Source organism: Amphritea sp. HPY (genome assembly GCF_050870985.1).
GTDB lineage: Bacteria > Pseudomonadota > Gammaproteobacteria > Pseudomonadales > Balneatricaceae > Amphritea.
In genome coordinates, this window is the sequence record NZ_CP194015.1 from 1,316,063 (window position 1) to 1,542,627 (window position 226,565).

At 49.5% G+C, this 226,565-nt stretch carries 233 protein-coding genes, 10 tRNA genes and 2 pseudogenes (2 of these 245 running past the window's edge); 185 read left to right on the forward strand and 60 right to left on the reverse strand.

All coding sequences use genetic code 11. The features are described 5' to 3' along the window. The 10 genes and pseudogenes from acnD to ACQUQM_RS05810 all read left to right on the forward strand — a co-directional run. Window positions 1-1,486, forward strand: partial view of a Fe/S-dependent 2-methylisocitrate dehydratase AcnD gene (gene acnD, locus ACQUQM_RS05765; RefSeq protein ID WP_432473534.1) — the 3' portion only. 1,121 nt of this gene lie to the left of the window's left edge; only the last 1,486 of its 2,607 coding nucleotides appear in the window; its start codon lies beyond the left edge, outside the window; the stop codon is at window positions 1,484-1,486. A 176-nt stretch (window positions 1,487-1,662) separates the two neighbouring features. After that, entirely contained in the window at window positions 1,663-2,841 is a 1,179-nt protein-coding gene (gene prpF / locus ACQUQM_RS05770) for a 2-methylaconitate cis-trans isomerase PrpF (protein ID WP_432473535.1), read from the forward strand. Between the two features lie 295 nt (window positions 2,842-3,136). Beyond that, window positions 3,137-4,297 (forward strand): IS30 family transposase, encoded by a 1,161-nt coding sequence (locus tag ACQUQM_RS05775; RefSeq protein WP_432473536.1) that lies wholly within the window; start codon window positions 3,137-3,139, stop codon window positions 4,295-4,297. A 135-nt stretch (window positions 4,298-4,432) separates the two neighbouring features. Next, window positions 4,433-4,680 (forward strand): annotated as a pseudogene (locus tag ACQUQM_RS05780) (IS110 family transposase); the annotation flags it as partial. Window positions 4,681-4,774: 94 nt separating this feature from the next. Further along, a complete protein-coding gene (gene gltA / locus ACQUQM_RS05785) occupies window positions 4,775-6,070 on the forward strand; it encodes a citrate synthase (RefSeq protein WP_432473537.1) in 1,296 nt (431 codons plus the stop codon). Window positions 6,071-6,361: 291 nt separating this feature from the next. Then, window positions 6,362-7,846, forward strand: coding sequence for a bifunctional 2-methylcitrate dehydratase/aconitate hydratase (locus ACQUQM_RS05790; protein WP_432473538.1), 1,485 nt, complete (start codon window positions 6,362-6,364; stop codon window positions 7,844-7,846). Between the two features lie 163 nt (window positions 7,847-8,009). Next, window positions 8,010-9,182 (forward strand): cation:proton antiporter, encoded by a 1,173-nt coding sequence (locus ACQUQM_RS05795; protein WP_432473539.1) that lies wholly within the window; start codon window positions 8,010-8,012, stop codon window positions 9,180-9,182. A gap of 121 nt (window positions 9,183-9,303) precedes the next feature. Then, a complete protein-coding gene (locus ACQUQM_RS05800; protein ID WP_432473540.1) occupies window positions 9,304-9,831 on the forward strand; it encodes an RNA methyltransferase in 528 nt (175 codons plus the stop codon). 72 nt (window positions 9,832-9,903) lie between these two features. Beyond that, window positions 9,904-10,293 (forward strand): bleomycin resistance protein, encoded by a 390-nt coding sequence (locus tag ACQUQM_RS05805; protein WP_432473541.1) that lies wholly within the window; start codon window positions 9,904-9,906, stop codon window positions 10,291-10,293. 78 nt (window positions 10,294-10,371) lie between these two features. Next, window positions 10,372-10,785 carry a GFA family protein gene (locus ACQUQM_RS05810; protein ID WP_432473542.1) on the forward strand — a complete coding sequence of 138 codons (414 nt, stop codon included), beginning with the start codon at window positions 10,372-10,374 and terminating at the stop codon, window positions 10,783-10,785. An 8-nt stretch (window positions 10,786-10,793) separates the two neighbouring features. Here ACQUQM_RS05810 and ACQUQM_RS05815 read toward each other — a convergent pair whose 3' ends face one another. From ACQUQM_RS05815 to hpaR, 4 genes are all read right to left on the reverse strand, one after another. Further along, the gene (locus ACQUQM_RS05815) at window positions 10,794-12,005 is read right to left on the reverse strand and encodes a multidrug effflux MFS transporter (protein ID WP_432473543.1); all 1,212 of its coding nucleotides are present in this window, start codon (window positions 12,003-12,005) and stop codon (window positions 10,794-10,796) included. A gap of 185 nt (window positions 12,006-12,190) precedes the next feature. Further along, window positions 12,191-12,607, reverse strand: coding sequence for a GlcG/HbpS family heme-binding protein (locus ACQUQM_RS05820; RefSeq protein ID WP_432473544.1), 417 nt, complete (start codon window positions 12,605-12,607; stop codon window positions 12,191-12,193). A gap of 46 nt (window positions 12,608-12,653) precedes the next feature. Further along, the gene (hpaD, locus tag ACQUQM_RS05825) at window positions 12,654-13,505 is read right to left on the reverse strand and encodes a 3,4-dihydroxyphenylacetate 2,3-dioxygenase (RefSeq protein ID WP_432473545.1); all 852 of its coding nucleotides are present in this window, start codon (window positions 13,503-13,505) and stop codon (window positions 12,654-12,656) included. 223 nt (window positions 13,506-13,728) lie between these two features. After that, window positions 13,729-14,151: a homoprotocatechuate degradation operon regulator HpaR gene (gene hpaR, locus ACQUQM_RS05830; protein ID WP_432473546.1), complete on the reverse strand. Its 423-nt coding sequence runs from the start codon at window positions 14,149-14,151 to the stop codon at window positions 13,729-13,731. 388 nt (window positions 14,152-14,539) lie between these two features. On the opposite strand from hpaR, the gene hpaH reads away from it, so the two are divergent. The 6 genes from hpaH (at window position 14,540) to ACQUQM_RS05860 (ending at window position 19,771) form a co-directional block, all read left to right on the forward strand. Further along, complete coding sequence (gene hpaH, locus ACQUQM_RS05835) at window positions 14,540-15,343, forward strand: 2-oxo-hept-4-ene-1,7-dioate hydratase (RefSeq protein ID WP_432473547.1); 804 nt, start codon at window positions 14,540-14,542, stop codon at window positions 15,341-15,343. A gap of 13 nt (window positions 15,344-15,356) precedes the next feature. Then, entirely contained in the window at window positions 15,357-16,175 is an 819-nt protein-coding gene (hpaI, locus tag ACQUQM_RS05840; protein ID WP_432473548.1) for a 4-hydroxy-2-oxoheptanedioate aldolase, read from the forward strand. Between the two features lie 54 nt (window positions 16,176-16,229). Then, a complete protein-coding gene (locus tag ACQUQM_RS05845) occupies window positions 16,230-16,907 on the forward strand; it encodes a fumarylacetoacetate hydrolase family protein (protein WP_432473549.1) in 678 nt (225 codons plus the stop codon). Window positions 16,908-16,922: 15 nt separating this feature from the next. After that, window positions 16,923-17,708, forward strand: coding sequence for a fumarylacetoacetate hydrolase family protein (locus ACQUQM_RS05850; RefSeq protein ID WP_432473550.1), 786 nt, complete (start codon window positions 16,923-16,925; stop codon window positions 17,706-17,708). Between the two features lie 13 nt (window positions 17,709-17,721). Further along, on the forward strand, window positions 17,722-19,245 hold the full coding sequence (gene hpaE / locus ACQUQM_RS05855) for a 5-carboxymethyl-2-hydroxymuconate semialdehyde dehydrogenase (protein ID WP_432473551.1): 1,524 nt from the start codon (window positions 17,722-17,724) through the stop codon (window positions 19,243-19,245). Between the two features lie 139 nt (window positions 19,246-19,384). Further along, window positions 19,385-19,771: a 5-carboxymethyl-2-hydroxymuconate Delta-isomerase gene (locus ACQUQM_RS05860; protein WP_432473552.1), complete on the forward strand. Its 387-nt coding sequence runs from the start codon at window positions 19,385-19,387 to the stop codon at window positions 19,769-19,771. 395 nt (window positions 19,772-20,166) lie between these two features. Here the strand turns inward: ACQUQM_RS05860 and ACQUQM_RS05865 are convergent, their stop codons facing one another. Continuing rightward, a complete protein-coding gene (locus ACQUQM_RS05865) occupies window positions 20,167-21,105 on the reverse strand; it encodes a flavin reductase (RefSeq protein ID WP_432473553.1) in 939 nt (312 codons plus the stop codon). Between the two features lie 213 nt (window positions 21,106-21,318). Continuing rightward, window positions 21,319-22,278, reverse strand: a complete 960-nt coding sequence (gene hpaA, locus ACQUQM_RS05870; RefSeq protein ID WP_432473554.1) for a 4-hydroxyphenylacetate catabolism regulatory protein HpaA — start codon at window positions 22,276-22,278, stop codon at window positions 21,319-21,321. Between the two features lie 365 nt (window positions 22,279-22,643). Here hpaA and ACQUQM_RS05875 point away from each other — a divergent pair, with 365 nt between their 5' ends. From ACQUQM_RS05875 to ACQUQM_RS05885, 3 genes are all read left to right on the forward strand, one after another. Beyond that, window positions 22,644-23,819 (forward strand): p-hydroxyphenylacetate 3-hydroxylase oxygenase component, encoded by a 1,176-nt coding sequence (locus ACQUQM_RS05875; RefSeq protein WP_432473555.1) that lies wholly within the window; start codon window positions 22,644-22,646, stop codon window positions 23,817-23,819. Window positions 23,820-23,989: 170 nt separating this feature from the next. After that, window positions 23,990-24,934 carry an AEC family transporter gene (locus tag ACQUQM_RS05880; protein WP_432473556.1) on the forward strand — a complete coding sequence of 315 codons (945 nt, stop codon included), beginning with the start codon at window positions 23,990-23,992 and terminating at the stop codon, window positions 24,932-24,934. Between the two features lie 128 nt (window positions 24,935-25,062). Next, entirely contained in the window at window positions 25,063-26,520 is a 1,458-nt protein-coding gene (locus ACQUQM_RS05885) for an NAD-dependent succinate-semialdehyde dehydrogenase (protein ID WP_432473557.1), read from the forward strand. A gap of 103 nt (window positions 26,521-26,623) precedes the next feature. On the opposite strand, the gene ACQUQM_RS05890 is transcribed toward ACQUQM_RS05885, so the two are convergent. Next, window positions 26,624-27,934: a hypothetical protein gene (locus ACQUQM_RS05890; protein WP_432473558.1), complete on the reverse strand. Its 1,311-nt coding sequence runs from the start codon at window positions 27,932-27,934 to the stop codon at window positions 26,624-26,626. Between the two features lie 752 nt (window positions 27,935-28,686). Between ACQUQM_RS05890 and ACQUQM_RS05895 the strand changes: the two genes are divergently transcribed. The 5 genes from ACQUQM_RS05895 to ACQUQM_RS05915 all read left to right on the forward strand — a co-directional run bounded on the left by ACQUQM_RS05895 (window position 28,687) and on the right by ACQUQM_RS05915 (window position 32,746). After that, window positions 28,687-29,700, forward strand: coding sequence for a TRAP transporter substrate-binding protein (locus tag ACQUQM_RS05895; protein WP_432473559.1), 1,014 nt, complete (start codon window positions 28,687-28,689; stop codon window positions 29,698-29,700). A gap of 36 nt (window positions 29,701-29,736) precedes the next feature. Then, entirely contained in the window at window positions 29,737-30,252 is a 516-nt protein-coding gene (locus ACQUQM_RS05900; protein ID WP_432473560.1) for a TRAP transporter small permease, read from the forward strand. Between the two features lie 67 nt (window positions 30,253-30,319). Next, a complete protein-coding gene (locus ACQUQM_RS05905; protein WP_432473561.1) occupies window positions 30,320-31,648 on the forward strand; it encodes a TRAP transporter large permease in 1,329 nt (442 codons plus the stop codon). 48 nt (window positions 31,649-31,696) lie between these two features. Beyond that, complete coding sequence (locus ACQUQM_RS05910) at window positions 31,697-32,182, forward strand: universal stress protein (RefSeq protein WP_432473562.1); 486 nt, start codon at window positions 31,697-31,699, stop codon at window positions 32,180-32,182. Window positions 32,183-32,383: 201 nt separating this feature from the next. Then, window positions 32,384-32,746, forward strand: coding sequence for a VOC family protein (locus tag ACQUQM_RS05915; protein WP_432473563.1), 363 nt, complete (start codon window positions 32,384-32,386; stop codon window positions 32,744-32,746). Window positions 32,747-32,804: 58 nt separating this feature from the next. On the opposite strand, the gene ACQUQM_RS05920 is transcribed toward ACQUQM_RS05915, so the two are convergent. The 3 genes from ACQUQM_RS05920 to ACQUQM_RS05930 are packed head-to-tail and all read right to left on the reverse strand — an operon-like array spanning window position 32,805 to window position 35,679. Then, complete coding sequence (locus tag ACQUQM_RS05920; protein ID WP_432473564.1) at window positions 32,805-34,394, reverse strand: cation:proton antiporter; 1,590 nt, start codon at window positions 34,392-34,394, stop codon at window positions 32,805-32,807. Between the two features lie 59 nt (window positions 34,395-34,453). Then, window positions 34,454-35,170 carry a UDP-2,3-diacylglucosamine diphosphatase gene (locus ACQUQM_RS05925; RefSeq protein ID WP_432473565.1) on the reverse strand — a complete coding sequence of 239 codons (717 nt, stop codon included), beginning with the start codon at window positions 35,168-35,170 and terminating at the stop codon, window positions 34,454-34,456. Further along, complete coding sequence (locus tag ACQUQM_RS05930) at window positions 35,170-35,679, reverse strand: peptidylprolyl isomerase (protein WP_432473566.1); 510 nt, start codon at window positions 35,677-35,679, stop codon at window positions 35,170-35,172. The genes ACQUQM_RS05925 and ACQUQM_RS05930 overlap by 1 nt, the downstream gene beginning before the upstream one ends. Window positions 35,680-35,860: 181 nt before the next feature. Between ACQUQM_RS05930 and ACQUQM_RS05935 the strand changes: the two genes are divergently transcribed. Then, window positions 35,861-37,543, forward strand: a complete 1,683-nt coding sequence (locus tag ACQUQM_RS05935; protein ID WP_432473567.1) for a glutamine--tRNA ligase/YqeY domain fusion protein — start codon at window positions 35,861-35,863, stop codon at window positions 37,541-37,543. A gap of 220 nt (window positions 37,544-37,763) precedes the next feature. On the opposite strand, the gene ACQUQM_RS05940 is transcribed toward ACQUQM_RS05935, so the two are convergent. After that, window positions 37,764-38,303, reverse strand: coding sequence for a hemerythrin domain-containing protein (locus ACQUQM_RS05940; protein ID WP_432473568.1), 540 nt, complete (start codon window positions 38,301-38,303; stop codon window positions 37,764-37,766). 337 nt (window positions 38,304-38,640) lie between these two features. Then, complete coding sequence (gene ftnA / locus ACQUQM_RS05945; RefSeq protein ID WP_432473569.1) at window positions 38,641-39,171, reverse strand: non-heme ferritin; 531 nt, start codon at window positions 39,169-39,171, stop codon at window positions 38,641-38,643. A gap of 472 nt (window positions 39,172-39,643) precedes the next feature. Here ftnA and cysS point away from each other — a divergent pair, with 472 nt between their 5' ends. The 6 genes from cysS to ACQUQM_RS05975 all read left to right on the forward strand — a co-directional run bounded on the left by cysS (window position 39,644) and on the right by ACQUQM_RS05975 (window position 45,750). Continuing rightward, window positions 39,644-41,029 carry a cysteine--tRNA ligase gene (cysS, locus tag ACQUQM_RS05950; protein WP_432473570.1) on the forward strand — a complete coding sequence of 462 codons (1,386 nt, stop codon included), beginning with the start codon at window positions 39,644-39,646 and terminating at the stop codon, window positions 41,027-41,029. A gap of 90 nt (window positions 41,030-41,119) precedes the next feature. Then, window positions 41,120-41,782 (forward strand): TIGR04282 family arsenosugar biosynthesis glycosyltransferase, encoded by a 663-nt coding sequence (locus ACQUQM_RS05955; protein WP_432473571.1) that lies wholly within the window; start codon window positions 41,120-41,122, stop codon window positions 41,780-41,782. 16 nt (window positions 41,783-41,798) lie between these two features. Continuing rightward, window positions 41,799-42,710, forward strand: coding sequence for a radical SAM protein (locus ACQUQM_RS05960; RefSeq protein ID WP_432473572.1), 912 nt, complete (start codon window positions 41,799-41,801; stop codon window positions 42,708-42,710). Window positions 42,711-42,730: 20 nt separating this feature from the next. After that, window positions 42,731-43,426 (forward strand): hypothetical protein, encoded by a 696-nt coding sequence (locus ACQUQM_RS05965; protein WP_432473573.1) that lies wholly within the window; start codon window positions 42,731-42,733, stop codon window positions 43,424-43,426. 59 nt (window positions 43,427-43,485) lie between these two features. Beyond that, complete coding sequence (locus ACQUQM_RS05970; protein ID WP_432473574.1) at window positions 43,486-45,264, forward strand: ABC transporter transmembrane domain-containing protein; 1,779 nt, start codon at window positions 43,486-43,488, stop codon at window positions 45,262-45,264. A gap of 87 nt (window positions 45,265-45,351) precedes the next feature. Further along, entirely contained in the window at window positions 45,352-45,750 is a 399-nt protein-coding gene (locus ACQUQM_RS05975) for a VOC family protein (protein ID WP_432473575.1), read from the forward strand. Between the two features lie 73 nt (window positions 45,751-45,823). Here the strand turns inward: ACQUQM_RS05975 and ACQUQM_RS05980 are convergent, their stop codons facing one another. Together ACQUQM_RS05980 and folD are read right to left on the reverse strand one after the other, a co-directional pair. Continuing rightward, window positions 45,824-47,959 carry an FAD-dependent oxidoreductase gene (locus ACQUQM_RS05980; RefSeq protein WP_432473576.1) on the reverse strand — a complete coding sequence of 712 codons (2,136 nt, stop codon included), beginning with the start codon at window positions 47,957-47,959 and terminating at the stop codon, window positions 45,824-45,826. Between the two features lie 220 nt (window positions 47,960-48,179). Further along, window positions 48,180-49,031: a bifunctional methylenetetrahydrofolate dehydrogenase/methenyltetrahydrofolate cyclohydrolase FolD gene (folD, locus tag ACQUQM_RS05985; protein WP_432473577.1), complete on the reverse strand. Its 852-nt coding sequence runs from the start codon at window positions 49,029-49,031 to the stop codon at window positions 48,180-48,182. Window positions 49,032-49,425: 394 nt separating this feature from the next. On the opposite strand from folD, the gene ACQUQM_RS05990 reads away from it, so the two are divergent. From ACQUQM_RS05990 to ACQUQM_RS06025, 8 genes are all read left to right on the forward strand, one after another. Then, window positions 49,426-49,501, forward strand: a tRNA-Arg gene (locus ACQUQM_RS05990). Window positions 49,502-49,535: 34 nt separating this feature from the next. Beyond that, window positions 49,536-49,611: transfer RNA gene (locus ACQUQM_RS05995), tRNA-His, on the forward strand. 111 nt (window positions 49,612-49,722) lie between these two features. Continuing rightward, window positions 49,723-49,807, forward strand: a tRNA-Leu gene (locus ACQUQM_RS06000). Window positions 49,808-49,842: 35 nt separating this feature from the next. Continuing rightward, window positions 49,843-49,918 (forward strand) — tRNA-His (locus ACQUQM_RS06005). Between the two features lie 241 nt (window positions 49,919-50,159). Beyond that, window positions 50,160-51,497 (forward strand): trigger factor, encoded by a 1,338-nt coding sequence (gene tig, locus ACQUQM_RS06010; RefSeq protein WP_432473578.1) that lies wholly within the window; start codon window positions 50,160-50,162, stop codon window positions 51,495-51,497. Window positions 51,498-51,640: 143 nt separating this feature from the next. Continuing rightward, the gene (gene clpP / locus ACQUQM_RS06015) at window positions 51,641-52,261 is read left to right on the forward strand and encodes an ATP-dependent Clp endopeptidase proteolytic subunit ClpP (protein WP_432473579.1); all 621 of its coding nucleotides are present in this window, start codon (window positions 51,641-51,643) and stop codon (window positions 52,259-52,261) included. Between the two features lie 157 nt (window positions 52,262-52,418). Continuing rightward, window positions 52,419-53,714: an ATP-dependent protease ATP-binding subunit ClpX gene (gene clpX, locus ACQUQM_RS06020; protein ID WP_432473580.1), complete on the forward strand. Its 1,296-nt coding sequence runs from the start codon at window positions 52,419-52,421 to the stop codon at window positions 53,712-53,714. A 186-nt stretch (window positions 53,715-53,900) separates the two neighbouring features. Beyond that, the gene (locus ACQUQM_RS06025) at window positions 53,901-54,623 is read left to right on the forward strand and encodes a YebC/PmpR family DNA-binding transcriptional regulator (RefSeq protein WP_432473581.1); all 723 of its coding nucleotides are present in this window, start codon (window positions 53,901-53,903) and stop codon (window positions 54,621-54,623) included. Window positions 54,624-54,705: 82 nt separating this feature from the next. Here ACQUQM_RS06025 and ACQUQM_RS06030 read toward each other — a convergent pair whose 3' ends face one another. Further along, a complete protein-coding gene (locus ACQUQM_RS06030; RefSeq protein ID WP_432473582.1) occupies window positions 54,706-55,317 on the reverse strand; it encodes a LysE family translocator in 612 nt (203 codons plus the stop codon). A gap of 259 nt (window positions 55,318-55,576) precedes the next feature. Between ACQUQM_RS06030 and ACQUQM_RS06035 the strand changes: the two genes are divergently transcribed. The 5 genes from ACQUQM_RS06035 (at window position 55,577) to ACQUQM_RS06055 (ending at window position 58,281) form a co-directional block, all read left to right on the forward strand. Continuing rightward, window positions 55,577-56,311 carry a PhnD/SsuA/transferrin family substrate-binding protein gene (locus ACQUQM_RS06035; RefSeq protein ID WP_432473583.1) on the forward strand — a complete coding sequence of 245 codons (735 nt, stop codon included), beginning with the start codon at window positions 55,577-55,579 and terminating at the stop codon, window positions 56,309-56,311. A 109-nt stretch (window positions 56,312-56,420) separates the two neighbouring features. After that, window positions 56,421-57,017, forward strand: coding sequence for a cytochrome c oxidase subunit 3 family protein (locus ACQUQM_RS06040; RefSeq protein WP_432473584.1), 597 nt, complete (start codon window positions 56,421-56,423; stop codon window positions 57,015-57,017). An 11-nt stretch (window positions 57,018-57,028) separates the two neighbouring features. Next, window positions 57,029-57,316, forward strand: a complete 288-nt coding sequence (locus tag ACQUQM_RS06045; protein ID WP_432473585.1) for a cytochrome C oxidase subunit IV family protein — start codon at window positions 57,029-57,031, stop codon at window positions 57,314-57,316. A gap of 78 nt (window positions 57,317-57,394) precedes the next feature. Continuing rightward, window positions 57,395-57,907: an SRPBCC family protein gene (locus tag ACQUQM_RS06050; protein ID WP_432473586.1), complete on the forward strand. Its 513-nt coding sequence runs from the start codon at window positions 57,395-57,397 to the stop codon at window positions 57,905-57,907. Between the two features lie 200 nt (window positions 57,908-58,107). Continuing rightward, entirely contained in the window at window positions 58,108-58,281 is a 174-nt protein-coding gene (locus tag ACQUQM_RS06055; RefSeq protein WP_432473587.1) for a CPXCG motif-containing cysteine-rich protein, read from the forward strand. A 66-nt stretch (window positions 58,282-58,347) separates the two neighbouring features. Here the strand turns inward: ACQUQM_RS06055 and ACQUQM_RS06060 are convergent, their stop codons facing one another. Continuing rightward, the gene (locus tag ACQUQM_RS06060) at window positions 58,348-59,451 is read right to left on the reverse strand and encodes a phosphoribosylaminoimidazolesuccinocarboxamide synthase (RefSeq protein WP_432473588.1); all 1,104 of its coding nucleotides are present in this window, start codon (window positions 59,449-59,451) and stop codon (window positions 58,348-58,350) included. A gap of 369 nt (window positions 59,452-59,820) precedes the next feature. On the opposite strand from ACQUQM_RS06060, the gene ACQUQM_RS06065 reads away from it, so the two are divergent. Both ACQUQM_RS06065 and ACQUQM_RS06070 read left to right on the forward strand, forming a co-directional pair. After that, window positions 59,821-60,573, forward strand: coding sequence for an SDR family oxidoreductase (locus tag ACQUQM_RS06065; RefSeq protein ID WP_432473589.1), 753 nt, complete (start codon window positions 59,821-59,823; stop codon window positions 60,571-60,573). Between the two features lie 126 nt (window positions 60,574-60,699). Then, window positions 60,700-62,106: an MFS transporter gene (locus ACQUQM_RS06070; RefSeq protein ID WP_432473590.1), complete on the forward strand. Its 1,407-nt coding sequence runs from the start codon at window positions 60,700-60,702 to the stop codon at window positions 62,104-62,106. A 67-nt stretch (window positions 62,107-62,173) separates the two neighbouring features. Here the strand turns inward: ACQUQM_RS06070 and ACQUQM_RS06075 are convergent, their stop codons facing one another. The 3 genes from ACQUQM_RS06075 to ppsR all read right to left on the reverse strand — a co-directional run bounded on the left by ACQUQM_RS06075 (window position 62,174) and on the right by ppsR (window position 66,063). Then, window positions 62,174-62,572, reverse strand: a complete 399-nt coding sequence (locus tag ACQUQM_RS06075) for a hypothetical protein (protein WP_432473591.1) — start codon at window positions 62,570-62,572, stop codon at window positions 62,174-62,176. Window positions 62,573-62,818: 246 nt separating this feature from the next. Beyond that, window positions 62,819-64,750, reverse strand: a complete 1,932-nt coding sequence (locus ACQUQM_RS06080; RefSeq protein ID WP_432473592.1) for a S8 family peptidase — start codon at window positions 64,748-64,750, stop codon at window positions 62,819-62,821. 494 nt (window positions 64,751-65,244) lie between these two features. Continuing rightward, a complete protein-coding gene (gene ppsR, locus ACQUQM_RS06085) occupies window positions 65,245-66,063 on the reverse strand; it encodes a posphoenolpyruvate synthetase regulatory kinase/phosphorylase PpsR (RefSeq protein WP_432473593.1) in 819 nt (272 codons plus the stop codon). A gap of 199 nt (window positions 66,064-66,262) precedes the next feature. Between ppsR and ppsA the strand changes: the two genes are divergently transcribed. Continuing rightward, on the forward strand, window positions 66,263-68,626 hold the full coding sequence (ppsA, locus tag ACQUQM_RS06090) for a phosphoenolpyruvate synthase (RefSeq protein WP_432473594.1): 2,364 nt from the start codon (window positions 66,263-66,265) through the stop codon (window positions 68,624-68,626). Between the two features lie 76 nt (window positions 68,627-68,702). Next, window positions 68,703-69,392 (forward strand): 16S rRNA pseudouridine(516) synthase, encoded by a 690-nt coding sequence (locus ACQUQM_RS06095; RefSeq protein ID WP_432473595.1) that lies wholly within the window; start codon window positions 68,703-68,705, stop codon window positions 69,390-69,392. On the opposite strand, the gene rrtA is transcribed toward ACQUQM_RS06095, so the two are convergent. The 3 genes from rrtA to ACQUQM_RS06110 form a co-directional block, all read right to left on the reverse strand. Next, complete coding sequence (gene rrtA, locus ACQUQM_RS06100) at window positions 69,389-70,084, reverse strand: rhombosortase (protein ID WP_432473596.1); 696 nt, start codon at window positions 70,082-70,084, stop codon at window positions 69,389-69,391. The genes ACQUQM_RS06095 and rrtA overlap by 4 nt on opposite strands. Before the next feature lie 21 nt (window positions 70,085-70,105). Then, window positions 70,106-72,304, reverse strand: a complete 2,199-nt coding sequence (locus ACQUQM_RS06105) for a VIT and vWA domain-containing protein (protein WP_432473597.1) — start codon at window positions 72,302-72,304, stop codon at window positions 70,106-70,108. A 156-nt stretch (window positions 72,305-72,460) separates the two neighbouring features. After that, window positions 72,461-73,195 carry a helix-turn-helix domain-containing protein gene (locus tag ACQUQM_RS06110; RefSeq protein ID WP_432473598.1) on the reverse strand — a complete coding sequence of 245 codons (735 nt, stop codon included), beginning with the start codon at window positions 73,193-73,195 and terminating at the stop codon, window positions 72,461-72,463. 266 nt (window positions 73,196-73,461) lie between these two features. Here ACQUQM_RS06110 and ACQUQM_RS06115 point away from each other — a divergent pair, with 266 nt between their 5' ends. Beyond that, window positions 73,462-73,794, forward strand: coding sequence for a potassium channel family protein (locus tag ACQUQM_RS06115; protein ID WP_432473599.1), 333 nt, complete (start codon window positions 73,462-73,464; stop codon window positions 73,792-73,794). Then, on the forward strand, window positions 73,791-74,303 hold the full coding sequence (locus ACQUQM_RS06120) for a GNAT family N-acetyltransferase (RefSeq protein WP_432473600.1): 513 nt from the start codon (window positions 73,791-73,793) through the stop codon (window positions 74,301-74,303). Before ACQUQM_RS06115 ends, ACQUQM_RS06120 begins: the two co-directional genes overlap by 4 nt. Window positions 74,304-74,305: 2 nt before the next feature. Here the strand turns inward: ACQUQM_RS06120 and ACQUQM_RS06125 are convergent, their stop codons facing one another. Beyond that, on the reverse strand, window positions 74,306-75,199 hold the full coding sequence (locus ACQUQM_RS06125) for a DMT family transporter (protein ID WP_432473601.1): 894 nt from the start codon (window positions 75,197-75,199) through the stop codon (window positions 74,306-74,308). Between the two features lie 125 nt (window positions 75,200-75,324). On the opposite strand from ACQUQM_RS06125, the gene ACQUQM_RS06130 reads away from it, so the two are divergent. The 4 genes from ACQUQM_RS06130 to ACQUQM_RS06145 are packed head-to-tail and all read left to right on the forward strand — an operon-like array spanning window position 75,325 to window position 77,155. Then, complete coding sequence (locus tag ACQUQM_RS06130; RefSeq protein WP_432473602.1) at window positions 75,325-75,780, forward strand: DUF1499 domain-containing protein; 456 nt, start codon at window positions 75,325-75,327, stop codon at window positions 75,778-75,780. 56 nt (window positions 75,781-75,836) lie between these two features. Then, the gene (locus ACQUQM_RS06135) at window positions 75,837-76,298 is read left to right on the forward strand and encodes a YgjP-like metallopeptidase domain-containing protein (protein ID WP_432474802.1); all 462 of its coding nucleotides are present in this window, start codon (window positions 75,837-75,839) and stop codon (window positions 76,296-76,298) included. A 52-nt stretch (window positions 76,299-76,350) separates the two neighbouring features. After that, the gene (locus tag ACQUQM_RS06140; protein WP_432473603.1) at window positions 76,351-76,722 is read left to right on the forward strand and encodes a thiol-disulfide oxidoreductase DCC family protein; all 372 of its coding nucleotides are present in this window, start codon (window positions 76,351-76,353) and stop codon (window positions 76,720-76,722) included. 40 nt (window positions 76,723-76,762) lie between these two features. Further along, window positions 76,763-77,155, forward strand: coding sequence for a VOC family protein (locus ACQUQM_RS06145; RefSeq protein ID WP_432473604.1), 393 nt, complete (start codon window positions 76,763-76,765; stop codon window positions 77,153-77,155). A gap of 16 nt (window positions 77,156-77,171) precedes the next feature. Here ACQUQM_RS06145 and ACQUQM_RS06150 read toward each other — a convergent pair whose 3' ends face one another. Further along, complete coding sequence (locus ACQUQM_RS06150) at window positions 77,172-79,178, reverse strand: putative bifunctional diguanylate cyclase/phosphodiesterase (protein ID WP_432473605.1); 2,007 nt, start codon at window positions 79,176-79,178, stop codon at window positions 77,172-77,174. A gap of 569 nt (window positions 79,179-79,747) precedes the next feature. On the opposite strand from ACQUQM_RS06150, the gene ACQUQM_RS06155 reads away from it, so the two are divergent. From ACQUQM_RS06155 to ACQUQM_RS06165, 3 genes are all read left to right on the forward strand, one after another. Then, window positions 79,748-80,530, forward strand: a complete 783-nt coding sequence (locus ACQUQM_RS06155; RefSeq protein ID WP_432473606.1) for a sulfite exporter TauE/SafE family protein — start codon at window positions 79,748-79,750, stop codon at window positions 80,528-80,530. Window positions 80,531-80,662: 132 nt separating this feature from the next. Further along, window positions 80,663-81,082 carry a hotdog fold thioesterase gene (locus ACQUQM_RS06160; RefSeq protein ID WP_432473607.1) on the forward strand — a complete coding sequence of 140 codons (420 nt, stop codon included), beginning with the start codon at window positions 80,663-80,665 and terminating at the stop codon, window positions 81,080-81,082. 266 nt (window positions 81,083-81,348) lie between these two features. Next, window positions 81,349-84,564, forward strand: coding sequence for an MFS transporter (locus tag ACQUQM_RS06165; RefSeq protein ID WP_432473608.1), 3,216 nt, complete (start codon window positions 81,349-81,351; stop codon window positions 84,562-84,564). Window positions 84,565-84,657: 93 nt separating this feature from the next. On the opposite strand, the gene ACQUQM_RS06170 is transcribed toward ACQUQM_RS06165, so the two are convergent. Together ACQUQM_RS06170 and ACQUQM_RS06175 are read right to left on the reverse strand one after the other, a co-directional pair. After that, window positions 84,658-84,789, reverse strand: a complete 132-nt coding sequence (locus ACQUQM_RS06170) for a hypothetical protein (RefSeq protein WP_432473609.1) — start codon at window positions 84,787-84,789, stop codon at window positions 84,658-84,660. A 200-nt stretch (window positions 84,790-84,989) separates the two neighbouring features. Further along, window positions 84,990-86,768, reverse strand: a complete 1,779-nt coding sequence (locus ACQUQM_RS06175) for an SLC13 family permease (RefSeq protein ID WP_432473610.1) — start codon at window positions 86,766-86,768, stop codon at window positions 84,990-84,992. A 221-nt stretch (window positions 86,769-86,989) separates the two neighbouring features. On the opposite strand from ACQUQM_RS06175, the gene ACQUQM_RS06180 reads away from it, so the two are divergent. The 5 genes from ACQUQM_RS06180 (at window position 86,990) to ACQUQM_RS06200 (ending at window position 96,891) form a co-directional block, all read left to right on the forward strand. After that, a complete protein-coding gene (locus ACQUQM_RS06180) occupies window positions 86,990-90,154 on the forward strand; it encodes a bifunctional diguanylate cyclase/phosphodiesterase (RefSeq protein ID WP_432473612.1) in 3,165 nt (1,054 codons plus the stop codon). 427 nt (window positions 90,155-90,581) lie between these two features. After that, window positions 90,582-92,762, forward strand: coding sequence for an adenosylcobalamin-dependent ribonucleoside-diphosphate reductase (locus ACQUQM_RS06185; protein WP_432473613.1), 2,181 nt, complete (start codon window positions 90,582-90,584; stop codon window positions 92,760-92,762). A gap of 315 nt (window positions 92,763-93,077) precedes the next feature. After that, window positions 93,078-93,803, forward strand: a complete 726-nt coding sequence (locus ACQUQM_RS06190) for an NrdJb (protein ID WP_432473614.1) — start codon at window positions 93,078-93,080, stop codon at window positions 93,801-93,803. 605 nt (window positions 93,804-94,408) lie between these two features. Then, window positions 94,409-96,571, forward strand: coding sequence for an adenosylcobalamin-dependent ribonucleoside-diphosphate reductase (locus tag ACQUQM_RS06195; RefSeq protein WP_432473615.1), 2,163 nt, complete (start codon window positions 94,409-94,411; stop codon window positions 96,569-96,571). A gap of 62 nt (window positions 96,572-96,633) precedes the next feature. Next, on the forward strand, window positions 96,634-96,891 hold the full coding sequence (locus ACQUQM_RS06200; RefSeq protein ID WP_432473616.1) for a hypothetical protein: 258 nt from the start codon (window positions 96,634-96,636) through the stop codon (window positions 96,889-96,891). 99 nt (window positions 96,892-96,990) lie between these two features. On the opposite strand, the gene ACQUQM_RS06205 is transcribed toward ACQUQM_RS06200, so the two are convergent. Next, the gene (locus ACQUQM_RS06205) at window positions 96,991-98,151 is read right to left on the reverse strand and encodes a PLP-dependent aminotransferase family protein (protein ID WP_432473617.1); all 1,161 of its coding nucleotides are present in this window, start codon (window positions 98,149-98,151) and stop codon (window positions 96,991-96,993) included. Between the two features lie 148 nt (window positions 98,152-98,299). Here ACQUQM_RS06205 and ACQUQM_RS06210 point away from each other — a divergent pair, with 148 nt between their 5' ends. Continuing rightward, window positions 98,300-99,172, forward strand: a complete 873-nt coding sequence (locus ACQUQM_RS06210) for an AraC family transcriptional regulator (protein ID WP_432473619.1) — start codon at window positions 98,300-98,302, stop codon at window positions 99,170-99,172. 220 nt (window positions 99,173-99,392) lie between these two features. Here the strand turns inward: ACQUQM_RS06210 and ACQUQM_RS06215 are convergent, their stop codons facing one another. The 7 genes from ACQUQM_RS06215 to ACQUQM_RS06245 all read right to left on the reverse strand — a co-directional run bounded on the left by ACQUQM_RS06215 (window position 99,393) and on the right by ACQUQM_RS06245 (window position 108,129). Continuing rightward, complete coding sequence (locus ACQUQM_RS06215; RefSeq protein WP_432473620.1) at window positions 99,393-99,827, reverse strand: helix-turn-helix domain-containing protein; 435 nt, start codon at window positions 99,825-99,827, stop codon at window positions 99,393-99,395. Between the two features lie 10 nt (window positions 99,828-99,837). Then, entirely contained in the window at window positions 99,838-100,149 is a 312-nt protein-coding gene (locus ACQUQM_RS06220) for a type II toxin-antitoxin system HigB family toxin (protein WP_432473621.1), read from the reverse strand. A gap of 371 nt (window positions 100,150-100,520) precedes the next feature. Continuing rightward, window positions 100,521-100,949 carry a hypothetical protein gene (locus ACQUQM_RS06225; protein ID WP_432473622.1) on the reverse strand — a complete coding sequence of 143 codons (429 nt, stop codon included), beginning with the start codon at window positions 100,947-100,949 and terminating at the stop codon, window positions 100,521-100,523. Window positions 100,950-100,958: 9 nt separating this feature from the next. Continuing rightward, window positions 100,959-103,946 (reverse strand): RHS repeat-associated core domain-containing protein, encoded by a 2,988-nt coding sequence (locus ACQUQM_RS06230; RefSeq protein WP_432473623.1) that lies wholly within the window; start codon window positions 103,944-103,946, stop codon window positions 100,959-100,961. Between the two features lie 32 nt (window positions 103,947-103,978). After that, entirely contained in the window at window positions 103,979-105,553 is a 1,575-nt protein-coding gene (locus ACQUQM_RS06235; protein WP_432473624.1) for a hypothetical protein, read from the reverse strand. Window positions 105,554-105,595: 42 nt separating this feature from the next. Further along, complete coding sequence (locus tag ACQUQM_RS06240; protein WP_432473625.1) at window positions 105,596-107,137, reverse strand: hypothetical protein; 1,542 nt, start codon at window positions 107,135-107,137, stop codon at window positions 105,596-105,598. 176 nt (window positions 107,138-107,313) lie between these two features. Then, window positions 107,314-108,129 (reverse strand): alpha/beta hydrolase, encoded by an 816-nt coding sequence (locus tag ACQUQM_RS06245; RefSeq protein ID WP_432473626.1) that lies wholly within the window; start codon window positions 108,127-108,129, stop codon window positions 107,314-107,316. A 293-nt stretch (window positions 108,130-108,422) separates the two neighbouring features. Here ACQUQM_RS06245 and ACQUQM_RS06250 point away from each other — a divergent pair, with 293 nt between their 5' ends. Together ACQUQM_RS06250 and ACQUQM_RS06255 are read left to right on the forward strand one after the other, a co-directional pair. Beyond that, complete coding sequence (locus ACQUQM_RS06250; protein ID WP_432473627.1) at window positions 108,423-108,761, forward strand: DUF3622 domain-containing protein; 339 nt, start codon at window positions 108,423-108,425, stop codon at window positions 108,759-108,761. A 109-nt stretch (window positions 108,762-108,870) separates the two neighbouring features. Continuing rightward, on the forward strand, window positions 108,871-109,125 hold the full coding sequence (locus ACQUQM_RS06255) for a hypothetical protein (protein WP_432473628.1): 255 nt from the start codon (window positions 108,871-108,873) through the stop codon (window positions 109,123-109,125). Window positions 109,126-109,288: 163 nt separating this feature from the next. Here ACQUQM_RS06255 and ACQUQM_RS06260 read toward each other — a convergent pair whose 3' ends face one another. Then, entirely contained in the window at window positions 109,289-109,888 is a 600-nt protein-coding gene (locus tag ACQUQM_RS06260; RefSeq protein ID WP_432473629.1) for a short chain dehydrogenase, read from the reverse strand. 108 nt (window positions 109,889-109,996) lie between these two features. On the opposite strand from ACQUQM_RS06260, the gene ACQUQM_RS06265 reads away from it, so the two are divergent. After that, window positions 109,997-110,878, forward strand: a complete 882-nt coding sequence (locus ACQUQM_RS06265) for a LysR substrate-binding domain-containing protein (RefSeq protein ID WP_432473630.1) — start codon at window positions 109,997-109,999, stop codon at window positions 110,876-110,878. A gap of 53 nt (window positions 110,879-110,931) precedes the next feature. Continuing rightward, complete coding sequence (locus ACQUQM_RS06270) at window positions 110,932-111,423, forward strand: hypothetical protein (RefSeq protein WP_432473631.1); 492 nt, start codon at window positions 110,932-110,934, stop codon at window positions 111,421-111,423. Here ACQUQM_RS06270 and ACQUQM_RS06275 read toward each other — a convergent pair. Beyond that, a complete protein-coding gene (locus ACQUQM_RS06275) occupies window positions 111,395-111,958 on the reverse strand; it encodes a Crp/Fnr family transcriptional regulator (RefSeq protein ID WP_432473632.1) in 564 nt (187 codons plus the stop codon). The genes ACQUQM_RS06270 and ACQUQM_RS06275 overlap by 29 nt on opposite strands. Window positions 111,959-112,136: 178 nt before the next feature. Here ACQUQM_RS06275 and ACQUQM_RS06280 point away from each other — a divergent pair, with 178 nt between their 5' ends. The 3 genes from ACQUQM_RS06280 to ACQUQM_RS06290 all read left to right on the forward strand — a co-directional run bounded on the left by ACQUQM_RS06280 (window position 112,137) and on the right by ACQUQM_RS06290 (window position 115,911). Beyond that, window positions 112,137-113,015: a DMT family transporter gene (locus ACQUQM_RS06280; protein ID WP_432473633.1), complete on the forward strand. Its 879-nt coding sequence runs from the start codon at window positions 112,137-112,139 to the stop codon at window positions 113,013-113,015. Between the two features lie 123 nt (window positions 113,016-113,138). Next, entirely contained in the window at window positions 113,139-114,953 is a 1,815-nt protein-coding gene (locus ACQUQM_RS06285; RefSeq protein WP_432473634.1) for an SLC13 family permease, read from the forward strand. Window positions 114,954-115,350: 397 nt separating this feature from the next. After that, window positions 115,351-115,911, forward strand: coding sequence for an acyl-CoA thioesterase (locus ACQUQM_RS06290; protein WP_432473635.1), 561 nt, complete (start codon window positions 115,351-115,353; stop codon window positions 115,909-115,911). Between the two features lie 24 nt (window positions 115,912-115,935). Here the strand turns inward: ACQUQM_RS06290 and ACQUQM_RS06295 are convergent, their stop codons facing one another. Then, a complete protein-coding gene (locus tag ACQUQM_RS06295) occupies window positions 115,936-116,877 on the reverse strand; it encodes a LysR family transcriptional regulator (protein WP_432473636.1) in 942 nt (313 codons plus the stop codon). A 140-nt stretch (window positions 116,878-117,017) separates the two neighbouring features. Between ACQUQM_RS06295 and ydiJ the strand changes: the two genes are divergently transcribed. Further along, entirely contained in the window at window positions 117,018-120,074 is a 3,057-nt protein-coding gene (gene ydiJ, locus ACQUQM_RS06300) for a D-2-hydroxyglutarate dehydrogenase YdiJ (RefSeq protein WP_432473637.1), read from the forward strand. Window positions 120,075-120,182: 108 nt separating this feature from the next. Here ydiJ and ACQUQM_RS06305 read toward each other — a convergent pair whose 3' ends face one another. Continuing rightward, window positions 120,183-120,407 (reverse strand): hypothetical protein, encoded by a 225-nt coding sequence (locus ACQUQM_RS06305; RefSeq protein ID WP_432473638.1) that lies wholly within the window; start codon window positions 120,405-120,407, stop codon window positions 120,183-120,185. Between the two features lie 156 nt (window positions 120,408-120,563). Between ACQUQM_RS06305 and ACQUQM_RS06310 the strand changes: the two genes are divergently transcribed. From ACQUQM_RS06310 to ACQUQM_RS06335, 6 genes are all read left to right on the forward strand, one after another. Then, complete coding sequence (locus ACQUQM_RS06310; protein ID WP_432473639.1) at window positions 120,564-120,941, forward strand: DUF2750 domain-containing protein; 378 nt, start codon at window positions 120,564-120,566, stop codon at window positions 120,939-120,941. A gap of 66 nt (window positions 120,942-121,007) precedes the next feature. Further along, a complete protein-coding gene (locus ACQUQM_RS06315; protein ID WP_432473640.1) occupies window positions 121,008-121,568 on the forward strand; it encodes an SAM-dependent methyltransferase in 561 nt (186 codons plus the stop codon). A 152-nt stretch (window positions 121,569-121,720) separates the two neighbouring features. Further along, window positions 121,721-122,809 carry a GGDEF domain-containing protein gene (locus ACQUQM_RS06320; protein WP_432473641.1) on the forward strand — a complete coding sequence of 363 codons (1,089 nt, stop codon included), beginning with the start codon at window positions 121,721-121,723 and terminating at the stop codon, window positions 122,807-122,809. A gap of 156 nt (window positions 122,810-122,965) precedes the next feature. Then, the gene (gene rraA, locus ACQUQM_RS06325; RefSeq protein ID WP_432473642.1) at window positions 122,966-123,454 is read left to right on the forward strand and encodes a ribonuclease E activity regulator RraA; all 489 of its coding nucleotides are present in this window, start codon (window positions 122,966-122,968) and stop codon (window positions 123,452-123,454) included. 220 nt (window positions 123,455-123,674) lie between these two features. Beyond that, window positions 123,675-124,082: a hypothetical protein gene (locus ACQUQM_RS06330; protein WP_432473643.1), complete on the forward strand. Its 408-nt coding sequence runs from the start codon at window positions 123,675-123,677 to the stop codon at window positions 124,080-124,082. A gap of 1 nt (window position 124,083) precedes the next feature. Continuing rightward, entirely contained in the window at window positions 124,084-125,124 is a 1,041-nt protein-coding gene (locus tag ACQUQM_RS06335; protein ID WP_432473644.1) for an NAD(P)/FAD-dependent oxidoreductase, read from the forward strand. 42 nt (window positions 125,125-125,166) lie between these two features. On the opposite strand, the gene ACQUQM_RS06340 is transcribed toward ACQUQM_RS06335, so the two are convergent. Continuing rightward, a complete protein-coding gene (locus tag ACQUQM_RS06340; RefSeq protein WP_432473645.1) occupies window positions 125,167-125,595 on the reverse strand; it encodes an RrF2 family transcriptional regulator in 429 nt (142 codons plus the stop codon). Window positions 125,596-125,896: 301 nt separating this feature from the next. On the opposite strand from ACQUQM_RS06340, the gene ACQUQM_RS06345 reads away from it, so the two are divergent. Continuing rightward, a complete protein-coding gene (locus ACQUQM_RS06345) occupies window positions 125,897-127,441 on the forward strand; it encodes an SDR family oxidoreductase (protein WP_432473646.1) in 1,545 nt (514 codons plus the stop codon). Between the two features lie 80 nt (window positions 127,442-127,521). On the opposite strand, the gene paaK is transcribed toward ACQUQM_RS06345, so the two are convergent. The 7 genes from paaK to ACQUQM_RS06380 all read right to left on the reverse strand — a co-directional run bounded on the left by paaK (window position 127,522) and on the right by ACQUQM_RS06380 (window position 134,619). After that, window positions 127,522-128,829 (reverse strand): phenylacetate--CoA ligase PaaK, encoded by a 1,308-nt coding sequence (gene paaK / locus ACQUQM_RS06350; RefSeq protein WP_432473647.1) that lies wholly within the window; start codon window positions 128,827-128,829, stop codon window positions 127,522-127,524. Window positions 128,830-128,958: 129 nt separating this feature from the next. Then, a complete protein-coding gene (gene pcaF, locus ACQUQM_RS06355; RefSeq protein WP_432473648.1) occupies window positions 128,959-130,167 on the reverse strand; it encodes a 3-oxoadipyl-CoA thiolase in 1,209 nt (402 codons plus the stop codon). Window positions 130,168-130,191: 24 nt separating this feature from the next. Then, a complete protein-coding gene (paaI, locus tag ACQUQM_RS06360) occupies window positions 130,192-130,632 on the reverse strand; it encodes a hydroxyphenylacetyl-CoA thioesterase PaaI (RefSeq protein ID WP_432473649.1) in 441 nt (146 codons plus the stop codon). Continuing rightward, entirely contained in the window at window positions 130,632-132,146 is a 1,515-nt protein-coding gene (gene paaH, locus ACQUQM_RS06365) for a 3-hydroxyacyl-CoA dehydrogenase PaaH (RefSeq protein WP_432473650.1), read from the reverse strand. Before paaH ends, paaI begins: the two co-directional genes overlap by 1 nt. A 26-nt stretch (window positions 132,147-132,172) precedes the next feature. Further along, a complete protein-coding gene (gene paaG / locus ACQUQM_RS06370; protein ID WP_432473651.1) occupies window positions 132,173-132,964 on the reverse strand; it encodes a 2-(1,2-epoxy-1,2-dihydrophenyl)acetyl-CoA isomerase PaaG in 792 nt (263 codons plus the stop codon). Between the two features lie 4 nt (window positions 132,965-132,968). Then, complete coding sequence (paaF, locus tag ACQUQM_RS06375) at window positions 132,969-133,748, reverse strand: 2,3-dehydroadipyl-CoA hydratase PaaF (protein ID WP_432473652.1); 780 nt, start codon at window positions 133,746-133,748, stop codon at window positions 132,969-132,971. Window positions 133,749-133,860: 112 nt separating this feature from the next. Next, window positions 133,861-134,619, reverse strand: coding sequence for a Phenylacetic acid catabolic protein (locus tag ACQUQM_RS06380; RefSeq protein ID WP_432473653.1), 759 nt, complete (start codon window positions 134,617-134,619; stop codon window positions 133,861-133,863). Window positions 134,620-134,914: 295 nt separating this feature from the next. On the opposite strand from ACQUQM_RS06380, the gene ACQUQM_RS06385 reads away from it, so the two are divergent. The 7 genes from ACQUQM_RS06385 (at window position 134,915) to sppA (ending at window position 140,971) form a co-directional block, all read left to right on the forward strand. After that, window positions 134,915-135,361 (forward strand): flavodoxin domain-containing protein, encoded by a 447-nt coding sequence (locus ACQUQM_RS06385; RefSeq protein WP_432473654.1) that lies wholly within the window; start codon window positions 134,915-134,917, stop codon window positions 135,359-135,361. A 158-nt stretch (window positions 135,362-135,519) separates the two neighbouring features. Next, complete coding sequence (gene paaN, locus ACQUQM_RS06390) at window positions 135,520-137,187, forward strand: phenylacetic acid degradation protein PaaN (protein ID WP_432473655.1); 1,668 nt, start codon at window positions 135,520-135,522, stop codon at window positions 137,185-137,187. 68 nt (window positions 137,188-137,255) lie between these two features. After that, entirely contained in the window at window positions 137,256-138,041 is a 786-nt protein-coding gene (locus ACQUQM_RS06395) for an enoyl-CoA hydratase-related protein (RefSeq protein ID WP_432473656.1), read from the forward strand. A 71-nt stretch (window positions 138,042-138,112) separates the two neighbouring features. Further along, window positions 138,113-138,400 carry a hypothetical protein gene (locus ACQUQM_RS06400; protein WP_432473657.1) on the forward strand — a complete coding sequence of 96 codons (288 nt, stop codon included), beginning with the start codon at window positions 138,113-138,115 and terminating at the stop codon, window positions 138,398-138,400. Next, a complete protein-coding gene (locus ACQUQM_RS06405; RefSeq protein WP_432473658.1) occupies window positions 138,397-139,143 on the forward strand; it encodes an SDR family oxidoreductase in 747 nt (248 codons plus the stop codon). Before ACQUQM_RS06400 ends, ACQUQM_RS06405 begins: the two co-directional genes overlap by 4 nt. A 129-nt stretch (window positions 139,144-139,272) precedes the next feature. Then, window positions 139,273-139,932 carry an HAD-IA family hydrolase gene (locus tag ACQUQM_RS06410; protein ID WP_432473659.1) on the forward strand — a complete coding sequence of 220 codons (660 nt, stop codon included), beginning with the start codon at window positions 139,273-139,275 and terminating at the stop codon, window positions 139,930-139,932. 28 nt (window positions 139,933-139,960) lie between these two features. Then, window positions 139,961-140,971: a signal peptide peptidase SppA gene (sppA, locus tag ACQUQM_RS06415; RefSeq protein WP_432473660.1), complete on the forward strand. Its 1,011-nt coding sequence runs from the start codon at window positions 139,961-139,963 to the stop codon at window positions 140,969-140,971. Window positions 140,972-141,047: 76 nt separating this feature from the next. On the opposite strand, the gene ACQUQM_RS06420 is transcribed toward sppA, so the two are convergent. Together ACQUQM_RS06420 and ACQUQM_RS06425 are read right to left on the reverse strand one after the other, a co-directional pair. Beyond that, window positions 141,048-141,635: a YiiX/YebB-like N1pC/P60 family cysteine hydrolase gene (locus ACQUQM_RS06420; protein WP_432473661.1), complete on the reverse strand. Its 588-nt coding sequence runs from the start codon at window positions 141,633-141,635 to the stop codon at window positions 141,048-141,050. 109 nt (window positions 141,636-141,744) lie between these two features. Continuing rightward, window positions 141,745-142,323: a Maf family protein gene (locus ACQUQM_RS06425; RefSeq protein WP_432473662.1), complete on the reverse strand. Its 579-nt coding sequence runs from the start codon at window positions 142,321-142,323 to the stop codon at window positions 141,745-141,747. A 121-nt stretch (window positions 142,324-142,444) separates the two neighbouring features. On the opposite strand from ACQUQM_RS06425, the gene ACQUQM_RS06430 reads away from it, so the two are divergent. The 16 genes from ACQUQM_RS06430 to ACQUQM_RS06505 all read left to right on the forward strand — a co-directional run bounded on the left by ACQUQM_RS06430 (window position 142,445) and on the right by ACQUQM_RS06505 (window position 155,405). Continuing rightward, entirely contained in the window at window positions 142,445-142,969 is a 525-nt protein-coding gene (locus tag ACQUQM_RS06430; protein WP_432473663.1) for a YceD family protein, read from the forward strand. Window positions 142,970-142,986: 17 nt separating this feature from the next. Then, complete coding sequence (rpmF, locus tag ACQUQM_RS06435; RefSeq protein ID WP_432473664.1) at window positions 142,987-143,169, forward strand: 50S ribosomal protein L32; 183 nt, start codon at window positions 142,987-142,989, stop codon at window positions 143,167-143,169. Window positions 143,170-143,171: 2 nt separating this feature from the next. Beyond that, entirely contained in the window at window positions 143,172-144,200 is a 1,029-nt protein-coding gene (plsX, locus tag ACQUQM_RS06440; protein ID WP_432473665.1) for a phosphate acyltransferase PlsX, read from the forward strand. Window positions 144,201-144,324: 124 nt separating this feature from the next. Further along, window positions 144,325-145,257 carry an ACP S-malonyltransferase gene (fabD, locus tag ACQUQM_RS06445; protein ID WP_432473666.1) on the forward strand — a complete coding sequence of 311 codons (933 nt, stop codon included), beginning with the start codon at window positions 144,325-144,327 and terminating at the stop codon, window positions 145,255-145,257. Between the two features lie 24 nt (window positions 145,258-145,281). Next, on the forward strand, window positions 145,282-146,025 hold the full coding sequence (gene fabG / locus ACQUQM_RS06450) for a 3-oxoacyl-ACP reductase FabG (protein WP_432473667.1): 744 nt from the start codon (window positions 145,282-145,284) through the stop codon (window positions 146,023-146,025). A gap of 158 nt (window positions 146,026-146,183) precedes the next feature. Beyond that, window positions 146,184-146,417 (forward strand): acyl carrier protein, encoded by a 234-nt coding sequence (gene acpP / locus ACQUQM_RS06455; RefSeq protein ID WP_124927073.1) that lies wholly within the window; start codon window positions 146,184-146,186, stop codon window positions 146,415-146,417. Between the two features lie 86 nt (window positions 146,418-146,503). Then, on the forward strand, window positions 146,504-147,742 hold the full coding sequence (gene fabF, locus ACQUQM_RS06460) for a beta-ketoacyl-ACP synthase II (protein ID WP_432473668.1): 1,239 nt from the start codon (window positions 146,504-146,506) through the stop codon (window positions 147,740-147,742). Window positions 147,743-147,777: 35 nt separating this feature from the next. Continuing rightward, window positions 147,778-148,635: an aminodeoxychorismate lyase gene (gene pabC / locus ACQUQM_RS06465; RefSeq protein ID WP_432473669.1), complete on the forward strand. Its 858-nt coding sequence runs from the start codon at window positions 147,778-147,780 to the stop codon at window positions 148,633-148,635. 3 nt (window positions 148,636-148,638) lie between these two features. Continuing rightward, complete coding sequence (mltG, locus tag ACQUQM_RS06470) at window positions 148,639-149,673, forward strand: endolytic transglycosylase MltG (RefSeq protein WP_432473670.1); 1,035 nt, start codon at window positions 148,639-148,641, stop codon at window positions 149,671-149,673. Between the two features lie 26 nt (window positions 149,674-149,699). Next, window positions 149,700-150,347 carry a dTMP kinase gene (gene tmk / locus ACQUQM_RS06475; RefSeq protein WP_432473671.1) on the forward strand — a complete coding sequence of 216 codons (648 nt, stop codon included), beginning with the start codon at window positions 149,700-149,702 and terminating at the stop codon, window positions 150,345-150,347. Window positions 150,348-150,386: 39 nt separating this feature from the next. After that, window positions 150,387-151,412 (forward strand): DNA polymerase III subunit delta', encoded by a 1,026-nt coding sequence (locus tag ACQUQM_RS06480; RefSeq protein ID WP_432473672.1) that lies wholly within the window; start codon window positions 150,387-150,389, stop codon window positions 151,410-151,412. A 129-nt stretch (window positions 151,413-151,541) separates the two neighbouring features. After that, the gene (locus ACQUQM_RS06485; RefSeq protein ID WP_432473673.1) at window positions 151,542-151,892 is read left to right on the forward strand and encodes a PilZ domain-containing protein; all 351 of its coding nucleotides are present in this window, start codon (window positions 151,542-151,544) and stop codon (window positions 151,890-151,892) included. A 22-nt stretch (window positions 151,893-151,914) separates the two neighbouring features. Beyond that, on the forward strand, window positions 151,915-152,694 hold the full coding sequence (locus ACQUQM_RS06490) for a TatD family hydrolase (RefSeq protein ID WP_432473674.1): 780 nt from the start codon (window positions 151,915-151,917) through the stop codon (window positions 152,692-152,694). A gap of 30 nt (window positions 152,695-152,724) precedes the next feature. After that, the gene (locus ACQUQM_RS06495) at window positions 152,725-153,627 is read left to right on the forward strand and encodes a radical SAM protein (protein ID WP_432473675.1); all 903 of its coding nucleotides are present in this window, start codon (window positions 152,725-152,727) and stop codon (window positions 153,625-153,627) included. 216 nt (window positions 153,628-153,843) lie between these two features. Continuing rightward, window positions 153,844-154,944, forward strand: a complete 1,101-nt coding sequence (locus tag ACQUQM_RS06500) for a malate dehydrogenase (protein WP_432473676.1) — start codon at window positions 153,844-153,846, stop codon at window positions 154,942-154,944. 56 nt (window positions 154,945-155,000) lie between these two features. Further along, the gene (locus ACQUQM_RS06505) at window positions 155,001-155,405 is read left to right on the forward strand and encodes a secondary thiamine-phosphate synthase enzyme YjbQ (RefSeq protein WP_432473677.1); all 405 of its coding nucleotides are present in this window, start codon (window positions 155,001-155,003) and stop codon (window positions 155,403-155,405) included. Window positions 155,406-155,452: 47 nt separating this feature from the next. On the opposite strand, the gene ACQUQM_RS06510 is transcribed toward ACQUQM_RS06505, so the two are convergent. The 8 genes from ACQUQM_RS06510 to ACQUQM_RS06545 all read right to left on the reverse strand — a co-directional run bounded on the left by ACQUQM_RS06510 (window position 155,453) and on the right by ACQUQM_RS06545 (window position 160,011). Beyond that, complete coding sequence (locus ACQUQM_RS06510; protein ID WP_432473678.1) at window positions 155,453-155,989, reverse strand: chemotaxis protein CheW; 537 nt, start codon at window positions 155,987-155,989, stop codon at window positions 155,453-155,455. 16 nt (window positions 155,990-156,005) lie between these two features. Further along, window positions 156,006-156,779 (reverse strand): hydroxypyruvate isomerase family protein, encoded by a 774-nt coding sequence (locus ACQUQM_RS06515; RefSeq protein ID WP_432473679.1) that lies wholly within the window; start codon window positions 156,777-156,779, stop codon window positions 156,006-156,008. Further along, on the reverse strand, window positions 156,772-157,701 hold the full coding sequence (locus ACQUQM_RS06520; protein WP_432474803.1) for an NAD(P)-dependent oxidoreductase: 930 nt from the start codon (window positions 157,699-157,701) through the stop codon (window positions 156,772-156,774). The genes ACQUQM_RS06515 and ACQUQM_RS06520 overlap by 8 nt, the downstream gene beginning before the upstream one ends. Before the next feature lie 25 nt (window positions 157,702-157,726). Further along, window positions 157,727-158,062 carry a TusE/DsrC/DsvC family sulfur relay protein gene (locus tag ACQUQM_RS06525; protein WP_432473680.1) on the reverse strand — a complete coding sequence of 112 codons (336 nt, stop codon included), beginning with the start codon at window positions 158,060-158,062 and terminating at the stop codon, window positions 157,727-157,729. 1 nt (window position 158,063) lies between these two features. Continuing rightward, complete coding sequence (gene tusB, locus ACQUQM_RS06530; protein ID WP_432473681.1) at window positions 158,064-158,360, reverse strand: sulfurtransferase complex subunit TusB; 297 nt, start codon at window positions 158,358-158,360, stop codon at window positions 158,064-158,066. 105 nt (window positions 158,361-158,465) lie between these two features. Then, window positions 158,466-158,831 carry a sulfurtransferase complex subunit TusC gene (tusC, locus tag ACQUQM_RS06535; protein WP_432473682.1) on the reverse strand — a complete coding sequence of 122 codons (366 nt, stop codon included), beginning with the start codon at window positions 158,829-158,831 and terminating at the stop codon, window positions 158,466-158,468. A gap of 4 nt (window positions 158,832-158,835) precedes the next feature. Then, a complete protein-coding gene (gene tusD / locus ACQUQM_RS06540) occupies window positions 158,836-159,228 on the reverse strand; it encodes a sulfurtransferase complex subunit TusD (RefSeq protein WP_432473683.1) in 393 nt (130 codons plus the stop codon). Between the two features lie 102 nt (window positions 159,229-159,330). Then, window positions 159,331-160,011, reverse strand: coding sequence for a Bax inhibitor-1/YccA family protein (locus ACQUQM_RS06545; protein ID WP_432473684.1), 681 nt, complete (start codon window positions 160,009-160,011; stop codon window positions 159,331-159,333). A 292-nt stretch (window positions 160,012-160,303) separates the two neighbouring features. Between ACQUQM_RS06545 and ACQUQM_RS06550 the strand changes: the two genes are divergently transcribed. From ACQUQM_RS06550 to ACQUQM_RS06570, 5 genes are all read left to right on the forward strand, one after another. Then, window positions 160,304-161,080 (forward strand): pseudouridine synthase, encoded by a 777-nt coding sequence (locus ACQUQM_RS06550; RefSeq protein WP_432473685.1) that lies wholly within the window; start codon window positions 160,304-160,306, stop codon window positions 161,078-161,080. Window positions 161,081-161,120: 40 nt separating this feature from the next. Continuing rightward, on the forward strand, window positions 161,121-162,113 hold the full coding sequence (locus tag ACQUQM_RS06555; RefSeq protein WP_432473686.1) for a thioredoxin fold domain-containing protein: 993 nt from the start codon (window positions 161,121-161,123) through the stop codon (window positions 162,111-162,113). A 111-nt stretch (window positions 162,114-162,224) separates the two neighbouring features. Beyond that, window positions 162,225-162,980 carry a 5'-methylthioadenosine/S-adenosylhomocysteine nucleosidase gene (gene mtnN / locus ACQUQM_RS06560; RefSeq protein ID WP_432473687.1) on the forward strand — a complete coding sequence of 252 codons (756 nt, stop codon included), beginning with the start codon at window positions 162,225-162,227 and terminating at the stop codon, window positions 162,978-162,980. 46 nt (window positions 162,981-163,026) lie between these two features. Continuing rightward, window positions 163,027-164,205 carry a pyridoxal-phosphate-dependent aminotransferase family protein gene (locus ACQUQM_RS06565; RefSeq protein WP_432473688.1) on the forward strand — a complete coding sequence of 393 codons (1,179 nt, stop codon included), beginning with the start codon at window positions 163,027-163,029 and terminating at the stop codon, window positions 164,203-164,205. Window positions 164,206-164,593: 388 nt separating this feature from the next. Beyond that, a complete protein-coding gene (locus tag ACQUQM_RS06570) occupies window positions 164,594-166,633 on the forward strand; it encodes an ankyrin repeat domain-containing protein (RefSeq protein ID WP_432473689.1) in 2,040 nt (679 codons plus the stop codon). A 134-nt stretch (window positions 166,634-166,767) separates the two neighbouring features. Here ACQUQM_RS06570 and ACQUQM_RS06575 read toward each other — a convergent pair whose 3' ends face one another. Further along, a complete protein-coding gene (locus ACQUQM_RS06575; protein ID WP_432473690.1) occupies window positions 166,768-167,310 on the reverse strand; it encodes a TlpA disulfide reductase family protein in 543 nt (180 codons plus the stop codon). Between the two features lie 99 nt (window positions 167,311-167,409). Between ACQUQM_RS06575 and ACQUQM_RS06580 the strand changes: the two genes are divergently transcribed. Then, window positions 167,410-168,273 (forward strand): NAD(P)-dependent oxidoreductase, encoded by an 864-nt coding sequence (locus ACQUQM_RS06580; protein ID WP_432473691.1) that lies wholly within the window; start codon window positions 167,410-167,412, stop codon window positions 168,271-168,273. A gap of 176 nt (window positions 168,274-168,449) precedes the next feature. Next, on the forward strand, window positions 168,450-168,590 hold the full coding sequence (locus ACQUQM_RS06585) for a hypothetical protein (RefSeq protein WP_432473692.1): 141 nt from the start codon (window positions 168,450-168,452) through the stop codon (window positions 168,588-168,590). Between the two features lie 67 nt (window positions 168,591-168,657). Here the strand turns inward: ACQUQM_RS06585 and ACQUQM_RS06590 are convergent, their stop codons facing one another. After that, on the reverse strand, window positions 168,658-169,569 hold the full coding sequence (locus ACQUQM_RS06590; RefSeq protein ID WP_432473693.1) for a DUF1853 family protein: 912 nt from the start codon (window positions 169,567-169,569) through the stop codon (window positions 168,658-168,660). Between the two features lie 103 nt (window positions 169,570-169,672). On the opposite strand from ACQUQM_RS06590, the gene ACQUQM_RS06595 reads away from it, so the two are divergent. From ACQUQM_RS06595 to ACQUQM_RS06940, 70 genes and pseudogenes are all read left to right on the forward strand, one after another. Continuing rightward, window positions 169,673-169,987, forward strand: a complete 315-nt coding sequence (locus tag ACQUQM_RS06595; protein WP_432473694.1) for an excinuclease ABC subunit C — start codon at window positions 169,673-169,675, stop codon at window positions 169,985-169,987. 25 nt (window positions 169,988-170,012) lie between these two features. Next, complete coding sequence (uvrC, locus tag ACQUQM_RS06600; protein WP_432473695.1) at window positions 170,013-171,887, forward strand: excinuclease ABC subunit UvrC; 1,875 nt, start codon at window positions 170,013-170,015, stop codon at window positions 171,885-171,887. 83 nt (window positions 171,888-171,970) lie between these two features. Further along, window positions 171,971-172,519, forward strand: a complete 549-nt coding sequence (gene pgsA / locus ACQUQM_RS06605) for a CDP-diacylglycerol--glycerol-3-phosphate 3-phosphatidyltransferase (protein ID WP_432473696.1) — start codon at window positions 171,971-171,973, stop codon at window positions 172,517-172,519. Window positions 172,520-172,620: 101 nt separating this feature from the next. Beyond that, window positions 172,621-172,696: transfer RNA gene (locus ACQUQM_RS06610), tRNA-Gly, on the forward strand. A gap of 29 nt (window positions 172,697-172,725) precedes the next feature. Next, window positions 172,726-172,799, forward strand: a tRNA-Cys gene (locus ACQUQM_RS06615). 7 nt (window positions 172,800-172,806) lie between these two features. Continuing rightward, window positions 172,807-172,893: transfer RNA gene (locus tag ACQUQM_RS06620), tRNA-Leu, on the forward strand. A 201-nt stretch (window positions 172,894-173,094) separates the two neighbouring features. Further along, window positions 173,095-175,644, forward strand: a complete 2,550-nt coding sequence (locus ACQUQM_RS06625) for a DNA-directed RNA polymerase (RefSeq protein ID WP_432473697.1) — start codon at window positions 173,095-173,097, stop codon at window positions 175,642-175,644. Window positions 175,645-175,737: 93 nt separating this feature from the next. Further along, a complete protein-coding gene (locus ACQUQM_RS06630; RefSeq protein ID WP_432473698.1) occupies window positions 175,738-176,817 on the forward strand; it encodes a hypothetical protein in 1,080 nt (359 codons plus the stop codon). Between the two features lie 44 nt (window positions 176,818-176,861). Further along, on the forward strand, window positions 176,862-176,987 hold the full coding sequence (locus tag ACQUQM_RS06635) for a hypothetical protein (protein ID WP_432473699.1): 126 nt from the start codon (window positions 176,862-176,864) through the stop codon (window positions 176,985-176,987). Continuing rightward, window positions 176,984-177,271 carry a hypothetical protein gene (locus ACQUQM_RS06640; RefSeq protein ID WP_432473700.1) on the forward strand — a complete coding sequence of 96 codons (288 nt, stop codon included), beginning with the start codon at window positions 176,984-176,986 and terminating at the stop codon, window positions 177,269-177,271. Before ACQUQM_RS06635 ends, ACQUQM_RS06640 begins: the two co-directional genes overlap by 4 nt. 101 nt (window positions 177,272-177,372) lie before the next feature. Continuing rightward, the gene (locus ACQUQM_RS06645) at window positions 177,373-178,014 is read left to right on the forward strand and encodes a hypothetical protein (protein ID WP_432473701.1); all 642 of its coding nucleotides are present in this window, start codon (window positions 177,373-177,375) and stop codon (window positions 178,012-178,014) included. Beyond that, on the forward strand, window positions 177,977-178,387 hold the full coding sequence (locus ACQUQM_RS06650; protein ID WP_432473702.1) for a hypothetical protein: 411 nt from the start codon (window positions 177,977-177,979) through the stop codon (window positions 178,385-178,387). Before ACQUQM_RS06645 ends, ACQUQM_RS06650 begins: the two co-directional genes overlap by 38 nt. Continuing rightward, window positions 178,368-178,712 (forward strand): hypothetical protein, encoded by a 345-nt coding sequence (locus ACQUQM_RS06655; protein ID WP_432473703.1) that lies wholly within the window; start codon window positions 178,368-178,370, stop codon window positions 178,710-178,712. The genes ACQUQM_RS06650 and ACQUQM_RS06655 overlap by 20 nt, the downstream gene beginning before the upstream one ends. A 13-nt stretch (window positions 178,713-178,725) precedes the next feature. Then, window positions 178,726-179,172: a hypothetical protein gene (locus tag ACQUQM_RS06660; RefSeq protein ID WP_432473704.1), complete on the forward strand. Its 447-nt coding sequence runs from the start codon at window positions 178,726-178,728 to the stop codon at window positions 179,170-179,172. Window positions 179,173-179,184: 12 nt separating this feature from the next. Then, window positions 179,185-179,523, forward strand: a complete 339-nt coding sequence (locus tag ACQUQM_RS06665; RefSeq protein ID WP_432473705.1) for a helix-turn-helix domain-containing protein — start codon at window positions 179,185-179,187, stop codon at window positions 179,521-179,523. Further along, window positions 179,516-179,812 carry a hypothetical protein gene (locus tag ACQUQM_RS06670; protein WP_432473706.1) on the forward strand — a complete coding sequence of 99 codons (297 nt, stop codon included), beginning with the start codon at window positions 179,516-179,518 and terminating at the stop codon, window positions 179,810-179,812. The genes ACQUQM_RS06665 and ACQUQM_RS06670 overlap by 8 nt, the downstream gene beginning before the upstream one ends. A gap of 7 nt (window positions 179,813-179,819) precedes the next feature. Then, a complete protein-coding gene (locus ACQUQM_RS06675; protein WP_432474884.1) occupies window positions 179,820-180,215 on the forward strand; it encodes a hypothetical protein in 396 nt (131 codons plus the stop codon). Continuing rightward, window positions 180,107-181,486, forward strand: a complete 1,380-nt coding sequence (locus ACQUQM_RS06680; protein WP_432474804.1) for a toprim domain-containing protein — start codon at window positions 180,107-180,109, stop codon at window positions 181,484-181,486. Before ACQUQM_RS06675 ends, ACQUQM_RS06680 begins: the two co-directional genes overlap by 109 nt. Window positions 181,487-181,488: 2 nt before the next feature. After that, complete coding sequence (locus ACQUQM_RS06685) at window positions 181,489-181,731, forward strand: hypothetical protein (protein ID WP_432473707.1); 243 nt, start codon at window positions 181,489-181,491, stop codon at window positions 181,729-181,731. Then, entirely contained in the window at window positions 181,731-183,740 is a 2,010-nt protein-coding gene (locus ACQUQM_RS06690) for a DNA polymerase (protein WP_432473708.1), read from the forward strand. The genes ACQUQM_RS06685 and ACQUQM_RS06690 overlap by 1 nt, the downstream gene beginning before the upstream one ends. A 211-nt stretch (window positions 183,741-183,951) precedes the next feature. Continuing rightward, window positions 183,952-184,080, forward strand: coding sequence for a hypothetical protein (locus ACQUQM_RS06695; protein ID WP_432473709.1), 129 nt, complete (start codon window positions 183,952-183,954; stop codon window positions 184,078-184,080). Beyond that, complete coding sequence (locus ACQUQM_RS06700) at window positions 184,077-184,724, forward strand: hypothetical protein (RefSeq protein WP_432473710.1); 648 nt, start codon at window positions 184,077-184,079, stop codon at window positions 184,722-184,724. Before ACQUQM_RS06695 ends, ACQUQM_RS06700 begins: the two co-directional genes overlap by 4 nt. Window positions 184,725-184,746: 22 nt before the next feature. Beyond that, complete coding sequence (locus ACQUQM_RS06705; protein WP_432473711.1) at window positions 184,747-184,983, forward strand: hypothetical protein; 237 nt, start codon at window positions 184,747-184,749, stop codon at window positions 184,981-184,983. Window positions 184,984-185,009: 26 nt separating this feature from the next. Beyond that, the gene (locus ACQUQM_RS06710) at window positions 185,010-185,216 is read left to right on the forward strand and encodes a hypothetical protein (protein ID WP_432473712.1); all 207 of its coding nucleotides are present in this window, start codon (window positions 185,010-185,012) and stop codon (window positions 185,214-185,216) included. Next, window positions 185,209-185,580 carry a MazG nucleotide pyrophosphohydrolase domain-containing protein gene (locus tag ACQUQM_RS06715; RefSeq protein WP_432473713.1) on the forward strand — a complete coding sequence of 124 codons (372 nt, stop codon included), beginning with the start codon at window positions 185,209-185,211 and terminating at the stop codon, window positions 185,578-185,580. The genes ACQUQM_RS06710 and ACQUQM_RS06715 overlap by 8 nt, the downstream gene beginning before the upstream one ends. Then, window positions 185,577-185,663, forward strand: a pseudogene (locus ACQUQM_RS06720) (type IV pilin protein); the annotation flags it as partial. The gene ACQUQM_RS06715 and the pseudogene ACQUQM_RS06720, both read left to right, overlap by 4 nt. 86 nt (window positions 185,664-185,749) lie before the next feature. Then, the gene (locus ACQUQM_RS06725) at window positions 185,750-186,640 is read left to right on the forward strand and encodes an SPFH domain-containing protein (protein ID WP_432473714.1); all 891 of its coding nucleotides are present in this window, start codon (window positions 185,750-185,752) and stop codon (window positions 186,638-186,640) included. A gap of 1 nt (window position 186,641) precedes the next feature. Then, the gene (locus ACQUQM_RS06730) at window positions 186,642-187,040 is read left to right on the forward strand and encodes a hypothetical protein (RefSeq protein WP_432473715.1); all 399 of its coding nucleotides are present in this window, start codon (window positions 186,642-186,644) and stop codon (window positions 187,038-187,040) included. A gap of 97 nt (window positions 187,041-187,137) precedes the next feature. Then, on the forward strand, window positions 187,138-187,377 hold the full coding sequence (locus tag ACQUQM_RS06735; RefSeq protein ID WP_432473716.1) for a glutaredoxin family protein: 240 nt from the start codon (window positions 187,138-187,140) through the stop codon (window positions 187,375-187,377). Then, window positions 187,367-188,008, forward strand: coding sequence for an FAD-dependent thymidylate synthase (gene thyX / locus ACQUQM_RS06740; protein ID WP_432473717.1), 642 nt, complete (start codon window positions 187,367-187,369; stop codon window positions 188,006-188,008). Before ACQUQM_RS06735 ends, thyX begins: the two co-directional genes overlap by 11 nt. Next, a complete protein-coding gene (locus tag ACQUQM_RS06745; protein ID WP_432473718.1) occupies window positions 188,008-189,840 on the forward strand; it encodes a ribonucleoside-diphosphate reductase subunit alpha in 1,833 nt (610 codons plus the stop codon). Before thyX ends, ACQUQM_RS06745 begins: the two co-directional genes overlap by 1 nt. Then, window positions 189,831-190,787, forward strand: a complete 957-nt coding sequence (locus ACQUQM_RS06750; RefSeq protein WP_432473719.1) for a ribonucleotide-diphosphate reductase subunit beta — start codon at window positions 189,831-189,833, stop codon at window positions 190,785-190,787. The genes ACQUQM_RS06745 and ACQUQM_RS06750 overlap by 10 nt, the downstream gene beginning before the upstream one ends. Then, window positions 190,787-191,653, forward strand: coding sequence for a hypothetical protein (locus tag ACQUQM_RS06755; protein ID WP_432473720.1), 867 nt, complete (start codon window positions 190,787-190,789; stop codon window positions 191,651-191,653). Before ACQUQM_RS06750 ends, ACQUQM_RS06755 begins: the two co-directional genes overlap by 1 nt. Beyond that, a complete protein-coding gene (locus ACQUQM_RS06760) occupies window positions 191,626-191,865 on the forward strand; it encodes a hypothetical protein (RefSeq protein ID WP_432473721.1) in 240 nt (79 codons plus the stop codon). Before ACQUQM_RS06755 ends, ACQUQM_RS06760 begins: the two co-directional genes overlap by 28 nt. 9 nt (window positions 191,866-191,874) lie before the next feature. Next, on the forward strand, window positions 191,875-192,087 hold the full coding sequence (locus ACQUQM_RS06765; RefSeq protein ID WP_432473722.1) for a hypothetical protein: 213 nt from the start codon (window positions 191,875-191,877) through the stop codon (window positions 192,085-192,087). Window positions 192,088-192,332: 245 nt separating this feature from the next. After that, window positions 192,333-192,542, forward strand: a complete 210-nt coding sequence (locus ACQUQM_RS06770) for a hypothetical protein (protein ID WP_432473723.1) — start codon at window positions 192,333-192,335, stop codon at window positions 192,540-192,542. Window positions 192,543-192,552: 10 nt separating this feature from the next. Further along, the gene (locus ACQUQM_RS06775) at window positions 192,553-194,058 is read left to right on the forward strand and encodes a portal protein (RefSeq protein ID WP_432473724.1); all 1,506 of its coding nucleotides are present in this window, start codon (window positions 192,553-192,555) and stop codon (window positions 194,056-194,058) included. A gap of 25 nt (window positions 194,059-194,083) precedes the next feature. Beyond that, the gene (locus ACQUQM_RS06780; RefSeq protein WP_432473725.1) at window positions 194,084-194,794 is read left to right on the forward strand and encodes a hypothetical protein; all 711 of its coding nucleotides are present in this window, start codon (window positions 194,084-194,086) and stop codon (window positions 194,792-194,794) included. Window positions 194,795-194,901: 107 nt separating this feature from the next. Next, on the forward strand, window positions 194,902-195,939 hold the full coding sequence (locus tag ACQUQM_RS06785) for a hypothetical protein (protein WP_432473726.1): 1,038 nt from the start codon (window positions 194,902-194,904) through the stop codon (window positions 195,937-195,939). Between the two features lie 73 nt (window positions 195,940-196,012). Then, window positions 196,013-196,633, forward strand: a complete 621-nt coding sequence (locus ACQUQM_RS06790; protein ID WP_432473727.1) for a hypothetical protein — start codon at window positions 196,013-196,015, stop codon at window positions 196,631-196,633. Beyond that, window positions 196,626-199,331 (forward strand): hypothetical protein, encoded by a 2,706-nt coding sequence (locus tag ACQUQM_RS06795; RefSeq protein ID WP_432473728.1) that lies wholly within the window; start codon window positions 196,626-196,628, stop codon window positions 199,329-199,331. Before ACQUQM_RS06790 ends, ACQUQM_RS06795 begins: the two co-directional genes overlap by 8 nt. Next, window positions 199,331-199,765, forward strand: a complete 435-nt coding sequence (locus ACQUQM_RS06800) for a hypothetical protein (RefSeq protein ID WP_432473729.1) — start codon at window positions 199,331-199,333, stop codon at window positions 199,763-199,765. The genes ACQUQM_RS06795 and ACQUQM_RS06800 overlap by 1 nt, the downstream gene beginning before the upstream one ends. Beyond that, window positions 199,762-200,148 (forward strand): hypothetical protein, encoded by a 387-nt coding sequence (locus ACQUQM_RS06805; RefSeq protein ID WP_432473730.1) that lies wholly within the window; start codon window positions 199,762-199,764, stop codon window positions 200,146-200,148. The genes ACQUQM_RS06800 and ACQUQM_RS06805 overlap by 4 nt, the downstream gene beginning before the upstream one ends. Continuing rightward, entirely contained in the window at window positions 200,145-200,690 is a 546-nt protein-coding gene (locus ACQUQM_RS06810; RefSeq protein WP_432473731.1) for a virion core protein, T7 gp14 family, read from the forward strand. Before ACQUQM_RS06805 ends, ACQUQM_RS06810 begins: the two co-directional genes overlap by 4 nt. Further along, a complete protein-coding gene (locus ACQUQM_RS06815) occupies window positions 200,687-202,549 on the forward strand; it encodes a hypothetical protein (protein ID WP_432473732.1) in 1,863 nt (620 codons plus the stop codon). The genes ACQUQM_RS06810 and ACQUQM_RS06815 overlap by 4 nt, the downstream gene beginning before the upstream one ends. After that, window positions 202,479-205,616, forward strand: coding sequence for a hypothetical protein (locus tag ACQUQM_RS06820; protein ID WP_432473733.1), 3,138 nt, complete (start codon window positions 202,479-202,481; stop codon window positions 205,614-205,616). The genes ACQUQM_RS06815 and ACQUQM_RS06820 overlap by 71 nt, the downstream gene beginning before the upstream one ends. A 10-nt stretch (window positions 205,617-205,626) precedes the next feature. Next, the gene (locus ACQUQM_RS06825) at window positions 205,627-206,493 is read left to right on the forward strand and encodes a phage tail fiber protein (protein ID WP_432473734.1); all 867 of its coding nucleotides are present in this window, start codon (window positions 205,627-205,629) and stop codon (window positions 206,491-206,493) included. Then, window positions 206,493-207,095, forward strand: a complete 603-nt coding sequence (locus ACQUQM_RS06830) for a hypothetical protein (RefSeq protein ID WP_432473735.1) — start codon at window positions 206,493-206,495, stop codon at window positions 207,093-207,095. Before ACQUQM_RS06825 ends, ACQUQM_RS06830 begins: the two co-directional genes overlap by 1 nt. Window positions 207,096-207,104: 9 nt before the next feature. After that, window positions 207,105-207,902 carry a hypothetical protein gene (locus ACQUQM_RS06835; RefSeq protein WP_432473736.1) on the forward strand — a complete coding sequence of 266 codons (798 nt, stop codon included), beginning with the start codon at window positions 207,105-207,107 and terminating at the stop codon, window positions 207,900-207,902. Further along, complete coding sequence (locus tag ACQUQM_RS06840) at window positions 207,902-208,078, forward strand: hypothetical protein (protein WP_432473737.1); 177 nt, start codon at window positions 207,902-207,904, stop codon at window positions 208,076-208,078. The genes ACQUQM_RS06835 and ACQUQM_RS06840 overlap by 1 nt, the downstream gene beginning before the upstream one ends. Further along, window positions 208,071-208,907, forward strand: coding sequence for a spermidine synthase (locus ACQUQM_RS06845; RefSeq protein WP_432473738.1), 837 nt, complete (start codon window positions 208,071-208,073; stop codon window positions 208,905-208,907). The genes ACQUQM_RS06840 and ACQUQM_RS06845 overlap by 8 nt, the downstream gene beginning before the upstream one ends. Beyond that, window positions 208,900-209,133 (forward strand): HNH endonuclease, encoded by a 234-nt coding sequence (locus tag ACQUQM_RS06850; protein WP_432473739.1) that lies wholly within the window; start codon window positions 208,900-208,902, stop codon window positions 209,131-209,133. The genes ACQUQM_RS06845 and ACQUQM_RS06850 overlap by 8 nt, the downstream gene beginning before the upstream one ends. Beyond that, on the forward strand, window positions 209,130-209,366 hold the full coding sequence (locus ACQUQM_RS06855; protein ID WP_432473740.1) for a hypothetical protein: 237 nt from the start codon (window positions 209,130-209,132) through the stop codon (window positions 209,364-209,366). Before ACQUQM_RS06850 ends, ACQUQM_RS06855 begins: the two co-directional genes overlap by 4 nt. Continuing rightward, window positions 209,363-209,581, forward strand: coding sequence for a hypothetical protein (locus ACQUQM_RS06860; protein ID WP_432473741.1), 219 nt, complete (start codon window positions 209,363-209,365; stop codon window positions 209,579-209,581). Before ACQUQM_RS06855 ends, ACQUQM_RS06860 begins: the two co-directional genes overlap by 4 nt. After that, a complete protein-coding gene (locus ACQUQM_RS06865; protein ID WP_432473742.1) occupies window positions 209,559-209,735 on the forward strand; it encodes a hypothetical protein in 177 nt (58 codons plus the stop codon). The genes ACQUQM_RS06860 and ACQUQM_RS06865 overlap by 23 nt, the downstream gene beginning before the upstream one ends. Next, the gene (locus ACQUQM_RS06870; protein WP_432473743.1) at window positions 209,713-210,108 is read left to right on the forward strand and encodes a M15 family metallopeptidase; all 396 of its coding nucleotides are present in this window, start codon (window positions 209,713-209,715) and stop codon (window positions 210,106-210,108) included. Before ACQUQM_RS06865 ends, ACQUQM_RS06870 begins: the two co-directional genes overlap by 23 nt. 9 nt (window positions 210,109-210,117) lie before the next feature. Next, window positions 210,118-210,339, forward strand: coding sequence for a hypothetical protein (locus ACQUQM_RS06875; RefSeq protein ID WP_432473744.1), 222 nt, complete (start codon window positions 210,118-210,120; stop codon window positions 210,337-210,339). Between the two features lie 60 nt (window positions 210,340-210,399). Beyond that, on the forward strand, window positions 210,400-212,088 hold the full coding sequence (gene terL / locus ACQUQM_RS06880; protein WP_432473745.1) for a phage terminase large subunit: 1,689 nt from the start codon (window positions 210,400-210,402) through the stop codon (window positions 212,086-212,088). A gap of 1,355 nt (window positions 212,089-213,443) precedes the next feature. Next, window positions 213,444-214,154, forward strand: coding sequence for a GP88 family protein (locus ACQUQM_RS06885; protein WP_432473746.1), 711 nt, complete (start codon window positions 213,444-213,446; stop codon window positions 214,152-214,154). 98 nt (window positions 214,155-214,252) lie between these two features. Beyond that, the gene (locus ACQUQM_RS06890; RefSeq protein ID WP_432473747.1) at window positions 214,253-214,411 is read left to right on the forward strand and encodes a hypothetical protein; all 159 of its coding nucleotides are present in this window, start codon (window positions 214,253-214,255) and stop codon (window positions 214,409-214,411) included. After that, entirely contained in the window at window positions 214,408-214,590 is a 183-nt protein-coding gene (locus ACQUQM_RS06895) for a hypothetical protein (RefSeq protein WP_432473748.1), read from the forward strand. The genes ACQUQM_RS06890 and ACQUQM_RS06895 overlap by 4 nt, the downstream gene beginning before the upstream one ends. Beyond that, window positions 214,587-214,766: a hypothetical protein gene (locus ACQUQM_RS06900; RefSeq protein ID WP_432473749.1), complete on the forward strand. Its 180-nt coding sequence runs from the start codon at window positions 214,587-214,589 to the stop codon at window positions 214,764-214,766. The genes ACQUQM_RS06895 and ACQUQM_RS06900 overlap by 4 nt, the downstream gene beginning before the upstream one ends. After that, window positions 214,763-215,050, forward strand: coding sequence for a hypothetical protein (locus ACQUQM_RS06905; protein ID WP_432473750.1), 288 nt, complete (start codon window positions 214,763-214,765; stop codon window positions 215,048-215,050). Before ACQUQM_RS06900 ends, ACQUQM_RS06905 begins: the two co-directional genes overlap by 4 nt. 69 nt (window positions 215,051-215,119) lie before the next feature. Next, window positions 215,120-215,446 (forward strand): hypothetical protein, encoded by a 327-nt coding sequence (locus ACQUQM_RS06910; RefSeq protein WP_432473751.1) that lies wholly within the window; start codon window positions 215,120-215,122, stop codon window positions 215,444-215,446. Continuing rightward, window positions 215,447-215,605 carry a hypothetical protein gene (locus ACQUQM_RS06915; protein WP_432473752.1) on the forward strand — a complete coding sequence of 53 codons (159 nt, stop codon included), beginning with the start codon at window positions 215,447-215,449 and terminating at the stop codon, window positions 215,603-215,605. Window positions 215,606-216,525: 920 nt separating this feature from the next. Then, window positions 216,526-216,861, forward strand: a complete 336-nt coding sequence (locus ACQUQM_RS06920) for a hypothetical protein (RefSeq protein WP_432473753.1) — start codon at window positions 216,526-216,528, stop codon at window positions 216,859-216,861. A gap of 48 nt (window positions 216,862-216,909) precedes the next feature. Beyond that, the gene (locus ACQUQM_RS06925) at window positions 216,910-217,968 is read left to right on the forward strand and encodes a tyrosine-type recombinase/integrase (protein WP_432473754.1); all 1,059 of its coding nucleotides are present in this window, start codon (window positions 216,910-216,912) and stop codon (window positions 217,966-217,968) included. 214 nt (window positions 217,969-218,182) lie between these two features. Further along, window positions 218,183-218,258: transfer RNA gene (locus tag ACQUQM_RS06930), tRNA-Gly, on the forward strand. Between the two features lie 53 nt (window positions 218,259-218,311). Next, window positions 218,312-218,385 (forward strand) — tRNA-Cys (locus tag ACQUQM_RS06935). Between the two features lie 13 nt (window positions 218,386-218,398). After that, window positions 218,399-218,474: transfer RNA gene (locus ACQUQM_RS06940), tRNA-Gly, on the forward strand. Window positions 218,475-218,600: 126 nt separating this feature from the next. Here ACQUQM_RS06940 and gap read toward each other — a convergent pair. Further along, window positions 218,601-219,608: a type I glyceraldehyde-3-phosphate dehydrogenase gene (gene gap / locus ACQUQM_RS06945; protein WP_432473755.1), complete on the reverse strand. Its 1,008-nt coding sequence runs from the start codon at window positions 219,606-219,608 to the stop codon at window positions 218,601-218,603. Between the two features lie 220 nt (window positions 219,609-219,828). On the opposite strand from gap, the gene ACQUQM_RS06950 reads away from it, so the two are divergent. The 7 genes from ACQUQM_RS06950 (at window position 219,829) to ACQUQM_RS06980 (ending at window position 226,236) form a co-directional block, all read left to right on the forward strand. Beyond that, window positions 219,829-220,767 (forward strand): DNA-binding protein, encoded by a 939-nt coding sequence (locus ACQUQM_RS06950; RefSeq protein WP_432473756.1) that lies wholly within the window; start codon window positions 219,829-219,831, stop codon window positions 220,765-220,767. 19 nt (window positions 220,768-220,786) lie between these two features. Then, window positions 220,787-221,233, forward strand: a complete 447-nt coding sequence (locus tag ACQUQM_RS06955) for a response regulator (RefSeq protein WP_432473757.1) — start codon at window positions 220,787-220,789, stop codon at window positions 221,231-221,233. Window positions 221,234-221,359: 126 nt separating this feature from the next. Next, window positions 221,360-222,028: a response regulator gene (locus ACQUQM_RS06960; RefSeq protein WP_432473758.1), complete on the forward strand. Its 669-nt coding sequence runs from the start codon at window positions 221,360-221,362 to the stop codon at window positions 222,026-222,028. A gap of 59 nt (window positions 222,029-222,087) precedes the next feature. Further along, on the forward strand, window positions 222,088-222,369 hold the full coding sequence (locus ACQUQM_RS06965) for a hypothetical protein (RefSeq protein WP_432473759.1): 282 nt from the start codon (window positions 222,088-222,090) through the stop codon (window positions 222,367-222,369). A gap of 1,827 nt (window positions 222,370-224,196) precedes the next feature. Continuing rightward, a complete protein-coding gene (locus ACQUQM_RS06970) occupies window positions 224,197-224,358 on the forward strand; it encodes a hypothetical protein (protein WP_432473760.1) in 162 nt (53 codons plus the stop codon). Window positions 224,359-224,623: 265 nt separating this feature from the next. After that, entirely contained in the window at window positions 224,624-225,352 is a 729-nt protein-coding gene (locus ACQUQM_RS06975) for an SDR family NAD(P)-dependent oxidoreductase (RefSeq protein ID WP_432473761.1), read from the forward strand. Next, window positions 225,349-226,236: an amidohydrolase family protein gene (locus ACQUQM_RS06980; RefSeq protein ID WP_432473762.1), complete on the forward strand. Its 888-nt coding sequence runs from the start codon at window positions 225,349-225,351 to the stop codon at window positions 226,234-226,236. The genes ACQUQM_RS06975 and ACQUQM_RS06980 overlap by 4 nt, the downstream gene beginning before the upstream one ends. Before the next feature lie 72 nt (window positions 226,237-226,308). Here ACQUQM_RS06980 and ACQUQM_RS06985 read toward each other — a convergent pair whose 3' ends face one another. Next, on the reverse strand, window positions 226,309-226,565 hold the 3' portion of the coding sequence (locus ACQUQM_RS06985) for a mandelate racemase/muconate lactonizing enzyme family protein (RefSeq protein WP_432473763.1). 919 nt of this gene lie beyond the right edge of the window; 257 of the gene's 1,176 nt are visible here — the last part of the coding sequence; its start codon lies beyond the right edge, outside the window; its stop codon occupies window positions 226,309-226,311.

Genomic DNA, 226,565 nt, shown 5'->3' on the forward strand with positions numbered 1-226,565 from the left:
GTCTGATCTGGAATCCCGTGGTATTGCGGTTGATCTGGACAAGGCGCAGGCTGAAGAAGCTGAAGGCCTGATGCCGGATGGCGCGGTGATCATCGCTGCGATAACTTCCTGTACTAACACTTCTAACCCGCGCAACGTTGTTGCGGCCGGTCTGATTGCGCGTAACGCCAATAAACTGGGGCTGGTGCGTAAGCCATGGGTTAAATCTTCATTTGCTCCAGGTTCAAAGGTTGCAAAACTGTACCTTGAAGAATCCGGCCTGCTGCCAGAGATGGAGAAGCTGGGCTTCGGTATCGTTGGTTATGCCTGTACTACCTGTAACGGTATGAGTGGTGCGCTGGATCCTAAGATTCAGCAGGAAATCATCGACCGTGACCTGTATTCAACAGCGGTACTTTCCGGTAACCGTAACTTTGATGGCCGTATCCATCCGCATGCTAAGCAGGCGTTCCTTGCCTCGCCACCGCTGGTAGTTGCTTATGCAATTGCAGGTACTATGCGCTTCGATATCGAGAAAGACGTGCTGGGTACCGATCAGAATGGTAATCCGGTTACGCTGAAAGATATCTGGCCAAGCGATGAAGAGATCGATGCAATTGTTGCCTCGAGTGTTAAGCCTGAGCAGTTCCAGCAGGTTTATATTCCGATGTTCGATCTTTCCAGCGATGAAGGCGAGCAGATCAGCCCACTGTATGACTGGCGTCCACAGACTACCTATATCCGTCGTCCTCCATACTGGGAAGGTGCTTTAGCTGGCGAGCGTACTATGAAAGGTATGCGTCCGCTGGCGGTACTGGGTGACAACATCACTACAGACCACCTGTCGCCTTCAAACGCAATTCAGGCTTCCAGTGCCGCAGGCGAGTACTGTGCCAAGATGGGCTTGCCGGAAGAGGACTATAACTCTTACGCAACCCACCGCGGTGACCACCTGACGGCACAGCGTGCGACTTTTGCTAACCCTAAACTGCTGAACGAAATGTGCCGTGATGAAAACGGTGAAGTGAAGCAGGGTTCTCTGGCTCGTATCGAGCCGGAAGGTAAAGAGAGCCGTATGTGGGAAGCGATCGAGACCTACATGGAGCGTAAACAACCGCTGATTATCGTTGCCGGTGCTGATTACGGTCAGGGTTCTTCCCGTGACTGGGCAGCTAAAGGTGTTCGTCTGGCGGGTGTTGAAGTGATCGTTGCCGAAGGTTTTGAGCGCATTCACCGGACTAACCTGGTCGGTATGGGTGTATTGCCGGTAGAGTTTAAGGCTGGCGAAACTCGCGAAACTTATGCTATCGACGGTACCGAAACTTACGACGTTAAAGGTGAGATAACCCCGCGTGGTGATCTGACAGTCGTGGTTAACCGTGCCAATGGTGAGACGGTTGAGATCCCGGTTACCTGTCGACTGGATACCGCCGAGGAAGTACATGTGTACGGCGCTGGTGGTGTACTGCAGCGCTTCGCCCAGGACTTCCTGGAAGCGAACGCTTAACAGCTACCGCTTTGGGGCTGCGTAAGCTGAATTACGCAGCCCCGATTTCTCAAAAAATTCAGAATATCTTTAATAATATGATCTATTGAGATGATTTTATTAAGGTTTTTCCAGCCTGGTGTGTAAACAAGAGTGCCTGTTTTATAGGGTTGCTCAGATATACAGGATTAAATGTTATGGCTTTCGTACCTCAGATTAAAATTCCAGCTACTTATATCCGTGGCGGCACCAGTAAGGGTGTATTTTTCCGTCGTCAGGACCTGCCTGAAGTGGCTCAGGAGCCGGGTGCCGCCCGCGATAATATCTTAATGCGGGTGATCGGCAGCCCTGATCCGTATGGTAAGCAAACCGACGGTATGGGTGGTGCAACCTCCAGTACCAGTAAGACCGTTATTCTGGATAAGAGCAGCGTTGCTGATCACGATGTAGATTACCTGTTTGGTCAGGTTGCTATCGACAAGGCTTTTGTCGACTGGAGCGGTAACTGCGGTAATCTGACTGCCGCTGTTGGTGCATTCGCGATCAGCGGTGGCCTGGTGGATGCTGACCGGATTCCCGAAAACGGTATCTGTACAGTGCGTATCTGGCAGAAGAATATTTCCAAGACCATTATCGCCCATGTGCCTATGACCAATGGAGAAGTACAGGAAACCGGTGATTTTGAACTGGACGGCGTAACTTTCCCTGCGGCCGAGGTCGAGGTCGAGTTTATGGATCCTGCTGCAGGTGATGCTGCAATGTTCCCGACGGGTAACCTGGTTGATGATCTGGAAGTGCCGGGTGTTGGTACCTTCAAGGCGACGATGATCAATGCCGGTATCCCGACTATATTCCTGAATGCTGATGAGATCGGTTATACCGGTACCGAGTTGCAGGAAGCGATCAACGGTGATCCGGCTGCGCTGGAGCGTTTCGAAACCATCCGTGCATACGGCGCAGTACGTATGGGACTGATTAGCGATATTTCTGAAGCTGCAGCTCGCCAGCACACGCCGAAAGTGGCGTTCTGTGCACCGGCTCAGAATTACGTATCTTCCAGTGGTAAGCAGGTAACAACTGATGATATCGATCTGGTAGTGCGTGCCCTGTCTATGGGTAAGTTACACCATGCCATGATGGGCACTGCTGCGGTTGCTATCGGTACCGCTGCTGCGATTCCGGGCACACTGATAAACCTTGCTGCCGGTGGTGGTGAGCGTACAGCGGTAACATTCGGTCATCCGTCCGGCACGCTGAAAGTAGGCGCTGAAGCGAAACTTGTTGGTGAGGACTGGACCGCGACTAAGGCGATTATGAGCCGAAGCGCCCGTGTCCTGATGGAAGGCTGGGTACGAATTCCCGGCGATTGCTTCTAATCAGCATACTGTTTAAATGAATTGATTCTGCAGGGTATTGCTTAATTACCCTGTAGATCGACCGATGTCGAAGTGGCAGTCAGGTGGCAGGTCCTCCCTATCAAGGCCCTGTTGCTTCACTTCACGCCTTAGGCCCCATGCGAAAGTGTGGGGCCTTTTTTATGTGGGCTATTAACTAAAGAGGAAGCTATTTGTGTTATGGATTAGTTTAGAAGAGTAAAAGTCCGCTATCGCCTGTGGGTTCAACTGATCGACGCAACACTTTATCTTATGCCTAAAGATGGAGTGATGAAATATGGCGAGAAGAACCCGGTTGAAGTACACGAGTTCACTTAAGGCGGAGATATGGGATAGATACAAAGCAGGACAGTCTTTATGGTCTATCGCTCGTTCAATTGATCGCTCATCCTCTTCGATCTACGGGCAACTGGCTCCCACAGGAGGGATCCGTCCTCCAGAGAGAATAAGATCCTCACGCTCATTAAGTCTCGCAGAGCGTGAGGAGATATCCCGAGGAATCGTTGCTAATTTATCGATAAGGGCCATAGCCTCTCAGCTAGGCCGAGCTCCCTCGACGATCAGCCGAGAAATCAATCGCAACGGAGGCTCTCATAACTACCGCGCGGCGAAGGCTGACCAGAGTACATGGGATAAGGCACGTCGGCCTAAAAGCTGTAAACTAGCCAATAATCACCAGTTGAGCGGTATGATCGAATCAAAACTGCGGCGAAAGTGGTCGCCGGAGCAGATTGCCGGATGGCTAAAACGGGAGTATCCAGGCGACGAGAGCAACCAAGTGTCACACGAAACCATATATCGCAGTCTCTTCATTCAGGCGCGAGGGGTACTGAAAAAAGAGCTTCAACAGTACCTCCGATCAAAACGGAGCATTCGTCGTGCCAAAAACTCCAGCTTAAAAAGAGATGGCTTGGGAAGCATACCTAAAGCCATCTCAATCAGTGAGAGGCCAGCCACAGTCGAGGATCGAGCGGTTCCTGGGCATTGGGAGGGAGATCTAATAGAAGGTTCAAATAATAGCTGCATTGCGACGTTGGTGGAGCGCCACTCGCGCTACGTCATGCTATTTAAGCTGGCTAACAAGAAGACTGATACCGTTGTATCTGCCTTGCTCAAACAGGCGAGAATGCTTCCAGAAGAGCTCTACAAATCGTTAACGTGGGATCGGGGCACCGAAATGAAGGGGCATCAGCGCTTTACTTTGGAGACTGATATTCAGGTCTATTTCTGCGACCCCTATAGCCCCTGGCAGAGGGGCTCAAACGAGAACACGAATCGGTTATTGCGGCAGTACTTACCAAAAGGCACAAATTTGTCGGTTCATTCACAGGCTACACTCAATAAGATCGCAAGAGAGCTGAATGAACGACCACGTAAAACTTTGGCTTATGAAACCCCGGCTGATAGATTTAATGCATGTGTTGCGACGACCCATTGAGATCACAGCACAAAGCGACCATCAGGCAGCCTGAACACAGCTTAAGGTCGCTTTCGACGCAATGTATGGACTCCTCCCTCCAGTGAGACACTAAGATTAGTGTCGACCAAACGCTAAAAAAAGAGGGATCCACACATGGCTGAAGTTAATGCTATTGGCGTCGATCTGGCAAAGAAAGTCATTCAGGTTTCTGTCGTATCGCCCTCAGGTAAAGAATTACAGAAAAAAGAACTATCTCGTACTAAATTCGCTGAATTTCTGATCAAACAGAAACTGTCTCTGGTTGCTTTCGCAGCTTGTGCCAGCTCACACTTCGGTCGAGATATGCTCAGGAGCATGGGCATCAGGCCAAAATCATTCCTGTTATTGCAGTTGCTCCTTTTCCCTAACCTTATAGCCTCCTTAAGGTGAACTAAGCTTATTGGTGGCACAGCCATTACTGGTATCAATCACGATAAACGTACAAGGGGGCCGGCCATGTCAGATAACAGCATCACCATTTGTGACAACCGCAACGGAAAAACACTCAAACTTGCAATTCAGCAGGGCACTGAAGGGCCACCTGTCGTTGATATTCGCAGCCTCTACAGCGAGCTTGGTCTGTTCACCCTCGATCCCGGTTTTAAGGCAACAGCCTCCTGTACCAGCAACATTACCTTCATCGACGGTGAAAAAGGCATCTTACTCTACCGCGGCTATCCAATTGAGCAATTAGCTGCGAAGAGCACTTTTACCGAAACAGCCTACCTATTGATGAAAGGAGAGCTACCCAGCAAGCAACAGCTGAACGATTTTAACGGCCTGATCAATAAACATACAATGGTTCATGAGCAGCTACTGAATTTCTATCATGGCTTTCGCCGGGATGCCCATCCGATGGCTATTATGGTAGGTGTTGTCGGTGCTCTTTCGGCCTTTTATCATGATTCGCTGGATATCCACAATCAGCAGCATCGCGAGATCTCGGCAATCCGCCTGTTAGCCAAGATTCCAACCATCGCTGCAGCTTGTTATAAGCATTCAGTCGGCCAGCCTTTTATCTATCCCGATAACAGTCTGGACTATTCAAGTAACTTGCTACGCATGCTATTTGGCGTACCCAGTGAAGACTATCAAGTCGATCCGGTAGTCGCTAAAGCACTGGATAAAATCCTCATTCTGCATGCTGATCATGAGCAAAACGCCTCTACTTCAACTGTTCGCCTGGCAGGCTCAACCGGAGCCAACCCCTTCGCGGCTATTTCCGCCGGTATTGGTGCTTTGTGGGGACCCTTGCATGGCGGTGCCAACGAAGCGGTGCTTAGTATGCTCGAAGAAATTGGCAGTGTTGACAAGGTACCCCAATTTATAAAAAGAGCCCGTGATCCTGAAGACTCTTTTCGCCTGATGGGGTTTGGTCACCGCGTATACCGCAGTCATGACCCACGCGCGACGGTACTGCGCAAGGAAGCTCAGAAAGTACTTGATGCTATGGACAAGCACGATGATCCACGCTTCAAGCTAGCTATGGAACTGGAACGTATAGCGCTGGAAGATGACTACTTCATCAAGCGCAAACTATACCCAAACGTAGACTTCTATTCCGGTATTATCGAAAGCGCCATGGGCATCCCAACCAATATGTTTACGGTGATGTTCGCCCTGGCCCGCTGTGTCGGCTGGATAACCCAGTGGAAGGAGATGATCGTCGATCCTGATCAGGTGATCGGTCGTCCAAGACAGCTTTATAAAGGTCTGGCCAGAAGAGAATATAAGCCTATGTCAAAGCGTTAACAACGCTGCAGAAAAAACGGCGGACGTAAAAGCTGATTCGAATGTTTCAGGCTTCAGGATTCAGGCTTTGAACTTTCCATAACAGGACAGTTTTGATCATCAGGCCGTTTTTGTTGGTGATATTTAACCGTGCTTTTTTATAAGGGTTTCTTTAATTAGTCATTTTAAGGCGGAATGCCACGCGGGATGAAGCAGTATGTTTCAGCTGCCAAAATCAGTCCGGACTGAATGGTTTATCAGCACTAAGCTAGGATAAGAGTACGACAAAAAACGTTAGCAGGAGGTATCAAAATGTCTGTTAATGTTGATATGAATCTGCGTCCGGATTACGACCAGGTCATTCAGGACATCGCTGACTACGTACTGGATTACCAAATTGAAAGTTCAGAAGCACTGGATACAGCGCGTAACTGCCTGATGGATACACTGGGTTGTGGCCTGCTGGCACTGAGATTTCCAGAGTGTACTAAACATCTGGGGCCGATAGCTGAAGGTACTGTGGTACCAAACGGGGCCCGTGTTCCTGGTACCCGGTTCCGGCTGGATCCTGTTAAAGCTGCCTGGGATATCGGCTGTATCATCCGCTGGCTGGATTATAACGACACCTGGCTGGCAGCGGAGTGGGGGCATCCTTCGGATAACCTTGGGGGGGTTCTTGCGGTCGCAGATTACATCTCTCAGGTGAGTATTTCTAAAGGTTATGAGCCGCTAACTATGCGTGAAGTGCTGGAATGCATGATCATGGCACATGAAATTCAGGGTGTTATTGCACTTGAGAACTCTTTTAACCGGGTGGGGTTGTGCCACGTCCTGCTGGTGCGGGTAGCCTCTACTGCAGTTGTTACTATGCTGATGGGTGGTTCCCGTGAAGAGATCATGGCTGCTGTTTCTCAGGCCTGGGTTGATGGTTCCTCTCTTCGAACCTATCGGCATGCGCCGAATGCCGGCTCACGCAAATCCTGGGCAGCAGGCGATGCAACTTCCCGCGCTGTTCGTCTGGCTGATATGGCGATGCGCGGAGAGATGGGTGTTCCGGGTGTCCTGACTGCCAGGCAGTGGGGCTTTTATGATGTTTGCTTCAGCAAGACCAACGCTGATCAGCAGATTAAACCGGCCGATAAACGAGAATTCAGCTTCCCTCAGTCGTACGGGACTTACGTGATGGAGAATGTGCTGTTCAAGATATCATTTCCTGCTGAGTTCCATGCACAGACTGCTGCTGAAGCCGCTGTTATCCTGCATCCGCAGGTTAAAGACCGTCTTAACGACATCGATAGAATAGTTATCCGAACCCACGATTCCGCCATACGTATCATATCCAAGGAGGGGGCTCTTGCTAACGCCGCTGACCGCGACCATTGTCTCCAGTATATGACTGCGGTACCGCTGATCTTCGGTAGTCTGGTTGCTGAACAGTATGAGGACAGCTTCCATGTGGCTAACCCGCTGATTGACGAGCTGCGCGATAAGATGGAAGTTGTTGAAGTACAGCAGTACTGTGATGATTACTACAATCCATCGAAACGTTCTATAGCTAACGCGATTCAGGTTTTCTTAAAAGACGGAACCTCAACAAAAAACGTCGCTGTTGAATACCCGATAGGTCATCGTCGCCGTCGTGCTGAGGGAATTCCGCTGCTGGAGAAGAAGTTTAAGGCAAACCTGGCAACCCGTTTCCCGCCTGCCCGCTGTACTGAGATTTTCGAGCTGTGCAAAGACCAGGCGTTGCTGGAAGCAACGCCGGTGAATGAATTTATGGATATGTTTGTGATCTGATTTGTATTCCTCAGCTAGTTTTGAGCACTCATAAGTGCTTATGGGGCCTTTTTGCTCCTGGTTTGTCTGTATGCTGATATTACCCAACTCGACATCTGTCGATTCGCTAATCAACCGATCTGTTGCTAGAAGTTAATGAAGGGGACTGGATTCGGGAATAGAAATGGAGTCATCTGCAGAGTTTCTACTCACCATTGGCGGAATACTGATGTTGGGTCTGCTGACGTCGACGCTGGCGCAGCGTACTTTTCTGCCCCGGGTGACCTTTCTGCTTATTTTTGGCGCCATAATCGGGCCCGAGGCCCTTAATTTAATACCGCAGCTTTTCTCCGACCGGTTTGAAATAATTACCGATATGACATTGCTGATGGTGGGGTTTCTGCTGGGCGGGAAGCTGACCCGGGATTCACTCAGGGAGTCGGCCGGAGATGTTTTCTGGATCTCGTTATGCGCAGCATTATTGACCGCAGTGCTGGTTTGTATTGCCCTCTTGCTGTTTGGCATCGCGGTGGAGATCGCGGTGCTGCTTGGCTGCATTGCCGCTGCCACAGCGCCGGCGCCTATTCTGGATGTCATTGAGGAGAGTGGTACAAAAGGGCGTTTCAGTACCTTGTTGCTTTCTGTTGTTGCGATAGATGATGTCTGGGCGCTGGTGTTGTTTGGTTTTGGTATGGCGCTGGTCAGCTCTTTAAATGGCGCCGCCGCAGAGAGTTCCTATCTGGCTATAGTCGGTCGCGAAATTATTGGTGCAGTTTTATTAGGGCTGATAATCGGTGTGCCTGCAGCGTATCTGACCGGGAGAGTAAAGCCGGGTCAACCGATCCTGATCGAGGCATTGGCATTGGTCTTCATCTGCGGCGGACTCGCGATATGGCTGCAGGTTTCGTATCTCATTGCCACGATGGTGATGGGAGCTTTGATTGCCAATCTGGCGCGCCACCATGATTACCCATTCCATGCTATTGAAGGGATTGAATCACCATTTATGGTGATCTTTTTTGTCTTGGCTGGGGCTTCACTGGAATTTTCAGCGCTGAGCTCTATTGGGGGGATAGTTATTATTTTCCTGATAAGCCGTAGTCTGGGGAAGATTGTCGGTGCGAATATCGGTGCCCGACTGAGCGGGGCTGATTCAGTAACCCGGCAATGGATCGGTCTGGCGCTGTTGCCTCAGGCTGGTGTTGCCATAGGTATGGCGCTGGTTGCTGCCCACCAGTTTCCTGAATATCGGCAATTAATACTGCCACTGATTATCAGTGCGACTATTCTGTTTGAGATTGTAGGGCCGGTGTTTACCCGTTTATCGCTCAATAAAGCTGATAATCCGGGGCGTTGATCCTGTATTAGCTTGTTAGTATCCGGCAGTCGGGGTAAATTCAGCTAGCGCATTTTTCTGTACGCGAGTCCCTTGCAGATATTGTAATTAGGGGCTGAATTAAGCTGATTTAAGAGAGCAGATGAAAGATTCAAAAGTAATAATCGGGCTTACTAATCCTAAAAGTCCATCCAATATTGGTTCAGTAATGCGAGCGGCCGGTTGTTACCGGGCTGACGCTGTTTACTATACCGGCGAGCGTTACGCCCGGGCGGCAAAATTTCACACGGATACCAAAGACAGATCCCGTGATATCCCACTTACCGGTGCTGACTGCCTGCTACAGCAGGTACCTGAAGGTGCAAAGATTATCTGCGTTGATCTTGTGGAAGGTGCGATACCTTTACCGGAGTTTAAGCATCCTGATCACGCCTTTTATATCTTTGGTCCGGAAGATGGCACCATCAGTCAGCAGGTTATCGACCGCGCTGATGCTGTGGTTTATGTGCCTACCGTTGGTTGCATGAACCTGGCAGCTTCGGTCAATGTTGTGCTTTATGACCGGTTGGCAAAGTCGGTCAGCACAATTTCCGGTGATGATCTGATTCGACAAAGCCGGGATATCAATAATCGGGTGGTTGTAAAAAAGGAAGTTGAAGAAAACTCTTAGATGGATCGATGTTTGTTCATAGTGATACTTACCTATACTGGTTGCACTGGTAAACCGTTTTAAGGAGGTATCATGAAACTGAAGCAGTTAGTTCCAATGTTGAATGTGTCTGACATTCAGGCAAGTCTTAGATTTTATTGTGATGCTTTAGGCTTCGAGATGATCAGCCCGGAGGACGCGCTGGAGGAATGGCACTGGTGTCTGATCCGGCAGGGTCATGTCGAGCTGATGTTGTCGCAGACCGGGGCGGGACCTCGCCTTGATGTGGGAGTGAATCCCCATAGAGATGCCAACTGGCCAGCAATTTTTTATTTTTATCCGGACGATGTAGTGGCGCTGTATCAGTCATTGCAAGACGCGGATTATCAGGTGAGTACGCTCGAAGTTACCTTTTACGGCATGAATGAGTTCAGCATGCAGGATCCGGATGGCCATCTGTTAAGTTTTGGTCAGGAGCAATAGTGCTGCGAAAGCTGTTGTTTAAGTAGTAATTTATAGTCCGTTAATCGGCCTTAATATACGGTTCCCAGGGAGTGAGTTATGTCAGCATCGAATCAGTTAACGACGGGTTGCCTTTGCGGCGCTGTTTCCGTCGTGGTAAATAGCACCGTTCGAAGTGTTGGGGCTTGTCACTGTAGTATGTGCAGAAAGTGGGGCGGCGGGCCTCTGCTGGCGATAGATTGCGGTACAGACGTCGTGCTGACTCCGATTGACGGAGTCACTGTTTATGATTCGTCGGAATGGGCTGAGCGGGGCTTCTGTGCTAACTGCGGTACGCACCTGTTTTATCGTCTGAAGCAGAGCCAGCAATATATTATGCCGGTGGGGTTATTTAATATTGAGGGCCTGGTATTCGATCACCAGGTTTTTATCGATGAGAAACCCGAATATTATCGCTTTGCCAATGAAACTAAAAATATGACCGGTGCAGAGGTGTTTGCAGCCTTTTCTTAGCCGATTTCTTAGCAGTTTTGACCGGCTTTATTCTGCCTGTCTCCCTGTTTCATACAAAAAACGGCCAGTGCAACGACAATAAAAAGTACCAGTGGTAGAAAGATCAAATTAAATGCCATCAACAGTGGGGTCAGCTGCGCCATTAATGAGCCGATAAGAAGCTGAAAGAACCCCAGCATACCGGTGGCAGTGGCGACAGCGCCTGTTGTCGAGTTGATTGCTGCTGCCTGGGCGCTGGGTTGACTGAGGCCCCGGCCAAATGTAAAGAAAGCCATCGGTAGAAACAGGCCTGTATAACTGACGGAATCTGACAGGAACATTCCCAGCATAAGTAGTGAGCCACTGCCGGAGAGAATATAACCCAGTACCATCATGCGGCTGGTTCCGAATTTGGATGATACTTTACCGGCTGTTAAGCTACCGAGCCAGAAACCACCCGCTACCAGCAGGAACCAGTTACCATAATCGGCAGAATCGCCCTGCAGGTATTCAGTCACCACAAAGGGAACGCTTGAAATAAAGCTAAAGAAGCCACAGGCGATCATCGTACTGGAGAGGGCATACCAGATGTAACTGGGTGATGAGAGTACGGTATTAAAGCGGCTGAAACTTTGCAGAAAACCTTGGCTATCCTTAGGTTTTTCGGCTGTTTCAGGCAGGCGAAACAGAGCACCTATCCATACTCCGGTACCCAGTACCATGGATAACCAGAATACTCCCTGCCAGCCTACAGTCAGATTCAGATATCCCCCGAGAGTAGGGGCCAGTGCCTGCGCGGTGGCAATGCCTAAAGTGATATAACCCAGCATACCGGCGGCCTGGTCTTTACCGTGTTGATCAAGAACAATACTGCGCGCCAGCAGCATACCGGTACAGCCTCCGGCTGCCTGCAGTATCCGCGCCAGTAACAGTTGCCAGACTTCAACCGCCATCGCCCCCAGTAAGCAACCGGCAATGTGCAGCATAATTCCCCAGAGCAATACCGGGCGGCGACCGTAACGATCGGCCAATGGGCCACTAATAAGCTGGCCAATCGCCAGTGTAAGTAAGTAGAGAGTAAATCCCAGCTGAATGGTGAATGGGCTGGTATTAAATTTAACGGCCAGCTCCGGCATGATCGGCGCAAATATATTCAGAGCCACGGGACTGGCCACGGCCATTGCGGCCAGTAGTGGCACCGGAGTTGTTGTGGATCTGATATCTGTAGTCGCTGGCTTCATCACTGTCCTATTTGGCAACAGTTGTCTGCTGCGCACTGATACCTGAGAATGGCCGGTCAGTATCTGGTTAGGCCAAACTTATCCCTGCGAACATAGCCTAACTCGTCACGATCAGGGTCGCTATCCCTAAACCGGTATAGCGGGTAGTCAGACGAGGCAACCTGGTACAGATTTACAGCCAAGCTTTAGATTAACTGTAAGCTGCTGAGCGCGTTTTGCGCGCATTGCATATCCTGCTGCTCAGAAGCGCCTGAAACACCAATAGCACCAACCAGCTGGCTTTCCGATAGTATCGGTAGCCCGCCGCCAAACATCGCCATATCGGTTTGTTGGGAAAGGCTGTTTAGCAGATAGGGTTGATCCTTCAAGCGTTGCGGCCACTGATCCGTAGGAAAACCGAAACTTACTGCGGTCCAGGCTTTTCTGCGGGCGATCTCGGTGGAAGCAAGCGGGGCTTCATTATGGCGCTGCATCGCGAGTGGGTTACCATGCCGGTCAAGTACCCAGACACAGATAGACAGGTTTTGTTCGGCAGCATAGTTGCAGGCTGCAAGACACAAAGTGCTGGCGGTCTGCCAGTCTAGATTGAGTTGTTTGATCATAATAAAAGAGAAGCCCCTTACGGGGCTTCTTATCAGAGAGGATTAATCAGAGGCTAAACACAACGTTAACCTGACCCGTACCAGAGCTTGGGAAGTACTCGCCGATTATTTCGCCTTTGCCTTCGTACTTGTCCCAGCCTAAAGCGCCGAACAACATTGCTGTATCATGCATACCGCCTTCGCCAGAGCAGTGATCAGAGTAATCAGGCAGCATCTTCAGGAAGGTGCCGATTTCGCCCTGTTGCCACAGGTCCAGTACCCGCAGGTCAACCTGACGGTTGAATTCACGGGAGATAGTGAAAGTACCGTTGTTCGCTTCATAGTCATCGTTGTCCCAGATTCGGTGAGACAGGGAGCCCGACGCCAGCAGCATTACGTTACTGTCACTGGCTTCGATCGCTTCACGGATCGCCTCGCCAAGAATGCGAGAGGATTCCAGACTGTGTACGGTGCACCAGCCAGCGACGGATACTACTTTCAGGTCTGATTCTGGGTTCATATACCGCATCGGTACCAGGGTGCCGTACTCGAGATCCAGAGAATCCAGCTGGTGGGACAGTGTGTAAACGCCTTTTTCAGTCGCTTTCTCGGCAATCAGGTCACCCAGTTCAGGGTTACCGTTATACTCATATTCCATGTTCTGGATAAAGTGTGGGAATTCGTGACTGGTATAGTTGCCCTTAAAATGACCATTGGAGTTAACATGGTAGCCATTGTTAACCAGCCAGTGGGTATCCAGTACAACCACAGTATCTGCACCAGCTTCGCGAGCACGACGGGCGATCTCTTTGTGGCCATCGATTGCTTGCTGACGGCTGCCTTCGAGGCGGCCCGGTTGCTCAGACAGTAGCATGGTTGGTACGTGCGTGATTTTCGCAGCCAGTACGATTTTTCCCATTGTGGAACCTCATCTATATTATTTTAGTATATGCCATTGGGCTGGCGGCTAGTCCGTTACCTTCAGGCTTTGTCAGCAGCAAGCTGTATACTTAACATATTAATTATGACTGAAACATTATTTAACATGTTATCTAATGTCAAGGGGTTTTTCTTTTCAGGCCAGTTATAGCATTAAACAAAGTAAAGGATTTAACCCCGCAAATATTGGCATCAAGAGGGCATCAGGGGGTCAGTGCAGACAGCTCTTTGAGTAGTTCAGAAAGCTTTTTCAACTTTTCTGCACTGAAGTGTTTGATGAAATCATCATAACGGGCATCAACCTCATGATTGATCCGTGCGAACAGATCATGCGACTGATCGGTGAGGGTAAGCAGAGTGCGGCGCTGATCTTCTTCGGACTTGCGGCGCTTAATATAGCCTTGCTGTTCCAGCCGCTTGACTATCCCGGTCAGGCTCGGGCTGAGGATGCAGCAGTTCTTGGCCAGCTGTTTGAATTCAAGTTCCCCGTAGGCTGAAAGAGCTCGAAGAACTCGCCATTGCTGCTCGGTAATGTTGTTTTCCTGGAGTAACGGACGGAAAAACAGCATTGAGGCTTCACGGGCTTTAAGTAGCTGAAGGGGAAGGGAATCTTCGAATTCGCGCATTATAAATTTCTCTGTTTCGATGAGCCAATTGTTACGACTCAGGAGAATATATGCAAGTGAAAAGAGTCTTTTGGATGCATGCTATATAAAGCTGTAACTAGATTCAGTGTCTTCGTTGGGGCTTTATAACAAGAGAAATACGAATAACTTGTTCGCAACTTCATGGGAAGGCGGAGGAAGTTCGGAGGTGAATTCAGGGTTTCGTTTGGCTGTCATTCCCTGTACGTAAGGCTGTTAATGTAAAGAAGGATGAAATAAAAGCTGGAAACTCATTAATATATTAAGTATATTGTGATTAACATGTTACTTATGTTGCGTTCATTGGTAATTTACATGCTTTGAAATGGCAAGCTTTTCCGGCCAGCCGAAGTTATAAACGAGGATATTTATGTTAACTCCGGAACAGATACAATCCGCATCAGACCGTCTGTACAAGGCGGAAAAAGAACGTAAGCAGATTCCAGCGCTCACCCTTGAGCATAGTGAAATGACGATGGATGATGCCTATAAGATCCAGAAGAGTTGGGTTGATCGTAAGATTGCTGAAGGTGCTTCAGTGCGTGGTTATAAGATCGGTCTGACGTCTCGCGCGATGCAGATGGCGGTAAATATCGATCAGCCAGATTACGGTGTGCTGCTGGATGATATGTTCTTTGCCGATGGCGCCGAAATCAATGTTTCTGATTTTCTGGATCCACGTATCGAAGTTGAACTGGCGTTTGTTCTGAAAGATCGTCTGGAAGGTGAAAACATCACTATCTTTGACGTACTGAATGCTACTGACTACGTTATTCCTTCACTTGAACTGATTGCGGCGCGTTGTCACCGTACCGATCCTGAAACCGGTTACCAACGTAAAGTGCTGGATACTATCTCTGATAACGCAGCTAACGCCGGTATTATCCTGGGTGGTCGCCCGATTAAACCGATGGAAATGGATCTGCGTTGGGCGGGTGCTTTGTTGTACCTTAACGGTCAGATCGAAGAAACCGGTGTTGCGGCTGGCGTACTGGGTCATCCGGCCAACGGCATCTGCTGGGTATGCAAGCGCTTTGCGCCACACGGTGTAGCGTTGGAGCCGGGTCAGGTGATTCTGGCAGGTTCATTTACCCGTCCTGTACCCGTTAAGGCCGGCGATACTGTGCATGCGGATTACGGCCCGCTGGGTGGTATCTCGGTTAAGTTTGTATAACGGAGATTCAGTTATGGAACTTCCAATTAATAAATTCAAGCAGGGCCTGAAAGGCGATCAGCCTTTATGGGGTCTGTGGTTGGGTCTGCCGGATTCAAGCTGTGCTGAGATTGTCGCTGGTGCCGGTTTTGACTGGTTACTGATCGATAGTGAGCACGCTCCGTTCGAACTGGACTCTACTATGCGCCATCTGCAGGCGATTGCCCCTTATGGTGTGCCTGCAATTGTGCGTCCTGAAGAAGGTCGCACCGCGCTGCTGAAACGTTTACTGGATATTGGTGCTCAGACAGTACTGGTACCTATGTGTGATACTGCGGCTCAGGCTGAAGAGCTGGTTAAGGCTGTTAAGTATCCACCGCAGGGAGTCCGTGGTCTGGGTAGCTCGCTGGCTCGTGCGGCGAACTGGAATCGAATTCCGGGTTATCTGCAGAAAGCCAATGATGAGATCTGTCTTATCGTTCAGGCTGAAACGGTTACTGCGATGGAAAACCTGGCAGAAATTGCCGCGGTTGACGGAGTTGATGCTGTATTTATCGGACCTTCAGATCTGTCAGCATCGATGGGGCATATCGGTAACCCGGATCATCCTGAAGTAGTTGCAGCGATAGAAAATGGCCTGCAGGTTATCAACGATGCAGGTAAGGCGGCAGGACTGCTCTGTATAAACCCGGCTAAAGCTCATAATTATGTTGCCAAAGGCGCTAAGTTTGTTGGCATCGGTGTGGATACGTTATTGCTGGGTAATGCAGCCAGGCAGTTGGCAGAAAGTTTTAAGGCTGGTGGCTCTTCATCACAAGAGGGTGCTGAGGCATCTCAGTCCAGCGGATATTAATTTTGGGGCGCTGTTAACCGGCGCTCAGAAGATTCTAGTTTAGTAGGTTTTGATATGACTAAAAATCCAATCGTTAAAGGTAAGCTGGTGTGTGTTGCGCTGAATGATTCAGAGCAGTTTAACGCTATGCAGGCTGAATTCAGTGAAGCACCTTATAAGAGTGCGCCAACTCAGCCAGTACTGTATTTCAAACCGCACAACACCTGGAGCACTGATGGTGCTGAAGTTGAGTGGGCTGTGACTGAAGGTCAGGCAGCACAAAGCATGGTTGTAGGTGCGTCTCTGGCTGTTGTATTTGGTCAGGAGTGCTGCCGTGTCAGCCAGGAAGAAGCGCTGAACTATGTGGATGGTTATACGCTGGTTCATGACTTCTCCCTGCCTGAAAAGAGCTATTACCGCCCGGATATCAAAGGTAAATGTCTTGATACCAGCGCCCCAGTCGGTGCTGCTGTTGTACCAGCTTCAGATGTTCAGGATCCTCAAGCGCTGACGGTTGTTACCCAGATTAATGGTGAGACTGTTAATGAAACGCCTGTATCTCAGATGGTGCGCGGTGTTGCTGAGCTGATCAGCACTATCTCTTACATCATGACCCTGCAGCCAGGTGATGTGATCGCTATCGGTTTCCCAGGCCAGCGCGCGCCAGTTAAGCAAGGCGACAAAGTAAGCTCTGCAATCGCAGGTACTGCTAGTACAGGGCTTTGTGAACTGAATAATCAGCTGGGTCAATAACAGGAGCATAATAGAATGAAACACGCACGCGTACTTTTTAATGGCTCCGAACTGGATGTTACCGTTGAAGACTCTTTTGCCGAGACGGGTCAGCTGAAGTCAAAAGCTGACGGTCAGCTGATCAATGAAGCCGATGTAACCTGGCTGAGCCCGATTAAAGAGCCGGGAACTATTTTTGCGCTGGGTCTGAACTATGCAGATCACGCTCGAGAGCTGGCATTTGAGCCACCAAAAGAGCCGCTGGTATTCCTGAAGGGTTCTAACACTCTGACAGGTAACAAACAGAACGCTTACCGTCCGGATAACATTAAATTCCAGCATTACGAATGTGAGCTGGTTGCCGTAATCGGTAAAGAAGGTAAGAACATCTCCCGCGAAGATGCGATGGATTACATCGCCGGTTACACAGTTTGTAACGACTTTGCAATTCGTGATTATCTGGAAAATTACTACCGTCCTAACCTGAGGGTTAAGAGCCGGGATTCTCTGCTGCCTATCGGTCCATGGCTGATTGATAAGGAAGATGTAGGTGATATCTCTAACCTGAAAGTAACTACCCATGTAAATGGTGAGCTGACTCAGGACGGAACAACTGCCGATATCATTTTCGATGTGCCATTCCTGGTTGAATACCTGAGTAAGATCATGACCCTGAAGCCAGGCGATATGATTGCAACCGGTACGCCTGAAGGCCTGAAAGATATGCAACCTGGTGATACCGTAGTTTGCGAGATCGAAAAGATCGGTGCCCTGACAACCTATATCGTGTCTGAACAGCAGTTCTACGGCGATAAGTATTGAGGTGAATGAAGCTATGAGCGAACAACTGAAACAGAATATTGAAAAAGCCGAAGGCTACCTGGCACGTTTTAAGGAAAGTCCACTGGGACTTTTCATCAACGGTGAGTGGACGCAGGGTACAGAAGGTAACACTTTTGACAATACCTCACCGACTGATCAGGGTTACCTGGGTAAGGTTGTAGCAGCGACTGCTGAAGACGTTAATGCGGCTTGTGAAGCTGCGGCTGCGGCTGCCGCTGATTGGGCTGCAACGCCGGGTGCTGAGCGTAAAAAGATCCTGCACCGTCTTGGCGATGAGCTGGAAAAACGTGCTGAAGAGATCGCTATGGTCGAGTCTATGGACTGTGGTCAGCCACTGCGCTTTATGCGCCAGGCTGCGGTTCGCGGTGCTGCTAACTTCCGTTTCTTTGCTGATCAGGCGCCGGAAGCCCGTAACGGTCTGTCTTTGCATCAGGCAGAGCACACTAACTACACCGTGCGTAACCCAATCGGCCCGGTAGCTGTAATTACGCCGTGGAACACGCCGTTCATGCTGTCTACCTGGAAGATTGCGCCAGCCCTGGCAGCAGGTTGTACTGTAGTGCATAAGCCTGCTGAGTTGAGCCCGCTGACTGGAGCTATTCTGGCTGAGTGTGCTGAGGCTGCTGGTCTGCCAAAAGGTGTCTGGAACATGGTTAACGGTTTCGGTACCGTTGCTGGTAAGGCGCTGACTGAGCATCCTGCGATTAAAGCGGTAGCACTGGTTGGTGATTCTGCTACCGGTAAGCTGATTCAGGCTCAGACCGCTTCTACACTGAAGCGTTTGCACCTGGAGCTGGGTGGTAAAAACCCGGTTATCGTATTCGATGATGCCGACTTCGATCGTGCCCTGGATGCTGTTGTATTCATGATCTACAGCCTGAACGGTCAGCGTTGCACCAGCTCCAGCCGTCTGCTGGTACAGAGCGGTATCAAGGATAAGTTCCTGGCTGCCCTGAAAGAGCGTGTTGCTAACCTGAAGGTTGGTCACTCTCTGGATCCTGAAACTGAAGTAGGTCCTCTGGTACACACCGGTCACTACGACAAAGTTACCAGCTACTTTGACATTGCTAAGCAGGATGGTGCGACCATTGCTGTTGGTGGTAAGTCCCTGCGTGACGAAATGGGTCCGGGTAACTACGTGACTCCAACCCTGTTCGTAGAAGCTAAAAACCAGATGCGAATTGCTCAGGAAGAGATCTTTGGTCCGGTTCTGACTGCGATTGAGTTTGATACTGAAGAGCAGGCAGTTGAACTGGCTAATGACACTATCTACGGTCTGGCTGGGTATATCTGGACTAGCAACACCGGTCGTGCAATGCGTATGGCTGATAAAGTTGAAGCCGGTATGCTGTGGGTTAACTCCGAGAACAACCGTAACCTGCCTTCACCTTTTGGTGGTGTGAAGATGTCCGGTATCGGTCGTGACGGTGGTGACTGGAGTTTCGACTTCTACATGGAAACCAAGAACGTGTGTATCGCTCACGACTTGCACCGGGTTCCTGTACTGGGTCGCTAAAAAGATAGGTCGTAAACGGTTTTCGTTTGCGACCACCTTAACTAACTATTCGTTAGATTGATTCCGTGGCCGGGCAATATTTGTTCAGGCCACGGTTTTGTTTCTGTCGAAGCTAAAACATAGATAGAGGAGCTGTCGAATGCCACATTTTATTATGGAATATTCTGCGAATCTTGATGATGATCTGGATATTCCTGCACTGTTCGAAAAGCTCAATGAGACAGCGATCGGTACCGGTGTTTTTCCAATAGGAGGCATCCGTACCCGTGCTGTTCGTTGCGAGCATTTCCGTATCGGTGAGGGTGATCCTGAAAATACCTTTGTTCATCTTACAGCGAAAGTAGGCGCAGGGCGTGAACCTGAGGTGCTTAAGGCTGCTTCAGATAAGGTGTTTGAAGTGTTCACCGAATGCCTGAAGCCGATTTTTGATAAACGCTGGATGAGCATCGGCTTCGAGATGATCGAACTGCACCCGGAACGTAACTATCGGATGAACAATATCCATCAGAAACTGGCCGACAAATAATCTGATTTAGCAGCGCACTGATTGCCCTATTATTGGTGGGCTACTGAATTATCAGATCAATGCTACCAACGATCTTGAATTGCTATCTGCACGATAGTATTTGCCGCAGCAGGTTTACTTGTTGCGGCTTTTTTATATTCAGCGATCATGTCAGGCGTTGAATGCCGGTAAATTTGGCTATGAAGAGGGCTGTTTTGGAGGTCGTTTGCAACGAGGTGTTGCGGTGCTGAAAGCTGTATGTTTAAAGGATGGAGGATACATCGCTTTGCTAGAGTGGGTGTGCTGAGGACAGTCGGCGAGCAGTATGGTGGTAAGAGTCAAATAGTGTGAAATAAGAGAGGAGCCGCACTACCAAATAAAAGGGGGAGTAGTGCGGCGCCAGCTGAAAGAAGGGGTTACCCAAGCTTTTCAATCAGGGTCTTCAGGCTGTCTTTAAGTTGAGCGGACTGCTCAGAAGTGAGTTGGTTAAGCAGAGCTGTTTCTTCAGACTGTGCCAGTTTCTTCATCTGGGCTGCAACTTGAGCGCCTTTATCGGTCACACTCAGGGTGTTTTTGTCCTGGTATTCAACCAGCCCTTTATCAGTCATAAAGTCGGCAGTTTCGCGCAGGGCTGCTTCCGGTTGCATAACCATACCTACCAGGTCGCTGATCTTTATCGCCGGGCAGCTGATCATGCGTGCCAGGATGCGCCACTCTTCAGGTGTAACTCCGCATTCATGCATCAGTTTCGGATACAGGTCAGCGCTGAACAGTTGGTAAGATTCGCGCAACAGGTAAAGCAGGTAGTCACCGACAAAATCATCTTCATTGGCGGTACAAGGTGCAGATGACTTTACCATCTCTGGATGTTGAGCAGATACTGCATAGCTACCCCGGGCAAAAACCAGAGGCTCAGCATCATCGTTATAACGATAGTCCAGCACTTCACCAACAAGAATCAGATGGTCACCACCTTCGTATACTGCCCAGGTTTTGCATTCAAACTGTGCAGCATAATCATTAAGTACCGGAGCGTCGCCCAGGCCCGCTGTATATTCTGCGTTGGCGAACTTATCTTCGCCCCGGCTGGCAAAGTTGTTTGAGGTTGCAACCTGGTCGCGACTCAGAACGTTAACTGCAAAGTGCTCTGCATTCTCAAAAGCGCTCAGACTGTGCGCGCCTTTATCGATACTCCACAGCACCAGTGTCGGATCCATAGACACAGAGTTGAAGCTGCTGGCAGTTACACCAACAGGGTTACCCTCAGCATCCAGAGTTGTGATAACAGTTACACCAGTAGGAAACTGAGATAGCGCACGGCGGAAATCTTTAGGGTCAAATTCTGTCTGAGACATGGAGGTCACCTTTAATAATAGGGGTCGCTTTAATTATTATGCTGCTTGTCTGCGCTAAGCTACGCAAAACTTCATATGTTAACTAATTATAGGTTCACAGCAGTCAGTTAACATATATTTTTCATTGCTTTAATTGTACTTTTCATAGTTTGATGCATCTTATAAATCGCATATGAGCACACTGTGTGATGCTTATTTGTCTGATTTGTAAGGTTATTTTATTTTTTCCCGGTATTCGCTGGCAGTTACGCCTGCATTTCTGCGGAAGAATCGAGCAAAATATGCCGGATCTTTAAAGCCTAACTGATAACTGATCTCTGTGATCGGGGCCACAGAGTAGCTCAGCAACCGTCTTGCCTCCTGCATCAGTCGTTCCATAATCAGACGCTTTGATGGCAATCCGGCCAGGCGGCGACATATTTCATTCAAGCGAGCTTCGGTAACGCTGATCATCTCAGAGTACTGGGTCAGCGTCAGATGTTCCCGGAAATGAGTTTCAATTAATTCATTGAAGCGGTGAAATATACGGACATCTTCTTTACGGGTTTTCTGTTTAGGCTGCTTTTGATCAGATAAGCGGGCGATATCTATCAAAACTAATTGTAATAACGCTTTGAGCGCCAGAGTATGCTCCATACTGGTATGGTCATTTTCATCGGCCATTAGCGTCAATAAGTGCAGCATACGTTCGGCAGTTGAGTCCTTCTCTGGTGACAATGCCACACAGAGTGGGCTGTTAATAAAGCTTTTACTGGCCAGTCCGGTTGGAATCATCGCCCCCATCAATTCCCAGACCAGTTGCTGCCTTGCAGTAATCACGTGACCGGTTGCATTATTATCGGTAACAAAAGCGTGAGGAATTGTCGGTGGCGTCAGGAAAAACATTGGCCCTTTGACGGTGTAACTGGTTTCATCTAAATGAACCCGCACCGTACCATTAAGGATTACATGGACCTGATAGAACCGGTCGTGATGGTGCACCGGCATATTTCGGCCGAAAAAATCTGCCAGCTTCTCCAGATGCTCATAATGAATTTCTGCGTCTACATATTGTTGATCATAGGCATGACCAATATCTATATTAGGTATACCTTCAGAGTTGGCTGCACTGGACGTACCTTTAGTGGCACTTCTGGTCGGGCTTTGGCCAGGCGCAGTAGAACTATTACTCATATACAGCCTCACAGCTAAATAAGCTCAGATTATTCAGAATTGGATTAATTTTAGATATTTTTGTCATTTTATAAAGAAATATTCCACCCTTTGTGCAATTACACTGAAGCTCTTAATGCGACAAGAAACATATAGTTCATTAATATCAATTAGTTATGTGGTTTTTGTTTTTAAAAAGTAGCCTGATATCCTTATTTTTATTCATATGTTAACTATCAAAAGTACAAGCAAGCCTGTGAAAGATCCATTTTATTTAGTTAACTTGTGAACAATAATGTGATCATCACTAAGGCAGCATGCTCAGCCATTCAATACTGAGTACTCTGTTTTGTTACATCAGAATAATTCAAATAAGGTGCTGAACGATGGAAAGAGCAAATCCAATGTTAGATGAATTGAAGAAAATTCTGCCTACAATCGCTGCTAATGCTGTACAGGCTGAACAGGAACGTAAAGTGCCAGACGAGAACATCCGTCTTCTTAAATCAATCAATCTGCACCGCGCGCTTCAGCCTAAAGCTTATGGCGGCTTGGAACTGTCTTTGCCAGAAGTTACCGACTGTATTGCTGCTCTTGCCGGCGCTTGTGGCGGTACCGCCTGGGCATTCAGTCTGCTGGTTACGCACAGCCATCAGATGGCTATGTTCTCTAAGCAAGCTCAGGATGAGTTCTGGGGTGAAAATCGCGATGCAACTGCCAGCAGCTCTATCGCACCTTTCGGTAAAATCGAAGAAGCAGAAGGCGGCATCATCTTTAATGGCGACATGAAGTGGAGCTCCGGCTGCGATCACGCTGATTGGGCGATTCTGGGCTTCCTGCGCGACAATAAAGAAACTGGCGAAAAAGATTACTGCTTTGGTGTAGTACCAAAATCAGATTACGAGATCATCGATGACTGGTTCTCTGCAGGTATGAAGCCATCTGGTACTAAGACTCTGCGTATTAACGAAAATACTTTCATCCCTGAGCATCGCATCGAGAAAGCAAAAGCGATGATGACTGGTGAATCAGCTGGTTTCGGTCTGTACCCTGACAGCAAGATCTATTACACGCCTTACCGCCCTTACTTTGCCTGTGGTTTTGCCTCTATGGCACTGGGTATCGCTGAGCGCATGCTGACTGTGTTTAAAGAGCTGACTCAGAATCGTACCCGTGCTTACACAATGGCGGCGTCTGGTAAAGAGACTCCACCACTGATGCGTCTGGCTGAATCCACTCACCAGGTAATGGCTGCACGTGCTCTGATGGAAAAAACCTGGGACGAGCACAAAGAGTTCGGTGAGCAGAAGCGCTACCCAACTGATGCTGAAATCGCGTTCTGGCGCACCAATCAGGCTTATGCAGTTAAAATGTGCTGTGAAGCTGTTAACCGTCTGTTTGAAGTATCCGGTGGTACTACCTGGATTCACGACAATGAGATTCAGCGTTTGTGGCGTGATGTGAACATGACAGCTGCACACGCATACACCGATTACGATGTATGTAAGCAGATCCTGGGCCGTTCTATCATGGGTCTGGAAGCTGATCCAACCATGGTTTAATTACCCTTGATTAAAAAACCCGCGTTTATCGCGGGTTTTTTGTCCCTTCTCTACAGAAATATCTGTTTTTCCATCGTTAAAAATACTAATAATAAACTGAATCGATACGGCTGCTTCCTCTTTGGGGAGTGGTGTTTTTTGTGTTTCCAGAAGGAGATTGCACCTTAGCCATGCATGATTTTACCTATATATTATCTCTGACCAGTCCGACCTTTATCCTGATCGCAATGGGATATATGACGGTGCGGGCAGGGTTTCTGCAAAAAGAAAATGTTAAAACCTTAGGCTGGTTTGTAGTTAATTTTGGTTTGCCTGCTGCTTTGTTCAGCTCGTTAAGCTCGCGCTCATTCCAGGATGTATTGCATTTTGATTACCTGTTGATTTTTGGTTTGGGTTCGTTACTTTCGTTCTCTGTTCTGTTTTTTATAGCCAAAATCAGGAGTAAGCCGCTTACAGAATGTGCAATATTTGGCCTGGGAGGGAGTCTTTCCAATAGTCTGATGATTGGTTTTCCGATCATTATGCAGCTGTTTGGTGACGCTGCCCTGGTGCCTTTTGCGTTGACGCTGATTATTGAAAATCTGATTATCTTACCTCTGGCTCTGGCGTTGGCTGATACCGGGCAGCATGAGAGTTCCAGCTTTTTCAGGGCGCTGTTTAAGTCTCTGCCGCAGCTGTTGCGGAACCCCATCATTGTCTCAATTGTGCTTGGGCTTTTGGTTGCAGCCACTGATACTCATCCGCCTGGGTTTGTCGTCAAGGTGGTCGATATGCTGGGGCTTACTGTTGGTGGTCTTGCCCTGTTTACAATTGGTGGTACTTTGGTTGGCCTGAAGTCAAAAGGGATGTTGTCAGATATTTCATCTATCGTGTTTGGTAAGCTGGTAATACATCCGCTGTCAGTTCTTCTGATGGTGCTGATATTCCCACCAATGCAGCCGTTGTTCCAGAACGTTGCGATTATTCTGGCCTGTATGCCGATGTTCAGTATATATGGCGTGATAGGTATACGTTATAACCTCGCTGGGCTTTGCTCAGCAGTCCTGCTTCCGGCCACTTTGATTGCGTTCATCACCATAAATCTGGAAATCTGGCTACTGGGTGTTGGTGGCTAAACACATCCCACTAAATATAGAGAAATAACGATTTAAAGTTACTTAACTTGTTAAGTAACTTTAAATCGCGTAGGCTATCAAATATAAGTCAGAAAGTATTTGCCGCTATATCAAGAGAAGAGATCGCTATGAAATTAGAGTTGAATGATTCCGGCCTGTTGCAGACACAAGCGTTTATAAACGGTGAGTGGGTTGATGCCGATAAGGGTGAGACTTTTGCCGTGACTAATCCGGCAACCGGTGAGCATCTGGCCGATGTGGCCAGCGTAGGTGCGACAGAAACTCGTCGTGCAATCGTTGCCGCAGAGCAGGCGATGATCGCCTGGAAGGCGCTGCCGCCGAAGACTCGTTCCGATCTGCTGGAGCGCTGGCATCAGCTGATTATCGAGAATACTGAAGATCTGGCTCTGATCATGACCGCCGAGCAGGGCAAGACCCTGGCGGAGTCCCGCGGTGAAGTAGCCTATGGTGCTTCCTTTATTAAATGGTTTGCCGAAGAGGGTAAACGGGTTTACGGCGATATTATACCGGGTGCAAGTGATCGCCGGGGTGTGGTGATTAAGCAGCCGATCGGCGTGGTTGCAGCGATAACACCGTGGAATTTCCCGAACGCGATGATTACCCGTAAGGCTGGCCCGGCACTGGCTGTGGGTTGTGCTGTTGTACTTAAGCCTGCAGCAGAGACCCCGCTGTCGGCGCTGGCGCTGGTTGAACTGGCTAGCCGTGCTGGTCTGCCTGCAGGCCTGTTCAGTGTGCTACCCGGTATGGATGCTCCAGCGATCGGCGGTGAGATGACCTCTAACCCGACAGTTAAGAAAGTAACGTTCACTGGCTCTACGCCTGTCGGTAAGCTGCTGATGAAGCAGTGTGCTGATACTGTAAAACGCACCTCGATGGAGCTGGGTGGAAATGCGCCGGTTATTATCTTTGATGATGCGGATCTGGATCTGGCGGTTACCGGTGCCCTGGCAGCGAAATACCGTAACTCCGGTCAGACCTGTATCTGCGCTAACCGACTGTTGGTGCAGGAAGGTATTTACGATGCCTTCGTTGAAAAATTTGCCGCAGCCGTAAGCGAATTCCGTATCGGTAATGGTCTGGATGGGGCGACGACTCACGGTCCGGTAATTACCGAGAAAGCTGCAGCCGAGATTCATGCCAAAGTACAAAGCGCTGTGGCAGAAGGCGCAACTATCGTGACCGGCGGTGAGCCGGGTGAGCAGGGTGGTTGTTTCTATCAACCAACTATCCTGACCAATGTTCACGATAAAATGCGTGTGTTCCGGGAAGAGATTTTCGGTCCGGTGGCGCCGGTGTTCAAATTCTCTACCGAGGAAGAAGCGATCGCCATGGCTAATGATACCGAGTTTGGTCTTGCGGCTTATTTCTATACCGAGAATATGGGGCGCAGCTGGCGTGTTGCTGAAGCGATCGATTACGGCATGGTTGGTGTTAACGAGACCGCTATCAGTTCAGAGGTGATTCCTTTTGGTGGTGTGAAAGAGTCCGGTCAGGGCCGTGAAGGTTCCAAATACGGTCTGGATGATTACCTGGAAACGAAATATATCTGCATGGGCGGAATGTAAGCTTCAGGCAGGAGAGCGATAAGTTCAGCACAGAATAGGCTCTTTGTGCTTGCTGGGAGGCCCCGAAAGGGAGCCTCCTTTTTTTGTGTCAAAGGAAATAATGTTACTGAATACCCAGGTATTCCATGGTAAATATTAAACCGCAACCGATAGTCAGCATGGTTAAGTTAAACGGCAGATGGTTACGGATTATCTCCCGGTCTTCACAGTTAAAGCGGGCTTTCATCATAAAGTTTAAGCCACTGAATGTGCTACCGGTCATCGCCAGAGCGGTGCCCAGAATATAGCCGACTGCCATGAGATTCGGGGTGGTGGTGATATCCGCAAGGAGGCCGGCAAAGATCGCCACTAATGCCAGCTGATGAATACCAAGGTAAGCAAAAGTAACAATTAGTACCATCGCGAGCGAAGCGACTGCGGCATTGGTTTCGGTAAAGGGGAGGCTGATCAGTCCAACGCCAATGCAGGCCTTAACTCCGGCTGCCAGCAGGCCGGCACTGAGGAACAGGCTGATCTCAGCCCTGCTTTGTGCCAGCTTTTCGGTGACATGGGTTATCAGGCAGAGGCCTGCTCCAGTAGGGCCTGAGCGTAATACCACTAGTAGCACAGGTACAACAGCTGCCAGTAGAGAGACCAGAAATATAGTTGGCAGCTGAGGCTGTTGCCAGCTCAATAGCAGGATCATACCGATCAGGCTGAGCGGTAGCGCCAGGGTGCTGGATTTTAATGGGTATCCTGCATAGTTGTTCAGTTGATCTGGTGCGCGAAAGCGGCTTTCCAGCAGGGTTAGCAGTAAGCCGATTATTGCCAGCGTTATCGAGAATGGATAAATCTGCTGCAGGCGGGTACCTTCAACCTGTTCTAACACGAGTGGCAGGATGCTAAGGAAGGGGGACCAGAGCACCGCCATGCCAAAACCACGGCTGAGAATAAATTGCGAAAGCTGATCGATGCGACCGCTGCGTTTAACTTGTTCACCCACTACTATTACTGCCGAGAAGTTGGCAACCGAAGAGAAAAGATGCATTCCAAGAAGTGTGGTAACAAAACTTGGAATTCCAATCCGGCTTTTATTGCTGGCTACCCGGGTGGCCATTCCAATAAAGCTGACTGCAGTCAACAGCATCGCAAGTTTCAGGTGCTCACCAAACAGCTGCTGCAGTGTAATATCGGAACCTTGAGATGAGGCCAGTAGCGCTGTTGCAATGCCAACACTGAGCAGGGTCAGAATCTGCTTGCGCTGTTTAGGTGTTAGCCGGGGGAGTTCTATGGCCACATAGGTCCAGGCTAGCAGGGTTGCTATTCCGGTGAGTCCCAGTGATGTGACTGTATTGATAAGGGTGAACAGCCACATTAATAGAATCAAAGGGCCTGATATCGCTTCGGTAGGCCATATCGTTTGTGACTTTTGCATTAAGCTTCTGATAAGCATAAAGGGTTGTCCGGGAAGGGTGCTGATGCTTATTAATATATTAACAATATGTATACTTAATATGCTATCTATATTTATAGGTCAGGTAAATGATTGTTCTTGGACAGCAGAACTGGATAGGTAGTGGTTACGCCTGAAATGCTGTCGAGGATCATCGGTAGTCTGGTAAAGCAATCGTATTGATCTGTTTAGAAACGGACTCATGTGATGCTGATTACTGTGTATGCGGCAATGTGTGAATGTGCGGCGCAGTGCCTGAAGGGGGGGGAGGGTGTATGTTCGTTATTTACTTAGGGTTTTTGTTGATGATTGTGTGATGCCGGGGGAGTGAATAGCAATGGTTAGTATTGTGTAAATAATTACGCACGCATTTATCGCGTTTCTTGTCATTGTTTCCGGTCCTGATTCGGTCATAGGAGCTCTACGTTGATTCAGGTCAGGTTTTGTTTGATTAGATTAGAGAAATACAGATTCTACCATCTAATAGAATGCTGTGAGATCAACACGTAGTGTGTATCTGTAGTCAATAAACCCTATGGATTATTACTGAGTAAAATTTGCTTAACATGTTAAATGAATATACTATGTCTGCATGATTGATGTTCTTCTTATTGATATGTCTGTGGTTTGTACAAGTTGTGTCTTAATAAGAAAATTTTGATTTATGCTTCTTTATTCTCTTGATTAATATATTAAGAGTCTGGTATTTGGGTTTTTGTTTTAGAGGAAAGTTAATGTCTAATCTAAAGAAAATTGCATGTGCAGGTTTGCTTATCGGTCTGAGCGGTCAGGCTTATTCAGAAACCACTTTGCGTGTCGCAAGCTGGCTGCCGCCAACTCACCCACAGAATGCTGTTGTATGGCCAACCTGGTCTAAATGGGTTGAAGAGGCGACTGAAGGTCGCGTTAACGTTGTAATTGAATATGGTATGGGTCACCCAAAAACCATGTTTGAACTGGTTGAAGATGGTGTTGTAGATGCATCTTTCAGCTACCACGGTTATGTGCCTGGTCGTTTTAAGCTGACCCAGGCGGTTGAGCAGCCATTGCTGGGTACCAGTGCTGAAGCGGCTTCTGTAGCGCACTGGCGTACGTTTGAGAAGTACTTCTCTAAGGCTAATGAGCATGATGGTCTTGAAGTTATCGGCCTGTTTACTCACGGTCCGGGTCAGATTCATATGGCCGATCCGGTATCTTCCCTGGCTGATCTGAATGGTAAGAAGATCCGTCTGGGCGGCGGTGTTCAGGGTGAGATCGGTCACCGTATGGGCGTAACCGCTGTTGGTGCTCCGGCGCCTAAAGTATACGAGATGATGCAGCAGGGCGTAATCGACGGTGTATTTATCCCGATGGTTGATCAGAAGTCACTGCGTCTGAAAGAAGTTGCTAAAAACGTAATTGCATTCCCTGGCGGTATGTATCTGGGTAGCTTCGCAATGTTCATGAATCCTGACTTTCTGGCAGATCTGGATGAGAAAGATCGTGCTGCGATCATGTCAGTATCCGGTGAGAAACTGTCTGCAATGGCAGGCCGTTCCTGGGATGAGGGCGATGCTGAAGGTCTGAAAGCGGCTCAGGAAGCAGGTGTAAACATCACTATGGTTCAAGATGGTGACGTGTTGTCTGCGGAGTTTAAAGAGCTGACTAAGGGGATGGAGCAGACGTTCCTTGATTCTGTGGAGAGCCGCGGTGTTGATGCGAAAGCTGCTCTGGCTGAACTGCGCGAGATCGCACGTAGCTATAAGTAAGACACGCTCGCTTTAAGTAATAAGTAGGAGTCTTCTATGACTTTTAGTGCCTGGATTACAGCGCACTACGAAGAGAAAGGGCCGGTCGCCTGGCTGGCCTTTTTTCTTGAGTTGATCGCTGCCGTAACACTATTTCTCCTGATGTTGCTGACCTGTGCCGATGTATTTGGTCGCTACTTTCTGGATAACGCTGTCGACGGTACTACCGAACTGACAGAGATGGGGATCGCTATCCTCGTATTCGCTGAGATGCCGGTCATTACCTGGAGAGGTGGCCATGTGGTCGTCGACATCCTTGACAAGATGATGGGTAGTGCCGTGATTAAGGCGCTGGGATTGCTTGCCGCTTTCCTGATGTCGACATCGTTGTATTTCCTGGCTGTGCGGATCTATGAGCTGGCGAGTCGCTCGCTAAGACGCGACGAGATCACCGAGTACCTGCAGATGCCGGTCGGTTATATCATCGAATATATCGCCATAATGAGCTGGATTACAGCGGCCGCAATGATTACCTACGGTGTCTACCGGTTGTTGTTTCTGTCGCGTGACTAGCTCTGGAAATCTGGTCCTGACCGTTTTTCAAAGATCAATACGTTTGTAACCTTACGGGTATTTCTTAATGATTACTGCATTAACCGGCTTTGCTATTTTGCTGCTGATTATCGTAGTGGCTCGTGTACCTATCGCGTTCGCGATGGGTCTGGTGGGCTTCTTCGGTTTCGCCTATATGCAGGGCCTGACCTTCGATAACTTTATGGACTTCCGCTGGACCGGCGCACTGTCGATGGCATCTAAACGTGTTATTGATACCGCACAGGAGTACAGCCTGTCCGTTATTCCTCTATTCATTCTGATGGGTAATCTGGTCACCAAGTCCGGTTTGTCCCATGAATTGTATCGTGCCTCTTATGCCTTTTTAGGGCACAAGAAGGGCGGTCTTTCGATGGCGACCGTTGTTGCCTGTGGTGGTTTTTCGGCAATTTGCGGTTCCAGCCTGGCGACGTCTGCCACAATGGCAAAAGTGGCGATGCCACCGATGCGTAAATATGGCTATGCGGATTCACTGGCGACGGCGTCGATTGCCGCCGGCGGTACCCTGGGTATCCTGATCCCGCCAAGCGTAATTCTGGTTATCTATGGTCTGCTGACTGAAACCAGTATCCGGGAGCTGTTTGCAGCCGGTTTTATCCCTGGCTTCATGGGTATCCTGTTGTATCTGATGGCGGTGCGTTATGTCGTATGGCGTGACCCTGCAGCGGGTCCTTGTGGCGAGAAAATGCGTTGGTCAGAGCGTTTCCAGGCGCTGAACGGTGTCTGGGGTGTGCTGATCCTGTTTACTGTCGTGATGGGCGGTATCTACGGCGGTATCTTTACGCCGACAGAAGCTGCCGGTATCGGTGCTGGCGGTGCGTTTTTGATCGCATTGTTTCGCCGTTCACTGAACTGGGGGAGTTTGTTCGATATCCTGACCGATACTGCACGGACCTCTGCCATGTTGTTTGCGGTATTGATCGGTGCACTGATCTTCTCTAACTTTATTAACCGTGCGGGTCTGCCGGCTGACTTGCTGGCGTTGGTAAATGGCCTGGATGTCCCGCCAATGGTGGTGATCCTGGTTATTCTGGCGATCTATATCGTACTGGGTATGGTGTTTGAGAGTCTGTCGATGCTGCTGTTGACGGTGCCTATATTCTTCCCATTGGTGCAGAGCCTGGGCTTCGACCTGGTGTGGTTCGGTATCGTAGTGGTCGTGGTGACCGAGATCAGCCTGATTACGCCGCCGGTGGGTATGAATGTGTTCGTACTGGCGGCTGTGTTACGGGATGTTAAGGCCGGCACCATCTTTAAAGGCGTAACGCCTTTCTGGTGTGCTGATATTGTTCGCCTGGCACTGGTCACACTGTTTTCTTCGATCGCACTGTTCCTGCCGGAAATGTTGTATCGTTAAATAATAAATAAGGGCCCTGCGGGGCCCTTTCTGTTTGAGGGTTAAGTTATGCTGCCTGAAGTAAAAAAAATCCTGTACGCATCCGACATTGATAAAGGTTCACGGCCGGCTTTCCGTGCTGCGGTTAGTCTGTGTGCTCAATACAACTCTGAGATTACCTTTCTCCACGTACTGGAGCCACTAAGTGCGTCTGCTCAGACTATAGTTGATACGATGGTGAGCGATGAGTCACTGCATCAACTGCATGATCAGAGCATCGCCAATGTCAGAAAAAAGTTGGCACAGCGGGTTGAGCACTTTTGTGAAACCGAGCTTGAAGAAAATGAGATGCTTACTGAAGCTCAGGTTAATGCGCGGGTTGAAGAGGGGGTGCCATGGAAAACTATTCTAAGCGTGGCTGACGACATCGATGCCGATGTGATTGTTATGGGTACCCGTACCCATTCTGCAGTGGGGCAGTTTCTGATGGGGTCTACGGCTAATAAGGTTATGCAAAACTCGAAGCGGCCTGTTCTTGTAGTACCGCTACTGTAACCGAAGAAGCTGAAGGCTAGGAAGCCTGATGCGAAGAGTCTTGTAGAAATGTTAAGGACACCGGTTGCTATAATATTTTAATGATACTATCCGCAGCATAGCTGTATTTAGTGGTGCGGGATTGAGTGGTGCTGGATAGTGGTTACAGGGCTCTGCAATAGCATATACAGTTAGAGGTATCTGAGCAGTTTTGGAGGACTCATGAATCAGCATGAGAAAATAAATTATGTCGAATGGCCGGCGCATGACCTGGCCGCGACAAAGTCATTTTTCAGTAGCGCTTTTGATTGGGCATTTACCGACTATGGTCCTGAATATACTGCGTTTGCCGGGCAGGGGCTGGATGGTGGTTTCTACCGGTCAGAACTGAAAGCCAGCACCGCCACTGGCAGTGCCTTAATTGTGTTTTACAGTTCAGATCTGGAAGCGACCCAGACCAAGGTCGAGCAGGCCGGTGGTGAGATCGTCAAAGCTGTTTTTTCATTCCCCGGTGGTCGCCGTTTTCATTTCTGCGAGCCCAGCGGCAATGAATTCGCAGTTTGGTCAGATAAAGGTGAAGCTTGAGCATCAGCTTTATCAGCCCTATGCTGGGCTGCAGTTATGTCTGTAGTTAAGTTCGTAGTTATGTCTGTTTCTCTAGCTGATCGGGCTGGGTCATCAGCATCAAACTATCTTCTGCGAAACCGGTACCGGCTTCTTTATAGAAATTGAATACTTTATCGATACCGGCTTCGAGTAGCTTTTCCCGGTCGTCTTCATAGCGGGCGATCGCCGCAATCTTACCCTGATAACCCGCATTCACCAGCTGATACGTTATATTTCTGCTGTCTTCAATTGAAGGTAGCGCCAGCAAAATCAGCCCGATATCTGAGGTATCAAAATTCTCCCAGAAGTCAGCATCCTCACCATCACCGATACATATATTCATACCCATCTGTTGTAGCTCTTGCGCCCGGAATCGATCGGAATCAAGACCAGCTACCCGGTGGTCGAGTATATTTTGTAGCGATTTATAAGCGCCTTTACCAACCCGGCCGAGACCGATTACCAGCACCTCTGCATCTTTAGGTTGAGATATGCTATCTGCTGCGAGTCGGACGCTGCTTTCATATTGCTTCAGACGAGCTTTGTGCAGCATGTAGAAACGGTGTGCAGAAGGGTAGAGTACGCTGGTGATAATAAATGAGATCGAAACGGCGAGTGCGAGAATAACCAGCCATTCCCGGCTAAGCCAACCGGAGTCAACGCTAAGGGCTGCGACTATCAGGCCGAATTCACTGAAGTTGCTCAGTGCCAGGGAAGCAAGATAGGCGGTACGGCTGCGTAACTGCAGACGGGTAAAGAGAATGAAGAACATCAGGAATTTAACGCCGATCAGCAGGGCTATAAGCGTCGCGGTACCAAGCATCGACCAGGTCGGCAAGGCAGTAAAGCCGATCGACAGGAAGAAACCGATCAGGAACAGATCCTTAAAGCTGAGCAGGGACTTGGTCAACTCAGTGGCTTTACTGTGCTGGCTGAGCAAAATGCCAAATACAAGGGCGCCGAGATCACCTTTTACGCCGACAAGTTGAAACAGTTCATAGCCTCCCAGGGCAAAGAAAAAGCCGGTCAGGGGCAGCATCTCGCCGTGGCCGGCTTTATCCAGCAGGCGGAACAGCAGTGGTCGGGCAAAAATCAGTGCAAACAATAGCAGTGCCCATAACGATGGCAGCTTACCGGTTGCTATCACCAGGAACAGTACCGCTACAATGTCCTGCATTACCAGTACGCCGATCGCCAACTGGCCGTGACGAGTTTTCAGTTCACCGTTTTCTTCCAGTAGTTTTACGATACAAACAGTACTGCTGAAACTCAGGGCGAAGCCAAGCAAAGCTGCGGTTTGCAGATCGACTTCGCTGTAGAAAGGAACGGCAACGGTTGCCATGAGCAGAGCGAGGGAGCCGAACAACAGCGTCCAAAGTCCCATATGGCTCAGTGTGCTGGCCCAGACTTCACGGCGCAGCAGATCGCCTATGTGCAGTTTCAAGCCGATGGTGAATAGCATCAGGGTGATGCCCAGGTCCGCCAGTGTATCCAGGCTGGCGGTGGGTTCTATGCCGAGGAAGTGAAGCAGAAAGCCAGCGAGCAGAAAGCCGATCAGAGGCGGCAGTCCGATTATCTTAAGCGACAGGCCGCAGAAATAGGCAAACAGAATCCAGATGAAGTCCATAATAAGTGATTGTTTTCGCGATAGTTTATGAAATAGCTTTTATTAAACCATGCTACCACTTATTGGATATCGAACTCTATCAGCTGTTGCCCATTCTCGGTACATTCCAGGTACCAGCCGGTTTTATCCCAATCACCCAGCACGATGCGGCGATTACCTTCGGCTAGTTGATGAACTGCCGGGCGGTGAGTATGGCCGTGGATTAGCAGATCGGTAAAGGCGTGATCTAACGCCAGCTGAACCGCTTCAGGGTTTACATCCATAATCTGCATGCTTTTACCGGCATTTTTTTCTTTGCTGGCCGCGCGAAGTTGCTGTGCTATCTGCAACCTTTCCGGCAATGGCTTGCTCAGGAAGTCCTGCTGCCATCGTGGATTACGCAGCTGCTTGCGGAACGCCTGGTACTCGATATCATCAGTGCACAACTGGTCGCCGTGCATAATCAGTGCCTGACCAGTGGGCAGGTTGATAATGTAATTATCGGGTAGCAGTGTGCAGCCGGTGAGTTCAGCAAATTGCTGACCGACCAGAAAATCACGATTACCGTGTTGAAAAAACAGATTTGTGCCCTGATCGCTGAGCTGCCGAAGCCGGGTAATAACCGGTTGCAGGTCTTCCGGGATCAGGTCATCGCCGATCCAGGCTTCAAACAGATCCCCGAGAATATAGAGGTTGTCACAGTTTTCAGCCTGTTGATCGAGGAACTGCAGCAGTGCCCGGGTCAGATCCGGACGACCGCTGTGCAGGTGGAGATCGGAAATAAACAGGGTACGCATTATTCTGCGTCTTCTGCATCCACAATCTCGGCTGAATTGATGATCACATCTTCAGCTGGTACATCCTGGTGGCCGTTGCTGAATGTAGTAGCAACGCCTTTGATCTGCTCGACTACATCCATACCTTCAACTACTTTGGCGAATACGGCGTAACCCCAGCCTTCCATCGTCTCAGCAGTGTGGTCGAGGAAGGTATTGTCGCTAACATTAATGAAGAACTGGGCTGATGCGCTGTGCGGATCCATAGTCCGGGCCATAGCCAGGGTGCCACGCTTGTTGCTCAGGCCATTGTTAGCTTCGTTTTCAATATTGGCGCCGGTCTCTTTGCTAACCATACCCGGCTCGAAGCCGCCGCCCTGAATCATGAAGCCATCGATTACCCGGTGAAAGATAACACCGTCATAGAAACCGTCTTTAACATAGGCTTCAAAATTAGCCGCAGTTTTAGGCGCTTTTTCGTGGTCCAGTTCAATGCTGATATCGCCGAAATTGGTGTGCAGAACGATCATTCTTAGTGTTCCTTTGTCTGGTCTTATTATTTGGAATTAATAACTGCCTAATCTGGTGGCAAATTATACTAAAGAATTACAACTTAGGAAGCTTTAATAATTTTTCACTGCTTATGGTTGTCTCCGATGCAACTGTTTATAATGTGCGGCTACTGTTTTCCATGGAATATAAGACGGCTATATGAGCAACAACGACGCGAACAACGAAAACAAACAGCCAACGAACTTTATCCATCAGGTTATCGAGCAGGATCTTGACCAAGGTCTGGCCAAGGTGGTGACCCGTTTCCCGCCTGAGCCTAATGGTTACCTGCATATAGGTCATGCTAAATCGATCTGCCTGAACTTCGGTACCGCTGAAAAGTACAACGGTGAGTGTAACCTGCGCTTTGATGACACCAACCCGTCAAAAGAAGATCAGGAATACGTTGATGCAATCAAGGAAGACGTGCAGTGGCTAGGCTTTAAGTGGGCTGGCGAGGTCCGTTACGCTTCTGACTATTTCGATACTTTCTATAGCTGGGCACAGCATCTTATCCGTGAAGGTAAAGCGTATGTCTGTGATCTGAATGCTGAACAGGCAAGTGAATACCGTGGCTGGGCGACCGAGCCGGGTAAAGACAGCCCGTTCCGCGAGCGTTCCGCTGAGGAGAATCTGGATCTGCTGGAGCGTATGAAAACAGGCGAATTTGATGAAGGCAGCCGTGTACTGCGTGCCAAAATCGATATGGCTTCGCCGAATATGAATCTGCGGGATCCGATCTTGTATCGTATCCGTAAGGCAACGCATCATCAGACCGGAGATAAGTGGTGTATCTATCCGAACTATGATTTTGCACATGGTCAGGAAGATGCGATCGAGGGTGTTACCCATTCCATCTGTACCCTAGAATTCGCCGATCACCGGCCTCTGTATGAGTGGTTCATTGAAAACCTGCCTGTGCCGAGTAAACCGCGTCAGTACGAGTTTGGCCGCCTTAATATCAATTACACAGTGACCAGTAAGCGTAAGCTGAAACAGCTTGTGGATGAAGGGCATGTCAGTGGCTGGAATGACCCGCGCATGCCAACTATCTCCGGTATGCGTCGCCGTGGTTATTCAGCTCAGGCTATTCGTAAGTTCTGTGACAGTCTGGCAGTTGCAAAGACCGATGGCACTGTGGATATGGCTCAGTTTGAGTTCTTTGTCCGTGAAGATCTTAACGATAATGCGGCGCGTGCGATGTGCGTTATGAATCCGCTGAAACTGGTTATTACCAATTTTCCGGAAGGTGAGGTTGAGATGCTGACCGCTCCGGTTCATCCGCAAAAGGATCTGGGCGATAGGCAGCTACCGTTTACCCGCGAACTGTTTATTGATCGTTCCGATTTCAGCGAAGATACTACCTTATCGCGCAAGAAGTTCCGTTTACTGGTGCCGGGCGATTATATGCGTTTACGCAGTGCGTACGTCATCAAAGCTGAAGATGTGGTGAAGGATGATAGTGGTGAGATTGTAGAAGTTCACGCTACGCTGATTCCTGATACTGTTGGTGAGAATCCGCCGCAAGGTATGAAGCCACGTGGTGTTATGCACTGGGTCTCTGCAACTGAGAGTAAGCAGGCGACCATCCGCGTTTACGATCGTTTGTTTAATGTTGAGTCCCCGGATAAGGGTGAGGGTAACTTCCTCGATAATATCAATCCGGAATCCTACAGCGAGCTGACTAATTGCTGGATTGAGCCAGGACTGGCAGATGCTGCACCGGAAGCGACATTCCAGTTCGAGCGAGAAGGTTATTTTGCTGCTGACCGTTACGAGCACAGTGCCGGACATCCGGTCTTTAATAAGACTATCGGTTTGCGCGACACCTGGAAAAAATAAATATTCAGGATGAAAAACGGCCACTTTTTAGTGGCCGTTTTTGTTTTGGATTATGAAAAATGGTGGGTGAATACCTCTGATGCGCAGCTAGCAGAGATCTGTGTTGAAGAGGAGGCGCGATCTGTCTTCAGATGAAGCTTGTCGGCAACTTAGTTTCGCTCTTAATTTATAAACGGGGAAAAAAAGGCCGCCCAGGGCGGCCCGCAATAGCCAGTAAATCTCAGATATAAGTAGGTACTTTAATGCTGTCGTGACGCATGTGCAGGGTGAGTCCCAATGATGACATACCTGTGTCTTTCAGAATCTCAGAGGATAGTGGTAAAAACTCGTCTTCCTCGTAATTGGCGTGTAGCAGGTAGATATCCGCCATCTTGATAATAGCCGCTTTATCCAGGCTTACCGATTTTCCTTTTGCCAGTTTCTTTATATCGGCTTCAATTTTCTTCCATTGTTTTTCCAGGCTGCGGTGCTCTTTAGTCAGCCGTTGTACCATCGCCTTGGCCCGGTCAAGTTCATCACCCGGGCTGGCACAATCGATGACTACGGAGAACAGCTCCTGTTCCTCTTCCTGATGATGGATTAGAACAACATCATGGTAGAACCTGACCAGCTTATCTGCCAGAGCCTGTATATCAGGTTGAACCGGGTCAGATATATCACTCTCTCCCAGTTGTTTCAGTTGCTGGAAATTCTTAATTATCTCAACGTGACATTGTGAGAAATCTTCGGTCGGATTAGTATTTGAAGAATCGGTAGTCATAACGTGTCACCTTTTGCAGCAGCTTACGAGTCTGTGCCCGAAGCGGAATAGAAGCTGCCAGCCCTGATAGAGGAGCAGCAGCAACGCTATTTATAATAGCTGTAGATCAATACTATAGCGTTGTCATAGATGATAGTTTATGCGTTACAAGATAGATCTGACCGGTGTCAATAAATGTATCGCTTTGTGTCAGGTGAGTGGTTGTTTGTCAGGCGTAGATATAAATCGGATGGTTTATATTCGGATGGTTTATTTAGTGCAGTCGGGTAGCTGACCTGTCAGTAAGAGGCAAAAAAAGCGGCCAACAATGGCCGCTTAAGTAAAGAAGTTTCGCGGTTTAAGCTTCAGGACCGTTATCCAGAATGCTGATGCTTTCGCCGTTGGCTAACTGGCCAATCTCTTTATCGATAAAGAACAGTCCTTTGCCGTCTTCACCAATGATTTCAATTTTATCGAGAATGCCTTTAAAGAGTTTTTCCTCTTCGTGCTGTTCGGCAACATACCATTGCAGGAAGTTGAAGGTAGAGTAGTCCTGATTGGTGAACGCGGCATGGGCAAGCGCATTAATCTCTCGCGTGATCAGGCATTCATGCTCATAGACTTTATCAAACAGGTCTTTGATGGAAGCAAACTCTTCAATCGGTGCCTCAATTGCACCGATGCGGGCCATACCGCCGGTTTCATTTACGTAGGTGAAAAGACGTTTCATGTGTTGCATCTCTTCATCTGCGTGCAGAGAGAGAAACCTGGCACAGCCCTCGAATCCTTTGGATTCAGCCCAGGCGCTCATTTGCAGGTACATATTTGAAGAGAAAAATTCGAGGTTGATCTGACAGTTCAGTCTTTCCAGCATGGAATTGCTAAGCATTTATTACTCCGGCCTGCTTTGGGCAAAAATAAGTTGGGTGTTCAGATGGCGGTTGGCTTGCAGAGCCATTTCTTGCTCTCAGAGGATCGCGCACACTTGCTGCAAATATACTGACTATTGCGGGTAATTTCAGCTAATTCGTTGATATGCTGGCTTATTATTTCTTTTTTCAGCTTGCACAGGCTTTTGGCCTTGAGTGTGGTTGTCATCTGTCGTGCTCCTGCAATTCACCAGTTCTTCTATTTGCGGGCGACCGGGTAAAGTTGAGTGGCAATTTATAAACGATCTTTCAAATATTGTAAATGATAATGATTAGCAATTATGATTGAGGTCAATTGCTGTGTTCCTGGCGGAAATTGTGAGGGACAAAAACGCAATTTAAAATGGACATAAATTTTCGTCACTAACCGACTGAAATCCTTTATAATACGCGGCTTTACTTTATCGATGTTTAAGCCATAAGCGAATTGTGATGCTGCAGATCTATAACACCCTGACCAAAGAGAAAGCCCCCTTCGTACCGATGCAAGAGGGCAAGATCAAAATGTACGTATGTGGTATGACCGTGTATGACTTCTGTCATATCGGCCACGCCCGGGTAATGGTTACGTTTGACGTAATCACCCGATATCTGCGTGCCCGTGGCTGGGATGTTACTTATATCCGTAATATCACCGATGTTGACGATAAGATTATCCGCCGTGCAGCGGAAAACGGTGAACGTCCGGATCAGCTGACTGAGCGGATGGTTGATGCGATGCATGAGGATGAAGATAAACTCAGTGTGCTGCGTCCTGACCAGGAGCCAAAAGCGACCGCCCATATGCCGGAAATTATCGACATGGTGCAGGTGCTGATCGACAAAGGCTTTGCTTACGCAGCCAGTAACGGTGATGTGTATTATCGGGTGGAGAAGTTTGCTACCTACGGTCAGCTGACCAATAAAAATGTCGATGAGCTTCGTTCCGGGGCCCGGGTTGAAGTGAGCGATGTTAAAGAGAGCCCGCTGGATTTTGTTCTATGGAAATCCGCTAAAGAGGGTGAGGTAAGCTGGGATTCGCCATGGGGTGCTGGTCGTCCGGGGTGGCATATTGAATGTTCTGCGATGTCCAAGTGCTGTCTGGGTGATACCTTTGATATCCACGGTGGTGGTCCGGATCTGCCGTTCCCACACCATGAGAATGAGATCGCTCAGTCTGAAGCGGCGAATGACGCTAAGTTTGTACACACCTGGATGCATGCCGGTGCGGTACGGGTCAATTCGGAGAAGATGTCCAAATCCCTGGGTAACTTCTTCACTATCCGTGATGTACTGGAAAAATACGATGCTGAAGTGGTTCGCTATTTCCTCTCTTCGGTTCACTACCGTAGCTATATCGACTATTCCGAGAGCAGTCTGAAAGAAGCGCGTAGCGCACTTGAACGTTTTTATCAGGCACTTAACGAAGTTGAGGCGGTTGCTGGCGAGCTGGATAACGATTATGAAGCCCGTTTTTATGCCGCGATGGATGATGACTTCAGTACGCCGAAAGCGATGGCGGTGCTGTTCGAGCTGGTTAACGAATTAAATACCGCTTCCCGGGATGGTTCTGCTAGTGCTCCTGCTCTGGCGGCTCAGCTGAAACAGCTGGCGGGAGTTCTGGGTCTGTTGCAAAATGATCCTGCAGCGTTCCTGCAAGGCGAGAGCAAAGAGGGTGAAATTACGCCGCAGCAGATCGAAGCCTTTATTCAGCAGCGTGCGGATGCCAAGAAGGCGAAGGACTTTGCTACCTCTGATAAGATTCGTGACGATCTGGCGGCACAGGGGATTATCCTGAAGGATAGTCGCGAAGGGACGACCTGGTTTCGTGAAGGTTAACCGGTAACTGCTGAGAGCATTTAAACCTGTGTACTCATACTTTTCAAAGGCAGCTTAACCAGCTGCCTTTTTTATGCTTAGGATCTGAGAATGAATCAACTGCCAACTCTGGTCATATTTTGTAAGCGTCCTTTGCCTGGTCAGGGAAAGCAGCGTATAGCTGCGACCATGGGAAAGGCGGCTGCATTTGAAATAGCAACGGCACTACTAAAGTGTGCATTGGAAGATGCAGAGGTCTGGCCAGGAAATGTAGTATTGTCTCCGGCAAGTGTTGGCGACAAGCTCTGGGCAGAAAGCTTGTTGCAAAGAGAGCATAGGGTTGTTCCACAGTGCGAAGGGAATCTTGGTGTAAAGCTGAGCTTTATTGACCAGGATCTTCGCCAGCAGGGTGATAGTAGTCTGCTCTTTATCGGCACCGATGCACCAGAACATACGGTCTCACATTATAAAGAGCTTATAAATCTGTTTAGTGAGGCGGATATGCTGTTCAGTCCTGCCGCGGATGGTGGTGTAACAGCGATGGGGTGTAATCAGCCATGGCCTGAACTGTCTGGTCTTCCCTGGAGTACGCCGCAACTCGGAACTGAGTTGGTGGCAAGTTGCCAGTCTGCTGGCTTTCAGGTTGCTTTCAGTTCAGCTTGTTACGATGTTGATACCGCAGCTGATCTGGAACGCCTGAAGGTGTCTCTTAAAAATGATACTAGACCGGCCCGACAGCAACTGTTACAAAGAATAGAAAGTCTACTGGATTGAATTTTAAGGGGTTTATATGGAACTGATTCGAAGTCGTGATTGGTATTCAACATCCGACGGATCAGACCGGGGCTATATAAGGCCCCATATTTTGAAAGAGTTGTGGTTTCATACGGGTACCGCTTGTAACCTGAGCTGTGATTTTTGTCTTGAAGGTTCCGGGCCCGGTGACAAGCGTCTGGAGCTTGTAAAGCTGGACGATGTCACGCCTTACATCCATAGCGCGATTGAGTTGGGCGTTCAGCAGTTCTCCTTTACCGGTGGCGAACCGTTTCTTGCTAAAGACCTGATTAAAATCCTTAAACTGGCCTCGCAGTATGCGCCTTGTCTGGTGCTTACTAATGGTACTGACGCGTTGCAGAAGCGCCTGCATCAGCTTGATGAGCTGAAAGGCAGTAAGTTTCCGGTGAGTTTTCGTGTCAGTGTCGATTCTCCGATTGAAGAGGTGCACGATGCCGGGCGAGGTGAAGGGATGTTCGAGAGTGCCCTGACCGGAATGAAAGCGCTGCATGACCGTGGCTTTCATGTGTCGCTGGCGCGCCATATGGCGGATGGTGAGAATACCGCCGTGATAGAGCAGCAATATCGGGATGAGCTTGCTAACAGGGGGATTCCGGAAGATACCCATTTTGTCGCATTTCCTGATTTCCTGCCGCCTAATAGTGACGGCTCGGGCCCCGATATCAGTACTAACTGTATGACTCAGTTTCACACTGAAGAAAGTCGACGCAGTTTTATGTGCGCCTTCAGCAAGATGGTGGTGAAGCAGAAAGGTCGGATGCGGGTTTATGCCTGTACGTTGGTGGATGACGACCCGGAATACGATCTGGGCGATGATCTTGGTCAGGCACTTGAGCAGCAGATCAGTATGAAGCATCACCGGTGTTTTTCCTGCTTTAAGTATGGTTCCAGTTGCAGTGAAACCTGATCTGCCAGTGACTGATACTTATGCCAAATGAACTTGAAATATTCGTTGTAATCCCTGTTGGCCCGGGTGAGTCCGATCTGAGATCGATGTTGACGCGGCTGCAGTATCTTGAGCAGGCACGACAGATTATCTTTGTTTTCTGCCCGCAATCTGAGCATCTGAGGCAGCAGTTGCCGGTTAATAGTCGGATTGTGACGCTAACTGTAGAGTCTGGTCGTGCAATCCAGCTTAATGCCGGTGCTCAACTGGTGGAGGCTGGTTTTATCTGGTTTCTCCATCTTGATAGTCAGGTTGCTAATAATCATTGGCAGGTGCTTAATCAGGGTCTGAAGCGCTATCCTGATCGTCTGCATTACTTTAGTCTGAGATTTGAAGCGGATGGTGGTGGGCCGATGTGGCTTAACAGTCTGGGGGCCAACCTGCGTTCCCGCTGGTTGGGTTTGCCATTCGGCGATCAGGGCTTTTGTATCTCCCGTAATCAGTTTCACTTGTTGGGCGGCTACCCTGTCGATGCTGCCTATGGTGAAGATCATCTGTTTGTCTGGCGCGCCCATCTAAAAGGTGTCAGGTTGGCGAATACCGGGTCAGTGCTGACCACCAGTGCCCGCAAATATTCGGTAACCGGTTGGGGTCGGCTCACCTTAAGGTATCAGCTATATTGGATTAAGCAGGCGCTGCCGCAGCTTTGGCTGTTGTTAAAAAGCAAGTTGTCATAATTCGGTCTCTGAATCAGCCGCCATAGCCTCTGAAGGCTGTGTTACACGGAATATCATCAATGAATAAATTATCGACCCTGACGCAACTGCTGCGGTTCATGCTGCCATACCGCAGATACTGGATCGGGGCGATGATTGCGCTGTTGTTTACCGCGGGCATTACGCTGGCAATAGGTCAGGGTGTTCGTCTGGTGATTGATAACGGTTTTGTCGCAGGGTCTGTTTCGCAGCTGAATCAGGCAATTGTGATGCTTGTGGCGATGGCGATTTTAATGGCCTGTGGTACGTTTATCCGTTTTTACCTGGTGTCCTGGCTCGGGGAACGGGTCACAGCCGATATCCGTCAGGCTGTGTTTGATAATGTGATCGGTCTGCATCCAAGTTACTTTGAAACTAATCGTAGCGGCGAGATAATGTCGCGCCTGACCACCGATACCACGCTGTTACAGTCGATTATCGGCAGTTCATTCTCTATGGCGCTGCGTAGCATGGTTACCACTTCTGGTGCACTGATCATGTTGTTTGTCACGAACATCAAACTTTCACTGATCATTGTCGCCGGGGTGCCGCTGATTCTGTTGCCGATTCTTATTTTTGGTCGCAGGGTACGAGCGCTGGCCCGTAAGAGTCAGGATAGTATTGCTGATGTTGGTAGTTATGCCGGTGAGGTAATTCAGCAGATTAAAACGGTCCAAAGCTATACCCAGGAAGAGCATGAGAGTGGTGCCTTCGGGGTGGAAGTTGATCGGGCATTTAAGGTTGCGCAGCATCGTATTCGGCAGCGGGCTATGTTGATGGCCATGGTTATTTTACTGGTGTTCGGTGCGCTGTCCGGGATGCTCTGGATTGGTGGCTATGACGTTATTACCGGAGTGATGTCTGCGGGTGAGCTTGGTGCGTTCGTGTTTTATGCGCTGATCGTGGCAATGGGGGTTGGCACGATGTCCGAGGTGTATGGTGAGTTGCAGCGGGCGGTAGGTGCCACCGAGCGGTTGATGGAGTTGCTGCATGCCGGTAGCGAAATCAGAGCGCCAGATACTGAGCGTGTAAAACAAGTTGCAGAAGCTGCATCCCTGAAAGCTGAACTGTCTTTCGATAGGGTTACCTTTAATTACCCTTCGCGACCCGATCAGGCCGCAATTGAAGAGCTCTCTCTTACTCTTAATCAAGGGTCTATAACCGCGCTGGTCGGGCCGTCTGGAGCAGGTAAATCAACGGTGTTTGAGCTATTGCTGCGTTTTTATGATCCGGCAAAAGGGCGGGTTTGTTTTGATGCTGTAGATTTGCGTGATTTCGATCCGCGTGAGCTGCGACAGCAGATGGCGTTGGTGTCGCAACAGCCGGCGCTGTTTACCGCTAATGTGATCGACAATATCCGCTACGGCAGATCCGATGCTTCTGAAGAGCAGGTGATCGCGGCAGCGAAAGCCGCCTACGCCCATGAATTTATTGAACGCCTGCCCGATGGCTATGATAGCGATCTTGGCGAGCAGGGGGTTCGACTTTCCGGTGGTCAAAAACAGCGCATCGCTATTGCCCGGGCGATTTTGAATGATCCGCGAATATTACTGTTGGATGAGGCAACCAGCGCACTGGATACCGAGAGTGAGCACAAGGTGCAACTGGCACTGGATACGCTGATGAAAGGCCGTACTACCGTGATTATTGCGCACCGGCTTTCGACTATTCTGCATGCTGATCAGATCGTTGTGCTTGATCAGGGCAGGATGGTTGGAATGGGAAGTCATGATGAGTTACTGCAAAGTTCTGATCTGTACTCCCGGTTGGCCAGGCTGCAGTTCAAGAGTGACTCCAAAACTCTGGATTCTGCACCCTGATACCTTGCTATTAAGTCTGGTTCGTTTCAGGCGGAATTAAGAACAGCCGTTATACTGTACTCTGTTATTTTGTCGTAGAGGCTTATTATGCAGCAGATTACGGGAATCAATCATGTTGGCTTGCGAGTCAAAAGCCTGAGTGTCAGCCGGGCGTTTTATGAAAAACTGGGCTTTGTTTTTCTCGTCGGGCCGGTTGGTCCTGAGCCGGTTGCAGTGATGGAGCATCCTTCTGGCGTCAATATCAATTTCATTCTTAACGGTTCTGAGAGCTCAACACTGAACATGTTGATGGATATTCCTGAAAAGCATACCGGTTTTACCCACATAGCACTCGAAATAAATGACCTGGAGGCAGTGCAGCTCGAGCTGGAAAAGTTGAGTATGCCGATTACCGAAGGGCCGATCACTACACCGCAAGGCGCTTCATTTATATTTATCAGGGACCCGGATGCCAATGTAATTGAGTTTCATCTGCCAGCCCCCTGAATAAGCTATCTTTCAATTATAAAAAAACCGCCATAAGGCGGTTTTTTTATTGTGGTTCTTTGCTGGTGGCTATTCAGCCTCGCTTCCAGCTGTGGAAACGTTCAACCCACCGCAGAATCTTCTGCGGTGCATGGCGTTTTTTCCACTCGCCGGCGACAAAGCGATTGGCTTCGTTCAGGGTCGGATAGGCGTGTGTTGTGCCCAGAATCTTATTAAGGCCAAGCTTGTGTTTCATGGCCAGGGCAAATTCCGGCAGCATTTCAGCCGCGTGTTCGCCAACCAGGGTAACTCCGATAATCTTATCGCTGCCAGGCTTGAGTAGTACTTTGACAAAGCCGTAGGCGGCTTCGTCAGTAATAGCGCGGTCGAGTTCAGCAAGATCGTAACGTACCGCTTCGTACTTAATACCTTTATCGATTGCCTGTTTCTCATTCAGGCCGATACGGGCTACTTCCGGGCTGGTATAGGTAGTGAATGGGATTAGCGAGTAATCCACCTTAAACTTTTTAAATTGACCAAACAGGGCGTTGACCGATGCAAACCAGGCCTGATGCGCGGCAGCGTGGGTGAATAGGTAAGGGCCGATAACATCGCCGCAGGCCAGGATATTAGGTATTGAGGTGCGCAGGTACTCGTCGACATCGATGGTGCCTTTATCGTTGCGGGTGATACCCAGTTGTTCCAGGCCAAAGCCGGTAATATTAGCTGTGCGGCCAGTCGCCATCAGTACCTTATCAAACGGAATGCGTTTTTCCTGGTCGTTATGGCGGCAAATCAACGCGTAACCGTCTTCTGTGGTCTCAAAGCGAACAGGGGTGTGGCCGGAGCAGATGTTAACGCCATCCTGGCGCAGTCGCTCTTCAACCACTACAGCGGCTTCCTGGTCTTCCCGGGTCAGCACATGATTGCCGCGGAATACCATGCTGACCTCGCAACCGAGGCGGGCAAAACATTGGCCAAGTTCGCAGCCAATGGCGCCGGAACCAACGACCAGCAAACGGTCAGGGCGTTGACGCAGATCCCATATGGTGTCTGAGGTTAGTGGTTGAACGTCATTTATGCCGGGAATATCCAGCAGGGTTGGCCGGGCACCTGTGGCGATAACGATATTGCGGGTGGTGATGATTTTGCCGTTTACTTCAACTTCCCATGGTGAGCGTATATAGGCATCGCCGGTGACGCAGTCAACCCCCAGAGATTCATAGCGCTCAATGGAATCGTGGGGCTCGATAGTTTTGATGACCCGCTGGATGCGCTCCATAACCTCGGCAAATTCAAATTCAACTTCGGCCTTGCGTACCCCCAGGTCCTGGGCATCCCGTACGTCTGCAAGGAAATGAGTAGTTCGAATCAGTGCCTTTGACGGTACGCAGCCGGTGTTCAGGCAATCACCGCCCATACGGTGGCGCTCAATGAGGGTTACTTTGGCTTTGGTGGCAGCGGCGATATATGAAGTGACCAGACCTCCGGCACCAGCGCCTATAACCACCATGTTGGTGTCAAACTTTGCAGGCTTAGTATAAGCCTTATATTTCTTGCGGTTCTGTACAGTAGAGACGATGAGTTTTGCGATCCAGGGGAATATACCGAGCAGGCAGAATGAAAAAATCAGTGCGGGGGACAGAATGTCACCGGGTTTGTCTATGGCTGCCAGTTGAGTGCCGGCGTTAACAAATACTGCTGTGCCGGGTAACATTCCCAGTTGACTGACCCAATAGAAAGTTTTGCCTTTCATTCGGGTCAGGCCCATCACCGCATTGATTACAAAGAAAGGGAATAGTGGGACCAGGCGCAGGGTGAACAGATAGGAGATACCATCTTTTTCGATGCCCCGGTTCATAGGCTCGATATAGCTGGAAAATTTGTTGGTCAGTGGCTCGCGTAACAGATAACGGGCGATAAGAAACGCCAATGTTGCACCGATGGTGCTGGCAAAAGAGACCAGTATCAGGCCGGTAAGCAGGCCAAATATAGCGCCGGCGACCAAAGTCATAACTGCGGCGCCGGGCAGGGAAAGGGCTGTTACAGCGATATATATCGCCATAAATGCGGCTATTGATAGTAACGCGTTGTTATCGACCCAGTTCTGTAATGATTCTTGCTGGGTCTTTATATACTCAAGGTTCAGGTAGTTGCCCAGATCGAAAGCAAAGAATGCTGTGACGATGAGTGCTATTACCAGGACTAAAATCCCTTTTTTCCAGTTCATATCGAATAGTCCTTATGCGGGCTTGTTTTGAATTGGTGCTATTGTGCCGGGCCAAAATGAAAACATCCTGAAAACAGGAAAATTAGTTTCAATTAAAGGTCTTAGGGTATCTTGTGTGGGGTGATGGTTGGAAGCAGATGTTACAAATGACAATAAAAAAAGGCCTTTTGATCCTCTTGTGTGTAGAGGGCAAAAGGCCTTTTAGAGAAGCGGTACGATCTTAGTCGTGGTTGTTAGCCGCTTCCAGGGTGTTTTCCATCAGGGTGGCTACGGTCATGGGGCCTACGCCGCCAGGTACCGGAGTGATCCAGCCGGCACGCTGCGAGGCAATATCGTAATCAACGTCACCGACCAGGCGGCCATCGTCAAGACGGTTGATGCCTACATCGATAACCATTGCGCCGGGTTTGATCCATTCGCCTTTAACTAATCCAGGTTTACCAACACCAACGACGACGATATCGGCACGTTGTACGTGTCCGGCAAGGTCTTTAGTGAAGCGGTGAGTGGTCGTAGTGGTGCAGCCGGCAAGAAGAAGTTCCAGTGTCATCGGGCGGCCGACGATGTTGGATGCGCCAACGATGACTGCGTCTTTGCCGCGTATCTCTTCACCGGTGGATTCCAGTAAGGTCATGACGCCTTTAGGAGTGCAAGGGCGCAGAGCGGGAAGGCGCTGTGCCAGGCGGCCAAGATTGAAAGGGTGGAAGCCGTCGACATCTTTTCCCGGGCGGATTCGCTCGAGGATCTCATTAGCTTCGAGGTGCTCAGGGAGCGGTAGCTGAACCAGGATGCCATCAATCTTGCTGTCGGCGTTCAGTTCATCAACCAGATCAAGTAGCTGTAGCTGAGTTGTATCAGCCGGCAGGTCGTAGGATACCGACTCAATACCCACTTCTTTACAGGCATTTTTCTTGTTTCTTACATATACCTGGGAGGCGGCGTCAAAGCCAACCAGCACTACTGCCAGGCAGGGAGCTCGTTTACCGGCATCTAAGCGGTCCTGTACTCCAGCTGCTACCTGTTGGCGAACATTCCGGGCAATCTGTTTGCCGTCGATTATCTGAGCGGTCATCTTACGATTTTTATCCTCAGCGGGTAAATTTTGATGGCGCGAATTGTCTCATGGTTGCCGTTTTCGGCCAAGGGCAAATGCGGCGTTCGTGCTTAAACAGACGGAAATATATCCTGATCGGGGGAGGTTTTGTTGTCTATGTTGTCAATGACCGCTGTGTCGCTTTATGAGTTGCTTTCCCTTGATAGTCTTTCAGGCAGTAATTCAGATTGATAATGCGGGTTTTGTTATGCTGTTTCTATATAAGCTAGTTGTCTAAGTGGTTTATTTAATTAAAAATTTGAAAAAGGGTGTTGACGGGCTACCGAGCGATATATATCATGCGCCCCATCTTGAAACGGGGATGCAGAGCACTTCGGTGTGAAGCTAAACTGAATTGAGATCGGGCAGTTAGGCGCCCGTAGCTCAATGGATAGAGCACTCGCCTTCTAAGCGAGCGGTTGCAGGTTCGACCCCTGCCGGGCGCGCCAGTAACTGGTCCAACTGTTCGAAATTTACATTATGGTGGGCGTAGCTCAGTTGGTAGAGCTCCGGATTGTGATTCCGGCGGTCGTGGGTTCAAGCCCCATCGTCCACCCCAATGTAAAACGCGTTTTGCGGACGCGGAAAATTGTTAGAAATGCTGGATTTTGATTTGGCAATTCACTACAATCCCGCTCGGTTCATGACACCGTTAAGTCATTAGTATTATGCGAGTGTGGCGGAATTGGTAGACGCGCTGGTTTTAGGTACCAGTATCTTACGGTGTGGGAGTTCGAGTCTCCCCACTCGCACCATTAATACTTTCTTTTTTCCTCGGAAAAACGCTGTGGTGGGCGTAGCTCAGTTGGTAGAGCTCCGGATTGTGATTCCGGCGGTCGTGGGTTCAAGCCCCATCGTCCACCCCAAATCTCCTTTGCTTTAATCCCCTTGTATTGCTTTATTTCTGCTAATAATCCGTTTGTTTAATCTATTGTTACGTAAAGCGTTTAAATGCAATGCTTTTCACTTGACTAATCCCCTGCGTTCCCGGAAAATTCCCGCCTTTAGATACTCTGGAACTTGTTGTTACGTTGGGTTTTTTGTCAGCAAACAACAGGTCGTAATTGACTGATTTGTAACGATACAAATAATTTTGTGAGGAATTCCATGCAGGTATCCGTAGAAGCGACTACTGGTCTTGAGCGTCAAATGACAGTTGTTGTACCGGCTGAGCGTGTAGATAGTGATGTAGATAAGCGCGTACAGCAGACTGCTCGTACCGTTCGTATTGACGGTTTCCGTCCGGGTAAAGTCCCGACTAAGGTTGTTAAGAAGCGCTACGGCAAAGGCATCCGTCAGGAAGTTATCGGTGAAGTAATTCAGCAGAGCTTCTATGAAGCTGTGCAGCAGGAAAAACTGACGCCGGCTGGTGGCCCGAATGTTGAATTCAAGAACGACAAAGAAGGTGAGGATTTCTCCTACACTGCTACCTTTGAAGTTTATCCTGAGATCGCTCTGGCTGATTTCTCCAGCGTTGAGATCGAAAAGAACTCCGCTGAAGTAAAAGATACTGATCTGGATCAGATGATCGAAACTCTGCAGAAGCAGCAAGCGGCTTATGAAGAAGCGGCTCGTGCATCGGCTGAAGGCGATCAGCTGAACATCGATTTCGAAGGTTTCATCGACGGTGAGGCATTCGACGGTGGTACTGCTACCGGTATGGATCTGGTACTGGGTTCAGGTACTATGATTCCTGGCTTCGAAACAGCTCTGGAAGGCGCGAAAGCGGGTGATGAGAAAGAAGTAAACGTTACTTTCCCTGCTGAGTACCACGCAGAAAACCTGAAAGGTAAAGATGCTAAGTTCAACGTTAAGGTGAACACAGTATCTGCACAGGTTCTGCCAGAACTGAATGAAGAGTTCTTCTCTAAGTTCGGTATCGAAGAAGATAACGTAGACAGCTTCAAGGCTGAAGTTCGCAAGAATATGGAACGTGAACTGACTCAGGCCCTGAAAGCTAAACTGAAAGAGTCTGTTTTCGGTGAGCTGGTTGGTGTAAACGCAATTGACGTACCTGCAGCGCTGATCGATGGCGAAATTGATCAGCTGCGCAAGCAGGCGATTCAGCAGTTCGGTGGTCCGGATGCGCAGATCGATCCTAACATGCTGCCTAAAGAGATGTTCGAAGCTCAGGCTGAGAAGCGTGTTAAAGTAGGTCTGCTGGTTGCTGAAGTTGTTAAGGCTAACGAGCTGAAGGTTGATGACGACCGTGTTCGCACGACTGTTGAAGATCTGGCTTCTACATACCAGGAGCCTCAGCAGGTAATCGACTGGTACTACAGCAATCAGGAGATGCTGGGTCAGATTCAGAACATGGTTCTGGAAGATCAGGTACTTGACCTGCTGCTGGATGCCGCTAAGGTAACTGAAGTAGAAGTAAGCTACGAAGACGCAATTAAGCCGGCTGCTCCAGAAGCACCAGCAGAAGAAAGCGAAGAGGCATAATTGCCAACCGCTTGATTTGCGTTTATAAAAGAACGGCTGTCGACCTGGGTCGGCCGCCGTTTTTGTTTTTCAGGACTTGTAGCAAAGACTTGTTTCAAGCAGTTGCTCCAAGGATTGATTAAAGGATTTAGGAGAAAGCCTTAATGTCGGATTTTTATAACGGCCCAACAGTGATTACCAGCAACGGCCTGGTTCCTATGGTTGTGGAACAGACTGCTCGTGGCGAGCGTTCTTACGACATATATTCCCGTCTGTTGAAAGAGCGGGTGATTTTTATGGTTGGCCAGGTTGAAGATCATATGGCTAATCTGGTGGTCGCCCAGTTGCTGTTTCTTGAGTCGGAAAACCCGGATAAGGATATTCACCTGTATATCAATTCCCCAGGTGGTTCTGTAACGGCGGGTCTGTCCATTTACGACACCATGCAGTTCATTAAGCCGGATGTCAGTACTATGTGTATTGGTCAGGCTGCAAGCATGGGTGCTCTGTTACTGGCTGGTGGCGCTGCAGGTAAGCGTTATTGTTTGCCTAACTCCCGGATGATGATTCACCAGCCATTAGGTGGCTATCAGGGGCAGGCGACCGATATCGAGATTCATACTCAGGAAATTCTGACTATCCGTGAGAAACTGAATCGTATTCTGGCGGACCACACCGGTCAGGATATGGAGACTATTTCACGGGATACTGATCGTGATAACTTTATGTCTCCAGAGCAGGCGGTTGAATACAGCCTTATCGATGCGGTAATGGCGAGTCGCTGATCTGTTGTCAGGAGCAGATATATTGCTCTTGAAATTTTAAGTATTGCACGGCACATTATTAGCTGTGATTAATCCGCTATAATTTATGGTTAGCGGTGGAAAAGTAAGTTGCTACCGGCGCTACGGCGCAGGAATAGCGAGAAACAGAGGTAGTTGAATGTCCGACGATATCAACGGTAAAGAAGGCGGCGAAGACAGCAAGCTGTTGTATTGCTCTTTCTGTGGTAAAAGCCAGGACGAAGTTAAGAAGCTGATCGCTGGTCCTTCTGTATTTATTTGCGATGAGTGTGTTGATCTTTGCAACGACATTATCAAAGAAGAGATTCAGGAAGCCGAGGAAACACAGGAAGATGGTGATCATCTGCCGACGCCTGCGGAAATTAAAGTAAACCTGGATGAGTACGTTATAGGTCAGGAAAGAGCCAAAAAGGTGCTTTCTGTTGCGGTTTATAACCACTACAAGCGTCTGCGTTTTCAACAGAACGCGGGTGATACCGGTGTTGAACTGGGTAAAAGTAACATTCTGCTGATCGGTCCAACCGGTAGTGGTAAAACTCTGTTGGCCCAGACTCTGGCGCGTATGCTTAATGTGCCTTTCACTATTGCCGATGCGACTACGCTGACTGAAGCGGGTTACGTCGGTGAAGATGTTGAGAATATCATTCAGAAGTTGCTGCAGAAATGTGACTACGATGTTGAGAAAGCTCAGCTGGGTATCGTGTATATCGATGAGATCGACAAGATCTCCCGTAAGTCTGATAACCCATCTATCACCCGTGATGTTTCCGGTGAAGGTGTGCAGCAGGCGCTGCTGAAGCTGATCGAAGGCACTGTGGCATCCGTGCCGCCGCAGGGTGGCCGTAAGCATCCTCAGCAGGAATTCCTGCAGGTTGATACTTCAAATATCCTGTTTATCTGTGGTGGTGCTTTTGCTGGTCTTGATCAGGTGATTAAGAACCGCAGTGAGAAGTCCTCTATTGGTTTCAGTGCTGCGGTGAGCAGTAAAGAAGATGCCAAGACGGTGACTGATGTTTTGCAGGAACTGGAATCGGAAGATCTGGTTAAATACGGTCTGATTCCTGAGTTTGTTGGTCGTCTGCCGATGATTGCAACACTGGGCGAGCTGGATGAAGATGCATTGATTCAGATTCTGACTGAGCCTAAGAACTCCCTGACCAAACAGTATACTGCTTTGTTTGGTATGGAAGGTGCTGAGCTGGATTTCCGTGAGGAAGCGCTGCATGCCGTAGCTAAGAAAGCGTTGAAACGTAAAACCGGAGCCCGGGGTCTGCGTTCAATTCTGGAAGAGAACCTGCTGGATATTATGTACAGCCTGCCGTCTCAGGAAGGTGTCAGCAAGGTGGTGATTGATGAGGGTGTTATTACAGGGGAATCTGAACCGATTCTGATGTATGAGAACCTCGACGCGCCTAAAGCAGCTGCCGAAGACTAAGAAATGACCGGGTCAGGCAATGACCTGTTTTTAAAAACGCGCCCTGGGCGCGTTTTTTTGTGATTTTTTGTTGGGTCAGGTCAGATAGTCGCAGTATTTGTTAATAAAAAGCCCTGCACCACTAGTGCTATGGCCGCCCAGCTATTAAAATTATTGTCTGCCTTTATCTGATAAAGAGATGTTCCAATGGGAAGAAGTTTTGAAAACCGCAAGCATTCTATGGCCAAGACGCAGGGAGCTAAATCCAAGCTATATGCCAAATATGGTAAAGAGATCTATGTAGTTGCTAAAAATGGTAGCCCGGATCCTGATGCTAACCTGTCGCTGCGTCGTTTGATCGATAAAGCAAAGAAAGATCAGGTTCCTGCTCATGTTATCGAAAAAGCAATCGATAAGGCTGCTGGCGGCGGTGGTGAAGACTTCGTTCCTGTTCGCTACGAAGGTTTTGGTCCCGGCGGCTGTATGGTTATCGTTGACTGTCTGACCGACAACAACAATCGTACCTTTGGTGATGTGCGGGTAGCCTTCAACAAGGGTAAGGCCAAGCTGGGCGGTCAGGGTGCTGTTGCGCACATGTTTGATCATCGTGCAGTGTTTGTCTTTGCATATGATGATGAGGATGAAGTCCTCGAAACCCTGATGGAAGCAGACGTTGATGTTGCCGATATCGAGAATGAGGATGGCAAGATTACTGTTTATGCCCCTCATACCGAGTTCTTCAAGGCAAAGACCGCGCTGCATGAAGCCTATCCTGACATGGCAATTGAAGTCGAAGAGATTGCGTTTGTACCGCAGACGATTGCCGAGTTAAGCGGCGAAGATGTCGAGCAGTTCGAGAAGTTTATGGATCTGATGAACGATGTTGAAGATGTACAGGAGATCTATCACAACGCAGAGATTGCTGAGTGATTGTTTAACTGTGTTAAAAAAGCCCGGCTAATCAGCCGGGCTTTTTTTGTGGTTTACATATTAAAAAGTGATTACAGATCACCTAAAGCGTTACAACTCTTGCTGCAAGGGCGATCAGGATGCCGCCGGTAAGGCGGTTAACCAGTGTGCTTTTGTTTTGCAGAGTCTTAAGTACGGGTCCGTGGGATAGTATCAGGGCGACGATACTGTACCAGATGCCATCTATCAGGGCGGCGGTGGCGGTCATAATCATTTGATCAGTGAAGGTGGCGTCTGGTGTAACGAACTGTGAGAACAGAGCGATAAAGAATACCGCGAGTTTAGGGTTGAGCAGGGAGATCATGGCGCCTTCTGTGCCGGCCTTCCATATCGACACTTTTTTTCCCTGTTCGGCCGTTAAGGCGTTGCTTTGACCTGCCCGGATCGCTTTAACGCCGATCCATGCCAGATAGGCTGCGCCTAACCAGGTGATAAGTCGGAATGCCAGCTGGGATTCGGCGACCAGAATTGCCAGACCGGAGATAGTGGCAAATGCCCACAGGCCGACACCCGCAGCGTGGAACCAACTGGCAGCAAGTCCGTGACTACGACTATTGCTTACCGTTTGTTTGAGAACGACGGCAAGGCTGGGGCCGGGTGACATTGCTCCGAGGCAGCAGATAGCCAGAAGTGAAAGCCATGCGGTCAGTGTCATATCGAATCCTTTGAGGAGGCATTTCTATTAAAGCTTAATATAATAATTAATTGTGATGCTCTGGTACACCAAAACCGATCTCTCAAAGCTTACGTTCATCAAGGCTTATGTATTAAAGCGTCAGGGCAGCCGATGGTTGTAGCGAATCAAAGGTAGCACTTGATGGTCATCAAGCAGTTGTTGGTTACGATCCTCTAGTCTGGTTTTATCATTTTTTGGGCGGCTTGCGGGTCGCACTTTTCATAACAGGTGACCGGCAATGGCCAACCGCTTTCAAATAATCGCACTGACAACTTTGTTACTACAGTCTTCTTTTTCTGACGCTGCTTCGCTGCAGTTGAGGATTGATGCCGCAGAAGGTGGCAGGCAGAGCCAGACCAATATTACTGCGCTTGAGCAGTACCTTGGTGGGCTCGGTTGTGATGTTGGGGTCATGGGCGAAGATAGCACTGATAAGGCTGACCTGTTCTTCAATACCCGCCCTGTCACGCAAGCGCTTGAAAATGGTTATCGGCGACTGGTGGCGCCTGCTACCTGGCAGGACTATCCGCTGACCACAACTTTGCTGATCAAATCCAGTACCGGTATCTCTGAAGCTCAGAGCATAGCGGGAGAGCGTATCGCATTTGTCTCAGAGCATGCCTATATTGGCCGAACGCTGTCATTACAATGGTTGAGTGAACATAAAGTTGAGGTTTCGCCTGAAAGCGAATATCTCACCGGTGATTATCAAGGCTCTATGACCATGCTGCTGCACGGTGATGTTTTCAGTGCTGCTATTGCAGGCCCTCTGGCCCATCGTTGGGCGGAGGCAAACGATCTTACACTGTTGTACGAGAGTGAGCCTCAGGATATTGGTTATATCTGGATCAGCAAGGCCGTTTCTTCAGCCAGGCAGCATCGTTGTCAGCTTGCATTTCAGGGGTTGCAGCGGGAGTCTCGCAGGGATAAGCGCATGCGGTTGTTTCCACTTTGGCTGGAAGGCTTTCGCTGAAGATCTGTGCACCGTATAAAAGTTCCCATTGTGCCTGATAATCATTGTTTTGCAGCGTTAAGCTGGCGGCGTCTGATTCATAAGTAGTGAGGGTCGCATGGTTGGTTTAATGATCTCTTCAGCGGGAATGCTGCGGGAATATCCACCCCGGCAGGGGCGAATTCCTGGAAACGGAGCCGTCTGGGTCGGAATCTTCTCTGAAATGAGCGAGTTTGCCCTGATGTTTATCGTCTACTTCATTGCCAGAGTGCACTATCAGGAGATTTTTGCCGAGGGTCCGTTACGCCTGAATACGATGGCGGGGATGCTGAATACTCTGGCGATGCTAACCAGTAGTTATTTTGTGGCTCGGGCGATGAATGCCATTCGGGGTAATCAGTTGCAACAGTGTTACCGTTTCTTGTGGGGTGCTGTCGGCTGTGGCGTAGTCTATCTGGTCATAAAATACTGGGAGTACTGCTGGAATATAGAGCAGGGCATCGAAGTCGAGACGAATCTGTTCTTTGGTGTTTACTACTATATGACCTTTAATCATTTTCTTCATGTGGGCTGGGGCAGCGGTGCAATTCTGTGGGGGATCTGGCGGTTGAAAAAGGGTGCCTATACCGCCGAGAATCATGAAGGGCTGGAAGCGATCGCGAGCTACTGGCATATGATAGATCTTACCTGGATCGTAATGTTTCCCTTGTTGTACGTGTTTCGCTAGGAGGGGCTGAGATGTTGGCTAATCGTTCAATACATGTTGTCTGGCTGTTGTTGATGCTGATCACACTTGGCAGTGCCTTGCTGGCGGAAAGTGGTGAAACAAACCTGTTTATCACTCTACTGATAGCCCTGAGTGTTTTACTTAAGGGGCGGCTGGTTGTTGAGCGGCTGATGGAGCTGCGCAGTGCTAACCGTTATATCAGGTTTGCTATGAACTTCTACTTTTACGTCGTGCCGGCCCTGATTGTATTGGTTTATCTGGTTCCAGATCAGCTGGCGAGTATGACGACGTTATCGTAACTGTCTTTGGAGGCAGTCTTCGGAAGCTGTGCTGTCGTATCTTGCAGTGTAATAGCGCCTCAAAACTGAATGGCTGTTATGCCCAAACTAATGATTGCAGCTATCCTCAATAATGAAGTGCTTATTGAGGTATCAGTTGAGGTATCAGTTATGGCGGAGATTAATCATCGGATCGGTGTTGCTTCCAGCGCGGAGCAGGTATACCAGGCACTAACGACTAATGAAGAGCTGGCAAAGTGGTGGACCTGGGATGTCTCAGGAGCCGGGCCTGTAGGCTCGGTTATCCAGTTCAGGTTCCATGGTAAGGGGCCTGACTTCAGCGTGGTTGAATTGCAGCCGGACAGGCTTGTAAGGTGGCGGCACAGCGGCGAAATGCCTGGAGAATGGAAAGGCACGGAGATCAGTTTTAGTATTGAGCCCGAAAATGACCAGACCTTTATCCGGTTCAGGCATTCGGGCTGGGCTGGTGCGTCAGATTTTCTTGCTCACTGCAGTACCAAATGGGCGGTATTTCTGTTGAGCCTGAAGAGTGTGCTGGAGACCGGTAAAGGCCACCCTTTCCCGGATGATGTGCATATCGATCTGAGCTGAATAGAAGGAGGCTGATTTGCAAAGCCTGGAGCAAATGCCTTATACACTGTCCCTTTTGAGGGGTGAAGCTGTACTAATTAATCGCAGTAGGAGGAGGTTGTGCAAAGCCTGGAGCAAATGCCTTATACGCTGTCCCTTTTGAGGGGTGAAGCTGTACTAATTAATCGCAGTAGGAGGAGGTTGTGCAAAGCCTGGAGCAAATGCCAATACACTGTCCTTATTGTGGTGAAGCGATAGAGATCGAGGTGGACTGTAGCGCCGGCGATCAGGAGTATATCGAAGATTGTCAGGTTTGCTGCTGCCCGATTCAGCTGTCCGTTATCCTGGGTGGTGAACTACCACAGATAATTGTGCGCCACGAAAATGAGGCCTGATAAGGTTGTTATTGTTGAGATAAAAAAACGCCGCAGATGCGGCGTTTTTTTATGCTGCTGATCGCTTTAGTCGATCAGGCTATATTGCTCGCGCAGTATCTCGATGATCTCGGCTTTAGGGTTCTCTGACAGAGTCAGTTTTTCGCCGGTGATCTTCTCAGCTATGCCTACGTAAGTATCGGATACTTTCATCAGCAGAGCTTCCGGCAGGACGTTGTCGCGTGCCAGTGCATAACGTTCTTCCATACGCTCTTTATTGAGCAGGATATCCGGATCAGGGAAGTGGTTAAGAAGCTCCTGACGGAACACCTCTTTAGAGTTTTCAACGACCTTGCCGTCACGGTAAGACGGGCCATCCCAGATGCGGGATGAGTCAGGGGTGCCTACTTCATCCATGTAGATCAGTTTTTCAGTACCGGATGCATCGGTTACATAGCCAAACTCAAACTTGGTATCAACGAATACCTGATCCAGTTTTTCCAGCTCTGTACTGATTACATCAAAGCCTTCCTGCAGCAGTTTTTCATACTGCTGAATATCTTCCTTGCTGCGGAAATGGAACGCTTCATAGTTGTTAACGATATCGTCGCGGGTGATGTTTACATCATCCACTTCAGGCACGCCTGGAATACCGCTCAGGATACCCTTGGTCGAAGGCGTGATCAGCAGTTCAGGCAGCTTCTGATCTTTTTTCAGATCATCAGCAATTTGAATACCACAGAACTCGCGTTCGCCTTTAGCGTAAGAGCGCCACATAGATCCTGTGATGTACTGACGGCAGATCGCTTCGATCATAACCGGCTTGGCTTTCTGAACGATCCAGACAAACGGATGTGGAATATCCAGGATGTGGCTGTCAGCAAGGCCCTGTTCGCGGAACAGTTTGAACCAATGGTTAGATATGGCGTTTAGTGCAGCACCTTTGCCCGGTACGCCCTTCACGCCGCCTTCACCGTGCCAGATGCACTCGAACGCAGAGATGCGATCACTGATAACCATAATTGCCAGAGGAGCGTCGGCGGCGACATCGTAGCCTTTTTCTTCGATCAGGCGACGGCTATCGGCTTCGGTCAGCCAGTATACGGAACGTACTTTACCACTGTGTACCGGGCTATCGGTACGGATCGGCAGATCGTTGTTTACTACCAATACCTTATCAGCAAGACTCATTGCAAACTGTCCTGTTATTAATTCGGGAGTTGAGAATATCGCACCAGAAGTTTGTCCGATTGCCTGCCAGCGGCAAGTGTCGAAGCAGGGGCAAATTTGCACCAATTTCTGGAAACGGGATATTACCAGATCTGCCAGCTACTGCCAGTTTTTTGCTTCTATGAAATGTGAATGATATTAGGAGTAAAAATTATAATTCTTTATAAACAACGCGTTGTGCCTTATATACTATGTATCACTTAATATGTAATTGTCTGGTTCAGGCGTCGTGTTGAGGGCTTGTCTATTATTCAGGTAGTCGCTAGAAAGTGACTGTCGGGTTATTGTGGTATTGGCATGTGATTAAGAATTACGTAAATGGGGTGTCACTTGGAAAGAGAAAAAGTTGCCATCATTACAGGATCCGGACGGGGGATTGGTGCTGCCACTGCCCGATTGCTGGCGGCACAAGGGTATGCGGTCTGTATCAATTACCGGAATAACCAGAGTGCCGCCCTGGAACTGCTGGAGCAGATTCAGGATACAGGAGCCAGGGCTATAGCAATACAGGCGGATATCTCGGTCGAGGCGCAAGTGATGGAGCTGTTTCATAAAGTTGACCATGATTTGGGCCGGGTCTCAGCATTAGTTAACAATGCCGGCATACTGGCACCGCAAATGCGTCTGGATCGGATGGATGCGACACGGATTAATCGTATGCTGAGCAGTAATGTCACCGGTTATTTCCTGTGCTGCAGAGAAGCGGTTAAGCGAATGTCCTCGCAGCATGGCGGGGCCGGTGGTGCTATCGTTAACGTATCTTCGGTTGCCGCACGGACCGGGTCACCGGGAGAGTATATTGATTATGCGGCATCAAAGGGGGCGATAGATTCCCTGACCATTGGGTTGGCAGCTGAGGTAGCCAGTGAGGGGGTAAGAGTGAATGCGGTTCGCCCCGGCTTTATCCATACCCAGATGCATGCTGATGGAGGTGAGCCCCGCAGAATTGAGCGGCTAAGAGAAGCCATTCCAATGAAGCGTGGCGGCAAAGCAGAGGAGGTTGCCGAAGCTATTATCTGGTTATTATCGGATAAAGCCAGCTATACCACAGGAAGCTTTATCGATCTTGCCGGCGGTCGTTAAGATTTTTTCACTGGAATAAAGGCACTAAATTGCCGATCCTGTTATGGTAACCAATCGCCAATTGATTTGATCAATGTGTATACCTGTTTGCACTTGTAAGTTCTTTTTCCAGCCGGACCTCCTGTTATGACGACACCAGAAAATTATTACGCCAGCCGTCCGGGTTCCAGATGGCTGGCGCTGGCCAGTATCTGTATCGCCGTCTTCCTGATTCCTCAGTCGATGTCATCGGTAAATATTGCGCTGCCGGCAATTGCTGATGCACTCAGTGCTGACGCCGTGCTGGTTAGCTGGATTCCGGCGGCGAACCTCTGGGGCAGCATTATCCTGATGCTGCCTGCTGGCCGGCTGGCGGATATGATCGGCAGGAAGAAGATCTATCTGGTTGGTGTAGGTGGCTATGTGCTGTCATCATTGCTGGTTTTGCTGGTAAACAGTATTGAAATGCTGCTGCTTGTCAGAGTTATGCAGGGACTGGCCAGTGGTCTTGTGTTCGGTACTGCTATGGCGATTGTAGCGACGGTGTTTGCCGATAATAATCGGGGGACAGCGTTAGGGCTGACGGCGACCTCGGTGTATCTGGGTCTTACTTGCGGGCCACTGATCGGTGGCTGGCTCACCGAGCATATCGGTTGGCGCAGCGTTTTCTGGGGGCCGGTACCTTTTGCGTTCATCGCTATCGGACTGGTCATGCTCTATGTCCGTAATGATGCCCGGTCGGGATCCGAAAGCAGAGATAAGCTGGATTGGATCGGATCCATTCTATTCATGCTAATGGTTACTGCGTTGTTATATGGACTGTCCGGCCTGACAGAACTGCACAATGCCATAGTATTTGTGGTGGGTCTTCTGTTGCTGGTGGCGTTTGTGAAGCAACAAAACAGGGCTGAATTCCCGCTAGTGCGGTTTAAGGTGCTGGCACAAAACCGGGTATTCAGTCGTTCGCTTGCAGCCAGTTTCTTTATGTATTCCGGGAACTATCCAATTCTGTTTCTGTTGAGTCTCTATATGCAGTATCTGCAGGGCCTGTCGCCGAGTGAGGCGGGTCAGTTGATCCTGATTCAGGCGCTTTTAATGGCGATTCTGGCTCCTTTAGCCGGACGCATGTCTGATCGTTATGAGCCTCGATTGATTGCTACTACCGGTTGCCTGCTGTTTTCTGCCGGGTTTGCCGTATTGGCTTTTATCGGCGAAGATTCTCCACTAAGTCTGGTGATTACCGGTCTGGTGCTGTTGGGGGTTGGTTTTGGGCTGTTTTCTTCACCGAATAACAATGCCGCGATGGGTTCGGTGGCCAAAGACCGGCTAAGTATAGCTTCCGCGCTGCTTAACCTGGCGCGAACCGCAGGTAATATGTTCAGTATGGCGGTGGTCATGCTGCTGGTGCATGTCAGCCTGGGGCCGAATCAGATCGAACCGGAGCAGTATCCGCAACTGTTACAGGTTATCCGAATCGGCCTGATAATCGGTTGTGGTTATACCTTGCTGGCGGCTTGGTTTTCCTATTCACGGGGTAACGTCCGCAATACCTGATCTGCCTAGCCAGTATTATCTGGCTGATCAGGTTGCTTTGTTTGCCTTATCTAAAACAATGCCTTCACTAGTGGGGCATATAGATTTCAAAGTGAGGCAGCTTGCTTAGTTCCTGATCACCCTTATCTCCGGCCCAATGCAAGCGATGGCTGACAACACCCTCGGCGTACAGGCGATCGGCGACACCTTTCACATATCCGCCAAACCAGTGCCAGCGATCTACATCTTTCGGATCCATATCAGCAGGTATAACATCCACCGCCATGCTGGGTTTTTCATTATGCAGGCTTTCTGGCCAGTGAAAGCCAGACTCACCTTTTGCAAAGCGCCTCTCCTGTTCGGTTCGCGTTCTGTGGCCACAACGAACTTCGCAGTCAATTTCATGCTCTACCGCTTTAAAAATCGCCTGCATATCATGATGGCAGGTATTTATCTGCTGCTGACTTTCTTTACTGAAGTGGGGCATAACAAAGCTCCTCATCGCTAAAAAAATTACCTGTGCACTGAAAAGATAGTCCAGAAACGGCGAACTGCATCAGACAGATTTGCTTCCTATTGATAAGTGTCAGGGTTCGATTGGTAATAGAAAGGGGTGTCGGGCTCGGAGCTTTATTTTATGCTTTGGAGATAGCGCCACCAAGAGATAGCAGGATAATCATTAATCTATCCGTTTTAGCTCTGGCCCGTTAATTCAGAAACTCTATAACAAGCATCAGCATTTCCCTTTAGCGGCTTTTGCAGGTGGACAATTACCCCCACCGTCTCCTGAGTCGTCGCTATCGCCGCCATTACTGACACTGCCTTTTGTTTTCTTCCGGCCGTTTTTCAACTGCATTGAGGCTGATACCGATGACTGCAGGCTTCCTTCATCGGTCACGGTAAGAAGGGAACTATAGCTACCACTTCCCGCAAAGCCGAAAGTAACGACCATCCCCACGGTATCGGTTATTCCATCCTGATCAAAATCCCATTCGTAGCTGGTTATTCCAGTATCATCACTACTGGCGCTGGCGTTAAACTGGCAATCTAAGCCGGTACAGCTGTAACTGAAAGCTGCAACAGGCGGGTTATTAGAGGGAGAATCAGGGGAGAGAGCTGTCTCCATATCAAGCCGGCCATGCCGGGTCCATTCCAGTAGATCCTGACCATAGACGCCAAATTTTGCCGCACTGCTTTCCAGTCGTTGCCGCACCACCTGATTACAAGAATTGCCAGCATAGGTGCAATTGCCTGGTTTGAGATCCGCTGAAGGATTGCTTGTCAGCAGGCTGCGGTACAGATCGGTCCATACCAATGCGGCTCCGCCAGCTACCAGTGGGGCTGCCATAGAGGTTCCATCCCACCAGTCGACACAAGAGTCAGTGCCTGCAGGATAAGAACAATAGCCATCGGGTATTAAACCGATAATTTTCTTACCGGGCGCTGCCATAGAAACCCAATGGTCTATACCGATACTATAAGTAGAAAAGCTTGCACGATTATCATCACTATCTGATGCAGCGACGGCGATCACGGTTGGGTTACCACTTGCATCGGTACAAGCTGCAGGATACACCCGGTTGGTATTACCGTTATTACCCGCTGCAGCTACCACCACTACACCCTGTTCCCAGGCCTGGCGTACAGCATCGCATTCGGCATTAGATGCTGTAGTCGGTGTGATCCCGCCAGCTTCGTCAATAAAATCGCTACCGTAGCTCATAGATATCACATGGTACTGACTTCTTATCAGCGCACCGTTACTGTCATACTGGTCACTGGCTGCCTCAACGATAGCCGCGGCCGAAGCTGAAACAGGGCAGAGCCCGACAACAAAAAAGCCCGTGCCGTCAGATATCAACTCGGCATAACATACCTTGAATATACCTGCGCCGGTATTCCAGCCAACACTGGCTAAACCTTCGTTATTACCTGTATTGGCGACAATCTCACCGGCGGTGAAGGTACCATGACCCAGGTTGTCACAGGCAGGCATTGCCGGATCAGGACAAGGATCCAGGCCAAAAATGCCCGGATTGGTACCAACAATATTAACCTGTTCCAGGCATTTTCCGATCAGATCCTTAGTGCCGCAGTCAGTTCCGCTGTCCAATACGGCTACCTTAGGGGTGTTGTAGGCGGCAAGATCTGACGTAATCTCCCCCTGACTGTAGTCCCAGCCCTCGGGAGCATTAATATCGGCATCTGCAGCGCCTGTCGTAATATCACCGGGAGGTCCGAAGTCCTGACCTACATTTTTGAGATACCACTGCTCTGCGAAGAATTCTGATCCGCCAGCGGGAGTCGGTCCGTCCTCTTCGTCAGGATCAGGCACTACCAGTAAGCGGTAGTAGTCCGGTTCGGCATAGAGAACGTTTGGATTGGCCTGGTATGCTGCCACCCGGGCTGGCACAGAACCGTTAGGCACTTGTATTACCTGAACACCTATCAGAGGGATCGTTTTCAAAACCAGTCCGTTAGCCTTGCGATGGGCTATACCGATATCGGATGCGGCGGTTCCGGGTAAGAATTTAACCAGTACCCTGTCGGGAGCATATTGTGGCAGGTTCCGGGGCTGTGAATCAGGTGATTTGGCTGCGGCAAGATTAGCCAGAATAAGAAGTATTAGTGCTACCAATGTCGGAATAGGGTTTTGACGATACATCTGCGGCCTCCTTCAGGAAACGCAATTTAAAAAGCAATGCAACGGATGTGTAAAGCAATGGATACAGGCCCATTATTCAATGAATACCTTTATGTATAGGTCAGCTATTCAAGCAATACATTTTCAGTTGTCCGGCAAAAAACCGGAACAAATCAAATACGGAAGATTATTTGAATTGAAATCATTAAGTTAGTGACGGCTTGTCTATTAACCTTCTGGCACATGATTTTTTTTCGTTTTTATTTCAATGCTCAGATTTGTCTGCGTATCCACCGACAACCTGTGATATGTGTGCTTTGCTGGAGACAGTCGGAGGCGAAAGGTGTGTTTAGTTGACCGGACATAGATGAACAGCCAGAGAAGCTTCAGACTGCAGATATAGTGAGGGGATTATTTGATGTGCTGCTACCGGGTTATAAGGTTTGACGTTTTATGTGAGGCACAGTTTAATGCCCGCTAAGTCAGGTTAAACCTGCAGATATTATTTCAGGGGGTTAATTAAGTCGCCGCTCTAAGCCTTTCTTAGCAATAATCCGGGTAGCGATCTCTTCTATAGAGAAGTGGGTGGTATTGATGTTGGGGATCTTTTCATTACGGTACATCTTTTCTATGGTACGAACTTCCATCTCACACTGATCCAGCGACGCGTAGCGGCTGTTTGGACGTCGTTCGTGGCGGATTGAGGCTAGTTGAAAGGGATCGATAGTCAGTCCGTATAGTTTATCTTTGTAGGGTTGCAGTGCTTCCGGCAGGTGCTCAAGGTCAAGATCACCATCGGTTAATGGATAGTTAGCCGCCCGGATACCGAATTGCAGCGCCATGTACAGGCAAGAAGGCGTTTTGCCACAGCGTGATACTCCGGTGAGGATGATATCTGCTTTGTCATACTGTTTGGTACGGGCGCCATCATCGTTGTCGATGGCAAAGTTAACCGATTCTATACGATCCATATAACGGGTAACTTCGTTAATTGCGTGGGATTTGCCGACACTGAATGAAGAGTGACTGCCCAGCTCTAATTCAAGAGGCTTGAGGAAGGCAGAGAAGACATCGATCTTGTACGCAATGCTGGTGGAAATGACCTCTCGGATAGCTTCATCCACCACAGTGTCAAAGATGATAGGTCGCTGACCATCTTCGCTGGCTGCGGTATCTATACGGATGACCGCTTCGCTGGCTTTTTCGATACTGTCGATATAGGGGAGGGTCACTTTATCGAAGGCGATATCACCAAACTGGGCGAGCAGGCTGTTGCCCAGTGCTTCTGCGGTAATACCGGTACCATCTGAGATAAAAAAAGCGGTGCGTTTCATGTGTGTCCGGGCTTCCTGTCAGCGTCATCAAACTTTTTTGATCGGTAGCTATTATTGCCTGTAGTTATGCGGCTGTATAGTAACCGCCTAAGGAAACTCAGACATTAGTCAATAAAGTGGGTTATGGCCAAGAAATCTATAGCTGATTGCAGTATTATTCCAGCCAATATAACCATAATCAGAACAGGAGTGCTGGGCTTTGCAGGATTATATCGTTCGTCTTGATCAGGTAGGTATGGATGATATTGAGCGCGTTGGTGGTAAAAATGCGTCTCTTGGTGAAATGATCGGCGAGTTATCCGGTGCAGGTGTTAAGGTTCCGGGTGGTTTTGCTACCACAGCCAGCGCATTTCGTGACTTTTTACAGCACAATAAGCTTGATCTGAAGATTAATGCATCCCTCAAAGACCTGGATCCTGATGATGTTAAAAAATTAACCGAAACTGGTTCACAAGTCCGTCAGTGGATTCTCGATGCTGAATTCCAGCCAGAACTGGAGCAGGCGATCGAACAAGCCTGGGATATGCTCAGTGAAGGTAATGATGAATTAGCGGTTGCAATACGCTCCTCAGCAACGGCAGAAGATCTGCCAGACGCTTCTTTTGCCGGCCAGCAGGAAACCTTCCTCAATATTCGCGGCCTGGACAATGTAAAGCATGCGATCCGCGAAGTTTTTGCCTCGCTTTATAATGACCGTGCTATCTCTTACCGGGTACATCAGGGTTTTGAACACCACGAAGTGGCTTTGTCTGCGGGTATCCAGCGTATGGTACGCAGTGAGACCGGCTCCAGTGGTGTAATGTTTACCCTGGATACAGAATCCGGTTTTCAGCATGTAGTGTTTATTACATCAGCCTATGGATTAGGTGAGACAGTAGTGCAGGGGGCAGTAAACCCCGATGAATTTTATGTTTACAAGCCAACACTGAGGCATGGCGCGCCGGCTATTCTGCGACGCAGTCTCGGCTCCAAAGCGATTAAAATGGTGTATGGCGCAGGCAGTTGTACCACCAGCGCTGTAGAAACCGTGGCTGTTCCCCAGGAGCAGCGGGCACAGTTCTCTATTAACGATGACGATGTGCAGGAACTTGCCCGTATAGCGATGACGGTTGAACAGCACTATGGCCGTCCTATGGACATCGAATGGGCTAAAGATGGCGATGATGGCCAGCTTTATATTGTACAGGCTCGTCCGGAAACGGTGAAAAGTCGTGATCAGAATGCGGTGATTGAACGTTATCTGCTGAAAGAGACCGGCAATGTGCTGGTGGAAGGTCGTTCTATTGGTCATCGTATCGGCAGCGGCCCGGTGCGTATTGTTGAACATATCGGCGATATGGATCAGATTCAGCCCGGTGATGTTCTGGTCACCGATATGACTGATCCTGACTGGGAGCCGGTGATGAAACGCTCCTCTGCGATCATTACTAACAGAGGGGGGCGTACCTGCCATGCGGCGATTATCGCTCGGGAGCTGGGTATTCCAGCGATTGTCGGTTGCGGCGATGCTACAGAAAAATTGCAAGATGGCCAGCAAGTAACAGTATCTTGCGCTGAGGGCGACACTGGCCGGGCCTACGAAGGTAAGCTCGACTTCGAGCATCAGACCAATAAGGTCGATTCCATGCCGCCGTTGCAGCTGGATATCATGATGAATGTCGGTAATCCGGATCGGGCATTTGATTTTCAGTCATTGCCTAATGCCGGGGTCGGACTGGCGCGGCTTGAGTTTATTATCAACCGAATGATCGGCGTGCATCCCAAGGCGTTGCTGAACTATGACCAGCAACCGGAACCTGTGCAACATGTCATCTCTCGTCGGATGGCAGGATATACCGATCCGGTTGAGTTCTATGTCGCCAAGCTGGTGGAGGGTATATCTACTCTGGCAGCTGCTTTCTATCCTAAGAAAGTGATAGTGCGGATGTCTGACTTTAAATCTAACGAGTATGGCCACCTGATCGGTGGAGAGGCTTATGAGGCCAGCGAGGAGAATCCGATGCTGGGCTTCCGGGGTGCCAGCCGCTATATCGCAGAATCGTTCCGCCAGTGTTTTGATCTTGAATGTAAGGCGCTGAAATATGTGCGCGATGAGATGAAACTGACCAACGTCGAAGTCATGGTTCCCTTTGTGCGCACGGTAGGGGAGGCTAAGCAGGTCGTCGATCTGATGGCAGAGAACGGGTTGCGTCGCGGGGAAAATAACCTGCGGGTGATCATGATGTGCGAGATCCCGTCTAATGCGTTGCTCGCGGACGAGTTTCTTGAACACTTTGATGGTTTCTCTATCGGCTCTAATGACCTGACTCAGCTTACGCTGGGGCTTGATCGGGATTCCGGTGTCATCGCCCATCTGTTTGATGAACGTAACGATGCGGTACGTAAGCTTCTGTCCATGGCGATAGAGGCCTGTAAGGCGCAGGATAAATATATCGGTATCTGTGGTCAGGGACCTTCGGATCATCCGGATCTGGCGAAATGGCTGATGGATCAGGGGATTAATTCGATCTCACTGAATCCGGATACGGTGCTTGATACCTGGTTCTTCCTTGCCAATGGTTAATTGTTTGTGAGTTTATACCGTTATCTTCTGTGCTTTCTGATGCTTAATCAAAACTCGCTGCCAGGTTGGTCAGAGCGTGAGGATTGATCGGTTCCTGCAGCTCAATACACCCCATAGCCGGCAGACAGTGCGCGGTCTGATGGCTGAGGGAAGGGTGTTGGTTGATACTGTGGTGGTTACCGATCCGCGCTGTGAGGTCGGTCAGTTCAGCCGGATTGAACTCGATCAACAAGTCTTGCAAGCAACACCTGCGAAGTATTTTATGCTGCATAAACCCGCCGGGGTGGTCAGTGCAACGGTACATGATGTGCATCGTACTGTATTGGATCTGCTCAGCAATGATGATCGCCAGGGTTTACACCTTGCGGGCAGGCTGGATCTTAAAACTACGGGCTTGATGCTGCTGACCAATGATGGCAGCTGGTCGCGGCGAATTACTCAGCCGGAAAAGAGTTTTGATAAGGTTTACCGGGTTGAAACTCAGGATCCTGTTCCGCAGCAGGCAGCTGAAGTATTCAGGCAGGGGATTTATTTCTCCTATGAAGATATCACCACCCGTCCGGCCAGGCTTGAGCAGACCGGCAGTCATACCTCTCTCCTGACCCTCAATGAAGGCCGCTATCATCAGGTTAAGCGGATGTTTGGTTATTTTGATAATGAGGTCATTAATCTTCATCGTGAGAGCATGGGGCAGATCAAACTGGACCCTAAACTCGAGCCTGGACAGTACCGGGAGCTTACCCAGGCCGAGATTGCCACTGTTTAGCGGACTTCTTTACTACGCTCCTCACCCTGTGCTGAAAAGCTAAACATAAAGCTCAGCATCGCCAGGCAATTGGAATACTGGCTTTGCCAATTGCCATACAATCGCCATAGCAACAGTGCGCTACAACCACCCAGGATTCCGGCCAGATGGGCTGGTGGATAAGGCGGCCATAGACTATCACTGAGTAGAGAAACACCTGAGATTGATTCCCCTATTACTTTAACCGTGCAGATCAGCAGGGGAAGCCAGCCGGTTGCTGATCGACTTCTTATGCCAAACATGATCAGGCTAATGGTGAGTGGGGCGAACAGCAGGCCGGAGAGTCCTGCATAGCTGTTAATGCTGGCTATATCAGAGATCAGTAAGAGGTTAACGCTGCAAATTCCTGCACTGACAGACAGCACAGCGAGGCGGCGATTGTGATATTCGAGATAGCAGCTTGCCAGCAGGAATGCGATCAGATCCCATAGCAGATGGGAAGGACTTATATGGCTCAGATGGCCGCTGAACAGGCGCCAGTACTGACCGGCGTTAATCAGCTGGGTATCAAAATACGCAAAATTGAAGCCGCTATCGGACAAGCTGAGTGGCAGGGTCAGCAGGGCAATTAAAATGCTGAACCAGGGGAGAGGGAGCTTTTTACCTCCCGCTGGCGCGGGAGGTATCCTTAAGTTTTGAATGAGGGTACGCATAATTAGTTTCTCTGGCTGCTGTTAACGGCGGTTACGATTATTGCGGAATTGCACCAGAAGCAGAGTGCCGATCAACAGTAATACCCAGTGGCCAATAGCGCCTGAACCACCGCCGCCCAGTGACGGTCGGGGCTTGCTCGGGCTAAACATCGGCTGCTGTTTATCCGCACGATTGTCACGTACTCCTTGTTGCTGGCTCTGTTGCTTACGTTCAGCGCGGGCCTGATGCTCGCGGTTTACACGTTCGGTGTTATTGCGGTCGATAGCCAGCTGCTGGAAAACTTCATCCCGTACCACGATCATCGATGTGTAATCGGTGACCAGGTCATGCTGGACTGCAATATCGGTAATCGCCTGTTTGATATCGGCGTTCTCGCTCAGGTAATCTTGTTTTGCCTGCAGGTTTTCAATTGTGGCGTAGGCCCACATCCGTTCCAGCTCAGGGTGTAGCGTACTTTGTTGCGGCAACATCACTTCAGTGCTGTAGACCCGATCTTCACTACCGGCCTTACCACTCAGGGTTACTTTAACCGGGCCGGACTTACGGTAGTGGCCAAACAGGGTCAGCTGTTCGCCGCGATACAGGGTATTTATATCCCGGTCTGTCAGGTCAGTGACTTTGGTACCGTTGAATTTCAGCTCTACGCCGTGTAATGCCTGATGGGTCATCTTACTGGTGGCCTGCATCAGTTGTCCGACGATATCGTCAGCATTCGATACGCTGATCGCAAAGCCGTTTGAAACTTCAGTCATGCCTTGCAGCAATGGCTGGTTAGCACTGTTACCCATAACAAAAGTGAACAGACGGATATCGGCTTTCTCCATTAACTTAAGAAAGCGCTTCTTCTCGGTTACCCCAACATTAGCGACGCCGTCGGTGACCAGAATCATGGCGGTGCTGCGGTCAGCATCCAGATCATTAAGGCCACGTGCCACACCTGCGTAGAGGTTAGTGCCGCTACCCGGAGAGTATTGCTCCAGGCGCTGCAAAACAGGCTCTATTGCCTGAGCCGTTGCAGTTTGAAAACCGTTTGACAGATCTTCGGTGCGGTTATTAAACAACACCACTTTAAATCGATCATCCGGTCTCAGCTTAGCCAGACCCTGGCGCACGCCTTCAACCAGGGTGCTGTACTTGCCTTGCATAGAGCCGGATACATCCAGCACAAACACCCAATCGCGGCCTCCTTGAATCGGTGCCAGGTCATCTCCCGGCGTGAGGGTAAGTTTAAAGGTGCCTTGTGCATCTGCGGCGGTTTTGTAGCTGATCAGGTCGAGGCTACCGGGCAGGCCCTGGGCATGACGCCAGTAAAGTAAGATGTCTTTATCAAGACTGGCGACGGGACCTGCGTTGGCAAACTGGTTGCCAGGGGGCGTCAGTTTCGTTGTGGCTATACCATCATCTGCTCGTGTCGATATGGCTGAACTACTATTGGCAACGCTAATCGTTCCATTTGACGCGACGTTATCTGCAGGGCTGATCAGAGCGTCGTTTGGCTGCGTAGAGGGTTGTTGTGCAGACTGATTAGCCATACTGATCTGCCATTCGTTAGCCGATGTTTGTTTTATAGCGGCCAGGCTGTGCTGCGGCAGACGAACCGAATCGATCGGGTAGCTGGAACGCAGGGTCAGATTGAAACTGAACTTCTCATCGACCACCTCATTTCGACTCCAGAAGGCATTTTTCTGATCATCGACGCCGCCATCTTCAAGCGGGTAGAGGTAGCGTCCAACGCCACTATCAATATGGGCAGGCTGAACATACACCAGCTTCACCCGGACATCAGCATCAGGCTGAACCGGGGTGACGCTGATGTCGAAAGTTTTATAGCTATCCTGCTCTACCAGGGCAGCTTCATTGCCAGCCTGCTTCTGCTGATTATAGATTTCCCGCGCTTTGTGTTTCTCAACCACTTCACCGGTCACGGGTTTGCCATCGATCCAGTAGGTGAATTCGCCGACGGCGGCTTTTTCCGGTACCGGAAAGCTATAGATAGCTTCCAGTTGTTGCTGGTTGGGGTTATGGAAAACCTGTTCGATACTGGTGACTGCGTAGCTGTCTTCGATAACAACATTGACGTGGTGTTCACGGATACTGAGATCCGGCAGATTGCTGTTAACCGGTTTCATCAGGCCGGCTGCTTCGGCATTGGCGACTAACCCCGCGCAGCTTAAGCTTGCTACCAGGCCCAGAGTGCGAGCTGTTTTGGAAATGTTCATAGTATCCCTCTTAAGGTGTGATTCAGTAGAGAACGGAATCATTCTGACCAGAGGGAAAGAGGGGGCGTATAAAAAGCGTTAAAGTATCTGAATGCGCTGCTTTAGGTTGTAATAAGTGTGACTGGTATTGAATGCCGGGAGGTTTTCAGACCTGTCTTAATCTTTTCTATAAGACTTAAATAAGCTGTATTGCCATTGCCGGATAGCCAGAACCATAGTGTTACCATATTTACGGTTCATAGCCAGCGGGGCATCCTCCTGCATCAGGTTATTGAACTCTTCAGCCAGGCGCTCCATCTTCTTCTGCAGTGCCAGATTGGTATCGGGTGTCATAACGCCGTTGAGCACGATAAGTTTTTCATTCTGCTTGTCAAAACGGGACTGGAAGAAATCCTGTTCTACTTTCTGCTGGAAAAATTGCTGGATCGGGCCATTAGGCAACCAGTTGAAGTTTGGTGCAATCAATAGCTTGATACGGTTGTTTGGCTGTAACTCAATTAATTTAAGTCGGTCCAGCTTCGCCAGTTTCTGAATACACTGGTGTTCGGATATCTGATACTGGCTGATTATGTCCTGGTAACTGAAACCGTTAATAACACTAATGACAACGATCAGCAGTTCCAGGTCCGATGCGATCTCTTGCTCCTGATCTCTTGTTAACTGAGTCAGGCGTTGCTGATCTTTAGCCATGCGCTGTACCAGATCCGATAACTCAAGCCCGGCCAGTTGAGAGATCGTTTCAAGGCGCTGCAGGGTAAAGTTTTGTTCGGAAAAAAGACGTTTTACTGAAGCTTCACTCAGATCCAGCACCCGGGCTACGTCGGCATAGGTTTTACCCTGCGCTTTGAGTTGTTTTTTCAGTGTATGAACCAATGCAGCTGATTGCGCCATAGTGATATCCGCCCAGTTTTATTGTTTGAAATAAGGTCGTTATGGTTGCATATTAACGTCAGTTTTAATCAGAAAATAGATCATGAGTAGGAAAAAGTATTATATATTGGTATTTATACCGTTATCTGTATTGAGGTGTTGACTAGTCATAATAATCGCCAAGTCTGGAAGACGGTGATTAGGCTGTGTAATACTGCGCGCTGTTAACTGGGATTTATTTAACCGAGCGTTTATTCAACAACCGCCAATGGAATGATGGTACAGAGATGGATTTTACTTTTCAGTTTGCCAGGGTTTTTTTGGAGATAGTGCTGCTGGCGATGCCATTGCTCGGCACTTTGTTTCTATTTATTGTCAGCGTCGGTTTGCTGGCAGGTCGTATTGAAAGCTGGAGCTGTGATAAAGCGTTGTACTGGAGTTTTGTTACCGCGACGACGTTGGGCTATGGCGATCTGGTTCCGACAACAAAACTTAGCCGATTTCTTGCTCTCATCATTGCCCTGACGGGGATGATCTTTACCGGGATTGTGGTTGCCATTGCGCTGCATGCGGCGACTATAGGATTTCAACTTACTCATGTAACAGGACTCACTAAATGAATTACTCCATTCCAGAGCAATTGCTAACCGAGCGAATGCGACTGGTTAAAGTTGATATAGCACACTGGCCCGAACTGCATCAGTATTACAGCGATGAGCAAGCGACTAAATATACTACTGGAAAACCACTCACCGAGGGGGAAAGCTGGCGAATCGTGGCTTGCCTGATCGGGCACTGGCAGATTCATGGCTACGGCCCTTATACCATGCTGGATCGCGATACCGGTGAAGTGATTGGTGTGGTCGGCTTATGGTATCCGGGTGACTGGCCTGAGCCAGAAATGAAGTGGGCGCTGCTGCCTGCATGTACGGGGCAAGGCTATGCCCGTGAAGCCGCTGTCGCAGTAAAAGGCATGGTAAGGGATCAACTGCCTCATTTGTCGTTGATCAGTCTGATTTTTGAGCAGAACATACCTTCACGAAAGCTGGCTGAATCGGTCGGTGCCCGGTTTGAACGCATGATGGAATTTCGTGGTAAACAGGCGATGGTCTACCGCCATTCTGATTGAAATCAGCCCGCATGGCTGCGCTTTCGGGTGAGGCCGATCCCCGCCAGTATTGTTATCAGTGCGACAACGCTCTGTATTGTTATCGCTTCATTCAGGATCATCGCACCGGTCAAAAAGGCGACCAGAGGGATCAGGAAATTACAGTTCGACAGGAAACTTGGTCCGGCCCGGTTGACCACGGTAAAGTAAACGATTGAAGCGACACCGGTGGGTATCAGTCCCAACCAGATTACGGCATAAACCGCATTTTGTGATGCTTGCTGCAGCTGCTCTGCTGATTCCTGAATACCAGGCATCAGGGCTACAGGAAGGGATAGCAGTAAGGCACAAATCAGCATGCCGGCACCTGCAATGATTGGATTAAATGCGGGCAGTAATCTGATTAGTACCGTATTCAGAGCGTAGCTGCTGGCTGCGGTAAGAATAGCCAACGCTCCCCAAACACTTGTTACCGCTTCGCTCGACGGATTCAGTAATATGAAAACTCCAGTGAATGCCGTGATGAAACCTGCGATTTTGAAGCGGTTCAGGTGTTCACCCGGAACCAGAAAATGCGCCAGTATCATGGTGACCAGTGGCATCACCGACATAAGTACCCCAGTGGTACCGGAAGGGACGCTTTGTTGGCCCCATGAGATCAGGAAGAACGGTAAGGCATTGCCAAACAAGCCTAACAGCATGAACGAACCCCAGGCGCGCAGATTGAGCGGCAGACGCAGTCCTTTGAAATATGCCACCAGAGTTAGAACGAGTGCACCACATATAATACGCGATAAGGTTATCAATGCCGGCGAAAGGCCGCCTTCAATAGCGACCGTAATGGACATAAAGGAGGTGCCCCAGACAACGATCAGGAACGACAGTAACAGCCAGTTTATAAGTTGTGGTGAAAGCATCCTGAACTCCGTTTTATCGGCTCCTTTTGGCGTGGCCGTTAGTCTATACTAGCGCTGTGTAATAGTACGCAATGTTTTATTGCCAGTGTGTTAATTTTTTCTTGTCCTGCTGTTGCGGAGTTTTGATGAAAGTTGCAATCGTGATCGCCTTGTTAGTGCCGCTATTAATAGCCGGTTATTTTACTGTTTTAGGTTTTGTCTCCCGCAGTAGTCAGCCGCCGGGTATGGATAACGACCGCCTTTCCGTTTGTTCGCAAAAGCCAAATTGTGTTTCCAGTGAAGAGGGGACCGATTCTCAGCACAAGGTTGAACCTTTTACCGCAGGGGCTTTGACGATTAAGCAACTGGCTTTGCTGGTTGAAGGTATCGGAGGCAAGGTTGTTTTAGTCAATAATGAATACCTGGCCGCTGAATTTTCCAGTTCATTGTTTGGTTTTGTCGACGATCTTGAGCTGCGTATAGATCATGATAATGACCTGCTGCATATTCGCTCGGCATCACGGGTAGGGCACAGTGATTTTGGCGTTAATCGTAAACGAGTCGATCAGATACGTGCCAGGCTTGCGGAGCAAAACCCGTGAGTCGGGTAAATAACAGTTCTTTGCTTAAGTACCTGTCAGGCTATTCGCCACAGGTAATGAGTCAGGTTGAAGACCTGATAGACAGTAACCGTCTCGCTGACTATCTGCTGAAAAAATACCCTGAGCCCCATCGAATCGCAACGTCCAAAGCGTTGTATCAATATGTTCAGGAGATAAAGAGCCGGCATCTGCGTAAGTCTGCCCCCCTGAGCAAAGTGATCTATGACGATAAGATCGATGTTATTCATAATGCTTTAGGGCTGCATACTCATATCTCCCGGGTACAGGGTGGTAAGCTGAAAGCTAAAAAAGAGATTCGTGTTTCAACCCGGTTTAAAGGTACGCCTGAAGCGTTCCTGAGGATGATTGTGGTTCACGAATTGGCCCATATACGGGAGAAAGACCACAATAAAGCGTTCTACAATCTCTGCCTGCATATGGAACCGGACTACCACCAACTGGAATTTGATCTGCGGCTTTACCTTACCTGTCTGGACCTGCAGGGCTCTTTGTACTGATTCTTCAGCTAAGCTAACACTGTGATCAGGTGAAGGTTTAACGGAAGCTCAGATGTCTTATACAGCGGGAAAAATTACAGTGTTCTATGACGGAGCATGCCCCCGTTGTGTACAGGATCGAAATAATTATCAGAGTAGCGACCCCGGCGCTGCGGAACAGGTAGAGTGGCTTGATATAACAGGTCGGGAGCGGGAGCTTATCGAACTGGGTATCGATCCGCGTAAAGCCCTCACTGAGTTGCATATTCAGGATGTTGACGGTCAGATATTGTCTGAACTTGATGCTTACCGGGTATTAATGGCCCGCGTTCCCCGCTACCGGTTGTTGGGCTGGTTTATCGGATTACCTCTGGTGAGACCGTTGGCCAGTCGCTTTTATCACTGGCTGGTAACCCGCCGGCTCAGCCGGGAAGGGCGTCTCTGAATGCGAATTACAGGGATAATCACAATAACGGACCATCAATATGCCAATTACCCTGAACCACACCATTGTTTCTGCACAGGACAAGCAGCTGTCGGCTGACTTCTACTGCCGAATCTTCGGCTTTGAAGATCTGGGGCCTTTTGCAAGTTTCATCGTAGTCAGAGTAAATAACAGCCTAACCCTGGATTTTGCTGAGCCTGTTAAGACTCAAAAGAGCAGGATTGTATCCCAGCATTACGCTTTTAAAGTATCCGAAGCCGAGTTTGACCAGATCATGGGCCGGATTAAGCAGGAGAATCTGGTTTACGGCAGCGGACCTGATCAATTAGACAATCAACGTATTAATCAGCTCTACGGTGGTCGAGGCGCATATTTCCGTGATCCTGACGGTCACATCTTAGAGATTATGACCACGGATTATGAGATCGGATAACCTTATTTAAAATTTTTTACTCCGATTCCGTCACCATACTATTCTCCTGCAGTAATTTCTCAAATTGTGATGCAGGCAGTGCCTTGCTGAACAGGTGTCCCTGATAGAGGTCGCAAGCTTGCTGTTGCAAAATGCTCAGTTGTAGGTCGGTTTCGACTCCTGCAGCAAGCACTTTTACTCCCAGGCTGTGGCCAAGCTTTATAATGGCGTTGGCAACCTGGTTCTGGTTGTTATTGTTAGTGATTTGGGTGATAAATCGGGGATCAATCTTAATCTGATCTACTGGGAACTTTTGCAGATGCGCCAGGCAGGAATAGCCGGTACCAAAGTTATCAATTGCTAGCTGGACGCCGACCTCTTTAAGGCTATCGAGCAGCTGGCTCGATTCGAGTTCCCGTTCCATAAGAATGGCTTCAGTGATCTCAAGTTGTAAGCGCTCAGCTGGAAAGCCGCTTTGTTGCAGTGCTGAATTCAAACTATAGATAAAATTTCCATGATGAAACTGGTAGCCAGAGATGTTTATCGAAATAGTCTTGATATTATTATTCTGTTTTAACCAGTAAGCGCCATAGCGACATGCTTTTTGCAATACCCAGGTATCGATCTGTTCTATCAAACCGCTTTCTTCGGCAACGGGTATAAATATGTTTGGCAGTACGACTCCGCGTCTCGGATGATTCCAGCGCAACAGGGCTTCTGCCCCCTGGATGGTGTTGCTATACGGGTCAATTAGTGGTTGAAAATAAACTTCCAACTCATTGTTTTTTAGGGCTTTGTTTAGTTCGTTCTCAAGCTTTAATCGTTGTATTGCTGAAGTGGTAAGATCCTGAGTGTAGAAATCGAATCGATTTCTTCCATCGGCTTTAGCACGATATAAGGCGCTGTCAGCATGTTGCATAAGTAATTTAGGGTTATCACCGTGGGCGGGAAAAAGGCTAATGCCAATACTCGCGCTAATATGGATTTCATGTTTGTTTTTCAAAAGCCAGTTTTGTTTGAATATTTGTAGTATTTTATTTGCGACAACTGCTGCATCCTGCGCATCGGAGACTTTCTCCAGCAACAGCGCAAACTCATCACCTCCGAGTCGGGCGATAGTATCAACCTCTCGCAGATTAGATTTAAGTTCTGTCGCAATTAATTGCAGCAGCTGATCCCCGGCGGGGTGACCAAGGCTATCGTTAACATCTTTAAAGCGATCAAGGTCAAACAGCAATAGAGCAAGGTTGGTTTGTTCCCGTTCAGCAACCCTGAGGCCGTGATTCATTTTGTCAATTATAACTCGACGGTTAGCCAGGCCGGTGAGAAAGTCCGTATCGCTCTGCTTTTTGATGGTGTTGTACGCCGACTCCAGTTTTCGGCTGGCAAACAAGATACCGGCAAGGCCGGCAATGCCGATAGCCAGGTGTCCAAATAGCAGAGGTAGTAGGTTCTTTCCTGGGGTAAAGGGCAGAACGACACTGATTCCGCCTCGAATATCACCCTCATTGTAGTCTTGTTCCTTATGGCAGCTTAAGCAGGATTTTTCGACTCTTAGCGGTGCCATATAGAAGAATTTTGGTTTGTCAGATTGCTCAAGAATCTCACCGTAATCCTTTAACCCATTTTCAAACTGCTGCAATACCAGGGTTTCTTCAGGGGTGGCCTGATTTGCCGGCCGTATCGGTTTGAGACTGGTGATATGAATCAGGATGTCACGTTGTTGAGTGTCCGCCAGTTCTGCAATCTGACGGGTCATAAAGGCGGGATTGACCTTGGTGAGTGTCAGTTGCTCATTGATGATGAGATCCCTGTTTTTAACGTCCAGATATGGGTTAGGGCGGGTCTGGTCGGTTACCGGGACATAGATTCCGCCATGACTGGCGTTCCAGGCACGTGTTAGGACGACCTGCTGAAAGAAGCTGCGGGCGGATTGAAAGGCAGTATTATATTGTTGTTGTTTTGCTTCGCCATAATTCCAGGCGAATGAGAGTATAACCAGCAGTAACCAGAAAGAGCTTAAAACTAAGACCATGCGGCGCATAGCAGCTTTCCTCAGATCTCATTCTTCTTATTATATTGCGGAATGGTACAATCCTGACCTCAAATCCACCCCTTTTACAATTACCATTTTGCTCGCAATGAAATACCCGTTTATAGATCCGGATCAACAGATCGAACGATGTCGACAATGTTGTTGAAACAACAGTTTTATATTTAAAGGATTACGGCACTGTTTTGTAGCTTTCTGTAGGGTAAGATACGGGCCCGTTCTGGTTATCGTTTCGCTGTTAGCGATAACCGACCTTCTGCCTTATCAATATCTGCTTATTGGATTGCTATTTATCTTACAATTCAGTTTTGTGCGAGTGTGTAATGACTGATCTTCTGCCGTATCAGTATTTATTTATCGGGTTGCGCTTTAATTGGGCATGCAGCTTTGTGCGAGTGTGTAATGACTGATTTTATGCCGTATCAGTATTTGTTTATCGGGTTGCTCTTTATTTGGTCATGCAGCTTTGTGCGAGCGTGTAATGACTGATTTTATGCCGTATCAGTATTTGTTTATCGGGTTCCGCTTTATTTGGTCATGCAGCTTTGTGCGAGCGTGTAATGACTGATCTTCTGCCTTATCAGTATTTGCTAATAGCACTACTCTTTATCTGGAGCGGTTTTGTGCGTTCCGGGCTGGGGTTCGGTGGTTCGGTTCTGTCACTGCCTTTTCTGCTATTAATTGTTGACGACCCTTTGGTATTTCTGCCGATCATCGGGGTTCACCTGATGCTTTTTTCAACTTTGATCACCTGGCAGAATCGTAACAAAACCCGGGCACAAGCTGATACTCAGCAACAGGTCGCTGGTAATATCGATTGGCACTATCTCAGGTATTCTATCAAAGTGATGATAATACCTAAGCTGATCGGGGTTTTCGGCTTATTGACCCTGCCAGCAACACTGATGAGTAGTATCATTTACGTTATCGTTATCGGTTATGCCATCTCTTATGTGCTGAACCGTCCGTTTAAGAGCAATAGTAGAACGCTGGATACGCTATTCCTTATTTTGGGTGGCTATATCAGTGGTACTTCGCTGATCGGTGCGCCGTTGATTGTTGCTGTTTATGCTTCCCATGTGGCGAAACACCAGCTGCGGGATACGCTGTTCGTTCTCTGGTTTATTCTGGTGCTGATAAAATTACTTTCATTCCTCATTGCAGGGGTCGATCTGCAGCTTGTACATCATCTTTGGCTACTACCCTGCGCCTATATCGGACACCTTATAGGAGAAAGGGTCCATCAGCGTATGGTTGAGGCTGAAAATTCAGTTTTTTACCGTGTGCTGGGTTCAGTATTGATCTGTGTCAGCAGCATAGGTCTGATTAAAGCCTTAATTTAACTGCAGCCGGATACAATCTTTCTGAAAGTTTCATTCACTGCCCGTTGTTGTCAGTTAACTGACCTGTTTTGTCATTTCCAGTGCTGTGATAGCCCGTTACATTGATCCTTCATATTTGAATAAGGAAGGGCTATGTCGATCTGGAAAACCAACATGACTGTCGATCAATTGCAATCTTTTATGAAGAACACACTGGTTGAGCATCTGGGCATAGAGATCTCTGAGATAGGAGATGACTTTATTCGTGCAACCATGCCTGTAGATCCCCGTACCCACCAACCAATGGGTATTTTGCATGGTGGGGCTTCAGTTGTATTGGCTGAATCTCTCGGCAGCATGGCTGCACAGATGGCAGCGGAGCCCGGTTATCCCTGTGTTGGACTGGAAGTTAATGCTAATCATCTTTCCAGTATCAAGACTGGTAGCGTTACCGGGACAGCACGTCCGATCCATATCGGCCGTTCTACCCAGGTCTGGGATATTCGTATCGAAGATGAAAATGCAAAACCGGTTTGTATCTCGCGACTGACGGTGTCTGTACTGAAACCATAAACTCTGTAATAAAAGCCCAAAACTATATAAGAAGAGAAATCTGAGCGTTTAAAAAAAAACAGCTCTGAGCATAGTAATACGTCGAGGTTCGCTGTTTGTCGTGCTGATACCTTTATTGTCGCATTCCAGTATATGCAGTGACAAAATTCGGTGCTAATATCGCAAAATAATGAAGCCGGCAGTTGCCGGCTTTTTGCGTCTTTGTCGATGCAGCCTACTACCATTCCATTACTTGCTAAACGCGGGATTACAGAGAGAATTGCCTGGTGCGGACCACACTTGCTACGTTTCTATCGCTGTTTATCAGCTGCTTTATTCTATTTCTGGGTAATGGACTGATCAATGTCCTGTTACCGGTCAGGATGGGGGTGGATGGTATCAGCACCGATGCTATCGGAATGGTGTTATCGCTGTATTTTGTTGGCATGCTCATTGGCGCTGTTTACAGTAAGCACTTGATTAAAAGGTCCGGCCATATCCGGATGTTTGCCGGTTGCGTGGCGCTAAGTGCTATCAGTATTTTGATCTGTAGCTTGTACTCAGATCCAATCCTCTGGGGCGCAATGCGCATTCTGATCGGTTTCTGTAATGCCTGTGCGTTAACAGCTATGGAAAGCTGGCTCAGTGACAGTTCCAGTAAAGAGGTTCGCGGTAAGGTACTGGCGGTTTATCAAGCTGTTGTGCTGAGTGGTTTATTTGGCGGTCAGTTCCTGATGAACCTGGCCAATCCGGGTGAAACTCTGCTATTTGTACTTGCAGGTATTCTTCTATGTGCCGCTGTAATTCCCCTTTCGCTGAGTCGAAACGCGGGGCCGGTAGTCGAAGAGGTCAGCTCTATGTCTCTTCTGGCACTGTATAAAATTTCTCCACTGGGGGTTGTCAGTTGCCTTATCTCAGGCATGATTTACTCAGCTGTTTTCAATATGTTACCGGTGTTTGCAAGCGATTACGGTATTGTTGAGTTCCAGTTGTCTTTGTATATGGGCGCGGCTATCGCCGGTGCGTTCCTGTTGCAGTTCCCCGTTGGTTACCTGGCTGATCGGTTCGATCGTCGTACAGTGCTGATGTTATTGCTGGTTATCTCAGCAGTATTTGGCGTACTGGTTAATATGTTTGTTGCGCTGGGAATGATGGGAGCGATGTTCGTAGCGACCGGAATTACCAGTGGTATTATTGCCTGTACATATCCTATAAGCATCGCTGAAGCTTTCGATAAGCTGCGCCAGAGCGAAATGGTCGCAGCCATGGGCAGTCTGATTCTGGCATTTTCCATTGGTGGAGTACTGGGGCCATATACCTCTTCACTGGTGATGAAGGTCTTTGGTAATACGGCCTTGTTTTACTTTCTCGGCTTAGTGCAATTGTCACTGGCTTTATTCGTAGCTTATCGCATGACGGTCCGCCAGGCGCTGCCAGTCGAGGACCAGGAAAGTTTTGTTATGCAGGGGGCTGCAACCCTTGCGTTTGTTGACCTGGATCCTCGGACTGAATATTCAGAATCCGTACAACCGCTGAGCTCTGAGGCTGAAACGGCCGTATCTATTGCCGAAACAGATCCTGCTGCTGCCGTTAAAATGGCCCGTGCAATCGCAATGAGCGATCCAACCCGTGGTGTAGAAGTCGCCGCAGCGGTGGCTACTGTCAGTGGTATTGATGTATTGCGTCTGTATGAAGTGATGAATGAAGCTGTGCCATATCAGATTCTTAATGTAACCCGTGCCATCGTCACTGCAAAGCCGGAACTGGCCGGAGAGTTAGTTTCGAAACTTGCCGAATCGCATTCATCTCAGGTTATTTCAGTCGCTGCGGAAATTGGCCTGGCTTTTCCTGAATTAAGGGTCGAAATGGCACGTGTAGCGGTTGCCAATGCGCCGGAATCAGCGACAGAAGTAGCAGCTTATTATGCCAGGGTATTGGCGGAAGAGCGTGAAGACGTGCGTCCTGCGGATCGGGATGATGATACGAGCGAAGCCGATATGGTGAATATCGCCTCCGAATTGTGGGAAGCATCGCCTGATCAGGCTCTGGATGTTGCTGCTGCAATGGTTGATGCAGTGCCAGAAACAGCGGTATCGGTTGCTGAAGAGTATATAGCCAGCGCGATGCATGAGCAGCAGGATCAGCCACAAGGTACAGAGATCTTATCTGAAGATGAGGGTTATCAGGGTACTGTTGATCTGGTTGCAAGAATTTCGGAGATAGCACCTGAGCAGGCATTGGATGTCGCAGTTGCCGTTGTTGAAGCAGTTCCAGACAGCGCTGCAGAGGTTGCCGCTGAGGTAGCCGGAAATATTTCCGATAGCGATGATGGCTCCGAAAGCAGTGTCTGGGCGGGTGATAGCAGTGATAATGAAGCGGCAGTTGAGCTGACACAACGATTAAGTGATGCTGCGCCGGACAGTGTTCTGGATGTCGCTGTCGCGGTTGTTGAAGCGTTGCCTGGCAGTGCTGCTGATGTGGCGTCAGAAGTGGCCGGAAATATTTCCGATAGCGATGATGGCTCCGAAAGCAGTGTCTGGGCGGGCGATAGCAGTGACAATGAAGCGGCAGTTGAGCTGACACAACGATTAAGTGACGCTGCGCCGGACAATGTACTGGATGTTGCTGTTGCGGTTGTTGAAGCGTTACCTGATAGTGCTGCTGATGTGGCGTCGGAAGTGGCCGGAAATATTTCCGATAACGATGATGGCTCCGAAAGCAGTGTCTGGGCGGGCGATAGCAGTGACAATGAAGCCGCAGTTGAGCTGACACAACGATTAAGTGACGCTGCGCCGGACAATGTACTGGATGTTGCTGTTGCGGTTGTTGAAGCGTTACCTGATAGTGCTGCTGATGTGGCGTCGGAAGTGGCCGGAAATATTTCCGATACCGACGATGGCTCGGAAAGCTGTGTCTGGACCGGTGATAGCAGCGACAATGAAGCGGCAGTCGAGCTGACACAGCGCTTAAGTGACGCTGCACCGGATAATGCGTTGGATGTTGCCGTTGCAGTTGTCGAAGCGGTACCTGAGAGCGCTGCCGATGTGGCGTCGGAAGTGGCCGGTAATATATCTGATGATGCCGACGGTTCAGAGAACAGCTCTTGGGCCGGTGATAGCAGTGACAATGAAGCCGCAGTTGAGCTGACGCAACGCTTAAGTGACGCAGCGCCAGATAATGCGCTTGATGTCGCTGTTGCAGTTGTCGAAGCGGTACCCGAGAGTGCAGCCGAAGTAGCATCGGAAGTAGCCGGAAATATTTCTGATAACGAAGATGGCTCAGAAAGCAGTTCCTGGACAGGTGACAGCAGCGATAATGAAGCGGCAGTCGAACTTACTCAGCGCTTAAGCGAAGCGGCGCCAGGTAATGCGCTTGATGTTGCTGTCGCGGTGGTTGAAGCCTTGCCTGAGTCTGCTTCAGATGTCCTGGATGAGATCAGCTCCGGTGCTGAGGCCCGTAACGGTGAGTGGATGGAATCTGTCGATGATAAACCCAAGCAGTAGAAAACTGTAAACGTGCGCATAAAAAAACCGGATAGTTGAGGGAGTTAACTATCCGGTTTCTTGTCCTTCCGTTGCAGGTTGGTTCTTTGCGCGTTATTTCTTGTCCTGTTGCTCAGGCGCTTGCTGTTGCACTACATTTTCTTGTTTTTCAGCAGCAGTTTCCTGTTCTTTCTTCTTTGCTTCTTCAGCATCCTGACCGCCACATACACCACAACATGAACTCATAAATACCTCTAAACTAATGTGATTTGCTTTAACGTTGTTGTGATAATAACCAAGTGAAACACTTGGTTACTTGATAATTGTCATTTTTGTGCAAACAAAGACAATATTACCGGGTTTTAAGGTGGAGTCCCTGTACGTGGGGCGGTAAGCACGAGACTATAGCCATAACATCATGGCCACAACACCATCGCTATTTTGCTTTAAACCGGCCAGACCAGAAGAATTAAGGGGACGCCGAGGCAAGTGATCATAATTTCCAATGGCAGGCCCATGCGCCAATAGTCACCAAACTCATAGCCACCGGGACCGAGAACAAGCGTGTTTGACTGATGACCTATAGGGGTCAGGAAGGCACAGGAAGCGCCGACCGCAACCGCCATAAAAAAAGCATCCGGGTTTACACCAAGCCCTGTTGCAATACCGTAGGCGAGTGGTGCCATTACTACTGCGGTTGCCGCGTTATTAATAATGTCTGACAGGAACATAGTGACGACTAAGACCAGACCCACAATTAGGTAGATCGGCAGCCCTTCGGTCAGGTTTAACACCTGGCTGGCGATAATTTCGGTCAATCCGGTGCTTTGCAACGTATTACCCACCGGTATCATGGCAGCCAGCAGAATGATAATGGGCCAGTCAATCGCGTCGTAGAGGTTTCTGATCGGCAATATATCCAGTAGCAGATAGATCATAACTGCGAGCAGAAATGCGATGGCTAATGGCAATATTTTTGCAACTCCCAGGCTAATTGCCAGAGTAAACACCGCCAGTGCAATTGCTATTTTTTTGGGTTGCCCCAATGTAAGGTCGCGGGCGGCCAGGGGGATCATGCCCAGCTCGCTCATTTGTTCTTCCACGTTATCAGCACCACCTTGCAGTAACAGAATATCGCCGGCTTCAAAGGTTTGCCGACGTATTCTGCGGCGAATCCTGTGGCCCTGACGTGCCAGGCCGACTAAAGCCAGCGAACTGCCACTACGGCGCCTGAGAAAAGGTACATCCCGGCCTTCAAGTACAGAGCCTCTTTTAATAACACCTTCGACAAGCACCAGGTCATCCCGGGTTAGCTCAGAAAACTTCCTGTCGGCACTGGTCACCAGTTCCAGGTCATTCTTTTCAAGTAGTAACTCGATTTCAGAAGGATCGGCCTGTAACAACAGAATATCGCCAGCCTGAAGAAAACGATTGTGACTCAGGGAGATTGTCCTGCCGTGACGGTGGGCGAGTCCGACAATTTCAATATTGCTGTCGTTGAGCCCTTCTATGGCATCAATAGTCTGGCCAGCCAGTTGAGAGCCTTCGCCGATGATCACTTCGGTCAGATAATCATCAATGGCAAAAAGTTGTTCAGGCGCACTCTGTTTAAGACGGGCGGAAGGGATCAGGCGCCAGCCAATCAGCGTAATGAACAGTAATCCGGTTATCGCAATTACCAGTCCTACAGGTGAAAAATCAAACATGCTGAAGGGTTCACCCGCAACCTCGGCCCGCATCATGGCGATGATGATATTAGGCGGGGTGCCAATGGCAGTTGTCATACCTCCGAGAATACTACCGAAGGCAAGCGGCATCAGGATCATGGCCGGAGAGCGGTTGTGCTTCGCGCAAGTCGCCAGTGCAACCGGAAGCATCAGCGCCAGCGCGCCGACGTTATTCATAAAGGCCGAAGCGACAGTCACTACCGCCGTCAGCACCATGATGTGACTGAAAGGGTGCTCGGTATAAGGCATCAGCTTCTGGGCTACCATATCCACGACACCGGAACGGCGCAGGGCATCGGAGATAACAAGTACAGCTGCTACGGTGATAACTGCCGGATGGGAAAAACCTGAAAATGCATTTTCGGCTGAAACAAGGCCCGAGAGAACGCAGAGCCCGAGTGCGATCGCGGCAACGATATCGTGGCGATAACGGCCCCAGACGAACAAGATAAGGGTGAACAGTAAGATACCAGCAATAAGCCATTGCTCTAAAGTCATAATCCATGCCTCATATCGACGGTCTCCTTTGATCCGATAGTAGCGACTATAGCAGGTTTGGTGGATAGAAATATCAGCTTTGCGGCTGAGAGCATTCATGTGCTTCTGCCGAACGAATCGACCTCCTGTTTTGGGTAACTCAATGCTGGATTAGTTATTCTGTTTAATAGACCATGAATGGCTTCGAAGTACCGTTACGTAGTATGTAAGGGGTGAACAGATTGAGTGATACCGTGTCCCGATTGTTGATCAGGAACAAGGACGGTTCGAACAAAGCAGTATCCACACTTGTATTGACTGCCAGTCTGGCGTCGATCTATTTTATTGTCGCTAAGCTTTCTCTGCTGTTGGCGATAGAAGGCTATGCCAGTCCGGTATGGCCGCCTTCTGGCATTGCCATTGCATTGTTATTACTGGGTGGAATCCGGTTCTGGCCGGGCGTCCTGATCGGCGCATTCCTTTCTAACTGGCAAGTTGACGGTGCCAGTCAGTTGGCGTTTCAGATTGCAATCGGTAATACCCTTGAAGCGGTAACCGCAGTCTGGCTAACCAACCGGTTTGTCGGGCGTCGCTATTTTCTTAACCATAGCCGCAAGGTCTTCAGTTTCACGCTTATTCTGGTTTTTTCTTGCATAATCAGTGCACTGGTAGGGGCGCTGTCTGTGCTTAACTGGCCGACTGAAATTCCGGATTCAGAAATATTATTTCGTGTTTTCAGCACCTGGTGGGTAGGTGATATTGTTGGTGCCCTGGTATTTTCACCTTTGATTCTGGCCTACAGGCAGGGTTACCGACAGTTTGCTCTGAACAAGAAAGAGTTGTTCGGATTTGCTCTATTCTCGCTGGTCCTGCTTGAAGCTATTTTTGGTGGGATCTCTATATTTGACCTTAACTCCGCTTCATTTGCTTTTCTTCCATTACCCTTGCTGATTGCTGTGGGGTACCGGTTAGGGTTAAGGGGGGTAGTGTTGTTTACGCTGGCGCTGTCAGTTTTAGCTATTACCGGTACATTCAGAGGCTTCGGGCCTTTTGCTGATGAGGCTGTCAGTCAGTCTTTAGTGCTGCTGCAGGTTTATATAGGTCTGGTTGCGTTGAGTGGATTATTACTGAGCTCCATTATTGCCGAGCGCGAGGCCGCGCGAAGGGCGTTATTGCGGTTGAGCGCTCAACTGGAGCTTCGGGTTCGAAATTCTACCGATGAACTGCGTAAGGCAAACCTGACGTTGGGCAATGAAAAAAAGCACCAGCAGAGCCTTATACAACAGCTGGTTGCCAGTGAAGTGCGTTACCGGGCGCTGTTTGACAATGCAACTGAAGCGATAATGCTATTGGATATCGATAAGCTGTGTTTTGTCGATGCTAATAACAATGCCGCCGCTTTGTTTGGTTATCCGCTGGATGAATTGATAAAAATACCCTTTGCAAATCTCTCCCCGGAGTTCCAGCGTAACGGCTTTTCTTCAATGACCGCTGGAATACCCTATATGCATGCAGCTGTTGCCGGAGAGCAGGTTTGCTTCGAGTGGCAGCACTTGCATGCGGATGGTCATGTAATCCCTTGTGAAGTTCGGCTGATTAGCTACCCTTCAAGCAATAAGAATCTGATAAGGGCCTGCGTTACCGATATAAGCGAGCGAATCAGGTCATCTTCCCGTCAGCGCCTGATAGCCAAAGTGTTTGAAAATACGTCTGAAGGAGTTGTAATAACCGACGATAGACACCGTGTTGTTGAAGTGAATGAAGCCTGTTGTGAAATGACCGGATATGCCAGCCATGACATTATAGGCCGGTTACCCATTTGGTTGTTAAATGATGCTAATGATCAGTTATCGATTGAGGATTTTTTAATATATATCGTTGAAAACTCGCGTTGGCAGGGTGAGGTGTTTGGCGAGAAAAAGGATGGATCTTATTTTCCTCAGTTACTGACTATCAGCGCGGTCGCGGATGAGGCTGGAGACATCAGTAATTTTCTGTATCAATTTTCAGATATCAGCGATTTTAAAGTGAAAGAGGAGAAGCTGGCTTACCTGGCTAACTATGATCATCTTACCGGTCTGTATAATCGCACCGCGCTAATCGACCATATGACCCGGATGATTGCGGAGGCAAAACGTGATGGTAAAGCGGTTTCCCTCTATTTTATCGACCTCGATGGTTTTAAACGGGTTAATGATTCGCTGGGCCATGATGCCGGGGATGCTTTGTTGTGCGAGGTCGCCAGCAGAATCAAGTCTACTCTCCGTTCAAGTGACCTGGTAGCCCGACTTGGGGGAGATGAATTTACGGTTGTTGCAAAGCACAGTGATATTGGAGAGAAACAATGTCGGTTGGCACAAAAGCTGATTGATAGACTCTCAGTTCCCTACAGGATAGCTTCTAGTGAGATCTACCTTACAGTAAGTATTGGTATATCCAACTCACCCCAGGACGGCAATGAGTGTAAGTTGCTGTTGAAAAACGCAGATATCGCAATGTATGAGGCTAAAAAATCGGGTCAGGGTAGTTACCAGTTTTTCACCAATGAAATGAATACTGCGGCACTTGACAGGATGAATGTCGAGATTGGTCTGCGTAAGGCGTTGGAGAATGACGAATTTGTTCTTCATTATCAGCCTCAGATAGATCTCAGCTCAGGATCTCTGGTTGGTTTTGAAGCGCTGGTACGCTGGCAGCACCCTGATAAGGGGTTGATTGCTCCAGGGGATTTTATTGAAATAGCGGAGCAGAACGGATTGATCGCGCCTATCGGGCGTTGGGTACTGGAGCAGGCCTGCCGCCAGAACATGGCGTGGCAACGGCAGGGACTTGCGGAAGTACCGGTTGCGGTAAACCTGTCAGCGCGTCAGTTCCGTTTTCCTCAAGAGTTGCTGAGCCATGTTAAAGAGACGTTAGCTGCTACAGGCCTGCAACCTGAAATGCTGGAACTTGAACTGACGGAAAGTATGTTAGTTGAAAACGTTGAGTCGGCAATAGTGACACTCGAGTCATTACGGGAGATTGGTATTAAACTGGCGATTGATGACTTTGGCACTGGTTACTCATCGCTTTCCTATCTCAAGCGGTTTGCCGCTGACAAGCTGAAAATTGATCGCTCGTTTGTCCGTGATCTGGAATTTAATGGTGAAGATGCCGCTATTGTAAAAGCGACTATCGCGTTGGGCCATAACCTGAATTTGAAGGTCATTGCCGAAGGAGTAGAAAACAGAGCGCAAGTCAGTTTCCTCAATAACTGCGGTTGTGACGAGTTGCAGGGCTTCCTGATCAGTCAGCCGCTGCCGGCGGAATATATTCCGGATCTTATCGTTTCCTTGCCAGCTAGGATGATTAGTTCTGTACTTCCTGCTCATGTATCAGATCCGGAACCTGAGTTAGTGTATCGATAATTCATTACTATTGACCCAGCCTAAGAGGCTTGGGGCGATCATTATGCCCGCCACCAATTCACCAATTCACCAATTCACCAATTCACCAATGACACTGGAGCGCCGAACAAGGTTGGATCTCTCCCAGCAAACTGGCTGCTATCAGGATAGCCAGTAACTGAAGTAGAAAATCACGAATTTCCATAACCGATTTCCGGCGATATTTGATTGTTCTGTCACTACTGATTACCCCAAGCTGATGTGTGGATGACCTGCGTCAGCGCAAGAACTTTGTCTGCTTTTTGTTTTGTCTGAAATTTTTATTATGCCGATTTGAAAAATGTTGATGGTGATCAAGGATCAATATCTTGTGTTATAGATAATTGGCAAACACTACATATAGGGTTTATTGTTTATATATCCCGTCAGACTATACAGGTATGGATTTATGGTTACGGTTGTGGCAAAAGCAGTTAATAATGAGATCAGTGAAGATTCAGCTTCGGCAACAGTGGCAGATTCCATCTGCCTGCAACCGGCATCCCTGGATATATGGGATACCAAGTATCGCTTAAAAACCAAGCAGGGAGAGCCTGTTGATCTTGAGGTAAATGATTCATTTACCCGGGTCGCCAAAGCGCTGGCTGAGATAGAAGATGAAGACAGCCGCGAGCATTGGTATCAGCGTTTCATGTGGGCGCTTAACAATGGTGCAGTACCTGCAGGAAGGGTTATTTCCAATGCGGGCGCACAGCAGCACAAGCCAGCAACCTCGACCATAAATTGTACTGTATCTGGCACTGTTTATGATTCCATGGACGATATACTGGGTAAAAACCATGAGGCGGGTCTGACCCTTAAAGCTGGCTGCGGTATCGGTTACGAGTTTTCAACTTTGCGCCCAAAAGATGGCTTTGTATCAGGTGCGGGGGCCTATACCTCCGGGCCGCTTTCGTTTATGGATATCTTCGATAAGATGTGTTTTACGGTGTCTTCTGCTGGCGGCCGACGCGGCGCGCAGATGGCAACTTTCGATATCGGCCATCCCGATGTGCTGGATTTCATCCGCGCTAAACGGGAGGATGGCCGCTTACGCCAATTCAATCTGTCGCTGCTTATCACAGACCAGTTTATGCAGGCAGTTAACAACGATGCTGACTGGCCCCTGGCATTTCCGTTAACTGAGAAAGAGTGCCAGCGGGACGCTATAGACCTGACCGACACTCAGCAGGTTCTTTGGCGAGAATGGCCGGTAACTCAGGGCTATATCGTCAATGATGAAGGGCTGGTTGCCTGCCGGATCAGTAAGACTATCCGGGCGCAAAAATTATGGAACGCAATTATGAGTTCCACCTACGACTTTGCTGAGCCTGGCTTTATCCTGATCGATAAAGTAAACGAGCAGAATAATAACTGGTTCTGTGAAACGATCCGTGCCACCAATCCATGCGGTGAGCAGCCTTTACCCCCTTATGGCAGCTGTCTGTTAGGATCTATTAACCTTACAAAATTTGTGCAAAACCCATTTACTGATAAAGCCGGTTTTGACTGGGATAGATTCAGAGAGACCGTGACTGTCTTTACCCGAATGTTGGACAATGTTGTTGAAATCAATGGCTTGCCACTAGAGCAGCAGCGTCACGAAATAAACCATAAACGGCGTCATGGCATGGGTTATCTCGGACTGGGCTCGACAATCACTATGTTGACCATGAAGTACGGCGATGCTCAGTCTACTGCTTTTACTGAACAGGTCACTCGAGAATTAGCACTAGCAGGATGGCATGCGGGATTGGAACTGGCGCTGGAAAAAGGTCCGGCGCCGTTGATGGACGAGGAGTTTACGGTCACCGGTGAGATGCTGCGTAAACGACCGGAAATGCTGGATGATGGTTATAAAACCGGAGATCTGATAGCGGGTAGGGTGCTGCATGCACGTTATAGCCGCTATATGCAGAAGCTTGCAGCGATTGATCCGAAGCTAATCGATGACCTTGCGGAATATGGCTGTCGCTTTACCCATCACAGTTCAATCGCTCCGACCGGTACTATCGCGCTTTCGGTTGGTAATAATGCCAGTAATGGCATAGAACCCAGCTTTGCCCATCATTATTCCCGCAATATTATCCGTGAAGGGCGTAAGACCAAGGAAAAGGTCGATGTCTTCTCGTACGAGCTGCTGGCCTACCGGGCTCTGGTTAACCCGTTAGCGATGCCTTTTAGTGAGGAGCCTGAGAAGCAACTGCCGGATTACTTCATCAGTGCCGATGACATTCATCCGCAGCAGCATGTCGATATTCAGGCTGCCGCGCAAAAATGGATCGATTCATCAATCTCTAAAACCGCCAATGTACCGACCGATTATCCCTATGAAAAGTTTAAGGATATTTACCGCTATGCCTACGAGCAGGGGCTGAAAGGCTGCACTACCTTCCGCTTTAATCCCGAAGCGTTCCAGGGAGTATTGGTTAAAGAGCAGGATTTGGCAGCTACCACATATCAGTTCACCCTGGCTGATGGAGCCGTGGTTGAGCTGAAGGGTAATGAGGAAGTGGAATATGACGGTGAAGTTCATTCTGCAGCCAACTTGTTTGATGCCCTCAAAGAAGGTTACTACGGCAAATTATAGATTTAGCTGTTGCCCAGAAAGAAAGACGACTGGTTAATACCAAACGGCAAATTTTAGTTTAGCTGTTGCCCAGAAAGAAGGGCGACTGGTTAATACCAAGCGACAAATTTTAGATTTAACTGATGCCCAGAAAGAAGAGCGACTTGTTAATACCAAACGGCAAATTTTAGATTTAGCTGATGCCCTGAAAGAAGGACGACTGGTTAATACCAAGCGGCAAATTTTAGTTTTAGCTGTTACCCAGAAAGAAGGGCGCTTGGCAAATCATAGGCGGCAAAATTTAATTAGATGTGGTTGTCACAGGAGAACCAGATTATGACTACAGAACAGAATCCCAGATTGAGCATTAGTCAGCCGATTGTTGGCTATAAAGTTGTTAGCGCAGAGGTGGAACCGGAGCCGGCTACAGAGGTAAAGCAAGACCTGGAACAGGTCCACGAAAATCTGACCCGGCCGGACTTTCTGATGGGCTCTACCTATAAGATTAAGACGCCAATGTCTGAGCATGCGTTGTACATCACTATCAATGATATTCTGCTGAATCAGGATACTGAGCATGAGCAGCGCCACCCGTATGAGATCTTTATTAACTCCAAGAATATGGATCACTTCATGTGGGTGGTTGCGCTGACCCGGGTTATCTCAGCGGTATTCCGTAAAGGGGGGGATGTCACCTTTATGGCAGAAGAGCTGAAAGCGGTATTTGATCCGAAAGGCGGATACTTCAAGAAGGGCGGGAAGTTTATGCCATCGCTGGTTGCCGAGATCGGTGAGGCGATTGAGAACCATCTGAAGATGATCGGCCTGTTGCAGGATGAATCCCTCGATCAGCATCAGCAACAGATTCTGGACGAGAAACGCGCTGAATTTGAACGTCGTGCCGCGGAGCAGAAGGCTCCGCTGGATAATAGCGCAGTGAATGATGATAATGGCGGTTTTCCAGCCGATGCCCAGATCTGTGGCAAGTGCAACACTAAGGCTGCGATTCTGATGGACGGTTGCTACACCTGTCTCAATTGCGGCGACAGTAAGTGCGGTTAACCGCAATATACAGATAACATTACGAATGAGCATAGTGTGTAGCTAGAGTGCGAAGTTAGATCGCATGGTTACAGTGTAAAGTTAATGAGTCCCGACCTCCTATTCTGGGAGGTCGATCTGGCTGGTAAAGCTGAAAGCCGTTATTGAGCATCGCCTTTGAGCATTCAGAAGCGCAAAGGTGTGTTCGCACCTTCCTGGCATTCACTGCTATAAATAACCTGTTCGCTCAGTATATGCTGTTGCTGTCGTGACAAACGTCACAACAGATACAAGGAAGCCTGCGAGCGTTTTCCTTAACGTCTTATGCTCTCGACGGATCGATAGTCAGGGTAATGTACATGGAAGGTATGCTAATCACCGACTTGTCTTAATTACGATAACAATCGTTTACCTGAAATATGATCCTGTGAAGGCTGTAATGAACGGCTTGATCTACGGTTACCTGAATTTTCCTGTTAGTTGAGAATATCGGGTGTTTACGGCACGTAAATTTCACGCGCTGTTATGTATTTTGTTCGCTGGCCGTATTTAAGCCCGTATTACATGCATAGGTCTGCACACAGGTTTCCTGTACCGATTTAAACTAAAGGTATAGGTAAAGGACTATGACTCTTCTTGCGTTAAAAGCAATTCAGTTTGAACAGACAGAAAATGCTGACAATGTGCCCTTACAGTCAGCCTCAAAGGATATCTGGGAAAGCAAATACCGCCTGAAAGACAGGCACGGCGTTGCTGTAGACCAGACATTAGATGACTCATTGATAAGGGTGGCGCGTGCGCTTGCCGGCGTTGAAAGGACTGAGGTCCGGGATTACTGGTTTAAGCGTTTTAGCTGGGCTCTGGCAAACGGAGCAGTGCCGGCAGGCAGGATAATCGCGAATGTTGGAGCCGCGCAGCACAAAGCTGCAACCTCTACGGTCAATTGTACCGTTTCCGGAACTGTTTCAGACTCTATGGGTGCCATTCTTGGGAAAAATTATGAAGCAGGTCTGACCCTGAAAGCCGGTTGTGGTATCGGCTATGAGTTTTCAACCCTGCGACCTAAAGGAGCCTTTGTTCACGGTACAGGTGCAAAAACACCAGGGCCGCTGTCATTTATGGATATTTTTGATAGCACCTGCGCTGTTGTTACTTCTGCGGGCGGCAGTCGGGGGGCGCAGATGGCGACGCTTGATATTGGCCATCCTGATGTTATGGAGTTTATCAGGGCTAAAAGAGAGGATGGCAGATTGCGCCATTTTAATCTCTCCCTGCTGATCACCGACAAGTTTATGCAAGCGGTGAAAGCGGATACTGAATGGCCTTTGGCGTTCCCGCTGACATATAAAGAAAGTCTGAGGGATAATATCGATCTGGCCGACCCCCAGCGGGTGCTTTGGCGGGAATGGCCAGTTACCCAGGGCTACATAGCTAATGATGAAGGTCTGGTTGCCTGCCGTATCAGCACAGCAATAAGAGCAAGAGAGCTGTGGGATAGCATCATGAATTCCACCTATGATTTTGCTGAGCCGGGTTTTATCCTGATTGATAAAGTTAATGAGCAAAATAATAACTGGTTCTGCGAAACAATTCGGGCGACAAACTCTTGCGGCGAACAACCGTTACCCGCTTATGGAAATTGCTTACTGGGTTCGATTAATCTGACTCGCTTCGTATCGCGGCCGTTCACAGACTGCGCTCGCTTTGATTGGGAGCGATACCGGGAAGTGATCGGAGTTTTCACCAGAATGCTGGACAATGTCGCTGATATTAGTGGCTTGCCATTGGAGCAGCAACGGCAGGAAATGGCCCGCAAGCGGCGTCATGGCATGGGCTATCTGGGGCTGGGCTCGGCAATTACTATGCTAACCATGAAGTATGGTGATGCACAATCCATCGCTTTTACTGACCAGGTAAGCCGTGAACTGGCTTTGGCTGGCTGGCGCACAGGGCTTGAGCTGGCGAAAGAAAAGGGCGCCGCGCCAGTGCTGGATGAGACCTTCATCGTCACTGCTGAAATGCTGCGTAAGCGGCCGGAAATGAAGGCTGATGGCTACAAGACCGGAAACCGGGTGGCTGGCCGGATACTGCATGCCCGATATAGTCGGTATATGCAGAAGATAGCTGCAATCGACCCGCAGCTGATTGAAGACCTTGCTGAGTATGGTTGTCGCTTCACCCACCACAGTTCGATTGCGCCAACAGGGACTATTTCGCTGTCGGTCGCTAATAATGCCAGTAACGGTATAGAGCCCAGCTTTGCCCACCATTATTCGCGTAATATCATTCGGCAGGGGCGTAAGACCAAGGAAAAAGTAGATGTCTATTCCTACGAACTCCTGGCTTACCGGAAACTGATTAATCCATTAGCACTGCAGTTCGCGCAGGGCCCGCAGCAACAGCTGCCGGATTATTTTATCTGCGCCGAAGATATACACCCGCAGCAACACGTTGATATTCAGTCTGCAGCCCAGACATGGATCGATTCCGCGATATCTAAGACCGCCAACGTGCCCACCGATTATCCCTATGAACAATTTAAGGATATCTACCGCTATGCCTATGAACAGGGGCTCAAGGGCTGCACTACTTTCCGTTTCAATCCGGAAGCATTTCAGGGAGTGCTGGTAAAGGAGCAGGACCTGTCTGCAACAACGTATCAGTTTACCCTGGCCGATGGTTCCGTGGTTGAACTGAAAGGTAATGAGGAGGTGGAGTATGACGGTGAGCTACATACAGCAGCCAACTTGTTTGATGCTTTGAAAGAAGGTTATTACGGTAAATTCTGATTGACGAGCATGTAACCCTTAATGATTCTCAATGGATAACAGTCATGCAGGAGATCTGAACTATGACTAATTACAACACTATGGACAGCAATACAGGGCAGGTTACTGGCAGCGCCGCTAATAGCAATACAGCTGTTAATGCCGGTATTAATGCAGATACTAATACAGATCGTCCGGTAGCTACCCCTTTAGGTAGTACGACAGAGAAAAAACGAAGGCTGATCATCTCGCAGCCTATCGTGGCGTTTAAGGTTATTGCTGTCGAATCGAAAGCCATATCGGATACTGAACAGGCACCTGACGTAAAACCGGATAGGTGATGCAGGGGTAACGAGTAGCAGTTTTAGCTCAGTATAAATAGAAAAAACCAGCAATCATGCTTGTTTAACTGGTGCGGTTGCTGGCTTTATTCCGGATAGTCAGTGACTTAATAGCGGCTGTAAGCGCTGCACGGCCAGGCTGAGATCTTCGGCTGAACTATTACTGAAATTCAGCCGCAGTGCCGGCGCAATCGTACCAGCCTGGCACCGCAGTGCGTCAGGATAAAACGGTTCTCCGGGTACTACAGCAACACCTGCTTGCAGCGCCTGTCGCGCAACCTGAAGAGAATCAACCCCTGGAATTTCAAGCCACAGGAACATTCCTCCCTCAACTTCGGTAAAGCTGAACTCAGGGCTAAGCCATTGTTTAATTGCATAGGCTAATGCCTGATAGCGTTGTCGATACAGTCGTTGCAAGCTTTCAATATGACAACTGAATTTTGTATGCGATAACAGTGTATAGAGCAACTGCTGCAGCGGTAATGCCGTGTGCAGATCACTCGCCTGCTTGATCTTTAACAGTGTCTCCAGCCAACTGTCAGGACCGCTGACAGCGGCTAATCGCATACCGGGAAAAGCAATTTTTGAATAAGAGTGTAAGCTCAGCGTTGCCTCCGGGTAGAGACTGCTCATGGTTATCTGCTGTTCGCCGGTAAAGCGTAGCTGCCGGTAGGGAGCATCCTCTATCAGAGCAATGCCGTAATGCCGGCACAGCCTTGCAACCTCCTGTCGGGTTTGCGCAGACCAGACAACGCCTGTTGGATTATGAAAATCCGGAACACTATAAAACAGCTTGATCTTACCGTTGGCAAACAACGTCTCGAGTTGCTCCAGGTCAGGACCATCCCGCGTCTGACGCAGTGGGAACAGTTGTGCCCCGGCAAGCTGAAATACCTGTGAGGCGCCGAGGTAGGCGGGTACCTCAAGGGCGACCCCGTCGCCGGGGTTTATGAAGCTCCTGGCGATTAGGTCAAGTCCCTGTTGTGAGCCGTTGGTTATCAATAGCTGATGTTCGGCCGGAAGCTGGAGCTGTTCCCTAAGATAGTCTGTTAAGGGTTTTAAGCCACGGCTTTCACCGTACTGGAACAGCTCTCTCTGATCGGTTAGTTGACGTAAGGCATCGCTGATCAGTTGCATCGGCATCTGTTCCGTTGCCGGTAACCCACCGGCCAGAGACATTACACCTTCTGCGGAAGCTGCCTTGAGAATTTCCCTGATATAGGATGGTTGTATCTGTTTGGTATGCTGCGCCGGTTGCATCGTATCCACCTTGTGATGATGATTGGTTGGCTTCGATGCTAAAGGTTAAATAGCCTGCATGTTTGTCGAAATTAACTTTATACCTTGTCTGTTTATGCTATTAATTTTGTCTTAATATGCTTACCTCATTACCGGATAAGGTTTCTCAATGGCTGACAGTCAGCAATTTTCCCGCATTAATGATGTCCTTCATGTTATCCATCGGGACATTTCTGCAGAGCTGACCGGTGCCAGCCTGGCCCGGGTTGCTGCGTATTCTGAGCAGCATTTTCATCGTACTTTTCATAAAGTGATAGGGGAGACCCTGCACGGTTATATTCGGCGAATACGCATGGAACATGCCGCTAATTTACTGATGTTTGATGAACAATCGCCTGTCGCAGAGATTGCAGAGCAGTGTGGTTACCGGTCCCTGTCATCATTCAGTAAGGTGTTTCGCAACGACTTCGGCATGACCCCGGGGCAGTGGCGCCGCAGGGATTGTAATCTCGGTGTTGCGCCCTATCTTAAAGATCCGGAAGTCGCAGCCGGCTATCAACGCATCAGTGAATCTGAACTGCCCCGCGTCGAATTGATTAACCGCCCCGCGCAACGGGTCGCGTATGTGCGGCATCTGGGATATGGCAGGGAGATCCGTCAGGCCTGGCAAATATTGCAGGCCTGGGCTGCAACGGAGCAGAGGTCCTTTACCACGCAGATCGGTTTACACCACTCGAATCCAGCCTGGGTTCCTCTTGAACAATGTCGTTATGTCGCATGTATTGGCATTGATACTCCGCTACAGCGGCGGGGAGTGGTTAACAGCATGACGATTCCCGGTGGTCTGCATGCACAATTCCACTTCAGCGGTTGTTACGGTGAGTTATTACCCTGGATAAGCAAGGTCCTCGACCAGTGGTTGCCTCAGTCGGGGCTTAAAGTTAAAAGTACGCCGGCTTTTGTGGAATACCAGCGTAATCATTTTCTTGATAAAGAGGAACGCTTTGAACTGCATTACTATCTGCCAGTTTCGTTGTATTGATACGGCATATGGCCCAGGTCCATCTTACTTAACTTGCTGACCCATCGTGTAAGCAGAAGCCGGAAAGTATTCAGATACCGCTAGTGAAAATGGCAGTTTGTGGGGCAGAAAAAGGCCAGCAAAAACTGGCCTTATATGTTTGAGTTAGTATTTTACTCTGGTCCTTGTATTCCAGGCCCTGTATTCCAGGCCCTGTATTCCAGGCCCTGTATTTTAGCGGCTACTCACCAAAGAACATTGAAGGCCGCAGATCAAAGCGTTCAGATAGCTTTTCGATCGCTTGGCGGCTCAAGGTTCTCTTTTGATTAAGAACCTTGGATACCATCGTTTTATCACCAATCTCCGGTAAGTCGCTACCGGTTAGTTGGTATTGGCTCATCAATGTGCGGAGCAGTGCAATATCTGCAGGTATAGCTTCGGCTTCAGCAACAAAAGCTATCAGCTCTTCATCCTGCGCTTCGTATCGCTCGATTGCATGACTCAGCATATCAATAAGAGGGTTCATAGGGTCATTCAGCGTATCGCCAGAAGATTCCAGAACCTGCTCCAGTGTTTTCAGTGCAGAATCATATTCTTCATCGCTGGCGATATTTACAAAAGGCTGGGCTGTAACCAGAAATGTCTGATACGCATCAACAATTGCTAACTGTGCCATAACACTACCTCTAATCCTGATCTTTAATGTACTTCTTGGTTAACTTGTCGTAGTCCGCATGACTTACTATATGTTTGATATACATGCGTTTATTAATAAACTGGATGAAAGCAATCACGCGTAAATTATTTCCGCCTACATCCAAAACCCACCACTTATCCTTGTATTTGAAGTTGTCCAGAGAGGGGAAAACACCCTTCAACTCATCTGGACTTTGGAAGTCTGTCTTGTGCAGTAATTTGAATATGTCCATCAAAGCAGTTCGGTCATTTGGGTATTTCTTCGCGGCATCGTTAAATGGTTTTTTGGAAATTACATTCATTAGTCACCCTTGGTTGCCTGCAAGTCAACAATAGTATCAAGTTGACGTATAGTCAATATTTTGTAGGCTTATTTACATCTATCGGAAATGTGTGGGCATATATGTCCCATGAACCGCTGTGACTATTCCTGGTGGTCTGCAACACAATTTAACTTCAGCAGTTGGCTACCTCTCACAGTTAAGCCATGAGTGTTGCACTTATTATCTGAAATCACGCTCTACCAAATATACCGCCAACCTAGTAGCCCCACCAAACTCACTTGCTGGTCAACAATGACAACCAAAACCAGTGAAGGGTGAAGGTCTATTCTGGTAGAAGTGGCAATTTTAGGGAAAGAAATGGCCTGCGAGAAGCAGGCCGTTTTGGTGTGTTATGGTTTAGTCAAAAGCTCATCAAGCTTACTTTGAAATCGTAAAGGGAACCAAAACTCACCCTCTGGAAACCTTTTTAGCTTTACAACAGCAAAATCAAAACCAATTTTTTTCGAATGCGAGCAAAAGCTTAACTCTTCTCTACTTATAGAAATAGATGGCAGCAAAAGTCGAAAAGGAAAAATATAACTCACCACTATCTTGTCATTAAAAACGCCAACTGTGGAAATGCTGACAAATAAATTATTAGGCTTTGAAGACTGCTTTACGATAAACGGAGTCCATGACATTTCACTGGCCTCATTACTTGCTATTTTACAGGAGAACTCTTTCCCTAATTCACCTAAATAACCTCGCCTGCCCATTAAAGACACTATCAGAGCTACAAAGAATAATACAAATACTAAAAACGCAATTTCTATAACCATGTACCCTCCTTAGTGCAAAACATCGTAGGCTGTCGAGCCTATCCAGCGACCAATATCACCAAGAATGCTAGTACTGAAAACAGTATCAGTATAAGTTCCTGTCACACCAACTTCCGGTGTTCCAATAGACAGAGCCAACCCTGCCTCATAAACCATGCCGGGAGTAGATGCTTCAAAGGACTTAAACTCTCCGCAATTATTTTGTTGGTAGTCAGTAGCTATAGGCAAGTTTACTGCTCCCCCAAGGAACCATGCCGAACCTGAAAGTGATCCGCCCCAACCCTCAAGGTCATGCATATTATCAGGAGTACCATATAGTAGGTTACCAAAAACTCCTGCAGCTCCACCTAAACCGCCACCAATTTCTTTTGTCCTCTGGATACCAAAATTGCCTTCGGTATCCAACAAAACTTGGTAGCTATATGCGGTTTTAATTCCAAAAGTCCCAGCCGCGCCAAAGTTCAAACCATATACATCAAGTCCATATGGGTCATAGAACCTCACTGGATTTCCCTTAGAGTAAGCATAAGTATTCAACCCACCAGCGAGCCCAATCGGGTCACTCTGAATATACCGCCCGGTTCTAGGATCATAATCCCGGTAGTAGTTATAGTGCAAACCACTCTCGCTGTCGAAGTACTGGCCCGGGAAGCGCAGGTTGATCGAGATTTTGCGCCTGTCTTTGTCCGGGTTGCTGTTCTCTTTGCCCATGCCGAAGGCGTCGGAGTCCCAGTGCCAGATTTCGGTCTGCTCGCTGTTGGTAGCGAAGCGCGGGGTGTTGAGGTGGTCGCTGTGCAGGTAGTAGAGTTCGCTGCGCAGCACTTTACCGGCTTTACTGCGATACAGTTCCACCAGTGCCACCGGCAGCTGATCGAGCCAGATATAGTGCACGTCGACCCGGTGCAGGCCGTTGGCGTTAAAGCGGGCTTCGCTGAGGAGCTGGCCGCTCGGGTTGTACTGGAACTCGATCAGCTGATCGGTTTTCAGGGTTGGCCGCTGTTTCAGAATACGTTCGCCGAAGCCGTTATAGGCGTAACTCCCCTGCAACACGTTACCGTTGGTAAAGGTGCTGTATTTCCCCTGCAGGTTGTAACTGTAATGCTGCAGCCGCTGGTTGCCAGTGAGGATGTCGCCGGTGCCGCTGTAGATGACGTCACGGCCGCCATTCTTTTTTAACTGGTTGCTGTCTTTGTTGATGATGGCGCGCTGGTGCAGGATCTTACTGCCGCCGCTGAGGTTGAACTTTTCCCAGCTGCGGGTGGTGCGGTTGCCCAGGGCGTCGTACTTATATTCCCGGCTGCCGTAGACACCGTCTTCACTGGTCAGGCGGTCGATGGCATCGTATGTGAACGGCTGATCCGGCTGGCGGGCATCGTCCGGACGGTCGATCCGTTCCAGATTACCAACCAGATCGTACTCATAGTTGAGGGTATCGAGGCTGCTGATCTGCTGCTGTGCAATACGACCATTCTGGTCATAGGTGCGGCTCAGGTTGAGGCCGTTGCCCCAGGTCAGGCTGTTGACGCCGCCAAACGCCTGATAGGCGATATCACTGGCGACGGTAGTGGTTTTACCATCAAACTGGTAGCGGATGTCGGCGACCTGACCGGCGCTGTTGCGCTGGTAACTGACCGACAGGCCAGAGGGGTAGGTGATCTGGTTTAAGCGATCGGCTTTGTCCCACTGGTAACCGAGATTGTATTCTGACAGGTGGCTGCCGTAGGCTGTCGTGCGACGCTGCTGCAACAGGTTGCCGCGATGGTCATAACTGAATCGATCGCTGCCCAGGGCGTCGCTGATTTGGGTCAGCTGGCCGATACCTGTATGGGCGGTTTGTACTGTAGAGGTATCAGCAGGGGGCTGGTCATAGGTATAGCTGATGACTTCCGCCGTGTCCGGGCTGTTTTGCGAGGTATAGCGTTTTTCGGTTAAACGGTTGAGCGCGTCATAGCGGTATTCAGCGGTAATGCCCCGCTCATCGGTACGGGTTTTGATATTGCCCGCTTCATCGTAGCCATACGCCATGGTACCGCTATCCGGGCTGATGCGTTTGATCACCCGGTTGTAGGCGTCGTATTCGTAGGTGGTGGTGAGATCCCGCCGCTCGGCGACCTTACCGGCATCGTAATGCACATTCACCGAGGTCAGGTTGTAGTGCTGATCGTAATTCAGGGTGACGATTTTGCCGATGGCATCGGTCTGGGTAGTCAGCCGCTGCAGGGCATCAAAGGTTTGCGTGGTGCTGCTCAGGTTGGCATCGCTCAGCCCGGTCAGGCTGGAGTTGGTGTTATAGCTGAATTGGCTGGTTTCATTCACATTGGCGCCGGTCTGGGTCAGCAGGCGGCCCAGTTCATCAAAGGTCCGGCTCAGGGTAAGCTGCAGGGCACTGTCGGTACCGGAAACATTAACCGCGGTGCTGTTACCCATACTGTCGAGGGTGTATTCGATCCGCTCGCCGAGGCTGTTTTCGACCGCGGTGAGCCGGCGGGCCGAGTCGTACTCAAAGTTCAAACCGCTGCCATCGGGCAGGGTCAGTGTAGTTAGCAGGCCGACGCGGTTGTAGCCGAGCCGGGTTTCGGCATCCAGCTCTGTGTTAGCGTCCGTACCGGCCTGAACGGTGTAACGGGTCAGTTGGCCGAGCGCATCGTAGCCCAGTGTCATGGTAGTGCCGCGGGGGTCGACCAGCTTCCGGGGCAGGCCGTAGGCGTTGTACTCGCTCAGCGTAGTAATATGCCCGAGCGCATTGGTGACCGTTTTTAAACGGTTAAGATCGAACTGGCTGGAATCGGCACTGGTACCCTGATCATCCTGGCTGTAGTACTTGTAATCAGTGGTATCGGTAACCTCGGTGCGGGGGCCGTCGACCTGGGTGATCTGGCCCAGCTCGTTGTAGCTGTATTCCCACTTGATATCGGCCACAGCACCGGTTGTCAGCAGGCTGAGACTCAGCGCCGCTGCCAGTGGCAGTTGCTTAAAGGGGTTATAGGGTTGTTTCATAGCGTGTCATTCCTTGTCACTTATGCCGTTGATTACCGGATGAAATCCTGTGTGGTATCGACTAGCTGGTTATTCTGGTTATAGCTGAAGCGGGTGATCTGGTTGCCTTGCTGGCGCTCCAGCAGTTGTGGTTTGTCGACAGCCCAGCGCTGGTCGGTTGTCTGCTGCTGAGCGGTGCCTTCAGCCTCGATAATGCGGGTGACCAGACCCCGTTGCATATCGTATTGGTAGCGGCTGACGACACCGTTCCAGTCGGTTTTGGTGTGCAGCAGGCCGTTGTCGTAGTAGGTGTAGGCTTTATTGGCGCCGGTGCAGTTGGCGGTGGCATGGCCTTGAATCTGCGTCGGGCGTTTCAGGCCTTCGATGGTCTCGAAATGATAGGTGGTCTGCTTACCTAAAGGGTTGGTAACGGTGGTAGAGCCATTGTCATTAAAGGCTAAATCAACCCGTTCCTGCCCGTCATGTTCGCTCATTATGCCGCGGCCCTGGTTGTCATAAGCCCAGCTGGCAAAACGGTTGCCATCGGGGCCGGTAATGCCGGTCAGGTGATTGGCGAAGCTGCTGTTTTCGTAGTGATACCGGGTCGTGTTAGCGTCATGATCGGTTCGGCTGAGCAGCCGACCGTCAGTGTCGAAGTTAAAGCTGTGCGTGATTGTACCGTTGAGCCGGGCGTTGCTGAGTTGTCCGTTATTCGCGTAGGTTAGCTGCAGGATATCGCCCAGATGGCTGGTGATCGTGGTTTCCCGGTCGGAATAGGTGAGAGAAGTGGTTTCGTCCGACAGACTGGTTAGCAACTGCAGGCGGCCCTGTGCATCGTAATGTTCCGTTATGCCTTGCAGGCTGGTGATTTGCCAGCGCGGCGAATGGCCTGCGCCCGAATCCGTAACGCTGAAGAAAGTATCCGCACCGGGCTGCCACTGACCATTTAACAGGGTAAAGGCAAGCCCCTGGCCGTCAGGCCGCATAAGCAAAGCGTTTTGGTTGTTCACAATAAAACTGGATTGGTAACTGTGTCGCCAGGTCTCAGTGCCGCTGTTGTAATGCAGGGCAAGCGGTACGACTGAGCTGAAGATGGTTTCAAGCTGGTATTTATTGCCTGAGGCAATACTGATCGGGTTGCCTGCAGAACAATCCTGCTGGCCCAGTTCTTTCTCATCACCGTTAGCGGGCGGGACATAAAAGATCACCATGCTGTCTGAAGCTGAACAGCCACCGACACTGCCGGATAAACGTAGCTGGTTTCGGCCCTCTTTGAGCGACACGCTGGCCGCACCGGACTGTAAAAACTGTACCAGGCTGGTAAATCTGCCACTTTGCTGAAAGAAGACCGTGCCATTGTTCGACGCGGTGACACTGCCGTAATCGCCGTTTTCGGCATCGCCCGATCCGGTTCCGGTTACAGTGATCGACGCGTTGGCTGTGGTGCTGCCCGAGGCGGGTGAAGTGAAGCTGAGCGAACAGGCATTGGCCATACCCGGCAGTGCCAGCGACAAGCAGACCAGCGAAAGCAGTAGTGCATTTTTGGGTTTGCAACGAGGTCTGTATAAGCCAGCTTTGCGTTCATGTAAGACCGAGGCCAGAGGCCCCTGTTTAAAGTGTATCGACATTACTATCTTCCTGGATGGTTATTGAGTGTTCTGTCGGGGTGATTACTCGGTATCAATTGTTCCCGTCTGGATGACCTGTTCCAGTTGGTTGCTCTCGTTGTAGATGAATTCGGTTTGTTGATCGGCTTGTATCTGGTGAGTCATCAGCGGTAAGTTCGCATCCCACGTCTGGTCAGTAATGCGTTCCTGATCCGTACCTTCCGCTTCTGTGATCTCAGTGATCAGCCCGCGGTCGTTGTATTCGTAACGGGTGGTATTACCTGCCCAATCGGTTTTGCTCTTGAGCAGACCGGATTCGTAATAGCTGTATTCTTTATTAGCGCCGATGCAATTTTCAGTCGCATGGCCCTCTATTTTTGTAGGTCGTCTCAACCCTTCAATGGTTTCGAAGTGGTAGGTGGTTTGTTTACCTAACGGGTTGGTGACCGTGGTGGTGCCGTCCTTGTTAAATACTAACTCTACTTTTTCCAGGCCGGCATGTTCGCTCAAAATACCGCGTCCCTGTTCGTCATAGGCCCAGGTCGCAAAACGTACCTCGTCCGGGCCGGTAATGCCGGTGAGGTGGTTGGGGAAGTTTTCATCTTCGTAATGATAAGTGGTTATGTTGTCAGTATGATCGGTTCGGTTCAGAAGACGGCCTTCGTTATCGAAGTTAAAGCTGTGGCTGATTTGGTTATTCAGAATAGCTTTATTGAGATGACCGTTATCATCATGCTTAAGCTGCAGGGTATTGCCGAGGTGGTCAGACACTACCGTGGTATCTTCTTGTACCACCTTAAAATCACCAAAAGAACCAAACTCTATCTGATCACCTTCAGCATAATAGGTGAGGGTCGTGGTATCGCCCTGCAGGGTGGTGTTAGACATTAGGCGACCCTGATTGTCATACAGTTCTGTATCACCTTGTGGAGTGGTGACCTGCCAGCGGGGAGAGGTATTTGTATTCAGATTTATTAATTGGTAATACAAATCTGCTTTAAATGTCCAAGCATCATTTATCTTTATTACTGTTAGTTCTTTTCCGTCAGAGCGTTTAAGTATGGCAGTAACAGTATCTGTGATTGAAAAATGATATTCATAAGAATGTATCCACTGTCCCGTATTGCTGTTGTAGCTAAGGGCTAATGGTAACGTGTTATAAATAGTCTCAGCCTGAAATTTATTCCCTGTTGCAATATTAATGGGGTTTCCGGCGCAGAGACTTGTTTTTCCATTGTTTCTTTCTGATAGGCTCGGAGATTTATAGCACTGCGAATTGCTTTCAGGCCCCGGTGATCCTTTTTGGCCACAAGGGTATGTAGTTATATAATTTTGGTATGGAGGACCATGTTTTCCTTGAAAATTATGAATACAAAAGGGTTTGCCATAAATGGGATCAATCTTATAAGAACCGTTTACTGCTGAACACGCCATTGTACTTGTCGGGAAATGATATGCAGGCTTATTCCAATAGTAGGTAGACAGAACATGAAATCTGTCCTCCTTCCAAGATCCATCATCTTCAAAGGCTTGCAGGGGGAGGGGGGTTATCGATGCCACTACAGCAGTGGTACATAACAAGGTGCGTAAAAAACTCAGATCCATGAGTATGTGTGTCCTGTGTGTTTTTTGTTTAATCCTTTAAACGTCCCTGAGCCTAACTAATTAACAGGGCTGTTTCAATCTTCAATGTTCGCAAGCTTAACAACCAGGGTTTACTTTCCTCCTGCTAAAAAGTGGTTGTCAGCTCCCTGTACGATTTACATGATCCCGCTACGAACTCAGGGGGCCTCAATAAACTGTGTGACCTCAAGCCACCAGCTGGCTTGAGCATCGGTTGGCCAGCTATTATGGTTGGCGTCTTTAAATACCCATAGTTGCTTGGGTGCGATCAGTTTTTCATAAAAGCGTAACGAATGTGCAGCTGGAATAATTTCATCCCGTTCAGCAATAAGCACAGCTGTACGCCCTGTAAAATGAATCAGACTCTGGCTGTTGTTATATCGGTCCCGTGTAAGCCAGCGAGCTGGTAAGTACCAATAGAGAGTTTGAGCAAGTTCAGGCAGGGAGTCCCAGGGTGTAATAAGTACCAGTGCGGTAACAGGTGAATTACTCTGAGCTGAAGCCGCAGCAGCTACCGCCGCACCCAGTGATTCACCCAAGAGAATAATGGGACCACCAAACTGTTCCGTGGCGGTATTGACGGTCTCCCTTGCATCAGAGACTAACGAGTCTTCGTTTAATGGTCCGGGTCGCCCACCATATCCAGGATACTCGCTGAGAATAACGCGATACCCTGATGCGGTCAGGGGGCGAATATAAAAGCGTCGGTCCCATGCGCTTCCGGCATTACCATGAAATATAATAATGGTGCCTTTTACCGGTGACTGTGGCGTTGCCAGCAAGCCTCTGTAATGGTTATTGGATGCCGGCCATGGTTGCATATGCTGACTAGAAATCAGTTTTTCCGGTGGGCGATACTGATCAGGAAAATAGAGTAGCTGCGTTTGGTTCAGGTAGATAAACAGAAGCAACAGCAGGTAGATGAAAGCAAACATAGAAGTTAAACGGAGTGTTAATTCAATCATCATTTTCATTGCAAGGTGACTGTTTAGGCTACAGATGGTTTGTTGGCCATCTCAGATTGTGCAGGTTATCTATTACAATTTTAGCTGTTTTAGTATTGCGCTCTGTAATGCGATAAAGCTGCTAGAATAAAGATTCGTTTTTATTGTAGTAAACTGTTCAAAAGTGCTAGATAAATATCATCCTATGCTTCAGTATCCGTGCCTCGAAGTCAGGATCATCAGGTGATGGCAATTATTTGCAAGCGATACCTGAAAACAGTTCAAAATTCAGTAAAAGTTAACCCTGAGGGGAATGAAGAAAAATGGCAAAAGGTAAGAAGTACGATTACCGGGTAGTACAAAACGGTACCTCATGGACAACTGAAATTGTTCGACAGATTACATCGAAAAAAACACTGGTATCAAAAAGCCAGGATGGATTTACCAGCGAAGATGACGCTAAAGCATGGGGCGAAACTGAGCTGAAGTCATTCACACAAAGCCAGAGTGAACGTAATCAGCGTCGCAATGAACAGCGCGAGTTAAAGCAGCAGGCTGAAGCCGAAGCTAAAGCAAAGTATGCAGCAAGAATTGAAGCTGAAGCGCAGGCTGAGCTTGAAGCGGACCTTAAGCGTGACCCGCAGGCGCCTGAGTCAGAATAAAGACAGCAGTTAATTATTCATTGAGCCTGTTGCCCGCCAGCAGGTTGAACACCTGACATCAGTTTACTCAACCTACCACCAGTGACCATTAAACAGATCAGGAAATGATATGAAGCCAACCATTGTTTTCGCGCTATTTGTTGCTTTGACCGGCTGTGTGGCAAATGCACCTGTTGCCAGCCTGGATTTGGTGATCTGTGAGTCACCACGACCGCAGATGTGTACCCGGGAGTACCGTCCGGTCTGCGGCTATAAACCGGCTCCGGGTGACAGGCAGTACCTTACACAAAGTTATGGTAATGCCTGTGCCGCTTGTGCCGATTCTGAGGTTAAAGGCTTTGTTGCAGAAGCTTGCCCTCAATAGGCAGTTATATCTGCTGTGCCGGTTGCCCGTGACGTTTGGATATTAATAATCAGATCTAGTCAGTTACATCCAGATGTTGGTTGCCGTGCTGATTGGCTACTTCTGATCAGATATAGTCAGTTACATCCAGATGTTGGTTGCCGTGCTGATTGGCTACTTCTGATCAGATATAGTCAGTCACATCCAGAGTAGCTCCGTGCTGATCGCCTTCAAGTGCTGCTATATAGGCTTTGGCTGTATCCGCGGCACTGATTCCATAACTGCTATCCATACCCATCAGCTCCATTGTTTCCTTAACAAAGGCCGGTGCTACGATATTAAAGCGCAGGCTTTCGAGCTCAAGGGCAGCAGCACGGGCGTAGCTCTCAAGAGCCCCGTTAACCATACTGATTGATGCTGAACCAGGCATAGGCTGACGCGACAGAATACCGGAAGTGAGGGTGATTGATCCTCCCTTGTTAATGTATTCACGGCCATAACGCAGCAAATTGATCTGTCCCATCAACTTGTTTTCCAGCGCCAGCTGGTAATCGTTATCAGTATGGTCTGACAGCGAGGCAAAACTTGCCAGACCTGCAGCGGATATTACAGCATCGAGCTTACCCGCTTTTTTGAACATGGTTTGGATCGATTTCGGGTCAGAGAGGTCGACCTGCAGATCTCCGCTTTTGTAGTTTGCGGTTATGATTTCGTGTTGTGGGCTGATCGCCGCAACGATCGCTTGTCCGATAGTACCTGATGCGCCAATAACTAATACTTTCATACTGATAGTTCCTGATTCGTTTTTTAATGTTGATGGGTTTATCCTATATTTGTGCGTTAAACTGAAAAACAGTTATTATTTGAAATCATTATTCATAAAAAAAGAAATATGGATCTAATTAAATCAATTCAGGTTTTCGAGCGGGTAGCTTCTCTCAACAGTTTCAGCGCGGCTGCGAGGGAGCTGAGCATGGTTAATTCGGCGGTTAGTCGACACATAACGCAACTGGAGAAACGGCTGAACTGTAAGTTGCTTGCCCGTACCACCCGCTCAATGAGCCTGACGGCAGAAGGTCGGCATTACCTGCAGCGATTTGCTGCGATCACTGCCAGCGTTACGGCGCTGGACTACGAGGCTGAGCAGCGCCATGAAGTCATCAGCGGTGAAATTCGGATTACAGCACCGGTTCATGCCGGGCTGTTATATAACCTGCAGCGTCGGCTTACCTGTTTTATGCAGCAATATCCCCAGGTTCGATTGTCCTGGCTCAGTGCTAACCGTTATATAAATCTGGTGGAAGAGGGGGTCGATCTGGCAATACGTGTCGGCGAGTTGGCTGATTCAGGTATGATCGCCAAAGAGCTGTGTAAGATGCAGGTCTGCTTTGCCGCGAGCCCTGAATACCTTGAAAATCATGGTTGTCCTGAGCATCCTGATCAATTACCTGATCATCAGTGTATCGTCGACTCTGGCAACCGTCAGCCGGCCCGCTGGAGCTATAAGACTGGTCATACGGTACGTCAGGTAAAAGTAAAATCCCGCATCGATGTTAATAACGGCGAACTGGTTGCTGACTTTGCTGCCGATGGTTTCGGCATAGTGTGTCTGCCGGATTTTTTACTGCAGGAACATATTGATGCGGGGCGTCTGGAGCGTATTCTGCAAGGCTATGAGATAGACCCTGTACCGGTCTCTCTTTTCTATCCGGCCAACAGGTTGATGAGTCCGGCCCTGCGTGCACTGATAGACGCTTTAGCTGATAAAAAGTGAAGGCAGATCGTTAAAATTGGCGAAGATTGCGGTCTTGTTCCAGACTGAAGTGTATGAATATAATCATAACCAGGCAGGGTTATCGTTGTTTCAGGCTTATTTTTCTAAGCATTATTCTGTCTGTACCATGCTACCTTCACAGTGCCCCGGGCCATCTGATCAGGGAGATTCCAGCAGTCTGGCTTTCTGATATTGCTATCGCGGCTTATGACAGCCATGGACCTGTTATTTACTATAATCCACTTCTTACTGAGCAGGTCGGGCCATGGATAACCGAATTTATCAGGGCCCATGAGTTCTTTCATCACCATCTTGGCCACCTGCAGCGAGAAAAGTATCAGAGCACGCCCCTGAACCGGTCCTGGTTAAGGCGTGAATTTGAAACGGAAGCCGATTGCGAAGCGGCAAAAGTGGTTTCCCCTTATGCGGTGGTTGCTGCGGTTGAGTATTTTGTTGCAACGCAGGGGCCTACCCGACCAGATCCTTTTCACCCAACCGGTTATGAGCGGGCGGCAACTATTCGCGATTGCGCTGGTGATCGTTGAATCTGAGTTGTTTCAATTTACTGCGTGAAGCGCTTCTGTAACCGACTTTTCCGGATGCTGCTGTTTTATCGACTATCAGGTTATCTCCCTTGCGCAGTGAACGCGCCATCTCCCGGGCAAGGTTCATCATCAGCATGCCGAAATCAGAGGGGGCTATATTATGCAATTGTTGGAATACTGCTGAGCTGATTTCGAGAACCAGAGAATCTTCATTCGCGACGGCGGTGCCAACCCGGTTATGCAATGCAATCATGCTCATAAAGCCGATCTGTTCGCCGACTTTGTAATCACGGATGAAGGCATACTGCTGCAGGTGGCTTTTATAATAGGCGAATGAGCCTTGTAGAATGATAAAAAAATTGTCGCCTCTCTCGTCAATTTCAAATAGAGTCTCATCAGTTTCGAGGCGATAGATCCGACCATTATCGAGCAGCCAGAGCACGGTTTCTGTGCTCAGAGCCCCGAACGTTGAGGCTTCTTTAAAATATTCAGCCGAATACTTCTGCAATAGCTTTTGTGCTGTAAGCAGTTTCATTGTTGTGTTCCCCCAGGTTCACTACTATTCAGCATAGGTTAGAGCCGACAGTCAGCAACCGTGAAACCTTGTTTTTTTCATTATTTGTTTTTTTAATCGTTTTATTTAATAAAAAGAAATTCTTTATATTAAATACTTATAGAATCTTCCATGTTTAATAAGGATTGATGGTTTTTATATGAACTCAAGCCACAGTAATCTGGTTCGCCTGGTACCTTTATTATTTGTCTTATTGTGGAGTACCGGCTTTATCGGGGCTAAATATGCGCTGCCCTATATAGAACCTTTTTATCTGCTGTTTATCCGTATGCTGCTGACTCTGGTTGTCTTTCTCGGCCTGGCAATCGTGTTCCGGGCACAATGGCCGACTCTGCGACAGGGTGGCCATCAGGCGGTAGTCGGCTTGTTGATCCATGCTTGCTATCTGGGCGGTGTTTTTGCCGCTATAAAATGGCAAATGCCCGCGGGTATTACTGCCATCGTCGTGGGGCTACAGCCTCTGCTTACAGCGCTCATTGGCTGGCAATGGTTGGGTGAACGGCTGCGTGCAGTGCAATGGATAGGCCTGTTCCTCGGATTAGTCGGCGTCATACTTATCCTGCTTAACGGCCAGAGTACGGGGAGTTTTGAATTGCAGCCTCAGGCAGCAGTGGCCGCTTTGCTGGCACTGGTTGGTATATCCGTAGGTACCTTGTATCAGAAAAGGTTTGGAGGTGGGGTCGATCTGTTATCGGGTTCGATCTATCAATATCTTGCCACGGCAGTGGCGATGGCTATATTAGCGTTCCTCTTTGAAGAGCGTGCAGTGCAATGGCAACCGCAGCTGATTTTTGCTTTAGGCTGGCTGGTTTTCGGACTGTCTGTCAGCGCCATCTTATTGCTGATGTTTATGATCAGGGAAGGGGAGTCAGCACGGGTCGCCAGTTATTTCTATCTGGTACCGCCGGTGACCGTTCTGGAGACCTGGGTATTGTTTGGTGAGCAACTTAGCCTTATTCAGGGCGTAGCGATTGTGGTCACCGTTTTGGGGGTCTATCTGGTGCTGCGCCGTAGCTGATCGGAGAGCAACGGCATACCATACAGAGCACTGTCGTATGGCTGTCTGCTAAAGAAATTATTGCTACTGCAGACAGTAAACTAACGCTATTTACTGTCTGACCTTGTGTCTTTAAGGACTCTTGTGAGCCTCGAAATACTGTTTGTATTTGGCCTTCTTCTGAGCACGATATTGTTGTTTATCTGGGATCGTATCCGGATGGACATTGTCGCTATGATGGTGGTTGTCGCCCTGGCGGTATCTGGGGTAATTACTCCGGCAGAAACCGTATCCGGATTCGGCCAGTCTCTGGTTGTTATGATCGCCGGATTGTTTGTCGTTGGCGAAGGGATTTTCAGAACAGGAATTGCTGCTGCGGTTGGTAGCTGGATTTTAAGGGTCGGTGGAACTAATGAGAAACGGTTGTTGCTGATCCTGATCCCGGTGGTTGCCGGAATGTCGGCCTTTATGAGCTCCACCGGAGCTGTCGCGTTATTTATTCCTGTGGTGCTGAGCATCTGCCGCTCAGCTGCGCTGCAACCCTCACGTATGTTGATGCCGTTATCATTTGCATCTTTAATCGGTGGCATGATGACGCTCATCGGTACGCCACCTAACATCGTTGCCAGCACCCAGCTTGAGGCTGCAGGATTGGCGCCGTTCGCATTCTTTGATTTTACCCTCATCGGTGGCGTGATCTTATTGTTTGGCACCATCTATCTGGTCTTTATTGCACCTTTATTGTTGCCTGCCAGCGGTGTCAGGGATGCAGCACATCCACATCTTCGGGAGTTTGCCGAGCGTTACGGTATACAGGATCATCTTTATAAACTACGGGTCAGGCAAGATTCTGTACTGATCGGAAAAACGGTATCTCAGGCTCTGCTGCGAACTAATTATGAGGTAACTGTGTTTGCTATCCGGCGTGATGGCAAAATGCTTTCGAGCCTGATGCCTGTGCTAAGCGAGACTGTAATACAGGGCGGGGATGTGTTGCTTGCTTATGGCGAGGCTGAGGGGATTGAGCAGATGTGCAGCGAAACCGGCGCTATGTTTTTCGGTTTCCCTTCCGGTGAACAGACGCGGCTGCATAAGGAGTTTGGTGTAGCTGAAGTGATGCTGCATAACCGTTCGCCTTTGATTGGAAAAACCATCAGAGAGGGCCGTTTCAGGGAACAGTTTAATCTTAGTGTGATCGGTATTCTGCGGGATGGTAAACCGCTGCTGGCAGAGTTCAACGGGGCTCCTCTTCAATTTGGCGATAGCTTGTTGCTGGCCGGTGGTTGGCGTTACATTGAAGCACTGGATGATCGACGTAATTTTGTTCTGCTGGAGACCCCCGCAGAGATGACCGAATCTTCTGCCCGCTGGGGACACGCACCTTTGGCATTGATCATTATGGTGATGATGCTGGGACTGATGATAAGTGGTGTCACCTCAAGCCTGACGGCTATTCTGCTGGCAGCCATGGCGATGGTAGTGACCGGTTGTATCAATATGAATGAGGCCTACAAGTCATTGAATGGCAGTAGTCTGGTGCTTATTGCGGGAATGCTGCCACTGGCGCTGGCGATGAAGAAAACCGGCGCGCTTGATCTGGTCGTTGATCTGCTGCTGGATACGCTGGGGCAGAGCACTCCGATTATTATCTGTGCCGGACTGTTTGTCCTGACCTCGGTGCTCAGTCAGTTTATTTCTAACACTGCAACAACGGTACTGATCGCTCCAATATCCATAGCCATTGCGACCGGGATGGGGTTAAGTCCGGAGCCGTTTATGATGACGGTTGCTATCGCCGCCTCGACTGCGTTTTCAACGCCGATAGCATCACCAGTTAATACCCTGGTGTTGGTCCCGGGTAATTACCGTTTTATCGATTTTGTGAAGGTGGGGCTACCATTGCAGATTATGTCGATGGTCATCACGCTGCTGGTAACGCCCCTGGTCTTTCCATTTTAAAAGAAAGGGCGGTTTAATTTTCTGCTCTGGTCAGGGCATGGGTCTGCCAAGTTTGCACTGTTATGGTGCTCTGCACCCCGGTAACGATGATAACCCTTGCGGTCACAGGCCTGTGGAAGCTGAGTAGTTAGTTGTGCCGGGCCAAGTTTAGGGCTTACGCCGGTTACGGGGGGCAGGTTAATTATGGTAAATTTCAAAGATATAGAGTGTCGCTACGGAGTTAATCTGAATGTGGTCATTCTATAGGCACACTATTTGCAGATATATAACTAAACTGGCACAACACAACACTGTGTCTGTAGAGTTAATGATAGACACAAAAGAGATACGCAAATGTTTTTATAATCGCAAATAGTGTATCATAATAACTAAAGTAATGAGCATACAGGCTGCGTAAATGAGCGAACATGATTTTCGAACCGTTAAATCTTCACAGACCGTACTGAAAGAACTGATGGTTCCCTCCTATGCAAATTTCGGGGGTAAGGTTCATGGTGGCGTTATTCTTTCTTTGATGGATAAGATTGCGTATACCTGTGCAGCATCTCACGTTAAGGGTTACTGCGTAACCGCATCGGTTGATTCGGTTGATTTTATGAACCCGGTTGAGGTGGGTGATCTGCTGACACTGTCGGCTTCGGTTAACTATGTTGGTAACTCGTCGCTGGAAATTGGTATTAAGGTGGTTTCAGAGGACTTCCGTGAAGGGGTGGTCAAGCATACCAATACGTCTTATTTCACCATGGTTGCGCTGGATGAAGAGACCCGCAAACCGGTGCAGGTCCCTGGTCTGATTCTGGAAGATGAGCAAGAGATTAAGCGTTTTATCGAAGGTAAGATCCGTAAAGAGTTGAAGCGCGGACACCGTGCTGAAATGAGTAAAATAAAAGCGGAACTGGATCTGATCAGAGAGATCAAGAAACTGGAAGATGAGAACTGTCGCCTCTACAAGCTTTGATTCAACAGCTTAGGTTTTAACAAATCAGGTTTCTGCCGTCTGCAGGTAATCCGGTAACTGCATAGTTACAAAGTGCCTGCAGGCCATCTCCAGCATACTCTGAGCCGCCGGGCTCAGAGAGCGCCCTTTTCGGGTAACAATACAGATCTCACGATTAATTATTGGTTGCTGCAGAGGAATAAACCTTAACTCTTTGAATGAGTCAGTGCTTGCCGCCAGCGCAGGCAGTATCGAGATTCCCAGTTTCTGTTTGATCAGGGCTGCGATGCCCGCCGGGTTAGACACTTCAACCATTGCCCGCTCTTCAGTCGGGCTGCTCCCACCTGCTTCCCTGAACTGACTCAATTGTGCTCTGATACCTGTATCGGCGGAGAGAAACAATAACTGCTGCTGTTGTAAGTGTTGCCAGTCAATCGCGGTCTTTGTTGCCAAAGGCGAATCGGTTGTAACCACCACGCCGTAGCGATCTTTCAGTAACGGCTGGTAATTAAGGTCAGGGTGCGCTGAGTGGTTGGCGCCGATACCGAAATCTACTTCGTTCTCCAGTACCCGTTGTTCTATTTGCGCGGCACTGTCATCCCGCAGTGAGATTGAGATGTTAGGAAACTCATACCGGTACTGTTGAATAACGGCGGGCAACAGACGACTTATAGTTGATGGTGATGCGGCAATGCCTATATGGCCCTGCTGCTGTTCCGCAAGCGCTTTGAGGTCGCTCAGGGCAGTATCGAAATCAGACAGTAAGCGTATCGATACCGGAAGAAACTTTTCCCCTGCAGATGTCAGAATAACCCGCCGGGTAGTTCTGTCGAATAAGGTCAGGCCAACATCCTGCTCTAACTGCTTTATGGTTGCGGTCAGCGTTGATTGAGTAAGATGCAGACGGCTTGCCGCGCGGGTAAAGCTGCCGCAGTTGGCGACCTCATAAAAGGCACGGAGATGGCGGATGGAAAGGGTATTACTCATTATTCGTTTATATCAATTAATTAATTGTATTTTATTGTTTGAATGATAAATGGATCTTCTGCATCATAGCCAGCACTATCTATTAATATTTTTATTAAAACTGTGGCCAATCACAGTTTTGACTTCGTACAGGCCCGGGCATGATTCCACGTATCGCTGAAATTGACAGTACTCAGAAGCTTTATCTCGACTTTATTGAGGACCTGAAAGGTAGTCGCTTTCAGGGGGAGTTGAATCCCGATTATGCAAATCGGGTGGTGTTGTCCACCGATAACAGTATCTATCAGGTGCTGCCCCAGGGCGTGCTTTACCCTAAGTGCATTGAAGACCTGGTGCTGATTGCCGGACTGGCAGTAAAGCCACATTATAAAGAGGTGGTTCTCAGTGCCCGTGGTGGTGGTACCGGCACAAACGGTCAGTCGCTGACCGATGGCCTGATTGTTGATGTTTCTAAGCATATGAATCAGGTTCTTGAAATCAACGCTGAAGAGCGCTGGGTAAGAGTACAGGCGGGCGTGGTTAAGGACCAGCTGAACGCTGCGTTGAAGCCTTACGGTTTGTTTTTTGCGCCGGAGCTGTCCACCAGCAACCGTGCCACCGTTGGCGGTATGATCAATACGGATGCCAGCGGACAGGGCTCCTGCCTCTATGGTAAAACCCGCGACCATGTGCTGGAACTTAAATCGGTATTTCTCGATGGCACAGTATGGAGTTCAGGCCCGATAACCGACGAAGTGCTGGCTGAGATACAGCAACGCGAAGACCGGGTGGGCGAGGCTCACCGCATCGTAGATCAGGTGTTTAACAAGAACGCAGCGCTTATTGATGAAAAATTCCCTAAGCTGAACCGCTGCCTGACCGGTTATGATCTGGCACATATTCGTGATGACAACGGCCACTTCAATCTTAATTCAGTGCTGTGTGGTGGCGAAGGGTCTCTGGCATTTATCGCCGAGGCTAAATTAAATGTCTTGCCGATTCCAAAGTATGCGGCGTTAGTTAATATTAAGTACTCCGGTTTTCAGGATTCTCTGGAAGATGCCGCAGATCTGATGAGCTGGGGTCCGACTTCGATTGAAACTATCGATTCAAAAGTCCTCAACCTGGCGATGAACGATATCATCTGGGATACGGTGAAGGATTATTTCCCGCAACAGGAGGATGAGCCGGTTATACAGGGGATCAACCTGGTTGAATATACTGCCGATGATGAAGATGAGCTTCGAAACCGGGTTGCGCAACTGACCGCTCAGCTGGAGATCGTGTCGGGCCGTCCGGGACAGTGCTTTGGTTACTCCGTAGTGTACGGTGGTGAAGAGATTAAGAAAGTCTGGGCGATGCGTAAAAAAGCGGTTGGTCTGCTGGGTAATGCCCAGGGCCAGCAGCGTCCGATCCCTTTTGTTGAAGATACCGCGGTACCACCGGAAAACCTTGCGCCTTTTATCAAAGAGTTCCGCGAACTGCTGGATAGCCATGAGCTTGCGTACGGCATGTTTGGCCATGTTGATGCGGGTGTATTACATGTCCGTCCGGCGATAGATATGAAAGATAAGGTTGAAGAATCCCTGATCCGTACCATAACCGATGGCGTGGTTAAGCTGACCCAAAAGTACAACGGTCTGCTATGGGGGGAACATGGTAAAGGGGTGCGGTCTGAGTATTCCCCTGAGTTTTTTGGTGAGTTGTATCCGCAACTGCAACGAATTAAGAGTGTGTTTGATCCGGCTAACCAGCTTAACCCTGGCAAAATCTGTACTCCACTGATCGATGGCGCTGAGCTATTGAAGATCGATCAGGTGCCGACCCGGGGCCAGTATGATCGTCAGATTCACAGCCATGTGCGGGACGAATACAAAGAAGCGATGTTCTGTAACGGTAACGGCGCTTGCTATAACTACGATCCCAACGATGCGATGTGTCCATCATGGAAAGGTACCCGGGAGCGCAAACACTCCCCTAAAGGGCGTGCATCGCTGATCAGAGAATGGTTGCGTTTGATGTCTGAACGCAACGTGGATCTTGTTAAAGAAGCAAATAAAGCACGGTACGGCTCGTTCCTGCGCAGCCTGCCAGGTCGCGTCCGCAATAGCTGGGGCAAGCGTGGCGGCGACTATGATTTTAACCATGAGGTACATGAAGCGATGATGGGCTGTCTGGCCTGTAAGTCATGCGTTGCCCAGTGTCCGATCAAGGTTAATGTGCCTGATTTCCGCTCCCGTTTTCTTGAGGCCTACTATGGCCGTTACCTGCGTCCGCTTAAAGATTATATGGTAGGAGGCCTGGAATTTATGATCCCTTACCTGGCACGCTTTCCGGCACCCTATAACTGGATGATGAATAATCGAGCCACACAGTCATTTTTCCGTCGCTGGGTCGGTATGGTCGATAGCCCGGCTATCTGCACTAATTCCCTGAAGCAGGGGATGGACCAACGGGGAATAAGCTTTGCGACTGCTGAGTCTGTTGCCAATCTGTCTGAACAGAGCAGAGCAAAGAGTGTGATCATCGTTCAGGATGCTTTTACCAGCTATTTTGAAACCCAGCTGGTTCTGGATGTGATCGACCTGCTAAACCGGTTGGGCTTTAATGTGCTGGTCGCACCGTTTAAACCGAATGGTAAGCCACTGCATGTACATGGCTTCAAAGCTGCCTTTGAAAGGGCTGCTGATGCTAATACTTCGATGTTGCAACAACTGGCGACAAGTGGCATTGATCTGGTCGGTATCGATCCGTCGATGACTCTGACTTACCGTCAGGAGTATATCGATGACAAAGTGCGCCAGCCGGTTAAAGTGCAACTGATACAGGAGTGGCTGGCAGGTCATAGTGAAGCTCTGAAGCTTAGATCTGAAGGCTTAAGTCAGAACAACTACAAGCTGATGGCGCATTGTTCTGAAAAGACGTCGGCGGCGACTTCTATAAACGATTGGAAACAGGTTTTCAGCGCACTTGGGCAAACCCTTGAGCTGCAGGCTACCGGTTGCTGCGGTATGGCAGGCACCTATGGCCATGAATCTGAAAGCTATGATACGTCGCGCAAGATATATGATCTGAGCTGGTCTGAAGTGGTTAACGATTCAACTAATGATGGCAAGCTGGTCGCAACCGGCTATTCCTGTCGCAGCCAGGTTAAACGACTGGATGAAAAGCAGATCCCGCATCCATTACAAGTGCTGTTAGGCGTTGTTAAAGGGTGATTGCCAGTTAGTAATTTAAGTGGTGACTCAGGCTATAACCCTGGTTGAGATTTAGTTGTGAAGTGAGGCCGGTGTTTTGCACCGGCTTTTTTTGTGTCTGGGTAGCGGTTATCTGTTTTTTTCTTGCTGGGCTTTCAGGTATTGCTTATCCATCTCCCCATATTGGCGGGCGTATGCATCGGGATCTGACCGCCACAGACGAAATAGTTTACGGTCATTTTTTGCCATCGGCGGTGGGTTTAAGCGTCGACGCTGTATCGCATGCCAGGTGACCGGTGCAAAAACTAAAACAATAAACAGTAAAACCCAGAAGTATTTGTATTCTTCGGACATAACGGACTCATGATCAGGCGGATTACGGATGACTAACTAGTAGTCAACCTCACAAACTGGGAGGTCGGCGACTCATCTGTCATAGTTCAAAGCCGTTTATGATATATGATTATGGCATGGGGGGGATATGCGAATCCCTAATACAGGTAAGACACGATGAAAATTTCTCAGCTGTTCAGCACAAAGCAGCAGTTTCCTGACGAACAGGTTACCGCTGTCTTTGCTGAAGAGATCCAAACAACCTGTAAACTCTGGATAATCAAGGATGGTACTGAGTTTCTGATACTATCGAGCAGTAATGGTCAGTGCTTACCGGTGTGGTCTGATCGCCATAAAATGATAAATTTTCTGGAAGGGCGCAATGAAACTTCCTGGCGTTCAATGGCTGTGCCGCTGCATATGTTTTTCACCGTATGGTGGCCTGAAGTGCGCCATTTGTCCGGCAATATCGGGATCAACTGGTGTGGTGGTGGCGACCAGGAGTGTGTTGTCAGTGGCCAGGAATTTGAGTATCTCTCTGGTCGTCCACAATAAGTGTTGTCCGGAGTAGCTTTACCCAGAGTGATTTTATTCCCGAATTAGTTATGAGGTTGTCAGGGGTTGTATAAAGACAGAGTTAAATGGGATCGGCGCTATAGTGACAAAACTATTCAGCTGCCCAGTCCGGTAAGCTTTCTGCTGGACAACAGTTCGATTCTCAATCCGGGAACTGTGCTTGATCTGGCCTGCGGTGATGGGGCTGCTGCTTTATATCTGGCTAAAGAGTCCCGGTTTACGGTGACCGCTGCGGATATTTCTGAGCAGGGCCTCAAACGCCTTACTGCCTTTGCTGCACAGCAGGGGGTTAATATCCGAACTGTTTGTGTCGATCTCGATGATAGCGATGCGGTAGCAGAACTGGGTCAGTACGATAATATCGTAATCAGCCTGTTCAAACCTTCATCCGAGCAATTCCTGCGCGTAGTGTCTCTGCTTAAACCAGCAGGTAAGTTAATGTTAAGTACTTTTAATCAGCAACATCATGAGGATACGGGGTTTCCGTTAAAATACTGTCTGTCTGACAATGAATTCTCGATCGTTCCGAGTGGATTACGTTTGCTGGAACATCATTGCAACCCTGATTTAGCGATTGACAGCTATGTTTTTGTGGCACAAGGTTAGTGATTAAATCTTCAATCAGTTTTAGAACGTAACTCACGCTAAAAATTACACCGCAAATAGTACGCCGTGAAGGGATTTTTGTTTTTAAACTGTGACTCTGGTTTTGCAGGCTCAGGTTTAAGTCGTATCAGATAGTCGAGGTCAGGATGACGATGCCGTACGCCGATCTGGATCAGTTTGAGCATCCGGATTATTTCAACTTTCATAAGCAGCGCTTGCTGCCCGTATTTCAGCCATTATTGATGTTTGGTGCTGCAATCAACATCATTTTTGGCATCAGCTTTCTGTTTACCCACCCGGATACAGGCAATATTGCCTTGTTTTGTATGTCTCTTGGCGCTTTGCTGATTCTCGGTATTCACTATTTTGTCGGCCGGATTGAGACTGAGAAAGCATTTACCGGTACTGTGCTTTCTCTGGGTTCTGCCAGCCTGATATTAACAACCTACTTTTTCGTTATTACTGATGATCGTTTTGTATTCGTCTCTTTTGCTGTTTTTTATTTTCTGTTCGGGCTATTTATCATTGCCCCTTTAGTCAATTTCCGGCTCACGATACTTTCTTTTCTACTCGTTGATTGCATAGTCTTTTCCGCATTTTTCAGTGTCGGTGTCGCACCTTTGGATTTCGTTATTACATTTCTGATGTATCTTTCGGGGATGTTCGTTTTTGTTGGAATTGGCATTTTTAAAGTAAGGCAGAATGCCGAATTGAGTTATCGTCTTTCAACCGATCTGTTTAAGCGATCGGTCAAAGATGATCTCACCCAGGTGCTAAATCGCGGCGCCTGGCATGATGTCATTAAGAACCAGCTTAATGGACTAGACAAGCGTGCGCTGCCGTTGACGTTGATGCTCATTGATATTGATTATTTTAAAGATATTAACGACAGTTATGGTCATATTGCCGGCGATAAGATTCTTATCAGAGTAGTTGAGTTACTCAATCAGCATCTGAGGAAAAAAGATTGCCTGGGCCGGTTGAGTGGTGACCAGTTCATCGTGTTTATGCCTATGTTGCCCCTGGCCGTTGCTGAAACTATTGCGGAACGGGTTCGCAGTCAGGTTCAGCTTACTTCAGTATCTCACTTAGGACGACCAATTCACATTACCTGTAGTATCGGCCTGACCAGTTATCAGCGGCCTGGAACTGATCTTGCGCGTCTGATTCAGGAAGTCGATACTGAGCTTTGTGCAGCCAAGCGGGCAGGGCGTAACCGGGTTTTTGCTGTTGAGTATTAGTTTACTTAAGAGCCTGCAATTCGCCAGTTGATCTGCTGTAGCTATCAGGACTGCCGTTTCATTATGCAATAACTTCTGGTTCTATAATGGTAGTGCATTTGCATTGTATATAGGCGATCATGCGTATCAATTTTATCGTATTAATTGGAGTGTGCTGTGGAAGATTTACTACCTGAACTCTGCGATCAGTTCCCGGAACTGGTACAGGTTGTTGAACCAATGTTTGGTAATTTTGGTGGCCGTGAGCGTTTTGGTGGCGAGATCGTTACCCTTAAGGCATTTGAAGATAACTCATTAGTCAGGGAGCAGGTCGCGCTTTCCGGCGAAGGCAAAGTACTGGTTGTTGACGGTGGCGGTTCAATGCGCCGGGCAATGCTGGGTGATATGCTGGCTGAAAAGGCGACTAAAAACGGTTGGGCCGGTATTATTATTTATGGCTGCATCCGTGACGTTAATGCCATCGGTGAACTTGATCTGGGGGTGCAGGCGTTAGGCGCTCATCCGATGAAAACGGAAAAGAAAGGCCTCGGCGAATTAAATGTAGAGGTCACTTTCGGTGGTGTCACTTTTAAACCTGGTCAGTTTGTTTATGCCGATAATAACGGTGTTCTGATCTCTCCTGAAAAGCTGGAATTAACAGCTTAAATCCCTTTTGGCGCTTCTCTGCCCGGAGAAGCGCGTTTGTTGCTTACCTCCACTTATTTTACATACCGATAAGCAGACTCTGCGCTCTTGCATAACATGTATTATTGTCACATGTTAATGATTCATATAAGATGTATTTTGTATGCATCTTTATGTTAGTTTTGAACAACGGGGCCTCTGGAGATAGTGGTCACTTTGATTTTTTTGTGGAGGAGTAGGTATGCGTAGATCCGAGGCTTTAAAGCAATTAAGCCGGGAGCATCATCAGGCGCTGGTGTTCAGTAAGAAGCTAGCCCGGATAAGCGATTTGGAAAGCGAACAGAAGCCTGTTGTATGGGCAGCATTTCGGGAAGAGTTATCTGAGCATCTGCTGCCTCATTTTTGTGAAGAAGAAGCGATGTTTGAGGCGTTAGGAGTGAATTGTAATCCCACAGCACTGGTGACTCGATTTCATACCGAGCATAAGGATTTACGGAATCTTCTTAACAGCACTTGCCCTACTGCAGCAATACCGCTGTCTGAACTGCTTAAGCAGCATGTGCGGTTCGAAGAACGTGAATTGTTTAACTGGCTCGAGGCGGAGTTTGGCAACGATTATCTGGCGTTGGTACTAGAGACGGGTGGCTGAAATGCGACAAACTGATGTTGTAATTATTGGCGCCGGACCATGCGGTTTATTTCAGGTGTTTGAGTTGGGATTACAAGGGCTGAAGGCTGTTGTAATTGATTCTCTGGATCGGGCTGGAGGGCAATGTATTAATCTTTATCCCGGTAAGCCGGTATATGACATTCCGGCAATTCCCGCAATCAGTGCTGAGGACTTAACCGGACGGCTACTAAGCCAGATAGCCCCTTTTGAACCCGAATTTTTTTTTAACGAGACGGTGGCAGGTATCTATGGTGACGCCGGTGCGTTTCAGGTCAGTTGTACTTCGGGTCTGAGGATCCAGGCTAAAGCAGTAGTTATCGCAAGCGGTGCTGGTGCATTTAAACCTGTTCAGCTAAAACTTGCTGGTATCGATGTATTGCGAGAGCGATCTTTGTTTTATCAGGTAAAATGTCCTGAACAACATCGGGATAAGCATGTTGTTATTCTGGGTGGTGGAGACTCCGCTCTTGACTGGGCTTTACAGCTGGAAAAAATCGCCGCATCAATTACTTTGATTCATCGTACTGACAGGTTTCGTGCGCAGCCTGCGTCGGTGAAGAAGATGATGCAACTTTGCAGTGATCTAAAAATGCAGTTCTTTCAGGGCAGGGTTGTTGAATATTCAGCGCTACAGGGAGAACTCAAATCGATTAAGGTCGCAGGTCGTGATGGTATTGTGCGCCGTATGGAGCTGGATCATCTGCTGGTCTTTTTTGGCTTGTCGGCCACCAGTAAACAGTTTGGCCAGTGGCAGCTGGAGCAGCAGTTTAATCAGATCGTCGTTGATACACAGAGATTTGGTACCAGCCGTGAAGGTATCTATGCAGTCGGTGATATCAACTGGTATCCGGGTAAAAGGAAGTTAATTCTAAGCGGTTTCCATGAGGCCGCTCTGGCAGCATTTGCGATCAAAGAGCAGTTGTTGCCGGGTAAGAAAGCTTATCTTCAATACACCACAACAAGTCCGTTAATGCATCAGCGATTAGGGGTACATCCGGATATCAGTGATCTGATTGACTAAGGTGGCTTTGCATGAATTACCGGCTGTACTCTTCCGTTGAGGTCATTTCTGCGAAGCTATAAGCGTCCTCTTCAATGCCGGATTGTCGATCAGGTCGGCCAGAGTATATTTTTGCAAGGTATGCATAAATGCACCTTGAGCCTCAGCAAGAACCTGTTGAAAGCTGCACACGCTTTTTATCCGGCAATCCTGAGAGAAACAGTCCACCAGAGGGGAAAGCCCCTCAGAATGACTAATAACAGCGCCTATATTTATCTCGTCAGGTGAGCGTGCGAGTTCGATACCGCCGTTTTTGCCCCGATAGGTCTTAAGGTATCCCGCTTTTGACAATGAATGTACAACTTTGCGCAGATGATCGACTGATATATCGTAAAAATGGGCAATCTCGGCAAGGGTTGATAGTCGCTCAGTGTTGTTAGCAACGTAGAACAGAGTTCTCAGAGTATAGTCAGAAAAGCGGCTTAGCTGCATTGTGTATCCGTCTTAAAATGTAACCTGAATATATCTTATATTACCCCAGCTGGATTTTAATTACTGTCGGTTTATATGCGTTTGATCAAGCATCAGGCTGCAAAATAGAATTTTATTCAATTGTCTGTACTCACTGCTTATAGTATTTTCAAACAACTGTTTAATACCTGTGCAGACAGTGTAAAGCAGATCAAGGGTGGTGGTTAATGGATTGTAGCCGCTCTTTCGCCAGTCTTAAGCCACCCTGCCATCACTGGATATCCAGTTCCAATTTTATATCTGATACTTTGAGGTCGAAGGAATGAACCACAATAATTCATTTTCTATAGCGCAGTCGTTGCTAGGTAAAAATATTCTGGTCACCGGAGTAACTGGCTTTCTTGGCAAAGTTGTAGTTGAAAAACTATTAAGGGAGGTACCTGAAATTGGTGGAATAACACTTTTAATCAGAGGTAGTAAAAAGCTTAGTGCAGGGCGGAGATTACAACAGGAGGTGTTCGATGTACCGCTGTTTGATAGTCTTAAAACTGTGTATGGTGCTGAATTTCAGGACTATATAAATAAAAAAGTCAGGCTTTTGGAAGGTGATTTGACGGAGCATTATTTTGGCTTGTCAGCCTTACGTTTTGAACAGTTAGCCGAATCCGTTGACCTGATTATAAATTCAGCGGCAAGTGTCGATTTTCGTGAACCACTGGATAAGGCGCTACAAACAAATACTCTGAGTCTGAACAATATTATCGCAGCTGCACGCAGACCCAGCGGGCGCACTGTGCCGGTGCTTCATGTATCGACCTGTTATGTAAATGGCTTTAACAAGGGGCTTATCAAAGAGGAGATTGCAGGGCCCGCCAAAGGAAACATTCCGCCATTATGTGAGAGCAGCTACCAGATAACCCATCTGCTTGACCGTCTGGAGTTAAAAATTGATGCGATACGCAAGCGCTATTCCAATCTGAAGGAGCAGCGGGAAGAACTGATCAAACTTGGTATTCAGGAAGCGGTTAGTTATGGCTGGAATGATACTTATACCTTCACAAAGTGGCTCGGTGAGCAGATCCTGATCAGAGATCTGGCTAAGAAGAATCTGACCATTGTACGGCCGTCGATCATCGAGAGTGCGGTGCAATTTCCAAAGCCCGGTTGGGTTGAAGGAATTAAGGTTGCTGATGCGCTGATTTATGCCTATGCAAAAAAGCGTTTGTCGGTATTTCCTGGAGATCCTGACAGTATTTTGGATGTAATCCCCGTAGATCTTGTTGCCAACGCGGTAATCATAGCGGCAGCCGAAGTCTGTATTAAACCACCTCAGTTGCGTATTTATCAGTGCTGTAGCGGTCGCAGTAATCCGATCAGCCTGTCGCGTTTTGCAGATTATATTGAACAGGAAGCTAGGCAAAACTTTGCCAGTTATCCAAAGCTGTTTGCCGGAAATAAGGTAAGTCGAGCCAGAATTATCAGCCCGCAACGACTCGAACTGTATCTTAAAGCACTCGCTCGTTTAGTTTATTACAAAGGCCTGATCAGAAAATTGTTGGGTTCTAAAAAAGTTGGTAAGACGGTAAAGAAGGTTAGTACTACCGCCGAATTAGCTAAGATATACGGTTATTACTGTGCAGCAGACTATCGCTTTGATAGTACTAAGCTTGAGCAATTAGCAACCTACCTTGAACCGGAAGAGCGGGACCGTTATGTCATTCGTGCAGATAGTTACCAATGGCAGCATTACTTGCAAGAAATCCATATGCCGGGCCTGCACCGTTACGCTTTGGATAAGCGTCCGACAACTCCTTTGCCACAGCCTTCACGGATTGAAGAGGCCGCTCCGATCTATAAGGTCGCCTGACTTTACAGGCCGCTAGCGTTGATAAATGCTCTTTAATAAAAAAGGCCGCTTAGCGGCCTTTGTTCTTACAGATGAATATCTCAACCTTTCGGGCGGTTATCAAAAACCCGTTTGGCTTTACCTTCAGAACGCGGCAGGCCACCCACCGGCACAATCTCAATCTTAGTCGAGATACCCACCACCGACTTAATATGGTGAGACAGCTCTTTCATCGCCTGATCCTGATTCGCAGATTGCGCTTCCGGGGCCATCTCGACTTTCACCAGTACCGTGTCCAGGTTGCCCTGCTTGCCGACAACGATCTCGTAGTGTGGCGCCAGCGCCGGAATCTTCAGAATCTGCTCTTCGATCTGAGTCGGGAATACGTTCACGCCACGGATGATCATCATGTCATCGGAGCGGCCAGTGATCTTATCGATACGACGCATCGGACGCGCGGTACCCGGCAACAGACGGGTCAGGTCGCGGGTACGGTAACGGATGATCGGCAACGCTTCTTTGGTCAGGGAGGTGAATACCAGTTCACCGTATTCGCCGTCAGGCAGTACTGCACCGGTATTCGGATCGATGATCTCAGGGTAGAAATGATCTTCCCAGATAGTCGGGCCATCTTTGGTTTCAATACATTCCATCGCGACACCCGGTCCCATCACTTCAGACAGGCCATAGATATCAACCGCATCGATACCCAGGCGGTTTTCGATGTTCTTACGCATCTCTTCGGTCCACGGTTCGGCACCGAAGATACCCAGACGCAGTGAAGTATCCCGAGGATCCAGACCCTGGCGTTCCATCTCATCGATGATATTGAGCATGTAAGACGGCGTCACCATGATGATGTCGGGATCGAAGTCACGCATCAGCTGAACCTGTTTCTCGGTCTGACCGCCGGACATCGGAATAACCGTACAACCCAGACGCTCGGCACCGTAATGGGCGCCCATACCGCCGGTGAACAGGCCGTAACCGTAAGAGATATGCACCTTGTCGCCGTAATGACCGCCAGCCGCACGGATCGAACGCGCCACGACGTCAGCCCAGGTGTTGATATCGTTTTGGGTGTAACCCACTACCGTTGGCTTGCCGGTAGTCCCGGACGAGGCATGAATCCGCACCACTTCGTTCATCGGCACCGCGAACGAATCAAACGGATAGGCATCACGCAGATAGGCTTTAGTGGTAAACGGGAACTTGCCCAGATCATCCAGAGTCTTCAGATCAAACGGATGTACGCCGTGCTCTTTACAGAGGTTATGGTACGACGGCACATTGTTGTAGGCGTGGGCGATACTCCACTGCATGCGGTTAAGCTGCAGCTCACGCAGTTCATCGATGCTTGCAGTTTCAATCTGATCAAGAGAACCGCGTAATGGCTGGTCATATTGCATGGTTATTCTCGTCCTGTCTTATAGTTCTGTTGAGCGCATCTTTATAGTTATGTCGGTATTCGGGACCGTGATGCGCTTCTTTTACTGCATTTTTGATACAACTGGCGGGCTGTTTACTGCCGCTATCAGTTACACCCGTTCGATGATCAGGGCTATACCCTGACCCACACCGATACACATAGTGCACAGTGCGTAGCGGCCACCGGTACGGTGCAGCTGATACATCGCAGTCGTCACCAGGCGAGCGCCGCTGGCACCCAGAGGGTGACCCAGAGAGATCGCACCGCCGTTCGGGTTAACGTTGGCGGCATCATCCGACAGACCCAGATCACGCATGACCGCCAGCCCCTGTGAGGCAAACGCTTCGTTCAGTTCGATAACATCCATCTGCTCCAGCGTCAGACCGGTTTTTGCCAGTACTTTGCGGGTAGCAGGCGCAGGGCCGAAACCCATAATACGGGGCTCAAGGCCAGCGGTTGCCATACCGACAACCCGTGCTTTCGGTGTAAGGCCGTGTTTTTCTGCAGCCTCTTTAGATGCGATCAGCAGAGCACAGGCACCGTCGTTAACGCCGGATGCGTTACCCGCCGTAACCGAGCCGCCTTCACGGAACGGCGCGCGCAGCTTGCCCAGCGCTTCCAGCGTCGTCGAGGCACGTGGGTGCTCATCGGTATCCACTACGACAGGATCGCCTTTGCGCTGCGGGATAACCACCGGCACGATCTCATCAGCAAACAGACCCTGCTCCATTGCGGCAGCAGTCTTCTGCTGGCTGCGAAAAGCAAACAAGTCCTGGTCTTCGCGGGAGATATTGAAATCTTCAGCCACGTTCTCGGCAGTCTCCGGCATGCTGTCGACACCAAATTCAGCTTTCATCTTCTTATTGATGAAACGCCAGCCGATAGTGGTGTCGTACAGACCGTTCGGATTACGGCTGAAAGCGGATTCCGCTTTACCCATAACAAACGGTGCACGGGACATCGACTCACAGCCACCGGCAATCATCAGGTCGGTCTCGCCCGACTTAATAGCACGGGCGGCATAACCGATGGCATCCATACCGGAGCCGCACAGACGGTTGATCGTGGTGCCCGGCACATCGGTCGGCAGACCGGCCAGCAACGCGGACATACGCGCCACGTTACGGTTGTCTTCACCGGCCTGATTGGCATTACCGTAGATGATGTCTTCAACCTGCGTCCAGTCTACATCCGGGTTGCGGTCCATCAGGGCCTTGAGAGGTATCGCGCCCAGATCATCGGGACGTACCGGGGCTAACCCGCCACCGTAACGACCAAAAGGGGTGCGAACCGCATCACAGATAAAAGCGTCTTGCATGGCCTTACTCCTTTGTCAGGCTGACTATTCCGGAATTACCGAACCTTTAATCTGGTAGGATTTGCCACGGAAGTAGCCTAGCTCTTCATCTTTCTGATTGTACAAGGTAATGTCATATACACCAGTCCGCCCGCTGCGGGTTCGCTCTTTCGCGATGGCGGTCAGAGTGTCACCTTCAAAACCCGGAGCAACAAAATCAATAGTGCAGCCGCTGGCGACCGTTACCTTGTTATAGGTATTACAGGAATGGGCGAAAGCAGTGTCACAGAGTGCAAACATGAAGCCACCATGACTCATAGCGTATCCATTGAGCATATCTTTGCGGACCTGCATAGATAATTTGGCGTAGCCAGGGGCTACTTCGTCGATATTAATGTCCATGCCTTGTGCGGCGTAATCACGCTCATGCAAGACTGCGCTACAAGCTTCTGCCAGTTGTTGCGGGGTCATGTTTTCTACCAGCATTATGCGCCTCCGGCTACTTTGCGCAGCAATAGTGGCGATGCCCGATATCGGTCTTCACCGTAAGCATCGATCAGGTTGTCCAGCACATCCAGGGCATAGCTCAGGCCCAGAGTGGTGACCCATTCAATCGGTCCGCAAGGGTAGTTTACGCCGCCTTTCATGGCGATATCGACAGCCGCGTCATCGCATACTTGCTGATTAACAGCATCAAATCCTTCATTAGCCAGCATGCACACCGTACGCATTACCGCCATGCCCGGCACATCGTCGATAATACTGACGGCTTTACCGGCAGCCTGAAACAGGCCGATCGCAGCATTGATAGCGTCCTCAGAAGCCTGATCAGCAGGCGCCAGGGCGATACGGGAAGCTGTTGTGTAGTCCAGAGCCAGATCGAAGTTAACCAGGTTTGGACGCATAGTTTCACCTGCACGCTGCGTCGTGAACTGACCGTTGGTCAGCATCAGGGTGGCATCGCCAACCATAATCATGCCTTCAACTTCGTCGTTCTCAACGCGATTGATTTTGACACCCGCTTGCTCGAACAGCGGTACCAACGCTTCGGCTACGCCTAAGTCTCCCTCGATCGTGATACTGCTCGGAGCAGACTGGGCATCAGCCGTTGCGGGTGTGGCTTTTACGGCATCTTCGCTATAGTCGTAGAAGCCTTTACCGCTCTTGCGGCCAAAGTGACCGGCATCAACCAGCTCTTTTTGAATCAGCGATGGCAGGAACCTTGGGTCGTTATAGAACGCCTCAAATACTGAACAGGTCACAGCATAGTTAACGTCGTGACCGATCAGATCCATAAGCTCGAATGGGCCCATACGGAAGCCGCCGCACTCACGCAGCAGGGCGTCGATGGTGGCTATATCCGCTGCACCTTCCTGATTAATACGCAGGCCTTCGGCGTAGAACGGGCGGGCAACACGGTTCACGATAAATCCAGGGGTGGATTTAGCATGTACGGGCAGCTTGCCCCAGATGGCTGACAGGTCGTAGATGTCCGCAGCAATTTGAGGGTCGGTATCCAGGCCGCTTATAACTTCAACCAACTTCATGATCGGCGCCGGATTGAAAAAGTGCATACCCACCAGATTCTGCGGACGCTTCATACTTGAACCGATAGCGGTTACCGAGATAGAAGAGGTATTGGTTGCGATAACGGTGGATTCAGCGCAGATATCTTCCAGCTGGCCAAATACCTGCTGCTTAATATCAAGGCGTTCAACAATCGCTTCAATAACCAGGTTGGCTGGTGCCAGATCATTGATTACGGATACTGGCAGAATGCGGGCGACCAATGCATCTGCATCATCCTTCGTCATACGACCGCGCTCAACAAGCTTATTCAGACCTTTAGCGGTATTATCGATACCACGCTGGGCTGCGCCTTCAGCTGCGTCGAACAGCAGTACCTGATGACCTGCCTTTGCTGCAACCTGAGCAATGCCCGCACCCATAGTGCCGGCACCGATAACTGCAATAACAGAATCTGTAGAAAAACGACTCATAATATAAACTCCGTACTTATCTGTTATTACTGGCCTTTGAATTCAGGCTGACGCTTGGCCATGAAAGCGCCAACGCCTTCGCGGTAATCTTCGGTGCGGCCGGCAATGGTCTGCAGGTCACGCTCAAGGTCCAGTTGCTCATCGAATGTATTGGTCGAAGAGGCTTGAATTGCGCGCTTGATCAGAGCCAGGCCTTTAGTTGGCTGGGTAGCCAGTTGTTTAGCCATCGCCAGTGCCGCATCTTTGAGCTCTTCAGGCTCAAAGGTCTTCCAGATCATGCCCCATTGTTCAGCTTGCTCGGCAGATAGTTTGTCACCCAGCAGGGACAGCGCCATTGCACGAGGCGTGCCCAGTGCTCGGGGCAGGGTCCAGGTACCACCGGAATCCGGTACCAGGCCAATTTTACAGAAAGCCTGAATAAAGCTGGCTTTCTTCGAGGCTAGAACGATGTCACAGGCCAGCGCGATGTTTGCACCAGCGCCTGCAGCCACGCCATTAACGGCGCAGATTACAGGCATCTCCAGGGCGGTAATTGCACGGATCATCGGGTTGTAGTTCTTTTCGATGGACTCACCCAGGTTCGGCATCTCTGCACCGGGTGCGACATTGCGATCGCTCAGATCCTGGCCAGCGCAGAAACCACGGCCGTTACCGGTAATCAGCAGGCAACGAACTTCAGCATTAGTTTTTACTTGTTTCAGGGCATCACGCATTTCGGCGTGCATCTCTGTGTTAAAGCTGTTCAGGCTGTCCGGACGGTTGAGGGTCAGAACTGCTACACCTGAGGTGATTTCAAACTCAATATTTTCGTATGCCATCTGATTATTTTCCTTGGAAGTTCGGGCGACGTTTTTCCATGAAAGCGGCGATGCCTTCATTACGGTCTTCTGTTGCGGCCAACAGAGTAAACGCTTTTCGCTCCAGGTTGAGACCGGTTTCTAACGTTGTTTCGTAAGCTTTGAGCAGGGATTCTTTCGCAAGACGCGCCGCGATAGGCGGCTTACGGGCGATGGTTTTAGCCAGTTTCAGTGCCCGGGTATAGCTCATTTCAGGGATAGTGACTTCACTGACCAGACCAAATTCACGGGCCTGTTCTGCGCTGATGAATTCGCCAGATAAAACCAGCTGCATGGCCATTGATTTGCCGACTGTGCGCAGCAGGCGTTGAGTGCCGCCAGCTCCTGGAATAATACCCAGATTGATTTCCGGCTGACCGAACTGAGCAGTGTCACCTGCGATAACAATATCGCAGTGCATCATCAGTTCGCAGCCGCCGCCCAGGGCAAAGCCATTAACAGCAGCTATTATAGGCTTCGGGAACTGAGCGATACGACGCCAGTAGGTCGGGCGAGGATCGTTCATCACACCGACAGCATCGAGCTCTGCCATCTCTTTAATATCCGCGCCGGCGGCAAATACTTTTTCACCACCGGTTATTACCACGGCGTTGATTGTGTTGTCGGTATTAACCTGATCCAGCACTTCCGCGATCTCTTTGAGCAGATTGGTACGCAGTGCGTTACGGGCTTCAGGGCGGTTCAGGGTAATGGTAATAACACCGGCGTCGGCGTCTGAAACCAGAATATCTTGATAATCGGACATCATTTATCTCAACATGTCTTTATTAAATCGGGTCATATAAAAAGTGTCACTTCGCAGTGATTTGCTGAAGTGACGCCGGTTTGGGGCCGTCAGATAGCACAGGCATGATGACTCAGACCGGTGCATTCAGTCCTATACGGCCAAGCAGATCATTAATCTGGCCTTCCCATGCGGTCAGGCGAGAATCGTTACTTTGCTTGATCAGACCGTATTGCTGGAAGCGGGCGTTGTGCTCGGAATCAGCACGACCAAAGGTGGCGGCAACACGTGGGTACCAGTAATCGACAGCGGCTTGCGCTGAGGCCGTGCCGCTATGGTCGATCGCATCCTGCAAGCCTTTTTCACCCATTTCGATATGTGCTTGCTCAGACTTAACGATCTCAATCATCGCTTCGGCTAGTGGTGCGTAAGATGCGTGCCGCAACTCACCCAGCTGCACGCTGGAAGCGGTACCCATCAGGGTATTCAGGATCAGTGCATCGACCCAGCCTTCCAGTGGATAATGGAATACATTAAGACGCTTATCACCGCCGATGCGGCGATTGCCAAGATCGACAGTACGATCCAGACGGGACGCCCAGGCATGGGAGGATACATATAAGCGAGGTTCAACGTTGAAGTCTTTTAGCAAGTCGAGTATTTGCTCAGCGTGATCGAAACGGTCAGCAACGATCTGTGCTGCGGTACGACGCTCACGCAGGCCCGGACCATGGTTGATCATGTTGGCGAATCCAGCGGCACCGGCTAGCTGGGAGTCTACAAAGACCACCATCAACCGCATTAGCTCGGAACGATAGCCTTTTGGCAGCTCCTCACCTCGTTGAATCATTTCACCATTGCTGATGCGCTCGATCAGAGCTTTATCATCCATTGCCATATACGCCTCTCGGTTATGTCGCTGGTGCGATAATGTTGCTACTTATGTAACAGCTTATCAATCATTGCGAACAGCATAAGCCATGCTATTTTTATTCAGATTAGCCTTAGATTAACGCAAAAAGCAAAAGAGATACAATAATATCAGCAATAAATATTCTTTTCGTATCACTTTGTTTGGTGTATCTTTAGTTCCAATCGAATAAAATTTATCTGGCGATACTGCTGAACTGCTCACTTGAGGGGCTCAATAAAGTAGGTTGCTTGGAATAGAAGATGCGAGAGGAATTATGGCTGATATCGCAATCCTGGTAGGAACTGAATCCGGAAACGCCCAGATGGTCGCGGATACCCTGAGCGATGAGCTGGGTATGGAGCATGATGTAGTGGTTCATGAAGAGCCGGAACTGGATGAGCTTGATCTGGCCAGTCGTGAGATTCTTATCATTTGCTGCTCCACCCACGGCGACGGCGAGCTGCCGGATAATATCATCCCATTGCATGACGCCCTGAAAGAGGGTGATATGGACCTGTCCCACCTTAAGTACGGTATCGTAGCCCTGGGCGACCAGACCTACCACCAGACTTTCTGTCAGGCCGGTAAGGACATGGATGCGGTATTTGCCGCCCGCGGTGCACTGCGTGTCGGCGAGCGTTTAGAGATCGATGCCTGCACCCAACCGCTGCCAGACGAGGACGCATTAGATTGGGCTAAAGAATTCATGGCTGAATTATAAAAATTCAGACACTGTTAAATGATGAAACAAGAAGTACGAATAGATATACATTAAAGAACTAAATACAGTGGGGCTGTGTCATCGACACGGCCTTTTGCTTAGAAAGCCGGTAGGCAAGCGTGAAGCCGGTTTTCGCAACATAGAAAAAGAGAATTATTATGAGCCAGTCATTGTTTGAGCAGCATCAGGAAACATTACAAGGTGCACTGAAGGCGATCCGTACCCGTGATTACTGGAGCCCGTACCCGGAGAGCCCGAGCCCGCGCAAGTACGGCGAGACCGCCGACAAAGATGGTCAGGCGGCGTTTAAAGCGCACCTCAATGGCTCATTTGAACTGAAAATGCCGGGTATCACCGGCGAAGCGGGCAGCGAAGTATCGCCTTACGGTTTCGATCTGGGCGTGAAGTACCCGACCGTTGATATCGATGTGCTGCTGCCAGCGATGAAAGACGCCCAGAAAGCCTGGCGCGATATCGGTGTCGATGCCCGTGCCGCGATCTGCCTTGAGATCCTGAAGCGCATCAACGCCCGCAGCTTTGAAATTGGCTACGGTGTGATGCACACCTCCGGTCAGGGCTTCATGATGGCCTTCCAGGCCGGTGGCCCGCATGCCCAGGACCGTGGTCTTGAAGCAGTGGCTTACGGCTACGAAGCGATGACCAGCGCACCGGGTAGCGCTACCTGGACTAAGCCACAGGGTAAGCATGATCCACTGGTGCTGGATAAGAAATTTACTGTCGTTGGTCGCGGTGTCGGTCTGGTAATCGGTTGCTCGACCTTCCCGACCTGGAATACCTATCCGGGTATGTTTGCTTCCCTGGTTACGGGTAATCCTGTTGTCGTTAAGCCACACCCAGCCGGTATCCTGCCAGCCGCGATCTCTATCCAGATCGCACAGCAGGTACTGGAAGAGCAGGGCCTGCCGCCACATATCGTATCCATGGTAATCGATGCTGATCCGGCACAGCCATGCACCAAAGAACTGGCTCAGCACGCTGCTGTGAAGCTGATCGACTTTACCGGTAACACCGCCTTTGGTGACTGGCTGGAGCAGAACTGCCCGCAGGCACAGGTGTATACCGAGAAAGCCGGTGTGAACACCATCATCGTCGATTCCACCGACAACTTTAAGGGCATGATCCAGAACCTGTCGTTCACCCTGAGCCTGTACTCCGGCCAGATGTGTACCACGCCGCAGGATATCTTTATCCCGGCGGGCGGTATCGAGACGGATCAGGGCCACAAGAGCTTTGATGATGTTGCCTCTGCACTGGCAACCGGTCTGGACAAGTTCCTGTCAGATCCGGAACGTGCCGGTATGGTACTGGGTTGTATCCAGGCTGATGTCACCGATAAGCGGGTCGACAATGCCAAAGCACTGGGCACAGTGGTACGTGATTCTGATCGTCCGGTGAACCCGTGGTTTAAAGAGGCGCGCATGCGCAGCCCGCTGCTCCTGAGCATCGATGCGGACAAAGAAGATACCTATATGGAAGAGCTGTTCGGCCCGATCACTTTCCTGATCAGGACCGAAAGCACGGACCACTCAGTACAGTTGGCGCATAAAGCAGTCAGCAACCACGGTGCGATCACCATGGGCTGCTACTCCACGACTGATGCGGTACTGGATCAGATCGAAGAAGCGGCGCTGGATTGCGGTGTAGCCCTGTCCAGCAACCTGACCGGCGGTGTGTTCGTCAACCAGAGTGCGGCATTCAGTGACTTCCATGCCACTGGCTGCAACCCGGCAGCGAACGCTTGTCTGTCTGACTTAGCGTACGTAGCCAACCGATTCCGCGTGGTTCAAAGCAGAAAGCATGCTTAAGTAATAGCGTTCACTGTATAAATTCATTATGCCGACTCAATCGTCGGCAGTAAGATTAAGGAATAGCCATGAGCTTTGAATGTATTCTGAGTGAAGTGAAGCAGGGGGTTGGTATTATTACCCTGAATCGTCCTAAGGCGATGAACGCCCTTAATTCGAAACTGTGTCGTGAAGTCGGTGAGGCAGTTGATAGCTTTGAGGCAGATGACAGCGTCGGCTGTATCATTATTACCGGCGGCGACCAGGTATTTGCTGCGGGCGCTGATATCAAAGAGATGAAAGATCAGACTTTTGCTGACCTGTATGCCAAAAACTTCCCCTATATCCAGCGTGATTGCTGGCGTGCTATCGATGAGGCCCGCAAACCTGTAATAGCTGCAGTTGCCGGGTTCGCTTTGGGTGGCGGTTGTGAGATGACTATGGCCTGCGACTTCATCATTGCAGCTGATAGCGCTAAATTCGGCCAGCCGGAAATTGGTATTGGTACGATGCCTGGTGCCGGTGGTACGCAACGCCTGACTAAAGCGGTAGGCAAGGCTAAGGCGATGGAGATGTGCCTGACCGGGCGAATGATGGGGGCGGAAGAAGCCGAACGCGCTGGCCTGGTATCGCGCATTGTGGTCGCAGATGAGCTCGCTGAGCAGTCATTCAAGACTGCCCGTAAGATCGCCTCCATGTCCCGTCCGGCAGTCACCCTTATCAAGGAGTCTGTTGATATGGCTGTGAGCAGTTCACTGGATGATGGTCTGCGTTTTGAACGTCGTGCCTTTGAAGCGACTTTTGCGTTTGAAGATTGCTCAGAAGGTATGAATGCTTTCGCAGAGAAGCGTAAACCAGAATTCAAAAACCGCTAGCACCAGCTGGTGATTAACTTAACCGCCGCTCGTATTTGTACCAGCGGCGGTTTTGTTTAGGGAAGAAAGTTATGAGTATTAAGACCATTGAGATAACCATGGCGCAATGGCAGGAAGCGTTCTCTGCCAAAGAAATCAATCCAGATGCAGATAATCCAAAGCTGCTTGAAGATGAGTTCGCTGCTGAAGAGCTGGCTCAGAAGGTTGGAGAAAATCATGTCTGGACCCTGAAATATGCCGACGAAGGTGATGCTGATAGTAAAGTTCTGGTTAATGGACTCTGGTCGGTCGGCGCGGTAGGCTTCTATATTACAGAGGAAGCTTATTCAGATGATGAAGACTACGTGGTAACGCAATGAAACTTAAAGGAAAGAAGGCTTGGATTACCGGTGCCAGCTCAGGTATTGGTCAGGCAACCGCGCGGCTCCTGGCTAGCGAAGGTGCAGACCTTATTATCAGCGCGCGTCGTGAAGATCGCTTGCAGCAACTAGAGCAGGAGCTTACCGCTAAGGGGTGTAATGTACTGGTTGCACCGGTTGATGTCTCTGATCGTAAAGGGATGGAGCAGGTCGGTTCAATGATCGCGGCAAATGGTGGCATTGATATCCTGATCAACAATGCCGGTACTATGCCGATCAGTCCGATTATCAATGGTCGGGTCGATGAGTGGGAGCAGATGATTGATACCAATATTAAGGGTGTCCTTTATGCGATCAACGCGGTCTATCCGGGAATGGCGGAGCGCAAAGAGGGACATATCGTTAATATAAGTTCTGTTGCAGCTACGCTGACTTATCAGAGTGCAGGAGTCTACGGTGGCACTAAGCACGCGGTCCGGGCTATCTCTGATACCTTGCGAAAAGAGGCTATTCGGTACGGCGTTCGGGTGACAGATATTCAGCCGGGTTCGGTGGATACTGAGCTGCCGGACAGTATTGCCCACGATAAGATTCGTGCTGCTGTGAAGGATAATATGTACGGCGAAGACATGCCGAATTTGCAGCCTGAAGATATCGCCAACGGCATCTTCTACGCTTTGAGCCAGCCTGCCTACGTCGATGTCAGTGAGCTCTTGATAAGACCGGTAATTCAGGAAAACTAGTTTGGGCGCAAGCGTTCGGCGATCAATAGTTACCTTTTAACCCCTGATGACATAGTATCTTAGCCCCTGTTGACATAGTATCTGCGTCAGCAGGGGCTTTCTAATTTCTAATGTCTTGGATATATCACTTTGTACAAATTACTTATCTTTGATTGGGATGGCACTATTATCGATTCCGCCGCCCGTATTATTTCCAGTATGCAGCAGGCTGCACGTGACCTTGAACAGCCGGAACTGTCCGATGCTGCGGTTAGAGACATTATTGGGCTGGGCTTGCCTGAAGCTATTCGGGTGCTGATTCCTGGTGTCGATGAGGCGATGATCCCGGCAATGCGTGAGCGTTACGGTCATTATTACCTGGGCGTCGATGAAACTCCGACGGCGTTGTTTGATGGGGTACATGAAACTCTTCTCAGCCTGAAGAATAAAGGTTATCGGCTGGCTGTAGCTACCGGCAAAAGTCGGCGCGGATTACAGCGGGTATTTGAAGATACCGGATTGGAATATCTGTTTGAGGCCTCCCGTTGTGCCGATGAAACAACTTCAAAACCAGACCCTCACATGCTTGAGGAAATTTTGGCAGAGACTGGGGTATCAGCTGCCGATGCGGTTATGATCGGTGATACGGAATTTGATCTGGAAATGGCTGTCAGAGCTGGTATGGATAATATAGCCGCCAGTTACGGCGCCCACCATATCGACCGTTTAAGGCGCTATAATCCAGTATTAGAGATGCACGCTTTCCCTGAATTGGAAAGCTGGCTGGTTGAGCGTTCTTTAGAACGCTGATACAGAATACGTTTTTAAGGAGAGCTTTGTGGAAGATAAGCACTGGCAGGCAGATGCCGGAAAGGATACCGACAGCGAGATCATTAAAAAGCACGAAACGAAAACCAAAGAGTGGCGCCTGATTGAACGTCTGATTATGGGATTGCAGGGCGAACAGCGGAAAGCTCGTCGCTGGGGTATCTTCTTCAAGTCGCTAACATTTGGTTATCTGTTTATTTTGCTGGGTATTTTTCTGATGGGCGACGGGCTCTCTCCTGATGCGCTAGAAGAGGGGCCGCATACTGCAGTGGTTCAGGTGAAAGGCCCGATTGCTGATGGCGAAGATGCCAATGCCGACGCCATTATATACGCTTTACGTCAGGCGTTTGAGGCGGAAAATTCCAAAGCGGTTGTGATCAGGATTAACAGCCCGGGTGGTAGTCCGGTCCAGGCTGGTTATGTTTACGATGAAATAAAACGCTTACGAGCGCTGCACAGTGATAAGAAAACCTATGCGGTTATTATGGATATCGGCGCATCCGGGGCTTATTACATCGCCGCGGCAGCTGATGAAATCTACGCAGATAAAGCAAGCCTGGTGGGCTCTATCGGTGTTGTCTCTTCCGGTTTTGGTTTTGTCGATCTGATGGAAAAGCTGGGCGTTGAGCGTCGCGCGCTGACCGCCGGTGACAATAAAGCATTGCTGGATCCTTTTTCGCCCCTTAAGGATGAAGATCGTCAATTCTGGCAGTCTGTGCTGGATACCACGCATAAGCAGTTTATCGCTCAGGTAAAGCAGGGGCGGGGAGAGCGTTTGAAAGACATTCCTGAACTCTATAGTGGTTTGGTCTGGACCGGAGAGCAAGCTGTAGAGCTGGGTCTTATTGATGGCCTGGCCAGTAGCAGCTACGTCGCCCGTGAGATTGTTGGTGCTGAAGAGTTGGTTGATTATTCGCCTAAAGGATCGGCATTTGAGCAGTTTGTTGACCAGCTGGGTGTTAGTTTTGCAAAAGGACTGAGTACGCAGCTTGGCTTGAACGCTCCGGTACAGCTCAGATAACAGTCCGCAGAAATTCTAAGTAGAAATAGAAAACCCCTCGATCGAGGGGTTTTTTGTGACTTAAATTCAAGCGCGCCTACAAAGTGGACAGGATAGTATTCAGTGTCGGATCCGCAATCTGACTTGCCGGGGTCAGGGTTTTACGCTGCCAGGGAATGAAGCCAAAATACCAGCAGCGCCAGAAGCCAACGCTGGCTTGCGGGTTTTCTTCGAGTAGTTGTTCCAGTGTTTGTATCTTGCCAAGCTCTACGCCTATAGCCTCTTTGAATACCTGGTGGACGAATTTTGAACAGAATTGTCGGTCAGAGTTGTATTTAAAACCAAGATGGTAGATTGCTCCTATTCTTTTCTCCGCCGCAGTTTTTAACTTTTGAATCTCTGCATCGGTAGGCGCCTGTTTCAAGCGGCGTACCATGACTTCATTGTTGCAGGTGCGGGAGAGGAATTTACGTAGCGGTGTTTTGGTTACAAAAGGCACCTTGCTTTCAACAACCAGCCATTGGTTTTGTTCTTTGATAGCGAAGCCAACATGGGAGCTCCAGCTGCCAGTACCCCGTGCAACCTGCTTATATAAGAAGGCGTCAATTGAGATGAACAGGACGTCGCCTTCTTTGAGGCTGGCGCCGACCTGCTGTTCAAGGGTATCCAGTTGCTGCTTTTTCATGCTTAGCTCCATTTTGAGTGTCGTCGTTATCTGATGGAGTTAAGTGTCTGCATTTGGTGGTGCTGTATCTATATTACTGAAAAAGGTAGCGTATTCTGATACCTGAGGCTCAGATTACCTTTACGTTTTCCTTTTCCAGCATTCTGATCAGTCTGATAAGAGGCAGCCCGACGAGGGTGTTAGGATCGTCACCCTCCAGCTTATCGAACAGAGCGATGCCGAGTCCTTCAGATTTAAAACTGCCAGCACAGTTGTAAGGCTGTTCAGCATTTAGATAGTTACTGATCATCTGTGGATCCAGATTGCGAAAATGCACCTTAAAAGGAACGACTTCGGTTTGTGATTGATCAGTACGGCAATTAAGCACGCTAATAGCCGTTAAAAAGGTAATTACCTGGCCGGAGGCGTCTTGCAACTGCTTTACTGCGTTTTCATAGTTGCCTGGTTTGCCTATAATGGTGCCGTTTATGATCGCTGTCTGGTCTGAGCCGATGATCAGCGCATCAGGATAGAAGGCTTGCAGGGCCCTGGCTTTAGCCAGCGCCAGGCGGGCAACGTAATCTGGTGCAGATTCATGGTCTTGAGCAGATTCGTCAATATCAGGTGACTGGGTTTCATAGTTGAGATTTAGTTTGTCCAGAATAGCCTGTCTATAGGGGGAACTGGAGGCCAGAATCAGTTGCTGCATGGTGAGAAAGCTCCAAAAAACGTGGTTGTCAGCTAAGCTGCAGATATTAACCTGTTTTTTTCACTTTAAAAGCCTTATTTCCTTTGACAGCGGGGGGTTTGATCCCTAGAATTGCGCGCTTATGACGAACGCCCCATTACCAAAAAAAATTGACCCGCGTAAGCTTGCTGAGCGGGGAGTGCGAATAGAAGGTGAAGCTGGAATAAGTCAGTTCCCGAATCTAGCATCTATGCTGGCTGACGAACAGGGCAAAGTGACAGTGGATCTGCAGTTCGAAAACGACGAGCTGCGTATTCGTACAATTAAGGGTTGCGCAGGTGGTAAAGTCAATATGACTTGCCAGCGCTGTCTAGAGCCGGTTGAGATAACTGTTGAAGCAAATTTCAATCTAGCTATCGCTCCGACTGAGGAGCACGCAAAGACTCTGCCCAAGTACTACGATCCTTTGATTGTGGAGGGCGAGGAATTGCAGTTGTTATCGATGGTGGAAGAGGAGCTGATTTTATCACTTCCGATTGTGCCATATCATGATGATTGCAGTGTGCAGATGTCCTACGGTGACGAGGCAGCGGCAGATGCCGCAACAGATTCAGATAAAACGAACCCTTTCAGTGTATTAGCCTCACTGAAGGCTGATAAACAGTGAAATAGGAGCAATAACCCATGGCAGTACAAAAGAGCAAAGTAACTCGTTCACGTCGCGGTCAGCGTCGTTCTCACGATGCACTGAGCAACCCAACTCTTTCCGTTGAAGCTACTACAGGTGAACTTCACCGTCGTCATCACGTAAGTGCTGATGGTTTTTACCGCGGTAAGCAGGTTGTTGCACAGCAAGACGACGAGTAAGCTTGTCAGACAGCATTTATATCGCGGTTGACGCGATGGGCGGGGACTTCGGTCCCCGTGTTATTATTCCTGCCTCACTCGATGCTTTACAGCGTCACCCCCGGCTGAACCTTAAATTGGTTGGCCAGCCACAAGTTCTCACTCCAATCCTGGAGCAGCAGTTAAGTAACGTTTCATCTGAAATTGCAGCCCGAGTCTCTGTCGTTGCGGCTGAAAATGTTATCCCTGATGACGAAAAACCTTCGTTAGCCCTGCGTAAGCGCAAAGACAGTTCCATGTTCAGAGCTATCTCAATGGTTGCCGATGGCGAGGCTCAAGCCTGTGTCAGTGCTGGCAATACCGGTGCGTTAATGGCGTTGGGCCGTTTTTCACTTAAGATGCTGCCGGGCATTGATCGTCCGGCGATTATTACCGCAATACCTTCTCCCGGTGGTGCTAGCTACATGCTTGATCTGGGGGCGAATGTCGACTGTAGTGCAGAGCATCTGCTGCAGTTTGCGATCATGGGCTCGGTAATGACTCAGGCGGTCGAAGATATTGCGGCCCCCAGAGTTGGTTTGCTGAATGTCGGATCGGAAGAGATTAAAGGTAATGAACAGGTCAAGCTGGCTTCCCGGCTGATCAAAGAGCATGGCGGTCTTAACTATGTTGGCTATATAGAAGGCGACGATATCTTTAGCGATAAGGTTGATGTCATCGTGTGTGATGGGTTTGTTGGCAATATTGCTCTAAAAAGCAGTGAGGGCGCGGCGAGATTTATTCGCGATCAGTTGCGCGATGGTTTTGCCGGATCTCCGATGCGCAGGCTGCTAGGAATGATGGCTGCTCCGGTGCTAAAGGAGATTGGCCGGCGAATTGATCCTTCGCGTCGTAATGGTGCCAGCTTGCTAGGACTGCAGGGGATCGTGGTGAAGAGTCATGGCTCGGCAAACCAGAAGTGCTTTGGCTACGCGCTTGATCAGGCTGTCAAAGAGGTGGTAATGGATGTGCCCAGCTGCATCAATCGCCAGCTTGAAAAGCATCTTGGCTGATGCCTGTTAGCTAACCTGTTCCTTGTAATATTTCTGTTCTAAGACAAACGTTTAAATTCCTTCTGAATGCTGTAAACTACAGCTCTCTAAATCGTTATGCGTCTATCTGCTAATTGAGGTAATAATGTCGCAGTCACTTGCTTTTGTCTTTCCTGGTCAGGGTTCGCAGCATCTAGGTATGCTGGCGGAACTGGCTGAATCTAATCCGGTTATTAAACAAACGTTCGCCGAAGCTTCAGAAGTATTGGGCTATGACCTGTGGGCGCTGACCCAGGATGGTCCTGAGGCCGACCTGAATCAGACCGATCGTACCCAGCCTGCGCTGCTGACTGTGGGCGTGGCCCTGTGGCGTATGTGGCAGGAGAAGGGCGGTGAAGCTCCCGCGCTGATGGCTGGCCACAGCCTGGGTGAATATACCGCTCTGGTGTGCGCGGGTGCTATACAGTTTAAAGATGCTGTTAATCTTGTCAGATTGCGTGGTGAATTCATGCAACAGGCAGTGCCAGCAGGCACTGGTGCTATGGCGGCTATTCTTGGCTTGGCAGATGATGCCATTCAGGCCGCTTGTGAGGCTGCAGCTCAGGATGAGGTGGTATCTCCTGTTAACTTTAATTGTCCGGGGCAGGTTGTTATTGCGGGCAATAAAGCGGCAGTTGGACGGGCTATTGAAGGTTGTAAAGCGGCAGGCGCTAAGCGTGCGATTCCGCTGCCGGTCAGTGTGCCTTCGCATTGCGTGCTGATGAAACCAGCGGCAGAGCAGATGGCTGCGGAGCTGAATAAAATAGAAATTACATTGCCTGAAATAACTGTGATTCAGAACTTTTCCGCTAAAGCGGCATCTTCTGTTGATGAGTTGGTTGGAAACTTGCTTGCGCAGCTGTACAGCCCGGTACTATGGACCGATAGCGTACAAAGTATGGTCGACCAGGGTATTGAGTCAACTGTTGAATGCGGCCCTGGTAAGGTGCTGTGTGGATTGAACAAGAAAGTTCACCGTCCTTTAGTGGTTGCAGCAATTAATGAACCAGCAGGTCTTGAGAAAGCTCTCGGCGCTTAATCCCTGCTGAAAAGGAAAAAAAATATGAGTATCGAAGGCAAGGTAGCACTGGTTACCGGCGCTACCCGTGGAATCGGTAAGGCGATCGCGCTTGAGCTGGGTCGTCAGGGTGTTGTTGTTGTGGGTACTGCGACCAGTGAGTCCGGTGCTGCGGCCATTGGCACCTATCTGGAAGAGGCGGGTGTTAGTGGTGCAGGTATGTGCCTGGATGTCGGCTCAAATGAGTCGGTAGATGAGGTCTTGAAAAAGATCCAGGAGCAGTTTGGAGCTGTCGTTATTATCGTTAATAATGCAGGCATCACCCGCGATAATATCATGTTACGCATGAAAGAGGATGAGTGGGATTCTGTTATGAATACCAATCTGAAGTCTGTGTACCGTGTTGCAAAAGGTGCTTTGCGCGGCATGACTAAGGCGCGCTGGGGGCGGATTATTAATGTCAGCTCCGTGGTTGCCTCTATGGGTAACGCGGGTCAGGCAAACTATGCAGCCGCTAAAGCGGGCATGGAAGGTTTTAGCCGTGCCCTGGCTCGTGAGGTGGCTTCACGTAACATCACAGTAAATTGTGTGGCACCAGGGTTTATCGATACCGATATGACCAGTGGCCTGGCAGAAGAGCACAAGCAGACGCTGCAGAATCAGATCCCTCTGGGTCGTCTGGGTCGTCCTGAAGAGATCGCATCTGTTGTTGGTTTTTTAGCCAGTGAAGCGGGTGGATATGTGACCGGAGACACGATTCATGTCAACGGCGGCATGTATATGTCATAAAATTCCCCTAGGGAATTGTTTTTTGTGCAAAATTGTTGATAATGAGCCGCAGCTCACTGGAGAAATAACGCCGTTAGGCTTGATCCATTGCGGCGGATTCTAATAAAATCCCTGTTCACATCTTTGGGTGTGACTGTCGATACAAAATAGGAAGAGTTATGAGCAACATCGAAGAGCGCGTAAAGAAAATCATTGCTGAACAGCTTGGTGTAAAAGAAGAAGAAGTGACTATTGAAGCTTCTTTCGTAGAAGATCTGGGTGCAGACTCTCTGGATACTGTAGAGCTGGTTATGGCTCTGGAAGAGGAATTCGAAACTGAAATTCCTGATGAAGAAGCAGAGAAGATCACTACCGTTAAGCTGGCAATCGATTACATCAACGCACATCAGTAATCGACACAACCAGATTATCGAGAAGCCGCAACTATAGTGATATAGTGCGGCTTTTCTTTTTGTGACCGTTAAATCAGGAGAAATGAATGTCTCGCAGAAGAGTTGTCGTCACCGGTGTGGGGATGTTGACCCCAGTAGGTAACACTGTCCAGGAGACATGGGCCAATATACTTGATGGCAAAAGTGGTGCCGCAGATATATCGCATTTTGATGCCTCTGCCTTTAACACTCGCTTTTCATCATCAATCAAGGACTTTGACCTAAGCGGTTACATGAGTCCGAAAGATGCGCGAAAGATGGATCTGTTTATTCAGTACGGCATGGTCGCAGGTATGCAGGCGATTGAAGATGCTGGTCTGGAAGTGACGGATGAAAATGCGCCTCGCATCGGAGTCGCAATTGGCTCGGGCATCGGTGGCCTGCCAATGATCGAAAATACCCATGATACGTTGAACAAGAGTGGTCCTCGCCGGATTTCACCTTTCTTCGTACCGGGCAGTATTATTAATATGATTGCTGGTAATCTGGCAATCAAATATGGCTTTAAAGGTCCTAATATCGCCATTACGACCGCCTGTACAACCGGTACCCATAATATCGGTCAGGCAGCCCGTATGATTCAGTACGGTGATGCGGATGTAATGCTGGCAGGTGGTGCCGAGATGGCGACCACGCCTTTAGGTCTGGGTGGTTTCTCTGCCGCCCGTGCATTATCTCAGCGTAACGATAATCCGCAAGCGGCGAGTCGCCCGTGGGATCGTGATCGCGATGGCTTCGTGTTGGGTGATGGCGCCGGTGTTATGGTGCTTGAAGAGTATGAAGCGGCGAAAGCTCGCGGGGCTAATATCTACGCTGAGCTTGTTGGCTTTGGTATGAGTGATGATGCATATCATATGACATCACCACCGGATGATGGTGCTGGCGCTGCGATGTCTATGGATAACGCTATCCGCGATGCAGGCCTGAATCCTGAGCAGATTCAATATATCAATGCTCATGGCACATCGACACCTGCTGGTGATATCGCCGAATCAAACGCCGCCAAGCTGGTATTGGGTGCAGCAGCTGCTGATGTCAGAATGAGCTCTACTAAATCCATGATCGGCCACCTATTGGGTGCCTCTGGTGCGGTAGAAGCTATTTTCAGTGTGCTGGCTATCCGGGATCAGGTTGCACCACCAACGATCAATCTGGATAACCCTTCTGAAGGTTGTGACCTGAACTATGTCGCGCACACTGCTCAGGAAACAAAGATCGAGGCTGCATTGTCCAACTCCTTTGGCTTTGGTGGTACCAACGGAACCCTGGTGTTCCGCAAGATCTGATTTGGAGGGCGTGCTGAGCACGCCCTTTTAATTTTATGGCATCTCTTATCAAATCTCTGGTTAATGGCAATCCCGCAGATCACATTGCGCTGCAGGATCGTGGTTTAGCTTATGGTCATGGTCTGTTCGAGACCATTACGCTCAATAATGGCAGTGCCATCCACTGGTTGCAGCATATGCAGCGCTTGCAATTGGGTGCAGGCCGGCTGGGCATCCCTTGTGACCAGCGCCTCATAGCACAGCTGGATTCTGATCTTCAGCTACTGCTGGCCGAGCAGCTTTCAGCTCCATCCAGGCAGGTACTTAAGATCATTCTTACCCGTGGCGAAGGGGGGCGGGGTTATGCTGTATCTTCTGATATGGCTGTAACCCGGATATTGATGCTGTCCGATTTTCCGGATTACCCCGATCAGCCCGCCAGTAATGGCATCAGAATCCACCTTTGTAAAACCCGCCTTAGTCGCAATCCTCAGCTGGCGGGCATTAAGCATCTGAATCGCCTCGAACAGGTTTTAGCTCGTGCTGAATGGGATGATTCGGATATTCGTGAAGGGCTGGTATGCGACAGTTCAGGCAATCTGGTGGAAGGCACTATGAGTAATCTGTTCTGGGTAACTGATGGTGAACTTTATACGCCTGACCTGACGCAGGCGGGGGTCGCTGGGGTTATTCGTCAGCGTATAATTGAGCTTGCAGGCGATTATTCGATTCCACTGCACGAGGTGTGCGCTGATCTGTCAGTGTTGCAGAGCTGTGATGAGCTTTTTCTCAGCAACAGCGTTATCGGTATCTGGCCGGTTGTGAGTTGTACTGATAAACAGCTGAGCAGAGAGTGGCAAATAGGTAATATAACCCGTCAGTTGCAACAACTGCTGGCGGCGGAAGGAATTTAATTAGTGCGTAAGATAGTCATTTCATTTGTTATCGTTTTGTTGCTTTGTACTGCAGTTTTGTTCGGCAGCTGGCGTGCTCTGCAGAGTTATCTGGATACGCCTCTGGCTATTTCAGCCCCCCAGGTCGCGTTAGTTGAGCAGGGGAGTAGCTTTCGCCGTGTAGCAAACCAACTGGCTCATGAGGGCTATCTGACAAAACCTGACTGGCTGTCTTTTTATGTCCGTATTCGAAAAATTGGTCACCTGCTTAAGGCGGGTGAATATCAGCTTGACCCTGGCACTACTCCAAGACAGCTAATAAAGCAGCTGATTGAGGGTAAAAGCATTACCTATAACTTTACTATTATTGAGGGCTCCACATTCCGGCAACTAAAGGATGCGCTGGCGCAAAGCGCACACCTTAGTCATCAAATTGCAGGGCTGAGCGATGACGAAGTGATGCAGAAGATAGGTCTTAAGGGAAAATTCCCGGAAGGTATGTTTCTGGCAGATACCTATCAATTCCAGCGCGGCATGAGTGATCTGGACCTGCTGCGACGCGCAGCTAAGTTATTACAATCCGAGCTTGAAAGTGCCTGGCAGGGTAAGGCAGAGGCGTTACCGTACAAGAATTCTTACGAAGCGCTGATCATGGCGTCAATAGTCGAAAAAGAGACCGGTTTAAGTAGTGAGCGACCGCTGATTGCCGGCGTGTTTGTGCGACGCATGGATAAGGGGATGAGGTTGCAGACCGACCCCACCGTTATTTACGGCATGGGTGAATCGTATAAAGGCAATATAAGGAGGTCTGACCTGCGTCGGCCAACACCATATAATACCTATACAATCAACGGCTTGCCGCCAACTCCTATTGCGATGGTTGGACGTGAAGCTATCAATGCTGCGCTGCATCCGGAAGACAAAAAGTGGCTCTATTTTGTTGCTAAAGGCGATGGCAGTCACAAGTTCTCAGCGACCCTGGTGCAGCATAACAAAGCGGTACGCGAATATCAGATGAGAAAGCGGCGTAGCGATTACCGTTCAGCACCAGATCAATAAGTCTTCGAAAAGTTTTGGGAAACCGTATGCAAGCAGATAATCGTGGGCGCTTTATTACTCTTGAAGGTACCGAGGGCGTGGGTAAATCCACTAACTTGCAGTTTATTCAGTCGGTTCTTGAACAGTACAAAGTTCAATACCAGCTGACCCGGGAGCCTGGCGGTACCCCTTTAGCTGAAGAGCTGCGCGAGCTACTACTGACGAACCGTGAAGAGCGGGTTGCCGAGGATGCCGAGCTGTTACTGGTGTTTGCCGCCAGAGCACAACACCTTAGTCAGGTGATCCGTCCCGCTCTGGAGTGCGGTGAATGGGTATTGTGTGATCGTTTTACCGACGCCACTTTTGCATACCAGGGCGGCGGTCGCGGATTGGATAATCAACTAATCGCGCAACTTGAGACTACGGTGCAGCGAGGGCTGCAACCCGATCTGACAATATTACTCGATCTTCCGGTTGAAATTGGTTTAGCGCGAGCCCGCCAGCGGGCTGAGCTGGATCGATTCGAGAATGAGCAGATCGAATTTTTTGAGAGGGTCAGGTCAGCTTATCTGAGTCGCGCTGAGTCTGATCCTCAGCGCTTTGCTGTAGTGGATGCCTCCGGTACACTGGAGCAGGTGCAGCAACAGATTCGTGATGTGCTTAGTAAGTACCTCGCAGAAAATCTCGCTAATTGAATTACTCAACAACCATCGGAATAGGGCTGGGCAAATTTCTTGGCTGAGCAAGCGATACACGATCATTGGCAGGACAAGCCTGTCGTTCTTCCCTGGCTGAAGGGGCGTTGGGAGCATCTGCTTGAACTTAACGAGCAGAAGCGCTTGCCCCATGCGCTGCTTATTAACGGCCCGAAAGGCATAGGTAAGGCCTGTTTCTCTCTGGCCCTGGCCAACTTTATGCTTTGTAAGCAGCCTGGGGTGAGTGGCGCCTGCGGCCACTGTCGCAGTTGTGAGTTGACAGGGAGCGGCAATCATCCCGATCTTTTTCAGCTGCAGCCGGAAGAGACAGGTAAAGCGATCAAGGTCGATCAGGTCCGTGAGCTGTCTGAGTTTATCTATTCAACAGCCCAGCAAGGCGGTTATCGGGTTGTTATTGTCGATCCGGCTGATAGCATGAATATCAATGCCGCCAACGCTTTGTTGAAAATGCTTGAGGAGCCGGGCCAGGACACTCTGTTGCTGTTATTAACCCATCGCCCCGGCCAGGTATTACCGACAATTAAGAGTCGTTGTCAGCGTATCGATATGCCGCCTGCTGATAAAGAACTGGCGCGTCAGTGGGTCTCTACTCAATTAGAGCTCAGCGCTGAAGAAGCGGAGCAGTTGCTGGTTATAGCGCATAACTCGCCGTTGCTGGCGATGGCATATAAGCAGGATGATCTGTTGGGTATGCGAGGCAAGGTTTTAAAGGGCCTGGCGGATATCCTTAAGCAGCGCAGCAGTCCGATACAGGTTGCCCAGAGTCTGCATCGGGAAGATCTGGAGCTGATGTTAGGCTGGATCTACGGCTGGTTGCTGGATATTGCCAGGGCTGCGTCTGCCGATGCCGATCCGGCATTGTTACGGCACAATGATGTGCAGAATATGTTGCTGGCGGTGGCGCGTAATGTCGGCTCGCCAAAATTGTTTTTACTGGCTGATCAGGTGCAGGAAGCGCGCAAGGATCTGATGTTCAGGCGCAACCCGAATAAACAGTTATTACTGGAAAGTATTCTTATCCAGTGGCACGCTTTGTTGAGATAAAACGGGAAGAGAATTAAAACCTCCCGGTCTTCTGATGCTGTGATTAATTTGTTGCGTATACAGAGGCTTAGAAAGAGTAGTAAGATATCGATATCTGATAAGAGTATGGTGAAAGGAGGCGAATCGCCTATGTCAGTTGTGCCACGCATGAGTCACGGTATTCTTTCCCTGGCGATCGAGACCAAGGAAGATCTGTACAAGTCTTATATGCCTTATGTATCTAACGGCGGACTGTTTATTCCTACGACCCGTACCTACCAGTTAGGCGAAGAGGTGTTTATGCTTCTCAGCCTGATTGAAGAGGACGATAAGATACCAGTTACCGGCAAGGTTATCTGGGTGACGCCCAGGGCTGCTCAGGGCGGTCGTACGCCGGGTATTGGTATTCAGTTAGCCCAGGAAGATGCCACACTGGTCGGCAAGATTGAGACCTATCTCGCAACGATGCTTAATTCCGGTCGTCGCACTAACACAATGTAAACCTCTGTAAGATTTCCTTTTTATGTTTGTAGACTCGCACTGCCATCTGGACAGGCTGGATCTGTCCGCCCATAACAACTCCCTTGATCCGGTACTTGAAGCTGCGGCTGAGCGAAATGTCAGTCGCATGCTGTGTGTTGCAATCGATATGCAGCTGTTTCCTGAAATGTATAGCAAGGTCGCAGCGCTGGATAACGTATTTGCTTCGGTGGGCGTTCATCCGATGCACGTTGAACAAGGGTTGATAGAAATTGAGCAGCTACTGCAGTACGCGACAGACCCGAAGATTGTCGCATTAGGTGAGACCGGACTGGACTATTTCTACCAGAAAGATAATGCTGAGCTGCAACAGGAGAGCTTTGTTCGCCACCTTAAAGCATCGGCACAATCCCGCTTACCGGTTATTGTACATACCCGTGAAGCCCGTGAAGATACTATCAGCTTGCTCAAGCAGCATGCTGACACCGGCGTTGGCGGGGTGTTGCACTGCTTTACCGAGAGTTGGGAGATGGCCCGGCAAGCGTTGGATCTGAACTACAGCATTTCGTTCTCCGGCATTATTACTTTCCGTAATGCGGCAGAACTGCGTGAGGTTGTGCGCCAGGTGCCGCTGGAAAATATACTGATTGAAACAGATGCGCCATATCTTACTCCAGTGCCGTTCAGGGGTAAGCCTAACGAGCCGCAATACGTGGTTGAAGTAGCCCAGTGTGTAGCTGATATCAAGGGCATCAGCATTGAGCAGGTAGCGGAAATAACAACCGCTAACTTTGATCGCATATTTCCTAAAGCAGCGCTGTAGAAGGTTTTAAATCTGACGGGTATCTGAGTCATGAGCTATCAATATCCTCCGGTCGATTATATAGAGCCGGTGTTTCGTCCGCCCAGTGAAGCAAACTCTCTGATCTTGCAGGTTACCAACGGCTGCAGCTGGAACCGTTGTACCTTTTGTGAGATGTACATTGATCCTCAGAAAAAATTCAAACCCAAAAGCGAGGGCGATGTACTAACTGAGATTGAGCGCTGCGGGCAAAGCCTGGCTGGTGTGCGGCGTGTTTTTCTGGGTGACGGCGATGCCATGGTGCTTTCTTTTAAGCGCCTGAAAGCGATTCTGGAGGCGATCAGGCTGCATCTTCCAGCTGTGACCAGGGTCTCGGCTTATGCCTTACCATCAAACCTCAGAAATAAAACGGTAGAACAGCTTCAGGAGCTACAACAGCTCGGGTTAAAGCTGATCTATGTTGGAGCAGAGAGCGGTGATGATCAGGTGCTCAGTTGTATTGATAAAGGCGAAACCTTCGCTTCCACTCTCGATAGCCTGACTAAAGCAAAGCAGGCAGGCATTAAGACCTCGGTGATGCTGATAAATGGTATCGGCGGGGTGCGATATTCTAAGCAGCATGCGCTGGCTTCAGCACAACTCATTAATCAGGCGCAACCGGATTATCTGGCGACCCTTGTGCTTTTCTCGCGGCGCGGTGATGAACGCTTGATTCAGGGTTATGGGGGGGAATTCAAGACTTTAAGTCAGCGACAGCTATTTCAGGAGATGGAGCTATTTCTGTCTAATTTGAAACTGGAGCGCACCATCTTTCGCAGCGACCATGCTTCTAATTTTCTGGTCCTTAAAGGGGTGCTCAACAGGGATCTTGAAAGCATGTTGACTCAGTTACGCAGAGCGATCGATACCCCGGAAAAAGTGTTTCTCAGAGGTGATTCTCAGCGCTCTCTATAAAATTTTGTTTTCATATTGTGGTTTTTTTCAAATAGTAATATTTACCAGATAATGGCTCAGGCGGTGTCGTTACTGGTCTGAATACGACCTGTAATTATCTAATACCTTAGAGTTATAACAATTCGGTCATATGAACTAGTTACATTATAAGGCCATTGATTTATACTTTTGTATTAGCGTTATCTAATAATAAGCTTATAACTAAAGGTAATATATATGAGAAGGCCAGTTCGAATTGCGGTGACGGGTGCAGCAGGCGCAATCAGCTATAACCTGCTTTTCAAAATTGCAGCAGGGGAGATGATGGGTAAGGATCAGCCGGTTATCCTGCAGCTGATTGAAATCCCTGATGCGATGAACGCCCTGCGCGGCGTTGCCATGGAACTGGAAGATTGTGCTTACCCTCTGCTGCATACGATTACGCTGCACGATAATGTTGAAGATGGCTTCAGTAACTGTCATTACGCCTTGCTGGTTGGTGCAAGACCGCGCGGACCAGGTATGGAGCGACGTGACCTGATGGAGGTCAATGCTGAAATCTTTGCCCGTCAGGGTAAGGCGCTGAACGATTTTGCTAACCGCGATGTAAAAGTCCTGGTTACCGGCAACCCTGCCAATACTAATGCCCTGATCGCCAGCCGTAACGCGCCGGACCTGAGTCCCTCGCAGTTCACTTGTCTGACCCGACTGGATCATAACCGTGCCAAAGGTATGCTGGCTAACCATTCGGGTGCGACTGCCCGGGATATCCGCGGTATTATTATCTGGGGTAACCACTCTCCGACCCAGTACCCGGATCTGCATCAGGCGACAATTCTTGGTGAGCCGGCGATGGCTCAGATCGATACCAGTTGGTACCGGGATGAGTTTATTCCCCGGGTACAGCAACGCGGTAGTGAAATAATTGACGCGCGGGGTTTGTCCAGTGCTGCCTCGGCCGCTCAGGCCATAGTTAATCAGATGCATGACTGGTGCCTGGGCACTGAACCCGGTGAGATCGTTAGTATGGGTATTCTCAGCGACGGTAGCTATGGTATTGAGAAAGGCATTTTCTATTCCTTCCCGGTACGTTGTAACTATGGCCGCTATCAGATTGTGCAGGGAATCGAGATTAACGAGTTCAGCCGTCAGCGGTTAACAGCCACTGAGCAGGAGTTGCTGGATGAGAAAGGGGTTGTGGCGCATCTGCTGCCGCCTGAAACTGAAGCTTCGCATAACAATTTGTCGATCTGTCTGAAGTCCGGCGTAACTTTGTATGCGGATGGGACCGGCCCGGATTCAGAGAGCAAGTTTATGACCACAAACCGGGTATTGTAAGCACGTAAAAACTGCTAATCTGCCCCGCTGAAGATCAACTTTAGCGGGGCTTTTTTATGGGTAGTTATATTACTCTGACAACCGAAGGGCAGGGGCTTTATGAATTCACTGATCAGGTTGCCGGACAAGTTCGCGACAGGGGGATAAGAAACGGCCTCTGTACTCTGTTTATCCAGCATACCAGTGCCAGCCTTACAGTTCAGGAAAACGCCGATCCCAGTGCGCAGCATGATCTGGAAAACTGGTTGAATCGACTGGTACCTGAAGGTGATCCGCTATATACCCATACGTTTGAGGGGCGGGATGATATGCCAGCCCATATTAAGGCCGCACTGACTGCGACTTCATTATCGATACCAGTTATTGACGGTTGTCTGGCGCTGGGGACCTGGCAGGGGGTCTTTTGTTGGGAGCATCGTCATGGCCGACAGCAGCGAAGTATCGCGCTGCATATCGGCTAAGGCGTATAGGGGCAGTTGTTAGCTGGCTGATATCAGGCGACAGTACTCTAGGATCGGAAATCAATTAGCATCTTATCCAGATCCATCAGGATAATCAGCTGCTCATCGCGGTAACAGACCCCCTGAACAAACTGGCGCGTTGCGTCGTCGCGCATTAACCCAGGGGCCCGATCGATCTCGCTTTGTGGCAAATTCAGAACCTCGTCAACGCCATCCACCAGCAGGCCCAGAACCTCCTGATCATCAAACTCGACAACCACGATACGGGTGCTGGTATCGATCTCGTTAGGCGGCAACTTGAATAGTGAACGGGTGCTGACCACTGTAACCACATTGCCCCGCAGGTTGATAATACCCAGTATGCCGGGGGCGGCGCCGGGTACCGGTGTTATTTCGGTGTAACGCAGAACCTCTTTTACCTGCATTACATCGATACCGTACAGCTCTCCGGCGACTCCGAATGTCGCCCATTGGCGGAATATTTCCTGGCTATCCTGTTCCCGGCTGCTGCTTTCGCCCTGCTGGGCTGCCTGGGCAATAGCCTGAATTTGCTGCAGGTAATGGGTAGCGTCATCAATACTCATAAACGGATCCACTCAATCAATAATTAGCCATCCAGCTCAACCCGGGTAGGGTTGTTGTAGCCGGAACATATTCGAGGCTTAACGGGCCTGAGTATCCCATATCGTCTAAAGCATTAAAAATATTGGTGAAATTTAATTCACCAGTTTGGGGTTCATGGCGACCGGGGACGTCAGCGAACTGGATGTGACCGATACGATGCAGATTATTGCGCAGGGTATGGATCAGGTTCCCCTCCATGATCTGCATATGGTAGATATCATATTGCAACTTAAGATTGCTTTGTCCGACCCGGTCAAACAGGTCGAAAGCCTGCTGGCTGTTATGCAGCAGGAAGCCGGGGATATCCTGAGTATTAATCGCTTCAGCTACCAGCTTAATGCCGCTTTTTTCAAGCAGGGCACCGGCATATTTCAGGTTGTCGATAAACGCCTCTTCAGCTTCTCCTGAAGAGCAGCTGGCAGGAGCGATACCAGACAATACATTGATCATGCCGCAATTAAGGTTGCTGGCGTATTGGCAGGCGAGATCTAAGCCCTGGCGAAACTCCTCAAGGCGCTCAGGATGGCAGGCTATGCCGCGTTCGCCTGCAGCCCAGTCTCCTGCCGGAGCGTTGATCAGTATCAGTTGCAGATCGTTAGTATCAAGCTGTTGCCTGATCTGTTCGATGCTCAGTTCATAAGGAAACTGGATCTCGACTTTTCTGAACCCCGCTTGTGCTGCGGCCTGAAAGCGTTCAATCAGCGGCAGCTCAGTGAAAAGCATACTAAGATTTACGGCGAAATCAGGCATTGCTGTCCTCCATCTCTGTATGGGCGGGGGACTTAGTACGTTTGTCGCTGAGCCGGCGATCACCATTAAGCAATTCCAGCTGCAATAGTAAGCCGCTGTGATCGACCTCTTCGAAGCCTTTGTTAACCAGTTCCAGGTATTGATCGTGAGTTTGCTGTGCCAGCGGCAGGGTTAGTTGCTGGGCTCGCGCCGTATCAAGTATGGTGCGCAGATCCTTCAGCTGTACCCGAGAGGTTGCTCCCGGCGTGAATTCACGGTCGATCATTCTCTGACCATGCAGCTCCAGAATCCGGCTGCTGGCAAAGCCACCCATCAGGGCTTCTCTGACCGCTTCCGGGTTAGCGCCGCCTTCAGCGGCTAACAGCAATGCCTCTGAGACGGCGCCTATGGTGATTCCTACGATCGCCTGGTTAGCGCATTTGGCAAGCTGTCCTGATCCTGCAGGGCCGATATAGGTGGCTTTCCCCAGCGTGTTAAATAGTGGCTGGCAAAGATCGAATACTGAGCTGTTGCCGCCAGCCATAATGGCGAGGCTGGCATTCTGGGCACCCACTGTGCCACCAGAAACGGGTGCGTCCAGATAATTGATGCCAGCGTCACAGAACAATCGGCTATGCTGTTTGGCCTGCTCCGGAGGGATGGAGCTCATATCGATTACGGTTGCACCTTTTTTATAATCACTTAGCTGGGCCTGGTGTAACAGGACCTGATCGACTATCGGTCCGTTTTCAAGCATTGAGATGATGAAGTCGGCACCGGATACCGCCTCAGCGGGGCTATCAACGATCCGGGCGCCTGAGCTACATAAAACTTCGGCTTTCGCTTTAGTCCGATTCCAGACCGTCAGATCAAAGCCTGCCTGAAGCAGGTTGCTGGCCATTGGCAGGCCCATAAGGCCGATACCGAGAAAGGCAACTTTCATCATATGCTCCGCTAATAGTATTTTTTCAAAGACAGTTGGTCGGTTTGGGTAATCCGGCGATTTTGCTGGTCAGTTTTGCCGGGCTGCCGGGAAATAGTGACATAAGGTAGATACTCTTACCCTTGTCAGGCCCTAATTCATTCGCGACTGCTTTAACCAGTGGGCGCATTGCGGGTGAGAGTTCGAATTTCTGGTAAAACGCTCGCAGCACATTAAGGATCTCCCAGTGGGCATCGGTCAGCGCGATACCTTCCTGCAGGGCAATTTGTTCGGCAATTGCCGGCGTCCAGTCGGTCATTTCTCTGAGATAACCTTCACTATCCTGAGGTATCAGCTGACCATCGATCATAATCTCAGTCATATCAGAACCAGCTCACGACTTTGTCATGCTGGCAGCTGAGCGCTACAAAGTCATCGTAGTCGATAGATTGGAAATCAGGGTTCTGATCCTGCTGCAGCCCTCTGGCTTGCGCATCGGCGAGTAAAACATAGCATTTAATCGAGCCTGGCAGGCACGTGAAATGAATAGCGTAGCCTGGCATTGCGGCGTAGGCTCCGTTTTCTATCAATAGCAGGGCGTCGCCGTCGCTAAGCGAAGCCAGGCAGTCTTTCAGTGCACTGCTTTCACCGGGGGTCTTATTTACTGTGTGTAATGTCATATCAGAAACTCAAAAGCTCAACTTTTTTGGAAGCCCAATAAACTAGAAGCTCGGCTTTGTAAAAAACAATGAGCCAGAAGCTCGGCTATTTAGAAAACCCATGAGCTAGAAGCTCATAATGTGATCATGTTGCCTGATCAGACCGGCAACTTCATTGTCTTCAAGTAGCTCGATTTTGAGCTGGACCATGGCCGGATCGATACCCCGCTCACTAAAGGCCCTGCGGCTGGCATAAAGCTGGTCAATATCATACATCTCCAGCATCGCCAGATTGGCTGACAGGTTCTTCTGGCCAATCGCTTGCGTGTTATGCTCTGGCAACAGTTGCAGAATACCGTCATCCATAAACAGCAGGCTCAGCGGTTGTTCGAATACCGAAGTAGTCAACGCGACATCCAGAGCGTCACGGGCGGCGCTGCTGCCATAAGGTGCTTTGCGGTTGATAATCAGAAACGATTTTTTTGCAGTCATAATGTCAGGCCCCGAATGTAATGACCCGGTCAGAAACGATACCAGCTTCGACTAGCTGACCCAGACCTGAAAGGGTGAAGTTTTCTGCCAGATTGCCAGTCTCTTTTTCGTAGCGCCTTGCTTCATTATCATCCATTATTCCGCGTCGCACCGCAGCCGCAATACAGACCACCAGATCGAGATTGTGCTGCTGAGCCAGTTGGCTCCAGTTTTGTGGAATATTGGTTTCATCCTGGGGTGGTGCGGCAAGAGATGATGCGGTATGCACTGCATCAGCATAAAAAAATACCCGGTGAATCTGATGGCCCTGGCTGAGTGCGCTGGTCGCGAATCGAAGGGCCGTATCGGCAGATTGACTGCTATAAGGCGCGCCGGTAATTACGATAGAAAAGATCATAAATAATTGAAATCTATAAAATTAAAAAAGCCCTGCAATCTTAGCAAAGAATGCAGGGCTTGGGGTGTAGTTTTCAGTATATGAAACGCTGACTTTAGATGCTTAGTCGTCGTTCAGGAAGCCAACCAGGCTCAGCAAGTGGATAAACAGGTTAAAGATACTGGTATACAGACCGACTGTCGCCATGATGTAGTTGGTGTAAGTTCCGTTAACAATGTTGCTGGTGTCATAAATGATGAAACCTGACATCAACAGAACTATAACAGCAGAAAATGCCAGATTCAGCGCGGGAATATGAATACCGAAAAATGGCAGTACCAATAGTATTACCATAGCTACCAGCGCCATCATCATGCCCGCAGCCAGGAAGCCGCCCATGAAACTGAAATCTTTCTTACTGGTTAGAACGTAAGCTGACAGACCCAGGAATGTTGCAGCCGTCATGCCCAAAGCGGTCATAACTATCTGACCACCATTAGCCATTGCCAGGTAGTTGTTGAGAATAGGGCCAAGTGCAAAACCGAATAGTCCGGTAAAAGCGAAAACCAGCGGCAGTGCTGCGGCACTGTTCTGCTTTTTAGCGATAACGAACGATAAGATCATACCAACAATGAGTGCGCCTATTGCCAGAATCATTGGCGGATTAATGATCATGGAGATACCGGCGGTAACGGCACTGAACACCAGTGTCATGGCCAGTAGCATGTAGGTGTTACGAATCACCTTGTTAGTCGCCAGAATAGAAGGTTCTGAACGGACCGTCATAGTATCAATATTACGCATTTTATCCCTCTGAAATATAAGGCTTAGTGCCTTGCATTTTTAATAGTTCAATTGTCTATATATATAGGTTTTTCTGCTAAATTCAACTGTAAATGCATTTCTTATATTCGTGTGGCACGAGTATAACCATTTACAAAGCGCAACAGGTTAAGTGTTCGACCCCGTTCAGGCGACAGAGTTCGACATGAAAACAAAAACTTATCCTGCTAAGCTTCGCGACCTTAGTAGTTCTAAGCCCAACTACAGATCTAACTACAGATCTAACTATAGACCTAACTACAGCGGACCGATGATGTACGAGATAAAAGTTTTGTTTGAGGACGAGCATTATTTTGCGATAGATAAGCCCTCCGGTTTACTGGTGCATCCGAGCCCAATTGAGCGCCGGGCGCCTAACGCGATCGCTTTAATTCAGGAACAGCTTGGATTTAAGGCTTACACCGTACATCGCCTGGACCGCCCAACCTCCGGTGTGCTGGTGTTTGCCAAGCACTCTGAAGCGGCTAACCGGTTAAACATATGCTTTGCTGAGCGTCGTATTGAAAAAACCTACCTCTGCGTCTGTCGTGGTTATACCGATGAAGAGGGGATTGTCGATCACCCGTTGAAAGAGATTATCGATAAAGTGGCCGATAAAAAGGCAAACCCTAACAAACCGCCAAAAGATGCCGTTAGCTACTATAAACGGTTGGCGACAGTTGAGTTGCCAATACCGGTCAGTCAGCACCCCACATCACGTTACTCACTCGTTGAAGTAAAACCGAAAACCGGCCGTAAACACCAGATACGGCGTCACCTGAAACATCTGTTTCACCCTCTGGTTGGTGATACTAAGCATGGTGATGGTCGGCATAACACAATGTTTCGTGATAATTTCGGCCTGGATCGCCTGCTATTAATGGCGACGGAACTTACTTTTATTCACCCCTATACCGAGCAGGTTCTGACCATCAAGGCGCCGGTTACCCCCTGGGTTGATCAACTATTTACCCGGTTTGGCTGGCAGGGGCTGTACCCGGCGGCTGAGGTCTCTGCAGACATGCCAGCTTCAGAAGCTGAGCTACACTGATTATCCAACCAGTAACGGCGTTTAGTGAAAGAGGGGCAGAATGAAATATTGGCTTTTGTCGTTACTGTTGTTGCTGTCGCTACCTGTCGCAGCAGGACGAGATGGAAAACAGGTGGCAGAGCCCGTCTTTAAGCAACAACTGACTGTGTTGGAGCGGGAGAGTGAAATCCCTCAGCCAGACTGGTTCAAGGATAGCTTTCTGGATCTGGGCGAAGATCTGGCTGAGGCCGCGCAGGCAGATAAGTTATTGGTTCTGTATTTTCATCAGGCTGGTTGTCCCTATTGCTACAATCTGATCACACGCGTGTTTGCTGATCCCCTGATCAGCAAACGTATGCAATCCGACTACGACTTGATTGCCCTCGATCTTTGGGGTGATCGCATTATCACGTTGCCCGGCGGTGAAGAGATCAGCGAGAAAGAACTCGCGGTGCGGCTGCGTGTTCAGTACACCCCGACACTGATTTTCTTATCTGAGGATACGACTCCTCAGCTACGTATAGATGGCTACCGTCCTGCAGGTAATTTTCTGGCGCAGCTGGAAAGGCTGGGCGAGCCAGCACCAGAAACTGTCAGGAAAGGAGCCACCGCCCCGGCTACAACTATAGATATGGTTAGCGATGGTCGTCCCTTGGCGCTTGAATTTGTGACGGATGAATGCGGCCAGTGTCTGCACTTTGAAAGCGATGTTCTGGAGCGAAGCGATACCCGCCAATTAATTTCCGGTTATCGGCATATTCGCATCAATATTTCAGGTAATCCGCTTTTAAAGCTGCCATCCGGCGAGGAGATAAGGGCAGCGGAATGGGTTGCGCGACTCGGACTGAGCTATTATCCGGCCTGGCTGCTATTTGACGATTCGGGTGAGGAGCAGTTAAGGATTGACTCCTATGTGCGAGCCTTTCACTTTAATAGCGCGCTGGATTATGTAGCCGGTAAATCCTATCTGAAGCAGCCCGAGTTCCAACGCTTTATCAATGCCCGGGGTGACCGATTACGTGCCCGGGGCAAAACAGTCCATATTCTTGATTAAAATCTTATCAATAAGGATGAAATAGCGCCGTCAGCTGTTTTTTCGGCGGTTTAAATTGCGTATCCTTAAACCTTTATATTTCCACCTATCAACGTAATGGAAACACGCCGAATGAGCACGCAAACCTCCTTTGCTGAACGCCTGACTGAGCAGGCAAAACTAAAGATTGGCATTATTGGGGCTATGGATGAAGAGGTTGAGTTGCTTAAGGAGACCCTTGAGGAGCGCGAGGACCATCTGATTGCCGGTTACAGCTTATATACCGGTAAGATGCACGGCGTTGAGGTTGTCCTGCTTAAATCGGGTATTGGTAAGGTTAACGCGGCAATCGGCACTACGCTGCTGCTACAAGAGTTCCAACCGACCTGCGTCATAAATACCGGTTCTGCAGGCGGATTTGCTGAAGAACTGGAAGTGGGTGATGTGGTGATTTCCTCGGAAGTACGGCACCACGATGTAGATGTTACTATCTTTGGCTATGAGCCGGGCCAGGTGCCAGGCTTACCCGCAGGCTTTACTCCCGATAGCTATCTTGCTGATATCGCTGAACGTTGCATCTCTCGTATGGAGGGTATGAAAACCGTACAGGGGCTTATTGCGACCGGTGATTCATTTATGAATTGTCCTGAACGTGTCGCTAAAACCCGGGAAAACTTCCCTACAATGAAGGCTGTAGAGATGGAAGCGGCGGCAATTGCCCAGACCTGCCACCAGTTTGATATTCCATTCATTGTGATCCGTGCGTTGTCTGACATTGCTGGCAAAGAATCGGACCAGTCGTTCGAAGAGTTCCTGGTTGTTGCGGCTAAGCATTCTGCGGAGATGGTAATGACAATGGTTCAGAGCATCGCCACAGAAGCGGCCTGAGCCAAAAAGTCTCATAAATACTAAATATAAAGAGCGACAGATTATTATGACTCAATCTTTTCACCCGCCTGTCAGAACCCTGATGGGGCCAGGCCCCTCCGATGTTAGTCCTCGGGTTTTGGCGGCGATGGCGAGACCTACCATTGGCCATCTGGACCCTGAATTTATCCGTATGATGGATGAACTTAAGCAGATGCTGCAATATGCCTTTAAAACAGAAAATGCGTTGACTATGCCTGTCTCGGCACCGGGTTCTGCCGGCATGGAAGCATGTTTTGTTAACCTGGTCGAGCCGGGTGACAAGGTGATTGTTTGCCAGAATGGCGTGTTTGGCGGCCGCATGAAAGAGAATGTGGAGCGTTTCGGCGGTATCGCAATCATGGTTGAGGATGATTGGGGCAAGCCGGTTGATCCGATTAAGGTTGAAGCTGCTTTTGCTGCCAATTCGGATGTGAAAGTACTGGCATTTGTCCATGCGGAAACCTCGACGGGCGTTATGTCCGACGCTAAAGCTCTCTGCGAGATCGCCCGTAAGCATAATGCTCTGACAATCGTGGATACCGTAACCTCCCTGGGTGGCAGTGAGTTGGATGTTGATGGCTGGGGTATCGATGCGGTCTATTCAGGGACGCAAAAGTGCCTGTCATGCCCGCCGGGAATCTCACCGATAAGCTTTAGCGAACGGGCGGTTGCCACCGTTGCAGCCCGCAAAAGTAAAACGCCTAGCTGGTTCCTAGATAAAAAATTAGTAATGGGCTACTGGGGAGGGGGTGCGAAACGAGCTTACCACCACACAGCGCCCGTAAACTCGCTGTATGCTTTCCATGAAGCATTAGTGATGCTGGAAGAAGAAGGACTGGAAAATTCCTGGGCGCGTCACAGTCATCACCATAATGCGTTGCGGGCGGGTCTTGAGGCGATGGGGATTAACTTCCTGGTAGATGAAGAGTACCGTTTGCCTCAGCTCAATTCAGTATTTGTACCGGCGGGTGTCGATGAAGCCGAAGTGCGTAGTCGCCTGCTGCAGGATTACAATCTTGAAATTGGTGCCGGGCTTGGTGCTCTGGCCGGTAAGGTCTGGCGTATCGGCCTGATGGGTGCTGCCTGCAACAAGAGGAATGTATTGTTCTGTCTGTCTGCGCTGGAAAGTACATTAGCGCAAATGGATGCGCCTATTTCTGTTGGAAAGGCGCTGCCAGCGGCTCAGTCGGTTTATAACGACTAAATTTAAAACAGTCAGGCTATTTACTATTTTATAGTTAGTAAAGTTTATTCCTAAGCGGTTCACAGTAGTGGACCGTTTTGCGTTCAGATATAAAGAGTACTTTTGTCGCCATAGTAGGATTTTCAGAGGACACGCAAAGGTCAAAGAGGGCGTATTTGTCGAGGGTATACCTGACCCCTTATTAATGGTAATCAGCAGCAGGAAATATCTTTTGTAATATTGAAGACGGGAGCAAACACTTCTTCAATACCTTCGAACAGTAAGTTACCACGATTCTTAAGAGGGCTTGATACAATTTCCGTCATAACAATTAAAGGCGAAATCATGTGCTATTGTTACCTGAGCTTGCAGTAAAAAGCAGAAACAAAATATCAACGAGGGATCGGTTATGTTTCGGCCATTTCTTAGACAACTGCTGTTTAGCTTTGGGGTTTTATTTTTTTCTCTGTCAATTTCAGGTCCTTCGACTGCCGGCGCAACCGCCCTGAAATCTCTTAAAATTCAAGATGTAAGTTATTTCTCAGCTACGCTGGAGTTTGAGTTTTTTCTGTCTGAGCAGTATGAAAATAGCTACCTGACAATTGATCTCCCAATATCATCAAAATTTGCTACCTTCAGGCAGTTGAAGCCGGGTTTGAATAAGTTTGTAATGACCGTCGCCAGGACAAATTTACGTGATTATGCCATTACGACACAAAGCATAACCTTTAATGTTCATCAGGGTGACATGCATTCAATGATGACGGATGGTGGTGATGAGGCATTTTATTCTAAGACCCTGAAGAGGGTGATAATGTGGCCCGGACCGGAAGAAACTGTCGAAAAACTGATAGGCAGCCCTAAAGCTGCATATGATTTCAGTTCAATTTCACACCTATATCTTAATGTTAACAAGAAAACAGCTGATTCTCTGGTTAAAAAACTGCTGCTCGTTGGCATGCCCATCACTAAGATTTTTCCAGGCAAAAGCCGGCGTACAGGAACGACAGCAAGTATAACGCTAGGGACTGAGCTGGGCTTCGCGCTAAGCAGGAAGCTCGTTTCAATACTTCTTTCTGAAATAGAGAGTGTTGCCTGGGTTCAGGCTAAAGAGCAAATTAGTAGATCATCTGTTTATGTGAATATAGTGGGATTCATGCCGCCCCCAGAAATGCGAGAACCAGGTGATATGACAGAAGAGCAATATGCAATCTTACTAAATGGAGATGCGAGTAAAGAACAGTTTAATGCAATTATTGGATTCCCTCATTCTGATGATGCTGATGAAAGCATTTTGCTCTATTCCACTGCCCGTAATTTATTAGATAATGCAGACAGAGGAAATCTGGCCAAGGCGAAATCGCTACTAGATAAACTGATTCGTAAGAGACCGGGTTTTGCGCCGGCTTACCTGCAATTGGCTCGGTTCCATATGAAAAGTAATTGGCCAGGTGGGCTTAATAAAGCTGAGGAGCTGATTCTGATTGCCCGAAAGCTCGAACCCGAACTTGACGATGTTAATGTATTACTGGGTTATGTGTACAGCAATCAAGGGCGCTTCAGTGAAGCAGAAAGAGAGTTTAAAAGAGCTTTAACTTTAGGCTCTGATAATCTTTGGCTCTACGCTAACTGGGGGCTTTATTATCAACTACAGGGGTTATCGCAACAAGCACTTGAGATGTATTTGAAGACATTGAAAAAGGAAGCAAATAATAAGTCTGATAAGAAAGCTAAGCGCTGGGTTTATAAGCATAGCGCAATGTTTAAAACCCTGGTGTCTTTACAAAAATATAATAAGGCAGATTCTTTATATGATAGCTATCGCGATGAATTTCCCGAAGATCGATGCATATTGCAACAAAAAGCGGCATTGCGTTTGTACTATTTCAAGGACTATAAAGGAGCAATCAATTATTACATGAAATCACAAAGCGCGGGATGTATGAGCAACACGCCTGTTCTTGCGCTGGCTTACTACCTGCAGTGGCACGGTAGGTTAAAACTGAATGATAGTTCATCGGAACTGGAAAACACCTTTTATAAGGCAGAAGCATTTGCTCCGGAAGACGGGTATTTGCTGTATGCTGCAGCAGTTGCTGATGGTACTTCTTTTCTAGTACCCGTACTGATTAATAAAGGTAAAAATATTAACCATGAAGATCAGCGGGGAATGACAGCGTTATTGTATAGCATCGTTGAGCAGAATCTGCCCGCTGCCACAGTATTACTGGAAAATGGAGCTGACCCCAGTAAGGTTTCAGACAAGCAGTTGTTTTTTCCTTTGATTTTTGCGATACAGACGCAGAATATCGATATGGTCAGGTTATTGTTACGATACAATGCCGATCCTTCAGTTCAGCTACCCAATGGATCTACGCTTGAAATATTTGCCAGACAGATGGGCTTAAATAAAATAGCAAATCTATTGCAAAAGGGTGACGTCACCTAACGTGAAACAAGGCAGTTCACATTGTGGAAGTAATAGCATTTCTGACAAAATGAACATCATAATAAAAGAGCTTGCCCCTTGTGCCGGGTTAGTATCTATTAAGCCAGTAATGCAAGTGAAGGTTTGAAAATTTCTTACTCGGCCTGTTGATCGCTCAATAAATTCTTCAGTGCTGCCACATTGTCAGGATGATCCCATTCCCGGGCTCCAACTATTTTTTCAAGGATATTACCCTTGGCATCTAACAGAAAACTGGATGGCATACCGGCAATATTCAATGCGCGAAATGCTACGCCTTTTTCATCCAGATAGACCGGCAGCGAAAACTCAAATTCACGTTCAAGTAAGAAACTTTCTACTGTCGTAGGAGTTTGCCCCATGTTGACAGCGATAACCTGGAACCGATCTTCACTGAACCGATTCTGCAGGCTTTGCATCGATGGCATCTCTTTGATGCAGGGAGGGCACCAGGTAGCCCAAAAATTTAGCAGCACGACCTTGCCCTGATAGGCATTCAGATCGACGATATTGCCTTCCAGATCAGTCACCTGAAGTTGGTCATAAACGCTTTCGGTCGCTTTCACTTGCAGGCTGAAACTGCAAAGAATTATCGAAAATAACGCTGCAATAGCGGTTGATGCCTTAAAGCGAGGTAGTGTATATAAACTCAGAATCATATGTATAAGACACCGTATTTAAGGGTTTTTCCTGATCAGTTATTACCATAGAATGTTTTTAATCATAACAATAGTCAGTATCAGGTTGGAGTGTTAAAGATGAAAGTTGCATTTATCGGTCTGGGAACGATGGGTTATCCGATGGCAGGTCATCTGGCCCGGGGTGGCCATGAAGTCACTGTGTACAACCGCACGGCAGTGAAGGCGGAACAGTGGTTGGGTGAGTACGGTGGTCGTTCTGTTGCTACTCCTGCAGAAGCTGCCCAGGGTGCTGAAATAGTTTTTACCTGCGTCGGCAACGATGATGATCTGCGTGAAGTTGTGACCGGTGTTGATGGAGTGTTCAGCAGCATGTCTGGCGGTGCGATTCTGGTCGATCATACGACGGCATCTGCTGAAGTTGCCCGTGAGCTTTCCGTGATTGCTGATGAAAGAGGTTTCGGTTTTCTGGATGCACCGGTATCCGGAGGTCAGGCTGGAGCGGAAAACGGCGTACTCAGTGTTATGGTGGGTGGCGAGCAAACAACATTTTCCAGCGCTGAGCCGGTTATCGATTGCTTCGCTAAATCGATCCGCTTACTGGGCCCTGCGGGCAGTGGTCAGCTCGCAAAAATGGTTAACCAGATCTGTATCGCCGGGTTGGTACAGGGGCTTTCTGAAGGTGTCCACTTTGCCAAGCAGGCGGGTCTTGATGCGGAAGCTGTATTTGATGTAATACAGCATGGCGCGGCGGGTTCATGGCAGATGGTAAATCGTAACCAGACTATGATCGCCGATCAGTTTGATTTTGGTTTTGCCGTTGACTGGATGCGTAAAGACCTGAAAATCGCTTTGGATGAGGCGCGCAGCAATGGCTCCCAGCTACCGGTCACCGCTTTAGTTGATCAGTTTTACGCCGAAGTTCAGAAAATGGGTGGCAATCGTTGGGATACCTCCAGCCTGGTTAAGCGTCTGGAGCAGTAGCGTTCAGTGAAAGAGCATCGCTTATGGCTGTTACCGTGGCGGAATAGTGCTATATACCTATTGAGCCTGTTGCAGGATGCTCTATAATCAGCCGCCATAACACTTAAGCACAAAATATAACCAATATTATAATCTGGCCGGCGTTAAGGCGCTGGCCAAACAATGAGGACAGTTCTATGGCTGATAAATACAGCATGATCTCTTTTGTACCGAGCGTGGTACTTGTTGCAGTGATGATCGTGGGTACTTTTGCTGCGATCTCTTTTATCAAGAAAAACATCGCTAAAGATGCAGCTGCGGCGAAAGTCGCTAAATAATCGCTTAGAATGATAAAAAGGGCAGTTGATACTGCCTTTTTTTTGCTCTTTTTTTGCTCTTTTTTTACTAAGGGGCGAGCTGCCAGTTATCCGGTACCAGGAATCCTCGGCTACGTTCACGCCACACATTACTCTGGGTATCTTTAGTTAATTCGGCGATCAGTAGTGGTGTACTCAGATCAGACATAACATTAACCAGTTCTGCGTGACTCATGCTGTCGTGGTATTTAACCCTGGCTGTGGCCAGCCACTGTGGCTTCATCAGTACTCTGTAACGTACCTTGTCGGATGATAATAGATCGCATTGTGATACTTTAAGCCACCAACCCCGAGCATGATCAGGATTAAGTGGTTCGATAACCGGAAAGTCCTGCCAGTGTGCGTAAGGGTAAAAAAGGTATCCTTTGAGCAGCAGGCTACGGCGGTCTGGCATCAGATCCAGTGCTTCGGCCTGATCGCTACCAGCTGATGTCTGGGATAACCGGAGCTGATGGTCCATTAAACGATTCCATTTCCGTTCCAGGCAGTCGGTACGGTTAGGTCCGATAAAGCCGGCGAGACCTTCGCTGCTATCTGTACCGCTAAACAGATAGAACTTCACTGCCGTTTCAAGGTGAATCTTCTCGCCACTTTGTAGGCGTATCAGGAAATCATATTCACCAACGGTGGTTTTGTCTTTGCAAACCTGAATGTTACTTTTTAATTCAGAGGGTTGAATGAAGTTTTTCAGGTAGATTCTAACCAGATCTTCAAAATAATATCCGAGTCGGTAGCTGGCTTGCTGGCGCAGTTTGCAGATCAGGCGGTTGGGATGTTGGTCGAAATAAGTAAGCTGATCATGGAGATGAGGATAATCAAACAGCCAGTCAGCACGAAGGCTTTCGGGTAGGTTTACCAGTCCGGGACTATGTATCAGCCAGGCCAGATCACGAACGATTTCATGACGGTAGTCAGCGAAGCTATCAGGTAATGTACTCATAACCAAAGCATAGGTTCACATTGTTGGGAAAAGCTCATAAAGTAGTACTGAACTGAACCTTAGGTTTCCTAACTTTATTCTATTTCAGGTGGTAAGTCTTCTTATGCTCGTAAAATCCCGCGCTTCTGGTACAGATATTCCTCTGAACGAACAGGACCGTCACCCGCTGATGAGTGAGTCCGACATTAATACCATATTGCTGAACGGTGCGCAGATCTCCCTGACCAAGCTGAAACGAGCGCGAAGCTTTGATGCCCGGTTGTATTACTATGCGGAAATTGGCGTGTTTCTTGAGGTTACTTTGTCCCGTGGCGCTGGCATTACCGATGCTACCCGGGAAGAACTCGAAGAAATTCATAAAGAGGCGACTCACATCCATATGGATGCTAATAAGTTATTGAATATCCTTGAGGAATAGAATGTGGCGCAGTTAGAATAGCGGCATGACTGAAGCTCCTAATACAGAACAGCAAAAAGCCACCTCGCAAGACGATGCTATTTCCTTTGATAGCAAGGCTTACCTATCCCGACTGACCCGTCGCCCGGGAATTTACCAGATGTATAACAGTGCTGGTGAGATTCTTTACGTGGGCAAAGCCAAGAACCTTAAGAACCGGGTCAGTAGCTACTTTCGCACGACCGGTCTTAATATTAAAACCCAGGCGCTGGTCAGCCGTATCGCAGATATTCAGGTTACTGTTACAAACAGTGAAACTGAAGCGCTACTGCTTGAGCAAAACCTGATAAAGCAGAATCGTCCGCCGTATAACATACTGCTACGGGACGATAAATCTTATCCCTATATTTTTGTCTCTTCTGAGCAGGAATATCCAGCGGTACGTTTTCATCGTGGCGCTAAACGCCATAAAGGTCGCTACTTCGGTCCTTTCCCCAGTAGCGGCGCGGTACGGGAAAGCCTGGCAATACTGCAGAAAATTTTTCGCATCCGTCAATGCGAAGAAAGCTTCTTTAAAAACCGTTCCCGTCCCTGCCTGCAATATCAGATCAAGCGCTGCAGTGCGCCGTGCGTAGGCCTGCCTTCTGTCGATTCGTATCAGGCTGATATTCGCCATGCGATGATGTTTCTGGAAGGTAAAAATAAAGCCATAAACACTGAGCTGGCCGAGCGTATGGATCAAGCCTCCCGTGAGCTTAACTTTGAAGATGCCGCGACCTACCGGGATCAGATCACCAGCCTGCAGCAGATCCAGGAGCAGCAGTATGTTTCCGGTTCCAGTGGTGATGCCGATGTATTTGGTTGCGCGTTAAAGCCCGGAGGGGTTTGTGTCCATATGCTGTTTGTCCGTGCGGGCAGGGTGCTGGGCAGTAAGGTTTACCATCCCAAAGTGTCAATAGAGGAGTCTGAGAGCGATGTGCTTGCTGCCTTTATCGCGCAATGGTACCTGGGCAGTGGCAGGGAGATTCCGGAATCGATTATCACCAGCTTCGCAGTCGAAGATAAAGAGTGTATAGAGCAGGCTCTGACAGATAAACGCGGTAAAAAAACGGTAATTGTTAATCGGGTACGTGGTGAAAAGGCAGGCTGGCAGCGGCTAGCCCAGACCAATGCCGAGCAGAGCCTGCAAAGTCACCTTGCCAGCAAGCAGAATACCTATAACCGTTATCTGGCACTACAGGATGTGTTGCAGCTGGAAAATATCCCACAAAGAATGGAGTGCTTTGATATCAGTCATAGCTCCGGTGAAGCGACTGTTGCATCTTGCGTGGTGTTTGATCGCAACGGACCGCTTAAGACCGATTACCGGCACTTTAATATAGAAGACATAACCGCAGGCGATGATTATGCGGCTATGCATCAGGCGCTGACCCGGCGTTATACCCGGCTTAAAAAAGGCGAGGGTAAGTTGCCTGACATTCTTTTGATTGATGGCGGTAAGGGGCAGGTCAGCCAGGCGGTCGATGTTTTGTCTTCGTTGCAGATCGATGAAGTGCTGATTATCGGTGTTGCCAAAGGCAGTGACCGCAAGGCAGGACTTGAAACGCTTATCATGGCTGATACAGGTAAAGAAGTTACGCTGCGTAATGATTCAGCGGCGCTGCACCTTATTCAGTATATCCGGGATGAAGCGCATCGCTTTGCCATAACCGGGCACCGTGCGCGTCGGGGCAAGGCGCGAAAAAAATCCTCGCTTGAGGGGATTCCGGGCGTTGGCGCCAAACGCCGCAGAGAGTTATTGCGTCATTTTGGCAGCGTTCAGTCGGTAGAAAAGGCAAGTGTTGAAGAAATCGCAAAAGTCTCTACTATAAGCCGCAAAATTGCAGAAGATATCTATGCAGAGCTACATCCTGATCCTTAAGGACTAGGTTCTGATTTGTAACTCTGGTGCCATAATCGTTCATCTACATTTACCGTTTTAATTTACAGGAACAACGATACGTAATGAAAATACCAAATATACTGACTCTTCTGCGCGTCGTGCTGATTCCGGTATTCGTGGTCATCTATTACCTGCCATATCAGTGGAGCCCTCTGGCCTCGGCGGCGGTGTTTGCGCTGGCGGCAATTACCGACTGGTTCGATGGTTACCTGGCGCGCAGGCTTAATCAGACGTCGCCGTTCGGTGCTTTCATGGATCCGGTTGCGGATAAGCTAATGGTCGCAACAGCGCTGGTGCTGCTGGCTGAAACCTATGGCACTTTCTGGATCACTGTTCCTGCGATAGTTATTATCGGCCGGGAGATCGTTATTTCGGCGCTGCGTGAGTGGATGGCAGAGCTTGGTAAGAGAGCAGATATTGCCGTTTCCTACGTCGGCAAGGTTAAGACCACATTGCAGATGCTGGCGATACTGATGATGCTTGCAGCAACACCTTATGACCTGTTGTCGTGGTCTGGGATAGGGGCGCTCTATCTGGCGGCGGTACTGACTCTCTGGTCGATGTATATTTATCTGAAGGCTTCCTGGGCAGACCTGACTGACGATATCTAAGTCATTAATCTCATTAGAGTTTTGTCTTAAGTGACATTTGACAAAATGTGTTGACATAAAAGGAGAGCTGTCTATAATACGCCTCACTTCTTACGAAGCAGGCGGAATTAGCTCAGTTGGTAGAGCGGAACCTTGCCAAGGTTCAGGTCGTCGGTTCGAGCCCGATATTCCGCTCCAATCTGTTTAGTAATTAGTTAGTACCTTTTGGCGCGGTGGCAGAGTGGTCATGCAGCGGACTGCAACTCCGTGTACGCCGGTTCGATTCCGACCCGCGCCTCCATTTTCCAGCCCGGATGATGGAATTGGTAGACATAGGAGACTTAAAATCTCCCGATCGAAAGATCGTGCCGGTTCAAGTCCGGCTCCGGGCACCAAGATTCAAATAGATTAAACCCTCGCAGCTCTAGGCTTCGGGGGTTTTTTTTCGTCTATTCCTGTCATTCCCACAGATGTTAATGTTACCATGCCGCCCCGGCGTGGCACAGGCAGGCTGACATGAGCGTGTCAATCGATACCCCACTCCCTAGCAAAGAATCAAACCCCGCCCAATACAAAGGCTAACAAGAGGCAGTCAAATGACAGCTATGAACACCGCAGTAAATATGAATGAGATTCAAGTTGAAGCATCACTGGTGAAAGAGCAGATGACTCTGGAACTTGGCATGCGTGACGCTGGACGAGTCCGGTTCAGGAAGATGATTGAGAACGCAAAGGCACGAGGCCAAGAGGATGAGACTGTATATGGCGATAAGATTATCGGCGTATATGTCGACAAGGTAGCCGGTGGTCTGGAGCAGTGGGTCAACGATGGGATGGGCAAGGCCGGTGCTCGGCGTATAGCTCAGCCTTACATCCAAGCAATCGACTATCGAGTCACTGCCATGCTCGGACTGAAGGTCATCTGCGAGAGACTGATGACTGACAAGGCAGCACTGGGCAGCACAGCGATCAGCATTGCCCGGATGATGGAGAACGAATTGAAATGTACTGACCTACGTGCTCAGGATCGTAAGCGTTACAACGGCATCATGAAGATGGCGAATGAGAAGGGCGAGTACAAGCGTAAGGTTGATGTGCTCCGCTACCTGTCACAAAAGGATGGTATTGAGTGGAGCCGCTGGTCTGAAAAGAACTGCATGCACATCGGTATGGTCGTTATCAATTGCATCCAAGAACAGGTAGCACTGGTTGAGTTCTACGATCAGTACGACAGGAAGGGACGCACCACCACCTGCATGCGACCAACCAAGGATACCCGCGAGAGTGTCGATAACCTCCTGAACACGGCCATGAAGTTCTGCGCCCCAGTGCTGGAGCCTACAGTCATCCCTCCGAAGCCTTGGGTAGCTGGTGAGCTGCAAGGCGGCTACTGGACTGACTATGTGCCACGCCGGGAGATGGTCAAGGTTCGCAACCGTCACTACTTGGAGCAACTCAAGTACACCGATATGCCGACCATGCTTAAGGCACTGAACGGTATTCAGGACACCCGCTGGCGTGTTCGTGGTCGTGTACTGAAGCTGCTCGATGAGTTGCTCATGCGTAACAGTGAGCTGGGCGGTGCGCCTCGTGCTGAGATGTACGAACTGCCAAGCAAGCCAGCTGACATTGAGGTCAATGAAGTAGCCCGTAAGAAGTACCGACAGGAAGCACGAGCTGTACATGAAGACAACGTGGTGCTGATCAGCAAGCGTCTGTCCTACCTGCAGACCGTTGAGACTGCCCGTAAGTATGCCGAGTATGACGCTATCTACATGCCGCATAACGTGGACTTCCGCAGCCGGGTGTATCCTCTGCCTTCACTTAACCCGCAAGGAGCTGACTACTGCAAGGCTCTCCTTGAGTTTGCTGACGGTGTACCGCTGGGTGAGAAAGGACTGGAGTGGCTGCACATCCACGTAGCCAACCTGTTCGGTGTTGATAAGGTGTCTTACGATGACCGCATCAAGTGGTGTCAGGATAACCTTGGCATGCTGGAGGCCATCGCTCTGAACCCTTTCAGTAACCGCGAGTGGTGCGAGGCAGACAAGCCGTTTCAGGCATACTCTGCAGTCATCGAGTTAATCGAGGCGCTGGAATCTCCCAACCCAGAGGAATACGTCAGCCACATCCCGATTGCATTAGATGGTAGCTGTTCAGGGATTCAAGTCCTGTCTTGCTGCTTCCGTGATGAGATCGGCGGTGCCAACGTGAACCTGCTGCCTTCTGATAAACCTTCTGACATCTATCAGGTGGTTGCAGATAAGACGATCATCAAACTAGAAGCTGCGAGAAAAGGAGACAGTGCTGAAATCTCGCAGGAAGAAGACGAGGTGACTGACGCACAGCTGGCGCAATGGTGGCTGGACTTCGGAATATCGAGGAAGGTGACCAAGCGTAACTGCATGACCTTCCCGTACGGATCGAAAGCAAGAGGGTTCTCTGACCAACTGTTAGAGGATCACCTTCGCCCATTCGTTAAGGATGGCAGCGCAGATAACCCACTGTTAAGGATCGGCCAGAACGGCAAGCTGGACACATCGCTTCCAATGATGAAGCTGTCTAACTTCCTCGCCAAGCTGAACTACGAGTCTGTACAAGAGACTGTGGTCAAGGCTGCAGAGGCGATGGACTGGATGCAAGCTTGTGCCAGGATTGTTGCTAAAGAGGGTCGCCCGGTAACTTGGAACACCCCTCTGAACTTCCCGGTGGTACAGAATTACCGCCAGTCTAAAGAGGCACGAGTCGAGACTCACTTGGCCGGTGAACGTAAGGTACTGAGCATCCGCGAGGACACGCTGAAGATTGATAAGCGTAAGTCAGCGAATGCCATATCACCTAACATCGTTCACAGTTTAGATGCATCACATTTAATGCAGACGGTAGCGAATGCCCACGCTAAAGGAATCACGAACTTCGCACTTATCCATGACTCATTCGGCGCTCACGCCGGGTTGACCGAGAAGTTCTACTGGATCATTAGAGAGTCATTCATTCAGACTTTCGATGAGAACTACTTCCCGAATCTACTTGAGCAGTTTAAGAGTCAGGTTCCACCGGAACGTCACGATGAGTTCCCGCCTCTGCCAGAGCAGGGCAAGCTAGACCCGATGTCAATACTCGACTCCGAGTACTGCTTCGCATAACACCTTACTACTATCGCTCTACACTGCGCCTTCCTATAAGAGGAGGGCGTGGCTTACTTTTGTCTACTCATTCCCACAGATGGAAATACACCCATGACTAAGCTGAACACTTCCGCAATCGAATTCCGCATCCTTGATAAGAAACTGGCTGACGCTGAAACAGTGCTGATCTCCCTGAAGGAGCTGAATGTTGACCCGAAGTTCCAGATGCGCGAGAAGATGGATCACGAGAACATTGCGTTGTACGCAGAGTCTCTGGAAGACCTGCCACCAGTACGTGTATTTGAGGTCGGTAACCGTCTAATCCTAACCGATGGCTTCCACCGTTTCTTTGCTCACGAGCTGGCTGAAGCTGAAGACATTAAGGCCAAGGTCGTTAAGGGTACTGAGTTTGAAGCTATGAGCTATGCCATGGCCGCGAACTTTGCTCACCTTAAAGGAGGCAGCAAGCCTTCATCAGGTGACCAGCGCAAGGCTATTGAGACTATGTGTGAGCTGTTGGCTGACAAGATCGGATACGACTCCAAGCAGGTCGTGCCTACTTTAGTTAACTGGGGCATTACATGCTCTATTAGCTGGGCGCGTAAATGTACGAAAGATATTCGAGCAGAGATCGATGCTAAGCGTGACGCAGCTATTAGCAACCTAACCGCAGACGGAATGTCTAGTCGTGAAGTTGCTGAGCGTCTTGGCTGCTCTGACCACACTGTCCGTATGAAATTGAAGGAAGCAGAAGCTGCGAGAAAAGAGGACAGTGCTGAAATCTCGCAGGAAGAATCCCCATTCAACGATGAGTCTGATAATGACGATATGCCATGGGGCGAGGACGGCTTCTCTGAAGACGAGCTGGAGTCAGCACCTGTAGTTAACCCTGCAGATGCCATGAAGAAAACTCTGGACGACTTCGATGCAACACTCCAACAGGACACAGCAAACACTACAGCTCCGTCTATAGATTCGTCTGTCGTTCCCACAGATGGGAATACTCCCACAGTAGAAGAGAACACCCCACGAGATGAAGTGGCAGGCGCATTCAACCTGCTTGCTGAAGCTTGGAAAGTCCACGGCCCAGATGCCTTTGAGGAGTTCCTTGAAGACACCACCGAGGTCAACGACAGCAACGTCGAGTTCTTCCTGAAGATTGCCGGTTTCGTAGCTAACCGCCGCGCATAACCCACACCGATAGACCAACCAAATTCAAACGTCTGGAGAGACACATGAACAACGATACGATTCGCTCTAAATACACCGCTCGTCAGTACTTCAAGAAACTGATCGGAGAAGGCTACGCAGCCGACCACGCATCATCATTAGTCAACGCTGTGTTCGGAGGTGAAGCATGAGCAAGTTTAAGAAACTGCAGAACGCCGCTTCCCACATGCTGCAATACGGAGCCAACGCTCTGAAAGGTGAGTCTGACCGGGCTGTACGTAATCGCATCAAGACCATGCGTCTGAAGCCTTTCGCATCTGACACTGAAGGCGAACAGCTTCCCTTTGAAGAACTGTGTCGTAACCACAAGGGCGCTGCCCTGCGAATCTATAACCGCAAAGTTAAGACTGTCCTCAACCAGTCTGCCGATGCCCGTGCCATGCGTGAAGTCATGAGCGAGTTCGGCCTCAGTTAAACCCCACACCAATAGACCAACCCTTCGCCCTCATTCGGTTAACGCCGGGTGAGGGCAGCTTTTTTTTTCGTTTAAAAACTACATTAGAGAGAACTAATACTATGGCTAAAAAGACTATCACAACTCCTCGCGGCACCGCTCGTTACCCTTGGCTGAACACGGCTGACACTAAGTTCGGTGACCCGAAGTACAAGGTTGACCTGATGGTTGAGAGCGGCTCTGTCGGTGACTTCGGAGCGAAGATCGAAGACGCACTGGAAGACCACTTCAATGCGATTCTGGACAAAGAGCAAGGCGGCAAGTACCGCGAGATCTTCAAGGCTGAACTGCCGTTCTTTGAAGACGGTGGTGAGACTCTGTTCCGCTGCTCCCTGAACAAGATCGGCAAGAGCAAGAAGACTGGTGAGACTTGGGAAAACAAGATCACTTTCTACGATGCGAAAGGTCGTCCAATCCCTGAAGGCATGGCACCAAAGATCGGCGGTGCGTCAATCCTGCGCGTTAGCTGTGAGCTAAACACCTGGACTCGACCAAATGTTGAAGGCCGTGGCTCTGCCAAGGTTACTGATCTGGAAGTCGGCATCTCCCTGCGTATCAAAGGTGTGCAGGTTATCGAAGCGAAGCAGGGCGGTAACGGCCCAGCGTCTGCCGAAAGCATGGGCTTCGGTGAAGAAGAGGGTTACTCGTACGACCCGGACGCATTCGATGCTGACGAAGGTGGTAACGACGCTGGCGACTTCTGAGTCCCAGTGGACTTCTAGCAACCTCAAGCCCATGAGCGTGAACGAAGCGTGGATGGGCAAGAAGACTAAATCAGTGAAGTACCGGAAGTACGAAGCGCAACTCCTCCGGTCTTTACCTGACATCGAGCTTCCCGATACGAAGTTGTTTGAAATCCGACTGGTCGTCTACTACAGCAGCAAGTTGTCCGATCTGGATAACGCCGCCAAGCCATTCATCGACTGCCTCTGCAAACGGTATGGCTTTGATGACCGGTACATATACCGCATACGGATGACGAAGGTCATCGTCCCTAAAGGCAAAGAGAACATTCAGTTCCGCATCCTGCCTTTCACCCCCAACGGAGAAACCACTAATGGCAATGCAAAGGGCTAAGACCCGGAACATTGTCGTGGTGATGTCAGGAACCCCTATCAAGTCCAGCACTTGGGATTTGTCCTGTGCATACCGCGACAAGGGAGTCCCTGACATCGGCTCCCACTACGTAATTTTAGAAGACGGAGATGTCATATCAGGTCGTCCTCACAGCGAACACGGCAACGTCGATCCTCGGCACAACAAAGACGCAGTGTTCATCGAAATCATGGGCATCGACCCATCAGCAGTAACCCCGCACCAACAGACAGCAGCACAAGGCGTGATCTCCCGGATGGAAGAGACATACCTGAATGCTGAACCGCTTGACTACACAACTTATTAAGAGAGAGAACCTCATGAAAAACATCCCTACAACTGTACTGATCGCCGTTACTTCAGCTGAATCCTTCGACATCCAACAGCGTCTGTTCGATGCAGGTTGGAAATGGCATCTGGGTGAAACGCACGTTATGTACACCGAGCAGCCGTACCTGTTACTGGATGGCCCGACCAAGCGTATCAAGTGGGTAGACCGCACGATGCCGGGTGTCCCTGTGCTGGCGTACAACGACATCATCGGTGAGCTGCAGTCTGTCGATGAGTTGGTCGATGAGAACTCCTCTCTGTGTGAGCAGATAGACCGCCTGACGCAGAACAAGGTGAGGCTGCTGGAAGAGCTGGAAGCCTTGGACAACAAGATTGCCAAGAAGCAGAACTTCTACCAGCTGAACGCTGAGTCAATTCGCCGCCGCCTGCCAGAAGGCATCGCTAAGTTCGCGCCATACATGCCTGACACCTTTTAAGGGGTTACTACTATGGCCCTGACACCTCAATGCCAGAAGGTCGTAGCTTACATTGAACGGTGGGGTTCCCTGAACTCCATCGAAGCTATCACCCATTACGGCATCACTCGATTAGCCGCTCGTATCCATGACCTCAAGTACACCAACCGTGCAATGAAAGCTGTCCCTGCTGAGAACGCAGCGAAGGGCTTCGTTAAGTACGTCCCGGACTTTGAGCAACGCCGAGCAAACCTGAAACGCCGCATGTACGAAGAGCTGGAAACAGCTGACGGAATACGTCTGGCCGAGCTGCATGTTAAGTACGCAGCCAAATTCTCCCTGATGAACATTAAGGAACGTGAACATGCCTGAGCAAACTATAGACATCACCGTAAAGGTGGAACGCCCGGATTTCTCGCGGCCTCGCTTCCACAACCCGTGTGTGATCATGCGCGGTGAGATGCGCTTCAACGGACAAGCTCTGTTCTATGAGCACCGTGTTGATGAGTACGAAGCTCGACATCACCTCGACATCAAGCCGGACGGAACGATCTACGTCAACGATGACAACTGGTTTGACTACATGGTTCGTCGGATTCGTAGCGGCTTAATGCAGCACATCGAAGAATCATACCGTCCACGCATTGCGCTGGGAGGCTAGATGACTCATGACTACGATGACGCGGAAGGATGTGATGACGTTACTGGCCGAGAGCCGTGCCCTGAATGCCGAGAGAACGGAGGCGATAACAAAGGCGATAACCTTGCTCGATACGCAGATGGACACGGCCACTGTTACTCGTGTGATTACCATGAGAATGGCAGCGGAGAGGGAGCTGGGAATGCAGAACGCTCTAGCAAACCTGTTACGTTCGACCGCATGGACAGAGCTGCCCCTAATGGACTTAAGGCTCGTGGAATCCAAGCCCACGTTTGTGAGAAGTTCGGATATGGAATTGGGCGAGATTTTAACGATCAGCCAGTCCACGTATGTGATGTACGAACCGAGGCAGGAAGTCTTGTCGCACAGAAAGTTCGCACAAAAGATAAAGATTTCTGGGTAAACGGATCGCTTAAAGAGCGACCTCTGGTCGGCATGCATCTCTGGAATGGAGGTCGCAAGCTGGTGATTACAGAGGGTGAGATCGACATGCTCTCATACGCTCAGCTGACCGATTGCAAATACCCAGTAGTCTCCCTTCCGAATGGCGCAGCAGCCGCCAAGAAAGCCCTAGCAGCCAACCTCAAGTACCTTGAACGCTTCGATGAAGTCATCCTGATGTTTGACATGGATGAGCCGGGTCAGGCCGCTGCAGTTTCCTGTATGCCACTGATGAACCCCGGACGCATCAAGATCGCCAAGCTCCCACTGAAGGATGCCAACGAGTGTCTTCTGGCTGAAGAAGGTCAGGCCGTAGTGAATTCCATCTGGAACGCTGAAGCCTACCGACCATCCCAGATCGTCACCGTAGCAGACATCATGGAGAAGGCTAAACGTATGCCTGCGTTGGGCTTATCGTTCCCATGGGAGTCAGCCACCAAGGCCTCTCTGGGCATCCGTAAGGCCGAGATTCATATCGTAGGCGCTGCCCCGAAGATTGGTAAAACTGAGCACCAGCACCAGCTCATCAAGCACATGGTTGAAGTTCATGGCGTGAAGCCTGGAATCATGTCGCTTGAAGAGAACCCAGTGAAAACCTTGAAGAAGATCGCTGGTAAGAATGCAGGTAAGCAGTTCACCAAGCCACCGGAAGTAGGCGGTTATACGCAAGATGAACTTGATGAGGCGCTGGAAGCTCTCGATGACAAGATGGAGTTCTACTCCTCTGAAGGTGTCCGTGATTACGAAGAGATACTGAGCACTGTCCGATGGTGGGCAGCACAAGGTATCTGGTTCTTCATCATCGATCCATTGACCGCTCTGGTAGCTGAGCACGACTCCAGCTCTGCCAACGACATCCTGAACGAGTTCATGAGTAAAGCAGCCAGCATGGCTATGGAACTCAATATCACGTTCTTCATGTACTCCCACGTAAACCCCGTGAAAACAGGTAAGCCTCATGATGCTGGCGGTGACGTTCTGTCATCACAGTTCACAGGCTCCCGTGCCATGGAGAAGTGGGCGCATTACGGCTGGGCTGTCCAGCGTGACCGTACCGAGAAAGACCCAACCTTAAGGAACACCGCACGAATCAGCCTCCTGTTTGACCGGGAGTTCGGTGAGTGGTGCGAGTTCTTCGCCTTCTATAACAACCAGACCAATGACTGGTCGGAATGCCCTGATCCCTCCGAGGAAGGCGGCTTCCAAGACGAGTCCCAACCAGAAGAGTTCTAACCATGGAAATTACCACTGTACACCAGCCTGTGAAGCTGGAGATCGAACTGTGCGCGGACGATATACGCACGTTTCAAGCTGTGACCCACAACCTGCCAAGTCAGTACGACTTCCGGGTGTTGGTCGGATGCAACGCTGAGTTATCCCGCAAGTACCTTCGCCTGATCGAGAAGATAGGCATGGCTGTCGGTGGTAAGTCCCGCGAGAACGCTGATGAAGAAGTGCGTCAACGGCGGTCATTTTGATGAAGAGGATTGCTGTCGCTGATATTGAGACAGATGGTCTTCTCAATGAACTGGAGGTGCTGTACTGCGCCTCTGCCCGTGACTACGAGACTAATCACAACAACCGGTTTCGTAGTGTCAAGTCTTTAGTCCACCACTTAGCAACTTTTGATGAGGTCTGGTTCCACAATGGATGTACCTTCGATTACCCCGCGATGTGCAAGCTGTACCCAGCCACTGCCGAAGTCCTTCCCAAGGAGAAAGTTAGGGATACTCTGGTTCTGTCCCGGCTGTGTTTCCCGACCCTCGCTAGTATCGACGCTGCCAAGTATCGACGCTGGGGAGATACCTACCCACTACCACGTAAGCTCACTGGCTCCCACTCACTGGGCGCTTGGGGCTACCGCTTAGGCGACTACAAGGGCGACTTCAGTCCTGCAGATTACATCAACCCTCTGACCGGCGAACCGCATACGTGGAAGACAGTCGGCTACTCGGAGGACATGGCTGTTTACTGCGACCAGGATACGGAAGTAACCCGGAAGTTATTGCAGTTACTACTATCGAAAGAGGTCGCTCCTTTTGCCATCGACATCGAGCACGACATTGCGTGGCTCATGTATCAGCAGGAGGTCAACGGCTTCGTATTCGATGTGCGTGGCGCTGCTGCTCTGTACTCCGAAGTGTGCGCTCTGCGTAACAAGCTGACCACCGATCTCGTCAATGAGTTCGGCTATTGGTACGCGGCCAACGGCGTGACCCACCCCAAGAGAACTGTCAATTACAAAGACAAGCTCAAGGGCAGCATGACCGAAGGTGCTCCGTACACGAAGATCAAGCGAATTGACTTCAACCCCGGTAGCCGTAAGCACGTAGCTCGTTGCTTCAAGCTTTGGTACGACTGGGAGCCAACCGAGTACACCGATAGTGGTGACCCGAAGATTGACTCCGAGGTGCTGGAGAAACTCACGTTCAAGGAAGCTCCTTTACTCAAGGAATTCTACGACATCAACAAGCTGATCGGACAACTCGGTGACGGGAAGAACGCTTGGCTCAAACTTGAAAGAGAAGGAATCATCCATGGTCGAGTTAATCCTAACGGCGCTGGTACTGGTCGGGCTACTCACAGTACTCCGAATGTTGCTCAGGTTCCTAAAGGCTCTCCGGGATCGTACGGCCACCGTTGCCGCCAATTGTTCACAGTTCCTAAAGGATGGATTCTCCTCGGAACTGACGCTGCTGGACTAGAGCTTCGCTGCCTTGGGCATGCGCTGGCTCCGTTTGACGGCGGTAAGTATGCCGAGCTGGTAGTCAATGGTGACATCCACTGGCACAACACTCTTGCTCTGGGGCTGATGCCTCCGGGAACAATCCGAGATGAAGACAATGCTGAACATGAAGCCGCACGAGACACCAGTAAACGCTGGATATACGCCTTCCTATACGGAGCAGGCAATGAGCTACTTGGAGAGATTGCAGGCTATACAGAGGCTGAGCGTGACGCTTGGAGAGCCAAAGGTTCCCACAAGAAAGTCATCGCATTCCTCAAGAAGAAAGGAGAGCGAGTCACCCCTGTCCGAGTTTGCCATATTCTCAAAGGTGAGGAACTCCGAAAGTCGTTTCTTAAGGCGATTCCTGCAGTTAAGGAATTTCAGAACGAGTGCAAAGACGACCACAAGATCGATGGTGGTGTCACCGGGCTTGATGGACGCTTTATCCAGACCCGCTCCGCGCATTCAGCGACCAACTTCCGACTGCAAGGGGATGGTGCGCTTGTCTGCAAGTTGTGGGGAATACTCATTGATAAGAAGCTCCGTGAAGCCGGTCTACGGCACGGATGGGACGGTGATTATGCTTTCTGCGCGTGGGTACATGATGAATACCAAATCGCTTGCAGGACACAAAGCATCGCTGATCTTGTTGGACGAATTGCACGAGAAGCAATGAAAGAAGTAGGGCGCACATTTAAGTTCGCCTGTGAACTCGATGCCGACTGTAAGATCGGCCCTGACTGGAGTAAGACTCACTAATGTCTGACCTAAAGTACAAATCCGTACCGGAGCTTAAGGCTGCTCAAACTTCCTGCAGAAAGTACATCCAAGAGCTGTCCCAGAAGTTGAGCGGTCAGAAGACCCGTCTTGAGTGGATTCAACATTACCTTCACTTGAAGACTCCCGTTGAGATGTCCATCGAAGAGATCGAAGCCAAGCTCGGTCACAAAATAACCTTGAGGTAATCCCAATGACTGACGCAGAGAAAGCTGCTCGTTACAAAGCAGGACTTGAAGCCATCGCCTCGCTTGAAGGTGTCTACCAAATCAACGCTGGTCAATTGATCACAATAGCGAAGGAACTTCTGAAAGAACGATGATCAAGCCAACCCTCTGGTCTGGAAAAGACCTGAAGGGCGACTGGCTGTTTACCCGCAAACTTGATGGTGTCCGAATGCTTCGTGATAAGCATGGACTCCCAGTCTCACGCCGAGACAAACCTCTCTACAACCTCAATGACATCCCAGACCACATCACTGACTGCGAAATCTTCATTGATAACTGGGAAACCTCTGTATCAGCCGTACGTACTCACAAAGGTGACATGGTGTCGCCAGAGCATGCTTACAGCATCGATCCCCTTGATGACCGCCTGATCCTCTTCACCCTGACTAATCCAACTGCCGCGAAGATTAACGCTTTGCTGGCTACGGCTTTGTCCATCGGTGATGAAGGTCTGGTGCTCTATCAAGGCAAGAAGTCACTCAAGGTTAAACCCGTAGAGAACTATGACGTTCCCGTGACCGGAGCGACTGAAGGGAAAGGCAAATACGCTGGACTCATCGGTGCTCTGATCACACCTAAAGGGAAAGTATCAGGTATGTCGGACGAACAACGCCGCGCCTTCACCCGCAAATTACCCGAAGTCATCGAAGTGTCCTGCATGGGCCTGACCAAGAACGGCAAGTTCCGCCACCCACGCTTTGAACGTGAACGCTTCGATAAAGAAATACCCCACACCTAAGCCCAACCAAAGGAAATCCAAAATGAAAAAGACCCTTATCGCACTGGCTGTTGCCGGAGCTGCGCTGCTGTCTGTCGGCTGCGCTTCAAACGAGCCAACCATCTCTCTGGCTGAGAAATGTGAAGCAACCAATTACGCAGGCAAGAGCTGCGCAAACTTCGACCCTGCAAAGCAGCCGCTGACTCTGGAAGAGAAGCTGGCTAAGTGCGAAGCCGGTGATCTGCATACGCGAGTCTGCATCAACCTGAAAGCCCAATAAACCCCACGACACGAGAGAACTCCAACATGCGCAAATTATTCAAATTCCGTAACCCGTTTGGCCTGAGCAACATCCTGACCTCATTCACCAAGACTCAAGAGAAGCTGGAAGTCTTCATTGCGAAGAACGAGAAGAAGATCGAGAAGACTCGGTTGAATCTGGAAATCAAAGAGCGAGAGCAAGTACGTGCGGAAGCTGTTAAGGGCCGCATCGAGGAGTTCTTGAATGTCTGATCTGACGCTCAATGCATACCAGAAGGCTGCTCATACAACAGCTGCGTACGGCCCTGTCTTTGAGTACCCGTTTGGCTCCCTTGCTGAAGAAGCAGGGGAAGTCATGGGCAAGCTGAACAAGTTCTGCCGTAAGCACAAAGCCTCCATGCGTGACGCTGTGGTGAGCGCAATGTTCCCGAGTCTTGATGTCCACGAAAAGTTACGTGAAGACCTGACGAAGGAGCTGGGCGATCTGCTCTGGCAAGTCCAAGAGTGCGCTGGCGTTCTCGGCCTGTCCCTTGAAGACATCGCACAGATGAACCTCGGCAAACTGTCTGGCCGTGCTGAGCGTGGAACCATCGACGGTGAAGGTGATGACCGATGAAACACTCCAAAGGATTCACTCTGATTGAGCTGATGATCGTGGTCGCCATCGTCGGCATCTTGGCCTCAATCGCACTCCCGGCTGTTAAAGGCTCAAAGACTGACCCAATCCCTGCACAACCAACTTCTCTATTTTCAACTAACTGCACATCGATGTGCGAGGAATAACCATGTTTCAGAATCTGACTATCACCAAACTTGTATCCGCAGCTGTTGTAACTGTACTGGCTGTCGTTATCGGCTTTAACTCATTCACCTCTGTTGGTGTTGGTAAGGAAAAAGTAGGTGCCACTTTCGGTAAGGTTCATTCCGAAGCACTGACTTCTGGCGTACATCTGGTCAACCCTCTGGCTGACTTTGAACGCTACGACCTGCAGGAAATGACGTACTCATGGGACAACCTGGGGGTGCCTGCTCAGGACAACCTGAAGACCTCCATGGACGTTGCCGTTACCGGTCACTTCCTGCCGGGTATGACTGTTCAAGTACGTAACGATCAAGGCTCTGCGAAAGGCTTCATGTCTAACCAAGTGAAGCGCCGTGTCCCTGCGATGATCGTTGAGGTCGGCAAAGAGCTGGCTAAGACATCACAAGACTTCTACGGCGAGACAACTCTGGCCCGTATGGAGACTTCGATTATTGATCGTCTGAACAAAGAGCTGAACCAGCGTGGCTACCATATCACTGCAGTTAAGTTCTCTGACATCAATCTGCCGCAAGTCGTGACCTCTGCTGTCATCAAGACCAAGCAGCGTACCGAAGAAGTTAACCGCCAAGAAGCTGACTTGAAGATCGCTGACCTGAAAGCACAAGAGAAGACCGCTGCTGCTAAAGCTGCTGATGCTTCCGCTGCGTTCAATGCGTCTGCCAAGAAGAAAGCTGCTGATGCTGAGCTGTACCGCGTACAGAAAGAAGCTGAAGGTAACAAAGCACTGGCACGTTCTGTGACCCCTGCACTGATCAAGCTGAAACAAGCTGAAGCCCAGCTGAAGTGGGATGGCCGTATGCCTACCACCGTGATGGGTGAAAGTGCCAACGTCCTGATGAGCATGGGTAAGTAGCATGGACTCCTTCACTATGCCTCCACAGTGTAACCATCCAGCTCCTCCAGCTCCTCCAGCGCCTCCTGCAGTTCCGACTGCGGGGGTGCCTCGCCGTATCCCCGGCCACCTAGTGCCGCTCGATGAGCCAGCCAAGAAGCTGACCGGAGGTTCCTCTGACTATTACGTGGTCTTCGTTAAGAACCCAACCACCACGCACCGTCTGCCATATCACGCCGAATGTAACGACATCGTTGAAGCACTCGGTATGAACTTCGCGGAAGGTAACGCATTCAAGGCGATCTGGCGCAGAGCCGCTGCTCGTCAAGATAACGGCAAGCCGGGAACCACCGCTCTGTATGACGCAGAGAAGGTTGAGTTCTTTGGCAAACGATTAGTTGTACAGGAGAAGAACAAATGAAAAACCCACTAGCTAAATCAGCGATGCATGCAGTGACCATCATGTCTCTGATAACTGTCGTGAGCTGCGTTGCCGCTATCTGCACGGGGATCGTGTGATGCCAGTTAAAGTCTATAGCGCCGATTGGTGCCCGTCCTGCGTGACGTTAAAAGAAAGCCTACAGCAGCACGGCGTTCCTTACGAAGTAGTGGATGTCGATGAGAACCCTGAAGCAATGACAGGCCTGCTGTCCCAAGGTATCCGTACGATCCCAGTGATCGAGCGTCCACAAGAAGACGGCACTGTGCAGCTGTATGTCGGCCTTCCGCAACTGCAGGAGTTCCTGAATGAACGCTGAGTACATCGACCACATGGGGTCTGACCTATCTGTTGTACGCGCTGCTCGTGTGTCCTTCGCCGCTGATAAAGGCGTTGAGTGGACAGGCAAAGATGCAGGCCTGATCAAATACCTGGCTGAACATAATCACTGGACTCCTTTCGCACACACTGCGATTACCTTGCGTATGAACGCTCCGGTGCCAATCCGTACCCAGTGCTTCAAGCACAAGTTCGGTTTCGTAGAGAACGAAGAGTCACGCCGTTATATCGACTGCACTCCAACCTTCTTTGTTCCTGAAGTCTTCCGTGGGAAACCTACGGGCGGTGCGAAGCAGGGTAGTGCTGGTGAGATGGAAGACCAAGAGATGTGGACTGCGATCTTTGAGTCTCAGTACCGCCAGAACTTGGCTATCTACGAGCAAGCCGTTGAGCTGGGATTGTGTCCTGAACAAGCTCGCTTCCTGTTACCTCAAGGTGCTGAAGTGAACTGGTACTGGACTGGCAGTCTCTCTGCCTTCGCCCGGTTCTATAACCAGCGTATTGACCCGCATGCACAGAAAGAAATCCAAGACCTCGCCACTGAAGTCAGCGCCATTATTGAGCCGCTGTTCCCGGTAGCGTGGAAGCAATTAACCACAAAGGAGGGTTAATGAAATATAACGGTATTCAATTAGAACCGTCCCGTGATAACAACCTGTCTCCCCTAGCTTTAACCCTTCTGAACGACTTCTACCTTCAACCACACGAAGCTTCACCACAGCAGGCCTTTGCTCGTGCTGCCATCGCGTTCTGCGGCGGTGACATGGAGTTGGCCCAGCGTATCTATGATTACGCAAGCAAGGGCTGGCTGTCCTTCAGTTCACCGATCTTATCCAACGCACCAGTAGGCGACTGGAGGAATGAGTCAGGCCGCAAGCCGTTCTTCTTCCAGACCAAGCGCGGCAAGGCTATGCCTATCAGCTGCTTCTTGTCACTGGTCGCTGACAATATCGGTAACCAGATGGACGCTGCGAAAGAGCTGGCTGCACTGTCGATTAGCGGCGGTGGAGTAGGGCAGCACTTCAAGATGCGTGGAGTTACAGACAAAGCGTCTGGCGCTATCCCGTACCTGAAGACTGCTGACAGCAACATCATGTACTACAAGCAAGGCAAGACTCGTAAGGGTTCCATGGCTGCTTATCTGGACATTGATCACCCGGACATCGTTGAGTTCATCGGTGTACGAATCCCTACTGGCGGTGACATCAACCGTAAGTGTCTGAACGTAAACAACGCTGTGAACATCACTGATGCCTTCATGCTGGCTGTTGCAGATGACGCTATGTGGGACTTGAAGGCTCCGAATGACGGCAAGGTGGTTGACACTATCCGTGCTCGTGAGCTGTGGCAGATGATCATTGAGACACGCTTCCGTACTGGTGAGCCGTATATCAATTATATCGATGAGGCCAACCGTCACTTACCGCAGGCAATGAAGAACCTGGGGCTAAAGATTCACGGTTCAAATCTGTGTAACGAGATACACCTGCCGACCAGCGAAGAGCTGACCGCAGTGTGCTGTCTGTCCTCTGTAAACCTTGAGTACTTCGATGAATGGTCGGGTACTACTATGGTGCGCGATGCTATCCGCTTCTTGGATAACGTCATCCAGTACTTCCTTGAGAATGCCCCAGTTGGCCTTGAGAAGGCTGTGCAGGCCGCAGCTGGTTCTCGTGACCTCGGTCTGGGCGCTATGGGCTTCCACTCGTATCTTCAGCGCAACGGCATCGCCTTTGAGTCTGGAGGTCTGGGATCAGCAGTCCAGAAGAATGCTCAGATGTTTAAGTACATCAAGCGTGAAGCTGTGGCTGAAAGTGAACTACTGGCAACCCTGCGCGGTGAGCCAGCTTTCTTAAAAGGAACAGGACGACGAAATGGACATCTCCTTGCAATCGCTCCAAATGCTAACAGTTCGATCATCACTGGCACTTCCCCCTCCATTGAACCATGGAATGCTAATGCTTTTGTTCATCGCACTCGTGCAGGTAGCCATGTAGTACGCAATAAGTATCTGCATAACCTGCTTATGAATCTTGGCCCTGCTTCATGGGTGGAGGAAGAGTGGGATCACATCATGGCTAATGACGGTTCTGTACAGGATCGTGATTACCTGACCGATGAAGAGAAGGCGATCTTCAAGACTGCCCGTGAGTTAGACCAAGCGTGGCTGGTAGAACATGGCCGTATCCGTCAGGTGGAAATCTGTCAGGGTCAGAGCCTCAATCTGTTCTTCCCGGCAGGCACAACGAAGCGCGAAGTTAACCGAGTGCATCTTAAAGCATTCTCCCGCACAGGCTCAGGGGTTCCTCTGAAAGGCCTGTATTACCTACGAACCAATCGAGCCAGTAAGACTGAGCAAGTATCCAAGGCCGTCACTCGTGACGCTCTGAAGGACTATGAGTCACAGGCTGTTGAAACAGAGGAGTGCCTAGCATGTCAATGATGCGCCAGTTCTCCCCGACATATAAGCCTTTCCATTACCCATGGGCGATGGAGCTGACTACTGCTCACGAAGATGACCACTGGACAGAGCAAGAGCTTGATCTCGGTGATGACGTAAAAGACTGGAAGAACAACTTGACACCGGAAGAGAAGAACTTGGTATCGCAGATTCTGCGCCTGTTCACTCAATCGGATGTTCAGGTAGGTCAGAACTACGCTGACTTCTTCATCCCGGTATTTAAGAACAACGAACTACGTAACTGGCTGTACTCAGTTATGGCTCGTGAAGGCACACACCAAAGAGCCTACGCGATGATTAACGAAACGCTGAACCTGCCTGACAGTGAGTTCAGTGTGTTCCTTGAGTACAGCGAGATGTCCGACAAGGCGACCTTCATGGGCGCTAACGATACGACTGATGATCGTGGCATAGCTCTGGCTCTGGCTAAGACTGTGTTCTCTGAAGGCGTATCTCTGTTCGGTGCCTTCGCAATGCTTCTGAACTTCCAGCGTTACGGAAAGATGAAGGGCATGTGTGAAGCAGTCCGTTGGTCAATCATCGATGAAACCTCTCACGTTCAAGGCGCTGCCCGGATGTTCCGCACGTTCTGCGAAGAGCACCCGCATGTAGTGACCGATGAGCTGAAGCGTGACATCTACTCAATGGCTCGTGAAGTCGAACAATTGGAGAACAAATATCTTGACCTGGCTTTCGAGCTTGGGGATGTCGAAGGCCTCTCAAAAGCTGAGATGAAAACCTATGTCAAGTACTTATTGGATCGCCGGTTGCTTCAACTGGGACTGAAAGAAAACTTCGGTGTGGAGAAGAATCCGCTCAAATGGTTCGATGAAATCATGGGTTCTGCAAGCCACGTTAACTTCTTTGAAGGTCGTGTTACTGACTACCAAGTGGTCGGCATGACTGGTGAATGGGATGACGCATATTAATGTCTGATAAGCCAATAGCAATTCTGCTAGACGGCGATGTGTTTACCTATCAAGGCGCGAGTGCTGCTGAGTATGTTCATAACTTCGGCAGCACTTACCACCTGATGGCTGATATGGAAGACGCACAACGCCACGTAAGAAACAACATCGCACAAGTCGTGAGCGATACGAAAGCAAAGAAGGTAATCAATACTCTATCTTGCCCGTCACGCCACTACTGGCGACACGATGTACTCCCGGACTACAAGGGTTCCCGTAATAAGACTTACGGTGTCTCTGGGCCGATCTGTTTGGGTGACCTCAAGGATTGGTCTGCTGATCAATGGGAAACCTATCGTTGGAAGAACATGGAAGCTGATGATGTCATGGGCATCTTGGCGACTGACCCTACGTTCCTCCCGGAATACACCAAGGTCATTGTGTCCATCGATAAGGACATGAAGACCATCCCAGATGTTCACATCTATAACCCTGACAAAGACTACCAGCCTTGGTTCAACCCAGCTGCTGACGCTGAGAAATTCTTCATGTCACAAGCAATTGGAGGCGATACCACTGATGGCTATTCAGGCTGCAAAGGTACTTCTGTCGAAGGTGCTGGTGCTTTCCTTGGTGACCCATGGTTCTGGGAACAGTACGAACACATTTTTAAATCTGGCAAGCGCAAGGGTGAGGCCGAGATGCGATACCGCAAGTCCGAATCCCGTGGACTGTGGGCCGACATCGTATCTCTCTATTCCAAAGCTGGTCAGACCGAGCAAGACGCAATTGTAAACGCGCAGGTAGCACGTATCTGCCGACACACTGATTACGATCAATCTACTGGAGAAGTAAAACTATGGCTTCCAAAAAGTCTCGCACATTAGTCGTTCAAATAACGGCGCAGCTTGAGGTCGATTACTCACCTGAAGAGCTGGAAGAGATGGGTAAATCCTTCCGTGAATTTAAGTCTGGAGTAGAGCGTGTCGTTAAGGCAGAGCTGCTTCCAGCATTCCAAGCCGATGCGGGTTCCCGTGTATCCCTCGGCACCATTAGCTATCCATCTGCCCGGAAACTGGCGATGAAGCGTAAATCATAAGGAGACTAAATGTCTGACGAAGTGAAACCTGAAGTAGAAGTAGCCCCGGAAGAAGTTGAACTGACACCGGCACAGAAAGCCGCAGCAACTCGTAAAGCCAATAAGGCGGCGAAAGAAGCTGTAGCAACAACTAAAGCGCCTGCAGTCAATCGCCGGGTGACTACTCGTAACCGTAAGCCGCCTGCTCCAATTCTGGAAGAAGGCCACATCGTAATCGTCTGATTCTGATACCCCACACCATAGGATTCGCCAAGGGATGCTAAGGATTACTTAGTGTCTCTCTGGCTCTATTTAGGATGACCCTATGCAAATAATTGTAAGTGACCTACTTATTCGCCACCTCCAAGAAGCCTTCCCAAACAAGCTGCCACCTAAAAGCGCAACGGTTGAAGACCTTCGGATTCTTCAGGGTCATCAGGAGGTAGTGGAATACATCAAGTCACTCCAAGATGAGGAAGACTATACGAATGTGTCTATCTAAAGCCCCCAAGGCTGCAGCTCCACCACCACCTCCTGCTCCACCTCCAGTTGAAACAGCTGATCTCTCGATTAAATCATCCAAGAAGAAGCAAAGCACACGTAGCAAGAAAGCTAAGTCTGGCGCTGGTGCCTTCCGTACTGACCTGTCGATGAACGCTGGCTCTGCCGGTGGTTCTGGTTTATCCATCAACAAATAAGGAGAAATGAATGCAAGACGGACATCTGTCTTCACGCTTCTCCAAGTTGAATGGTCAACGCTCCGGTTTCATTAACCGTGCTGTGGCAAGTGCATCTGTCACGATCCCCTCGTTGTTTCCTCCTGTCGGCTTTGACGGCAATAGTGATCTACGGACTCCTTCCCAGTCTCTGGGTGCCAAGGCTGTAAACAGTCTGGCCGCGAAGATTCTCCTAGCACTCCTGCCGCCTAACCAACCGTTCTTCCGATTCACTATTGATGAAGAAGACCTGGGTGAGGTTGAAGAGAAGACAAAAGGTGAGATCGAAGAAGCACTAGCCGCTCTTGAGCGAATGGTATTAAACGAAGTTGAAGCTAAACATGCTCGTCCTGTACTCCATGAGTTGATCAAACAGTTACTCGTAGCTGGCAATGGTCTTCTGTTTGTTGGTAAGGCCGACATGAAACTGTACAAGCTCGATAAGTACGTCACCAAGCGTGACGGCATGGGCAAAGTACGTGAAATCGTTATTGAAGAGCCTATTGAACGTGATGATGTTCCCAAGCACATCTTGAGTCAATTGACCGCTCTACCAGACGATGACCCTAACCGCACGATCAAGATGTATACCCAGATCAAGCGCATGGGCAACCATTGGGTAGCGATTCAAGAGATCAATGGCATCCTCGACCCTCGCTCCCGCACAACCTATCCCCTCGATAAGTGTCCATACCTGCCGCTCCGAATGATTCGTGTAGACGGTGAGGATTACGGACGCTCCTACGTAGAGGAATACTTGGGTGACCTTAAGTCACTTGAAGTCCTCGCCAAGGCTCTGAATGAAGGCACAACCGCTGCCGCACGAGTCTTGTTCCTTGTTAAGGCTAATGGCACCACTAAGCCGCGAGTCTTAATCGAAGCTCCAAACGGTGGATTCGCTACCGGCAACCCGGATGATATTTCGGTGTTACAGCTGGAAAAGCAAGCTGACTTTAACCAAGCGCGACAGCGTATGGCTGAGATCAAAGAAGACCTCAGTGCAGCTTTCTTAATGAATTCATCTTTAACGCGCAACGCAGAACGGGTAACTGCAACGGAAATCCGTGCGATGGCGCAAGAGCTTGAAACCGTACTGGGTGGAGTCTATGCACTTCTCTCGGTGGAACTACAACTACCCCTTGTCCAGCTAATCATGGGTCAGCTCCAACGTAACCGTAAGCTGCCACAAATGCCCGACGATATGCTCAAGCCGCAAGTCCTCACTGGAGTTGCTGCGCTTGGTCGATCACAGGAACTGGACAAACTCCGACTATTGCTAGAACTCCTAGCACCATTAGGCCCAGAGGTCATCGCCGCTTCTATCGAGTCTGACGAATACGCCAAGCGCGTAGCAGCTGCACTGTCCATTGACACGGCTGGGTTGATTCCCACGCCAGAGCAAAAACAGCAGCGCGAGAAGTCAGCACAAGCGAAAGAGCTGATGCAGATGATGGGGCCACAAATGATGCAAGGCATGAATGGCAATCAAGCCGCTTAACAAACTCCATTGAGAGGAGAGATATTTGAGTACACCTGAATTAAACCCTGACCAGCTATCTGATCATGACAAACAGATGCTGGCTGTTGCTGAAGGCGGTGATCCTAACGATCCGTCTGAAGTGAATCTGCCGTCCGAGCAGAACAAAGAAGCCGAAGGCGACAAAGAGAAGGACACGAAGTCCGACTTTGAGCTACCTGAAGGCTTTGAGTCATACGAAGAGCTGATTGAAGCCGCGAAGAAGTCCCGCGAAGCCGAAGCAGATGCTGATGATAAAGACAAAGAAACTGACGGTACTGGGGAAGGCGATGAAAACGCTGATGACCAGAAGAACGCCGAGGAAGAAGAAGGTCTGACAGAAGCTGAAGCTGAGCTGCGCGAGATGAAGGTCTATCAAGAAGTCGGCAGTAAAGAAGAATACGGCAAGATGATTCAGTTCGCTGAACAGTCTCTGACTCCAGAGCAAGCCGAGATCTACGATGCTGCTGTTAATGGCGCAGATAGCAATGTTGCCATGTTTGCCGTTCAAGGTCTTAAGGCTCTCTTTGAGCTGAACGAGATGAAGAACTTCGGCCAAGAAGGTCAGATGACACAAGCCGCTTCCGGTGGTCTTGGTGTGACGCAAGGTTACACAACTCAATCTGAAATGATGGCTGATATGGCAGACCCTCGGTACACCACCGATGAACGCTTCAACGCCCAAGTCGCACAAAAGCTGGCTCTAACCAACTTCTAAGCAACATCCCCCACACACGAGCCACCCGGCTCCCCTCCAACTAACCAAACGACTCCGAGAAGTCGGGTGGCTCCTTATTACGCAATGTAAAAGGAGAAATTCTCACTATGGCATTCCCTACTGATCAAGTAGTAACTAATCCGGGTCAGGTCGATAACGCTGGCAACGCACGAGCCTTGTTCCTTAAGGTCTTCTCTGGCGAAGTCCTGACTGCCTTTCACCAAAAGAACGTAGCACTGGGTCTGACCCGTACTCGTACAATCAAATCCGGTAAATCCGCGCAATTCCCTGTGCTGGGTACTGGCGTGGCTAAGTACCACACTCCTGGTCAACTGGTCACTGCCGATCAGCTGCCTTCTGTAGAACGTACCGTTACCATCGATGATGTGGCTTTGGCTGCTATCTTCGTTGCTGACATTGATGAGGCGATCTCCCACTACGAGGTTCGTGGTCAGTACTCTGCAGAAAACGGCCAGACTCTGGCTGATCTGATCGACCGCAACATCTTCCGCATGGTAGCTCAGGCTGCTTTCATCACTGACGCAACTGCTGCTGGTAACGCTGGTCTGCAGGTTCCATCTGCTGGTCAGAAGTACACCGCGAACATCCAGCTGGCTTCTGCTGGCGATGAGAACGATGGCGTGAAGATCGTTAACGCGCTGTTCAAGGCACGTACTCAGTTCCGCAAGAACTCCATCACTGGCGAGCTGGTTTGCGTTCTGCCTCCAGAGCAGTACGAAGCACTGGTTAACGTACAAGATGCCAACAAGGTAACTTGGATGAACAAAGACGTTGGCGGTGTTGGTTCTGCTGCTGCTGGCGTAATCCCTTACGTTGCCGGTATCAAGATCATCGAATCTGTGAACGTACCGCAGGTTGATGAGACTGCTGGTCTGGTTGGCGATCCTGAGCCTCTGGCTGACGCTAACGTAGGTTCTGGTAACCAAGCGAAATACCGTGGCGACTACTCCAAGGTCGTTGGTCTGGTGTTCCATAAAGACGCTGTAGCTACTACCAAGCTGATGGATGTATCCACCAAGTGGGTAGACGAAGAGCTGCGTCTGGGTTCTACCGTCCTGACTACTCAGGCTGTTGGTCACGACATCCTGCGCTTTGAGTGCGCTGTAGCAATCCTGAAGGTGTAATCCCTTTCCCCTAAGCCCGACACGGAGTTAATAGCCCTGTGTCGGGCTTTTTTTTCATCTATAGGAGGACACTATGTCGCTCACAGCTACTACCAAATTGAACGCTATTAACGTGCTGTTGACTTCCATCGGTGAAGCTCCGGTGAACGCAGAAGGCTCTGGGCTGGATGAAGAGGCCATCGCTTCTTCTATTCTGGACGAGGTAAGCCGTGCTGTTCAGCTGATCGGCTGGAGCTGGAATACTGAAGACGGTTACCCGCTTGCGAAGAACCTGGGTGGAGAAGTTTACCTTCCGACCAACGCTCTAAAGGTGGACTTCCAGAACTCCAAGCACATCGCTCGGGGTACTCGTGTTTACGATAAGTCCAACCACACGTACATCTTTACGTCTGACCTCAAGGCCAAGATCATCTTCGGTCTGGGCTGGGAAGAACTGCCAGAGGCCATGCGCTCGTACATCATGTACCGAGGTGGCCGGGTATTCCAAGCTCGTCAATTGTCGTCCCAGATCATCGATCAGTTCACCCGCGAGGATGAGCAGAAAGCTTGGGTGGAATTGGTCAGCTCCGAGAATGAGGTCGGCAATCACACCATCTTCCAGAACACTGAGCTGAGCTTGATGCTTAACCGCTCGTCTTCTATTCCAGCTATTGATTACCACGCTGGCACCTTGGGAGGTATCGCCTTTGAGTGAGTTAGTCTCCCAATCAATTAATAACATGCAGAACGGGGTGTCCCAACAGTCAGCCGCTCTGCGTTTCAGTTCCCAGTGTGAAGACCAGCTGAACTGCCGTAACGATCCTGTTGACGGTATGGGCAAGCGGTTCAACACCAGCCACGTAGCAGCACTGTCTGGGATCACTGACCCTTCTAGTTATCACATCGACACCTTTGAACGTGATGAAACCGAGCAGTACAAGATGTTCGTTAAGAACGGCGTGATGAAGGTGCGCGATGCTGGGACAGGCTTCGACTATACCGTCACAGCTGATTCAGATGCACTACGTTACCTAGCGTTACGTGGAGACATCTCCGAGCACCGTGCGTATCAATTGCTGAACACTATCGATACAACCTTCGTATTGAATAAGACAGTTCCTGTGCGAGGACTGAAGCCCGGTGAGTCTGTCTCCGAGCCGACCAGTGCTGTCGCCCGGACAGCTATCGTCACTATTGCGAAGCATAAGTACGCTGAAGCAGCTAATCCTGACTATACGTACTTCCTGACGTTCACCATCAATGGCACTGAGTACACGTACAACGATGCGTCTGCCTCAAGTTCTGTCATTGCCGCTCAGGTCGCCACATGGATCGACACTGAGTATCCAACGGCGCTCTCCGTGACTACCTCTGGCCATGAGATTCGTGTCTCTATTCCTTCTGGACTGACTCCGACTATCTCTGGTATTTGGGATGTCACCGAGAATGGAACAGAACACCCCCTAGGAACTGGCACCGTCACCACTCTGACTTACCACGACACCACCGTCACAGCTCCGGCTGCTGATGCTCCGGCTGCTCTCTGGTACATCAAACAGGCTGACTACAAGACCACGTACTCCGTGATCCTGAACGGGACTACTTGTTCCATTGAGACACCTGAAGCGACCTCTGCACGAGCACGAGCTGGTCTGGACACCATGAACCTTACCGGGCAGATGCTTACCGCTATCAATGGTCTGACAGGCTCCCACGGCTGCACAGCTGTTCAACACGGTAACGTCTTGTACATCAAGCGTAATGCTAATGATGACTTCAGCTGTATTGCTCATGATGACTTGGGTGACCGAGCGTCTTACGCAGTGAAGGAATGGGCATCCTCCATGGACGAAATCCCGCCGAATGGCATTGAAGGATTCCGAGTGGAGATCAGAGGCGAAGCTTCAGATGTTGATGTCGATCCGTATCACATCATGTATACAGAGCTGGCTAATGATGGCACCCAGACTGCCGGTGTTTGGAAAGAGACAGTTAAGAGTGGAGTCGGCACCAAGCTCGATAACCGCACTATGCCTCTTTCGCTTACCCGTGGGCAGGACGCAGGTGAGATCGCTGCAGGCAATCCGTTGGGCATCAAGTTCACGCTGTCCTCCACACCGTTTGCTGAGCGTACTGTCGGTGACGAGATTACAGCCCCGTACCCATCATTCACTTCCACAACAGACGCTAATGGTCTGGTAACAGCCCAGCGCCACATTAAGTCAATGGTGTTCCACAAGAACCGTCTTGGCTGTATTGCTGACGAGAACCTGATCTTCTCCGAGACAGGGGAGTACTTGAACTTCTTCCCGACAACTGTAGTTACGACTCTGGACGCTGACCCTATCGATGTTGCTCTCAATATCAATGAGGTGGCACCTGTAGAGCACACTCTGCAACACGCTGGGAAGCTCTTCCTGTTTGCTCCAAAGACGCAGATGGTTGTAACCAGCGGCGATGTGTTCAACGCAGATTCCATCGATATTGACGTATTGTCTAACTATCGGGTGGATACCACTGTGGCACCGTTTGTTCACGAAGGCACGATCCATTTCTGGTCGAAGGGTACGAAGTATTCCACCTTGAATGAGTATCTGCCACAGGGCGACTCCGAGCGATACAAGGCGCTGCCAATCACACCTCACGTACCTACGTATGTCGAAGGCCAGGTGATTCGCACATTGCCTGTTCAGCGTGAAAACCTGCTGCTCCATTTGACCCGAAGCGACAATGGGAACGCAGAGAACCATGTGTACGTGACTAACATCATGATGCAGGGCGCTGAGCGTGTTCAGAACGCATGGCAGAAGTGGACATTCACCGGAAAGATCATCGATATGGCGCTTGTGAAGAACAAGCTGTCACTGGTGGTTGAACACACCGATGGCGTATTCCTTGAAGAGATCACTTTGTCCCATGACCCACTGAAAGAAGAGCTGGGATTCCCAGTGTTCTTGGATAGGCGGGAAGAGGTCGATGAGAACTTCACGCTACCCGGCGGTGACACTCGTGTGATCTACGAGAACAAAGGACGTTATTGGACAGGCTTCCGCTACCAGCAGAAGTACGAGTTCTCTGAATTCTTTGTCCGTGACGGTGAGCGTAAGGCCATCACTGGTGGTCGTCTGCAGCTTCGCTATCTGGAACTCGGGTTCCACGACACAACCAATTTCACGGTGACCATGACTCGCGGTAACCAAGCGTTCCGCACGAAGAACTATGAAGGTCTGGTGATCGGCTCACTTCAATACCTACTGGGTGAAGTACCGACAGAGACTGGAACAGAACGATTCCCGATTCACACCCGGTCTTCCAACGTCACCATCACAATCACAAACGATACCGAGCATGACGCTGTGTTCCATGCAGCTGAGTGGGAAGGTACGTACACCCGTAGAACACGGAGGATGTAATGATCCAAGTAGATGACTACTGCGCGACTGATGCCGCTGAGCTGAGTCGCCACCTTCGCGTGTCCGATCTCGACTACCTGTTTGCCCTGTCCAAGAGCGATCCAATTGCTGTCCTTGAGGACTGCTTTGATGAAGCGGAAAAGGCCTACACCTTTCACATTGATGGAGAGGTAGTGGCATGCATGGCGTTCACCGAGGACAACGTATGGCTGCAAACAAACAGCCTGACCGATGGTCGTGCGAAGGAAGTCATCCGGGCAGGGAGGAAGGCACTCAGTCTTCTCCCTGAACGCTCGATGTTCACTATCGCACCCCGTGATGACAAACGAGTGATGCTGCTTTGTAAGGCGCTTGGTTTCACTGAGCAGACCGCAGAGTACATCGATTACGAAGGCAGTGGGATTCCCCATGTCGCCTTATGGAGGACTTTATGAGTAACGTCCAAACTATTGAAAATACAGTAAAACAGTTGCCACAAGTAGAGACTCCGACTGAACACTTCTTCACTGAAGGTCTGTACACGCGACAGGTAAAGCTGGCGAAGGGAACTGTCGCTGTAGGCAAACGCCACAAAGCAAAGACCCTGAATATCCTGATCGAAGGAACCATGCAGGTAACGATGGATGATGACCCGGACAAGGTGGTCACCCTGAAAGCTCCCATGGCCTTTGAGTCAGAAGCTGGTGTTAAGAAGGCTGTCTTCTGTGTGACCGATTGCATCCTTTTGAATGTACACCGTAGCGATGAGACAGACCTTGAGAAACTTGAGGCTGAGATCATCGAGCCTGCTGATATTGATATGGAGGCGATCCTATGACTTGGGTAGCAACAGCGACACTGGCTGTCACAGCTTACACCAGCCACGAAGCCTCCAAGACCAACAATGCTCTCTCCGAGCAGAACCGGGATGCTGCTGTGGTTTCCCAGACCTACGACAATCGTTCCTTGAATGAGCAGCTGCGTCAGGAAGAAGAACTCAATGCAGACAAGAAGTTAGAGCTGCGTCTTCAAGCTTTGAACGCAGAATCCACTATGCAGGCTTCTGAGCGTGGAGTCGCTGGTACATCAGTTGACCGACAGTCTCAAGAAGTCAGCAATATGCTGGGCTTGGCGATTCAACAGATCAATGACAACGAAGCTGGTAGCCGTAACCAACTGGAGATGAGCAAGAAGGGTACTACTGCCCAAGCTCAGTCCCGGATCAACAGCATGCCGAAGACTTCGTACAACCCAATGGCTGACATTGCGAAGACAGGCCTGTCGATCTACGGCGGCTTCGGTCAAGCGAAGTCTGCTGCAAAAGCTAATGACCTCAAACAACCATCATTCACTGACTACGCATTTGGAGACTGGAAATGACCCTACGTAAAGTAACAGCCCAGCGCGTAGACACCTTTGTTCAGCAGAGCCGAGGTGGATTAGCTGCGGTAAATCAACGCACCCGTGAAGTCGGCGGTGTGCTGCAACAGCTTGGTGTCGTCATGGGCGATAAACGCAAGCGTGACTTCGATGAAGCAGCAAAGGAAGTACAGGCAGATGCCCGGACTCGTGCTCGTAACATTGAAGCTAATCACCGTGCTGGCATCGAGGAAGCACTGGAACGCCCAGAGACTTACGATGGGTCTGCTGAAGACTTCCTGAAGGGCGAGGTGATGCAAGGTGTCTACGCCGAGCTGGACGATATGCCGTACCCAGAGCACCGGAAGAAGTTCCGGGAGCAGATGGATGACATGGTGCTCCGTAAGTTCGGTGAAGGTGCCTCTCGTCAGGAATACATCGCCCGTGATCGTCAGGCGCAGCTGGCTCAACAGAGTGGAGCTACGTATGGCATTAAGGGTCAGATGGAGGCTTACACAGATTCCCTGGCTACAGGTATTCGTGATGAAGATGCGTTCTCTGCAGGACTGGCTACGGCTATCCAGCAAGGCCCAGAGTATCTCACTGAATTCGCTGGCGCTCGTGAGTGGACACCGGAACAGAACCTGCAGATCAAGAAGGAAATCAAGCGGTTATCCGAGGTTTCTAAAGCAAAGAAGGATGCTGAATTTGGCTACCTGAAGCGGCTCATGGGTCGTGATGGTCTTCACAATTCCAGCTCTGCGCTGCAAGCAGCTTACGCTCTGCGTGACCGGAAGTCTGACCAAATGTCTCCTGCTGAACTGGGTGGACTACAGGCTGACATCGAGTTACTGGAAGCGAAGGCTATGCAGTTTGACGATGTAGCGAAGATGATCGATGGCGGTATGTCCAAGCAGCGTCTGTATAACCAGTATCCCGATCTGGGAAGTGGTGACATCGATGATGTTCAGAACCAGTTGTACCGTCAGGCACAAGCCGGTGGTCTGGAGTCAGAGATCGCATTCCTGCAGAAGAATCCGCACAGCTTACCTCCAACATATACAGCTGAGTTTAAGGAGCTACAAGGCTCATTCGGTGCTCTGGATATTCACAACGCTGAAGACATGGCTAATGCCGAGGCTCAGTGGAAGCGACACTCCCAGATCATGGAAGCTCTCGGCCCACGTACAGTGGACATGCTGTTGAAGCGTGATGCTCCTCGTGCCTTCGTGTTTGACGCAAAGGTTCGGAATAAGGACTTCAAGACTGCTGTAGCTTCTACCCAGCGTTGGGACGAGAACAAGGCCATGAATGGCGGCATCGGACTCCGAGTGGACAAGAAGGTCGCTGATGAAGTGCGTTCAGAGGTTCTGGACAATCTCAATATCCCTGCAGGCCAGAAAGACCTCTTTGAAGCCCAGATCAACTCCATGATGAACGAAGCCCGACAGCTTGGTATCCGGGAGAAAGATGATCTGATGTTGATGGTCGAGAAGGACGTAAGCAACCTCATGGTTGACGGTCTGCCTAACTCGGTGCCTTTCATGAGTTTCCTCGGTGAGTTCTATACCGACCATGAGATTAGCGCCAAAGACGGAGTTGAATTCATTCGCCGTCAGGTAGGCATGGGCGGTCTTGAGATTCCTGAAGATGCTGACGCTCACTTCGATCCGACTAATCCCCGCATGATCTTCTTCACAGACGCTGAGACAGGCCAAAGGCTGCACCCGCAGGCTCTGGACTCTCAATCGATCTTCGCTGAGTACATGCAGAACAACAAAATTCCGACACGTAAGGAGCGAAATTTAGATGCCGTTACAGGACGAGCAGCTCAACGTGAGCGCACCAACAACTGGCTCATTGAGCGAGGCTATCGCTAAGCCTACTTACACTGGAGCAGCCTTGACCGGGGATGACATTCGCGTCCCTGATCTGGCTGCGAAGGACTTTGATCTTTCCTTCGACTTCGCAAAGAAGGCAGCAAGCGAACAATGGCTTAATCCGATCACTATCGCGGAACGAGCCGCAACTAACTACGAGGAAGACCCCCAGTTCGACCCCCAGTCTGCAGAGATGCTTAAGGCTATCCCTTCATTATTTAATGATGAGCAGCAGCAGTTGCTAATGGAAGCCAAGAGCGAAGACCACTGGCTGGACTTGAAGGAGGAGTTCGATGCAGGCCTACAGTATCAGGAAGAGCTGGCCCTTGGCGGCCCTGAAGCTCAGTTCTGGTCTGGAGCTATTGGCATGCTTGATCCGACTGCGCTGGCAGCTGTGGGCCTCTCTGAAGGCGCAGCTCTGGCGTGGCTGGCTCGTGGTAACAAACTGAAGAACCTGGGTGTAGGTGCGAGTGCTGCTATTACAGGCGGTGCTGGCGCTACTTCAGAGGCTGTATTGGCTGGCCTACGGGCTGGTCAGTTCTCTGAATACGATGAGGAAGATGCTCTGATCGATATGTCCATCGGTGCTGCTTTTGGTGGAACTCTGGGTGCTGGCTATACGGCATACCACAAGTTCGGCAAAGCAATGCTGGCTGACAAGATGGCACGACGAAGCTCACGGGACGCAAGTGCTGCTGAGACTGACTCTGATACCTACTTCGTTGACCGGACACAGAATGCTCACATGAAGCGTTCTGCCAGTACCAAGATGCGCGACATTGCAGACGAGATGTCTTCTAGCGGTGCCAATCCTAATGGTGTCGCTGCTGACTCTACTTCTGATCAGTTCCGTACCCGGAAGCTGGCTGACCATAACAAGATTCACGATGAGGCCTTCCAAGAGTTCAAGAAGGAGTCTGGCGTTAAGTCTTGGCAGTGGATCAAGGAACGGATGCTCCGTAAGGAGTTCTCCCAGCAGGCAGGGCGTTACAACTTGGAAGTCCAGAGTGGGAGCGTTGATCCCTCCAAGTATCACCCGGCAGTAATGAAGTACGCTGATTCGTCCTCGATCCTGCACCATGGAATTGGACAGGAAGCAGGGGATGTTGGTGTTTCTGGATTCAAGGACTTTGAGTCAAAACCCGGCTTCTTCAAACGTAAATGGAAGGGCGACAGTCACCTGACAGTCACCAACCGTAACGGCGATACGATCACTGAGTCAGGCTTTGAGAACCTAGTGTTCCAGAGCATGAAGAAGCGCGTAGAGCCTGAAAAGTGGACACCTGCTCGTGAGAAGTTGGTTGCCAAGGTTGCCTTCGGATTCACCCGGAACTTCATGAAAGGCAGTAAGACCGAGATGAAGAGTCTCGATGAAATCTTGCTGGATGAAGAAGGTCTGGCTGAGTTCCTGCGTCTGGAGACAGAGCTGGAGATCGGTGACATCCAGAAGCTGGTAACCGATGCCTTTGTTGATGCCAGTGATGATATTACCAAGCGCCAAGACCTGAAGGGTAAGAAGGCCAACGAGAAGAAGCAAAACGCTTATGACCGTGGCAAGAAGCGCATGGACTTGGATATGGCCCTCGACATCGATGGGTTCAATCTGGGTATGTTCATCGATACCGATCTGGAGAAGATGTCACAGGAATACATTCTGGAGATGGGAGGCCACATTGCGATGGCACGGCATCTTGGAGTGAAGAACCCTCGGCAACTAGCAGAACTTCGTAACAAGATCGAATCTGATGTCCCTCAAGCAGACCGGAAGAAAGAGCTGGAACTCTTTGAGCAGGTACGTAATGAGATCTACGGGAAGCCGATGGTTGACCAAGGAGACTCTACGTTGCACCGGACAGGCCAACAGCTGCGCCGGGTTACATTCACCACCTCAATGGGATTAGCCTCAATGGCTGCTCTGACTGAAGTAGCGACCATCGTTGCTGAGAATGGTGTCCGGGCTTCACTGAAGAACCTCCCGGCATTAGGTCAGATCACCAAGGCTGCATTCCTGCGTAAGCAAGGCCCACAGTTAATCAAGGAAGCCAACAGCTTCGACGGTGCAATCGCTGATGAATATCTGGCGACTATGTACCAAGACTTGGATGACCTGGCTTTGCAAGATGGCAATGTCGATGGCGTTCTGAACAAGGTCGATATTGTGACCCACAAGCTCCAACGGGGCATGGGCTATCTGTCCTTCCTTGAGCCTGTTGACCGCTCTCTGAAGATGTATGCGTTCTCTACTGGTAACACTGCGGTCTACGACAACCTGATCAAAGGGTCGAAGACTCGGTTTCCTTACGAGGACTACGGGATCGGCAAGACGCTGAAGAAGCGGATCAAAGAGCAGTTCAAAGCGCATCCCCCAGAGCTAGACAAGTGGGGAGCCGTGAAGAAGAACCACTTTGAGAAGTGGGATGCAGACATTCGCCGTCAGTACATTGCTGCCATGCACCGTGCAAACACTATGCAGGTACAGAAGCAATTGGCTGGCGAGAAGATCGCTATGTTTGAAGGCCCGATTGGGAAGATTTGGACACAGTTCCGTTCCTTCATGATCGGCTCTTGGGCTAAGCATTCTCTGCGAACCTACGGACGCTTGAAGTCTGGCGAAGGGCGGGAAGCTGCTGTTATCGCTCAGATGGTCGCTGCACCTTTAGCGGCTATGCAATACACCATGCGAACCTACGCTCAGGCGGCTGGCCGTGAAGACCAAGATGAGTTCTTGGAGAAGCGTCTGCGCCCCGAAGTTATTGCTGCTACGGCGGCTAACTACATGCCTGCGCTGGGTGTCCCGATGGCCTTCGCGTCTACTGGGCTGTACATCGGAGGCGGTGCAATGCCGGTCTTCCGATCCTCTGGTTATGCGCCTGATCTGGCAACTGCTGGCCCTGTGCCTGAGTTCCTTCAGAGTCTGACCAAAACAGCTCGTAATGTTACCAAAAGTGCAACCGGCGAAATGGACTGGTCTGACGGTAACTGGCGTAACGCCGCTCGATTAATTCCCTTCAACAACACTCTTGTAGGAACAGCTTTCACCAACACGATGCTCCACTACAACGACTAAAGGAGGCGCAATGCCTGAATACTCAATCGCACGGTATGACGGTGATGGGGTGACCAAGAACTTTGTAATCCCCTTCGCTTACACAGACCCTGCAGAAATTGAGGTTCGTGTCGATGGTATCCAAGTGGCAACTGATGATCTGACAGGAGGTACGGCGGCTTTAGCTGCTGCGCCTTCTGCCTCTTCAAAAGTGGTCATTACCCGCGATACAAACCTCGCCAACAGGGCGGTGGACTTCCAGTCTGCTGCTCGATTAACCGAAGCAAACCTCGATAACGCTAACGTCCAGCTGTTTAACGCTGTGCAGGAGGCGTATGACCGGGCGCAACGCTCGATTGAGAAGGATGATTTTGGAGCATTCGATGCCCTGAATCAGCGGGTCACTAACGTAGCTGACCCTTCAACTGGCTCCGATGCTGCTACCAAGAATTACGTGGATAACGCTCCGGGTACGGCTGTAGCTGACGCTCAAGCGGCCCAAGCTGCTGCGGAGTTCGCTCGTGATCAGATTACCAATATGACTGTGGTCGTACACGACCTCGCTTACGGTACTCCGGGCTACGCAACGTGGAACCCAGCGACTGGACGGATGGATTTGTACATCTCTGAAGGTTTGGTCGGTAGCCAAGGCCCAGCCGGTAACACAGGCCCAGAAGGCCCAATCGGAGGCCAAGGCCCAGTCGGTGTTCAAGGCCCAGTTGGTGTTCAAGGCCCAGTCGGCCCTGAAGGCCCAGTTGGCGGTACACCTCTCGGACTGGCTTTCGCTAAGTTCAAGATCGAGCCAACCACCGGAATGCTTCAGTGCGATTACTACGGCACTGCTAATTCCAATGACTTCTCAATTAATGCCAATGGCGAACTGGAGGTAACTTACTAATGGCTACTCTTAATATTGGTCGTGTCCGTCCAGTCCTTCGCGGGGCGTGGAGCGGGGCGACTACCGATTATGTAGCGATGGACTGGGTGTCCTATAACGGCAGCACTTACATTGCTATTCAAGATGTTCCAACAAACACAGCACCTGACAGTGACCCTGCGTACTGGGAGATTACTTCCACCAAGGGTGATAAGGGTGATACCGGCGACACTGGTGCTCAGGGTATCCAAGGCATCCAGGGTATCCAAGGTAACATCGGTAACACTGGTGCCACAGGCGCTATCGGCCCGACTCCAGCTCACGGTTGGTCTGGCACTCAGTTACGCTTTGAGGTTACTCCGGGTAACTGGGGAACCTATACCGATCTGGTAGGCCCACAAGGCCCAGCGGGTACAAACGACTATAACAGCCTAGTGAACGTCCCTGCGTCATTCGCTCCGTCTGCCCACGGTCACGCATGGGGCGACCTGTCAGGCGTACCGTCTACTTTTCCACCTGACGCACACAATCACGATTCCAGCTATGTAGCGAAATCCACAATCACCATCTCTACTGCAGCGCCTTCTGGCGGTGTGAATGGAGACATCTGGTTCAAGTATTAAGGAGACTTCATGACAGTTAACGTACGACAAGGCGGCGTTTGGTACGAGGCAGCCCCTCATGTCAAACAAGGCGGCGTTTGGTACGAGTGTCAGGAAGTGTGGAACAAACAAGCGGGGGTCTGGGAACAGTCCTTCGCTAATGTCCAGACCTACACTTCTACTGGTACGCGAACCAATGTAAACATCTTTGCTGACTTCGGTAGTCCTACAGAAGCTGGCGATTTCATCTGGATCAATAACGGTGACTGCCGGTCAGGTGGCAGCACTTACGCTGTGCAGACAGGCACATTCCCTTCAGGCTCTACGCTGACCATCATCAATAACGGCTACATCCGTGGACGCGGAGGTAAGGGCGGTAACTGTGCGACTCAAAGTGCAAGCTCGGGTTCTCCCGGTCAGACCGCTCTCACTTGTGGTTACTCCTGCACTATCGATAACACCAATGGCTACATCTACGGTGGCGGTGGTGGCGGCGGTGGTGCCTCTGACGTAGTTGGTAAAGGTATCTACTACAACTGCGCGGGGGGCGGTGGCGCTGGTTCCAATGCAGGTGCTGGCGGTACGCGATCAGGTACAGGCGATAACGGAGATGCAGGCTCCCTGACTGGCGGCGGTGCTGGCGGTTACTACAGTTCACGTTACGGCGGCGCTGGAGGTGGACTAGGTGCTTCAGGCGCTACGGCTCCGTCGCACAACAGCTATCGAGGCTCTGGCGGTGCTGCAGGTAAAGCTATAGCCAAGAACGGCAAGACGGTGACCATCACTGCTGGTAATAACTCAACTCAAGTTAAAGGAGCAGTTTCTTAATGGACTATCTCATCAAAAGTGTAAACCACGAAGAAGGCACGATGGTCATTGAATGGGCCAATGGTGTCCGTCTGAACCACTTCATTCCTCTTCTTATTCTGGAAGGGGAAGACCTAACCATCGCGGAGCTAGACGCTCTGATCCGTAACGAAGCCCCGGAGGACACAAATGGCTGAACCAACACGACCTGACCTAAATGGGTTCTTCCGGTTAATCGACGGTGAGTGGAGGCTGATCTTCGGCATCTGTGATGCTGGTAAGCTGACTCTCGATCCTACAAAGTGCGCTCCACATCCTGAAGAGGCTGGGACACTCAAGTACCACGAAATGAGCGAACACGGTCACATTGATATTGTGACATCCGGTGACGGGAAGCTGATCCTCCAGCTGGATGACGTATACATGGCTACCGGGGATACTGAAGGGCGTTGTGCTTCTGAAAGTCTCCCTGTGATTCCGGCCCCGGAGAACGTGGCTGTAATCGGCTTAGGCGCAGGTACTGACGTAAAGACGCTCGTTGACCATCCAAGCGTGACCAATGTAGATGTGGTCGAGATCAATCAAGCGATTGTAGACCTGCTGCCGTACTTCAATGACTTCAATGACAAGCCTGTGAACATCATCGTGGAAGACGCTGTGCAGTACTTTGCTGACGTTGCGCCTGCTACGTATGACGCTGTGTACTCTGATCCGCAAGACGCTACGAAGCCTCACGCAACGCTGCTGTACAAGCAGGAAACCTTTGAGACATTCAAGGCTGCACTGAAACCTGGAGGTTGTCTAGTACACCGTCTGTGCTTCCTCTCCGAGGATGCCTTGGCAATCTTCATGAACACACTTTCGGCAGTCTTCAAGCACGTTGTGTTCGCTGGAGAGCAGACCGTCATTGCGTCAGATTCAGAGATTAAAGGCACACGCTGGTATCCCCAGACAGCCTTGTTCAACACCAAGGCCAATACATTGCTGGAAGATCAGTATGCCGCTGATAAGGAGGCCCATGCCTGATCCGAAAGGAATGACCACCCGCGAAGCCTACCTCAAGTACCGATCTGATCCCACAACCCTTAAGAAGCAACGTAACCGGAATAAGAACCGGCGGCGTTACACCAAGCTGGGCCTTGTAAAGAAAGGTGACGGCAAAGCAATCGACCATAAAGACGGGAATGCTCTGAATAACAAGCGGAGCAATCTCCAAATTATGGGCCATGAGAAGAACAGGAGGAAGCAATGAGTGAGCGCACCATGGAGAGCTTGTTCGACCTGATTCACAGGAAGCAAGCAGAGGCCATCTTGGAGATACTGGAGAATGGAGGCGTAACAGCCCAAGAACTCAACGCTATCAACAAGTTCCTCGCAGACAACAACATCACTGGCATTAAGTCCGACAACGCTGGCTTGAAGAAGCTATCGGATGGTCTGGATGAATTCGACCAGTACGACAATGTGGCGGTGTTCAAACGATGAGTAATGAAGTCGAAGCTGCAGCCGGTCTGGCAAAGGCAGCACCACCATTAGCCGTAACAGGCATGACCATTTACGGGATAGAGCTGAGCGACATCGTTCTGATCGTCACCCTCGTCTATACCGTCCTTCAAGTAATCCTGCTGATCCCTCGTTATTGGCAGTTAATCAAAAACCTATTTAAGGAGATTCCCGATGTTTCTATTGGCGATACTTAAAAATATTCTGCTTGCTGCTCTTGGTGAGCGCGTGGTGGCTAAGGCCTTCTTCGGACTTGCCGACTGGCTTGCCGATCAATCCGCAACCAACATCGATGACGAAATCGTTACCGAGTGGAGAAAAGCATACTATGGCGAAAAGCTACAAGCTTAGCCGCCGTAGCAACTCCCGCCTCAACACTGTTCATCCCAACCTTCGGCGCGTCATCCGACGAGCTATTGAAATAACCAAGATCGATTTCGGCATCCCTCCAGACGGAGGCTTACGCACGGCTGACCGCCAGCATGAGCTGTTCCTGAAGAAGGTGTCGAAGTGTGACGGTTTCCACAAGAAGTCCTACCACCAGTCAGGCAACGCAGTCGATGTGTACGCCTACGTGGACGGTAAGGCTTCTTGGGATGAAGAGCATCTGGCAATGGTTGCTGCAGCGGTACTTCAAGCTGCTTCAGAGTTACAAATTTCAATCGAGTGGGGAGGCCTGTGGGATTACACAGATATGCCTCACTTCCAACTATCTAAATCATAAGGAACCAATATGAGCTACTCAAATATCTACCCAGAAAACCAAGTCCTGGCTGCACTGGACGCTGCGTACCACACCCGTGAACAGCAGGGCAAACTGACCGCAACCGTGACTACCAAGTTCCAGACCGATGCGACCTCTAAAGGTGTCGTTAAGATGCTGGACAAACTGAAGCTGAAGGCCGATCCCGACCATGACGCTGCTGTCGATGCGCTGGTTGAGTTGATCAGCTAATCCCTCGTTAACCACTAGTAAGCCCTGCGGGGCTTCAAGTACCGCAGGGCGAGGAGGTGTATGCAAGACTACTCCAAGCTTGAAGAGCGACTCCGGGGAGACTTCAGTTTCTTCCTGTTTATGATCTGGAAACACCTACAACTTCCAGACCCCACCCCATTACAGTATGACATCGGCAAGTATCTAGCCAACGGCCCAGAGCGGTGCATTATCGAAGCCTTCCGAGGTTGCGGTAAGTCATTCGTTACGTCTGCTTATGTTATCTGGCTCCTCTACCGTGACCCGCAGATTAAGGTCATGGTGGTATCTGCTACCAAAGAACGTGCTGATGCGTTCTCCCAGTTTACCAAGCGTCTGATCGCTGAAGTAGACTTCTTGATGCACCTCGCCCCAGCTCCCGGTCAACGGGACAGTCTGATCGCATTTGATGTGGCACCGGCCTTGACCGACCACTCGCCAAGCGTAAAGTCTGCCTCGATTACCGGGCAAATCACTGGTTCTCGTGCCAACGTCATTATCGCAGATGACATCGAAGTACCGGGCAACTCCTACACACAGGACTCCCGTGACAAGCTTGCCAACTTGGTAACTGAATTCGATGCGATCCTGAAGCCTTATGACCCACGGACGATGAAGGAGAAGCCTCGTGTAATCTATTTGGGTACGCCCCAGACCGAGATGTCCCTTTACAATACGTTGCGTGAGCGTGGCTATGAGTGCCGTATCTGGCCTCTGTTATTCCCGACAGATAAACAGCGTGTTAGCTACAAGGGGGCACTGGCTCCATTTGTCACCGATCCTGTTGATGGTAACTATGCCGTACCCGGTGAAAGCACAGAGCCTTCCCGGTTCGATATGGCTGACATCGAGAAGCGGCGACTGTCCTACGGTAAGGCAGGCTTCGCCCTGCAGTTCATGCTCGACACAGCTCTCTCCGATGCGAATAAGTATCCGTTAAAGCTGGAAGACCTCGTGGTGATGGACGTAGGCCGCAACAAGGCACCCGTTGATTTCACAGTGATGCGTAATGATGAAACCTGTCTGAAGGCCTTGGAGTCTGTGGGTCTGGCAGGTGATCGCTACTATCGGCCACACTGGGTTTCTAAAGAGTCCCAGGATTATACCGGAGCGGTCATGGTGATTGACCCATCTGGCCGAGGAAGCGATGAGACTACTTGGTGTATCGCCAAGATGTACGCTGGCAATATCTTCGTTCCAGAGATCGGTGGTACGTCCGAAGGCTACTCCGAGAAGACCCTGATGAGCTTGGCTCTGACCGCGAAGAAGCACAAGGTAAACATGATACTCATCGAGTCTAACTTTGGTGACGGCATGTTCGCTCAGCTGCTCCGGCCATTCCTGCAGAAGGTGTACCCATGCACGATTGATGAAGTACGCCAGACCATGCAGAAAGAGAAGCGGATCATCGATACCCTTGAGCCAGTCATGATGCAGCACAAGCTGGTTATTGACCCCAAGGTGATTGAAGGTGATCTGGCAGAGTGTGAAAGAGACTTGAGTTACTCCTGCTTCCACCAGATGTCCCGACTGACCGCTGACCGAGGGTCACTGCGTCATGATGACCGATTGGATGCGCTGGCTATGGCCGTAGCGTACTGGGTGGAGCAAATGGATGCTGACTCATCTGTGATTGAGAAAGAACGGCAAGACGAAGAGATGCAGAAGTTCCTTGAAGCTTATGTTGTTGGTTACGAAGTACCGCAGCAGCAGTGGATGGAGACATGGTAATTTGATACCCCACACCCTAGGAAAGAAGTAAGCCGGGGAATACATAAGTGTATACCTAGCCTACCTTTCCCTCATGGTGTCTCTCTCTAGGGTTACCCTGCGTTACCGAGGAAGTGGTAATGCAGGGTCTATCCTATCGGTATGACCATATCTATTAATATCAATGTAATAACTATGAAGGTAGAGCTTAGTGTCCATGCTTCGTGCTACGCACTCAGCATAAGATAGCAAGCAGTATCTTAACTCTCATGATTAATATGAACAGATGGACTGATGGTAAGACTGATGGTCTAACCCTAAGCCTTATGGTCAACCCCAAGTAGGGGGCTGTTGGTTAGACTCCTGGTCAACTGAGTGTTGGCTGAAGGTTCATATTTGGGTAAAAAATCTGTGTAACTTCTTAAATACTTCGCCTCCGGCGCTACCCCCCCGCAACCCCTTGATTTCACTGCCTTTCTTGATGTTTTCTTGGCGCTGGCTGCTGGTTTGGAGATGTTGCTTCTCCTTGGTGGCCTTATGAATCAATGAGTTAGCTGCTGGTTGTCACAGTGGGCTGTCTTAAGGGCTGGCTATTGGTGGCTGTTGGTTGGCTGTTGGTTAACTTCAGGCTGTCTACTTGTGTCCGTTGTCCTGTTGTTTTCAACCTCAAGCTAACACTTGGCTAACACTTGGCCTACCTGTTGTTTTCTTACTGTCTACTTATAGCCAACACACTGTAACTAATGACCGCTACTCTTGGTCAGCCTGTTGGTTGTCTGTTGGTTAGACTGTTGGTCTTAACTGTTGGTTGTGCTCTGTCTATATAGTACTGCTGACCACTACCAAGGCATGCAAGGCCTATCATTAAATTATTTTTATTGGCTGTAACCTACGCAGCACTAGGGCTGGAGCTATTCCTGTCTATTTATTTACAAATTATTTTCATTCCCACGCTTGCAAATGATCCCACAGATGTATTTAATAGAAAGCGTCAACAGGGCAACGGCTTAACACAGGCTCTACAGACAACCAGACGGTTTCCATCTTCCAGCTAGGCTGCGGTGGTAAGAAGTGACTATATCAAGGCGCTCAGTTGGACTGCTTAGCAGGCTGGGGGTACAGGCTGGGTAGTCACTTCGACAACGCTCTTTACATAGTGAGCATCGGCGCTAACCCGGTGCAAACTCAAGGCCTTTCCTAGAGAGGCCTTCGGTTTTTATTTCCTACTCATTCCCACAGATGGTAACGACAATGACTTTAGATAAGTTCTGCGACATAGCGTCAACGGTATGCGACACGCTGGCATTCATCGGCATAGCTGCTCCATTGGCTGGCCTGTTCTTCATCGCACTTTCAACCACTTTTGGAGCATAACAATGACTTACTCAAACGGCACAACAAACCGCTACAACACTCTGAAGGCAGCACAGACAGCTGGCAAGGTTATGAAAGGCAACAGCAAGATACACGGCAGCACATTCTCTGTTGATCCAACAGCCTGCAAGGTAGGCCAGAAGCTTGTAAACGTGGAAGGCAGCACCTGTTCAGGATGCTACGCAATCAAGCTTGGCAAGCTGTACAAGTCAGCGCAAACAAGCTGGGAGAACAACCTGTCTCTCTGGATTGAGGCGCTACAGACTGATCCTCTGGCATGGATCGAAAGCATGGCAAAACAGATCAACCACATCGCCATAGCCAAGCACAAGAAACAAGAGCAAGGCGCTGGTTTTCATCGCTGGTTTGCTGCTGGCGATCTGCCAAACATGGATGCACTCCGGGCAATTGTCGAGGTAGCCAAGCGCACACCTCATATCAGCCACTGGTTACCAACTCGTGAAAAAGGACTGGTAGCCAAGTACCTAGCAACCAACCTTGAAGGGTTCCCGGCAAACCTGACAGTTCGACTATCTGCAGCGATGGTAGACGGAGCGCCAGCCCTGAAGGGAGCGAACACAAGCACAGTGCATACGAAGGGAGCCGAGCACCACGGCATGGCATGCCCAGCGTATGAGAATGGCGGCAGCTGCGGCGATTGCACAGCCTGCTGGAATAGCAATGTAGCGAACATTAGTTACCAAAAGCACTGATCATTGCCACAAACGGGAATGAGGTTTATCAAAAGGCATTCAAGCGAGTGTCTTTGAGTAAACCAACAGCAGCCGAATGGCGCACAGGAGATAGACAGATGGTCAACGAATTGTACTACCAGCAGCTGATTAAAGACCTCAAAGAATCAGGCCAGACCGCAACAGCTGAAGACATGCAGGACTTGCTCGATGCATACCGCAAGACACAGCAGCGCCTCGCTCAAAACATCATGAATTCACTGGAGATGCAGCCATGAGCCACGGAATCGTAACCATCAAGAAAGATGCAGATCAAGAGTACCGGGTGCCAGCGCCAGACGGTGGCGAACTGGGTGCTTATTACACGGACTGCAAAGAGGACGCTGTAGACACCTGCCACATCATGTGGGGTGACGCTGTGATCGTTAAGTTCAGAACTGTGAGGGCGCACTCATGAGAATGCCAGCAATCAAGCACTGGGACTTAATTAACCCGGTGCTGAACATCTTGGAGCACCACGGATTTGACCTAGCACTGCAGCACTACAGAGGCATCGCAGGCCGGTTGTACAGCTACGAGGCTGACTGGGTGTGGCGCAATTTCGATGAGTACAACAGGGAGCACAGCTCATGACCAACGCAGAGAACGCAGTAATCAAGCTGAAGGCATCAAACAAGCGATGGCAGCAGGCGTATGACCGGGAATGTGAGGTCGATTCTGACTATCGGAACTATGACGATCAAGGCCGCATGAAAGGCAACGCAAGGCTCTGGCTTGAAGCTGCAGCGGCTCGGATGGACGTACAGCAGCGGGTATTCAACGCAGTCCTGAAGGAGAACGTCAACGATCCTGAGTTCATCGAGCTGGCAGGGCGCGAGGGGCTGCTGGATGGCCTCGATTTAGAAGATTACCAGTGAGGTTTATCAGGTGATTCGCATCGAGTCACCGAGTAAACCAACTGCAGCCAAATGGCACAGGAGAACACCATGAGCAACACATTCACAGCACTATGCATCCACGAGCATTTCTACGAGAACCAAGAGTCGATGTTCGCTGCATCGATGGAGGATTACCGGGAGACAAACGGCTCCCTTGAGTGGCGCGAGGTCATCGAACAGCTGGCCCAGTGCATGGACGATGCATGGGATCAGGTAGGCGAAGACGTACGCGACAGCCTGTCCTGCTGCTGGGACTTCGACATTGTACCGGCGCTGCTTGATAAGCGGTTCGGCGGCGGCGCTGCTCTGACCTCATACACCATTGAGGACTTCAAGAAGACGCTACGTGAACTGGCAGCAGCGGAGGGAAGCTGAATGATCTGGCGCACCATCGCTGAGTTCAAGTTCTACCTACGGCACAGGCCTGACGTACCAATAGCCACACTGGCTGACTGGGCGCTGGACACTGCGCCTCTTTATTACCGACACAACCGGATCGCCTTCCTGATCCACGTTAAGAGGAACTACTCATGAAAGCACTGATCATCTTTACCTGCTTCGCTGCCTGCTCAGTAGACATAGCGGAACTGATCGTCGGCGGTCTGCTTTGACAGATCGTAAAGCCATCATCGAGAGGGCGCTGGCGCAGGTGCCAGTGTCCACGAAAAACGACACCCTGGTCAAACGTGTGAGCCAGCCTCCACGTTACCGGAAGGGACAGTACGAACTCTTAAAGAGGGCAGGATTATGCGTTTATTAAGCATGAGGATTTACCACATTGACGGACGTACCGTTATCAGGAAGCCGAATGGTCGATTCATCTACTGCTGAGTGCTCAGCTTGATGCTCCAAGTCATTGGTTACTTGGGGCATTGAAGTGAGCTATTCACTGCATAGGCATTTCGTATCCAATTTAGGAAAAAGTCCTATTTTTTCTGATGCAGGGCATGGATACTATGCCGACCAATTCAACTCAACTACAGGAGAGAGCAGGGAACGCCACCAAACGTATGACACTAAGCCAGCTTGAAGTACTGATAAACGCCGCCGAGCGCCAATTCAGGGAAGCTAAAAGAGAACGAATAGAGCACCACTGTCCAAAAGGAAAGCACTACCAGACTCACAGCCGCACGGCGTGGCTACACGATAAGGATATACTGCAGCAGAGGTTGGACGCTGCGGCAGAAGAACTGTACAAATTAGAATTACAATATGAGAGCCTACTCAATTAGGCGTACTGTTTAAGGAACTATAGAAATTGATCGACCACACAACACTAGTACAAGAGGTCGTTTCCAGACAGATGGGAGCAGAGTACAGCGAGTTTATCGATCCAGATGAGTACCACTGGTACGCAATAAGTGACATTTCGTCTACCATCATGCCCACAAATGCGGTTATACTCACGTATGAAGACTGCCACTGGGTAGGAATAAAGCAGGAAGCTAACGCAAATGAAGACACAAACGATCAACAATTTGACAGCAATGCTGACTGAGCTTCGCGCTCTTGATCCAGAGATGAACGTGGGTATGATCCTCACGCTTCTTGAGGTAGCTCGTGGTAACGGCGTAACTGGCCGCGACATTGAGTCACTACTGGACACCAACTCGACTACTGCAGCGCGTATGCTGCGCTTGTTCGACAGGGTGAGAGCGAACGGCAAGCCCGGTCTTGATTTGGTAGAAGCACGTATCGATCCTACAGAGTATCGGTCAAAGCTACGCTACCTGAATAAAGAGGGCGAGGAGTTCATGAACATGCTTGATGAGAGGTTGAAAGGACGCTGAGTTATCGCTCAGCAATCGTTTGTCATGCCCATAAATGAGGATATACCCATGCTCATAAATAGTACCGACATAAAGAAGACAACCAAGGGTTACCGGGTCGATAAAAAGATCGCTGGACACCCACGGTTACGCAAGACCTTTGGCTCCTACGAGGAAGCCGAGAACGTCCTGACTAAGTACCTGAAGGGCGAGGGCGAGACTGTTGCAGCCATCGCTGCTCTGGTCACTTGGCGTACCCTGTTCGACCTCACTGTTAAGAAGCAGTGGCGGCATGGTAAGTCAACGAAACAGCAGGACAACGCCGAGAGAGCTATCAAGAACTACCTCGGGTGGGACACTGATGTGCGGGAGTTTGACCAGCAGGGCGCAGAGGTGCTCAGTGATAAGCTGGAAGAAGACATTCCAACCCTGACGACTGTGAGCCGCTACTTGTCAGCTGTACGCTGCATGCTCAAGCAGGGACAGGAAGCAGGCCTGATCACTTGGAAGGTGCCGAAGCTGGCGCATTACACCCAGACCAATGAGCGTATCAACTTCTTTGAGTATGAAGATGAGGAGCGCATCGTAAACATCATGACACAGGCTGACCGGGCTGATATGGCTGACCTATTCAAGGTGCTTATCGAGACAGGCCTGCGTACCAGCGAGGGTCAATACCTCAAGTGGCGCGATGTGGACATGGAGTACGGGCTTATCCGTATCTGGGGTGCCAACAGCAAGACAGGCATCAGCCGCCGGGTGCCTATCACTGAGCGTTGCCGGGAAGTACTACTATCGCTTCCTCGTGATGATGAGCGGGTCTTTCCTCTGGCTACAGAGAGTCGGCTCCGCACCACTTGGAAGGCTGTACGTGCTGGCATGGGGAACTTCGATAAGGACTTCATCTGGTACACCACACGCCACACTTGTGCCTCTCGATTGATGAGAGCAGGGGTGGATATTCAGACAATTCAAACCTGGCTCGGCCATGCTCGGATCGAGACAACTATGAGGTACATTCAATTTAGCACCGGATCACTGGTCAATGCATCGGATGCTCTGGACAATGCACGAGGTACAAAACGTGAGCCATTCAAACCTGTACTTAAGGTTGTCACAAGCGGTTGACACGGCTGACATAGGGCTGGCATAATGTGCCCATCTTGTTGAGGAGGTGTCACCAAATACCTTACATATCAATGAGTTACGGAGGGATAGGCTCTTTTCATGAGACTTAAAATCTCCCGCTAGCAATAGCGTGCCGGTTCAAGTCCGGCTCCGGGCACCATTTATAGCCTGGCTTTGGCAAGCTGAAAAAAGGTTATAATATACGGTAAATAAAGCGGAATTAGCTCAGTTGGTAGAGCGGAACCTTGCCAAGGTTCAGGTCGTCGGTTCGAGCCCGATATTCCGCTCCAATCTTGTATTGGAAAAGAGGCCAGCATCGCTGGTTTTTTTACGCCTGAAATATGGCGGGATGGCAGAGTGGTCATGCAGCGGACTGCAACTCCGTGTACGCCGGTTCGATTCCGACTCCCGCCTCCATACACATGATTTTGCGGAATTAGCTCAGTTGGTAGAGCGGAACCTTGCCAAGGTTCAGGTCGTCGGTTCGAGCCCGATATTCCGCTCCAATATTTTTCTGTTTATTCTCTGTTCTGACTAGCGATATCTTATTTGAGTTATTACTTGTGAGTATCAACAGATATAAAAAAACCGGCTTTTGCCGGTTTTTTTGTGTCTACAAAAAAGATTGAATGCTACAGCGCTCGGGTCAGTGCGATCGTTGTATCCAGCATGCGATTAGAAAAACCCCATTCGTTATCGTACCAGGCAAATACCTTTACCATGCCGTCCATTACCCGGGTCTGCGTGCTATCAAAAATTGATGATGCGGCGTGGTGATTGAAATCGACTGAGACCAGCGGTAGCTCATTGTATTCAAGAATGCCTTTTAAACTGTTCTCGGAAGCGTTCCGCATTAACGCATTAATTTCTTCCACCGAAGTCTGGCGTTCGGGCGTAAAGCACAGGTCGACCAGGGAGACGTTGGCGGTCGGCACCCTAACTGCAAGACCGGTCAATTTACCCTTAAGCTCTGGCAGCACAAGACCTACAGCTTCAGCTGCGCCGGTTTTGGTTGGGATCATTGACAAGGTTGCCGCCCTGGCGCGATAGATGTCATTGCTATAGGCGTCCGACAGATGTTGATCATTGGTATAGGCGTGAATCGTTGTCATGATCCCTTCTTTAATACCAATATTGTCATTCAGGGTTTTCACTACTGGCGCCAGGCAGTTGGTGGTGCAGGATGCGTTGGAAATAATCCGCTGATCTGCATTCAGAATATGATGATTAACCCCGTAAACGACTGTTGCGTCCGCGTCTTTTGCCGGCGCCGATACCAGCACGCGCTTCGCTCCCTGATCCAGGTGAATATTTGCCGCTTCGCGGGTAGTGAAATGACCAGTGCACTCATAGACCATGTCTATATCAAGAGAGCTCCAGGGTAGGGCGTGAGGGTCTTTTTCGCTGAGAATCAATATCTCATCGCCATCAACCCGCATCGTATTGCCGATCGCTTCGACCTTGTAGTTAAAATGACCGTGAACGCTATCAAACTCCGTCAGGTGAGCATTAACCCGGCTGTCACCAAGATCATTGATGGCGACAATTTTAATCTCATCGGTTCTGCGGGATTCATAGAGAGCGCGCAGAATATTCCTGCCGATTCTCCCATAACCGTTTATCGCAACTCTGACAGTCATATTTGTCTCCTTAATATCGGACAGCTACTCACTGAGAATAAAATTACCCGACAACAAAAGAAAGGACTGCGATAAATAAACCGCAGTCGACATCACCATTTTGAGTTGAAGTCGAACATGGAAGAGGAGAAGGGGTGCAATCACGACTCTTATCTAATAATATCAATGTTTAATATTTAATATTTAATATTTAATATGTATTTTGTATTTTTAATATCTTATGTCGATAAAGCAAAGCAGCTCTCAGATTAAGAAAAGTACTTATCAAAAAGTATTTGAAGTCGCCGACCGGCTGTTATCAGAAGGTCAGCGCCCGACCCAGCAAAACATTCGTAACCAGCTTGGTAGTGGCAGCCTGACCACTATCAATAAAGCGCTGAACGACTGGTGGCAAAGCCTGGGTGAGCGATTATGTAGTCAGCATCAGAGGCCGGAGATACCGGAGCCGGTATTTGATAGCGCCAATGCGCTATGGCAGCAGGCATTGGCCTATGCAGAGCATCAATTCAGCGGACAGCGAATGGCGCTTGAGCAGCAGCATCAAGAGCTGAAAAAGCAGCTGGAAGGGCGTGCGAATAGTAGTAAAGGTGATCTGCAGCGGCTACAGGATCTTTCTGATCGCCTGCTTGGCGAAAACGAGCGCTTGCTGTTGCGGTGTACTGAGCTACAGCAGAAGCTGAGTCAGCAAGAGGAGCGGGAAATCCGTCTGCAAGCTGAGAATAGAGATCTCAGTCGCGAGCTGAAAGAGATGAATCTGATTCTCGAAAAGCTTGGTCCTGCACAAAATAGTGACCTGAATCAGGCGCTACAGACAGCAAATCACAAAATTAGCTATATAGAAGGTGAATATTCCCGCCTAGACAAGCATAATCATATACTTAGCGAAGAGAATGGTAGCTTGAGGCAGCAGCTGTTTGAGGTCGAGCGAAGCGCAATAAAGGATAAACACAATCTTGAGCTGGTTATTAGCCAGCAGGATCTGCGCTATCAAGACCTTGAGCAGCAGCTTAAACTTGCCACATCGGGAAAGCTTAAGTGGAACGGAGAAGGCTTCGAAGAAAGTTCTGAAGCAGACGCTTTAGAGGTTCGTTTGGCAGCCAAAGAACAGGAAGTTGATCGCCTGCTCGACCTTCTTAAAAGCTTTAACAAAGACACATAACGCATTGTAACTAAAGACTATGGATACTTATCTAGATAAAGGCGCACCATACGAAGAGATTCTGGAAGGGATCAAAGGGTGTGATAAGGATGGTGCAATCTGCTGTACCGACGAGGCGGTCTTTAGTCTTGCAAAGATTGTGTTGATTAAAGAAAAGTTGGTTGGTGTGACGCTGCAGTTGGTTGATGAACAGGGCTATGCTATTCGCCAGGTTACCAGCAAGAGGCCTGAAGATGATCAACCTAGTGATAGCGCTTTAAGTACTCGGCAGACTACGGTTATCCGGGCGCTTGAAAAGGTGCTGTTGCATTGCAAAAAAGAGGGTATACAGCTTATTGGGTATAGTGATGAGCTGGTTGCAATGCCGGCCGTGGTACAAACTCTTGATGTTTCGCCAGCCGTTGCGCTGGATGTAGAAACCTACGGTGTGTACCGGGGCGCAGACAGTCTGATTGATGACAGCTAGCCTTTAATTGCTTATTAGAAGGCCCAGGAGGGTTGCATTCTCGTACATTAGTCGGGTTTGCGTGGCACTGCTGCTGAAATGCGATTATCATCGAGGCGGTATTTTCAGGGAAGTAGAGCAGAATATATGACCGATACTATAAAAGTTTTGCTGGTTGATGATCACCCGGTTGTTCGGGCGGGTTTTCAGCGATTGCTCGATAACGATAAGCGAATCGACATTATTGCCGAAGCTAGTAGTGGCCAGGAGGCTGTCGATAAATACTTTTCCACCCAGCCGGATGTCGTCATTATGGATCTTTCTATGCCGGCGGATGACGCTGGTGATGAAGGCCTGCAATCTTATGGCGGCCTGGAGGCTATCCGTAAGATTCTTGCCAAAGACGCTGATGCGCGGGTGTTAGTGTTGACCGTCATGGAAAGCGAGCCATTTCCTGCTCACGTAGTGCAAGCCGGAGCTTGTGGCTACCTGACCAAGCGCTGCGCACCGGATGAGTTGCTTAAAGCGGTCTATGAGGTCTCTCAGGGGCGTAAGTATTTTGCCGACAGCATAAAAGAGATGATATCACCTGGCGATGGGGAAGAGCGCTCACCCTTCAGCAAGCTGACGAAGCGTGAGTTTCAGATATTTTCCTGTCTGGCTCAGGGTCAGCCGGTGGCGCAAATTGCTGAAAAGATGTTTCTCAGTCCAAAAACTGTCCACGCTCATCGAGCCAATATCCTGCGCAAAATGAGTATTGGTAACAACTCAGAGCTTGTGCATCTCGCCATACGTCATAATATTGTTCAGGCGTAATCTCTCTGCCTGAGAGGCTGCGCTAAACTGTATATGAGCGCATAGCGACGGAACTGAATATGAATACACAACAAGATCAATCGGAGCTTATACTCGAAGCCGATTTTCTGTGGCGTGAAATCCTTGTTGGCGATGAAATTTTCCTCGATTCTGATTTCTATCAGAATGACTCCAGGCTTCTCTGTAAAGGCGTGCCGTACCAGGTGCTTGCCAAAATGGAGGATGTCTGTGGTGCGCAGACGCTGGTCGTGCAATCTTATCAAACCCGCGAATTAGTCTCTGTTTCTCCATTTCTTGTGTGCAGTTATGAGGCCGCACCAGAGCCTGTTTTAATCTCCTGAAATAACTCCTGATTAAATACTATTGCATTTATAGTGGTGCATCTTAGCCTCGGGCGAGGGTGCTAATACATCATTTCCCCAGGATGTATCTGCTCATATTCAAACAAGCTGTTTCATTTTCTTGTGCATTCATTCGCCTGTAAAGCGGTCATAAAAATCATCATTTTGCGACTTGGTAATATCGTTTCAAGCGTCGCGACTTTGCATATCAAGTTTGAATTTTCAGGCAGCCAAATCAATTCTGGTGCGCCTGATTTATTGTTCGATGAAGAAGATCGATCGTTCGCATCTTCAATGCAGCCAGCATTAATCTTACAAACTCCCAGTTACCCCGGCTCCGATTCAGCTAGTAAAGGTCTGTGGCGAAGAGGTGCATTATGTTCAGCATCTATATGCTCGATTTACACCAGAGCAGGCTTAAATCCCTAAGTGTAAGAACTTATTTCATCTAAGTTGGTAGGCAATCACTGTCTCTATCAAGCCCGTTATAACTAAACTTACAACTTCGCATAATCTATATTATGTTAAATAGGATAATTATTAATGGTGTAAAGGTGCCTATTTGTGTGGGTTCCAGTTGTGTGAATTGTCAGTTGAACTTGAACTAGTTCAAAAATGATGAGAAAACAGAATTCGTCATCATAGCTAGGCTGTAGTCGTTTTTGTAAAAACTGCCCTTACTTGGAATTCTCAACTTAAGTGAACTTTGTGATGGTTAAGCGTCGTAGTGCGGAGAGTGTCGAAGATTTTTGTTTTGTGGGTAATCAGTCGCTCTGTGAAATCTGACGCTGTTAGCTACAGTTTCCTTTCTGCTGTTCTAATATGAAGTTCACAGAGTCAAAAACTTCAAACGCTGGCGCACATGCGAGATTGATTTCATTGGCCAGTATGCTGTTCAGGTTTCACTGTTATGGTTCTTAACTAACGATCTTCTTAAGCATGCTGATATGTTGTCTTCAGCATTGTGCGGACAGCAATGAAGATTTGAGATTTGTAAGTAATCTATAGATTGATACAGTCTGGTTACTGCTGGTTCATCCCTTACTAGAGATGAGCTTGCCAGGCAGCTATTGAGAAACATCTGAAAGCCTTATGGATGAATGTAATTTCATCATACTGTGTAATGGTTATTCTGATATGCATGGACGATTCATTTAGTTGTCTTCATTTAGCTATGTCATGTTTTGTATCGTGCGGAGAGCTTCGGTGATCTTAAATTCGTGGGCAAAGTATCGCTCTACGAAATGTAACTGAGAATGTGCTTCGGTGGTTCCTGGCAATAGTTACGCATAGCATTGGTGTTCAGTTGGCTTCTGTACGCCTGTGTCATACAAAATGTTCTGGAAGAATATCTGATGGTAGATGGTCTGAAATCTGCGTCTGGCCGATCTGACTGTCCGCCATGATGAATTTTGCTAGAGAATCTAGCATCAGGTTGAAACGAGTTTTCGCTGCTTAGGAAGGCATGAGAGCTGTTATTGAGCAGATGCCGATAAATAGCATTATCGGCATTTGTTATGCTGGTCATGGAATGTTGATCATACTGGTAGCTGCTCAGCCAGCTGATTTTACCGTGTGATTAAAGCCTCATGGTGGTAGCCGTACAGTGCGATCACAGAGACTTACAGCTGCTTCTAAGCAATAAATTTTACTGCGTGACTAACCGCTTAAATAGCTTACTCTGAACCGAAGTGCCTTCTGATCGTGCTGACAGATAGATTGCCAATCGTTTTAAATGATGGCTTTCAGGGAGTCTTGAGCCCCCACTGTTATGCGAAGTAATTTATTACAAATCAAGGCTAAAGATCTGATTTATAATTATTACTTATGTTTGCTGATGAACATATCAAACGCTACCCGAGCAAGCCCTTGTGCCATCTGCGGATTGCGGAGCATCTGCATCATCTGATTCTGGTGTGCATTGGAGCTATCCATTACCGCATCATCAACAGCCTGCAGAAAATCACCCAGGCCTGTTCAGATGAGTAATTTCTGATCTTGTGCATCACCCTGTTATTCCCCCCCTACTTGCTGGTTACTGCTGGAATGACGATAAAGAAAGCTGCCACTACAACAATTAACATTTCCAATTTGAACGCACCTGTATTTTGAGGTTCAATTTAAAAGACTGCCTCAGTTACGGTGAGGTTTGTTTGCCGACTTACTTCTTAAGCCCCCTGTTATCACAAGAGACTGTCGGCCTCTGACATACCAGGCGTTTGTTATTCCATTGGCTTAGGCTATGTTTTTATTTATGAATAAAATTGCGATAGTTACTGGTGGCTCTTCCGGCATCGGCCTTGCCATTACGAAAAGACTGCTAGGTGAGCATTATCGGGTCTTTAATCTTGATATTTCACCTTCCGATATTGGCGATTACATCTATTGTGATGTCAGCAAGGTGTTTGAGGTTGAACGGGCGATAAATTCAGTTATTGAGGTTGCCGGGCGCATTGATGTCTTAGTCTCAAACGCTGGTGTTCATCTTTCGGCAAATATCGAACAGACCAGTGAAGCTGAATTAGATATGATTTTTTCACTCAATGTTAAAGGCGCTTACGCTGCAATAAAAAGCAGCCTCAGCCAAATGAAAAAACAGGCCGCTGGTGTGATTATTCTAATATCGTCGGATCAGGCGCTGGTCGGTAAACCTAATTCATTTGCCTATAATCTCTCAAAAGCGGCGCTCGCCTCGATAGCAAAAACCACAGCGCTGGACTATGCCGCCTATAACATACGGGTCAACGCGGTGTGTCCCGGTACCATAGACACACCGCTTTATCATCGGGCAATCAATAACTATTGTGATAAGAGCGGTGCCGATAAAACGACAGTTCATAAGGAAGAAGCGGCATTACAACCGCTGGGGCGAATTGGTCAGCCGGAAGAAGTTGCCAATCTGGTCGCTTTCCTTGTCAGTGAGCAGGCACAATTTATTACCGGCAGCTTGCAACTGATAGACGGTGGTTATACCGCACGATGAATAACAGGATCATCGACCCGCATATTCATTTATTCAACTTACAGCAGGGCCAATATCACTGGCTTAAAGATCAAGCTCCTCCATATTGGGCGGACAAGGCAAAGCTACAGCGAAACTTTTCTATGAGTGATCTGAATCCCGGTAACCAGTTACAGCTGGCCGGGGTTACTCATATCGAGGCGGGGTTTAATAACCGGGAGCCTGTGCTGGAGCTCGACTTTCTGGCCCGGGAAATTGCTCGGGAAACAAGAGGGATGCCCTATTGCGCCATTGCTTTTGCCGATATCAGCTCAGCAACGTCACAATTTAATCACAGCCTCGAACAACTGCAGGCAGCGGCCAGGTTTAGTGGAATACGGCATATTACCGAGGGCGCCGACACGCAGTTGTTATTTGCCGGGCCTGTAGCTGATAATTTGGCCCGATTAGCCAGCCAGGGGCTAATATTTGAAGCGCAATTTGAACTAAGTAACCTAAAAGCCAGCAGGCAACTCGCCAGCTATGCCAGGTCCCTGCCCAATTTAACTATCGTTATTAATCATGCCGGACTGGTTAGTGAGCAAGACTTTACGCAATGGCAAAGTGCGCTTGAACTGCTCGCGCCCTATCCCAATATTTATCTGAAATGTTCAGGCTGGGAGATGAATGACCGCCAATATAAGAAGAGTTGGCTCGACAAGGTCATCGCTACAGCAGTGCAATATTTTGGCCCTGGCCGGGTAATGCTTGCCAGTAATTTTCCACTGTGTCTGCTGAGTTGCTCTTATGCCGATTTATGGCAAAACTATCGTCAACTGGAACTCGACAGCAACCTCTGGTCGGCGCTTAGCTTTGACAATGCCAATAAAATATATCGCTTTGCAATAAGCCCGAATATTTCATAAAGGCGCTGAAAATAGTGCTGTAGACCTGACGGGGACTGGGAACGCTTCCTTTCACGAAAGATCCGGGCAAAGTTATTTTATTTCTACTCTGGCTGAGCGCATCACCACTTCATCATTTAGCTCGATGCCAATTCCCGGTCGCTCGGAAACCTCAAAAAAGCCATTAACCGGTTGTGGATCTTCGATACAGAGCTCACGATTCCATGTTTTTATCGCATAGGTGTGATGTTCATGAATTAAAAAATTAGGTATCGCGGTTTCCAGATGCAATGACGCTGCAGTTGCCACCGGACCACCGCAAACATGAGCCTGAATGCGAACATCGAAAA

Coding starts and splice junctions, on each gene's coding strand:
- ACQUQM_RS06055 (WP_432473587.1), top strand. CDS start 58,108: ATGCCAATACACTGTCCTTATTGTGGTGAAGCGATAGAGATCGAGGTG.
- ACQUQM_RS06925 (WP_432473754.1), top strand. CDS start 216,910: ATGCTCATAAATAGTACCGACATAAAGAAGACAACCAAGGGTTACCGG.
- ACQUQM_RS06160 (WP_432473607.1), top strand. CDS start 80,663: ATGTCGATCTGGAAAACCAACATGACTGTCGATCAATTGCAATCTTTT.
- ACQUQM_RS06175 (WP_432473610.1), bottom strand. CDS start 86,768: ATGACTTTAGAGCAATGGCTTATTGCTGGTATCTTACTGTTCACCCTT.
- ACQUQM_RS06260 (WP_432473629.1), bottom strand. CDS start 109,888: ATGAAAGTATTAGTTATTGGCGCATCAGGTACTATCGGACAAGCGATC.
- ACQUQM_RS06730 (WP_432473715.1), top strand. CDS start 186,642: ATGGACTCCTTCACTATGCCTCCACAGTGTAACCATCCAGCTCCTCCA.
- rpmF (WP_432473664.1), top strand. CDS start 142,987: ATGGCAGTACAAAAGAGCAAAGTAACTCGTTCACGTCGCGGTCAGCGT.
- hpaI (WP_432473548.1), top strand. CDS start 15,357: ATGGAACTTCCAATTAATAAATTCAAGCAGGGCCTGAAAGGCGATCAG.
- ACQUQM_RS06430 (WP_432473663.1), top strand. CDS start 142,445: ATGACGAACGCCCCATTACCAAAAAAAATTGACCCGCGTAAGCTTGCT.
- ACQUQM_RS06790 (WP_432473727.1), top strand. CDS start 196,013: ATGTCGCTCACAGCTACTACCAAATTGAACGCTATTAACGTGCTGTTG.
- ACQUQM_RS06910 (WP_432473751.1), top strand. CDS start 215,120: ATGAGCAACACATTCACAGCACTATGCATCCACGAGCATTTCTACGAG.
- ydiJ (WP_432473637.1), top strand. CDS start 117,018: ATGATTCCACGTATCGCTGAAATTGACAGTACTCAGAAGCTTTATCTC.
- ACQUQM_RS06715 (WP_432473713.1), top strand. CDS start 185,209: ATGTCTGATCTGACGCTCAATGCATACCAGAAGGCTGCTCATACAACA.
- fabD (WP_432473666.1), top strand. CDS start 144,325: ATGTCGCAGTCACTTGCTTTTGTCTTTCCTGGTCAGGGTTCGCAGCAT.
- ACQUQM_RS05805 (WP_432473541.1), top strand. CDS start 9,904: ATGAAACTGAAGCAGTTAGTTCCAATGTTGAATGTGTCTGACATTCAG.
- ACQUQM_RS06865 (WP_432473742.1), top strand. CDS start 209,559: ATGTTTCTATTGGCGATACTTAAAAATATTCTGCTTGCTGCTCTTGGT.
- ACQUQM_RS05955 (WP_432473571.1), top strand. CDS start 41,120: ATGAATCAACTGCCAACTCTGGTCATATTTTGTAAGCGTCCTTTGCCT.
- ACQUQM_RS06515 (WP_432473679.1), bottom strand. CDS start 156,779: ATGCCTGATTTCGCCGTAAATCTTAGTATGCTTTTCACTGAGCTGCCG.
- ACQUQM_RS06140 (WP_432473603.1), top strand. CDS start 76,351: ATGTCTTATACAGCGGGAAAAATTACAGTGTTCTATGACGGAGCATGC.
- ACQUQM_RS06975 (WP_432473761.1), top strand. CDS start 224,624: ATGAATAAAATTGCGATAGTTACTGGTGGCTCTTCCGGCATCGGCCTT.
- ACQUQM_RS06840 (WP_432473737.1), top strand. CDS start 207,902: ATGGACTATCTCATCAAAAGTGTAAACCACGAAGAAGGCACGATGGTC.
- ACQUQM_RS06105 (WP_432473597.1), bottom strand. CDS start 72,304: ATGAACATTTCCAAAACAGCTCGCACTCTGGGCCTGGTAGCAAGCTTA.
- ACQUQM_RS06215 (WP_432473620.1), bottom strand. CDS start 99,827: ATGGCACAGTTAGCAATTGTTGATGCGTATCAGACATTTCTGGTTACA.
- ACQUQM_RS06580 (WP_432473691.1), top strand. CDS start 167,410: ATGAAAGTTGCATTTATCGGTCTGGGAACGATGGGTTATCCGATGGCA.
- ACQUQM_RS05860 (WP_432473552.1), top strand. CDS start 19,385: ATGCCACATTTTATTATGGAATATTCTGCGAATCTTGATGATGATCTG.
- ACQUQM_RS06335 (WP_432473644.1), top strand. CDS start 124,084: ATGCGACAAACTGATGTTGTAATTATTGGCGCCGGACCATGCGGTTTA.
- ACQUQM_RS06550 (WP_432473685.1), top strand. CDS start 160,304: ATGTACGAGATAAAAGTTTTGTTTGAGGACGAGCATTATTTTGCGATA.
- ACQUQM_RS06380 (WP_432473653.1), bottom strand. CDS start 134,619: ATGGATGATAAAGCTCTGATCGAGCGCATCAGCAATGGTGAAATGATT.
- ACQUQM_RS06205 (WP_432473617.1), bottom strand. CDS start 98,151: ATGCAACCGGCGCAGCATACCAAACAGATACAACCATCCTATATCAGG.
- ACQUQM_RS05790 (WP_432473538.1), top strand. CDS start 6,362: ATGTCTGTTAATGTTGATATGAATCTGCGTCCGGATTACGACCAGGTC.
- ACQUQM_RS06830 (WP_432473735.1), top strand. CDS start 206,493: ATGGCTACTCTTAATATTGGTCGTGTCCGTCCAGTCCTTCGCGGGGCG.
- folD (WP_432473577.1), bottom strand. CDS start 49,031: ATGACCGCTCAGATAATCGACGGCAAACAGATTGCCCGGAATGTTCGC.
- ACQUQM_RS06920 (WP_432473753.1), top strand. CDS start 216,526: ATGAAGACACAAACGATCAACAATTTGACAGCAATGCTGACTGAGCTT.
- ACQUQM_RS06750 (WP_432473719.1), top strand. CDS start 189,831: ATGTCAATGATGCGCCAGTTCTCCCCGACATATAAGCCTTTCCATTAC.
- ACQUQM_RS06135 (WP_432474802.1), top strand. CDS start 75,837: ATGAGTCAGGTTGAAGACCTGATAGACAGTAACCGTCTCGCTGACTAT.
- ACQUQM_RS06025 (WP_432473581.1), top strand. CDS start 53,901: ATGGGAAGAAGTTTTGAAAACCGCAAGCATTCTATGGCCAAGACGCAG.
- ACQUQM_RS06915 (WP_432473752.1), top strand. CDS start 215,447: ATGATCTGGCGCACCATCGCTGAGTTCAAGTTCTACCTACGGCACAGG.
- ACQUQM_RS06645 (WP_432473701.1), top strand. CDS start 177,373: ATGGCTAAAAAGACTATCACAACTCCTCGCGGCACCGCTCGTTACCCT.
- ACQUQM_RS06230 (WP_432473623.1), bottom strand. CDS start 103,946: ATGAAACAACCCTATAACCCCTTTAAGCAACTGCCACTGGCAGCGGCG.
- ACQUQM_RS06310 (WP_432473639.1), top strand. CDS start 120,564: ATGAAAATTTCTCAGCTGTTCAGCACAAAGCAGCAGTTTCCTGACGAA.
- ACQUQM_RS06510 (WP_432473678.1), bottom strand. CDS start 155,989: ATGAGTATTGATGACGCTACCCATTACCTGCAGCAAATTCAGGCTATT.
- paaK (WP_432473647.1), bottom strand. CDS start 128,829: ATGCAATATGACCAGCCATTACGCGGTTCTCTTGATCAGATTGAAACT.
- ACQUQM_RS05935 (WP_432473567.1), top strand. CDS start 35,861: ATGAGCAACAACGACGCGAACAACGAAAACAAACAGCCAACGAACTTT.
- ACQUQM_RS06565 (WP_432473688.1), top strand. CDS start 163,027: ATGACTCAATCTTTTCACCCGCCTGTCAGAACCCTGATGGGGCCAGGC.
- ACQUQM_RS06725 (WP_432473714.1), top strand. CDS start 185,750: ATGTTTCAGAATCTGACTATCACCAAACTTGTATCCGCAGCTGTTGTA.
- ACQUQM_RS06700 (WP_432473710.1), top strand. CDS start 184,077: ATGATCAAGCCAACCCTCTGGTCTGGAAAAGACCTGAAGGGCGACTGG.
- ACQUQM_RS06280 (WP_432473633.1), top strand. CDS start 112,137: ATGAACTCAAGCCACAGTAATCTGGTTCGCCTGGTACCTTTATTATTT.
- ACQUQM_RS06980 (WP_432473762.1), top strand. CDS start 225,349: ATGAATAACAGGATCATCGACCCGCATATTCATTTATTCAACTTACAG.
- ACQUQM_RS06675 (WP_432474884.1), top strand. CDS start 179,820: ATGACTACGATGACGCGGAAGGATGTGATGACGTTACTGGCCGAGAGC.
- ACQUQM_RS06595 (WP_432473694.1), top strand. CDS start 169,673: ATGCTCGTAAAATCCCGCGCTTCTGGTACAGATATTCCTCTGAACGAA.
- ACQUQM_RS06485 (WP_432473673.1), top strand. CDS start 151,542: ATGTCAGTTGTGCCACGCATGAGTCACGGTATTCTTTCCCTGGCGATC.
- tusB (WP_432473681.1), bottom strand. CDS start 158,360: ATGACATTACACACAGTAAATAAGACCCCCGGTGAAAGCAGTGCACTG.
- ACQUQM_RS05815 (WP_432473543.1), bottom strand. CDS start 12,005: ATGAAGCCAGCGACTACAGATATCAGATCCACAACAACTCCGGTGCCA.
- ftnA (WP_432473569.1), bottom strand. CDS start 39,171: ATGCTTAGCAATTCCATGCTGGAAAGACTGAACTGTCAGATCAACCTC.
- ACQUQM_RS06255 (WP_432473628.1), top strand. CDS start 108,871: ATGAAGCCAACCATTGTTTTCGCGCTATTTGTTGCTTTGACCGGCTGT.
- hpaA (WP_432473554.1), bottom strand. CDS start 22,278: ATGAGTAATAGTTCTACTGCGCCTGGCCAAAGCCCGACCAGAAGTGCC.
- hpaH (WP_432473547.1), top strand. CDS start 14,540: ATGTTAACTCCGGAACAGATACAATCCGCATCAGACCGTCTGTACAAG.
- ACQUQM_RS06775 (WP_432473724.1), top strand. CDS start 192,553: ATGCAAGACGGACATCTGTCTTCACGCTTCTCCAAGTTGAATGGTCAA.
- ACQUQM_RS05915 (WP_432473563.1), top strand. CDS start 32,384: ATGAATCAGCATGAGAAAATAAATTATGTCGAATGGCCGGCGCATGAC.
- tmk (WP_432473671.1), top strand. CDS start 149,700: ATGCAAGCAGATAATCGTGGGCGCTTTATTACTCTTGAAGGTACCGAG.
- ACQUQM_RS06665 (WP_432473705.1), top strand. CDS start 179,185: ATGGCCCTGACACCTCAATGCCAGAAGGTCGTAGCTTACATTGAACGG.
- paaF (WP_432473652.1), bottom strand. CDS start 133,748: ATGTCCGATTATCAAGATATTCTGGTTTCAGACGCCGACGCCGGTGTT.
- ACQUQM_RS06250 (WP_432473627.1), top strand. CDS start 108,423: ATGGCAAAAGGTAAGAAGTACGATTACCGGGTAGTACAAAACGGTACC.
- ACQUQM_RS05875 (WP_432473555.1), top strand. CDS start 22,644: ATGGAAAGAGCAAATCCAATGTTAGATGAATTGAAGAAAATTCTGCCT.
- ACQUQM_RS06655 (WP_432473703.1), top strand. CDS start 178,368: ATGGCAATGCAAAGGGCTAAGACCCGGAACATTGTCGTGGTGATGTCA.
- ACQUQM_RS05775 (WP_432473536.1), top strand. CDS start 3,137: ATGGCGAGAAGAACCCGGTTGAAGTACACGAGTTCACTTAAGGCGGAG.
- ACQUQM_RS06820 (WP_432473733.1), top strand. CDS start 202,479: ATGCCGTTACAGGACGAGCAGCTCAACGTGAGCGCACCAACAACTGGC.
- ACQUQM_RS06625 (WP_432473697.1), top strand. CDS start 173,095: ATGACAGCTATGAACACCGCAGTAAATATGAATGAGATTCAAGTTGAA.
- ACQUQM_RS06035 (WP_432473583.1), top strand. CDS start 55,577: ATGGCCAACCGCTTTCAAATAATCGCACTGACAACTTTGTTACTACAG.
- ACQUQM_RS06240 (WP_432473625.1), bottom strand. CDS start 107,137: ATGGATCTGAGTTTTTTACGCACCTTGTTATGTACCACTGCTGTAGTG.
- ACQUQM_RS06955 (WP_432473757.1), top strand. CDS start 220,787: ATGGATACTTATCTAGATAAAGGCGCACCATACGAAGAGATTCTGGAA.
- ACQUQM_RS06805 (WP_432473730.1), top strand. CDS start 199,762: ATGAGTAACGTCCAAACTATTGAAAATACAGTAAAACAGTTGCCACAA.
- ACQUQM_RS06525 (WP_432473680.1), bottom strand. CDS start 158,062: ATGACTGAGATTATGATCGATGGTCAGCTGATACCTCAGGATAGTGAA.
- ACQUQM_RS05920 (WP_432473564.1), bottom strand. CDS start 34,394: ATGGACTTCATCTGGATTCTGTTTGCCTATTTCTGCGGCCTGTCGCTT.
- prpF (WP_432473535.1), top strand. CDS start 1,663: ATGGCTTTCGTACCTCAGATTAAAATTCCAGCTACTTATATCCGTGGC.
- ACQUQM_RS06330 (WP_432473643.1), top strand. CDS start 123,675: ATGCGTAGATCCGAGGCTTTAAAGCAATTAAGCCGGGAGCATCATCAG.
- ACQUQM_RS06225 (WP_432473622.1), bottom strand. CDS start 100,949: ATGGTTATAGAAATTGCGTTTTTAGTATTTGTATTATTCTTTGTAGCT.
- ACQUQM_RS06235 (WP_432473624.1), bottom strand. CDS start 105,553: ATGTCGATACACTTTAAACAGGGGCCTCTGGCCTCGGTCTTACATGAA.
- ACQUQM_RS05900 (WP_432473560.1), top strand. CDS start 29,737: ATGACTTTTAGTGCCTGGATTACAGCGCACTACGAAGAGAAAGGGCCG.
- ACQUQM_RS06030 (WP_432473582.1), bottom strand. CDS start 55,317: ATGACACTGACCGCATGGCTTTCACTTCTGGCTATCTGCTGCCTCGGA.
- pabC (WP_432473669.1), top strand. CDS start 147,778: ATGGCATCTCTTATCAAATCTCTGGTTAATGGCAATCCCGCAGATCAC.
- ACQUQM_RS06070 (WP_432473590.1), top strand. CDS start 60,700: ATGACGACACCAGAAAATTATTACGCCAGCCGTCCGGGTTCCAGATGG.
- ACQUQM_RS06850 (WP_432473739.1), top strand. CDS start 208,900: ATGCCTGATCCGAAAGGAATGACCACCCGCGAAGCCTACCTCAAGTAC.
- ACQUQM_RS06800 (WP_432473729.1), top strand. CDS start 199,331: ATGATCCAAGTAGATGACTACTGCGCGACTGATGCCGCTGAGCTGAGT.
- ACQUQM_RS06575 (WP_432473690.1), bottom strand. CDS start 167,310: ATGATTCTGAGTTTATATACACTACCTCGCTTTAAGGCATCAACCGCT.
- ACQUQM_RS06745 (WP_432473718.1), top strand. CDS start 188,008: ATGAAATATAACGGTATTCAATTAGAACCGTCCCGTGATAACAACCTG.
- ACQUQM_RS06170 (WP_432473609.1), bottom strand. CDS start 84,789: ATGAGTTCATGTTGTGGTGTATGTGGCGGTCAGGATGCTGAAGAAGCA.
- ACQUQM_RS06080 (WP_432473592.1), bottom strand. CDS start 64,750: ATGTATCGTCAAAACCCTATTCCGACATTGGTAGCACTAATACTTCTT.
- pgsA (WP_432473696.1), top strand. CDS start 171,971: ATGAAAATACCAAATATACTGACTCTTCTGCGCGTCGTGCTGATTCCG.
- ACQUQM_RS06855 (WP_432473740.1), top strand. CDS start 209,130: ATGAGTGAGCGCACCATGGAGAGCTTGTTCGACCTGATTCACAGGAAG.
- clpX (WP_432473580.1), top strand. CDS start 52,419: ATGTCCGACGATATCAACGGTAAAGAAGGCGGCGAAGACAGCAAGCTG.
- ACQUQM_RS06275 (WP_432473632.1), bottom strand. CDS start 111,958: ATGAAACTGCTTACAGCACAAAAGCTATTGCAGAAGTATTCGGCTGAA.
- ACQUQM_RS05795 (WP_432473539.1), top strand. CDS start 8,010: ATGGAGTCATCTGCAGAGTTTCTACTCACCATTGGCGGAATACTGATG.
- ACQUQM_RS06825 (WP_432473734.1), top strand. CDS start 205,627: ATGCCTGAATACTCAATCGCACGGTATGACGGTGATGGGGTGACCAAG.
- gltA (WP_432473537.1), top strand. CDS start 4,775: ATGTCAGATAACAGCATCACCATTTGTGACAACCGCAACGGAAAAACA.
- ACQUQM_RS06640 (WP_432473700.1), top strand. CDS start 176,984: ATGAGCAAGTTTAAGAAACTGCAGAACGCCGCTTCCCACATGCTGCAA.
- ACQUQM_RS05820 (WP_432473544.1), bottom strand. CDS start 12,607: ATGATCAAACAACTCAATCTAGACTGGCAGACCGCCAGCACTTTGTGT.
- ACQUQM_RS06895 (WP_432473748.1), top strand. CDS start 214,408: ATGAGCCACGGAATCGTAACCATCAAGAAAGATGCAGATCAAGAGTAC.
- ACQUQM_RS06590 (WP_432473693.1), bottom strand. CDS start 169,569: ATGAGTACATTACCTGATAGCTTCGCTGACTACCGTCATGAAATCGTT.
- terL (WP_432473745.1), top strand. CDS start 210,400: ATGCAAGACTACTCCAAGCTTGAAGAGCGACTCCGGGGAGACTTCAGT.
- ACQUQM_RS06810 (WP_432473731.1), top strand. CDS start 200,145: ATGACTTGGGTAGCAACAGCGACACTGGCTGTCACAGCTTACACCAGC.
- ACQUQM_RS06695 (WP_432473709.1), top strand. CDS start 183,952: ATGACTGACGCAGAGAAAGCTGCTCGTTACAAAGCAGGACTTGAAGCC.
- ACQUQM_RS06760 (WP_432473721.1), top strand. CDS start 191,626: ATGGCTTCCAAAAAGTCTCGCACATTAGTCGTTCAAATAACGGCGCAG.
- paaN (WP_432473655.1), top strand. CDS start 135,520: ATGAGCCAGTCATTGTTTGAGCAGCATCAGGAAACATTACAAGGTGCA.
- ACQUQM_RS06270 (WP_432473631.1), top strand. CDS start 110,932: ATGAATATAATCATAACCAGGCAGGGTTATCGTTGTTTCAGGCTTATT.
- ACQUQM_RS06395 (WP_432473656.1), top strand. CDS start 137,256: ATGAGCTTTGAATGTATTCTGAGTGAAGTGAAGCAGGGGGTTGGTATT.
- ACQUQM_RS06735 (WP_432473716.1), top strand. CDS start 187,138: ATGCCAGTTAAAGTCTATAGCGCCGATTGGTGCCCGTCCTGCGTGACG.
- ACQUQM_RS06340 (WP_432473645.1), bottom strand. CDS start 125,595: ATGCAGCTAAGCCGCTTTTCTGACTATACTCTGAGAACTCTGTTCTAC.
- ACQUQM_RS06210 (WP_432473619.1), top strand. CDS start 98,300: ATGGCTGACAGTCAGCAATTTTCCCGCATTAATGATGTCCTTCATGTT.
- uvrC (WP_432473695.1), top strand. CDS start 170,013: ATGACTGAAGCTCCTAATACAGAACAGCAAAAAGCCACCTCGCAAGAC.
- tig (WP_432473578.1), top strand. CDS start 50,160: ATGCAGGTATCCGTAGAAGCGACTACTGGTCTTGAGCGTCAAATGACA.
- ACQUQM_RS06630 (WP_432473698.1), top strand. CDS start 175,738: ATGACTAAGCTGAACACTTCCGCAATCGAATTCCGCATCCTTGATAAG.
- ACQUQM_RS06120 (WP_432473600.1), top strand. CDS start 73,791: ATGAATTACTCCATTCCAGAGCAATTGCTAACCGAGCGAATGCGACTG.
- ACQUQM_RS06045 (WP_432473585.1), top strand. CDS start 57,029: ATGTTGGCTAATCGTTCAATACATGTTGTCTGGCTGTTGTTGATGCTG.
- acpP (WP_124927073.1), top strand. CDS start 146,184: ATGAGCAACATCGAAGAGCGCGTAAAGAAAATCATTGCTGAACAGCTT.
- ACQUQM_RS06245 (WP_432473626.1), bottom strand. CDS start 108,129: ATGAAAATGATGATTGAATTAACACTCCGTTTAACTTCTATGTTTGCT.
- ACQUQM_RS06220 (WP_432473621.1), bottom strand. CDS start 100,149: ATGAATGTAATTTCCAAAAAACCATTTAACGATGCCGCGAAGAAATAC.
- ACQUQM_RS06125 (WP_432473601.1), bottom strand. CDS start 75,199: ATGCTTTCACCACAACTTATAAACTGGCTGTTACTGTCGTTCCTGATC.
- ppsR (WP_432473593.1), bottom strand. CDS start 66,063: ATGAAACGCACCGCTTTTTTTATCTCAGATGGTACCGGTATTACCGCA.
- paaI (WP_432473649.1), bottom strand. CDS start 130,632: ATGCTGGTAGAAAACATGACCCCGCAACAACTGGCAGAAGCTTGTAGC.
- ACQUQM_RS06200 (WP_432473616.1), top strand. CDS start 96,634: ATGACTAATTACAACACTATGGACAGCAATACAGGGCAGGTTACTGGC.
- ACQUQM_RS06040 (WP_432473584.1), top strand. CDS start 56,421: ATGATCTCTTCAGCGGGAATGCTGCGGGAATATCCACCCCGGCAGGGG.
- ACQUQM_RS06290 (WP_432473635.1), top strand. CDS start 115,351: ATGAGCGAACATGATTTTCGAACCGTTAAATCTTCACAGACCGTACTG.
- ACQUQM_RS05965 (WP_432473573.1), top strand. CDS start 42,731: ATGCCAAATGAACTTGAAATATTCGTTGTAATCCCTGTTGGCCCGGGT.
- ACQUQM_RS06075 (WP_432473591.1), bottom strand. CDS start 62,572: ATGCCCCACTTCAGTAAAGAAAGTCAGCAGCAGATAAATACCTGCCAT.
- cysS (WP_432473570.1), top strand. CDS start 39,644: ATGCTGCAGATCTATAACACCCTGACCAAAGAGAAAGCCCCCTTCGTA.
- ACQUQM_RS05865 (WP_432473553.1), bottom strand. CDS start 21,105: ATGTCTCAGACAGAATTTGACCCTAAAGATTTCCGCCGTGCGCTATCT.
- ACQUQM_RS06900 (WP_432473749.1), top strand. CDS start 214,587: ATGAGAATGCCAGCAATCAAGCACTGGGACTTAATTAACCCGGTGCTG.
- ACQUQM_RS06420 (WP_432473661.1), bottom strand. CDS start 141,635: ATGAAAAAGCAGCAACTGGATACCCTTGAACAGCAGGTCGGCGCCAGC.
- ACQUQM_RS06545 (WP_432473684.1), bottom strand. CDS start 160,011: ATGCGTAATATTGATACTATGACGGTCCGTTCAGAACCTTCTATTCTG.
- ACQUQM_RS06490 (WP_432473674.1), top strand. CDS start 151,915: ATGTTTGTAGACTCGCACTGCCATCTGGACAGGCTGGATCTGTCCGCC.
- ACQUQM_RS06770 (WP_432473723.1), top strand. CDS start 192,333: ATGTGTCTATCTAAAGCCCCCAAGGCTGCAGCTCCACCACCACCTCCT.
- ACQUQM_RS05940 (WP_432473568.1), bottom strand. CDS start 38,303: ATGACTACCGATTCTTCAAATACTAATCCGACCGAAGATTTCTCACAA.
- mtnN (WP_432473687.1), top strand. CDS start 162,225: ATGAGCACGCAAACCTCCTTTGCTGAACGCCTGACTGAGCAGGCAAAA.
- ACQUQM_RS06690 (WP_432473708.1), top strand. CDS start 181,731: ATGAAGAGGATTGCTGTCGCTGATATTGAGACAGATGGTCTTCTCAAT.
- ACQUQM_RS05930 (WP_432473566.1), bottom strand. CDS start 35,679: ATGATCGTTCTGCACACCAATTTCGGCGATATCAGCATTGAACTGGAC.
- ACQUQM_RS06345 (WP_432473646.1), top strand. CDS start 125,897: ATGAACCACAATAATTCATTTTCTATAGCGCAGTCGTTGCTAGGTAAA.
- ACQUQM_RS06115 (WP_432473599.1), top strand. CDS start 73,462: ATGGATTTTACTTTTCAGTTTGCCAGGGTTTTTTTGGAGATAGTGCTG.
- ACQUQM_RS05970 (WP_432473574.1), top strand. CDS start 43,486: ATGAATAAATTATCGACCCTGACGCAACTGCTGCGGTTCATGCTGCCA.
- tusC (WP_432473682.1), bottom strand. CDS start 158,831: ATGACTGCAAAAAAATCGTTTCTGATTATCAACCGCAAAGCACCTTAT.
- ACQUQM_RS06835 (WP_432473736.1), top strand. CDS start 207,105: ATGACAGTTAACGTACGACAAGGCGGCGTTTGGTACGAGGCAGCCCCT.
- ACQUQM_RS06425 (WP_432473662.1), bottom strand. CDS start 142,323: ATGCAGCAACTGATTCTGGCCTCCAGTTCCCCCTATAGACAGGCTATT.
- ACQUQM_RS05850 (WP_432473550.1), top strand. CDS start 16,923: ATGAAACACGCACGCGTACTTTTTAATGGCTCCGAACTGGATGTTACC.
- ACQUQM_RS06195 (WP_432473615.1), top strand. CDS start 94,409: ATGACTCTTCTTGCGTTAAAAGCAATTCAGTTTGAACAGACAGAAAAT.
- ACQUQM_RS06060 (WP_432473588.1), bottom strand. CDS start 59,451: ATGAGTCTTGCTGATAAGGTATTGGTAGTAAACAACGATCTGCCGATC.
- ACQUQM_RS06150 (WP_432473605.1), bottom strand. CDS start 79,178: ATGCGCCGCATGGTCTTAGTTTTAAGCTCTTTCTGGTTACTGCTGGTT.
- ACQUQM_RS06570 (WP_432473689.1), top strand. CDS start 164,594: ATGTTTCGGCCATTTCTTAGACAACTGCTGTTTAGCTTTGGGGTTTTA.
- ACQUQM_RS05980 (WP_432473576.1), bottom strand. CDS start 47,959: ATGAACTGGAAAAAAGGGATTTTAGTCCTGGTAATAGCACTCATCGTC.
- ACQUQM_RS06660 (WP_432473704.1), top strand. CDS start 178,726: ATGAAAAACATCCCTACAACTGTACTGATCGCCGTTACTTCAGCTGAA.
- ACQUQM_RS05845 (WP_432473549.1), top strand. CDS start 16,230: ATGACTAAAAATCCAATCGTTAAAGGTAAGCTGGTGTGTGTTGCGCTG.
- ACQUQM_RS06950 (WP_432473756.1), top strand. CDS start 219,829: ATGTCGATAAAGCAAAGCAGCTCTCAGATTAAGAAAAGTACTTATCAA.
- ACQUQM_RS05800 (WP_432473540.1), top strand. CDS start 9,304: ATGAAAGATTCAAAAGTAATAATCGGGCTTACTAATCCTAAAAGTCCA.
- fabG (WP_432473667.1), top strand. CDS start 145,282: ATGAGTATCGAAGGCAAGGTAGCACTGGTTACCGGCGCTACCCGTGGA.
- ACQUQM_RS06705 (WP_432473711.1), top strand. CDS start 184,747: ATGAAAAAGACCCTTATCGCACTGGCTGTTGCCGGAGCTGCGCTGCTG.
- ACQUQM_RS06050 (WP_432473586.1), top strand. CDS start 57,395: ATGCCCAAACTAATGATTGCAGCTATCCTCAATAATGAAGTGCTTATT.
- ACQUQM_RS06305 (WP_432473638.1), bottom strand. CDS start 120,407: ATGTCCGAAGAATACAAATACTTCTGGGTTTTACTGTTTATTGTTTTA.
- ACQUQM_RS06875 (WP_432473744.1), top strand. CDS start 210,118: ATGAGCTACTCAAATATCTACCCAGAAAACCAAGTCCTGGCTGCACTG.
- tusD (WP_432473683.1), bottom strand. CDS start 159,228: ATGATCTTTTCTATCGTAATTACCGGCGCGCCTTATAGCAGTCAATCT.
- rrtA (WP_432473596.1), bottom strand. CDS start 70,084: ATGCGTACCCTCATTCAAAACTTAAGGATACCTCCCGCGCCAGCGGGA.
- ACQUQM_RS05910 (WP_432473562.1), top strand. CDS start 31,697: ATGCTGCCTGAAGTAAAAAAAATCCTGTACGCATCCGACATTGATAAA.
- ACQUQM_RS06685 (WP_432473707.1), top strand. CDS start 181,489: ATGGAAATTACCACTGTACACCAGCCTGTGAAGCTGGAGATCGAACTG.
- ACQUQM_RS05975 (WP_432473575.1), top strand. CDS start 45,352: ATGCAGCAGATTACGGGAATCAATCATGTTGGCTTGCGAGTCAAAAGC.
- ACQUQM_RS06845 (WP_432473738.1), top strand. CDS start 208,071: ATGGCTGAACCAACACGACCTGACCTAAATGGGTTCTTCCGGTTAATC.
- ACQUQM_RS06755 (WP_432473720.1), top strand. CDS start 190,787: ATGTCTGATAAGCCAATAGCAATTCTGCTAGACGGCGATGTGTTTACC.
- ACQUQM_RS06265 (WP_432473630.1), top strand. CDS start 109,997: ATGGATCTAATTAAATCAATTCAGGTTTTCGAGCGGGTAGCTTCTCTC.
- ACQUQM_RS06495 (WP_432473675.1), top strand. CDS start 152,725: ATGAGCTATCAATATCCTCCGGTCGATTATATAGAGCCGGTGTTTCGT.
- ACQUQM_RS05885 (WP_432473557.1), top strand. CDS start 25,063: ATGAAATTAGAGTTGAATGATTCCGGCCTGTTGCAGACACAAGCGTTT.
- ACQUQM_RS06860 (WP_432473741.1), top strand. CDS start 209,363: ATGAGTAATGAAGTCGAAGCTGCAGCCGGTCTGGCAAAGGCAGCACCA.
- ACQUQM_RS06555 (WP_432473686.1), top strand. CDS start 161,121: ATGAAATATTGGCTTTTGTCGTTACTGTTGTTGCTGTCGCTACCTGTC.
- paaG (WP_432473651.1), bottom strand. CDS start 132,964: ATGGCATACGAAAATATTGAGTTTGAAATCACCTCAGGTGTAGCAGTT.
- ACQUQM_RS06815 (WP_432473732.1), top strand. CDS start 200,687: ATGACCCTACGTAAAGTAACAGCCCAGCGCGTAGACACCTTTGTTCAG.
- ACQUQM_RS06870 (WP_432473743.1), top strand. CDS start 209,713: ATGGCGAAAAGCTACAAGCTTAGCCGCCGTAGCAACTCCCGCCTCAAC.
- ACQUQM_RS05960 (WP_432473572.1), top strand. CDS start 41,799: ATGGAACTGATTCGAAGTCGTGATTGGTATTCAACATCCGACGGATCA.
- gap (WP_432473755.1), bottom strand. CDS start 219,608: ATGACTGTCAGAGTTGCGATAAACGGTTATGGGAGAATCGGCAGGAAT.
- ACQUQM_RS06295 (WP_432473636.1), bottom strand. CDS start 116,877: ATGAGTAATACCCTTTCCATCCGCCATCTCCGTGCCTTTTATGAGGTC.
- ACQUQM_RS06145 (WP_432473604.1), top strand. CDS start 76,763: ATGCCAATTACCCTGAACCACACCATTGTTTCTGCACAGGACAAGCAG.
- ACQUQM_RS05810 (WP_432473542.1), top strand. CDS start 10,372: ATGTCAGCATCGAATCAGTTAACGACGGGTTGCCTTTGCGGCGCTGTT.
- ACQUQM_RS05905 (WP_432473561.1), top strand. CDS start 30,320: ATGATTACTGCATTAACCGGCTTTGCTATTTTGCTGCTGATTATCGTA.
- pcaF (WP_432473648.1), bottom strand. CDS start 130,167: ATGCAAGACGCTTTTATCTGTGATGCGGTTCGCACCCCTTTTGGTCGT.
- ACQUQM_RS06110 (WP_432473598.1), bottom strand. CDS start 73,195: ATGGCGCAATCAGCTGCATTGGTTCATACACTGAAAAAACAACTCAAA.
- ACQUQM_RS06520 (WP_432474803.1), bottom strand. CDS start 157,701: ATGAAAGTTGCCTTTCTCGGTATCGGCCTTATGGGCCTGCCAATGGCC.
- ACQUQM_RS05925 (WP_432473565.1), bottom strand. CDS start 35,170: ATGCGTACCCTGTTTATTTCCGATCTCCACCTGCACAGCGGTCGTCCG.
- ACQUQM_RS06405 (WP_432473658.1), top strand. CDS start 138,397: ATGAAACTTAAAGGAAAGAAGGCTTGGATTACCGGTGCCAGCTCAGGT.
- ACQUQM_RS06890 (WP_432473747.1), top strand. CDS start 214,253: ATGGTCAACGAATTGTACTACCAGCAGCTGATTAAAGACCTCAAAGAA.
- ACQUQM_RS06970 (WP_432473760.1), top strand. CDS start 224,197: ATGTTTGCTGATGAACATATCAAACGCTACCCGAGCAAGCCCTTGTGC.
- ACQUQM_RS06190 (WP_432473614.1), top strand. CDS start 93,078: ATGACTACAGAACAGAATCCCAGATTGAGCATTAGTCAGCCGATTGTT.
- paaH (WP_432473650.1), bottom strand. CDS start 132,146: ATGAGTCGTTTTTCTACAGATTCTGTTATTGCAGTTATCGGTGCCGGC.
- hpaE (WP_432473551.1), top strand. CDS start 17,722: ATGAGCGAACAACTGAAACAGAATATTGAAAAAGCCGAAGGCTACCTG.
- hpaD (WP_432473545.1), bottom strand. CDS start 13,505: ATGGGAAAAATCGTACTGGCTGCGAAAATCACGCACGTACCAACCATG.
- ACQUQM_RS06155 (WP_432473606.1), top strand. CDS start 79,748: ATGACTGATCTTCTGCCTTATCAGTATTTGCTAATAGCACTACTCTTT.
- ACQUQM_RS06905 (WP_432473750.1), top strand. CDS start 214,763: ATGACCAACGCAGAGAACGCAGTAATCAAGCTGAAGGCATCAAACAAG.
- ACQUQM_RS05880 (WP_432473556.1), top strand. CDS start 23,990: ATGCATGATTTTACCTATATATTATCTCTGACCAGTCCGACCTTTATC.
- ACQUQM_RS06960 (WP_432473758.1), top strand. CDS start 221,360: ATGACCGATACTATAAAAGTTTTGCTGGTTGATGATCACCCGGTTGTT.
- ACQUQM_RS06670 (WP_432473706.1), top strand. CDS start 179,516: ATGCCTGAGCAAACTATAGACATCACCGTAAAGGTGGAACGCCCGGAT.
- ACQUQM_RS06400 (WP_432473657.1), top strand. CDS start 138,113: ATGAGTATTAAGACCATTGAGATAACCATGGCGCAATGGCAGGAAGCG.
- thyX (WP_432473717.1), top strand. CDS start 187,367: ATGAACGCTGAGTACATCGACCACATGGGGTCTGACCTATCTGTTGTA.
- ACQUQM_RS06765 (WP_432473722.1), top strand. CDS start 191,875: ATGTCTGACGAAGTGAAACCTGAAGTAGAAGTAGCCCCGGAAGAAGTT.
- ACQUQM_RS06965 (WP_432473759.1), top strand. CDS start 222,088: ATGAATACACAACAAGATCAATCGGAGCTTATACTCGAAGCCGATTTT.
- ACQUQM_RS05895 (WP_432473559.1), top strand. CDS start 28,687: ATGTCTAATCTAAAGAAAATTGCATGTGCAGGTTTGCTTATCGGTCTG.
- ACQUQM_RS06130 (WP_432473602.1), top strand. CDS start 75,325: ATGAAAGTTGCAATCGTGATCGCCTTGTTAGTGCCGCTATTAATAGCC.
- hpaR (WP_432473546.1), bottom strand. CDS start 14,151: ATGCGCGAATTCGAAGATTCCCTTCCCCTTCAGCTACTTAAAGCCCGT.
- ACQUQM_RS06320 (WP_432473641.1), top strand. CDS start 121,721: ATGCCGTACGCCGATCTGGATCAGTTTGAGCATCCGGATTATTTCAAC.
- ACQUQM_RS06650 (WP_432473702.1), top strand. CDS start 177,977: ATGCTGACGAAGGTGGTAACGACGCTGGCGACTTCTGAGTCCCAGTGG.
- ACQUQM_RS06635 (WP_432473699.1), top strand. CDS start 176,862: ATGAACAACGATACGATTCGCTCTAAATACACCGCTCGTCAGTACTTC.
- ACQUQM_RS06500 (WP_432473676.1), top strand. CDS start 153,844: ATGAGAAGGCCAGTTCGAATTGCGGTGACGGGTGCAGCAGGCGCAATC.
- ACQUQM_RS06585 (WP_432473692.1), top strand. CDS start 168,450: ATGGCTGATAAATACAGCATGATCTCTTTTGTACCGAGCGTGGTACTT.
- fabF (WP_432473668.1), top strand. CDS start 146,504: ATGTCTCGCAGAAGAGTTGTCGTCACCGGTGTGGGGATGTTGACCCCA.
- ACQUQM_RS06505 (WP_432473677.1), top strand. CDS start 155,001: ATGGGTAGTTATATTACTCTGACAACCGAAGGGCAGGGGCTTTATGAA.
- ACQUQM_RS06185 (WP_432473613.1), top strand. CDS start 90,582: ATGGTTACGGTTGTGGCAAAAGCAGTTAATAATGAGATCAGTGAAGAT.
- ACQUQM_RS06710 (WP_432473712.1), top strand. CDS start 185,010: ATGCGCAAATTATTCAAATTCCGTAACCCGTTTGGCCTGAGCAACATC.
- ACQUQM_RS06885 (WP_432473746.1), top strand. CDS start 213,444: ATGACTTACTCAAACGGCACAACAAACCGCTACAACACTCTGAAGGCA.
- ACQUQM_RS06785 (WP_432473726.1), top strand. CDS start 194,902: ATGGCATTCCCTACTGATCAAGTAGTAACTAATCCGGGTCAGGTCGAT.
- clpP (WP_432473579.1), top strand. CDS start 51,641: ATGTCGGATTTTTATAACGGCCCAACAGTGATTACCAGCAACGGCCTG.
- ACQUQM_RS06385 (WP_432473654.1), top strand. CDS start 134,915: ATGGCTGATATCGCAATCCTGGTAGGAACTGAATCCGGAAACGCCCAG.
- ACQUQM_RS05890 (WP_432473558.1), bottom strand. CDS start 27,934: ATGCAAAAGTCACAAACGATATGGCCTACCGAAGCGATATCAGGCCCT.